Source organism: Kordia aestuariivivens (assembly GCF_014397005.1).
Classification (GTDB): domain Bacteria; phylum Bacteroidota; class Bacteroidia; order Flavobacteriales; family Flavobacteriaceae; genus Kordia; species Kordia aestuariivivens.
The window spans coordinates 1-230,686 of record NZ_JACGWS010000002.1 but is presented as its reverse complement, the minus strand read 5'-3'; the positions used below and the strand labels follow the sequence as shown (position 1 = coordinate 230,686).

Genomic DNA, 230,686 nt, shown 5'->3' with positions numbered 1-230,686 from the left:
AAGCAACATCCAAACGATATTGTTTCAGCTTATAAAGACAATGTAGCTTTCATAAAAGGTCCAAAAGTGACACAGTTTGGACCAAAAACGGCTGACAAACCAGACTTTTACGACGTTCAAGAATTTGAATCTGTCATCTCAATAAAAGCAGAAACACACAACTTCCCAACAACGGTTGAACCTTTTAATGGCGCAGCAACTGGTGCTGGAGGAGAAATTAGAGATAGGCTTGCTGGCGGACAAGGTTCTTTACCATTGGCTGGAACAGCTGTCTATATGACTTCTTATTCGCGATTAGAAGACAAGAGATATTGGGAAGAAAAATTTGAAGCCAGAGATTGGTTATACCAAACACCTGTAGACATTTTAATCAAAGCTTCCAATGGTGCTTCTGATTTTGGAAACAAATTTGGACAACCGTTAATTTGTGGTTCCGTATTAACATTTGAACATGAAGAAAATGCTGCTTCAAGTACTGCAAAATCTAGAAAACTTGGGTATGACAAAGTCATCATGCAAGCTGGTGGAATTGGTTACGGGAAAGCTTCACAGGCCATCAAAGAAACTCCAAAAGAAGGCGACAAAATTGTCATTCTTGGTGGTGAAAATTACCGAATTGGAATGGGCGGCGCAGCCGTTTCTTCTGCAGATACAGGCGCATTCTCCACAGGAATTGAACTAAATGCAGTGCAACGTTCCAATCCTGAAATGCAAAAACGTGCAGCAAACGCTATTCGTGGCATGGTGGAAAGTGATGAAAATTACATCGTTTCCATTCACGATCATGGTGCTGGTGGACACTTAAACTGTCTTTCGGAATTGGTTGAAGAAACTGGTGGAAAAATTGACTTGGATAAATTGCCTGTGGGCGATCCGACACTTTCCGCGAAAGAAATTATCGGAAACGAATCACAAGAACGTATGGGATTGGTGATTGCCGAAAAACATATTGAAACACTTCAGAAAATTGCTGAGCGCGAACGTTCGCCAATGTATACCGTTGGAGATGTAACTGCTGACGATCGTTTTACATTTGAATCGAAAACCAAAGGCGATAAACCAATGGATTTAGCCTTGAGTGATATGTTTGGAAGTTCTCCAAAAACCATCATGAATGATGTTACTGTTGAAAGAAACTATAAGAATTCACGATATAAAACTAAAAATTTACACATCTACCTCAACCAAGTATTGCAGTTGGAAGCAGTTGCTTGTAAAGATTGGTTAACAAATAAAGTAGACCGCTGTGTGGGTGGAAAAGTTGCCAAACAACAATGTGTCGGTGCCTTACAAATTCCGTTGAATAATGTTGGTGTGATGGCATTGGATTATAACGGAAAAGAAGGAATTGCAACGTCTATTGGACATTCGCCAATTTCTGGATTGATAGATCCTGTAGCTGGAAGTCGCAATTCGATTACAGAAGCCTTAACCAATATTATTTGGGCACCACTAAAAGATAACTTACAAAGTGTTTCACTCTCTGCAAACTGGATGTGGCCGTGTAAAAATGAAGGTGAAGATGCACGTTTGTATGAAGCTGTAAAAGCAATTTCTGAGTTTTCAATTGATTTAGGAATCAACGTTCCAACAGGGAAAGATTCGTTATCAATGAAGCAGAAATACGCAGACGACGAAGTGATTTCTCCAGGAACGGTGATTATTTCTGCGGCAGGAAATTGTAGTGAAATTACGAAAGTAGTAGAACCTGTGTTACAACAAAATGGTGGAAATATTTATTACATCAACATTTCGCAAGATACTTTTAAATTAGGTGGAAGTTCTTTCAATCAGGTATTAAATACGATTGGAAACGAAGCGCCAAACGTTCAAGATGCGGCGTATGTAAAAACAGTATTTAACACGATTCAAAATTTAATTAAAGAAGATAAAATTGCAGCTGGACACGATGTCGCTTCTGGCGGATTGATCACGACGTTGTTAGAATTGTGTTTTGCCGAAGTAGATTTAGGCGCAGACCTTGATTTGTCAAATTTAACAGAAGAAGATTCAATCAAACTTCTATTTTCTGAAAATGCAGGGATCGTTTTTCAAGCAGACGAAAGTGTAGAAGAAACCTTAAAAGCGAACAATATTGCCTTTTTTAATATTGGAAATGTAACCAATACAGCAACTGTCAACATAAAAAATCACGATCAAGATTTTACTTTTAATGTAAATGAAACGAGAGATACTTGGTATAAAACTTCGTTCCTACTCGATCAAAAACAAACCGCGAACAATCTAGCGCAAGCGAGATACGAAAACTTTAAAAATCAACCGTTACAGTATACATTTCCATCACACTTTACGGGCAAATTAAAGGACGTCATTGCGAACGCAGTGAAGCAATCTGCTGCAAATAATGAGATTACTTCGTCGCAAACTCCTCGTAATGACGGAAAACGACCAAAAGCAGCAATTATTCGTGAAAAAGGTTCAAATTCTGAACGCGAAATGGCAAACGCAATGTATTTAGCTGGTTTTGATGTAAAAGATGTACATACAACCGATTTGATTTCGGGACGTGAAACCTTAGAAGATATTCAGTTTATTGGCGCTGTCGGCGGATTTTCAAATTCGGATGTATTAGGTTCGGCAAAAGGTTGGGCTGGCGCATTTTTATATAATGAAAAAGCAAATACGGCATTGAAAAATTTCTTCAAGCGAGAAGATACTTTATCAGTCGGGATTTGTAATGGTTGTCAATTGTTTATGGAATTGGAAGTGATTAATCCGGAGCATGAAACACACGGAAAAATGACCTACAACGATTCTCAAAAACACGAAAGTGCGTTTACTTCGGTAAAAATTCAAGAGAATAATTCGGTAATGCTTTCTAGCTTAGCAGGCACAACTTTAGGCGTTTGGATTTCTCACGGAGAAGGAAAATTTGATTTACCGCTTGCTGAAAAAGACTATTCAATTGTTGCGAAATACGGTTATGAAGCGTATCCATCAAATCCTAATGGTTCAGATTTTAATACCGCAATGTTGTGTGATGCAACAGGAAGACATTTGGTAACAATGCCACATATTGAACGTTCTACATTCCAATGGAATTGGGCAAATTATCCTGCAGGACGAAAAGACGAAGTTTCTCCTTGGTTAGAAGCATTTGTGAATGCTCGTTTATGGATTGAAGCGAAAAAATAGAGGTTGTCTAAAAAGTTAAAATATTTGCAGTTGTCACATTGAGCGCAGTCGAAATGCTTTGATATTCAAAATTTATTATTTCTCGACTGCGCTCGAAATGACAATAATTAAGACTTTTTAGACTGCTTTTTTCTTTTTAAAATTATTCTGCGGGAGCACTCATTAGAAGCTCTAAACGTTCTAAAACCTCTTGTGCTTTCTTCATGTTTTTCTCATACGTCGCATTCGTTTCTGCAACATCTTTATGGCAAAAATCACAGACTTCTGAAGCTTCATAGATATGATGATTACACGCTTTACATAATTTTAATGGTTTTGGATCTCTTGGCACTCTATTTTCATATTCATTCACAATGGTTTCCGTAGAAGTTGGCGTTTGTATTTCTATGATATTTCCATTAAAATCTTCTACTACAACTTCATACAATCCATAATCAAACGAAGTTCCTTCTGCTTCTTTTATTTTTCGAATTCGTTCTTTATGTCCTTTTTTATTCAGTTCTATTGCTCTATGATGACAAAATGGATTGTTTCCTCGTTTTCCAAATAACACATGACTTGTCCAACTACAACCTGCCAAACAAGAAGTTTCATAATAACAACCTTTGCATCCGCCCCACATTTCTTCTGTATTTCGATATCTTGAGAAAAACATTTGTTCGCTATATTTCCAGATATCCTCAATACTCATATCTTTTACATTTCCTCCTGTATAATCGCTTGTTGGTAATGAAGGACAACCTTTGATAATTCCGTCAGCTTCAATTCCCAAAGCTGTATGTCCGGCTGAACACCCTGAATAATACCCAACACTTCCTTGTCTCCAAATATGCTCATAAGGTCCAAAATATCCGATATTGTTTCCTGCTTGCACTAATACATTATTCGCTAAGGCCTTTCTATAAATTACAATTAAGTTTTCATAAAAATCTATGAGTTCATAAGGTTGAATTACAAGTTCATCTGAATTATCAACAGCATTTCCCATAGCAACCACCAATTGAACTTGCCAATTTTTTACTCCATTAGCAATTAGAATATCTAACAATTCATCTAACTCATCTTTATTCTTCTTTGTCATTGTTGTATTCACACTCGATACAATTCCATGTTTTTTTAACAAGCTCAAACAGTTGATTGCTTGTGAGAAGGAATCCTTTCGTCCACGAATATCATTGTGTGTTTTTTCTAAACCATCTATTGAAACACCTATGTTTTTAATTCCAGCTGCTTTCGCATCCATGATTCGTTTTTCAGTAAGATTGTACGCGCCTGTTTGCATAGAACATTCCATACCACTTTCATCAATTCTACGAATAATGTCTAGCCAATCTTTTCTCAAAAATGCTTCTCCTCCAATAATGGAAATTTCTCGTGTTCCTAATCGTTTTAAACTATCAATCACTTCAAAACATTGCTCCGTTGTCAATTCGCCAGGACGCACTTTACCCGCTCTTGAACCGCAATGTGTGCATTTCAAATTACAGGCTAAAGTAATTTCCCAAACTACATATACTGGGCGCGCCGTTTTAAAATCATCACGAACACGATATCTTTTTGAACTCAATAATTCCATAATTTTCTTTTTTTGGGATTAAAAAAGTTTGAGAAGAGGCTTCTTCTCAAACTTTCAAAAATTTGGTTTACTATTTGCCTTCAAGCGCTTGAATAGCATCTCTCAATTCAACATAAGCAGCGCCTATATCTCCTTGTGCTTTCAATGTTACTTCTGCTTGTGCAGCAACAGCTTTCATTTTTTCAAGACTATTAGAAGCAATAGCTTCTCTAATCCCAACTCCGTAAAGCATTTGAATTCCCATAATTTTGTGGTTTAAAGGTTAATAATATTTTAGGGTTTATTGATAAAATCATTAAAAGCCCTTACAATCAAATAACACAAAAAGAATTGGATTTTTTTTACGTATAATATCCTGTTTACAGAAACAAGTACTTATACCTGAGCGAGTTAGAAATAAAAAATTAGTTAAAAAAAAATATGACATTCACAACAACAATAGGTTCTTAATTATTTTATTATTAAAAAATAACATACATTTTTAAACATTCCTTTTGAAAATGGTCAACTATTTTCATATTTTGCAATTTCATACAAACCAAATTGAAGAATGATGAATGTAACTCGCCTATTTGATTTTCCCTATTACCAATTAGAAAACTATCCTTTAGCCAAATCATTAACTTCTTTCGTGAATGGAGAGTGGATTTCTACATCAACACAAGAATATATAGATCAAGCAAATGCTATTAGTCGGGGATTACTACGTTTAGGTATTCAACCCAATGATAAAATTGCAGTAATATCATCTAATAATAGAACGGAATGGAATATAATGGACATTGGTATTTTACAAACTGGTGCGCAAAATGTTCCTATTTATCCAACAATTTCAAAGGAAGATTACGAATATATTTTAAATCACTCAGAAGCAATTTATTGTTTTGCATCTGATGCTGAAATCGTTGAGAAATTAAATGCTATTAAAGGAAATACGAAGTTAAAAGAAATATACACTTTTGATCAAATTACTGGCGAAACAAATTGGTCTAAAGTTAAAGAGCTTGGAGAAGATACAAGCAATAATGACGAATTACAAGCTAGAAAAGATGCAGTAACACCTGCCGATTTAGCTACTTTAATATATACTTCTGGAACTACAGGAAGACCAAAAGGTGTAATGCTATCGCACAACAACCTAGTTTCAAATGTTTTAGACAGTCAAAAAAGAGTCCCTTTACACATTGGAAAAGCAAGAGCATTGAGCTTCTTACCAGTTTGTCACGTATTTGAACGCATGATTTTATATCTATATCAATATTGTGGAATTGAAATTTTCTTTGCGGAATCGATTGAAAAGATTAGCGATAACTTAAAGGAAGTAAAGCCAAATGTAATGACAGCAGTTCCACGTTTATACGAAAAAGTATATGACAAAATATATGCGAAAGGAGCTGATTTAACAGGAATCAAAAAGAGTTTATTCTTCTGGGCAATAGAACTCGGATTAAAATATGAACCATACGGTCAAAATGGCTGGTGGTATGAAACCAAATTGAAAATAGCTCGAAAGTTAATTTTTAGCAAATGGAAAGAAGGTTTAGGTGGAAATCTTGAACTGATGGTTTCTGGAAGTGCGCCATTACAATCACGTTTAACGCGCGTATTTGCAGCAGCTGGAATTCCAATAATGGAAGGTTACGGACTTACTGAAACATCGCCAGTTGTCACTGTAAATGATCAACGAAATGGTGGATTCCGAATTGGAACCGTAGGACGTGTGATTGATAATGTTGAAGTAAAAATTGCTAGCGACGGAGAAATCTTAGTAAAAGGACTCAACGTAATGCAAGGATATTACAAAGATCCAGAAAAAACGGCAAGTGTTATGTCTGATGGATATTTCCATACAGGAGATATTGGAGAAGTTTGCTCTGATGGTTTCTTAAAAATTACAGATCGTAAAAAAGATATGTTTAAAACCTCTGGTGGAAAATATGTAATTCCAGCATTGATTGAAAACAAATTCAAAGAATCTCGATTCATCGAACAAATTATGGTGATTGGTGAAGGCGAAAAAATGCCAGCCGCGTTAATTCAACCAAATTTTGAATTCATAAAAGGTTGGATTGAAAAGAAAAACAAAAATATCGGAACTTCTGAAAAAGAAATATGTGCTTCTGAGGAAATCATTGCACGGATTCAAAAAGAAGTTGATGAAGCCAATGAAAACTTTGGAAAGTGGGAACAAATCAAACGCTTTGAACTCATCCCAAAAGTTTGGTCAATTGATGGTGGCGAATTAACCCCAACGATGAAAATGAAACGAAAAGTCATCAAAGAAATTTACAAAGACTACTGCGAAAAAATATACGATCGTGCATAAAATCAAAACCGCCCAAGATGTTTGGGCGGTTTTTTTATATCTTACTCCTATGCAACAAAATTCTGCAAAATTCGCGATAACACGCATATTTTCTACCATACTCCTATCTTGACTGCTAATTTTTTAGCAAATTCATAAAATTATTTCCTTTTTTATTATGCATGCATAGCATATTTTTCATATATTTGAGCACCAAACAACTATATGAAAGAAAAAACCATAGATCACGTAATGCGAGCCACTTGGCAAGCCATCTCTAAAATGTATAATGAAGAGGCTGGAAAGTATGGAAGTACCATGGCAACAGGTTTCACATTACTTAGTATTGATCAAGAAGACGGAACACCATCTACCACACTAGGACCAAAAATGGGCATGGAAGCCACAAGTCTATCACGTACCTTAAAAGGTATGGAAGAAAAAGGGCTTATCTATCGAAAAAAGAATCCCAAAGACGGACGTAGTGTATTGATCTGTTTAACAGATTTCGGAAAAGAAATGCGCGCTGTTTCTAAAACAACTGTATTTCGCTTCAATGATGCGATTCGTGCAAACATTAATGAAGAAAAATTAAAAAGTTTCTATGAAGTATCAGAAATTATTCTGGAGCTGATTAACAATAAGAAAATCTATAACTCCGATATGGAAGTTACTTTAGAACATAATAAATAACCATAAAATCATTCAGAAATCTACTTGATTCATTACAAAACAAACGAACGCTAGGTAAACCCACGAAACATTTGTGAAGAAATGAAAATATCGATTATCGAGTAAATTTTGACTAACAAACTAAAAATTGAAAAAAAGATGAAACGATCAATTAACAAAATAGCAGTCATCGGTTCTGGAATCATGGGTTCTGGAATTGCCTGTCATTTTGCAAATATTGGAGTTGAGGTATTACTGTTAGATATTGTACCTCGCGAACTTACCGATAAAGAACAAGCAAAAGGATTAACGCTTGAAGATAAAGTAGTACGTAATAGAATGGTTAATGATAACCTAAAAGCGTCACTTAAATCAAAACCATCTCCGATTTATTCGCAGAAATTCGCTAACAGAATTTCAACAGGAAACTTAGATGATGATATTCAAAAAATAAAAGATGTCGACTGGATTATTGAAGTCGTAGTTGAACGTTTAGACATCAAAAAAATAGTATTTGAAAAAGTTGAAAAATACAGAAAACCAGGAACGTTAATTACTTCTAACACGTCTGGTATTCCAATTCACTTTATGAATGAAGGTCGTAGCGAAGACTTCCAGAAGCATTTCGCGGTAACGCACTTTTTCAATCCGCCACGATACTTAAAACTATTTGAAGTTGTTCCAGGACCAGATTGCAAACAAGAAGTTACAGACTTCTTAATGATGTATGGTGAAAAATTCCTTGGAAAAACATCTGTATTAGCTAAAGATACGCCAGCGTTTATTGGAAACAGAATTGGAATCTTCGGAATTCAGAGCTTATTTCACCAAGTAAAAGAATTAGGCTTAACAGTTGAAGAAGTTGATAAATTAACTGGTCCAGTAATTGGTCGTCCAAAATCAGCAACCTTTAGAACGGTTGATGTTGTTGGATTAGATACGTTGGTACATGTTGCCACTGGAATCTACAATAACTGCCCAGAAGACGAAGCACACGACTTATTCAAGCTTCCTGCTTTCATCGAAACAATGATGGAAAACAAATGGTTAGGAAGTAAAACGGGACAAGGTTTCTACAAGAAAAATGTAGATGCAGCTGGGAAAAAAGAAATTCTTACGTTAGACTTAAATACACTTGAATACAGAAGCAGTCAAAAAGCAAAATTTGCGACGTTAGAATTAACAAAAACGATTGACAAACCAATTGATCGATTTAAAGTATTAGTTGGTGGAAAAGATAAAGCGGGTGAATTCTACCGTAAAAACTTCGCAGCAATGTTTGCGTATGTTCAAAATAGAATTCCTGAAATCTCTGACGAATTATACCGAATTGATGATGCAATGAAAGCAGGTTTCGGATGGGAAAACGGACCGTTTGAAATTTGGGACGCTATCGGAATCGAAAAAGGAATTGAACTCATGAAAGCAGAAGGAAAAGAACCTGCTGCTTGGGTAACTGAAATGGTTGCTGCTGGAGAAACTAAATTCTACACAGTAAAAAATGGAGCTACGTATTACTACGATATTCCAGCGAAAGCACAAACGAAAAAACCAGGGCAAGATGCATTCATTATTCTAGATAACATTCGCAAATCGAATGAAGTTTGGAAAAACAGTGAAGCTGTAATCGAAGACTTAGGCGATGGAATCTTAAACTTAGAATTCCAATCAAAAATGAACACCATAGGTGGTGGCGTTTTAGCAGGAATCAATAAAGCAATTGATTTAGCAGAAACTGATTTCCAAGGATTAGTTATTGGGAATCAAGCGGCAAACTTCTCTGTGGGTGCAAATATTGGAATGATTTTCATGATGGCTGTTGAGCAAGAATATGACGAGCTAAACATGGCAATCAAAATGTTCCAAAACACGATGATGCGCGCACGCTACTCTTCTATTCCTGTTGTGGTTGCTCCACACGGAATGACACTTGGTGGTGGATGCGAGCTTTCTATGCATGCTGATAAAGTAGTCGCTGCGGCGGAAACATACATTGGATTGGTTGAATTTGGCGTTGGAGTGATTCCCGGCGGTGGTGGATCAAAAGAAATGGCGTTAAGAGCTTCTGATACTTTTAGAAAAGGTGATGTAGAATTGAACGTATTGCAAGAATATTTCCTAACCATCGGAATGGCTAAAGTTGCAACTTCTGCTTATGAAGCCTTTGATATGGGTATTTTACAAAAAGGAAAAGATGTTGTTGTGGTCAACAAAGATCGTCAAATCGCAACAGCGAAAGCGCATGCGAAACTCATGGCTGAATCTGGATATACACAACCTGCACGCAGAAAAGATGTAAAAGTACTTGGGAAACAAGCCTTAGGAATGTTCTTAGTTGGAACTGACGCGATGGAAGCAAGTAAATACATCAGTGAGCACGATCAGAAAATTGCAAACAAACTTGCCTATGTAATGGCAGGTGGAGATTTATCAGAACCAACATTGGTAACTGAAGAGTATTTATTAGATCTTGAACGTGAAGCTTTCTTAAGTCTATGTACAGAACGTAAAACGTTGGAAAGAATTCAGCATATGTTGAAGACTGGGAAACCTTTACGTAACTAAAAAGTTACGTTGCCTTTAGCCTTTAGCTCATAGCTATTGGTACTTTTTAACAAATAACTAGAAGCTAGAAGCCAAAAGCTAATAGCCAAAAGCAGAAAAAAAATGAAAACAGCATATATAGTAAAAGCATACAGAACCGCCGTTGGAAAAGCTCCAAAAGGTGTGTTCAGATTTAAAAGAACAGATGAATTGGCAGCAGAAACCATTCAATACATGATGGATGAATTGCCAAATTTTGACAAAAAACGTATTGATGACGTGATTGTTGGAAATGCAATGCCAGAAGGTTCGCAAGGATTAAATATGGCACGTTTAATCTCGTTAATGGGATTAGACATTGTAGATGTTCCAGGAGTTACGGTAAACCGTTTTTGTTCATCAGGAATAGAAACGATCGGAATTGCCGCTGCGAAAATTCAAGCAGGAATGGCTGACTGTATTATTGCAGGTGGCGCGGAAAGCATGAGTTCAGTTCCAATGACAGGATACAAAACAGAATTGAACTACGACATCGTAAACGCAGGTCATGAAGATTATTATTGGGGAATGGGAAATACGGCGGAAGCTGTTGCCAACCAATTTAAAGTATCTCGTGAAGATCAAGATGAATTTGCATACAATTCACATGTAAAAGCATTAAAGGCTCAGGCTGAAGATCGTTTTCAAGATCAAATCGTTCCAATTACTGTGGATGAAACATACATTGATGCGAACGGTAAAAAAGCAACGAAAAGTTACACCGTAACGAAAGATGAAGGTCCTCGAAAAGGAACAAGTACAGCCGTTTTAAATAAACTACGTCCTGTATTTGCTGCTGGCGGAAGTGTTACTGCTGGAAATTCATCTCAAATGAGTGATGGAGCAGCGTTTGTATTAATCATGAGTGAAGAAATGGTGAAGGAATTAAATCTGGAGCCAATTGCACGTTTAGTTAACTATGCCGCAGCAGGTGTTGAACCCCGCATCATGGGAATTGGACCTGTAAAAGCAATTCCGAAAGTATTAAAACAAGCAGGATTACAACAAAGCGACATTGAGTTAATTGAATTGAACGAAGCCTTTGCTTCTCAATCCTTAGCTGTAATGCGCGAATTAGATTTAAACCAAGACATCGTAAACGTAAATGGTGGTGCCATTGCTTTAGGACATCCATTAGGTTGTACAGGAGCAAAATTATCAGTGCAACTATTTGACGAAATGCGTAAGCGTAACATGCAAGGGAAATACGGAATGGTCACCATGTGCGTAGGAACCGGACAAGGCGCTGCGGGAGTTTTTGAATTTCTTTCTTAAAAGAAAAAGGAGAAAAAAACAGAGAACAAAGACGAAATGGCTATTAAAAAGAGACATAATTATAAGAATTTAAAAATTTGGAAATTAAGTTTAGAAATCACGAATGATATCTCTGATATGTTAATTGATTTTCCAAAACACGAACGATTCGATTTAAGTTCTCAAATTAGCCGATGCTCTATTTCCATGCCTAGTAATATTGCAGAAGGTTCAGCTAGAACAAATAAATCTTTTAGTCACTTTCTGGATATCGCTTCAGGTTCGTCTTTTGAATTAGGAACACAGCTATTAGTAGCAAGACATAGAAAATATATAAACAATGACACTTTAAAAAATCTAGAAGAAAAGATAGAAGAATTCCAACGAATGACAATGGGATTTCAAAATGGGCTTAATTAAGGTCTATGCTCTATTTTCTCTTTTCTAATATCTAACAAAACAATGAGCACAGAACTAAAAACAGATCTTTTACGCGGAGGACAATTCCTAGTAAAAGAAACAAAATGCGAAGATGTATTTACTCCTGAAGATTTTACGGAGGAGCAACAAATGATGAAAGAATCGGTAAAAGAATTTATCGATCGTGAAGTATGGCCACATAAAGAACGTTTCGAAAAGAAAGATTATGCATTAACAGAAGAAATCATGCGTAAAGCTGGTGAACTTGGATTCTTAGGAATTTCAGTTCCTGAAGCGTATGACGGAATGGGAATGGGATTTGTTTCTACGATGTTGGTTTGTGATTATATTTCTGGTGCAACAGGTTCGATAGCAACTGCTTTTGGAGCGCATACAGGAATTGGAACCATGCCAATTACTTTATACGGAACAGAAGAACAAAAACAAAAATACGTTCCTAAACTAGCAAGTGGAGAATGGTTTGGTTCGTACTGTTTAACAGAACCAGGTGCAGGATCGGATGCGAATTCAGGAAAAACAAAAGCGGTTTTATCAGACGATGGAAAACACTATTTGATTTCTGGGCAGAAAATGTGGATTTCAAATGCAGGTTTTTGTAGCGTAATGATTGTTTTTGCACGTATTGAAGATGACAAAAACATCACAGGATTTATTGTTGAATATGATGCTGAAAATCCAAACGGAATTACCTTAGGAGAAGAAGAAAACAAACTAGGAATTCACTCTTCATCTACACGTCAAGTGTTTTACAATGAAACAAAAGTTCCTGTAGAAAACATGCTTTCTGAAAGAGGAAACGGTTTCAAAATTGCGATGAATGCTTTAAATGTTGGACGTATCAAACTAGCAGCAGCTTGTTTAGATGCACAACGTCGTGTGATTACAGAAGCAACAAAATATGCGAATGATCGTATTCAGTTCAAAACTCCAATTGCAAAGTTTGGAGCGATCAAAGCAAAATTAGCTGAAATGGCGACTGCTTGTTACGTTGGAGAATCTGGATCGTACAGAGCAGCAAAAAATATTGAAGATCGAATTGCGATTCGTGAATCAGAAGGAAATTCACACCATGAAGCAGAATTAAAAGGTGTTGAAGAATATGCTATTGAGTGTTCTATCCTAAAAGTAAAAGTTTCTGAAGATACACAGTTTATTACCGACGAAGGAATTCAAATCTTTGGCGGAATGGGATTCTCGGCAGATACGCCAATGGAATCTGCTTGGAGAGACGCGCGTATTTCTCGTATCTATGAAGGAACGAACGAAATCAACAGAATGTTAGCTGTGGGAATGTTGGTTAAAAAAGGAATGAAAGGTCATGTTGACTTATTAGGTCCAGCGATGAAAGTTGCGGATGAATTGATGGGAATTCCATCTTTTGACATTCCAGATTACTCTGAATTATTCTCAGAAGAAAAAGAATTATTAGGAAAATTGAAGAAAGTATTCTTAATGGTTGCAGGTTCTGCGGTTCAAAAATTTGGACCAAAACTAGAAGAGCATCAACAATTATTAATGGCTGCTTCCGATATCTTAATCGAAATCTACATGGTAGAATCGTCTCTTTTACGTACGGAGAAGAATGCTAAACGTTTCGGTGAAGATTCTCAGGAACTTCAAATTGCTATGACGCGATTGAACTTATTCAACGCAGTAGAAAAAATCTCAACAAAAGCAAAAGAAGGAATTGTTTCCTTTGCAGAAGGTGATGAACAACGCATGATGTTAATGGGACTGAAACGTTTCACAAAATATGCAAACATGCCAAATGTAGTGGCATTGCGTAACCAAATTGCAGAAAAAATGACCGCAGAAAACGAATATTGTTTCTAAGCATAAAATATTGAACGTTAATTCTAAACTATATAGGTTTTAGAATTTAGTTGTTTGTTTAAAAAGCCATCTCAATGAGGTGGCTTTTTTGCATTCCTGCGCAGGCAGGAATCTCAACATACAATTAGAATAGTTTTTACTGATTCCAAAAACATAATCAAAATAACGTCATTACGAAGTAAGTATGACTGAAGTAATCTGTTTATTGATGTTCCTGGCTGTTCTTTTTTGCCACGAATTCACGAATGGTTTTTATTATGTTACGGAAAACCACATTGTATAGTTGTAATGAATGACTTACCTTTAATGAAAATAACAAGGATTTTAACTTAAAACTCCTGTTATATATATACGTTAGATGCAATTGCAAAAAAACAAAATGAGAGGTAAAGTAATTGAGTTTTTAAGAGCTAAAGATTATAAATTCATTGATGAAATTGGACAAGGAGGAACTGGAAGAACAGTTCTTCTTGAGGATGAAATAATTAATGAGAGGTTTGTATGTAAAAAATACTCTCCTTTCTATGAAGAACATCAACAATTATTCTTCAACAATTTCAAGCAAGAAATAAAACTTCTTCATTTAATCTACCACAAAAATATTGTTCGAGTATTTAATTATTACTTATATCCTGAACAGCATACAGGGTACATTCTGATGGAACATATTAAAGGGAGTGATATTTATAAGTTTTTAAAAGAAAATCCTGACAGATTAAATGACATTTTTACTCAAACAATAGAAGGATTCAAAAACTTGGAAGCTAACAAAATTCTTCACCGAGATATTAGACCTGATAATATTTTAGTTGCCAATGATGGAACCGTCAAAATTATTGATTTTGGTTTTGGGAAAAAGATTGGTTTTGACGATAACTACAACAAGAGTATTTCCCTTAACTGGAGATACAATCCACCAGCTGATTTCGATAATAAAATTTATGATTTTAAAACGGAAGTATATTTTATTGGTAAGTTGTTTGAAGAAATAATTACCGAAAACGAACTCCAAAATTTTTCATATACCACTCTACTTAAGAAAATGACTCTTCACGATTACGAAAAAAGAATGGGTTCATTTTTCGAGGTACAAAGAAAAATAACCTCTAATGAGTCAATTGGAATCGAATTTAATGGAGAAGATAAAAACATCTATTTACGTTTTGCAAGTTGTTTATCTGATATTTATTCAAAAATCAATGTTGACTCTGAATACACTACTGACATAGATAAGATAATAACGGAGCTTGAAGGTGTCTATAGGAATTCGATGTTAGAAACTTATATCCAAAATCATAACTCAATTGCAAAGTGTTTTGTAAAAGGAGATTACAGGTACTATAGGAAAAGAGAAATTGATGTTGATATTGTAAAAGATTTTCTAAATTTTATTAAGTCAGTATCTAAAGACAAACGAAAAGTAATAATCAATAATATTTGGCAAAGATTAGACACAATTGAAAGAGAGATTTCTGAGGATGACTTGCCATTTTAAAAAGCCCTTAAGCTAGCGCGAGTTTCTAAACTCTTACCAACAAACAAACTAAAATAGATTCCTGCCTTCACAGGAATGACAAAGCAGAAAACTAAAAACTCATTTCTCACTACTAACCACTCAATACTATCAAAAAACCTTACTTTTGCTCAAAATAAAAACAAAGCAGAAAATTTGATCGCATTACCAAATATAGCAACCAGTAAAATTGCCATAAAACTAAAACCCGCTACGGAAACGTTGGTTAAAAAAGGGCATCCCTGGGTTTTTGAAAACAGCATCATCAAACAGAACAAAGAAGGAAAGTCTGGAGATTTGGCAGTTATATTTGATAGTCGAAAAAATAAATTCCTTGCTTGCGGATTTTACGATCCGAATTCGCCCATCCGAATTAAAATATTACACACCAATTCGCCTGTGACAATCAATTCGGAATGGTTTGCAAAAAAAGTGAAGGAAGCGTATCAAAAGAGGATTCCATTATTACAAACCGATACCAACAGTTACAGGCTCATTTACGGCGAAAATGACAGCTTACCTTCATTGGTTGCCGATGTGTATGATAACGTGCTTGTAGTAAAGCTATACGCTTCGTTTTGGTTTTATCATTTAAAAGATATTTTGCCAGAATTGATTAAAGTTAGTAAAGCAACAACAACAGTGTTACGATTGAGCCGAAATGTGCAAAAAGAAAAAAATCAATTCAACTTTACTGACGGACAGATTCTCGATGGTGAACTCAAAAATGAAGTGATTGTTTTTAAAGAACATGGCGTAAACTTCTCTGCAAATGTAATTCACGGTCACAAAACGGGGTATTTCTTAGATCACAGAGCGAATCGTAAAAAAGTAGGTGAACTAGCCAAGGGAAAAACGGTTTTAGATGTGTTTTCGTATGCTGGCGGATTTTCCATTCACGCATTAGTTGGCGGCGCGAAAGCAGTCACGAGTTTGGATATCAGTGCACCTGCGCTCGAAATTGCCAAAAGTAATGCCAAACTAAATAAATTTAAAGGAACACATCACACCATTACAGGCGATGCTTTTGACGAGTTAGCAAAGCTTGCAATAGCAAAAAAGAAATTTGACATTGTTGTCATTGATCCGCCATCTTTCGCGAAAAGCGCCACAGAAGTTGACAAAGCATTAGCGAGTTATAAAAAATTGACGCATCTTGGATTAAAGTTGGTACAAAAGAAAGGAATACTTGTACTTGCTTCGTGTAGCTCTAGAGTCACTTCCGAAATGTTCTTTGATTTGGTAGAAGAAACACTGCAAAAATACAACGCAAATTATACCATTACTGAAACTACGCAACACGACATCGATCATCCGATTGGGTTTAAAGAAGGTGCGTATTTGAAGTGTGTGTATGTGAGGATTCATTAGTTTTTAATTCCTGTCTTTCGACTATCGCTCAAGATAAACTACAGCAGGAATGACAGAATTTCCTATCTTTCATACATGAAAAAATTATTCATCACTACGCTCCTATTTTGTTCAACAATCACACTATTGGCGCAAGTAAAAATTTACAAAGGCAATTCTACATTTTTAACAGATTTAGTGTGTACTGTTGAAGAAGGGAAAGTATATAAAGGTGATTCAAATTTTAGATTGGATGTTATTTTCACCATTAAAGATTCAAAAATATACAAAGGTAATTTCACATTTATAAAAGATCTTATTGCAACAATTAAAAATGGAAGAGTTTACAAAGGAAATTCTTTTTTTCAAGGCGATATTTTATTCAACATACAAGATGGTATCATTTACAAAGGTGATTCCATTTCTTCATTTGACATTATTGCAACTACAGAAGATGGAAAAGTCTACCAAGGTCGTACAACATTTAGAAGCGATATTTTATTCACGATTGATGGTGAACTCACACTAGAAGAATTCGTCGCGGTTTGGCTGCTTTTTTGGAAGTAATGTAAGTGTTGCTTCTTAAAACATGAAAATTTTGCTATTTTTAGTACTTTAGTTTTTTAAGTATTTTTCTGTGAAATATATTTCCATGAGTTTATATCGTAAAATGATCAATCACGCGCTAAGCGAAGGATTGCACATTGATGAACTCAACAATTTATCCACGCCAGTAGAAGCAATTCCTAACTTAAATGCAGTACCAGCCGAACATTTTTTTGAATTGCACGAACTCCTTGATGCAAAACTTGGCGCTGGTTTTTCAGTTAGAGTTGGACAAGAAATGAAAATTGATGATTATGGCGTACTTGGCTTGGCATGGAAAACCTGTTCGTGGGTTGGCGAAATATTTGACAGAAGCGAACGCTATTTTAAATTACTTTCGGACACGTATGTTTTTAAAGTGGAAAGAAACACAGACATTTTTAAAATTTACCTCTTTCGCGATGCGCATCGACGCGGTTTGGAATTATCAAACGAAGCTACATTTTCGGCAACTGTTGTGGTGATTCAGGCAATTGGCGATCAAAAAACTTATCCTGTATCAGTTTCCTTCAAACACAGCGCGCCTAAAAAGCTTGACGATTATCAAAAAGCCTTTCAATGCCCTATTTTATTTAACCAATCGCACAATGTTATTTCCTATAAAACGGAACAGCTAGAAATGCGAACAACCAAAGCCGATGCGAGTATCAATGCTTTTTTAGTAGAACGCGTGAAAGAAGCAACGGAAGGCATTGAACTGAATTCGAATAAAATTGTAACTGACATTGAAAACTTAATTAAAGATGCACTTCCGAGTGGAATTCCAAGTGTTGCGCAACTTGCCGAAATTATGGGAATGAGCGCCAGAACATTAACTCGAAGACTTTCTAAAAACAATGTCACTTTCCGCGATTTAATTCAAAAAAAACAAGAAGAACTCTCCAAATATCTTCTTTCAAAATCACATGTAAGCATTGCCGAAATTGCTTTCAAAACTGGTTTTTCTGAACAAAGTGCTTTTAATCGTGCTTTTAAAAGATGGACAGGGAAAACACCAATAGAATACCGTAAATTCTAACAATTTTACTGCTTTGGCGTAAAGTGTCAAAACATTGGCGCAAACGGTCAATTAGAAAATAATCATTTTCAAGAATTTTGTCTCTGTAATCATTAAATGATTCATTATGAGACACTTTTATGGTAAAATAATTATGATCAACCTTGGAATTATTCCTGTACTTATGACACTTCATAGCACAGCGAATACATTTCAAACGAATGCATCTATTCATCAAACAGCAACAACAACTTCCACAGAAAAAGCATTTTTCGTGCTTACCAATAAATGTAATGTCTGTCATCAAAAAAAACGAACAGCAACAAGTATTAACATGGATTATTTCCACAAAAAATAAGAAACATGACACTATCAATCAAACTTTCAATATTAGTTATTGCAACGCTTTTAACGGGACTTTCAGCAGGACTATGTTTCACATGGACAAATACTGTCACCACAGGAATTGGCAAACTAGACAACGTAGGCTATTTACAAGCTTTTCAACAAATGAATCGGGCAATCATCAATCCGACATTTATGATCGTTTTCTTTGGATCATTTATGCTTCAAGTTGTCAATATTTTTATATTTAAAAATGTGCCGAGTTCATTCCTAATACATAGTATAACTGCTACTGTATTGTACTTTTTGGGTGTGGTATTAGTTACCATTTTTGGGAATGTTCCGTTAAATGAATTACTAGACAAAACCGACTTAGCAGCAGCAAATACAGCGCAATTACAAAACTTACGAACTCACTTTGAAGTCGAGTGGAATCGATTGCATTTAATCCGAACCATCACAAGTATTCTTTCTTTTTTACTCTTATTAATAAGTCTACTTAAAGTAAATAACCTGAGTTCGACATAAAAGCTATTAGCGACGGATTCTTTTTCCGCAGTGTAGCAATCATTTTACGTTAAGAATTTTTGAAGCCTTGGAGAAATCATAGATTCATGAACTCCTATTTAATAAAATAGAAAATTGTGAACTAAAATTTAGTGAAATGAGTGCGGTTTTAGCTTTCCGAAGAGAAAGATAAAAACACCTCTGGAAATCGAAGATTCATGAATACTTTAATTTAAAGTATAAATGCATGAACTAAAAAGCGCACTTTCTTTTGTTGAAGCTTGTGCTGAACTTGATTCAGTATTCTTTGTGCGAGCAAAGAAAACGAAATCGAAGATTCATGAATTCTTTAATCTAAAATAGAAATGATATGAACTAAAATAAAAAAATGAAAATCAGATACTTATTTCTAAATTTTCAATAAATACTTAAGTTTTTATTTTGTAGAAGCTATATCAAATTCAAAGTAAATAAATACATCATCAAATAAATTGAACAACAATGAAAAACAACATTTTAGTTATCGGAGGAACTGGTAAAACAGGTCGCCGAGTCGCAACATTATTAAAAAACGAACAACAAAACGTAAGCATCGGTTCAAGGAATAACAATCCTGCATTCGATTGGAACGATCCAACTACTTACAGAGAAGTATTGAAAGGAATGGACAGCGCATACATTACGTATCATCCCGATTTGGCAGTTCCTGGCGCGAAAGAAGCCATCCAAACACTCACCGAGGTTGCATTGAAAGAAGGCTTGGATAAAGTTGTGTTACTTTCTGGAAAAGGTGAAAAAGAAGCAGAAGCCTGCGAAGAGATTGTTGCTAATTCTGGGTTAAATTACACCATCGTTAGAGCTTCATGGTTCAATCAGAACTTTAGTGAAGCGGCATTTTTAGCACCTATTTTGGCAGGTCATGTAGCATTACCGATGCCAGAAGCTAAAATTCCTTTTGTAGATGCAGATGATATTGCTGAAGTCGTTGCAAAAGCTTTACTCGATGATTCGTATAACGGAAAAACAATCACAGTTACAGGACCGAGAACCTTAACTTTTAAAGAAGCCATTCAGGAAATTGCCAACGGAAGTAATAGAGAAATTAACTTTCAAGCCATTTCACTAGAAAATTATATAGCAGGCATGAAAGCTGCTGGATTGCCAGATGATTATGTATGGTTGTTTGGCTATTTATTTAAAGAAGTTTTAGGTAATGCAGAAAATCAAATCATCTCGCATGATATTGAACAGGTATTGGGCAGAAAAGCAATCGATTTTTCTGAATTTGTCCAAAAAACTGCTGCAACGGGCATTTGGAATCAAACAATTGCACAAACACTTTAATAGAACCATCAATCAATACGAACCGTTAAAAACTATCTCTTTGAGGTGGCTTTTTTTGTTTGATGATTTAAGAAAAAAAGCGGATGCTAACGCTTTACAATCTTCTTTGTCAACGCTCCCGAAGCTGTTTCAATCTTTAAGAAATAAACTCCTTTGCTTTTTATAGATGATGCATCAATTTTTAGTTGGTTTGTCGAAGAAAATGAGGTATTAATAAGTTCCTGCCCATGAATAGATGTAATTGTTAATCTTCCATTACTTATAGAATCCATTTCAAGGAATAGGATATCATTGAAAGGATTTGGATATATTTTAGCTTTCAACTTTTTATTTTCCTCTAATGATAGAAGTAACGAAAAACTAAAATTGTCTATTTTTAATGTTCCAGTTTCTGTTACTCCATCAAAAGAAGCTGTTTCATTATGAATAATTTTAATAGCAGCAACATGTCCCAATGGACTATCGTTGAGATAATCAATACTTCCATCACCTGAATTTATAAGAATTAAATCCGGATTAGTAACATAGAAGTTTACTAAAGTCCAATCAGAATTTGCTGCTACTGTTGTAGAAGGCGTAACAAATTCAGACATGTCTGTTGCAAAAAACAACAACAAACTATAAACGGAGCTGGTATATCTTGTGCGAGTTACTGGAGGATTTGTAGTGAGTATGGTCCACATTGTACAGAAATGTATTGTCAAAAAAGCATAGCAGGCGATAGTGACTAATCTTTAAAGCGAACTTCGGTTTGCTTTTTTTAATACTTATTTTTTAGATAGATAATAACTGCGAGAAGGTTCATAACTTTGCCGAAAGTCTGCTGCACGTCTGCGAGAACGTTCCGAAGTTCAACAAAAGCTTCCTGCACAGCTGCGAGACCTTTTGAAGTTTCCCGAAAGCCTGTTGCAGGACTGCGGGAACGTTTCGGGATTTCCCGGATGCTTGACGCAGAGTTGCAGGAACGTTTCGGGACTTCCCGGAAGCTTGTCGCAGAGCTGCAGGAACATTTCGGGACTTCCCGGAAGCTTGTCGCATTGCTGCGAGAAGGTTTCGGGGTCATTTTTATTGCGAATTCTGCAATAAAACTATCAAAAAACACTAATATATTGCGAATCTTTTAAAATGGTGGTTGAGTTGTATTAAATCACACAAACGTATACGCCCAATAGATCAATAGTAATTGAATTGGAAGTCTAATAAGTGTTGGAACAACCAATTTCCCTTTTCGTCTTGCTTTTTGAAAGTGATATACATTTGCAGGAAATACGGCAATCAACAATGCTATAATTCCAATCGCAGCATACGAACGTGTAGTTTCTACTAATAATAGAATTCCTAGTGCAATTTCAATGATTCCAACAAGAATATTTACAATTCCAGGAAATGGAACCCATTTTGGCGTAATGCTGAGAAATATTTTTGGTTTCCAGAAATGACTGATTCCTGCAAAACAGTACAAAAACAACATTGCGTAGAGTGAAAAAAGTTGGAGTGTTGACATTTAGTAAAGTTAATAATTGTGACCTTTAGAAAGAACTTTTCTTATTATATTTCTAAAAAGAAATAAAAAAATAGCGTACTCTTTTTAAGTTTAATTGTATTGGTTTCTTTTAAAAAGTATTCCTATGTGTCTAAAACCTATAAATAAATTAATTAGTGCTTTTTAAAGTCATATATTTGTATATGCTTCAGACTAAATTAGAAATTAATTATACGATCAACTGAAGAAACTCCTGAGAAAATTAAAAAATGATTTAACGAAACTTGGATTCGCACTTTATTTTGTAGAAAATAGAACGACCACCGAACGGATTGTGAAGCAATAATTAAAAAAATAATCTCCAAGAGTATAAGTGCCCGTTTCAAAAATATTAAAACAGGCATTTTTGTTTTACTTAGACTCATGAAAACTATTTTTCAGTCGCTAAGAATATTTTAACTTTAGTTGTTTAGTGTACTTTTTTTATATTAATTTAGAAACATTAACCACATTTTGATTACTTGATTCAACGAATTTCACAATTATTAACGTTTAATTACATATTATGACCTACTTAATCTCTCAGATTAGTACAAAAACATTCTTTATATCGCTCGTTCTCTTTTTTAGCATTCAACTTAATAGCCAAAATTTAACAAAACCGTTAGAAAATACAGCTCAAAATAACTTTTTGTGCGGTACTCCACCTATGACTGAAAAGCAAATAAGATATACACTTAATGTTGTGGATAAGGCAGGAGCACAGAGAGAAAATGCAGGTACTACATGTTTGCCTATTAGAATTCATATTGTTACGGATGATGCCGGAAATGGAGGAGTTTCGATGGCAGATGTAAATGAAGGCGTAGCAAATTTGAATAATTTCTATCTAGCCGCGGGTATTGAATTTTATATACATTCTGTAAATATTATCAATAGTTCTACTTTGTATACATTCGATACTACTGAAGAGGCTGCAATGACTGCTGCTAACTCTATTTATGATGCCGTGAATGTCTATTTTGTGGCTAGCATCACTGTTCCTAATTTTGGAGGAGCTTGTGGTTATGCCCGTTTTCCTAGTAATGATCCAAATACTCTTAATATGCTAATGGCTAATGGATGTCTATTAAATGGTCCTAATGGAACTTTCGTGCATGAGTTTGGACACTTTCTTAACTTAGCACATACACATCAGGGTACAGGAAATGGGAATACAGGTGCCAACGCTGAAAATGTTCCTAGAACTGGACCAAATGCCAATTGTAGTACGACTGGTGATTTATTATGTGATACAGAAGCAGATCCAAATGGTAGCAATGATGCTAATTGTAACTTTATAAATAATGGCGTTAGTACGCAAGATGAAAATGGTCTTACCTATACACCAGATATCGATAATGTGATGTCATATTATTCAGATGCATGTGGTGGAATTTTTACGCCAGAACAGTATACACGAATAGCAAATGGTTTAGCAACAAGACTTAGTCATACTGCTTATAGTTTATTGGGAGCTACACCTACATCTGTAATCAATCCTTCGGGTTTAACTGCTTCAAATAATTCATTTGGAGTAGGTTTATCTTGGACTGATAACGCAACAAATGAATTAGGATATTTAATTGAACGATCTGACGACGGAGGTGCGACTTGGATTGTCCCTGTGGGAGCTGGTGTTGACGCTAATGTTACTTCTTATACGGATACTACAGTAGTTTCAAATACAACCTATTATTATAGAGTAAAAGCTTCAAATGATAGTTGTAATGATTATTCAGCTACTGCATCAATTGTAGTAGGACAATTTTATTGCGGTTCTATAGAATTTACTACCAATGTTGAACCTATTACTTTGGTTGATGTTGCGGGCATTAGTAATGTAACAAGTGCTACTTTGGGAGGTACAGCACAGGAAGACTTTACACTCATTGTTGGAGCAATGGAAGAAGGAATGTCCTATCCAATTGCTTTGGAAGGAAATACAGATGGTAGTTATACAAATAGATTTGCTGTTTTTATCGACTGGAACCAGAATGGTATTTTGGATGATAGCGGTGAAGTTTATGAGATTACAGAAACAATTTTTAACTCAACCGGAATCGATGGCATACAAGCTACGGGGATGATTGTTGTACCCGCGGGTGTTACTGCTGGTAATACTTTAATGCGAGTTAAGAAAATATATAATACTACCAATTATTTAGATCCTTGTTTAGGAGCCGGATATGGTCAAGTGGAAGACTATACGATTGCTGTAACTGCTAGCAGCGTCGTTGAATTAAGTCCAAAAGTATATATACAAGGTGCTGCCATAAACCCAAATGTCGGAGAAGAAGCCTTAATGCGTGACGATTTGCGTGTAGCTAATCTAGTGCCAACTACAAGTCCGTATGCAGATGGATTATCTTGTGATATTTCTGTATTTAATACTACAGGAACCAATGCTGTCGTGGATTGGGTTTATATAGAATTAAGAGCTGCTGTTTCAAATACAACTATTGTAGATAGTCAGTCTGCTTTATTATTAAGAAATGGAATGGTAGTAGGTGTAGATGGTTTTTCTAATCTAGAATTTCAGCAACCAGCAGGAGATTATTATGTGGTAATTAAACATCGTAATCACTTAGGTATAATGAGTGCAGCAACAGTATGTTTGTCTAGCACTACAACCTCGGTTGATTTTACAGATGCCAATAATCAAATCACTTTTGGTTCTAATGCGCAAACTACTTTTGGCATGCCAGCCAATATAGTAGCACTATGGTCAGGAGATGTTAATGCAGATAAAAAAGTTCAATATTTAGGTACCAGTCCAGATACACCAAGTATCTTATCTAATGTATTAAATGATGTTGGAAATGGTTTAAATTTTCCAACTTTTACGGTTTCTGGATATAATAATAATGATGTTGATATGAATGGAGAAACACAATATAGCGGAACAGCGCCAGACACACCATTTATCTTACAAAACGTATTATCACACTCAGGAAACTTTTTGAATTTAAGCACACATTCAATACAAGAACAAGTGCCCGAAAATTAAAAACCCACCTCAATAGGTTCTGTTTTATATTAAAATACCTGTGCTAAGCAGAGTCGATCTATCATAGAAATGAATTTAATCAGTCATTTTGAAGTTGATTTGGTATTAGAACATAATATTCAAAATAGTTCATAAAACAAGCTATTTTGACTACTTTTAATGATCTTTTTTTAGAAAATAAAAGCTGAAAAATCTAATGAAAATTGCATTAAGTAACCGCTATCATATTCCCTAATGACCAAACACCGCCATTTCATCATCCACAAACCTTTTGGATATCTTTCGCAATTTGTCAACAATCAAAGCAAGCGAAAAAACAAAAAACTGTTGGGAGAATTGCATGATTTCCCAGAAGGAATTATGGCAATTGGACGCTTAGATGAAGACTCAGAAGGTTTGCTTTTTCTGACAACTGACGGAATGATGAGCGAGCAAGTTCGCAGTAAAAAAGTTGAAAAAAAATACTATGTTCAGGTTGATGGTGACATTACACCAGCAGCTGTTAATCAACTAAAAACTGGAGTCGAAATTGGTATTCATGGTAAAAAATACCAAACCTTGCCGTGTGAAGCTTCTATACTAAATCCTGCGCCAAATTTTAAAGCACGTACCAAAAAACTGCGCGATGAACGTCATGGACCTACCAGTTGGATTTCCATCACGTTGAGCGAAGGAAAGTTTCGCCAAGTACGAAAAATGACGGCAAAAGTTGGATTTCCGACCTTACGCTTGATGCGGATTCGGATTGGAACTATTTTGCTGGACGATTTACCTTCAGGCGAAATTATAGAAGTTGATGATTTTAGTTTAGGAGTTCATCTCGACTGCGCTCGATGTGACATATAAGTTTAGGAGAAAAGTTAATTTAAAATGTAAAACGATAAATATAAAATGAAAAAGTTTTAAATCTTAAATAACCGATACATCACAATCAACAACAAACCGTCGTTTTGTTAAAAAATCACACGTATACAAACCATCTTTTCAAAATTGCGTAACTTTCAATCATCAAACTAATCAACCTATATGAAAAGATTCCTGCAATTATTAGTAGTTATATTTCCGCTTATCGCGATATGTCAACCAAATACAGAACTATTTTTGTTTGATTTAAAAGTAGACGGAAATCAATTAGAAATCTCCAACGGAAAAAACATTTCCAATAACGAAGGCTATGACAATCAGCCTTCATTTCAATATGAAAACACGATTTTATTCGCGTCGACGCGAAATAAACAAACAGATATTCTTTCGTACACTACAGGAACTGGTAGAAAAAAATGGTTAACCGATACCAAACAAGGAAGTGAATATTCGCCAACAAGCATTCCAACAACCAAAGATATTTCTGCTATCCGATTGGACACTACAGGTTTACAATACTTATATCGTTACCGAAGCGGAAAAAGTAAAGCCATGCTGAAAGATTTAGTCATTGGTTATCATGTATGGAATTCCAGAAATGTATTAGTTTCCTTTGTGTTGGGCGAACCACATAAATTGGTCGTTTCCAATTTCAAGAAAAATACACACATCACAGTTGACACCAATATTGGACGTTCGTTACACAATATTCCAAACACAAATTTGGTCAGTTACATCAGTAAGAAAAATGATGCTTGGGAAATTCGTTCCTTAAACACAACAACAGGAGAAGTCAGAAGAATCACGAATACAGTTCCAAATGTAGAAGATATGTGTTGGCTGAATGATGGTTCTATTCTGATGGGAAAAGGAAAAGCATTGTACCGATTAGATCCTAAAAAAGATACAGAGTGGAAAATCATCAAACTATTCGACAAAGAAAATTTTGATAATATTACACGAATTACAGTCAATAAATCGAATAACAGATTGGTCATTGTTGGTGAACTTGAAACGGCACTTGAACCGAAACTTGAAAATATTCGTTGGATTGCTGGAAACTGGAAAGGTGAAGCATTTGGTGGAATTACAGAAGAAAACTGGAGCGAACCTTCGGGCGGATCTATGATGGCAACTTTTAAGCTTGTGGCAAACGGAAAAGTTCAGTTCTACGAAATAGAAACGATTGTTGAAGAAAACAATTCGCTCATTTTACGATTGAAACATTTTGGGAACGATCTTAAAGGTTGGGAAACAAAAGATGAAACGGTCGATTTTCCTTTGATCAGAGTTACCAAAACAAAAGCTATTTTTGAAGGAATGACGTTCGAACAAATCGATGAAAATAATATGATTGTCTATGTTGCTATTAAACAAAAAGAAGGCAATACAGTAATTGTTCCGTTTAATTATACCAAAAAATAAACAAATCAAAAACCACAACTCATACCATATCCTCATGAAGAAAATTATCACTACAATCCTACTCTTTTCAGTTGCTTTTGCGCTATCACAAACCGATTCGCGTTTGTACGATATTATAGAAGCTGTTTCGGCTGATCGAATTGAAAATGACATCAAAACATTGGCAAATTTCGGAACGCGAAATACATTTAGTGATACCATTTCGGAAACGCGTGGAATTGGTGCTGCAAGACGCTGGATTAAAGCCGAATTTGACAAAACTTCTAAGGATTGTAATAACTGTTTAGATGTGTTCTATCAGAAAGATTTTGTAACAAAAGAAGGAAATCGTCGGGTGCCAAAAGACGCTTGGGTTGTAAATGTGATTGCGATTCAGAAAGGAACAAAATATCCAAACCGCTACATCATTATGAGTGGCGATATTGATTCGCGCGCAAGCGACACCATGGATTTTACCACAGATGCGCCAGGCGCGAACGACAATGCTTCTGGAATGGCAGGAACGATTGAAGCAGCGAGAGTTTTATCGAAATATAAATTTGAAAATAGTATTATTTACGTTGGGCTTTCAGGTGAAGAACAAGGTTTGTTTGGCGGACAAGGTTTGGCGAAATATGCAAAAGAAAAAGGTTGGGACATTATTGGTGTTTTAAATAATGACATGATCGGAAATATTGAAGGTGTTGATGGTGTGATTGATAATCGTTCGTTCCGAATTTTCTCTGAACCAGTTCCTGCAAACGAAACTGAGCGTCAACGCAGATCGCGTCGTTTTTATGGTGGTGAAGTTGATGGAATTTCACGACAGTTAGCGCGTTATGTGCACAAACAAGTAAAAACCTATATGCCTGAAATGAACCCGATGCTGATTTACAGACTAGACCGTTTTGGACGTGGCGGACATCACAGACCGTTTAACGATTTAGGTTTTGCCGGCATCCGAATTATGGAAGCACATGAAAATTACAATCGCCAGCATCAAGATATTCGTGAAGAAAACGGCATTAAATATGGTGACGTAATTGAAGGTGTAAATTTCCCGTATGCGAAGAAATTAACCGCAGTAAATGCTATCAACTTGGCAAGTTTGGCTTGGTCGCCATTACCGCCGCAAAATGTAGAAATTGGTGGAATTGTAGAACCAAGCGCTAAATTTCGTTGGAAGAAATCAGAAGATAAAAATATAGTTGGGTATAAAATTTATTGGCGAGATACCACAGCTCCACAATGGCAGCATTCTCGATTTGTTGGCGATGTAACTGAATTTACGTTGAATGGAATTGTGATTGATAATTATTATTTCGGAATTGCTACCGTTGGTGAAAATGGTCATGAAAGTTTAATTGTTTTCCCTGCGAAAACCTTTAGATAGTACGAATGTGTATTAAATATCAAAATAGAGAGACGCTTTTCTTTTTCCGAAGTGTAGTAATTATTTTTCGTTAAAAATTTTTGAAGCCTTGGAGAAAATTTAGAAAAATAATTGCGGTTTTAGCTTTCAGAATAGAAAGCTAAAAACACCTCTGGAAAAAGCGCACTTTCTTTTGTTTCTTTTCTTTGTGCGAGCAAAGTAAAAGAAATCGAAGATTCATGAGTTCTTTAATTTAAAATAGAAATGATACGAACTAAAATAAAAAACTACTTAGTTAGTTTATAACTCAAGATAGTTTCAAGATTTTCAAAATTTTATCAATAAGAAGTTTTGTCAAACTGACTTTAATTTATGCAAGAACGCGAAGAATTATACTTTAAAAATGCTACGGAATGGCGTGTATGGTTGGAAGAAAATCATCACACGTCTAAAGGTGTCTACCTCATCTTTTATAAAGTAAGCAGCGCTAAAGAAAGTATGCGCTGGGAAGAAGCCGTAAAAGAAGCTTTGTGTTTCGGTTGGATTGATAGCACCGTCAAAAAACTAGATGACGAACGCAGACGTCAATATTTCTGTCAACGCAACCCAAAAAGTGTATGGAGCAAACTCAACAAAACCTACATTGTAGAATTGATTGCTGAGAATAAAATGCACGAAAGTGGTTCTTTGAAAATGATTGAAGCCATCAAAAATGGTTCGTGGACAGCGTTGGATGATGTTGAAAATTTAATTATCCCAAAAGCTTTGCAAGAAGCGTTTGACAACCATCCAATAGCGTATGAAAACTATCAAAATTTTAGTCCGTCATACCGAAAAAGTTATTTGTATTGGCTCAATCAAGCAAAACGAGAAGCAACGCGCGAGAAGCGAATTACGGAAATCATTCGGTTGTGTGCTGAAAATATAAAGAGTAGAGATACTTGGTAGTCACTAAAAAATTATTAGTCAACAAGCATAAATATGACACTTACGGAATTGATCAATTATTTTAGATTCGATGGAAATCAAAAGGAATTTTTCAAAACCTATTCATTAAACACTGAATCTGAGGTTATTGAAATATACATGCAAAAACCATTCAATATTGAAAATAACTTAGCTTTTTTTGAAATTGAAAAAACAGAAGGTTTGCAAGAATATGAAGTCGAAAATATCAAATACTACAATCTCATAGACTTCTACTATTTTCTTGATTTTATAGAAGATTCTAAAAAAAACAAGAAGCTAACCGACAAAGAACTTGCGGAAATTCTATTAGATTATGTTGTTAATGACGCATGACGTTTAATAACTTAAAATGACGAACACGGCTGTATTATTTATTCGTTAAAAAAACATTTTATACCAAAGTCAAAAAATGAAAATACTATCTGTACTCTGTTTATTTTTTATTTTTAATATAACTACAACTAATATTATTGGAACGTATAGAATTGATAGTAAGACATCGTTTGATACTTTAGAATTAAAATTTGATGGAACTTATAAATATTTATCACGTGGAGATAGCTGTTGGACATGGCGTGATATTAAAGGTAAATGGGAATTGAAAAATGATATTCTTATACTCCATAATCAGTATTCACAGCTTGAAAGTGCAACAACTTATACTGAAAAAGTTACTGATGCATCTCGAAGCATCGTTTTAATTGATGTAAAAAATAATTTTAGAAAGCCTATTATTGGATTTGAAGTTACGTATTCGTTTGCTGGAAATAAACAAACTAAAAAAACAGATAAAAACGGAATTATAGCATTTGAAAATAAACTCAGTATTCATAATGAAAATGAATCCGCTATGATTCAAATTGAATATACAACAAATGAAGGAAATCATACTGAAAATAGAGCTGTTGAGATAAGTTCCAATAGCATTTCAATCAGCATAAATAGCAAACCTAAAACGATATCTAAAAAAGAAAACTATACATTTTCTTTCAGAAACGGAATATTAAAATCAATTAAATCTCCTCATTTTCAATCTAAAACATATACCTATAAAAAACTTTAAAAAAGTATTAAATCTTATTTCATTGCATATAATGAACCACAAGCGTATTCTTCTGCTCTTCCTTACTAATTCCATAACCGTTTCCACGTGCTATCTTAAAAGTAAGACCTCTCACTTTTCCGTCCAATTCCTTTTTTAATGCTACTGCCTTAGCTTTACTGCTGCTATTGTAATAAAAAATGGTTGGAACCTTGGCAAAGAAACTAGGCTTTTCTTTCCAATTTGGATATATCTTTAGTTTGTAATTTGCGCGTTGAATGTATCTTGCTAAGATCTTTTTTGTCGTTTCATTCGGGTTGTATGAATAGAAACGTACGTAATAATTTACCCTTTCATTTTTCACATTGTATTTAACAATTTCATTTTGTGTAACAATGGCAACTTTATCCGTACTTTCATAGCCAATTTCGATACTTCCATCTTTCCCTGCGTAGCCGTCAGCTTCTTTAAATAGTGAAACATTTTTAATTTTTATGCCAATATCCAACAATCGTTTTACCAAATAGTAAACTTCTTTTTTATCGACATTTTTACCATAGTGAATGGTATTTACTTTTTGTCTTCCATCATCATTTGCTACTTGTTTTATGTTTAAGCGAAAGCTAGGATCTTTCATGGATTGAATCAAGCGTTCAATTATAGAACCGTCAGCTTTGCGCTTGTAATACCGAACAATTGTATTGTCGCTGATGTTATTGGTAATTCGGTTTAATTTATCTTGTGCTAAATTCACATTTGCCAACGCAGTAGCTCTGTCATTTCTTGGTGTATTATTGTCATTCAAGTCTCGTTCAATAATCGCTAATTCTTTACGAAGTGTTGTAACCAACCTTGTAATGGAATCGGTTCGTAACGAATCTTGCTCTCTAAGACGCACATTTTCAATCAATTCCATTTTATACTGTTGAATCACTTCTTCATTCGCTTTATTCTTTTCGTGCTGCGAATAAATAATTAACGAAGAAATCAAAGCAATCACCACCATAGAAACAATCAAAGTGATGTAATTGTATCGCTTGTCTCTCTTTTGAACTTCAGCGATCGTTGCTTCTATGGTTTTTTGTGGCTTTATTGGACTCATTCGAGTTGTGTTTTTTAAATAATAATTAATCTCATAAATTCATCATTCAATTCTCTTCGTTCGCTGTCTGAAAGTCTCGATAAAGCATTCATTAAACGATTTCTTTTCAATTCAAATAACTTAATGAGTGTAAGTCTGTTTTTCTTTTTCTGGATTTCTAAAAAAGGATAGCTGCTAAATGCACTTGGAATAAAACCTGTTAAGGAAGCGAGCACATCTTGATCGTTTTGTACAAACAGAAAAACAACCAATACAACACTAATTCCGATAGCTGCGTATATTAATTTATAATAAAAACTAACACTTTTTTCATAGCCGCTTTTCGCAACTATAATTTCCTCTTCTGAAATAATCGTACTTGCCAATTCGTCAATTTCGTCTTCGGCTTCTCCGGCTTGTCTTTCTTTATCTGCTGCAACGGCTTCTTTATTGACAATAAGTTTTGGAATGTATTCGTCGCCTGTTTCAGTCAATGCAATCGTTGCTAATGCTATTTTAAACGCATCTTTTATGTCGCGTCCATTAAACAATACATTGTAAAAATTCTTCGAGAAATCGATTGCAACATCATCTGGAATTTCTTTATTCATTCCGATGATATACGGAATGTTTTTATTAAAACTATCAATACCTGACAAGCTGTGACATGTGTTGAGAAACACACAATCGATATGATCTAAAAAGCCAGATAACAAGTCGGATAGTTTTTGAATGGAAACTTCTTCTTTGTAACCTTCTACATCTTCTAATAGCAATTGTTCATCTGAATTTCCGTGTCCGGAAATGTGCAAAATATTCGGTTTAATTTTCAGTAAATGATCAATCAAAAGATCTTTTGTCACTGCGCCTCTTGATTCAAAAACAAACAATTCTTTTTTATCACTTCCGCCTAAAACTTCACGAATAGCGTTTTCTTCCACGTCTAATCGGAGTGCATCACTATCGACGGGATTTGCTTTTATGAATAATATTTTAACTATATCTGAAATGGTGTTATAATTTTAAGTTCATATTTTTTACAATTTCTTCCATGTTTACGCTTTCATTTCCGCTACTATTGCGAACGTTGACACGCGAAAGAATAATTTTTTCAGGAGCATCACTTTGAAACGTTTCTGCGGCAGCTTCAAATGTCAACTGACTGATTTGTTCAATGAATGATACATTTACCTGATAGGTTTCTGCATCTTTAAACGAATTGAATTGTGTTGATCGTGCACCTTCTGATCGGCTTACGGGTTTTACAATTCGTTTTTTTTGCATCAAGCGTTTTTGACTTGTTAAAAAACCTGCTCTGTGCAATTCATTGTTATGTACATAATACACAACTTTCCAAAAAAGATACGGCAATCGTACTTTTTCATCATTGACCGTTTTTAAAAATTCAGGATCGTCTTCTCTAAAAGCCGGACCGCTGAACAAACAAATTTTCATACTGTCTTTTACAGCTTCATGATGCAAAATATAATTCTCGATGCTTTTCCAAACACCTCTATTTAGTTTACTTACTTGCGGAATTGCATTGGTGTAGTAGAATGTTGATTTTGCTGCCAGTCTTGCTGCTTCAACATCTGTTCCCCATTGTACATCTTCTCGTTTTGCCATGTGACCTTTGTCAAAGTCATACTTTTCGGCATCATACAATGCTTTTCCCCATTGTGTTTCTTCAGGAATACGTGCGTCTTTTTCCCAGCGTTCGCTTCCTTCAAAAATTGTATCTCTTTTTAGTTTATGGAAACATGTTCCATCTACATTAACCGCCGAATAATAAGGGAATTTTCGAAACGGATTTTGCAATACACTGTAATTTTGATATGCCAAATAATAATCTGACAACTCCAATCCCGCAGCGTTAAATTTGGCTACTTCTTCCGGGTGAATACTTGGTGTATGCACAGGATGTGATTCAAAAAAATGATGTACGTAACTCAATTCAGTACTTGTTAACTTCTTAAAATTATCAAATTATATATTGTTTTACAACTTCCTTGCGAAACATTTAACGATTATAATGACACAATCAAGTCATCATCGTTGGTATCGTTTGGTGTATTCAGGTTTACATCTTCTAGAAAACCATTTGAAAATACTTGTTGCATCTCTGTCGATAATAGTCCGTTACGATACTTTTTCCATTCGGTTACTTTATCTCCAAACATGTGCGTGGCAAGGTTTGGAAACTTCCAATCAGAATTTTTCCCCCAATGAATTGTAAACGGAATGTTGTTTTCCTGTAATACCTCTATCATGCGTCTGGAATATTCGGTCAAACTCATGATTTTCCTAGACTTTTCCCATAAAACACCATCAATCTCTAACATACAGGTAATTGGAAACTTTGTAAATCCTAAAGTTGCTTCGGTTTGCTTGACAAATCGCATGGCAAAAATCCCTGGAATTGGTCCTTCATCTTGTGTCATTTTTTCCAACACTTTATAGGCTTTGGATGAATCTTTGTGATGAATTCCTACTGAACAAGCAAACGCTGGACCTTGATAAGGTGCGTCCCAAAAGGTTTCATATAGCGTTCCTAAAGTTTCTTCATTCACTTCGGGAAGAATGGTTTTTCGCAATTGCTTGATGAACCACGGAATGCTTTTCGGAAACTTCTCTGATAGTTTAATGAGCAAATAAATTAAATCTTTATAGAGTGATGTTTTGATCACTGGAAACGGATCAGGATACGGAATTGCGTATGGTTTTTTATACATAATTTCAATTACATATTCGTCTTCATTTGTATACGGATTGATGAATACTTTGTAGTGATACGGACGCAATGGCTTGCCGTTTTCGTCAACTTCACCATCAATCTTGAAGGTAGAATTCTCAAAATCCATCGTATCTGCTAATGCTAACGCAGTTTCTTTCTTTATTTTTTTGACATATCTTTTTAATAGAAAACGATCTTCCGCTTCAATCACAACACCGTGAATAAATCCAAACGCGCCCAATCCTACCAAAGCAGCATTAAACAAATGATCATTTCTGATCACAGTTGCGTGGATCTTTTTCGCAAAATCATCATTCAGCGCAGGTTTTGTGTGTCGTTCTAAATAGACAATATCGGTTGGTTTGTCGCCCACAATCAAATTGATTCCTACTACATAATCTTGCACAGACCCAACATTTAACGCCGAACCATGCACACCTGTAGAGATACAACCAGCGATGGTTTGTCCGTTACTTGCGCCACTTGTTTTTAAGGATTTTCCGTGCGAACCTAATACTTCTGAAATTCGCTTAATGGTATTTCCACATTCAAAAAAGAACAGGTTTTCGTTGGCATAGCTTGAGTTTTCATGTGTCAATGCTGGTGGAATTGGAATATGAATACTCATAAATCCATTGTAATGCATATTATCTTTTTGATGCGCAATATGCGATAACGACCAACTAGAACCATACGGTCTAAAACCTTCGTTTCTGTCAGCTGCTTCTCGAATTAATCGTTGAATTTCTAGTGCAGCATCATTATATCGATCGTATTTAGAAAACATATTTGCTGAACCTGCCAATTCGGTTACATACAATGTTTTCAATGGAAAAGGTCCATTATTATGTAACGTGTCCCAAGAACTTTTTGCGTACGGAGTTGTCTTTGCCATGATTCTTTAATTAGTAGGTTTCATACATACATATTTCACGCGAACTCTTCGCTTTCGTCCAAACGTTACGGCACTTAACAAAACGCCACCAAACGTATTTCTATATTCTACGGTATGAATTCCAGCAGTTCCGCATTCTTTGAGCAACATTGTAAAATCTTTATCGGTTACTTTAATCGTGATTACAGTATCTATTTCCTGTACTTTTTGCATGCGATAAAAATCAGTTCTATCACTTACAGGATCTGGCATTGGATCTCCATATACATTCTTTAATCGCACACTATAACAAGATGAAAATAAGCAGCATATTATAATAGTAATGCTCCATTTCACGAACGTTTTATTTATTGACTTCATACCTATTTCAATTTATGTATAAAAGTAGCCGCTTTATGATAGATTTTCAAGGGTAAAAACACCCTAATGTTTAGTCAATTAGAATTATACAAAAACACTCCGAATGATTTTGGTTTTTAGTTAAGAAACTGTTAGCTTCGGTTTTTAACGATAGCCAAACTAAAAATATGCGGGATTCTGTATGTTGATATTAATTAGATGAATGAAAAAACGATTAACAATATTACTTTTAACTGCAGTGATTATGAGTTGTGAGAATCCTAAAACTAAATTTTTAGTGAATGAAGTTCCAAACAATATCCCAATTGATTTTAAACAACAGCTGGTTCCTGAAAATAAATTAATTCATAAAGGAATATTTTCTCCCGATTTAGACGCATACTATTATACGATTTCTGATCAAAATTTTGAACAATTCAATGTATATGTAATTAAAAAGCACAATGGAAAATGGTCAGAACCAACGAATGCCTTTTTTGACAGTCAATACAATGAACATGGAATGAGTTTTTCTCCTGATGGAAACTCGCTTTATTTTAGCTCAACACGCCCAGTTAACATTCCTGGAATACCACAAACTTGGCATATTTGGAAATCGGACAAAGTGAATGGAAAATGGCAAGAACCAATATTTGTAGACATTCCTAACTTGCGAAATAAATTAGTTTCTCATCCTACAATTACAAATGCTGGAACGTTATATTTTCATGTGAGTAATTTGGATTATAGCGAAATGGACATTTATCATGCAACACTCATAAATGGAAACTATAGTAATGCAGAAAAGACATCAATTTCAGATAATGCAAAAGCAGGAAGATGTACGCCCTACATTTCTCCTAAAGAAGATTACCTAATTTTTGCTGCTATCGGCGATCCACTTGAACTGATGATTAGCTTTAGTGACGGAAATGGCGGATGGAATAACACTAAAAAACTGAATGCTGACATCAATACAAACGGACAAGGAAATCCGTATGTAACACCAGACAATAAATTTTTGTTCTTTACAACAGGAAATTCTGAAACGAAATGGTCCGTGAAATGGGTTGACATTGAATCTGAATTAAAACAATAAACCAAACGATAACCGAAAATCATGCAAAAACACCAACCAAGAACCATTTCATTTGTAGAAGTTGTTACTATTGCACAATGGAAAATAAAGGTTTACACGATTTCAAAAGAAGATGAATTCAATCATCCAGAATTTTACAAAAACGCTATCTCACAGCTTCCAAGTTGGTTAGAAAAAGAGAATAGTTTTGACGCAAGTCATAATAACATAGGGTTCTTAATTCTGCATGCTGGTACCGAAGGCATCTTTTCGCTCATAAATTGGTGGGTTGGAATAAACATGATGAATACACACATTTTTTTAACACCAAAAAAAGGGGAAATCGAATTTCAACTTATTTCAGGTGACGGAATTGCTCCTTGTATTTGGGAATTTGAAATCATAAATTTTGAACGTCTTTCTTGGATCAAACACATACTAAAACAACATGAAAACCCGAATTATACCGCCTATTTGGAAGATCATATAAACACAAAACTATAATGACGACCTATAACATTCGATTTGCAAAAAAAGAAGACATTCCACAAATTATAGAATTATGTGCGGCTCATGCCGAATTTGAACAAGCTAGTTATGACGCTGATGGAAAAGCAGAACTGCTAAAAAAACACTTGTTCATTTCTGAAAATAGTGTAAAATGTCTTGTTGTGGAAGCAAACCAAGAACTTGTAGGATATGCAACATTCATAAAACAGTTTTCCACTTGGGATGCCAATCACTATGTATATTTGGACTGTTTATTTATGAAAGATAAAACCAGAAATCAAGGTTTAGGGTTACAGTTAATGGAAGAAATCAAAGCGTATGCTAAAAATGAGGAATGTACTATCATCCAATGGCAAACGCCTAATTTTAATACCAACGCCATTCGGTTTTACAAAAGATTGGGTGCAACTTCTAAAAACAAAGAACGCTTTAGTTGGAGTATCTAAAACTAATTGCAGAAAGAGTTGAAAGATCATCTCTGTTTCTTTTTATTATCTTAGTCCTTTCGCAACTAAATCATTCACAAACATCACTTTATCTAAAAAATGAAAATCGAAAAAAAATTCAATCAACTTAATAAAAGTGACTATTTTCATTTCATAGACAACCATAAAAAATATACTGACTTTAATACCTTAGGAATGTATCGTTCTATTTGTGAAAATGAGAAACTCACACTAAATGACCGAATTGAAATAAGAGATTACGCAAATACTATTTTCGGAAAAACGTTCGACTTTTATCAGCTAAAAGATCCTAAAACCTATTTTGACTTAACGACACTTGGAAAAGAAATGACACAAGCTGATATACAAAAAGTTTGGGACGATATTCGAATAAACCAAGAAAAAATACTCTCCAAAAAGAAAATTAAACATCGAAATTTTGGAGAATACTCAAAGCATAATTGTGGATATGAAGATTGTCCATACAACGGAATTATGATAAAACAAGGTTCTCGATTAACCGAAAGTCATATCTGGTTTGAATCTGATAAAAACGAACATGCTGCAAAAGATAAATCTGATAGGATTAAAAAAGAGCGTAAAAACAGTCATAAAATAATTAGAGACGAATTAGAAAACTAAAAACTTTATAATAATTGATGGTTAATATATCTAAAATATCATTTGCATTAACTCTAATAGTTCACATTTCAATTTTATGGGTTTTCAAATTATTAGATGATTTTAGTCTAATAATTACAATTTATACTATCTGTCTGATTTGTGGTTTTTTATTAAAATTCTTTGCTAAAAATAGTTTTAAGAAAATAGGTTGGGGATTATTCTATGGTTCTATCATAATACTCATCATTATGGGAAGTTTTATGATTTGGTTAGGGATAAATTATCCTAAATAAACTTCAACTTAGTATTTGACTAAAACAATTCAGCAATCAAATCCTTCAGTTCAGTAATGAAAAATTTCTAAACGATACACAACCATTGACATTTGATAAAAATAACTCAATGGACACATTTGCAACTTACCTGATCTATATACATGCCACACTTGGTGGAATTGCCTTCATCGCAGGATTCATTGCGATAATAACCAAGAAAGGTGGAAACTATCATAAAAAATCAGGAATTGTATTTTATTATACAATGTTGTTTTCTGCATTGTCTGCGTTAGTCATTGCAGTTTTACCAAAACATGAAAATCCATTTCTATTCACCATCGGATTATTTAGTTCGTACTTTATCATCACAGGATATCGCGCATTACGATTCAAAAAGCCAAATCCAAAACTATTGATAGACAAAATTGTTTCTGCATCCATGATTGCTACAGGAATCGTCATGATAATCTATCCGTTACTATTAATAGGGAAACTCAATATTGTATTAGCAATTTTTGGAACGGTCGGAATTATATTCGCTACGAGAGATTTCATGCTGTTCAAAAACCCTAAAAAACTCCGAAAAGATTGGCTCAAAATGCACATCGGTAAAATGCTCGGCGGATACATTTCCGCAGTAACAGCGTTTATTGTCGTTAATCAATTCATTCCCGGAATTGCTGGTTGGCTCACACCAAGTGTGTTTGGAGTTGCCTATATGACTTATTGGTTTAGAAAACTTAAGAAGAAGACTGGAAAAACTAATTAAAAAAGCCTGATAAAAAATACGCTACGGATTCTTTTTCCGCAGTGTAGCAAACATTTTTCGTTAAGAATTTTTGAAGCCTTGGAAAAAATTTAGAAAAATGATTGCGGTTTTAGCTTTCCGAAGAGAAAGCTAAAAACACCTCTGGAAAAAGCGCACTTTCTTTTGTTTCTTTTCTTTGTGCGAGCAAAGCAAAAGAAAATTAAAAACTCAATTACAATCATTAAAATTAAGCTCCAAAATCATAAAAAAAGAACATAAAATTTCACAATCCAAAAAGAATCTGTTGCAATATGTCAGAGACGCCCTATTTTTAAGACTTTCCCGAAACACCTTAACACTCTTTTAAGAAATATTAACATTATATTGGCTAATTTAGAAAGCTAAATCAACAACCAAATGTTAAAAGCCAATCTTTCTATCCTTTTGGGATTATTCTTCGTTTGCAGTGCGCTTGCACAAGACAAAAAAGAAACTGAAAAATGGGACGTTTCCAACCCTAAAGGAGACTTCAATTATAAAGACCACAAATTTACCACAACCGAAGGTACATGGATGAATTTGGACGTAAGTCCAGACGGAAAAACCATTGTATTTGATCTGTTAGGTGATATTTATAGCATGCCAATTTCTGGCGGAAATGCCAACGTTTTACGCACAGGAATTCCGTTTGAAGTACAACCACATTTCAGTCCCGATGGTTCCAAAATTCTATTTACAAGTGATGCTGGCGGCGGCGATAACATTTGGGTGATGAATGCGGATGGTTCTGATGCGAAACAAATTACGAAAGAAAGTTTTCGCCTCTTAAACAACTCTACGTGGATGCCCGATGGAAATTCGTTTGTTACCCGAAAGCACTTTACCTCTGGAAGATCACTTGGTGCAGGAGAAATGTGGCAATATCACATCACTGGCGGATCTGGTTTGCAACTAACGAAAAAGAAAAACTCACAACAAGACGTCAACGAACCTTCTGTTTCACCAGACGGTCGCTACTTATATTACAGTGAAGATATGTATTCGGGTGGAGCGTTTCAATACAACAAAGATCCAAACAAGCAAATCTATGTCATCAAACGCTACGATTTTCAAACAGGAAAAACAACACGAGTTACTGGCGGACCTGGTGGCGCATCGCGTCCTCAAATATCAAAAGATGGAAAAAAACTTGCGTTCATCAAAAGAGTTCGTACAAAATCTGTTTTATATCTCCACGATTTAATAACGGGCGAAGAATGGCCTTTATTTGATGCTTTAGACAAAGATCAGCAAGAAGCGTGGGCAATATTTGGTGTCTATCCAAACTTTAGTTGGATGCCGAATAACAACGAAATTGTGTTTTGGGCTGGTGGAAAAATTCACAAAATTGATATCAATTCCTTAAAAGTAACCAACATTCCTTTCAAGGTAAACGCTACGATTAAAATTGCAGAAGCGATTTCGTTTGATACGCCTGTTTCACCAGATACATTTGATGCGAAAGTAATTCGACAAGCAGTGACTTCTCCCGATGGAAAAACCGTTGTATTCAATGCAGTTGGTTATTTATGGAAGAAAAACTTACCAAACGGAACGCCGAAAAGAGTAACCAACGGAACTGACTTTGAATCAGAGCCTAGTTTTTCGCCTGATGGAAAAGAAATTGTATATGTGACTTGGAATGATCTAAACTTAGGTTCGGTTCGAAAAGTTTCTATTAATGGTGGAAGTTCTTCGCAACTAACTTCTGACAAAGGAAGTTACAGAACGCCTTCGTTTTCTCCAGATGGAACTCATATCGTATACCGAAAAGAACGCGGAAACAGCGATCAAGGATTTACATTTGCTAAAAATGCTGGAATCTACACGATGAAAGCGAATGGCAGCGATTCAAAATTAGTTACGCAACAAGGTGAATATCCTATCTTTTCAGCAGATGGAACACGAATTTTCATTCAAACTGGTGGAACGTATTTTGGAAACCTAACCAAATCGTTACACAGCGTGAATCTTCAAGGAAACGACAAACGCACGCACTTTACGTCAAAATATGCAAACAGATTGGTGCCAAGTCCAGACAACAAATGGATTGCCTTTTCACAATTGCACAAAGCGTATGTTGCGCCAATGATTGTAACAGGTCAAACGGTAAACTTAGACAACAAAACAAAAGCATTTCCTGTGGCTCAAATTGCGAAAGATGCTGGTGTAAATTTACATTGGTCGGCAAATAGCAAAAAAGTGATGTGGACACTAGGAAACGAATACTTTTCAAATGAAATCAAAAATAGATTTACCTATTTAGACGGTTCACCCGAAAAAACTCCTGAATTAACTACGGAAGGAATCAAGATCAATCTAAAGTTAAAAACAGACAAACCAAGTGGACGAATTGCATTCTTAAATGCGAGAATCATCACGATGGATAATGAAGAAGTAATTGAAAAAGGAACAATTCTCGTAAAAGACAATCGCATTGAAGCCATTGGAAAAGCGGCTGATGTAAGAGTTCCAAGCGGAACGAAAACCTACGACATGACAGGAAAAACCATCATGCCCGGAATGGTTGATGCGCACGCACACATTGGCGCATTCCGCTATGGATTAACCACACAAAAACATTGGCAATTCTACGCAAACTTAGCGTTTGGAGTAACCACAGCACACGATCCATCTGCAAATACGGAAACTGTTTTTGCATTATCAGAATTAGTAAAGAACGGTACGTTAGTGGGTCCACGACTCTACTCTACCGGATTTATCTTATACGGAGCTGATGGCGATTTCAAAGCTGTTGTCAACAATTTGGAAGATGCACGTTCATCAATCAGACGTACAAAAGCATTTGGCGCCTTATCTGTAAAAAGCTACAATCAACCACGACGTGAGCAACGTCAACAAATATTACAAGCAGCGCGTGAAGAAGGAATTTTTGTCGTTCCAGAAGGCGGATCAACATTCTATCACAACATGACGATGATTATGGACGGACATACTGGCGTAGAACACAACATTCCTGTTTCGCCTGTATATAAAGATGTATTAGAATTGTGGGGAAATAGTAAAACTGGCTACACGCCAACTTTAATTGTAAATTATGGTGGCATCAACGGTGAATACTATTGGTATCAAAAAACGAATGTTTGGGAAAACGAAAAACTATTAAAATATACACCAAGAGGAATTATTGATGCACGCTCAAGACATCGTACCATGATTCCAGAAGAAGAATATAAAAACGGGCACATTTTAACATCTGAAACGGTAAAAGCATTAGCCGATAAAGGTGTAAAAGTGAATCTTGGAGCGCATGGACAATTGCAAGGACTCGGCGCGCATTGGGAACTTTGGATGATGGCACAAGGTGGAATGTCGCCAATGGAAGCATTGAAAACGGCAACAATCAATCCAGCGGAATACATTGGCGCAGGAAACGATATTGGTTCGTTGAAAGTTGGAAAACTAGCCGATTTAATCATCCTAGATAAAAATCCTTTAGACAATATTAGAAATACTGAAAGTATTACGCACACCATGATTAACGGACGTTTGTACGATACAGAAACAATGAACGAAGTTGGAAACGAAGCAAAAAATCGCTCACAATTCTATTGGGAAAACAGCAAATACAACGGAGCATTTCCGTGGCATGACGAATCTAAAAGTTTTTCAAGACCAGGCTGTGGTTGTCATTTGGGACACCAGTAGTTTTGAAATGATAAATGTTGAATTATAAATTTTAAATGTAAAGGTTTGACTAAGCGTCACTTCGAGTGAAATTCGATAGAATTTTGTATCGAGAAGTACTTTGAAGTTTTACATATTAAACTTTAAATGATTTTAATAATCTAAGCATCTCGACTCCGCTCGATGTGACAACATACAACAGGTCAACACTTCGATAGCTACGCTAGGTATTTTCATTCAAAATGTATTTTGATTTCAATAATGCTCAGTGTAAACGAAATAACAAAAAGACAAATCAATAAAAAAACGAATAACAAAGAACCAAAAACCAACCTAAGAATGAAAAAACTAATCCTACTACTACTCGCCTTTTCTGCGCTAAGTGTCTCTGCACAAGAGTTCTCTATGGAAACGGTAAAAAACATGAAACCGCGTAATATTGGTCCTGGTGGCATGAGCGGACGTGTGACAGCTATTGATGTTGTGACCAATGATCCTGATGTCATGTACGTTGGAACGGCTTCTGGTGGACTCTGGAAATCTACTTCTGGCGGCATCAAATGGAAACCACTTTTCGATAAAGAAGTTACGGCTTCTGTCGGTGCTGTTGCGATTCAACAATCAAATCCAAGTGTAATTTGGGTTGGAACTGGAGAAGGAAATCCAAGAAACAGTCTCAATGGCGGTTACGGAATCTACAAATCTTTAGATGGCGGAAAAAACTGGAAACTCATGGGATTAGAAAAAACACGTCACATTCATCGCGTGATTATTGATCCTACAAATCCAGATGTTGTATACGTAGCAGCAATTGGTTCACCTTGGGGCGTACATCCTGAACGTGGCGTTTACAAAACAACCGATGGTGGCGAAACTTGGAAACAAATATTATTCGCAAATAACAAAACTGGAGCAGCTGATTTAGTGATGGATCCAACAAATCCAAACAAATTAATTGCGGCAATGTGGGAACACAAACGCGATCCGTGGTTTTTCAAATCGGGTGGTGAAGGTTCAGGTTTACACATTACACACGATGGTGGAAAAACGTGGAAAAAACTAACGGATAAAGAAGGGTTACCAAAAGGTGAACTCGGACGTATCGGAATTGCCATCGCGCCAAGCAGTCCAAATATTATTTATGCTTTAATAGAAGCTAAAAAAAACGCTTTATACAAAAGTGTTGACGGTGGGTTCAAATGGACAAAAGTAAGCGACAAACCTGGCATTGGAAATCGTCCTTTTTACTATTCTGAAATCTACGTAGATCCGCAAAACGAAAACAGATTATATACAATTTTCACGTATGTGAATGTTTCTGAAGATGGCGGAAAAAACTTCAAACAGTTAATGCCAGCGTATGGCGTAGACAATGGTGTGCATCCTGATCATCACGCATGGTGGATTCATCCAACGAATGGAAAATTCATGATTGACGGAAATGATGGAGGAATGAATATCACGAAAGATCGTGGACAAACCTGGCGTTTTATCGGGAATCTTCCGGTGGCACAATTTTATCATATCAATGTAGATAATGAGTTTCCATACAATGTATATGGCGGAATGCAAGATAACGGTTCATGGCGTGGACCTGCGTATGTGTGGAGAGCGCAAGGAATTCGCAATTCGTATTGGCAAGAAATTTCGTTTGGTGACGGATTTGATGTGGTTCCTGATAAAGACGATTCACGTTACGGTTGGTCTATGAGTCAACAAGGTTTTGTATCACGTTATGATTGGATGACGGGAAACAATTACACCGTAAAACCAACACATCCAGATGCGAAAGTAAAACTACGTTTCAACTGGAATGCAGCCATAAATATTGATCCTTTTGATAATAACACACTCTATTTCGGAAGTCAGTTTGTACATAAAAGTACCGACAAAGGTTTGACGTGGGAAGTGATTTCTAGTGATTTATCAACCAATAATCCTGAAAAGTTAAAGCAAGCTGAAAGTGGTGGATTGACCATGGATGCAACCGGAGCTGAAAATCATTGTACCGTTTTAGTCATTGAACCTTCTCCGTTGGAACGAAATATGTTGTGGGCAGCAACCGACGACGGACGCGTTCATATTACTAGAAATGGTGGACAAGAATGGACCGAAGTGACCAAAGGATTAAAAGGTTTGCCAGAAGGAAGTTGGATTACGCAAATTAAAGCTTCTAATAAAAAACAAGGTGAAGCATTGCTTATCGCGAATGATTATAGACGATTTAACTACGAACCGTATGCGTATAGAACCACTAACTATGGAAAAACATGGGAACGCATTGTAGATGCTTCTGATGTAGAAAGTTATACCTTATCCATTGTAGAAGATCCTGAGAATAAAAACTTGTTATTTTTAGGAACTGATGATGGATTGTATGTTTCACTTGACGCAGGAACTAAATGGCAAAAATGGACGGCAGGATTTCCAACGGTTTCTACGAAAGATTTAGTGATTCAACCACGTGAACAAGATTTAATAATTGGAACATTTGGTAGAGCTGCTTGGGTTTTAGACGATATTCGTCCGTTACGTGCGATTGCAAAAGACAAAAGCATTCTTGCTAAAAATATTGCATTATTTGAACCACCAACAGCGTATCAAGCAGCGTATCAACAACCTACCGGAAGTCGTTTTGGTGCAGATGCAACCTATCATGGAGAAAACAAAAGAGGTGGCGCGATGATTTCATATTATTTCAATAAGAAAGATATGCCAAAATCTGATAAAAAAGACTTGGAAGACGAAGCTAAAGAAGATGAAGAATCGAAAGACGAAGCAAAAGAAAATGACGAAAAGAAAGTAAAATGGGATTCGTTGAAATTGGAGATTTATGACAATGGAAAACTAATTCGCACCTTAAAAAACAAAGCTCCAAAAGAAAATGGAATTCACAGAATGTATTGGGGAATGGACGAAAAAGGTGTCGACAGACCTTCAAGAACCATCTCGAAACGCAAACGTGAACGCGGTGGAATGGACGTAAAACCTGGAACGTATCAATTAAAAATGACCTACGGCGATCAAATTTCTGAAACTACGATTAAAGTTGCAAGTGATCCACGTTTGAATGTTTCTCAGAAAAATATCAACGAAACCTACGCTGCTGGCAAGAAGCTTCAAAATATGACACAAACTGCAGCAGATGCTGTAAAACAGTTGGTAGAAAGTAAAAATGCTGCAAAACAATATCAAACAGCACTCGGTAAATTAGACAAGAAAAAACACAAAGATGCTATTAAGGAATCTAAAAATATCATCAAACGAATTGATGAAGTGATTGCGTTATACTTAGGTAAAGTTGACAAACGACAAGGAATTACACGAAACCCAGAAATAACTGTGATGCAACGTATAGGTTCGGCAGGTTGGTATGCAGGTTCGCGCCAAGCTGGATTGACCGATACAGAACGCCAATTGATGACACATGCGGAAGACGCATTGAAAGATGCATTAGACAAAACAAATACATTTTTTAATGACGAATGGAAAACCTATCGTTCTGCTATGGAACAGATTGATTTAAAACCTTTTAAAGAGACAAAATCATTTCAACTAAAAAATTAAGATCATGAAAAAATTAAGCCTATTATTCGCACTAATGCTTTTTATAGTTTCCTGTAAAGATGATAAAAAGCAAGCTGACAAGAAAGACGTTGCCAAAAATGTGAAGGAATATTCCATTGCGCAAATTATGGATAACGAACGTGTTTTTGGCGGAAGTTTTTCTCCTGACAAATCAAAATTATTGATTACGAGTAACCGTTCAGGAATTTTCAATATGTATACAATTCCGACTGGTGGTGGTGATTACACACCAATTACACAATCGGACAGCATCTCTATTTATGCCGTTTCTTTCTTTCCAGAAGATGAACGCATTTTATATCGAATGGACAACAATGGAGATGAAATTTTTCATCTTTTTGTGAAAAACACCGATGGAACTTCAACTGAATTAACGACCAAAGAAGGCGCAAGAGCTTCCTTTTTTCAGTGGGCAAAAGATAAAAAGAGTTTCTTCTATCAATCCAACGAACGCGACAGTCGCTATATGGATATGTATGAAATGAACTTGGAAACATTTACATCAAAACTCATCTACAAAAATGACGAAGGCTATAGTATTGGTGGTATTTCGGATGATAAATCGCGTTTAGCAGTAAGCAAAAGTATCAACACAAATGACAGCGATTTGTTTGTGTATACGATAGCGACTAAGAAACTTGCGAAAGTAAATACGCAACTAAGTTCAAATTCGGCAGAAGAATTCTCAAGTGACAACGCAGCTTTATATTATACAACAGATGCAGATGCTGAATTTTCATATTTGATGAAATACAATTTGGCAGATGGGACACGTGAAAAGGTGCTCTCAAAATCTTGGGATATTTCGGGAAGCTATCATACTACGAATGATACGTATCGAGTTACGTACATAAATGAAGATGCTAAAAACACCATTGAAATTCAAGAAGTTGCGACAGGAAAAAATATTGACTTGCCAAATTTTGATAACCAAAGCATAACGAATGTTGGTTTTTCTTGGGATGAAACTAAAATGCGCTTATTTGTTGGTGGCTCTAATACGCCTTCTAACTTATATGTGTATGATTTAAAAACGAAAGACTTAAAACAACTCACCAATACGCTGAACAAAACGGTTGAACTTAAAGATTTAGTCACCGCAAAAGTAATTCGTTATAAATCGTTTGATGGCACTGAAATTCCGGCAATTTATTACTTGCCGCATCAAGCTTCCGCAGACAAGAAAGTTCCTGCATTGGTTTGGGTTCATGGTGGTCCGGGTGGGCAATCGAGGCAATCTTTTAGTCCATTAATTCAATATTTAACAAATCATGGATATGCGGTACTTGCCGTAAATAATAGAGGAAGTAGTGGTTACGGGAAGACATTTTATAAAATGGACGACCAGAATCATGGTGAAGGTGATTTACAAGATTGTGTGGAAGGAAAAAATTGGTTGGCTTCGCAAGCAGAAATTGACGGAGATAAAATTGGAATTATTGGCGGATCGTACGGAGGTTATATGACGATGGCAGCACTTACATACACGCCAGAAGAGTTTGATGTTGGTGTAAATATTTTTGGTGTGACCAACTGGATTCGTACCTTAAAAAACATTCCGCCATGGTGGGAATCATTTAAAGATGCATTGTATTTAGAGCTAGGAAATCCGCATACTGCCGATTCTGTTCGATTGCGAAGAATATCACCACTTTTTCATACCGATAAAGTAACCAAACCATTAATGGTATTGCAAGGCGCAAAAGATCCGAGGGTTTTACAAATAGAATCTGATGAAATTGTTGCGGGTGTAAAGAAAAACGGCGTTCCTGTGGAATATTTGCTATTTGAAGATGAAGGACATGGTTTTGTTAAAAAGGAAAATCAAATAGAAGCTTACAGCGGAATTTTGAAGTTTTTAGATCAGTATTTAAAAAAAGAAACACCATTTAAAGATTAAATCACTTGCCAGTAAATTTTTTAAACGCAATTAATTTTTTGCTTATGTTTAATTATCTACTTACCTTGTAATCACGATTTAACACTAAATAAAGACCAAAAAGTAATGAGAAAAGGAATATTAATAGCAGCTTCAGCACTACTGATGTTGTCCGTAAGTTGTAAAGGCGAAAAGAAAGAAGAAACGCCAAAAGCAGACGAGAAAAAGGAAACTGTAGTACCAAAAACGACAGAAACCAAAAAAATAAAGTTCGCTTTAGAACCAAAAAGTGATAGTAAAGTTTCTGGAAGAGTAGTGTTTACAGAAAAAGATGGTGTTGTAAAAATGAGTGCCATCATGGAAGGATTAACCGAAGGAACACATGCAATTCACATTCACGAAAAAGCAGATTGTTCGTCTCCGGATGGAAAATCAACTGGTGGACATTGGAACCCGACAGCACAACCACATGGAAAATGGGGCGTTGCAGAAGGTTATCATAAAGGTGACATTGGAAACTTTGAAGTGAAAGCCGATGGACTCGGAACGGTTACTTTTAGTACTGACCAATGGTGCATTGGTTGTGGTGATGAAACAAAAGATATTGTTGGAAAAGCAATTATTGTGCATCAAGGAACCGACGATTTTGTATCGCAACCTTCTGGTGCAGCTGGCGCACGTGTAAGTTGTGGCGGAATTATTCAATAAGAAATTAAAAAAAATAGTATATTGATAAAGCTACTTCTTCCAAAGTAGCTTTATTTTGTTTTCATAATTACTAGATAGCATGAACCCATCTGCAAAAGGCTGGATAAAAAAGTTATTGGCACAATATCATGCGCATATTGCGCAACCGACTTCCTATTCTTTAGGCGAATTTTACAACGATTTAAAGTCTTGTGGATTTATCTATGGAACCAACTTCCGCACACTTTTTGATAAGATTGATGCAACCGATTTGACAGACGAAGAGTTGTGTAAAGTGAATATGATTTTGTCATTTCTATTTATACATGAAAAATACAACTCAGAAAAGGATTTTGTGGAGAGCGTAACCAGTTTTTATAATCTGATTGATGTTTATAAAAGTTCGTTTTTTGAAGAATTATTTTTGGGAAAGAAAAAGTCGTATGACTTGCTCGAAAGCATGCTTAATAAGCGTATCGCGATTGACGATAATGTAATTACAAAGAACTTCAATTACTTCATCACAAACACATTATTATTTGTAGATGTTTTGGCGTATGAGAAATACATCCAAACTGGCGAAGTAACCGATTTATACCTCAGAAATCTAGAAGCGACCATTGAAACCATCATTTTTGCGGCACTTGATTTAAAGAAAGAAAAGACTACCTATGATGAAAGCTTGATTAAATTGTTTGAAGCTTCTTTTCGATATCATAATCGAACGCGTCTCGCGTATGAAGATGTATTGCATTTTGTAACCAATCCGCTAACAAAAAATTATATTATCGATTTAGTGTGCATGACGTTTTGGACTGATAAAATGATTGACAATCAAGAACGTGACTTTTTGAATCGTTTAGGAAAAGATTTAAAAATTCCGAATGAAACACTTCTCAAAGCAACTGATGATATTCATTTGTTTTATACTGAACACAAAGATGATATTGCCTTATTAAAATCGCGCAATATGGTACAGAGTTTTTATGAGAACTCTAGCAATATGGTTACGAAATTGATTAATAGAAATAAAAAACGTTTGGCTACGGAATTGTATGAAAGTAAAGAGTTGATGATTCTGCTAACGCAATCGACCACACGATCACTTACCGATGAAGAACAAAAACGTATCAAAGATCAATTGTTAGATATTTTTAAAAGCATTCCGAGTTTGGCAATTTTTATGTTGCCAGGCGGCATGTTGTTGTTGCCGTTTGTCATCAAGTATATTCCAAATATTTTACCTTCTGCTTTTGATGATAATCGTGTGGATGATGATCAATTAGACCGCTAGTGCTATTAGACTTGTTCCCGCGTAGCGGGAATCTCTTGGATTGTTGGATTAACAAGTAAAAACTTCATCTCCAGTTTACCATTAAAATTTCTTCCAAAAGGAAAAGCATCCTTTCCATAAAAAGAATGCTTTTAACCTACGTGAATATTGATTATTATTTCTTTACAAAAAGACCTGAGAAAGAAATTACATTCTTTCCAACTGCAAGTCCACCAGCCAATCTAATTCCGTTAATTCCAGTAGTTGTATTAGTATATCCAGCACAACCAACATAATTATTTGGTCTGTCTTCAAATCCACTGAATAAAAGTGATGCACCAGCTATACCGCCTTCATCAAAGTGATAATGAATTGCAACTATTACGCTAACATCTCCCATTGTAAAATTACCTTTTCCTTGTCCGTTGCTGTTGTTTGCATCAGTAATTTCTAAAACTGCTCCTGAATCTCCGTTTATGTATGTTCCTACTAAACTCATAATTAAAAAATTTAAAATTAAATACTTACTCTATTTTAGGCTTTTCAGCGTCCGCCTTTACTATTGTTTTGGATTAATCACAGGTCAAAGATGTCTGATTATCAATCGAAAAGGAAAAGAAATGAGTCAGTGAACCATTACATTAAGTGAATGGATACTATTTTTGAGTGAAGGAATTATTGTTAGATTGTTAGACTTCTTAGATTGTTGGAGCACTTCGCTTTTGGATTGCTTTGCTTTTTGTTTATTTCTTTGTTCTTTGTTGATTTGTTTACTCTGAGGTGAGTCGAAGTATTGTTTGTTGTGTGTTGTGTGTTGTGTGTTGTGAAAGAACTACTTTTTAATTTAAAATTTTACATTTAGCATTTTTGATAATTCTACTAATTATAAGTTAAAATTTATAAATTACGACCAGCACTTGTTTTAGAATTCAAATATTCTGAGTAGCTTCACGTTGTACATAAAAACTCTATCTCATGAAAATATTGAATATCACTTTAGTAATCGCTTTTATTTTTTCTTTCAATTTTTTGAATGCACAAGACAATGATCATCATGATGACGATTATTCAACATCTAAATTTAGTTTTGTGACATATGGCGGAATTGGATATGCCGTAGTTGATAACGATAATGAACCAAATTATAATTTAAACGCAAATTCGGCCGATTTTTTAATTAATTATCGCATTGGAAAACGATACGGAATTGCAACAGGAATTGGAATTAATCAATTGAGCGGAACTGGTTTTAGCTCGGCTGGAAACTTCTACCACGAACGCGGATTGCTTAAAATTCCCGTATTGTTGAGCGTGGATTATAATTTATCCGAAAAAGTACGTTTAGTTGCCAATATTGGATTGTATGGACAAACGATTTTGAAAGACGAGTATAGTTTTGTTGGTGGAACTGTGGAAGATGTATACGAAGGTTGGAATTTTGGTTTTCAATCAGGAATTGGATTGGCGTATAATTTCAATCAAAAAATAAGCTTGGGAATTATGGTTCATAATCAAGGAGATTTTACACGAATTGATAGTGATACAAGCAAAGGAATTACTGACGAACAAAAAATAGTTGGATTGAATTCTATTGGATTGTTGTTTGCGATTAATCTGTAGTTTTAGACTCACTTCGTTCTTAGAATGTTAGAGCGCTTCGCTTTTAGACTCGTTCCCGCGTAGGCGGGAATCTTTTGGAGCGCTTTGCTTTTAGAATCGCTGCGCTCTTGTTTGTTCGTTTGTTAAGAAACACTTTTACATTTAAAATTCAACATTTAGCATTTATAATTTAGCTCAGCCAATTCTTAAAATCTTTGACGCGTTCTCTACTGACGATGATTTCTTGTTCTTTGAAATTGTGTAGTTTTAATTGTAAACGCGAGTTAGTGTAACTTATAATGTCTTTAATGGCGTTGATATTGATGTAAAACTTTCTGCTTACGCGATAGAATATTTCCGGAGATAATTCATCTTCTAAATGCTCTAAGGACGTTTCTAAGAGATAGTTTCTGCCTTCTGTGGTAAATACGTATGTTCCTTTGTTTTCGCTGTAAAAACATTCGATTTCATCAATTGGAATCATTTTTATGTGTTGTCCAACTTTTACCGTGTATCTTTTTTTATAGGTACGTTCAATCGGGTTGACCAATAGTTTTTTGATATCGTCAAAGTTGAGCTGTACATTTTGTGTTTGTGGTGCGCGCGCTTTGTATTTTTCTACGGCAGTTACGAGTTCGTCTTCATCAATTGGCTTTAGTAAGTAATCAATACTGTTTAGTTTGAAAGCTTGCAATGCATATTCATCATACGCGGTTGTGAATATAATTGCTGACGTGATGTCCACGACTTCAAATATTTCAAACGATAATCCGTCAGAAAGTTGAATGTCTAAAAATATCAAATCTGGATGCGGATTCGCTTGAAACCATTCTACAGATTCTGCTACGGAGTGCAACATAACTTCTACCTGCATGTCTTCAGCTTCTAACATTCTGTTGAGTCGGCGCGCTGATGGCTTTTCGTCTTCTATGATGATTACTTTCATTTCTCTTGGTTGTTTGGTGTTGGGTCGCTTTGCTTTTAGATTCGTTCCCGCGTAGGCGGGAATATCTTGGAGCGCTTTGCTTTTAGATCGCTTCGCTCTTGGTTTTTTGTTGATTTGTTATTCGTTATTCGTTATTCGTTATTCGAAAGAAACACTTTTACATTTAAAATTTTACATTTAGCATTTAGCATTACAAAGTCATTCCCAATTACGTTCGTTTTTAGACATGTATTTTTTTATTTTACGCTCTTCCCAATTTTTTCCAAATAGTACACCAGAACCAAATGCACCAAATGCATGAAATACAATTCCGATTCCCCAGAAAAATGCCGTAGAGAAATGTCCAAATTCCCAGAAGTTATCGCCTTCATCCATGTTTAATGCAATGATGGTTAGTAAAAAGACATTGATAATGATGTATACTGCAAAGTGAATGTAGAATCCTTTTATTTTTTCTACTTTTTTTCGTGCGTATATGTAACGCTCTTCTTCAGCGTAATCTTTAAATTTTGATGATGATGGTAATTTTTTCATGATTCTATTTTTTATATTATTTCCAATTACGAGTATCCTCGCTCATGAATTCTTTTATTTTTCGTTCTTCCCAGTCTTGCCCAAATTTACCATTGGTTATAAAGACATTGATTCCATGCAACACGAGTCCGATTCCCCAAAGAATCCATAAACCAAAGTTGTCGCTGTCTAATAAAGCTTCTAGAAATGTGTCTCCTTTGTCCATATTTTCAGTTACTTTAATATACAAAAAAATGGAATTAATGATTAAGTATACAAAAAGGTGTATGTAAAACCCTTTTAGATTATCTACTTTTTTCTGAACTCTCATATATGCTTCACTGCGCATTTTTGACTCGTTTCTATCGTTTAGATTGTTATTTTCAATTAGTTCCATCTTTTGCGTTCTTCTTGTTCCATGTATTCTCTAATTTTTCGCTCTTCCCAGTTTTTCCCAAAACGTCCATCTTCAATATATACACTCATTGCATGGAAAGCTAATCCAATTCCCCATCCAAACATTGGAAACCAAAACCAATGGAATTCTGGACTTGTTCTCAAGTTTATGAATACTAAAAACGGAATGACTAAACAATAGGATAATACGTTATAGTAAAACTCTTTTAAATTTTCTACATGTTTGCGTGCTTTGATATATTCGTCGTCCAATGGATTTTCTCCTGAACCTATGGCTTTATTTCTCATAATTTCTACTTGTTTTGTGAGCATCGGAAGTGCTACTTGGAAATCCGACGCTGTTTTGTTAATATGTACTTCGCGTTCTGTAAGCAAATCGTATCGTTGTGTGATATTATTTAAACCTACGCCACTACTCTTTTTTACTATTTGTTTTTCTTGAAGGTTGTTTTGGACAATTAAATTTCCACCTTCTTCGTATATTTTAATGCGTAACGGTTTTGATGGCGTTACCATGTTGTGTTTTACCGCGTTTTCAAGCAATAGTTGTAATGATAGCGGCACTACTTTACTTTCAGGATTGCTAGCTGCTTCTGGAATTTCAAAAATGATACTGTCTTCAAAACGCATTTTTAAAATGCTCATGTAAGTTTTTGCAAACTTGAACTCTTCATCAACCGTAACTAATTCTTTGTTTTTTTGTTCTAATACATATCGATATACTTTAGAAAGTCCGGATGTAAACTTTTGCGCTTGACGCGGATTTTCATCGATTAAAGAACTGAGCACATTTAAACTATTAAATAAAAAATGCGGATCTAGTTGATTTTTTAAAGCATCAAACTGTGCCGAAGCAGTTCCTGCAATAATTTTTTGCTCCGTAACTTTATTTCTTTGTAATTCTTTGTAAAAGTATATCGCATGAAAAAATACAGAGAAAACAATGGTGATGAGTAATGCTATAAAGTAAAATGTTAGCCCTTGTGAGTTGATAAATTCTGCATACGATTGTCCTTCAATCAGCATTTGATGTACCATTCGCACTAAAAACACCGTAAATATGGTAATGAATACCGAACCAACAATTCCAATAAGCAATCGATACTTTTTTGTGGTTTCCGTCCAACTTACACGTGTATTGATATAATCAAAGAAATAGGAATTTACCAAACTAATCGGAATAGAGTACAAACAGTAAACTCCATAGTTTTTCAACATTTTTCCGTCAAAAAGGATGACTTCTCCAGAGGTATAGCTGAGTATTAAATCTATGCCCCATAATATAAGTGCAACGATACTTCCGACAAATACTATTCTACTAAATTCCTTCATTTTTGAGTCTTTACGTGTGCTTTACTTCAAAGATACTAAGGTTTTTTGAACGTTTGTTACTTACTTTTTACATTCTTCAATTAAATATACAGCTCTGTCTTTTCCCCAACTTGGATGAAATGCTGTTGCAGGTTCATATTTTTCAAATAATGTGAGTGCTCTGTCATATTCCTTGCAAAATGGAGTTGTGTCTTTTCCAAAAAAACGTGCGCTTCCCATATCCCATTCTCCTTTGCACAATACAACTCTAGGATTATCTTTGTCAATTGCCATTGCTTTCGCGTAAATTTCAGCTACTTTTTGTCCATACATCATTCCGTATGTTGCGCCATCATGCGCTACCCAAACTGTGTATAACATGGCTTGTAGTACCATAATCTCTGAATTGTTTGGCGAAATACTCGTTGCATGATCCAATTGTGCTTGCGCTTTCTCTAATTGTTGTGAAAGTTTTGTTTTGTCTTTAATCGCAAATCCACTCATAATATTTATTTGCGCTGCATAATACGATGGCAACCATTCTTCTGGCGCAGCTTCTGAGATCCGCTCAAATAAATTTACCGCTTCGTTGCTTTTGTTTTCTTCTAATAAAGAAAATGCTTTTTTCATTCCTTTTTCGTACTTCGTTTGGGCGTTTACGGTGATCCCGATAAAGACTAGACTTAAAACTACTACTACTTTTTTCATTGTTGTTCTCTTTTTGATTGTTTGACTTTGTTTAAATGACTTCTCAGATGATTGAGATTACAAATTTGACGATGATGAATGCGATACTGATCATTTTTTGATTGATTTAATTAATTTGATTGATGGTTCAAATATCTTACAAACAACCTTCCTGTGAAAAAAGAAACTACTGAATTGTAATTTTTTCAGGATGAATTGTCATTTGGTTGTTGGTTGTTAGGTTTTGGTGCGCTTTGCTTTTGGGTTGTGGGTTGTGGGTTGTGGGTTGTGGGTTGTCGGTTGTGGGTTGTGGGTTGTGGGTTGTGGGTTGTGGGTTGTGGAAAGAACACTTTTACATTTAAAATTTATAATTTCTCAGAAAATCTCCCTACGAATAGGTATTTCGCGGTGTTTTAGAATTTTTTACTTTTAAAATGCTAAATCGAAAAAGACCTTTCACATGACTCACGACATAAGTGCATTAGAATATTTCTTATCAATTACTATTAGTTTGCTACTTCTTTATAATTTTCTAACCACCGTATTATTCTGTTTTCAGAAAGAGCTTTTGACAGAAAATAAAAGTGTTCGTATTTTTCAACGATTGCTTTTAGTAATTATATTACTCGCGATGTTTGTGTATGTATTTAACACAGAAAACATTCCGTCAGAACTAACAGAACTATATGTACTTCCTTGGATTTGGGGATTTTTGGCAAGTCACATTTTTATAATTCGCAAAAAACGTTGGTTCAATGAACTTTTAGGATTGGGGGTTTTGCTTGCCATCACAATTGTTATCTTTTTTAAACAAGAAGATCTCATTCAAGAGAAGAACAGTAGTGTGTATTTTTTATATTTGATTTTAGGCGTGCTTCTTGGAGGTGTTTTTTGGCCAACGGTTAAGAATGATATTTGAAAAGCAATCAGATAGTTTCTATTGATTCTTCACTCCTATTCATAATTCTTGTCTTGTAATGGAATAAACATAATATGTTAAATGCCAAGTTGATCCCAAACGGAATCAATAAAATTCTAGACGAATAAAATAACATTGGGCTACAGAATAATGATGGAAATAAAAAGGTGGCAACTTTTTCCCAATTCTTATAAAAATCAGGAATCGCGAAGTAAATGGTATATAAAAGACCACTTGCTATTGACCAAATTCCAACACCAATATACAGCAATTGAATTTCGCCTGAACGATCACCAATAACGATTTTAGCGAATGCCCAAGGAATGACAACATTTAATAGTAATGCGAAGAAATAAAAATTTCGAACTAATCTTCTAGCAATCTTTTTTGACATGAATGAATTTATAATAATCAAAGATAGATTTTCAAATGTAGTTCTGCTTGATTATGCTAAAAAATGTATATTTGAGTAACTTCTAAATAAAAATAATTGAAAAAGAATACCGCATTCCCTATCACTTTACTCATAAGTATTTTGATTTTTTCATGTACGTTACAACCAAAAAAGAAAGAGAAAGCTGCTAACCCTGAAAATGAATTATTTATTGTTGATGAAACTTTTTGCATAGATAAGAATCTACCCAAAATTGAATTCAGTGTAGAATATCCAAAACACATGAAATTTCTTCCTGCTAAACCTTCAGAATTTCCCAATCAAAATTATGCTATTATGGGGAAATATAGAAATGCAAGTACTATATTAGAAGCGATACAAATAGAAGCATTGTATGCTACAGATTCTTCAAAAAAGAAGATTGATAAACAAAAAACGTTACGCTATATACTTAAAGGATATCGTAATTTTTTTGCATCATTTACTGGTGAAACGGGCGTATTTAAAGTAAATGGAAAAGAATATGCGATGATGAGAGGAAAAGTAGAAGGTCGTTTTTACGGTACAAATGCAGGAACATTAACTGGCAAATACCTTATACAATCTGTGATCGTTATGGGTAATGAAGAAACTTCTAAAGGAATTGTTTTGACAATGATGGCCGACCAAGAAAGAACAGAAATTAAAACCTATGATGATTTTGTTACCAAAGGCGATTTAGGCGAAATTTGGCAAACGCTTGAATTTTATTAATATGTTCTTATTAAAAAACAAAAAAAACGCCGCAACTACTCAACGTAAGATAGTTGCAGCGCTTATGACTTTATAACGAGGCTAAAGTCTATAATTTACTGTACATAAATTGCTGTTTGTCCGTATTGGAAGTGAATTGGAACATGTCCTGGATCTCTTTTAAACATGTATAAATCTTTTTGTGGTTTTTCGAATAACATGATAATGTCCGAACCACCAAATCTGAATTTCCCAAATTCTTGTCCCTTTACAACTTCTTTTCCTTGAAGCTGATCTATATACATCATTACACCTGAAACTTGTGCCATTCCAATAGGAAGAATTGCTACTTTTCCAACTTCTGGACCTGCATCCACAATGACCAAACCACGTGCTTGGTTAAATTCATAACCATCTCCTGCTCCATCTGGCGCGTCCCATTGTCCGTCAACCATATTTACATTTAGGTATACTTTTCCTTGAATATCTTTTATTTCTAATACTTGTCCACTTACTGGCGTATGGAAACGATGATAATCATACGGTCCTAAGAAATAATGCACAAACGTTCCTCCATAAAAATCACTAGCATATTCACTACCATCCAATAATTCTGATACGGTTCCAATAGCATGTGTATGCTTTAATCGCGCTTTTGTTTTTTCTCCATCTGGACCTAACACATTTCCTTCTGCATCAATTGGATAATCTTCTTTAAATGTACAATCTGCTGGTGCAGCAATCGTTGTATTGTCATTTGGTGCTGCAATTGGTCGTAATGGCGAAATTCCTGTGTCTGCATTCGCATGATTAAATTCTCTGTAAAAGAATTCATTAAACGTTGTCCAACTAGAAGCATTACCTGCATATAACGGATAATTGTACATTGGGTTGTGTTTGAACGAATACAAACTTTCTTTTGTTAATGATTCTGTTGTATCCAAGAAACTTCCCCAAGCTATAGCAAACTCTACCAACCAAGCGGCAAACTTTGGAAAACTTTGCATGGAAACATTCGTTTCTGGTACTTTTTGATCAACTAACCAATAGAATTGACATAATAAATCGTATACTTTTTGGTTGTAACCGTTGGATGTATCTGTACTTGTCCAAGCATATGGATAGTTTGGATCGCTAGTTTCATCTGGCACCAAACGTACATACATATCTAAGTAATCATAATATTTTTCAATGGTTGTTGGCCAAGCATTTCCGTTAAATTCATCATTCATAGCGTTATATAAATCAGAATTCAAATCAGCTACCGCAGCAGCATTTGCAAGGTTTAAAGAAGCAAGCAATGCCACTTCCATTTCTGGATTTCCAGCCAATAAGGTTTTTAAATCTTCTACTACTTTATGATGTTTGTGTATTGAGGTATTTCCCATGATTTTAATTTTTAAGGTTAAACTATTAATCTTTATAAAAGTATACAATTAGTATAAAGAGAACTAGCGTACTACATCGTGATTTAAAAAGCACGTATAATTGCGTACTATTAATTGACAACGATTTTAATAATACCTATTCATACACTTACACTTGTGCATACGTCGGATTATAGATATCTTAGTTGTTATATATAAAAAAGCTATTTACCCTATGAAAAAATTACTTCAACTTTCCCTCTTCACTTTTTGTACATTACTTTTTATAAACTGCTCTAGCGACGATGATACTACGGCGCAACAACCTGGCGAACAAGCTGTTAATCCAGTTATTGAAACTGTGACCGATATTGATGGAAATGTCTACAACACCGTTCAACTTGGAAATCAACTTTGGATGCTCGAAAACTTAAAAACCACCAAGTTTAATGATGGAACAGCCATCAGCGAATGGACATTTGGCGACAATTGGAATCAAGATAATCGAACTTTTCCTTTCTATAGATGGGCAGATACTTCTGATTTAAACAATTTACATGATGAAGAATTACCTGAAGATTTTTATGGAGCTGTGTATAACGACGCGGCATTAAATTCTGGAAAATTAGCACCAGAAGGTTGGCGAATTCCAACGGAACAAGATTGGATTGTACTAAAAAGTCTGATTTCAGCAGATGGACAATTAGGAAACGAAGGAACCGCATTAAAATCTACTACGGGTTGGGCTGCTACTAGTGGCGTAGGAACCGATTTATATGGCTTCAATGGTTTGCCAAATGGTTATGTGACTAATTTTGGAACTTCTACAGCTGTGGGTGTTATTTGTACTTGGGCTACTTCAGATACAAATACTACTGATCTAACCAGAAGAGTTATCAATATTCTTGAAAACACAATGGAATTTGATGATAATTCTTGGCTACTTGGCGCCGGAGTTCGATGCATTAAGATTCAATAACAATATTCATAAAAAAATGTAAATTCGATGTTATATATTAGATGATAACATCGAATTTATGCTTCATAAAATGATAACCATACGAAAAGCTACTATTGAAGATTGCGAATTGATCGCCACTATTGGGAAAACTACTTTTTTAGAAACCTATTTGGTAAATACACCCAAGGCAGCTGTGGAAGCTTTTATTGAAAAAGCGTTTGCCATGGATACCTTAACGAAAGAATTACGCAATCCAGCTATTCACTATTACATTATTTATCACAGTACTAAAGTTGCGGGGTATTCAAAAATTGAACTCAACATACCGAATCAAAATATTGATGCTGCACAGATTACTAAATTGGATCGGTTTTATGTATTAAAAGAATTTCACGGTCAAAATGTAGGTGCGCAATTGTTCAACCATACGATTGTAGCTTCAAAAAAACTCCAACAACACGGAATATGGTTGTACGTTTGGATTGAAAACAAACGCGCGATTAATTTCTACACAAAAAATAACTTCAAGGTCGTTGGTTACTATGACTTTGTACTTTCTGAAACACGTTCCAATCCTAATGATGTGTTATATTTGGAATATTAATTTGATTTTTTCGCTTTCGCGGGAATGTTTCCGTGGTTCCCTAAATGACTTTAAAAACAACAACTAAAATAGCATCGACATGAAATCAATTCCGCTTTGGAATCCTGTAAACATAGAAAATATTACAGGCGAATATAAAATCTCAGGAATCAATCAAGATGCTGAACGAACTGCATATACTGGGATCTTAAAAGTATCACTTGATGAGAATAATAAAATAATAGCGCATTGGTCAATTAACAGTGATTCGCAAACCATGCAAGGCACCGGATTCTATAAAGATAATATGCTGGTCATCAACTTTAACTATGTGGGCGATGACACTACTACTTACAAAGGAGTTGCTGTATACAGAATTATAAACGCGAATGTTTTAAATGGTTTTTGGTCAGAAAAACACGGAGATCAAAAATTTTTAGGAGAAGAACAATGCCTCAGAATAAATACTACTGACAATAAGAACTGAAAAATGTGCATTCATGGCAAGCTAAACCATTGAACATTTCTGGCGTTCTTGAAAACTACATTGTGTATGTATACTATTTGTTTTACATTTAGGAATCATAAAACAGTTCTTTACTTAAAGTATAAAACTAAACTCAACACATGAAAAATATAAAAGCAGGTGTATTCTTAGCTGTCCTATTGTTCTTTGGCACACATTTGAATGCACAAACTGCCATTAAAAAACTAAATACTAATTACTACGTTGCGGGTCCAACCTCAACAGAGTTTCAAAGTATTGTTTCTACACAAAGATGTCAAAATTGGTGCTGGGCAACCTGTGTACAAATGGTTTTAAATTATCACGGATTGTATGTGCAACAAGAACAGATTGTGGGAAAAGTGTATGGTAGATCGCTGCCCTGCAAAACGGGAAATGCGCAACATATAATGAGGTCATTAACTGGTTGGGCTCCAGATGCAAGAGGTCGATTTTCGCAAATTTATGCTAAGTATGGAGTTTATAATAGTGCAGACATTGTAGATCAATTATCTAGAAAATGGCCCATTATAGTAGGATTAAGACAAGAAGGTCATTGCTATGTGTTAACCGCTGTATATTTTTCTTATGATCGATATGATAATCCCATTATAGATAAAGTAGTCTTACGAGATCCTTGGCCTTTGAGTCCAAGCAGAAAAGTGATGAATTGGAATACCTTTTTAGCCAAACAACCTGAATTTTTTAAAGTATGGGTCAATCGAATGTAATAGAAATTTGAAAACAGCACAGCATGTATATAAAACCAATCGAGATTTTGGAATTCTATTCTTAATCTTTGGAATCACTTTGATTTGTCATAGCATTTCCGACTTCTCTATGTATAATTATTCTGATGGAGTTTTGTTTCTTTTTATGCGATCAAATTCAAGTATCGTAGCCGAATTCATCTTTGGATTTTTGCTTTTCCTTTCGGGAATTCTCATATTTACAAAGAGTAAAATTTGGTTAAATATTTTAAAGATACTAACGATTGCAGTCACTTTGAATATCCTGTTTTTTATAATATTAAAAATCATAAAAAGTACGTTTCAATTAGATTTAATCATTCTAGTAGCTGTACCACTATTAATTAGTTTCGGATTATACAAACTGACGGAATACCTGGTTAGAGTGAATAATGCTTCATGGAATTTTAAAACCGAAAAAATAAATCTTATCATGGCTTTCGTTGTTGGACTCTTACCTTTTCTATTTAGTCATATATTCTTTTTAATTCGATAAAAACGTGAAATTACACAAACCTCTTTTCTCAATAATTGTCATCCTAATTCAACTGATTCTATCATTGATAAGTTATTACGACTTTATTGAATGGGGAAAAGCGAATCCAGAATTAAATGCACTAATTTGTAGAATTTTTCACGGAGATAGTTTATTTATATTTGTAACACTAATCGGGTTTTATGAAATGCTCACAAAACCGAGTCTATTCAAAACGTTCCTCCGAATATTCTTGATTTGTATTGTTTTAGGAACACAATTTGGAGGACTTATCCCAATCGCCGATTTTTATTCTGGAGTCTATAATACCGCTTGGTTTTCAGCAGTTGTAGCTTTCTTTTTGATTTTAATTCGAATTATAAAAAAATAAAAATATGCCTGAAGAAGATTATTTAGAAATTGATTGCAAACACGGAAAAGGAATTGCTGCTGTTGTGTGTTGCCATCATGTAGCTTCAGAAGTAGCTGTCGGTTTTATTGAAATTAGTACCGTACCAAAAGATTTGCAAGCTTGGTGTTATGCCTGTGAATTTTTCTTTCTCGAAGAAAATGATAAAACAGAGAAGTTTCTAAAATTTAATAAAGCTGAACTTGTTTGTGAACAATGCTATGCAGAATTAAAAGATGTGCACCAAGTTTTGGATTGATCGTTTTTTAGAATACACAAACTATTTTAGAGCAAATAACTCGCACACGAAGGAAGTGTTCTTTATCAATTTTAATAATTATATGAAAAGACGCAACCGAATTATAGTCGCAATTATATTTTTAGTAACATTTTTTTTATGTGATTTTTATCTCTTGCCAGATGAATCTGAACATTATTTAAAAAGTGATATTATTAATTTGGAACAATCACTTCTACCAATCTCCATCATATTATCTATCATAATTGCCTTCTTCACCACATTCGACAAATCAGAGTTTGGGAATTCTATAAGAGCAAAAATTGGAAGCATTGTGTATGTAGGAGTTATGAGTTATTTATTTTTTGGTTTAACCTCAAGTTTAGTAACAACTGTTGCGTTAAAAACAAATAGAATCACTGAAACCGAAACACTAACTAAAAATTTCGTGATTACTAATAATATATTCAAATATAATAACCGAATAGATACGATTCCTTCGATTAATCATTTTGAAAACAAACACAACGTTCGTGGTAGAATTTCAGGTAAAGTTTATAAAGATGGAGTTGACGGAATATTTATGAATACTGATGACTACACAATAATACAAGGGGAAAAAGAATTTGAAATTACATTAAAAACAGGATTTTTCGGTATTCCGTATGATCCAAAAATAGTTGCTATTCATAAGAAGAATCAATTGTGAAACTAAGCTTGACTTTCATTGTGACAAAGTAAATTCTGAATTCATAATTCTGAATTAAAATCTCCTTACTTCTTCTTTTTAAACTTCTTTTCAATCAGTTTTCGTTTCCATTCTTCTCCAAAGAAATCAAAAACATTCAACGAATAGATTCCGATCACTATGATCCAAGTAATTAAGATCCATAGAAAAAGAATCCAATTTTCGGAATCATTCAGCGCAAGTACAAAAGGAACGATCAAGCTAAATACAGCAACTCCAAAAAGTTTATAAAAACCTTTTACTTTTTCAACATATGCCGCTTCCTTACGAATCTGCTCTATTTCTTCTTTCTTATCAGAATCCGTAATATTCGTTTCAAAAACGGCTGCCAACGCTTTCAAAGTTTCCAAGCCTGCATTTTCGCCATTTTCAATGCGTTGAATCGTTCGAATACTTAATCCGCTCATTTCTGCTAATTGTTCTTGTGACCAATGACGCTCTAACCGCATTTTCTTAATATCTCGTAAATTAATTGTATTCTGATTCATTATTTCTTTCAATGTTTAGTAGTAACAGTGCAAATATACATCGTATCTTTTCATTGCACTGGAAACCCATAAGACATCAACATGACAGTTATGTGACAGGAGTCTGACGCTAGACTAGTTCAAGTTTATAATTCAAAAGCGAAGCGAATCTACACATCAAGCTATGCGAGATGCTACTATCTAAATACTAACATCTCACAACTCAATTCTAATTACAACGTATCCAACTGATTGCTCTTTTTATCATCGCTAATTGTCCAAAAGAAACCGACAAAGAAAAACTGATCTGCCGCAGGACGTTGTATCATTCGCTGAAAGTTTCCGTTTACATCTGCCTGATTTGCGTATTCGTAACCAAATACATTTCTAACTCCTAACGCATTCGATACAGAGAAATACAATATCTTTTGTGGCGACAATAAATATGCCCAATTCACACTTAAACTGTGGTAATCTTTTGTCTTTTCAGATAAAAAACCAGTCGTATTTGGGTTTGTGTACGGTCGTCCAGAAGAATAATTGTAACTAAATCCAACTTGACTTTTCAATTTATCAATCCAGTGTTTAGTAACTAATGAAAAGTTATGCTTCGTTGCAAAATTTGGCATCGCTTCTACGGGATAATTTTCAAACTTTCGCGATGTGTCTAAGTACGAATACGAAATCCAGTAATCTACATTTTTGATGGTTTTATTGTCTCTCCAAAACAAATCCAATCCTGTGGCATGTCCGAATCCGTCGTTTCCAAATGTTGCATCTGGTTGAATAAAATCGCCTGAAAATGTCACTAAATCGTTGTATTTCTTGTGATACGCTTCCGCGCGAAAGGTCTTGCCTTCATGCACATATTGATAGTTTAAAATATAATGTGTTGCATTTTCTGGTTTGAAATCGCTGTTGAATTTTAAATAATTATTATTCGGATTCTGGTAAAACTGTCCAAAAGCAAACGACACTTGATCTTTCTCAGAGGTTTTATACGCTACCGAAAGTCGCGGTGAAATCGTAGTTTCTTTCATTATTGTTGCATGATCCAATCGTACACCAGCTTTCATCGCAAAGTTTTTGGAGAAAAAGATATCTGTTTCCGCGAAAGCGCCCACTAAATTATTATTAAAACCATACTCGATCATAGAAACATCGGGCGTTTTAAAACTTTCATCGAAATCTGTCGTAAAATATTCTGCACCAAAACTCAATTTGATTCTATTGTTGAAATTTTTCTTCAACTTTGTTTTAAAGTGAAATGAATTCTCCAAACTGCTGATTCTGTCGTCAATAATTCTAATTTTTGAATCATCACGTGTGTAGCTCAATCCAGAAGCAATAGACCATTTTTCGCCAAAAGTTCCTTTGTACGAACCATTCATGTATATATTTTTATTGTCTAATTTGAATCGAACTAATTCGTCAAAATTGATACTTTCCTGATCGAGTTCAAAATTTGTAATATCAAATGCAGTATAAAATTTCAACGTTCCATTCGTAAAATGATGACGAAATACACTTTCACCTTGTCCACCTTGAAACGGCTTTTTCCATTCATTCCGATCTGGAAACAACTCTAAATACGGCGCCAAATTGATATACGAAGCACTCACACTTACAGAACCTTTCTCCCACTTTTCGGTATGTCCCAAAGCACCACCAACCGTCATGATAGAAATATCGGTTTTCTCTTGATCGGGTTCGTTTATAGTATTCAATTCTAAAACTCCCGACAACGCCTGACCATATTCCGCAGAATAACCACCTGTAGAAAACGTGATTCCTTTGAATAGAAACGGCGAATACCGTCCACGCGCCGGAATGTTATTGGTGGTGTTGCTATATGGCGTAAACACGCGAATTCCGTCAATGAAGATTTGCGTTTCTTCTGCACGCCCACCACGCACAAATAAACGTCCATCTTCTGCTACCGTACTTGTGCCTGGTAAGGTTTGCAAAGCTCCTACAAAATCGCCCAACGCACTTGCTGTAGTAACAATGTCTAATGGTTTTAAGGCAGTTACTTTTGCATTTTCGCCAGCTTCAAATGATCCGGCACTCAAAATTACGGTGTTTAATGCATCCACATTTTCGCGAAGTTTTATCGTTAGGTTTTGCATCTGAGTCACTTCTAACGTAAGTTCTTTTGATTCAAAGGATAAAAAAGAAACGACTAATAGTTGCGATCCTTTTTCGTCAGTGGTAAAACTAAACGTGCCTTTTTCATCTGTTGAAGCGCCGTCAAAAGTTCCCTTTAAGTATACATTTGCGCCAAAAATAGGTTCATTAGATTGATCGGTGACAATTCCGGAAACGGTTGTTTGCGCAAATGTGATGCTCTGAATACACAAAAAGAGGAATAGAATTAATTTTTTCATGGGATGTTATTTTTTGTTTTTTTACACTGAACTAAGTCGAAGTGTTGATTGATGATGGGACAAATCTCTTGCGAATTGAAAGATTTAGAAAAAAGAAAATGCTCAATTGTCAAAATTGTAGGCTGAATTGTATTAGTGAAACTCAATTTTTAGAAACCAGTAAGGTGAACTCAAAATTATTAGTTGAACTAATTTTCATATTACTACAATGATTAAAATTTTTGAGTTTGTACTAAACTTTATTACCTAAATTCCGATTGCATAAAAAATAGAAATATCGTAGTTTTGAATTCTATTGAGATTTTATTATCAACTCATAAGTAAACGCATTTATGTTATACGCTGTCATTGCTGTTATTGTTTTAGTTATTTACGCTATTACACGTTCAAATAAAGGAACATCTTCATTTTTACCGAGTTCAAAAGAAACGTATCAAACCATTGATGACGAATATAATGCGAAGCGAAAAGCCAAACAGGATAGAATTGATCGTATCTTGGAAAAAATAAATGACAAAGGTGTCAAAAGTCTGACAGCAGAAGAAAAAGCATTGTTAGACGAATATTCTAATTCTAATTAATGGCATCAATTTTTGGGCATGCACTGGCAGCCTATACAATCGGGAAGGTTTCCAACATACAACTGAATCCTGTAAAGCTTTCACTTTTATTAATATTTTGCGCCGTCATTCCTGATGCAGATGTCATTATGTTCAATTTTGGTTATTCGTACATGCATCCGCTAGGACATCGTGGGTTTACACACAGTATTTTGTTCGCGTTTATTTTAGCATTTAGCGTCCGCGCGATTTTTTACACGAAAGTGACGTACTTTTCAAAAGTAGGCATCATTTTATTTTTCACTTTTTTCCTAGCGACCTTATCACATAGTTTTCTGGACGCAATCACCAATGGCGGTAGAGGCGTTGGATTTTTTATTCCGTTTGAGAATAGTCGGTACTTCTTTTCATGGCGACCAATTTTGGTTTCTCCTTTAGGCGCTGGTAATTTTTTCAGTAAATGGGGCTGGCACGTCATACAGAATGAAGCCTTTTATATTGGAATTCCTGCGGTGAGTGTTTTGGTGATGAATTATATTTTTCGAAGAATAATTAAATAGAAAAACTCAGAGAGTTATACAGACATGCTTATTTAAAAAACAGGCGTTCCTTCCCTTTATTCCTACACAAAATAAAATTTAACCTCCAATAAAAAGGTCTTTTTCCTACAATTTATAGAAATTTTGTTTATATTTATAATTGCCAAAAGTTATAAAATCTCCCACTTATTAAGAAAATTCATTTTTAATTATAAGATAAATTAAAGAAATCTTTTCGCGAAAGGTGGACTGAAAATCTGACAGTCACTAAATGATCAGATATAAAAATAATTTTAACTTATTAATCATGTTAAAAAACATTTTAAACGTAAAAAATGCTCGTTTGTTAGACAAAAAGGAGCAGAAACAGATTTTTGGTGGTAACCAAGCACAATATGACCGATGTAGATTATATATAAATTCACCAGGCGGTGGTGGCTACTGGTCAGATTACGTTAGCTATGAACAAGCGTCCTCTGAATGGGACGGAATGGAATACGAAGGCGGATATACAGCTTCTGGTTATTGCTGTGCTAGTTGCGCTAGTTAGATAAAGAATAGGCGACTTTTGTTTACAAGAGTCGCCTATTATATTTTTTACTTTATACACCTTAAAAAAATCTTCATTATTTTTATATTCTATGAATAAAGTCATTATTGCCACGCTTTTATTTTTGCTTTGCATTTCATGTGCTTCTGACACGAAAACTGAAAAAAAAGATATACCTATTGTTGTTGAAACTATTGAAAAACCAGTTGTCAATACAAATCCAGTAACTTTTATCATTTCGAACAAAATGAACAATGAGTATGTTTCTATTTATAGAAATCTCGCTTTTGATACATTTACTCAGGATAAACATGTTTATACAGACAAAGCAATTGATACTATACAGCTTACTGTAAATCTTTCTGAAACTATATATGTTACTTCTAAATTTTCGGCAAGAGACACATTACATATAAAAAACGGTGATACTATTTATTTGAATCTAGCAAATAAACAATTGAAAACTACACATTCAAAAGCAGAAAATTTACAGATTTTTAAATTAAAGAATGACAAAATTGATTCACTTACCAAAACGTTTTACTATGTGGATTATAAAGCACCTTTTAACTTACAATCAGATAAATACCAAAAAGTAAATCCAATATTTCCATTACGAATTGATCGAGAAAAATTTAAAACAAAACCTACAGAATTAGTGCAATTAGCAAACGCTCTAATAGATCGATATAAAATGCTTACTAAAAAGTATGAATCGCTTAGCGCGAATGAACCCAAAAACGTTCCATATTATACATTATTAAAAGATGAACTCAATTACGCGTTATTTTTTGAGTTGAATCGATTCTATTCGTATTCTAAAAATGAAGATATTAAAAGATTAATCACTTCTGAGCTGTTTTTTAATGAGAAAACAATTGATGAAGCAACATTGTATAAAAAACTGAGTACGTTCAATGAGAAAATTGTGCTGAAAAATAAAAGAATCAAAGAAAAATTTAAATTAAAAATAGATTATAAAAAAGCTTTTGATTCGCTTTCAACTTATATTGAAGATCGCAAATTACTTCCGTTAGCAAAGTTTGTTGCTATTAATGGTAATGCCATGCAACGAGCTTCTAAAGAAGAATTAATTACAATGATAGAGGTATTCAGAAATGAATTTCCAGAAGAAAAATACGATAATTATCTTCAAAAAATTAAAGAAGATTATGGGTTGACAAAAAGTAGAACAACAGAAGACGCAAATACGGTTCATATTGTTGACACTAACGGAAAAGTCAATAGGCTTGATACATTTCTTGAAGAAAATAAAGGAAAAGTTATTTATATTGATTTTTGGGCAAGTTGGTGTGCACCATGCAGAGCTGTGATGCCAGATTCTAAAAAGCTATCAGAAACATACGCTAGAAAAGACGTTGTTTTTACATATATTTCAATTGATCAGAATAAATCACACTGGAAAAATGCGGTTGCTGCAGAAGATTTGAAAACATCAAAAACTAACTTTTTAGCAACAAATTATACAAAAGCTGCATTTTTTAAGGAATTGGAAATCAAAACAATTCCAAGATATTTATTGTTTGATAAAACTGGGAAGCTAGTACATCAAAACGCGCCTGGTCCTGATAGTGATGAAATTAAAGATTTAATTGATCAGTATCTTAAGAAATAAAATGAACCAAATGTACCACGATTATTTTTGTACTACTTTTTTTACTAAATTGCAATGTTATCATAGTGAGCATTACGATATATGAAATTTTTTAAAGTATTCATCTTCTTATTTTTATTGAATCTCTCTTTAGATATTTATTTTAATAATGCTAAAGAGTTTTATGAATTGAGAATTTATACGAAACCTCTAATCACCATAATTTTAGGTGTTTTTTTCTATGTAAATAGTAGAAATATGTTGCTACTTCATAGAGTAACGATACTTTTAGCGTTGGCGTTTTTATGTGCTGGTGATGTTATTTTATTAGAAGACACACCGTTTTATTCCTTTATTATTGGATTGCTCTTATTTTTGATTGCACTGCTACTCTACTCCTTTTATTTTTATAAACAAACCATATATGATATTGACCGATTGATTCCTTTTTTAGCCGTCTCATTGTTAATTGCGCTTTCGCTAATTTATTTAATGTACGATGGATTGAATAATTTGTTGATTCCCGTGATGATTTATATTGCCACCGTATTGAATTTTATGAAGATTGCTTTTTTACGCTACAAGAATGTAAATAATAAAAGTTACCGTTTGGTATTAGTGGGAACAATCTTTTTTACAATTACACAAGTTCTTATTGGATTGCATGCATTTCACAAAGCAATACCCTATAAAGATATTTTTATTATGCTTTTTTATGGTTTTTCCCAACTCTGCATTATTACTGGTGTATTGTCATTACAACATTCCGAGAAAAAACATAAAAATGTTGTTGCTTAAGATTTTCTAGTATTTTTATAAGGTCTAATAATTAAGCGTGCTTCTCTGTCAAATCGGATGTAATTGTACACCCAATTGATAAATACCACCATTCGATTTCTAAATCCGATGAGGAAGAATAAATGGACAAACATCCATACAAACCATGCAAATACACCTTGAAATTTGAATCTTGGTAAATCGACAACCGCTTTGTTTCGCCCAACTGTTGCCATAGAACCTTTATCTCGGTAATTGAAAGGTTTCATTTCCTTACCATTCAACTTGCGGGCTAAGTTTTTCCCTAAGTGTTTTCCTTGCTGAATAGCTGGTTGCGCCATCATTGGATGTCCAAAAGGATACGCTTCACTTTGCATCGCAGCAATATCGCCAAGTGCATATATGTCATCAAATCCTTTTACTTGGTTGAATTCGTTGACAATGATTCTGTTGCCTTTTGTGATGAACTCTTCACCATCTAAACCTGCAATTGTTGCTCCTTTTACGCCTGCCGACCAAATTAGTGTTGCAGCTCTAAAGCTTACATCTCCATTGGTACTTGCCAAATCGCCATCGTAATTGGTTACACGCAAGTTTTTCCAAACATCAACTCCAAGTCCTTGTAAATAATCTTCTGCTTTCTCAGAGGCTATCTCGCTCATTGCTGGTAATATTCGAGAGGAACTTTGAATTAAGTTAATTTTCATCTGACGAATGTCTAAATCAGGATAATCTTTAGGAAGAATTCCTTTTTTTATTTCTGCTAAAGCACCAGCCAATTCTACGCCAGTTGGTCCGGCACCCACAATGATAAAATTCATTAATGCATTGCGTTCTTCTAAATCAGATTTAAGAATGGCTTGTTCAAAGTTTTCAAGAATCAAACTTCGGAGATTCAACGATTGTGGAATCGTTTTCATCGCCATGCTGTGTTTTTCAATTTCACTATTTCCAAAAAAGTTCGTATTAGAACCTGTTGCGATGATTAATTGATCGTAATTTAAATCGCCAATGTCTGTATGCACACATTTATTTTCAGTGTCAATAGCATCTACATTTGTCAATCGGAAAGAAAAATTTGGATAGTCTTTTACAATTTTACGAATAGGATACGCAATAGAATCGGGTTCTAATCCTCCCGTAGAAACTTGATATAACAAAGGTTGAAACGTATGATAATTATGTTTATCAATCAATACAGCTTGTATTTCTTGTTTTCCTAATTGCTTCGCTAATGAAATTCCTGCAAATCCGCCGCCTATTATGACAACTCTTGGAAGACTCGTTCTAGGTATATTCATAAAAATTGTTCCTTTACACTACAAAAATACGGCTTTCTAAAAGTTTATTGAAAAATATGTAACATATTTGTGCTAACGAACACCAATAAGCAAATAACCATCAAAAATTGAGCAATAACCTTGAACATAGTTTTGTAAGCGAACTAGAACGTCACCAGAATATCGTTCATAAAGTATGCAGAATTTATACTTCGGGCAAAGATCAGCACAACGATCTTTTTCAGGAGATAACCATACAGTTATGGAAAGCATATCCGAAATTCAGAGGTGATTCTAAGTTTAGCACTTGGATGTACCGAGTAGCGTTGAATACTGCTATTACGTTATATAGAAAATCCAAAAGAAGAGTAAAAACACAAGATTATGAAACTGTTGTTTTCAAAATAACATCACAAGATTATGATGATACGGAGGAAGAACAGTTAAAGATTATGTATAAAGCGATCAAGCAATTATCAGATATTGACAAAGCCTTGATTTTCTTATATTTAGAAGATAAAAATTATAAAGAAATAGCCCAAACAATTGGTATTACTGAAGTAAATGCACGAGTGAAAATGAACAGAATTAAGACCAAATTGAAAAAGATTTTAAATCCATAACCCATGGAAGAATTAGATTTATTAAAGAAAGATTGGAAAAAGCAAGAGGCTAATCAGCCTAAGCTATCCTACAACGATATTGATAAAATGATCTGGAAGAAGTCATCTTCTCTCGTAAAATGGATCTTTTATGTCAGTTTGTTTGAACTTGGAATTGGAGTCGCTATTGTAGCACTTGTCTTATTAGTTCAACCCGATTTACTGAGCGATACTACAATGCCTGCTTGGTTGAATTGGTTTTGTTACTTGTCTTCAGCAGTTGTATTTTATTTTATTTATAAATTCTTTATGAATTATAAAAAGATTTCTACGACAAGTTCCATTAAAGATTTAATGAAAAGTATTATTACCACACGAAAAACCGTAAAACATTATGTAATTTACAGTTTGAGTGTGATCGCTTTTACCGTTTGCATAGCTGTTCCTACTGGTTTTATAGAAGGATCTGGCGGCATGGAAAAGTTTTCTGCAGAAGCAAACCTTACTCAATATTTACTACTCGCTGTAGTTACAATTTTTGTAGCTTGTTTAGTTGTATTAGTATTTTACGGAATTTATTACCTGCTTTACGGACTCTTAACTAAGAGGTTGAAGCATAACTATAAAGAATTGAAACAATTAAAATCATAAAACCATACCATCTAAAATCGAAATCGTTATGAAAAATAATATAGCTTTTTTAATAGTGTGTCTTACGTTTAGTATGTCTGTAAGTGCACACCAGCCAACGACAACATTCCAAAATGAAATTACTTCAAAAGCATTTTTAATGGAAAGTTCTCAAATGCATACTTCAATGTATATGAGTGGAAATGGAGGAATTCTACAATTGATTTACAATGCTTTTTATAAAGTAGGAAATATGATCTCTACCACATTAACTGACGAAGAAGTTCCAACAGACGAAGAAACAACTACTGAAAATTAATTCAAAAGTAGCACGTATAAAAAAAGGACATATACTTATATATATGTCCTTTTTTTATGTCTTTTAATGAGCATTAATATTCCCATTTACGTTTTTCGTTAAGTTTTTCCATCGCTTCAATTTCTTCTTGTGGAATTACTTTTAAGAAAGATGGATGCTGCTCAATTGCATATTCTAATTTTTCGATAATTGCATCTATACTTTCATTCTCATAATCAATATCCAAAGGCTCTTTGATTTCCATTGACTGCAAAATTCCTTTCTTTTTGATCCGAAGTCCTTTTCGATCGAAAGAACGTCTAAAACCGTCAATTACGATTGGTACTACAATTGGTTTGTAACGCTTTATAATGTGTGCTGTTCCTTTTCGGATAGGTTTCCAAGGTCGTGTAGTTCCTTGCGGAAAGGTAATAACCCAACCATCATTTAGTGCGATTCCGATATTAGAAATATCGCTCATTTTTACTTGTCGGTTTACATCTTCGCCATTGGCTCTCCATGTACGTTCAATACTGATTGAACCTGCATACGCTAATATTTTTGGTAAAAACCCAGATTTCATCGTTTCCTTTGCAGCTACATAGTAGATATTTAGCTTTGGATTCCACAAATATCCTACGTTTTTGATAGAATCTCCACGTCCGCTTAAACTTGCGTTAAATACATGAAACATAGCTACAACATCTGCAAAATACGTTTGATGATTGGAAACAAACAATACGTTTGTTTCTGGCAATGCTTTTAATATTTCAGAACCTTCAATTTGCAGGTCATTAAAGCCACGATAACGTCTATGCGTAAGTGTTCCCGCGATTCTGATGAGCCATTTTTTTAAAAAAAGTATATGTCCGAAAGGATTTCTTTTGAATAATCCCATGTATGTTTAGTTTTGAGCGAATTACAAATTTACAAAAACTAATTTGAAATGGCTGCGGAAATAATGTCTTTAACTTCACTTAACATCATTGCTGTTGCGCCCCAAACTACATATTCATTGAGGTAAAACGCTGGTACATTTACAGTTGTAGCATACGAAGTCGTCAATTCTTTTTCAATGAATGCCGCTTCTGCTAATAAATCTTTTAGTGAAACTTCTATGATAGATTCCACTTCCGATGGTTGAGGAACAAACATTGGTGTTTGTTGTACAATTCCAATAAACGGTTTTACTGTAAAGTTACTTGGCGGAATATAGGTTGATGTAATTTCACGAATGACTTCAATACTAGCACGATCTACGCCAACTTCTTCTTCTGTTTCACGCAATGCAGTTGCTGTAAAATTAAGATCTTCAGGATCAACTTGTCCGCCGGGAAACCCAACTTGATTGGAATGTACACCTTTATACGTTTTCCGTAAGATTAATACAAGTGTCGTTTCATGGTTTGAATTTGGATAAAACAACGCCATTACCGCTGATTTTCGAGCGCTTTTCATACGATTTTCCATTTTCTCAAGTTCTTTTTGACGCATAGCTGGTGCCATTTTCAACTGAGAAGCAATGCCTGGAAGCGGGATTTTTGCTATTTTTGGAAGGATTTTTTTAAAATTGTCAAAATTCATTTATGAAAAATATTTGCTATATACTAATTGCTGCTTGTATGTTTTTAGGTTGTGAAGATACTAAAACTTCTACACCTACTTTAGACGCATCTCAAAAAAATGAAACGCCCAAAGCAACTCAAAAAGCAGAAAAGAAAGAAGAAAAGAAAAAGGAAAAACATGAAGTAATCACCAATAAAAATGTGTTAGATTATATGATTGCGTATGGTGAAAAAAATAAAGAACAAAAAGTACGTATTGTAACTGATTTTGGAAATATCGATATCAAACTTTACAACGAAACACCGTATCATCGCGCAAATTTTATCATGCTCGCCAAGCGTAATTACTTTCAAGGTACACAGTTTCATCGTGTTGTAAAAGATTTTATAATTCAAGGTGGAAATTCAGATGGTTGGAGCGTTGCAAAAAAACGCGAACGCATTGGAAAGTATTTGCTTCCACCAGATACAAAAAAAGGCTTTAAACATGATCGTGGTGTAATTTCAATGCCAAGTGGCGACATTGATCGCGCATATAAATATGCTTCCCCGTATGAATTTTTCATTGTACAGAAAAAAGGTGGCACACACCATTTAAACAAAGAATATACTGCCTTTGGAAAAGTAATCGCAGGCATGGATGTTGTAGACAAAATTGCCAATCAGGAAACCGATAAAGGCGAATGGCCAAAGAAAGAAATTATGATTCGACGCGTAGAAGTGCTGGATTAAAGACTGTTTTTAACAACGCTTGTACATAAAACGCAACGCTTATACATTTTATAGTTATTATTGATTTTCGTTTCACTAGATTCGCGCTCAATAAATTTCAACTAAAAAATTATGAAAAATTATTATTGCGTCGTCCTACTTTTCTTGATGACAACTTCAGGAATCTTTGCTCAAGTAAATTTTGAAAAAGGGCATTTCATCACAGAAAGTGATCAAAAAATAGAATGCTATATTAAAAATGAAGATTGGAACAACACGCCTTCTAAATTTGAGTATAAAGAAACATTGGATGGTGACGTTAAAGTATTACGGCTTGGAAACTTTAAAACATTAGTCATTGATAATGCTTTTAAGTTTGAAAAGCATACGGTTCAATTTGATGACTCTTCAAGAGCTTTAAATGAACTTTCTTTCGATAGAAATCCCAATTTTAAAGAAAAAACGGTGTTACTTAATGTTTTGATTGAAGGAAAAGTTACACTTTTATCATATATTGATAATGAAATAAGAGCGTATTATTACAAAAAAGGTACTGGAAAAGTAGCGCCACTTATTTATAAAGTTTTTACTACTGAAGATCGTAAAATTTTATACAATACAAGATATCGTCAGCAATTGTTAACAGAATTTCCGTGTGATGCAATTACTGAAAATACAATTTTAAAAACTGATTATAGTGCAGGAGACTTATCATCTTTCTTTTTAAAATACAACGAATGTGAAGGCGAAACCGCTATTCAATACAAGAAGACGAAAAAAGGAACATTTCATGGACGCGTGTTTGGCGGATTCTACAATAGTAGTTCAGATACCGAATTAGAATTACCTGTTTTGACAAGAAGTGGAATTGATATGGAAGCAGCATGGGCTCCAACATTTGGGGTTGAATTAGAATATGTATTACCATTTAATAAAAATAAATGGTCCGTATTTATTGCGCCTAATTACAGTTCATACGAAGGAGAAGGTAGTTTTTTTGATTTAATGGTCGAAAGAAGATTTTCTGTAGAATATAGCGCTATTCAAATTCCAATTGGATTCCGTCATTCAATGTTTATAAATGATAATTCTAAAATATTTCTAAGCGGTGCAGTTTTAATTGATATTCCACTAACAACTGGTACAGGAGGAAATGTTACACTTCCTGAAGGAGATTTTAGAACTTCTGCTGGTACTGCAATTGGAATAGGATATAGTTATGATAAATATTCTATTGAAGCAAGATATCTTCCAAATAGAGAACTTTTAGAAAGATCTACACAAGCAAGCGTAAAATTAAATCAATTTTCGATTACAGTAGGATATACAATTTTCTAAGAAAACAGTTTTAAAACTATTTTCAAGCATTTTAAAAAGGAACTGACTAGCGTTGGTTCCTTTTATTTTTGATACACACTTGGTAATTGTATTCGGAATTTCACCACAAGCAATCGGATGGAAATGACCATTGCTGCGGTAAAAATGTATATTAAATCTTCTTTTAAATTAAAATAGCGCAGTACAAAAAAGGTGATTCCTCCTAAAATACAAGCGGTTGCATACACTTCTTTTCGAAAGATTACTGGGATTTCATTACAGAGAATATCACGGATGACACCTCCAAAACTAGCACTGATGGTTCCTAAAGCGATGCAAATAATAGGATGTAAATTTGCTGAAATTCCTATTTCAACTCCAATAATGGTAAAAACGCCCAAACCAATAGTATCAAATAGAAATAATGATGTACGAAGTCGGTTCAACTTATTTTTAAAAATGATTGAAATAATAACTGCCAAAGTAATCGTGTATCCGTAATTAAGATCGTTCATCCATCCAACAGGAGTTTTTCCGATTAATACATCCCGTAAGGTTCCGCCTCCAACAGCAGTCACAAACGCAATAATAAAAATTCCAAAAACATCCATACGCTTTTGCATTGCGATCAAAACTCCAGAAATGGCGAAGGCAAAGGTTCCAATAATATCAAGGACGTAAATTAGCATTACATGTTTTGTGTATAGAAGTTATAATCTTTAATGATTACCCCAAGAAAAGGAATGGTTTCTTGTTGCGATTTTGCTTCAATCACTTGTTCTACTTTTGTTCTGAGTTTCGTAAGTGTGTCAAAATCTTTTGCTCTTTTAGCGATGAGATATGTTTCTTTTATAATTCGCATATCATTATCAGATAGTCTAATTACTGAAGGATATAACGGTTTGTAATTATCGCCAATTTCTTCTAAAATGGTATGTGAAATAAGTACTTTATTTTTTAATGAAATGACCGCAGTTCCAGCTGTCATATCACCCAAACGTTGTGCTTTTTCACTCACAATTACAGAAATTAAGGCAATAAATCCACTCAACATATTTAGATCGATGATTCTAAAAAACCAACGAATTAGGTAATCTACAAACGAAGCTTGATAGCCATCAATTTTCACAACTCTGATTTTCATTGCTTTTTTACCAATGGTTTGTCCTTCAAATATAGATTCTAACACTAAGGTGTAAAATATAAAAGGAAAAAGCGCCAATACAAACACCGAAATTATGGACCAATCGTCCCAATCACGCATAAAGCCTGAGCTACTTTGCATGCTAACGATGATCCATATCACTGTACTTGCATACGCTCCTTTGATAACTAAATCAATTATATGAGCAACGACACGTTCACCAACAGAGGCAAGTGTAAAGTTGATATTTACATTTTGAGTAGTATTAATTTGTATCTCTGACATTTTATGTTTTATTTTAGCGTATCTATGAGAGAAGTTGCATTTATCAAGCAAAATAAAGAAAAATGGTTGAACTTTGAAAAAACCATTTATAATAATCAATTTAAAAATCCCGATACACTTTCATCCTTGTATATTCAATTGATGAATGACTTAGCGTACGCACAAACGTATTACCCTAAGAGTAAAACCATTAGCTACCTAAATCAACTCGCATCGGCGGCTTTTCAACGTATTTATAGGACAAAAAGAGAAAAAACAAATCGTTTTATTTCTTTTTGGAAAACGGAAGTTCCGCTCATTGTGTACCAATTTCGACGCTATGTACTGTATGCTTTTTTAATTTTTGGAACTTTTGTAACCATTGGTGCCGTTTCTGCAGCGTATGACGATTCGTTTGTTCGACTCATTCTTGGTGATGGTTATGTAAATACAACACTAGAAAATATAGAAAAAGGTGATCCTGTCGCCATTTATAAAAGTGGCGGAAACTTCGGAATGTTCATTGGAATCACACTCAACAACTTATATGTCGGCATTAAATCCTTTCTATTTGGTGTTTTTGGAGGCATCGGAACTGGTTATGTTTTGATGATCAACGGAATTATGTTAGGTTCATTTCAGTATTTTTTCCACGAACAAGGAGTTTTATGGGAAAGTGTTCGCGGTATCTGGATTCATGGTGCAATGGAAATTTTTGCCATTGTCATAGAAGGTGCTGCCGGATTGTTATTAGGCGCAAGCATTCTGTTTCCCAAAACCTATTCTCGTATGGCTTCCTTTAAAATGGGACTCAAAAACGGAATCAAAATATTAATCAGTACATTTCCTTTTACTTTTGCCGCTGGCTTCTTAGAAGGTTTTGTTACACGCTATTCGGATAGTATGCCCAACTGGCTTTCGGTAGGTATCATTCTCATTACATTGAGTGCCATATCCTATTATTATTTAATCTATCCATTCATTGTTAATAAAAAATTAAGAGCTCATGTTGCAACTGTATAAGTCTAGAGATTTCGGGCTAATCTTTAAAGATACGTTCGGGTTTTTGAAAACACACGGAAAACATTTTTTCAAAAACTACATTACTGTCAATGGAATCTTTATCTTGATTCTTGTCACAATGACCTATATGTTTTATAAAGGCTATGAAGATATTGTCATGGGCGGATACGTAGGAAATAATAATTTTAATGCGCTTGAAAATTATCTAAACGAAAATGCAGGCAGTGTTCTCTTGTATGGTTCTATATATATAATAGTGGGTATTATTGTAGGTGTCCTAAACTATGCTTTTGTGCCTATCTATTTTAAATTATATGAAAAACACAAAGGAGCTAATTTTGCATCTAAAGAAATTGTAGACGAGTTAATTGGAAATATTTCGAAGTTAACTATTTTTATTTTGGTTTCCATTCTCATCGCAATTCCGTTGTTTATTGTGGTAGGTATTATTGGGCTTCTCATGGCAATTACCCTTATTGGAATTCCGTTTCTCATATTCTTAGGAGCGTTGGTATCGTTTTTTTATCATTCTACGTTAATGGAATATATAAAGTCAGACAAGAAAGGAATTTTTGAATGCTTTGGTTATAGTTTAAATTTATGCTTTAAGAAGTTTTTCCCTTCACTTGGTGCAATGGGTATTTTTATGCTTATTGTAGGTATTGCTCAGTCGGTATTTAGTATTGCTCAACTCATCATCATGATGTCTGCTGGAGTGATGTCATTAGAAAACCCTAATAGTCTTAGTGAAATTGATCAATGGTCTACACTATTCGTCATACTATTTATTTTACAAATCTTATCGTATCTTTTCAACCTTCTAACCGCAGCAGTTATACAAATGAATCAAGCTATTGTATATTATAGTTTAAAGGAAGAAATAGAAAATATCAATACACAAAATACTATTGAGCAAATAGGTTCAGCTCCAGATTAATGCTACATTTTTTAAAACACATACGCTACACGTTCCTACTCATCGGAATTCTTACAACGGCATCTCTTACGGGAACTACTGCGCATGCAAACAACTCGTTTCCGCAGCAAACTTCTGTACAACGAGATACTTCCAATGTAACACCAAAAACGTATGAAGAAGATTTTAAGGAACGTTATGATGGCAGCGAATATGTCTACGAACAGGAAAAAACAAAAGGTTGGTTTTCTCGTTTTATAGAATGGCTAGAAGCTTGGGTTCAAGATTTATTTGATTTTGATTCACGCGAAAAAGCAGCCGATTTCTTAGGCGACCTTACCAATATCGTCTATGTGATTATCATCATTATTGTAGTGTTTATCATTGTACGCGCCATTATGAATGGTGAAGGACGATGGGTTTTCGGGAAAAGATCTGACAAAAAAATGGTGCAATACGAAGATGTTGAAACCAATATTCATAGTGTCGATTTTAAGAAGTTAATTTCGCAAGCAACCGCAAACAATGATTATCGCTTGGCAGTTCGGTATCAATACTTACAAATGCTAAAAAAGATGAGTGCTTCCGAAATCATTTCGTATGATCCAGAAAAAACTAATCTCGATTATACTTACGAAATTAAAAACGACGACATTCGAGAACAATTTCAGTACACTTCGTATGTATACAATTACGTTTGGTACGGCGAATTTTCTATTGATAAAGCACAATATGAACAAGCCAAAACATCTTTTAGTCTCATCCTCAAAAATATGGCAGCATGAGTAAAAGACTGAAAATATATATCGGAATCTTAGTGGTCATTATCATTGTGGCAATGTCTGCCGAAATGTCTAAACCAGCAATTATTGATTGGCGAGAAACCTATAATGAACGACAAACACGTCCGTATGATTTACGAGTATTTCATAAAGAGTTAGCCACTATTTTAGACAAAGGCGCTATTAAAAATATTTATCGAACTCCGTACGAATACTTTAATGGAAAGTACGATTGGGAAACGTATACCTACAAAATTCAAGGAAGTTATGTAAACATCAGTCCAGAGTTTTATACGGATGAAAGTTCGCTTAATGAATTGCTTGATTTTGCATCCGAAGGAAATACCATCTTTATTTCTACGCACGAAATGCCGCGTTATTTAAAAGATTCACTCGGTTTTTCAACAAAGTACGATTATAAAGTTTCCACAGAAGCCACACTTTCATTTGCGAATAGAAATTTAGACAACAATGAAATCTCGTATGAAAAAGGCATTAAAAACATTTATTTCTCAAAAATTGATACGCTCACAACCACACCTTTAGGGCATCAAAAATTTGATACTGATTCGATATATACCAATTTTATCAAAGTGCCTGTCGGTGATGGCTCCTTCTTATTGCACACGCAACCTGTAGCATTTACCAACTTTCATTTATTAAAAGACGATCATTATAAATATTCGGAAGGAATTTTAAGTTACATCCCAAATAAAGATGTCTTTTTTGATTCTCCGAATAAAATTAGAACTGGCGAAGGCACAAGTGATTCTTCCTTACGATTTATTCTAGAACAACCCGCATTGCGTTGGGCTTGGTATTTAGCCTTGCTCTCTCTATTGATATTTATACTATTTAATGTAAAACGGAAACAGCGGATTGTCAAAATTGTAGATCCACTTCAAAATACAACGGTAGATTTTACCAAAACGATTGGAAATCTATTCTATGAAACAAAAGATCATCAAAATGTAGTGCATAAAAAAATAACGTATTTCCTAGAACATTTACGAACAGAATATTTGATGAACACGCAAGTACTCGACGAGAAATTTAGTACGCGACTGCGACAAAAATCGGGGAAATCGAAAGAAGAAATAGATAGACTCGTTAAACTGATTAACATTTTAAAGAAAAAAATATACTTCGATCAAAATGATGTTTTAAACATTACCAAAGCGGTCGAAAATTTCCGTAAAAAGAAATAACAAACTAATTAATTTACAATACATTAAATTCAATATATGGACTTTATAGGAGAAAATAACGAGCAGGATGCTCACAATGAGCAAGAAACTCCATTATCATTCACAAACAGAGTTGACCTGACGGAATTACAAGAAGGAATTCATAAAATAAGACACGAACTCTCTAAAGTAATTGTGGGTCAAAAAGGCATGATTGATATGCTAATCACTGCATTACTAGCCAAAGGACATGTACTGATTGAAGGTGTTCCTGGAGTTGCGAAGACCATTACCGCAAAGTTATTGGCAAAGTCATTAACGGTAGCTTTTAGTCGTATTCAGTTTACGCCCGATTTAATGCCAAGTGATATTTTAGGAACTTCCGTTTTTGATATGAAAAAAACAGAGTTTGAATTTAAAAAAGGACCTGTATTTACCAACATGTTATTAATTGACGAAATCAACCGTGCGCCTGCCAAAACGCAAGCGGCTTTGTTTGAAGTAATGGAAGAACGTCAAATTACCATGGATGGAACAAAATATCCACTAGCGCCACCATTTATGGTTTTGGCAACGCAAAACCCTATTGAGCAAGAAGGAACGTATCGTTTGCCTGAAGCACAACTAGACCGTTTTCTGTTTAAAATTGATGTGGATTATCCAAATCTTGATGAAGAAGTAGAAATCATTGCGCGTGAGCATTCACTAAAAGAAGGAAAGAAAATTGATAAAATCACTTCGTTCTTAACAAGAGATCAAATCATCAAGTTTCAGAATGTAGTCAATGAAATCATTATTGAGCCACATTTACTAAAATACATTGCGGAAATCATCATCAATACGCGTAGCAATCAATTCTTATACATTGGTGCTTCGCCAAGAGCTTCTATTGCCATCTTAAAGGCTTCCAAAGCGTATGCAGCTATGAATGGTCGCGATTTTGTAACGCCAGAAGATATCAAGCAAGTCGCAGTCCCAGTATTGCAACACCGTATCATTGTTACGCCGGAGCGCGAAATGGAAGGTGTTTCTTCAAAACAAATTATCAATCAAATTATACAAACTATTGAGGTGCCTCGATAAGTAATTTTAATAAAACAACACTACAGTGGATCGGATCAAAAGTTTTTTTAAATCGCTCTATCTCCAAGACCGTTTCTTTTACGGATGTTTGGCGATCATACTGTGTTTTGTTGTGAGCTTTATATTTCCAAATTTATTTTATATTTCTAAACTATTATTGCTGATTTTTATCACCTTTATGTTGTTAGATATCGTCATTCTATATCTAACGAGAACCGGAATTTCAGCAAAAAGACAAACGCCCGAAAAGTTCTCGAATGGTGATGAAAATGATGTGTTTTTACGTTTGGAAAACTATTATACATTTCCGATTTACACAAAAATCATTGACGAAATTCCTGAACAGTTTCAAGTACGTGATTTTTCTATTGAGAAAAAATTAGATGCTTCTAGCGTTTCTGAATTAAAATACACCTTACGTCCTACCGAACGTGGCGAATATACTTTTGGAAAACTGAATGTATATGTCATGTCTATTTTAGGATTGGTTTCCAGACGTTTCTTTTTTGACAATGAAGTCATGGTGCCTACCTATCCAGCGTATTTACAACTTAAAAAATACGACTTGCTTGCCATTAGTAATAACTTGACGATGTACGGAATTAAAAAGATTCGTCGCATCGGACATACGATGGAATTTGAGCAAATTAAAGAATATGTACAAGGTGATGATTTGCGAACGATTAACTGGAAAGCTTCGGCAAAACAGAATCAATTGATGGTGAATCAATACCAAGATGAAAAATCGCAACCTGTGTATTCTGTGATTGATAAAGGTCGTGTGATGAAAATGCCGTTCAACGAATTGAGTTTGCTCGATTATGCCATTAATGCAACCTTAGTCATGAGTAACGTAGTGCTGAAAAAGCAAGACAAAGCCGGAATGTTTACGTTTTCGAAGAAAGTAGAAAACATGGTCGTTGCAGAAAAGCGAAGTGCGCAAATGAGCATGATTTTAGAATCTTTATACAATGTAAATACAGATTTCTTTGAATCAGATTATGGACGCTTGTACGCAGATATTAAGCGAAATATCAAACATCGTAGTTTGATTTTATTGTATACAAATTTTGAAACTTTAGATGCGTTAAACAGACAATTGCCGTATTTAAAAGGAATTGCAAAAAGTCACTTGTTAGTCGTTATCTTTTTTAAGAATACAGAATTAGATGAATTGATTCACGAAGACGCTACAACCATTCAAGAAGCTTATGACAAAGTGATTGCAGAAAAGTTCTCCTTTGAAAAACGTTTGATTGTCAACGAATTGAAGAAATACGGCATCTACTCTATTTTGACGACGCCTGAGAATTTAACTATTGACGCGATTAATAAGTATTTAGAGATGAAAGCGCGTGGGTTGGTTTAGTTAATTACAAATTCACAAATGGCTTTTTGGTTTGTTTGTGGGCATGAGTTGGAAACTCGCGCTAGCTTGGGTTGTAAAACGTTTTTATTTCATATAGTATTCATTCCAATGAATAGAGTTCCAATAATTATTATTAATAGTACAAGTGAAAATAATTTATCAGAAGTTTTAACGTGTGGATTTTCGGCTGAAAACCCATAATCAATCTCGTTAGAATTTCTTAAAAAGAGAATAAAGTCTCTATCATGAATTTTTTCACTAAGTCGTTTAAATAATCGATCAAAAGTCCAATATATTATTGGAACACAAAATCCAAAATACATTAATCTGTCATTTCTTAATTCAAGTTTAGAAAATAAAAAACCAAATAATCCGATAGCTAAAAACCCAGAGCAGAATAGCCAAACTATCTTCGGTTTTATCCATTTTGCTTTTCTTGAATATAGAATAAAAAAACTAATTCCAAGTGCAAAAAAAATTCCGATTATACTGTTATCCATTTGTATTTAATTTTCTTTCTGTAGCGTTAATTTCAAATATTTTACAACGTTGTTGTGTATGGCTAGCTGCTTATTTTAAGCTGTAGGTTGGCGCAAATTCACGAATGGCTTTTAGTTTGTTTGTGGGCATGAGTTGGAAACTCGCGCTAGCTTGGGGTTTAATTTTCTTAAACTTCTTCTCGAGTAATATCAAATCTAAATGGAATCTTTTTGGCTTGATAGACTTTCAATTGCTTCCTTTTACATATTTCTATTATCTCATTTTTATCTTTTTCATTAATGGAAACCCCTAAAATGACTTCAGAAATAAAATTGTCATCTAGTTTTACTATTCTCTCAATATTAGTTAATCCATCTGGATTTAATATTGATAATCTATATTCTTCTTCATATTTCCATTCTTCGGCTTTTGTATACATTTGAATAAATGAATCTTTTACAATATCATTGCTAAAATCTAAAGGATTTCTAATCGGAAATTCTTTTGAATAGTTTACATGACCACCTCTACCAAACTTGTTTGATTTTATTATTAGCTCCTCTTTGAAACCAATACAATACCCTTTATGATTATCTCCATAATGAGACCACATTAAAATAGATTTCCATGTTTTACTTCCGGAAAATACTCCATAGCAACTATCTAATTCCTCATTTTCTCTTTTTTCATTAAACAAATGTTCGTCATCTAGATTTACTTTTAGTCTCTCTTTTAAATTTGATTTTATAATTTCAGGTTTCTTACTTAAAGAGATTAATTTTTCTTTATGTTTATTCACATAAAAATTTGCAAATTCTTCTCTTTTAGATTCATTATCTATTAGGTGAAAGTTTTCAGGAATTTTACAGTCAAAAGGATCATTGAAGGAATTTGGAGGAGCTAAATAAATTTCATTCTCTATTAGAACATTTTTATGGAATTTTTCATGCCAATTTCTATATTTATAAATTATTCCTTTTTTCATTAACTATTTTTTCTAATTAAGTACAATATCTCAATATAAGAAAAGTAAGATGATTGTAAGCGATACTTTTCGATTAAGCAAGAGCCGAATTTTTATATTTTGTTTTTAACTTATGAATCTTAACAGCCAAATTTAAAAATTTGGCGGTATTCATAAATAAACATTAACCTTTCAAAAACCTATAATAGCTATATTTTATAGATATAGTTAGCTGACGTTATTTTCTCGGACTATTTTTTTTCTTCTAAAAAGGTTAAAAATAATAGAAGCAACAATAGATCCGAGTACACCTAAGCCAAATCCAATCAGACGTTCTATAAAAACACCTTTTTTCTTATTCTCTTCTTGTTGTTGAAATATAGCTTGTATTACTTCTCTATTAGCATTTACAATTGGTTCCAATTGATCTTTTTCTTTTGTTAAGGCTTGTATTTTAGATTCAGTTGCATTTAGAGATGTTCTTTGGTGTTTAATGAAATCTAATAAATCTTCAAGATTGCCTTCAACGGTATTTAGATTATTGATTTGTGTTACAACGTCTAAATTTTTCAATTCATTATTCTTTTTAATGGAATCTCTTTCATTATCTAAATAGGTTATGGATAATGCGACTATAATTCCAACTATAACTGTTATCACAGAAGTCCAAACTTTACTTTTTTGAAAAAACTCAAACCATAATTGTCCAAGACTTTTAAATCCTTCTGGAGCGGCACCTATAATATTTTCAATTTGTGCTTTTTTTTGGTCGTAAACAGCGATGTCTTCAATTACTTTTACTAATTCTTTTCTGTCTTTTTCCTGCCAATCTTCAATCTTTAAACTTCTTGCTAAAACTTGCAATTCGTTTATTGATAAATTAATTGGATCAGAGCTAATTTTAATTTTTTTGTCCATATTTTATTCTAATGACAGCTAAAGTATGGATATAGGGAATTCTATATCATACTAATTTTAAGGAATAACAGGAACTCATTTTAGAACAATTCCTGTTATTTGTCATAAAAGTAGACTAAAGATTACACATACACAATGTGGTTTCCCGTAATTGCTTGTAAAACAGTAATGATTATTAAAGAGTATTCATAAATTTTTAGTTAGAAAATATTTCTCGATACTAAATTCTTTTCATTTTCAGCATCGCTGAATGTAAACAATTTCACTCGAAGTGACGTGCTGTATGATACAAACTCCAAACGTCAGATCGAGTGAGATTCTGAAAGAATTTTGTATCGAGATCTACTAAATATTCATAATGTGTAATCACCTATAAAATGATCACTGTATTTGTTTTACTCAGTACAAATTTTAGTCAAATTTGGAGCAAAAGAAGCATGATTTTCCGAAGAATGCATGCCAATACTCGTACCGAAAACGTTTGAAATAGAAAATTTTTAATTGAACTATTGTTCCTGAACCATAAATAATTATATTCGGCTTCTAAGAACGTATAATTTTAGCGTGAAATAGCATGAAAAAGTTTTTGTATTGTTTTTTAATTTCTCCCTTTTTTCTTTCTGCACAAATCAACGAAAGTGACACACTTTCCTTAAAAGCTGATCTTTCAATCACAGGATTTTGGCAATCAGGAAATGTAGAAACTTTGATTTTAAGAACGAAGTCAAATGTAAGTTTTAAACCTTGGAAGAATTGGGTTTTTAAAACCACCAACTCGTATATTTATCAAGCGTTTGATAAGGATAAAGCAGATGAAGATTTTTTAAGTCTGAACTTTTTATACCTAAATCCGGATCGAAAATTTTATCCGTTAGTGTTAGGTTTTGCAAGTACTAATTTCCGAAGAAAGATTGATGTGCGCTATTTAGTAGGCGCAGGTGTTACGTATCAAGTGCTGAACAAGAACGATAATTGGCTCAAGCTTTCCGTGACGAGTGAATATGAATATACCAACTTTTCCGAAACGAACTTTAACCGTTCCGAGTTTAATGGAAGTGAAACGATCAATACGCTGCGCGCTACTGTTTGGCTAAATGGAAAGTATAGTTTGTTTAAAAATAAACTCATTCTGAGTCATGAAAGTTATTTTCAGCCTTCGCTGGAGCAAAGCAACAACTTTCGTTGGCAAGCAGATGTGAATGTAGAACTCCCAATTTGGAAGTTTTTGAACTTTAAAATAAACTACCGCCGTACTTTTGAAAGTATCGTCATTGCTGGGCAAGAAGAACAAGATCAGTTTTTGACTTTTGGGGTTACTTTGAAGAGTTATTGATTTTGGGTTAAGGTTGTTGGTTTGTGCAACAATTAGAAATTTGTACAGCTGACTTTATTTTGTACGTTTTATCTTATTTGGATGTTGTTGAGTATCAAAAATGTCCATTATTTCAATTTGATTTCTATCATTATTTATCCAATAAATTATTTTGTATGTTTGATGGACTAAATAGCGAAATTCTCTTTCTCTATTGTTCAATCTTAATTCTATTTGACCAATTTTAGGAAGTTTTTTTAACCTTAATGTTTCAAGAACTTATTTTACGGGTTTCGTTTTTTGCAACTTTGAGACTTGCATTTTCTTTTAAATAGTTGAAGTTCTTTCTGAGCTCAGCTCTTGCAAAATCAGTCCAAAATATTTTTAACTCCATTCTTCAATTTCAGATAATAAATCAGTTGCTTCAGTTAACTTTCCACTTTTAGAATCTTCCACTGATGCATCAATTCTTCTATTCAATTCCAGAACTGACATGGATTCATTTTTTTCGTTATCCGAAGATTTTTGTAGTAACTTTTCAAGTTTTGAAATAGCTTCCTCGCTTTGAAGTTTCAAAAACTCTTGTATAAATTCTATTTTTCGGGCTTCAATATTCATCTTCACTATTTTTATCGAAGATACAAATTTATCTAAATATTATTTCTACTGTTTATTTTTTTTAGTTTATATCTCATTTTTAGCCTTCATTGGAGCAAAGTAATAACTTTCGTTGGCAAGCAGATATGAATGTAGAATAGCTGATGAGTCTAAATGGATTAAAATCTCCAAAAATCATGATTCGGCAACGATGCTTCGAAGGTTTTCAATTCTTTAGAACCAGGTACTTCAAAGGTTAATTTCCATGCATGAAGACAAATGGATAGCGGTACATATTTTTGATCTGAACCATACTTTTCATCGCCAATGATAGGAAGACCAATGTTTGCTAATTGAGCTCTTATTTGATGGAATCTACCTGTTTTTGGCTTCACTTCTATAAGATACCCAAACTCATTTTTGCCAATTACTTCATAAGAAAGCATACAGTTCAGTGTGTCTTTTGATTTTAATTGAACAATGTCCGCTCTTTTTTCTTTGGTGTTTTTTATGAGAAAGTTGACTAAGTTTCCTTTGTTCTTTGCGGGCTTATTTTTAACAATTGCCAAATACGTTTTTTGAATTTTACGACTGCTAAATAGCTGATTAAATGCTACTAGAACGCTTTTTTTCTTTGCCATGATTAAGACGCCACTTGTAACGCGATCTAGTCTGTGTATGATTCCGATATAAGGCTTTGGCTTACTTTTTAGAAGATGCGTAAGCACTTGTGTCTCCACAGTGATAGCTTCGTAATGACTTTTCTCACTGATCAATCCCGCAGCTTTGTTTACGACTATATAATCGTTGTTTTCATGTAGTATTTCAAGATTTGGCATTCAACGTTTTCTTTATCAAATTTCAAAATAAAAACTAGTCAATAAGTTAACGTCGCTTTTTTCTAGATTTGTGCTTGCGTTTTTGACTTGAATGACTTGAAGGAATCGCATCATCAAAGGTGTTTTTTACAGCTTTAGGCTTAATGCTTTTCCAAGAATTCGTTTCTTCTTCGGGCACTAATACTTCTACTAAATCTTTTCTACGCAATTTATTCAACGTATTTCTAATCCAAGCTTTATTTTCCTTTTTATACCAAAAGAAGAAACGATGTTGCTCTTCCTTTTCTTTTCTAGTTTTTGGAGTTTTCGTTGGTTTTAAAGTATATGGATGATAACCACTGTAATAGATAACTGTTGCAACCGTCATTGGTGTTGGTGTAAAACCTTGCACTTGCTCTAACTGAAAGCCCATATCCTTCGTTTCAGCAGCCAAATTTGCCATATCTTCTACTTCGCAAGCAGGATGATTTGATATAAAATAAGGAATCAATTGAAGCTTTAGTTTCTTCTTTATATTGATTTTATCAAAACGCTCTTTAAATTTATGAAAGTATTCAAATGATGGTTTACGCATCAACTTTAAAACAGGGTCAGATGTATGCTCTGGAGCCACTTTTAAACGTCCAGAAGTATGTTTTGTCATCACTTCTTCGGTGTAATCATCTAATTCTTGTGCGTCCGCATTTTTATTGAATTCAGGCACCAACATATCGTGACGAATACCACTTCCAATAAATGATTTTTTTATTTTAGGATGACTATCTACTGCTTGATATAATTTGGTGAGCGGTTTATGAGACGTATCTAAATTACTGCAGATTACTGGTGAAATGCAGGAAGGCGCTACACATTTATCGCAAATGGATTGTACCTTTCCTTTCATTTTATACATATTAGCAGAAGGTCCGCCAATATCTGATAAATAGCCTTTAAAATCAGGCATGTTGGCAACTTTATCTACTTCTCTTAATATGGATTCTTCACTACGACTTGCAATAAATTTTCCTTGATGTGCAGAAATCGTACAGAAACTACAACCTCCAAAACAACCACGGTGAATGTTAATAGAAGTCTTAATCATCTCAAACGCAGGTATAGGTCCACGTTTGTTATATTTTGGATGTGGTAAACGTGTGTACGGCAGATCGAAAGAAGCGTCAATTTCCTTTTCTGTCATCGTAGGATATGGTGGATTTATCACCAATGTTCTGTCTTTTACCTTCTGAAAAATTCTTCTTGCTTTCAGCTTGTTAGATTCTTGCTCTATGATTTTAAAGTTAGAAGCAAATTTCTTCTTATCCTTTAAACAAACTTCATGTGATTGAATTTCGACATCATCCCAATTTTTATTTTTAGGAATGGTTTCATCTTTATGTACTAAGAAAGCAGTTTGCTGTATGGTTCGTAAACTTGAAAATGGCACTCCTTTTTGTAGTAGCTTTACAACTTCTCGCAAAGGTTGTTCGCCCATTCCATACACCAACATATCTGCTTTAGATGTTTCTAAAATAGTTGGCATTAGTTTGTCACTCCAATAATCGTAGTGCGTTACACGACGCAGTGAAGCTTCAATTCCTCCTATTAAAACAGGAACATCTGGAAATTTATCTTTTAAGATACTTGAATATACTGATGTGGCGTAATCTGGTCGAAACCCTTTGTCTCCATTTGGTGTATAAGCATCTTTATCTCTACGTTTTTTACTCGCTGTATAATTACTCACCATCGGATCCATACAACCACCCGTAACTCCAAAAAATAATTTTGGCGTTCCTAGTTTTGTAAAATCCTGCAAATCATCGGTCACACTTGGTTGCGGAACAATGGCTACTTTTAATCCATAACTTTCCAAGATACGACCAATAACAGCGGGTCCAAATGAAGGATGATCTACATACGCGTCTCCACTAAATAGAATCACATCTAATTCCGACCAACCTCGAATTTTTACTTCTTTGTTCGTTGTTGGTAACCAATCTGAAAGTTTGTTTGTTTGCATAGTCTGCAAAGATACGGTTAATTCCTTTTACAAGTCAATACTAAAGTATGGCTGCGCAGATTTGTTATCCAATTTAGTTAGCGTTTGCAAAAATCTAAAAAAAATCGAGGATTTACATTTCTAAAATTACTGTATATTTTAGGGTGAAGGTTATGATTTGCGCTTTAGTATCTCAGTAGTGTATGTTTTGAGCTATTTTTGCTAATGGATTTGTATATGGTCTTATATAGAGTGTTATAGTTTTTTTTATTTTCTGCATTTTCCCCAACCTACTGAATAGCTTCCATCAGGATTTCTCTTGTATCCGTCATAAGCCCCACCTACAGAATAGCTTCCATCAGCATTTCTCTTGTATCCGTCATAAGCACCACCTACAGAATAACTTCCATCAGGATTTCTCTTGTATCCGTCATAAGCGCCACCGACAGAATAACTTCCATCAGCATTTCTCTTGTATCCGTCATAAGCACCACCTACAGAATAACTTCCATCAGGATTTCTCTTGTATCCATCAAAAGCACCACCTACAGAATAACTTCCATCAGCATTCCTTTTATACCCATCAAAAGCACCACCTACAGAATAACTTCCATCAGCATTCTTTTTATACCCATCAAAAGCGCCACCTACAGAATAACTTCCATCAGCATTTCTTTTATATCCGTCATAAGCACCACCTACAGAATAACTTCCATCAGCATTTCTTTTATAGCCATCAAAAGCGCCACCTACAGAATAACTTCCATTAGCATTCCTTTTGTATCCATCGTAACAACCACCTACAGAATAACTGCCGTCAGCGTTCCTTTTATATCCGTCAAATTGTCCAAATGCCAAGGACGTTGTTAAAAGAGTAAGAATTATAATAAACTTTAATTTCATAGTTTATTTTTTTATTGGCTATAACGTGTTTGTATAAGATTAGTTGCTTGGTTTAAGCGCCTAATTTGGTAAATAACAGAAACTAGTTTTATAGCAACTTTCTATTATTTCTCGTAAAAGCAAAATAAAGATTACACATCCGCAATGCTGTTTCCTGCAATGATTTTCTTTGGCAAGCAAATGTTGATATATAGCTACCGATATGGAAGTTAGTGGTTTGAATAAAGTGCGTTTTAATACGCTTTATCTTTTGTTATCAACTTTTTGTCACACCAATACCAAACAACATCTTCACCTCCGAGTTCATACGGTGCAAATTTATCAAATTCCATTCCAACTTTTTCCATCACTTTGATAGATGCTTTATTTTCTTTCATTGCAATTGCAATTATCTTCTTCAATTTGAGCGTATCAAATCCATACCTCAAAATTGCACGAGATACTTCGGTTGCGATACCTAAACCCCAATATTCAGGCAAGAATCTATACCCAATATCAATTTCATCAAATTCAGGTAAATACGCCAAACCTGCCCAGCCTACAAATTGATTTTCTTCTTTTAGAAAGGTAGCCCATCTTCCGTATCCATACTTCTTATAGTCGCTAATTCTTGTCTGTATTGCCTGTTCCATTTCTTCTATAGAGGCAACCAGCGGTTCTCCCGTATACTTTTGTACGTTAGCATTAGAATGCAATTGAAACATTTTCTCTTTGTCATCCAAGGTAATTTCCCTTAACAATAATCTTTCTGTTTCTATCAAATTTTTCATTTTATTGCTTGTAACGATTTTGTGTATGATTTGCTCAGGTGTTGTGTTGACTCATCTTTTTATTTTCATTATTTTTTTTAGAAACTCATTTGAATTAGTGATAGCAATGAGTTCATCTTCGGAAGCGACATTTAAGATTAATGGTTGTTTGTTAACGATGCCATATACTATGATACGGTTCCAACTTTCTGAATTTTTGTACGTAAATTTATAACCCTTCAATGTAGCGCCAAATGAGATTACTTCAATTTGTTCTTTAGAATTCGTTTTCTTGCTAAATTTTTTGATTAATTGTTCTGGGACAGTCTTTAGCGTTTCTTTATTTAGATGCATCCATTGAACTGAAATTCCATTACATTTTAGAAGTTCATGTTTTGATTTGGCTGTACATTTATCTGGAATCTCAATCTCAATATTTGCATAATCTAACGTTTTAATTTCTCTGTTAGATTGAGAAAAGCTGATGCTCATACATAAAAGGCTAAAAATTAAAAGAAGTTTTTTCATAATTAAGTTTTTAAATGTGTGCCAAGTTATGAATATACGAAATTCTGTATATCCCACTAATTTTAAGGAATAGCAGGAACTTATTTTATAACTATTTCCTGTATTAAGTTTTATTGAATATTTTAATGAATCTCTATATGATAAATAGCCTCCAAAAATCTTTTAGAAGCTACGCTTTCTTTTCGATCCGATCTTAATTCTTTCAATACGCCAGCTACCTTAATTTTTTTCTTAGGCAGTTTAGTTGCTCCTTTGGCATGCGCAATCAGAAAGTTTTCATCAGATGCCTCATCTCGTATTTCATATACATCATACATATCAATTAAAGGAATCATTGTAAATGTGGTAACTTTTCCAACAACCATAGGAATCATAATAAATCCTACGAATTCACTTTTAGATTCAGTTAATGTTGGAATTCCAGTAATGATGGTGTTTGACGCAATGATTCCTTTAGAATACGCTTCAGAAGGTAATAATTCGATGGGTTTATACTTTGTATAAAGTGCTTTTAGATTGTCTTCTAGTTTTGAAATCACCGCGTTTCTTTTTTCTTCCCCTAGTTTTGATATTGATAACTCAAAAAATAAAATCATTTGTTGTTTATCATAAAAGATTCCTCCCACTTTTCCCAATTCAGCTTTCGAGATTACGCCGTCATCTGCTTTTGTTAGAATGTTATAAAATCGGCCTCCATTATCTAGATTTAATAGTGCATCGTTAAAGTTTCTAAATGGTTCTATTTTCTTCATATGTATTTTTTAGTACTTCTCTTACTCTTCTATTTTAAAATATTTTGCAATGAGATTAAGCGAGGGCTTGCCTTCAATCGTAAAGTTCGTATTAGCGCCGTCAGATTTACCACGCCCTTGCCATTCCCAAATATGAATACCATGAAACCAAGATTCTTTCCAAATAGTATTAAAAAAAGCTTGATAGCAGAGTAATTGTTCCTTTTTGGAAATTTTTGAATAGATACTTTTAGCACTATTCCATTCCCAGGGCTTTTCAGAAGTGCCTTCAATAGATTTATATCCCAATTCTGTAAAGAGTATAGGTTTGTTAAACTTTTTACTCACAAATGCGATGTCTTCTATGTGTTTTTTCCAGTTTTTTTCTAGTTCCTCAAGCGTTGGATTGCCCGATGCGCTTAACGGAAAGTACGCCTGAATACCTATATAATCTAGTTGATCCCAAAAAGGAACTGCTTCATACTCATTGTACCAATTGGCTGCATAGGTTAGTTTTCCTGTATATACTTTCTTAATCTGTTGTATTAAAACGTTCCACTGTTCAGGTTTTTTATAGACAGTCGTTTCTAATTCTGTCCCGATACAGAATTGTTCTAACTTTAATTCTTGTGCGAGTTCGGCGTATTTTAAGATGATTTGACTGTAATTTTTAAACCACATATTCCAGTCGTTTTCAGTTTCCATTTCAATATCAGATCGCCATTTTCCGTCTTCCATTTCGGAGAGCCAAATATGAGGTTTGAGCATTATTTTTATCCCAAACGTGTCGCATGCAGTTTTTATTTTTTTGTAATATTTTAGTCTTCTCGTATAGTTTTCATCAGAAATTAATCGCAATATTGGTTTGTTGTATTCATCCTGATCTATGAATGGTGTTATGGTAATCCATTCAAAGTTATTTGTCTTAAGGAGTTCAATGTCTTCTAAGTTTCCTCCTATGTTAAATACATGAATACCTCGCTGCTTCTTATCGAGTGTGTAGTAATTGTTTATTTTGGCAAGATTATTTTCTATGCTCGTATTCCAAGTATAGTTTACTTCTTCTGAGAGTCGATAGTTTTGCAACGCTTTATTTCCTATGAAAATAACTGCAACAGGAACCATTATTTTTAAAAAAACACCTATTAATAAGCCTTTCATTTTATGCTGTTTGTAATTGCGTATTATACTCTTCACTAATAAGAACAGTAGATAAGGAATCAACGAGATGATATACAATATTGGACTCGTCAATAAATTGTCTAGAATGTCTGTAAAAAACGCAACTGCTTCAACTATTACATAATCTCTTTTATGTAGAATTAACAAAAACAAGAAGACCAATACAGCAAGAACCGTAATGCTATAGAACCAAAAAAAGCGTTTTAATATTGATGTTTTTATCTTTATTCTATTGATCATACAGTTTTGAAAGTTTACAATGACGGTAATAGCTTTAAAAATATAAAAAAAGGAATTGAATTCAGCTACTTCTGCTGTCTTTCCATATATAAACAAATGAACATCTTCAATTTCACTAAAAAAAGAGACTATTATGAAGCAACTTAACAAGTATGAGGATGCTTTTACGTTTAGCAAAACGTTGTAAAAAAAAACGAACCGAAATTCGCTTTTATAATTCCTTATTTTAAATAATTAATCAAAAGTAAAGGTATTTAGAACAAAGAAGACAAAAAATTGATGATTATCGCGATTTATAAATAACGACTAATTAGCATTTATGTAGTCGTTTTAAAAGTGAAAAAAGAAGAAAAGCGAACCGAAGTTCGCTTCTCATCTTCATACAACTACTATAGAAAGATCCATGGTAATGAAATTTTGTAGTGTATGAAAATTGACTCCTCTTTTCAGTGGAGTTTGTACAACTTACCATTTTGAATGCGTCTTATCAGACTTTTCAAAATTGAGTTGTGCTTAACCTAAACAATTAAACTAACTAAAGTTTGATGGCAACAACTTCACAAAATTGAAAATAACAATGTGAACGAAAAAGTATCGGTAATCCAATTCGTTAAAGTTTCAAACTCTTTGCTGTCTATATAGACGTGTTGTTTTTTGAAAAGGTTCCCGAAAACTACAATTCATCCTCCAAAAATTACAGTTAGGTATCTTTTTTTGTGTGCTTTTTGATTTTATGTAGACTTTTGAATCATCAAACAGTTACAAAACAAAAATCTAACATTCATCAATAAACAATCACATTATGAAAAATTTACTTTTAATCGCCATTTTAATCTCAAGTGTATTCGCAACAGCGCAAACTAAAAACACAACTACAGAAGGAGTTACCATCACAGTTACTGTAGATAAGGTAAAGAACAACAAAGGAAAGGTATTATTTGCTTTGTATACAGAAGATACTTTTATGAAAAGACAACCTTTACAAGCCGTAGGAAGCAAAATTGAAGAAAATAAAGTGACAGTAACTTTTACAAATGTTCCAAAAGGAGAATATGCAATTACATGTGTACACGACGAAAATGACAACGGTCAAATGGATTTTGAACCTTCAGGAATGCCAAAAGAAGATTACGGAACGTCAAACAACCAATTAAGCTATGGACCACCAGAATTCGGGCCTTCTAAGTTTACGGTAAAAGATGCAGATATTGCATTGAAGATTGTACTTTAATCTAGTATTGAGAAATTAGTATTGAGAATTGAGATAGGAATCTTCGAGCGCCTCAGACTCCTATTAGTTATAAAAAAGCGACACCAAAAGTGTCGCTTTTCAACTTATAAACCATTAAACTTTTCAAACTCATAAACTCATAACTGAAAATATTACTTATTCAACCAAGCATTCATCATCCAAACTGTTTTTTCTTGCTCCGCAATGAAATCACTCATCATTGCATTTGTACCTTCATCGTTCGCTTCTCCTGATTTATCTAGTAATGCTCTTTCCAATTGTAATAATTCTGAAATAGAAGAAACAATCAATGCTACTGCTTTTTCATCCTTAGAAATGTGTTTTCCAACAGGAACTCTTGCGTTTGCTATGTAATCTTCAAACGTATGTAAAGGCTCGCCACCAAGGGTTAATACACGTTCTGCAATTTCGTCAACCTTTATTTGTGTGTCATTGTATAATTCTTCAAATTTTGTGTGTAATTCAAAAAATCCTCTTCCTTTTATATTCCAATGAATTCCTCGTAAGTTTTGATAATACACTTGAAAATTAGCTAATAATACATTCAAATCTTTTACTAAATATTCAGTTTTTTGGATGTCTAATCCTAATATATTTAATTCCATCTTTCTTATTATTTTGTTGTTGATACAAATTTATTGAAGATTTAATCCGATACATTATAAGTTTTATCGATAGTTTTTATATTTTTATCACTTAAATTGATTACGAATGACAATTACACAATTACAATATGTTTTGGCAGTGGCCGAAAACCAAAATTTCACACTTGCCGCACAAAAATCTTTTGTGACGCAGCCTACCTTGAGTATGCAAATACAAAAGTTAGAAGACGAATTAGAGATTCAGATTTTTGATAGAAGTAAAAAACCAATTCAGTTGACCGAAATTGGAAAGAAGATTGTTGCACAAGCTCGAAATATTGTGAATGAATCGGGAAGAATGCAAGATATTGTAGATCAACAAAAAGGTTTTATCGGTGGCGAATTTAAACTTGGTATTATTCCGACGATTATGCCGACATTGTTACCGATGTTTTTGAAAACTTTCATTAAGAAGTATCCAAAAGTAAATTTGAAGATTGAAGAATCAACAACGGAAACTATTATTAAGAAACTCAATGAAGGTCACTTAGATGCTGCCATTGCTGCGACACCATTAGGACATGATCAAATTAAAGAACGTGTATTGTATTATGAACCTTTTGTTGGATATACAACCGAGAATCACAGATTATTCGATAAAAAAGAACTAGATATACAAGATTTAGATATTGACGATATTTTATTGCTCCAAGATGGACATTGCTTCCGCGATGGTGTTATTAATTTATGTAAAATGCCAAAAGCACTCGCAGACGATCATTTTCAGTTGGAAAGTGGAAGTTTTGAAACCTTGATTAAATTATCTAACGAAAGTTTAGGAATGACACTACTGCCCTACTTGCATACACTTGATTTGAAAGAGAATGAACGCAAATACCTACGCCATTTTGTTGAGCCACGACCTGCGCGCGAAGTCAGTTTACTGTTTCATAAAAGTGAATTGAAAATGCAGATTATTGAAGCGTTGCGTACAGTTATTATGGGTATTGTAAGAGGTGCCATTGCGTTTCACAATGTGGAAATTATTAGTCCTGTACAAAAATAAGAAGATACAAATACTAAAAAAGCCGCGAACGAATCGCGGCTTTTTTTATGGATTTAAATAAATTAAACATTGGTCTAGTTGTGGATTTGCTGTTACTAACGAATTGATCCATATTTTTAATTCATCAATTTCATGTGGTAACAGTCTTTGCAAAGCTTTTTGTAATTCTTTACAGAATAATGATGGATCAAAGCTTACTTTTCTAAGTACAGTCTTTGTGTAATCAAACATCGCTCTTGCCATATTTAACGGAGGGTTTAGGTTAAAATTTTAAAGAGTAGTTTTCTTGTATAGGCTTATTTTTAGTTTTTTAAATTTAGTAAAAAAAAACGATATTAAGACTTCCTAAACAAAACTTTAACAGATGTAGGAAGATACTATTTTAGTATTCAGAATAAAAAATTCTTCTAGAAATTATTATCACCATCAAATAAATCGCCGATACTTCCTAAAATACTTCCTTCGCCTTTACTGTTTCCGCCTCTTGGCAATGATGCAATGATTCTGCCAGCCAAACGACTGAATGGCAACGATTGAATATATACAATTCCAGGACCTTTTAAAGTTGCAAAGAACATTCCTTCGCCACCAAAAAGTGTGTTTTTTATACCGCCAACAAATTCAATATCATAATCTATATCTTGTGTAAAACCTACAATACAGCCTGTATCTACACGCAATGTTTCGCCTGGTCGCAACTCTTTTCGCGCCATCGTTCCACCAGCATTTACAAACGCCATTCCGTCACCTTCTAGCTTTTGCATGATGAAGCCTTCACCTCCAAAAAGTCCACGTCCAAGCTTTTTAGAAAATTCAATTCCGACAGTTACACCTTTGGCAGCGCAAAGAAAAGCATCTTTTTGACAGATGAATTTTCCGCGATATTCTGTTAGATCAATTGGGATGATTTTCCCTGGATATGGCGAAGCAAAACTTACTTTCCGTACACCAAAAGCGCTGGTATTTAAAAAAGAAGTCATAAATAGACTTTCACCTGTTAGAATTCGTTTTCCTGCTGAGAACAGTTTTCCTAGAATTCCTTTTTCTTGATTGGATCCGTCACCAAATATAGTATTCATACTAATGCCGTCGTCCATCATCATAAAACTTCCGGCTTCAGCTACAACGGCTTCTTCCGGATCGAGTTCTATTTCTACATATTGCATTTCTGCACCATAAATATGGTAATCAATTTCGTGTGCTGTCATAATTTTTATTTTTTTACACTGAGTTAAGTCGAAGTGTTGATTGCGTTCTATTGGAAGTTAAAAACCATGTTTTGTTACAATTACTTTTTCTTTTTCAGTTTAATTCCCCATTCATATTCAAAATTAGAAACACTTTCACCTGCTTCATCAAATCCTTCTGCATACAAGGTAAGGCTTTGTCCTTCACCAGTAGCAATTGCGTTTTCAATCGCTTTTCTCACTTTTAAACCATCTTTACATACAAATTGAATGCGTCCTGTTGCTTTTTTGGTAAATGTTCCTTTTTGCGAACGCACCAACATGGAGATTTTTTCACCAGAAGTTTCAATTTCTTGAATCACCAATACGCCCGTTGCCAACTCAGAAGCCATTCCTTGTGTTGCCCAATATAATGACTTAAACGGATTTTGATTAATCCAACGATGTTTCACCGTTACAATTGCAGATTCGTCATTAATTTCTTTCAATCGTACACCCGAAAAATAAGCAGATGGAAGTTTGAATATTAAAAAGGTATTGATTTTTGATGGAGTAATTTTTTTAGCCATTAAGTATCTATTTCATTAGAATGATACTGCCAAAATACGAAAAATACGCTTCAATCACCTATTAATACTGAAAAAACTATACTAAAATCATATCAATTTTAATCAAATATGAAACTTTTTAAATGTTAAAGTTTGTTAAATTTTAGTACTATGTTTTGCATAATACCTTTTTAAAGCCATATATTTGCATAAGAAAATAATAGGTAATGGACTCTGCAATCACAAAACATCAAAAAAACGTCGCTACAATTTTACATGTAGCAACCTTTAGTAAATACTTTTTTCCGTTCGGAAATTTTATACTTCCACTTATTTTATGGACGATGTATAAAAAAGAAGCTGAATATATAGATCATCATGGGAAAGAAGCTTTGAATTTTCAGTTGAGCTTGTTTTGTTATAAAGTTGCTGGAACTTTATTGACAGTTCCATTTTTTTTTATGTCAGGAGTTCAACATTTGAATACATGGGACATTTTCCATTTCAATACGATTAGAATTAATTTTAGTAACGGATTTAATATACACAATTTGTCAGTAATCGGAATTATTATAGGTGTTGGATATTTATTACTTTTTGCCGTAAACATTACGTATACCATTTTGGCAGCAATGAAAGCAAATGAAGGCGAAAAGTATCGATATCCATTCACAATTAGATTTATCAAATAAAGATTTTCATCAATCATTATTAGTATCATCAATCAATCATCATCAATCAAAAAACGAACAGTATAATTAAAAGACACATGAAAACATGAAGATAGAAAACACAAAAGCACAAATGCGCAAAGGTGTGTTAGAGTATTGCATTTTATCCGTCTTGAGAGATCAGGATGCGTATGTAGCTGAAATACTAAACACGTTAAAAGACGCAAAAATGCTTGTCGTAGAAGGAACAATTTATCCACTATTGACAAGATTGAAGAATGCCGGCTTACTCAATTATCGCTGGGAAGAATCAACTTCTGGACCACCAAGAAAGTATTATGGACTCACAGAAACAGGAAGATTATTTTTGAAAGAACTGAATACCACTTGGGACAATTTACAAAATGCAGTATCACTCGTAACACGCCAAAAAAACACTACTAATGAATAAGACAATCAATATAAATTTAGCAAATATGTTTTTTCATATTGATGAAGAAGCCTATAACAATTTACAGCGTTATTTGAACGCTATTAAACGCTCCTTTACGGACTCGCAAGGGCGAGACGAAATCATCGCAGACATTGAAGCTAGAGTTGCCGAACTTTTTTCGGAGCGTATGAAAAACGAGCGACAAGTAATTAGCATGAAAGAAGTTGAAGAAGTAATCAATATTATGGGACAACCAGAAGATTACTTAGTAGATGACGAAATTTTTGAAGATGAACCAAAGAGAAATTATAGTCGCCAAACAGGATCTCAAAGAAAATTATATAGAGATTTCGATAACAAGTTTATCGCTGGTGTATGTGCTGGTTTTGCTCAATACTTTGGTATCGATGCTTTATGGATCAGGTTATTTGCTATTATTGTAGTACTTGCCGGAGTTGGATCGCCAATTTTAGTCTATATTATTTTATGGGTTATCATTCCAAAAGCGAATACTACTACTGAAAAGCTTGCAATGGCGGGAAAGCCCGCGAACATTACCAATATTGAGAAAAAAATAAAAGAAGGATTGGATGATGTTCAAGAAAAGTTAAACGATGTAAACTTCGATCAAGTTGGTGAAAGAGCCAAAAGCGGAGCATCTTCCTTCTTTGATTCTTTAGGTGAAGTTGCAATGGTACTCTTAAAAATATTTGCTAAGTTTTTTGGCGTAATTTTTATCATTGTTGCCGCAAGTTTATTAATTAGCGTACTTGTTTCAACGATTGGTGTAAGCTTCTTTAACATGGATGTTTTCTCAGGAGAAGAATCATTATACTACCACGATCTCGGTATTTTGAACGAAACACCAAGATGGGTTTTAGGACTTTTAATATTACTAGCTTTAGGAATTCCAGCACTGGTATTATTTATCTTAGGAATTAGAATATTGGTAAAAAATTCAAAGTCTATTGGTATGCCTGCAAAGATTGCTTTGTTTGTACTTTGGATAGGAGCATGTATCGCAATTGCATTTATTGCGTCTAGTGCTGCAATTCATCACAATATTGAAGCTTCGGTATCGTCAAAATTTGAATTGCCAATTGTTGCAAATGATACTATTAAAGTGAAAATGGTAACTAATGAAGATTTTAATAGCTCACGAGGATATTATCATAATCGTTATACTGATTATGAAGTTGAGTATGATGAAAATGGAGATGTTATTTTGTTTTCTTCATCAGTAAGATTGATTGTAAAACCAACCGAAAGCGAAAATGCACGTTTGCGAATTAATAAAAGTGCTGGCGGTGTATCGTATACAAAAGCAAGAGAACGCGCACAAAACATTAATTACAACTATCTTTTTGAAGATAATACATTGAAACTTGACAACTATTTTCTATTTGATCCAATTGATAAACACAACCAACAAGAGATAGAAATTGAATTGTATTTACCAGAAGGCGCGATCATTTTTGCCGATAAGAATACAAAATCATATCATAGAAACTCTAAGCGTTATGGAAACATTTTAGGAAATGGAGAAGAGGAAAATTATTATCAGGTTATTGACGAAGATCTTCAATGCTTGGATTGTAATACGACTAGCTTTAAAAAATTAAAGAAGAAAAAAGATACGAGTTCAATTACTATCAATTCTGAGAAAGTTGATATTAATATCAAGAATAAAGATGTGAATGTAAAACGTGATACAATTCCCGTAACTACAACCACAAACAACGAATAAGTAGTATACTATCAATCAACACTTCGACTTAGCTCAGTGTAAAACGAACAGCCAAAATCAATCAAAAAATGAACAATTCACAATCCATATATGTATTACTAAAACTGCTCATCACAGTTTTAGTAGTCGGGTTGTTTGTCGGTAAAATTCTTGCATACTATTATCCATTAGATAGTTTACCTAACGAATGGATGTACGCGGGGATATTTGTTGGAATTCCCACAGGTATCGTAATTAGTATCACAATTTTTTTACTCTTAAAAATTAATAATCATCAATCAATACAATTTTAAAAACACTAACTATTATGATCACTTTAGCACGATTTATCGCCATTGCTATTATTAGCTTATTTATTACTTCCTGTGACATGAATTTTAGTTCTGGCATCGTTGGAAACGGAAATGTTGTTACAGAAGAAAGAGACGCTGAGGAAACTTTTACAATGATTAGAGCTTCTGAAGGACTCGACGTATATATTACACAGGCAGAAACTGCTTCTATTGAAGTAGAAGCCGATGAAAATATTATTTCACTTATTGCCACAGACATTAAAAACGGAACACTGGTTATTCACACAGAAAAAAGTATTGGCCGTTGCAAATCAAAAAAAGTACATGTGAGCTTGCCTACCATTGAGAAAATTGTAAGCACAAGTGGCGCAGACGTATATTCTACGCAAACTTTAGTTGTCGATAATCTTGAAGTAAAAAGCAATAGCGGCGCAGACATAAAAATTGAAGTTGAAGCTGAAAATGTAAATTGTTCAACTTCAAGCGGAGCAGATATTAAAATTGCGGGAACTGCAGATTCTTTAACAGCAAGTGCAACTAGCGGAAGTGACATTCAGGCTAGAGAATTATCGGTAAAAGATTGTGATGCTTCGGCAAGTAGTGGCGCAGATGTTACGGTAAGTGTTTCTGGTAAACTCATTGCAAATACTTCTAGTGGTGGTGATGTTCATTATTACGGAAATCCAGAATCTGTTTCTAAAAACAAATCCGTTTCTGGTGGCAGTGTTCACAAAAAATAAAAAACCACCTAAATCATAAATCAACCAGTAGCAAAAAGCCTCAAAGTAAATTACTTTGAGGCTTTTTTATGATCTATTTTTTAAAAGCTTTTTAAGCTTCAACAACATCTTCAATAGCAGCTAAATAACGTTCTGCATCAAGCGCAGCCATACATCCTGTTCCTGCGGCTGTAATAGCTTGTCTGTATTCTTTATCTTGTACATCACCAGCTGCAAAAACACCTGGAATGTTTGTTTTTGTAGATTTTGCTCCTGTAATTAAATATCCTGTATCATCCATGTCTAAAATTCCTTTAAACATGTCTGTATTTGGTTTGTGACCAATAGCAATGAAAACTCCTGTAACAGGAATTTCATGTTTTTCGTTTGTTTTATTATTTACTGCACGAACACCTTCTACTACCATGTTTCCTAAAACCTCATCTAATTCCGTATTGTACAATACATGTAAGTTTTCAGTATTATTCACACGATGTTGCATTGCTTTACTGGCTCTCATTTCATCTCTACGAACGAACATGGTTACTTTTTTACAAAGTTTTGCCAAATAAGTTGCTTCTTCTGCTGCGGTATCTCCACCACCAACTACAACTACATCTTGTCCTTTGTAAAAGAATCCGTCACACGTAGCACATGCAGAAACACCACCACCTTTTAAACGTTCTTCACTTTCTAATCCTAAATATTTTGCGGAAGCTCCTGTAGAAATAATAACAGATTTTGCTAAAAATTCTTGTTCCCCATTTCCATCATCAATGTATACTTTATGAATTCCTCCTACTTCTTTTGAAAAATCTACACGTGTTGCATATCCAAAACGGACATCAGTTCCAAAACGAGTTGCCTGCGCTTTTAAATCTTCCATCATGGCAGTTCCGTCGGTTCCTTGTGGATATCCTGGAAAGTTATCAACTTCCGTAGTAGTTGTTAATTGTCCTCCTGGTTCCATTCCTGTGTACATTACAGGGTGCATATCAGCTCTTGCTGCATAAATAGCTGCTGTATATCCCGCAGGTCCACTTCCTATAATTAAGCATTCTAATGCTGTGTTTGTATCTGACATATTCTTTTTTCTAACTATTAAATACTTTTTAACAAAAGTAGGTTTTTATATGAATTCCTTACATAAAATTTATTAACAAATATTCTCTAAGTGTTTGATATCTTATTGAATTCATCTTGAACTCATCTTAACTAAAAAAAGCAACAACATATAAAATATGCTATTGCTTTGTTACTATAAGTTAGTTTTTTTATGCTTTAAACAATTCTGTTTGCTAAAGTTACTAAGAAACTCACACCATTGTCAATATTGGCAATTGCGTCCGCTTTGGCAGTATTTGATGCTGCTGCGTCATTGATTTCTTTTAGTACTTTGATAGCATTCGCATTGGTAATTTCACTTTGCTTAATAAAAGTATCAATCTCTGAGATGCTCATACGCGTTAAACTTGCAATGGTTTTATTGAATTCTGCATCGGTTAGTGATGCAGCTTCGTTGGCTAGGTTATCCCAATTTACTTCTTCGTTCATACGTTTTCTATTTTAGTTGTTTCCTTTAATTGCTGATTCTACATTTAATAACTTATCAAATCCATTTCCAGTTTTAATAAGTAAACTGTCTAAGTGACCTTCTATTTTACCAACATTAATATTTGTACCTGTTAAGCGTTCTATTTGCGCCAACGTATTTGCTTCAGATTGCTTTAATTTTACTGCGGAAGTAATTAAGTTTTGTAATGTAGCTGTGGCACGTTGGTAATTGGTATAACTTTCATTCAAAGAAGTAATAACTTCATTACGTTGTGTGTCTAGTAAACCTTGAAGCGAATCGCGTTTTCTGCTAATTACTGGCATCACACTTTTTAAAATGTTTGGTAATTCTGCTTTTACATCTACGCTTGCAGGAATTTTTGCTGAGAAATTTTTAACAAATGTCGGAATGTATTCATTGTTGATAAAGTCATTCACTTTGTCTTTTCGCTCGTCAAATAACTGATTTACCAAAGCAATATTTAATTTGTGCATTGCACCTGCTTCAGAAATAACTTCTTCTGACAATGTTGCCGTAGATGCTGGAATGGAAGCACACGATACAACACCAATAAAGATACTTACAAAGAGTACACTTTTTATAATTAATTTCATCTGTATATAGTTTATTTTATTAATTCTGTTAGAATTCGCCAATAATCATAGTGGTTGTTAGCAACTCACAATGATGGCGCTTTTTAGTATCGTTTAATTTAAAAATTTTAGTTTTAATCGTCTGATGATGTAAAAATATCTTTTATTTTATTGATAATTCCTTGTAATATACTAAAGATTGCATCCGAAGAAAATCCTCCAACAAGTGCTAATACGCAACTATTAAAAATAGTTAAACTTTCTCCATTGTTGTAGGTTGATACAATTTCTGATAGAATTAATCCAGACATAATTCCCAATACAATCAATCCTACATAATACACTGATTGTTCTGGCATTAACGTTCCTTTTTGAATACCTTCACTGACGCTTTTCAATAAGTAAAAAACAACTCCTAAACCTGATGTTGCACAGATGAATAGTAAATTGAGCAATAAAGAAGTACCGTCATTTGCTAATACACCTTTTGCCAACGACTCTTTATCTACTTGATCTGACAATGAAGTTCCAATAAATAGCGCTAAGAAGAATAATGCGAGTATAATTAAATTTCGAATGATCGGTAACTTACTAAATACTGCTCTACTATTTTCTTGGGTGTTTAATTTTTTTAAGTATTTAATAGATTTTGGCGTTGCTGGTGCAATATTCTTAGTCAGAATATTATGTGCCGTAATCAAATCATCTAATTTGTTACTTTCAATCAAAGGGTTTAATTCGGTATTGATCACTTTTCCGTTTCGCATGGCAAAAGAGAGCATATTTTCTAATTCGTCCTTTATTTGTACCATGAGTTCATGGGAAACTCCTCTTTCAATAGCTATTGGAGCAACCTTCGTTGTTCCGGAAGCATTGCCTGGAAGTGCTGCTGTTGACTTCGGATTTGGATTTGGTGATGGTGTTGGGTTCGAGGTTGGCATAATAATATGATTTTTAAACAGTTTTATCAAACATACAATATAAAACGCGTATTTGAAAGTAGCACAAATACGCGTTTTAAAATTAGGGGTTTTTACGTAGTTTATATATACATGAATTATTTGAATACAAAGTACATTACATAAACTGATTCTCAAGAACCACCAACTTAAATATCAAATACTTAACTATTAATTTTATACACAATCATAGTAATGCGCTTGTATACAAAATAATATTTCGACTTATGAAATTGATTTCATGACTACCATTCTTTTTTATCAATTGTACTCCTCCATGAATCATATTTCTAAATAGATTTTGTGCTACTTTTCCTTTGTATACGTAAGTGTATTTCCGCGTGCCAAATAACTAATAATGAAAGTATCTTCAGAATATTCTAAGATTGAATATTTTAACTCTTCTCCAGTGTCATTTTTTAATGTCAAATATTCAACACCTTCATGTTCCGTCAACTCATAATCAAAAATACTTTCAGCACCAGTTTCTGTTCCTTTGTAGTACATACTAAATTTTCCATCTTTAATTTCAATTCCAGCATTCGCATCATCCGTACTAATCCAACGCCCATTATCCAAACCAACTTTTTTAGTTTCCAAAAGTTTTGTACTACTCTCTTTTGCAGCTTTCAAAAAACCTGAAACGACATTCGTTTTTGTTTTCCATGTCTCGGTTACATCTACATTTGGCACTTTTGACAGCTCCATTTTTTCAATTTCAGCAACCGTTTTTTCTTTCTCTAAAACTCTAATCAGTTCACCATCATAAACATAAAACCGAACTTCTTTATCGGTATAAGGTCCGCGTAAAGAAGCTTCGCTGGTTTCCTGTTGAAACACAAAAAACAACTTTCCTTTCATAAAATAATACGAAGTCTTGCCAACCCAATGACCACTTACTTGAGTCCGAATAATTTTTACAGGTTTACTATTTTTAAAATAACCTTCTAGTTGGGTTTCTCCTCCATCTTCTTCCAATATAGCTTGCAACTTTTCAGATGTATCCAAAAGCGATTCTATAATACCATAGTCCATTTTTATAGTGCCTACTTTTTCTAAAACAGTAGTTGGTTCTTCCGCCACTACTTCTTCAGATTCTATGACTATTTCTGTATTTTCAATTGATTCATCAGTTTTCTTTTCTTTAGTTTTACACGCAAAAAAAACAAGTATGACCAATGCGCATAGAAGTGATTTAATTTTCATGAGATGAAATGTTTTATAAATTAAGAGGATTCATTATTAGGCTAAATATATAGTTTTTTTGAAGATGAATTTTAATTCCTTCACTATATCGCATAAAAAAAAGCCTTGCGAAATGCAAAGCTTTTTTTGTCGGGGTGGCAGGATTACAAACAGTGATCCTGACAAAAGGAACGTTGCAAATAAAGCGTTGGTTCACTTCGTTCCCACAATTCTTTTTTTTTACAGTATTTTTTGAGCAAGCTCAACATACTGCATAAAAAAAGCCTTGCGAAATGCAAAGCTTTTTTTGTCGGGGTGGCAGGATTCGAACCTGCGACCTCCGCGTCCCAAACGCGGCGCGATAACCGGGCTACGCTACACCCCGAAAAAGTGTTTTGTTATAGCTTTTATTCGTTAAGAATTCAAAACTATGCCCTAAAATTTGGATTGCAAATATAGCGCTTTTATCGAAACACAAAAGCAAAAACTATTTATTTTTAAAAAATAATTCCCATGAATAATTTACTTAATTTTGCACCATCTAAAAAAAACAGACAAATATGCTCATCATTGGTATTGGCGGCGGTACAGGAAGCGGAAAAACAACCGTAGTAAATGAAATTATAAAACAATTGCCCGAAAACGAAGTCGGAGTTATTTCGCAAGATTCCTATTATAACGATACTTCGCACCTTGGTTACGAACAACGTACGAAAATCAATTTTGATCATCCACGATCTATTGACTTTGATTTACTATGCGAACATTTGACTGAATTAAAAAAAGGAAACGCTATTGATCAACCTGTGTATTCGTTTGTAAAACACAATCGTACAGGCGATACCATTCACACACTTCCGCGAAAAGTAATGATTGTAGAAGGTATTTTGATCTTAACGAATCCAGAAATTCGCGAAATGTTTGATATCAAAATATTTGTACATGCAGATTCAGACGAACGCTTAATCCGAAGAATCAAACGCGATATTACGCAACGTGGACGCGATATTGACGAAGTTTTAGCGCGCTATCAAAACACATTGAAGCCAATGCACATGCAGTTTATTGAGCCTACAAAAGAGTTTGCAGATATCATTATCCCAAACAATCGCTACAATACTGTTGCAGTTGATATTGTACGTACAATTATTAGCGAACGATTAACCTAATATTTAGTACATTTATAGTATCTTATAACAACTCGCACAATCGCCAACAAATGATTCTAAATACATTCAAAAATATATACATCATTGTATTAACCGCTTTTTTGATATGGATGTTATTCATTGATACAAATTCGTGGTTAACACATCGTGAATTGAATAAACAGATAGAGTTATTAGAAAAGCAAAAAGCGAATCTTCAAAGTGAAATCGATAAAGACCGTAAAATCATTCATACATTTTCTAGTATGGATGAATTGGAAAAATTTGCGCGCGAAAACTATTTCATGAAAAAAGAAAATGAAGAAATTTATATCATCGAGTACGCAGATAGCCTAAAAACAACAAAGAATGAGTAACTTATTTGATGAATTTGACACTGTTTCTGCTGCGCAATGGAAACAAAAAATACAAGTAGACTTAAAAGGTGCTGATTACAATCAAACCCTAATCACAGCTACACAAGAAGGTATTGACATCAAACCTTTTTATCACAGTGAAACGTATGGCAATACTCTGCCAATTGCAACGCAAACCACCGCTTGGAAAATAACGCAACGTATGCGCGTCACAAATGCAAACGAAGCCAATAACAACATCAAAGATATCTTAGCAAGAGGCGCTGAAAGTTTAGTATTAGTCATTGCTAATGAAACCATTTCAATAGCGAAAACCCTAGCAAATGTAGCAACACAAAACATTCCTATTCATGTAGAAATGGAGTTTTTGTCTCTTAAATATTGTACTGAAGTTATCGCTTTCGCGAAAGCACACAGTGCAAATATTACGATTGGTGTAGATGTCATTGGAAACTTGGCTTCCACAGGAAATTGGTTTGAAAATCTTGCAAAAGATCATGAAGCACTAGAAAAAATAGTGCAGCTTGAAACATTCAGCAGTACGTTGACGATTCATGTAGATACGTATCAAAATGCGGGCGCAACCATGGTACAACAACTCGCCTACGCGCTTTCACACGCAAACGAATACTTGAATCATTTTGGTTCAAAAATCACGAATAAAATTACGTTCAACGTTACGGTTGGCGGACATTATTTCTTTGAAATAGCCAAACTAAAAGCGTTACGTCACTTGTGGAGTATTTTAGCCAAAGAATACAATGTAAACCAAGATTGTATCATCATTGCTTCACCTTCAAAGCGCAACAAAACCTTGTATGATTACAATGTAAACATGTTGCGAACAACGACGGAATGTATGAGTGCGGTATTAGGCGGCGCAGATTTCGTCTACAACTTACCGTACGATGCATTATATCATCATGAAAATGAATTTGGCGATCGCATTGCGCGAAATCAACTCCGAATCTTAAAAGATGAAAGTTACTTTGACAAAACAAACAATCCGACAGAAGGTGCATATTACATAGAAAGCATCACACAGCAATTAGCTGAAAAAGCATTAACTCTTTTTAAAGACATTGAAGCAAATGGTGGTTTTATAAAGCAATTAAAAGCAGAAACCATTTTCCGAAAAATAAAAGAAAGTGCCGCAAAAGAACAAGCATTATTTGATGAAGGAAAAGAAATTTTACTCGGAACAAACAAACATCCAAACCCGGAAGATCGCATGAAACACGATTTGGAACTAGAACCGTTTGCAACAAGCGAAGTAAAAAAAGTAGTAATCATTCCAATTAAATTGAGACGTTTGGCAACGAAACTCGAAAAAGAACGACTCAAACATGAATAGAATATTTTACATAATTATACTAAGTTTATTTTTTATTCAATGTGATGGAAACAAAGACAAAAGTGTACCTATTAAAAACGTACCTGGAAAATATATTCAATTAGACGCTGAAAATATTTATCTATTTGTACCAGAAAATGTAAAATTGTTCACCAATAGTGAATACATAGCGTTCATTAAAAAGATTGAAAATGAAGAACTTAAAGAAATTGAATACGAACGGTATTTGAATTTAAAATACGGAAGTGCTGGCAATTTCTATATGATGGCAAGTGAAGATCGCAAATTAGACATTGCATTTAAAACCTTACCTTACATTCCTATAAATCAAGAAGTTTCGCAAGAAATTTTATCATACTTAAATAGTGACCATAAAGCACTTGCTGGAATTTTAGGATTTCAAAGTTCTTTTAAGAAAGCTGGAATTATTAAAAAAGGAAACGATCGTATTTTCAGAGCCATCTTTATGCTAAAAGGAAAAGATGAATCAACGGGTGAAAATATGCAAGGCTATACCTATTTTTATCTAGTAAACAGAAAAGGAAAAACATTTATATTGACGTTCAACTCCGGAAGAGCAAACGATTTTGATTCGTACGTTCAAAAAATAAGATTGTAAAATGAGTAGAAAGAATCTTCAACATATCACATTAGACAATTCAGCGAAAGCGATTTCAAAAGAAAATGGACAAAGCGCATTCAAAATGGCGGAAGACATTGAAATCAAATCATCGTATTCAAAAGAAGATGTGCAAGACATGAAACATCTTGATTTTGTAGCTGGTTTGGCGCCAAATCTTCGCGGACCATATTCTACAATGTATGTTCGCAGACCTTGGACAATTCGCCAATATGCAGGATTTTCTACTGCGGAAGAAAGCAATGCGTTTTACAGACGAAATTTAGCCGCAGGGCAAAAAGGATTATCGGTTGCGTTTGATTTAGCAACGCATCGTGGGTATGACAGCGATCATGAACGTGTGGTTGGTGATGTTGGAAAAGCCGGAGTTGCTATTGATTCTGTAGAAGACATGAAAATTCTATTCGATCAAATTCCCCTCGATAAAATGTCGGTTTCCATGACGATGAATGGCGCGGTATTGCCAATTATGGCGTTTTATATCGTGGCTGCAGAAGAACAAGGTGTAAAACCTGAACACTTAGCAGGAACAATTCAGAATGATATTTTAAAAGAGTTCATGGTGCGAAATACGTACATTTATCCGCCAACGCCATCGATGAAAATTATCTCAGATATTTTTGAATATGCTTCGGAACACATGCCGAAATTCAACAGTATCAGTATTTCAGGATATCACATGCAAGAAGCTGGTGCCACGTGCGACATTGAACTCGCGTACACATTAGCCGACGGTTTAGAATACATCCGAAAAGGACTTGACGCAGGAATGGACATTGACACCTTTGCTCCTCGCCTCTCATTTTTCTGGGCAATTGGAATGAATCATTTTATGGAAATTGCTAAAATGAGAGCTGCCAGAATGTTGTGGGCAAAACTCGTAAAGCAATTCAACCCAAAAAATCAAAAATCATTATCATTACGCACACATTGCCAAACAAGCGGCTGGAGTCTCACAGAACAAGATCCGTTTAACAATGTAGCACGCACCTGTATAGAAGCAGCAGCAGCAGCATTTGGTGGAACGCAAAGTTTACATACAAATGCATTGGACGAAGCAATTGCCTTGCCTACGGACTTCTCTGCGCGAATTGCACGAAACACACAAATATACTTACAAGAAGAAACCAAAATTACGAAAACGGTAGATCCTTGGGCAGGAAGTTACTATGTTGAAAAACTCACGGATGAAATCGCGAATAAAGCGATGAAGCTCATTGAAGAAGTGGAAGAATTAGGCGGAATGACCAAAGCGATTGAAGCTGGAATTCCGAAGATGCGAATTGAAGAAGCTGCGGCTAGAAAACAAGCGCGCATTGATTCTGGGCAAGATGTCATTGTTGGTGTAAATAAATACAGACTCGAAAAAGAAGATCCTTTACATATTTTAGAAGTAGACAATCAAACAGTTCGAACGGCACAGTTGGCGCGTTTGGCTACATTGAAAGAGAACCGAAACGCAGCTGAAGTTACGGAAGCGTTGGGGAAATTGACAGCAGCAGCAAAATCTGAGAATGAGAACTTACTAGCTTTAGCAGTTGATGCTGCGCGTAAAAGAGCAACATTAGGAGAAATCTCAGATGCATTGGAAGTTGTTTTTGGAAGATACAAAGCACAAATCAAATCATTTTCAGGCGTGTATAGCAAAGAAATAAAAGACGATAGTTCGTTTAAAAAAGCAAAAGAATTGGCAGCTCAATTTGCCGAAAAAGAAGGTCGCCAACCACGAATCATGATTGCAAAGATGGGACAAGACGGACACGATAGAGGCGCTAAAGTTGTCGCAACTGGATATGCAGATGTTGGTTTTGATGTAGATATTGGACCATTATTTCAAACACCCGCGGAAGCAGCCAAACAAGCTATGGAAAATGATGTTCACATTTTAGGCGTTTCTTCTTTAGCGGCTGGACACAAAACTTTGGTTCCGCAAGTCATTGCAGAATTAAAAAAATACGGACGTGATGATATTATGGTGATTGTTGGTGGTGTAATTCCACATCAAGATTATCAATTTTTGTTTGATGCTGGCGCTGTTGCCGTTTTTGGTCCTGGAACAAAAATCAGCGAAGCGGCGATTCAGTTGTTAGAAATTTTAATAGACGAATAAATCAATCGCTTCAATTTGTTTGTTTTTACAGTTTTGTTCGACTGATATTTTAGCTAAAAAAATCAATCGGATGAAAAAAATATCAATACTCGTTATCGTACTCCTAAGTTTTGGTGCTGTAAACGCTCAAAACATGAACAATACTACGTTAGGTGAATTGCTAACCAAACAAGCAGATACCATTCAAGGACAAGCGGGAAATTGGCGTTTTGCTGTGAACGACAAAATTTTTATTTGTCTCACAGATGAAAAAAACAATCGAATGCGGATCATTTCTCCAATTACAGAGGTTTCAAATGTTGATGAAAAAATATTAAAGAATTGCCTAACCGCGAACTTTCACACCGCTTTAGATGTGAAATATGCAATTTCTGATGGTATACTTTGGTCAGTGTTTATTCATCCTTTAAAAGAGCTTTCTGAAGCGCAAATTACAGATGCCGTTGCACAAGTTTACAATGCAAATTATACATTTGGAACTATTTATTCGAGTACAAACTTGTCATTTCCGGGCGCAATTGGACAAGAGAAAGAAAAACAGAAAGAACAAAAACTTCCGAAACAAAAAATATAGCACGCATGAGTTGGATACAGATGATTCCGTTTGAAAAAGCTACGGGGAAACTCAAATCAATTTACACCAAAATTAAAGGCCCAAACAACCAAATTGATAACGTTTTGGGCATTCACAGTTTGCGCCCGCACACACTAACAGGACACATGAGTTTGTATAAAAACACCTTGCATCATTCGGATAATACGTTTCCAAATTGGTTTCTGGAATTGTTAGGCACGTACACAAGTTTCATCAACAAATGTGATTATTGCTACGAGCATCATTTTGCAGGCATGAAGCGCTTTTTACAAAATGATAAAAAGGCAGCTGCTATCCGAAAACATATTGAAAATGATTCTTTAGCTACTCTTTTATCTGAAAAAGAAATGGCATTGGTAACGTATGCTAAAAAGTTAACGTTCGCTGCCGCAGATTTGACGCGTGGTGATATTGATACGCTTCGCGAATTTAGCTACGATGATGGCGAAATTTTAGAAGTAAATCAAGTCGTTTCGTATTTTAATTATGCCAACAGAACCGTTCTAGGGTTGGGTGTAAATACCAAAAATGAAATCTTAGGTTTATCGCCAAGTAATAAAGATGATGAACGTTCTTGGGATCATCGATAGTACTCTTTTTTTCTTTTCTATATATAACTCCTGTATTTTAATAATACGTACTACAAAAAAATACTACATTTTGCAGTACCGCTAACTTCCTGTATCTGTGTAATTTACAAATTCAACAACCGATACCTTTTTTCTTTAGAAATAAAAAAACGTTTTGCTGCGCAGCATTCGGAGGTGTTAGCTGAAAAACCTTTTATAATCAGAGTAGGCGTTATTATAAATCAATTTCAATTATGAAAAAACTAGAAAGTTTAAAAAACGGAAAATTCAAAGCGAAAGAGCTAAAAAACACAGGAAGCATTGTGGGAGCAACTGACTTGTCTGATGGTGCATCTTCTTCGTATAGAACAAGTAGAACATACTTAACAAGTTGTCCGCCACATCCAGCAATGGCAGATCATCATAGCGATATACGATTCGATCACAGTCTTGAGCCTAATGACAGAGATCCATCAATGCTATAAGATATAAATATCATGAAGGGAGAATTGTGTAATTCTCCCTTTTTAAAACCTTTTTTTAGTATGATTTTGATTAAATCGAATGGAGACGATTATTCTACGACGCAAGTGGTAAAATGGTTGAAACACAGCAATGCCGATTTTTTACGTCTCAATGACACTACATTTTTGAAAGATTTGAAAGTGATCGGAAACGCAATTGAATTCGCGCATGACGGAAATACAATTTCGCTCGGAAATGTTTCAAAATATTGGTATCGCAGAGGTCGATGGGACACATTTAGCAGACGTAAACTTAGGAATGTCAACGATAAAACCTTTCATGGATATTTGAATTATTTTAGTAAAGAAGCCGAACGCGATATTACAAACACGATTGAAAATTCGTTGGCAGACAGATCGTTAAATCAATATCAAACCTCATCAAATATTAACAAATTAGCCGTTTTAGAAGCGTGTAAAACATTAAATATCACAACACCTAAAACTCTAATTACAAACTCGAAAGCGGTTTTAAAAGAGTTTATCATCACGCATACAGAAATCATCACAAAAGCTGTTAATAATTTAGATCCTAATATTAAAGGAGATGTGTTTGCCGATTTGATGACCAAGAAAATTACACTAGAAAATATTGATATATTACCCGATTCGTTCAATGTGAGTTTGTTTCAAAATTTAGTAGCAAAAGAATTTGAAATTCGCACATTTTTCTTAGTGGATACCTTCTATTCGATGGCGATATTTTCACAGAATGACGATAAAACAAAAGTCGATTTTAGAAATTATAATATGAAATCGCCCAATAGATGCGTTCCATATCAATTGCCAACTTCGCTAGAAACAAAACTGAGAGCATTACTGGAAAAATTTAAGTTAAACTCTGCTTCTTTAGATATTATTTACACGACGGAAAATGAATATAGTTTTCTAGAAATCAACCCAATAGGACAATACGATATGGTTTCTAAACCGTGTAATTATTTTTTAGATGAAAAAATTGCTAACTATTTAACATCATGAAAGACGAACAAATTATTGAAGCGTTAACGCAACAGATGGACGAAACTCCTGAGTTGTTTGAAGCCGTATTTTTTCTATCCGAATTAATAGGACAAAGCAACTTGGTAGATAATGCTGGACACATTAAAATTATAGAATTACCAACGTATCAAACCGATTCTCATCCTGTTGACACCAAATATCATAAACCTATTTTGAGATGTTTTCACTAAACCAAGATACCAACGATAAATACCTGATGCTATTTGCTTCTTGTTTGATTACAAAAGGACATGGCAGAGCTTTATTGACCGATAGTCAACGTGGAAAGTTTGACTTAATTCCGAACGATATGATCAATTTTATGGAGAATGCAAAACTGTATTCCATAAAAACATTGTTTAAAATTTACGGAGTCGAAAATAAAGGAATTGTAGAAAGTTATGTATCGTATATTTTAGAAAACGAATATGGTTTTTTGGCAAATGATAAAATCCGAACTAATTTTCCTGAAATCAAAATTGACTGGAAAAATCCATCAATCATAACAAATAGTATTATTGACATTAAAGATTTTGAAGTTACGAAAGCCATTTACGAACGTACAATTTCACAATTGAATGAATTGCAGTGCGAAGCCGTACAAATTCGTTCGTACATTTCGTTAAGCATTGAACAATTGGAATATTTAGCAAATAGTGTAAAACTGACTTGTATTGAATATTTAGAAATTTATGTAAAAGATAGTGATGAGTTGCCATTGAATGCGTTGATTAAACTCATGCATAATCACACAAAAATCTCGAATATTATTGTGCATGCTGCGGACAAGAATGACGAATACGACGTGATTAAAAGCTTATCTTCCATTTATCACACGACGCAAGTATTAACCGACGAAACCTGTTGTGGGCTTGTAGAGAAACAATATTTTAATGCTGTGAAAAGTCATTATATGGAAGCACATTTTCACAATACTTGTTTGAATCGAAAAGTATCTATTGATGCCAATGGTTCAATTAAAAATTGTCCGTCAATGGCGACATCTTTTGGAAATATTAAAGAAACTAATTTATCGGAAGTTATCAAAAATGAAGAGTTTACTTCGATTTGGAACCTTAAGAAAGATTTCGTGCTTGTATGCCAAGATTGTGAGTTTCGATATGTCTGTACCGATTGCCGCGCATATACCGAAGAACCAGCAAATTTATATTCGAAACCTTTAAAATGCGGATATGATCCGTATACAAATGAATGGTCTGATTGGGAAGAAAACCCTTTAAAACAAAAAGCTATTGCGCACTATGAATTGTCGAATATAAAAAGAACAAAAACTCCCGAAACAAAAAATATAACTCATGCACAAAAATAATCATGATTCCCGTTGGGCACATTTTTAGTTAGAAGCTTATTTAGCTGTCACGACTAACATTCTACACGTATCTTGTGCTTCCGTTTTCAATATTCCTGAAAACCCTTTTGGTAAAACAAAAAAATCTCCACGATGGAAAATTTCCAATGAGTCATTATTAGCGGAAATTACGATCATCCCATCTAAAACATGTATAAATTGATCTTTAGTTGTTGGTGAAATTTCTTTATGCCCTGGGATTTCTGAAACAATCTCTATGTTCAATTCCACACCAGAAAAAAGTGTCGTTTCATTTTTGATCCCTGAAAGCACTTCTCGATCTAACAAAAAAGGAATACTTGGTATAGAAACCGCCTCTTTATCAGCTCTTTTGTTTGAAATAACAGAAAGTTCTAAATGATACTTGTTTCCTTCATTATTTGTCCATTCTCCTGAAAAACCTTTTGGAACACAGATATAATCTCCCGAAAGGAAAGATCGTTTTTCATTATTCTCCAACTTAATTTCTGCTTTACCTTTTAAATAGTAGACAAACTCATCTACTGAAAAATCTTTGATTGTATTTGTAGCTGTTTCACTAGATAAAATAAATACACTTAAATCTGAACCTTTGTAGATAGTTCTTTGGAAATATGCTCTTTCTGGATGTGCTTTTAATTTTACTTTTGGGATATTTATACCTGACAAGAAGCGTTTATTAATCTCAAAAGGCTTTATGACAGTATCTTTTGAAATATCTTGTGCAATTGCAAATTGCATACAAAGGAAGAAAACGAATATGTAATGTAATTTACACATTGTAACGAAAACTTTTTTCAGGAACTTTTCCAACAACACCTTCAAAAAATTTGTGAATGTATTCAAAGTCAGCTTCCATATCATCTGTTGGGTAAAAAGGTTCGTCAATTTTGACTTCTTTTTTGCCAAAATCAAACGCCACTAGAGTAATTGGCACCTTTGCTTCTTTTGCAATATAGTAGAATCCTGTGCGGAGTTCTTCAACGCGTCCGCGAGTTCCTTCGGGCGCTAACGTTAATCTAAATTCTTCTTTTCCTTCAAATACACTTGCCATTGCTTGCACTTTATTTTGACCTGGAGTTCTGTCAATCGGCGCGCCGCCTGTCCAACGAAAGTAAGCACCAAACGGAAACTTGAACAATTCCTTTTTCCCTACATAATTGATTTCTTTTTTTGTGATGCTTCTAATCATCAATCCAATAAAGAAATCGTGCCAACTCGTATGCGGAACAACGGCTACGATACACTTTTTTACTTCATCAGAAAAATTGCCTTTAATTTTCCAACCCATGAGTTTGAAGTAAATGAATTTGTAAATAGCTCGCATCATTTAGGGAGTTTTTTAAGTGTTGATTGTTCTTTTTGTAATGGCTTTGCTAATTTACTGAAGTTTTAAGTATTGTACTGTCTAATTAAGAGAAGATTGTGTTTTGGTAGCTTCTAGCAATATTAAAAAACAGATTGCTTCGTTTCACTCGCAAAGACGAATCAAAAAACATTTAGCAAAAAATTCTCAATACTCAATACTAACAACTCACATCTAAAACGGCAGCTGAGCAAAGTCAAAGCTACATCTTCTTATACATATTCTTCAGCTTCTCACGCGTGATGATTTCCTTCCAGTTTTTGCCCAAAGCATTTTCCCAAAGTGGAACTAACATCAACGCAATGTCAATCATTTTGTCGAATTCTTTGTCTGTTAAGTCTTTACAAATTCCTGTTGGAATGTCAATATCGTGTTTACGAACCATTTTTTTGAATTCAGAAACTCCTTGCGGATAGAATTCTTCTAAGTGATTGAAAACAATGCAATTACCAATTCCGTGTTTCGTTCCGAGTAAGTACGAAAGTCCGTAACTCATTGCATGTGCAACACCAACTTGCGAATAGGCAATGCTCATTCCGCCATGCCAAGAAGCCATCATCAATTTGTCTTCTGAATCTTCATCACGTACATTTTTTTCTAAGAAAATGTTTCTACACAGTTCCAGTGCTTTTTCACCATAACTCTGGCTAAATGCATTCAAATAAGTTCCTGTGAGCGATTCTATACAATGTATATAACAATCCATTCCAGTGTAAAACCATTGGTTTTGTGGCACGCCACGCGTCAATTCTGGATCTAATACAACTTGATCAAATGGTGTAAAATCTGAGTTGATTCCCAACTTTTTTTCTGGACCTGTTAAAACTGTTGTTCGTGAAACTTCCGCGCCAGTTCCTGAGATAGTTGGAATTCCAACATGGTATACAGCTTCAGTACTGACCAAATCCCAACCTTGGTAATCGGCAGCACTTCCTTCATTGGTAAGCATTATTGCAACAGCTTTTGCCATATCCAATAACGTTCCGCCTCCAATTCCGATAATTCCTGATGGATTTTGTGTAAATCGCGATTTTAGTTCTTCAACCAAAGCGTCTACTTGTGAAGTTTTAGGTTCTTCTTCCGCAGACACGAAAATAATTTGATCTAAAAAACGAATTGGAATTCTATCTATTAGCCAAGGATTATCTTCAAAAACATCATCCACCAAAAAGATAAACGGCGCTTTGGTATTCACGCGTTTTGGTGACAAAATTTCTTGTATCTGGTTAAAACTTCCTCTTCCGAAGATTACTCTGGGAACCATTGGAAAGTTTTTATACTGCATAGTTAGTTAGTTTAATGATGTAAATATAAATATTACACTAGGTTTTTTAGTGTTTCAGCAAATTTTCTTGAAACTTTTCGGTAAACAGTCCTACATGATAGCCATCCATCAATGCATGATTTACCGATACTGAAACCGATAGTATTTTTTTGTTATTTGTGGCTTCCATTTTACCGAAAGCTATTCTAGGAACCGATTCTTTTTTCCCGTGAAACGGCTCTTTGTGTCCTGTAAAATTCACCCAAGGCAATGCGGAACAGAACACACAATCTTCACTGTTTTTGGGCGGAAACAAATCATCCGAATTTATTATTCGTTCTTTTTCTGCTTCAACATTCTGTTTAAATATTTCAAAGTCAGCATCATAGTCAATAAACGAAAACCCAAAGGTTTTGTCTGGTCGCATGATCGTCGCTGATGCGTGAATTGCTTCGTGAATCACTACTTCATTTTCATTTTCAATGCGATACCGAAATGGTTCAATTGCGTTTACTGCTTTCATACAATCGTGCAAATAGACTGCAAAGAAACTATTTCCGGATGCTTTTGCAAAATCGTACGCTTTAGTCACATCCATTGACGCGGTTACTGCGAAAAACGGATCTTGAAATGTATTGAAAAACTCAAAGTGCTTTTTACGATTCCACGTCTGTACGTTTAATTTCTTCACTATATATAATTTAACACTTCAACAATGCTTTTCACTACATGATATTCGTTTGTTTCTTCATCTGGCAAAACTGTTTCGTGTTGCCAAGTCGTATGAAATGGTACATGAATTGCCTTTCCTCCTATGTTTATAATTGGTAATACGTCTGACTTTAACGAGTTTCCAATCATTAAAAATTCGTTCACATTTATTTCTAAATGGTCTAACAAATCTTGGTAATTTTTTTCTTTTTTATCGCTCATCACTTCTACATGATGAAAATATTTGGTCAAGCCAGATTTTTCAAGCTTTCGTTCCTGATCGAGCAAATCGCCTTTTGTTAAGACTAATAGTCTGTATTTTTTGCTTAATTGTTCTAAAACTTCTTCAATACCATCCAACAATTCTACGGGCATTGCAATCATTTCTTTGCCCAATTCGATAATTTCAGAGAGTACTTTGTTTGAAATTTTCCCGTTAGAAAGTTCAATTGCACTTTCAACCATAGACAACATAAACCCTTTGATTCCGTAACCGTAGATTGAAAGGTTTTTCATTTCCATTTTAAACAACTCTTGATCAATCGTATTTTCGGTCTCGTATGCTGATAACAATTGTGCAAACTTATGTTCTACTTCTCTAAAGTAGGTTTCGTTTACCCAAAGTGTATCATCGGCATCAAAAGCGATTACTTTTACGGTATTATACTTTATTTCCATACTTTTTTCGCGCGTTCTAAATCTTCAGGTGTATCAATTTCTACGCCTTCTATAGACGTTTCTACCATTTTTATTTTTTTACCATATTCTAAATAGCGAATGCATTCTATCTTCTCCGTTGCTTCCAAAGTTTTCATTGGCAGTTCGTGAAAATCAAGTAATGCTTGTTTGCGAAACGCATAGATTCCTTTGTGCTTGTAATATTTTGCGCCTGCATTTTCATCTCTTGGAAATGGAATTGGCGAACGCGAAAAGTATAACGCAAAGTTGCGTTGATCAACAATAACTTTTACGGTGTTTGGGTTTTTGATTTCGTCCCAATCTTTAATTTGCACCATTAGCGAAGCCAAATCGATTTCTTTGTTTGGATCATCATAAAACACATTGATTACTTTTTCCAAACTTTCTTTTTCTGTAAACGGTTCATCGCCTTGCACATTGATCACAATATCTGCTGCAACATTTTGTACCGCTTCCGCGATGCGATCACTTCCCGATTCGTGTTCTTTTTGACTCATAATAACGTTTCCACCATTGCGAGCGATTTCTTCACGAATGATATCGCTATCCGTCACTACATACACTTCTTCAAAAAGTCCAGTAGCAACAGTTGCTTCATACGTTCGGGTGATCACGGTTTTTCCATGCAAGTCTTGCATCAACTTCCCTGGAAATCGAGAAGCTGCATATCGTGCTGGAATCATTGCTATAATTTTCAAATGCGCTGTTTTTATAATCTCAAAAATACAATTTTAATGATAAGAATGTAAATTAATCTTTTATTTCGGTCACTGCTGCATCAGCTGCAATTTTTGCAAAGAGTTGTTGTCCCGTATCTTTGCTAATATGAATAAAGCTAATGAGTTCTCTTTCAGTAAAATCTGACTTTCCTTCTTTGTCAAGTTTATGCTGCATGTTTTTAACAGATAAATAGAATTCTTTCGATTGACTTCTATTTTTTCCGTGATATACTGTCAATACCGAATGTGAACCTTGTCCTGCATTTTCTGCGGGTAACATTGCCATTAATTCTTCGTTGTTTTTAGCCTCTAGTTGTTTTTCTAGTATTCCAGCATTTGGAATGTATTCAAAAGGTCCAATAGCTGTTTGTTCTGCCCAATTATCATCATTTTCTATATAAGGCTCGCATGCTTTGGTATAAGCAAAAAATACAGGAAATGCTATCATGGCAAGTGCTTCTATAACCCAAACTACAGTTAGGAACATACCACTAACGCTTCCGCCACTTCTACCAATTGTCCAAGTTCCTACTTCGTTTATTTCCCAAATCATACTCCATAAAGCATTAGGATTTTTTAGTATATCTAGGAATGTTAATTCTACAAATGCAGATGAATTTACATGATAAGCAACCCAAACAATCCAACTTGCGTATATGCCTGCCAATCCAACAATCAAACCAAATACAATGGCTAGTATTTTGTTCCTCACTTTTCCTAATCCAATCACAAAGTTTGCGACGAATCCTAATCCGAAAGCAATTCCTGCTATGCATAGAAAGTTTAGATACACAAATGGAATGTATAAAATTGCGTATGTATAAATGAAAGCTAATAATGGCGCAGCAATACCAATGGCTAACGCGAGATATAAAAAACTAATAGGGTTAAATTTGCCCGAAGGCTTGTAGTATAAATTGTTCATACAATAAAGAATTAGTGATTGTTAAGTTTTTAAAAATAAAGAAAATATTTTTAGTCGCGTATTTTCTTTTTATAACAACACATATTTTTTTGCTATTCAATGAAGAAATCGTCTGAAAAACCAATAAGATATAAACGCTCTTGGGCTCGTGTCATTGCGGTGTATAACCAACGCATGTATTCTTTTCCAACGCCATTTGGCAAGTATGGTTGCTCAATAAAAACCGTTTTCCATTGTCCACCTTGCGATTTGTGACAGGTAATTGCATAGCTGAATTTTACTTGCAATGCGTTGAAAAACTTATTCCCTTTTACTTTTAGAAATTTTTTATATTTTGAAGTTTCACTTGCGTAATCGGCCATAACTTCTTGATATAATTTGTTTCCATCTTCGTAGGATAACGCTGGTGTTTCTGCATGAATCGTGTCTAGCAACAAAACGGTTTCCAAAGGTTGCTGATTTGGATAATCGACCATACGTATGTTTACTTCCGCAAATCGGAAACCATATAATTCTTTGATTGAGAAAATTTCTAATACTTCAATAATATCTCCATTGGCAATAAATCCTGCTTCGGAAGTTGCTGGCAACCAGAAGTAATTATTTTTGACAACCATTAAATAATCTCCAGCAGATAATTCATTTTCATTGAATAAGATTCGATTTCTAATTTGTTGATTGTATACGTTTGCTCTTTTGTTAGAACGCACAATGATTGCCATTTCTTCTTTTCCGTTATCGGAATATGAATCGCTAATTGCATCTTGAATTTCGTAGCCATCAATTAAACGTACGATATCTGGAAAAGACGACAGTTGAAATTTGAATTCCGAGTAGAATTCATCATGCAATTGTTCGCGTAAATTGGTTGCGTTTACTAAAATTCCAGAATCTGAATCTTGACGTACAACTTCATCTAGTTCAATGACGGTAACATTTTTGTCATAATTTAGTTCCAACGTACGTTCATCCAAGGCTGGACTTAAATCGAGTTTTACTGGTGGTAACTGCGCGGTATCTCCAATTAAAATTAATTTACAATTATGTCCAGCATAGACATACATCATTAAATCATCGAGCAAAGAACCATTTTCAAACAGTTTGGAATCACTTGGCGAATCGGGAATCATAGATGCTTCATCCACAATAAATAATGTGTCACGATGCTTGTTAGGTTGCAATACAAAGCTTACACCACCACTTTTATCTTTCTTGGGAAAGTAAATTTTTCGGTGAATTGTGTGTGCTTGCTTTTTGGAATAGTTGCTAATTACTTTTGCCGCACGACCTGTTGGAGCTAATAGTACTGACTTTTTTTTTGTATGCCATAAATGTGTGACTAACGTACCAATAGTCGTTGTTTTTCCTGTCCCTGCATATCCTTTTAGCAGAAACAATGCATCTTTATCATCGCCATAAATAAACTCCGAAAGCTTGTGTAAAACTACATCTTGCTTGAAAGTAACTTCGTGTGGAAATTTACTTTTTAGTATTTTATAAAATGCAGTTGCGTCCATAATGTAGTAATTATCCTCTTTTTGCTGTGTATTGCATAGCGAAAATAGAAAAGTAAATTGAATGAATGCGGAACATTTGGTTTTTTATAAATATAACATGCTTTTTTTAGTGAAATACTTTTACGATTAAAAAAAAATTGTAGATTTGCGTATATTGATGTTCTTAAACAAAACTATTCTTAATAGAGATGAAACACGCAAAACAAAAATTCAATTTAGTCTTATCATTAATAACTGCTTTCTTACTTCTTCCAGCTTTAGTATTAGCTCAAGATAGTAACGTAGTTGAAAAAGGTTCATTCGAAGCACTGAAAACACCAATTATTCTAGTCGTAGCGTTAGTTGTAGCTATCGGACTTTTGTTTTTGATTGAAAAGTTAATTCCACGAAAAGTAAGACCTGTATTTTCTATAGTGTTTTTATTAGCATCTGTATTCTTCGGTTATAAGATATATATGTCAATTATGGCACCTGTTAAATTTAAGCAAATTAAAACAGAGCGTTACGCTAATGTCATTGATAATTTAAAAGATATTAGAGATTCACAACTAGCACATAAAACGATTACTGGAGATTATGCAAAAGATTTTTCAGCACTAGAGCGTTTTATTGATACTGCTCAGTATGCAATTGTAGAAAAAAGAGATACGAGTTATATTGTATTCGACAAAGTATACAAGATTGATAAGCTTCAAGAAGAAGTTATTATTGATACACTTAGTTTTAAACCAGTAAGAGATTCACTGTTTAAAGGCACTGATCGTTATAAGAAAATGAAATATGTACCGCATGCTAAAAATGATAAAGAGACTTTTAAAATGAAGGTTGGCTCATTAATCATTAATGGGTATACAGCGCCTGTTTTTAAAGTATCTGTAGACAAAGACATTATTTTACATGACTTAAATAAAGATTTATTAAGACAAGAACAAAGAATCGTTTCTGTAGATGAAGTTGATGGAAAAGAAATTTTCGTTGGATCCCTTGAAAAGGTGAGTGATAGTGGAAATTGGCCAACAAGCTATGAAATTGAAGACAAAAAATAAACATACAAATCAATTAGATTTTCAAAAGTTGTCCATTCAGGTATCTCTGAATGGACTTTCTTTTTGTATCCTAGATACCATTGAGAATGAAATTACGGATATTCGTCATTTTCAATTCAATACCGTAACAAATCCGTTACAATTAGAAACCGAAATTAATACCATTTTTGAACAGCACGCTGAAATCCTTGAACAGTCTTTTCAAGCTGTTACTGTAAGTCATATCAATACCTTATCGACGTTTGTACCAAAACCTTTATTCTCTGATAAAAACCTTGCAGATTATCTAAAATACAACAACAAGATTTTAGCAAACGATTACATGACTTTTGACGTGATTTCAAACAATGACATGGTCAATGTATACATTCCGTATGTAAATATCAACAACTTGTTTTTTGAAAAATATGGCGCGTTTACGTATCGACATTTCGCAACGATACTGATTGAGAATATTTTTCAACTATCAAACAATAGCGAAGAACCTACCGTATATGTGCATGTACAAAAGGAACAGTTTGAAATTATCATCATTCAAAACAAAAAATTACTGTTATACAATTCCTTTGAATACAGTTCTTCCGAAGATTTTATTTACTACTTATTATTTACTTTAGAACAGTTAGAATTGAACACAAATACGCTTCAACTCTATTTTCTAGGTGATATTTCAAAAGAAGATGTGTTATATACTGTTGCCTATACGTACATTCGCAATGTTGATTTTCTAGAGAAAAATTACAGCTTCAATTTTACTACAAATGTAGAAAAACCCGCAAGTCATCGCGATTTCACCTTATTAACAAACTTTTAGATGCGAATTATTTCAGGAAAACATAAAGGAAGAAGATTGACAGCTCCTAAAAAGCTGCCTGTTCGACCAACAACCGATTTAGCAAAAGAATCGCTTTTTAATATTCTAAATAATCATTTTTACTTTCACGAAATTAGCGTACTCGATTTATTTTCAGGAACTGGAAATATCAGTTATGAATTTGCTTCACGCGGTACAGAAGTCATTACTGCCGTTGATGGCGATTATGGCTGTGTTAGTTATATAAAAAAGACCTCAGAAACTTTAGAACTCGATATTACAGCGATTAAAAGTGATGTATATAAGTTTTTAGAACGTACACACTTAACATCGGATGTCGTATTTGCAGATCCTCCGTATGCGTTTACACAAGAACAATTTGAACGAATCGCAACGATCGTTTTTGAAAGAGCATTGCTTTTAGAAGATGGTTTTTTAATTATAGAACACGCTAAAGAAACTAAATTAGAACATGTTCCAAACTTTAGTTTCTCTAAAAGTTATGGCGGTTCCGTATTTAGCTTTTTTCAGCTTCCTGAAACAGAAACAACTGACGAAGAAGAATAAGTGTATTGTGATTCCGTTTCGCACTTGATGTGGAATCCACATACAACTTCACTTTTACCACAATAGATTCCTGCCTTCGCAGGAGTGACAAAGATAAAAATAGAAAAACCGTTTCAGAAATATTCCGAAACGGTTTTTATATTTTATAAAGAATCGTGATTAAAGTTTTCGCAATGCGGCCATTTTAATCGCAGCTACTGCCGCTTCAACTCCTTTATTACCGTGAATTCCACCTGAACGATCAATTGCTTGTTGCAAGGTATTATCTGTCAACACACAAAAAATTACAGGAGTATTGTGGTTTACATTTAAGTCTTTAATTCCGTGTGCAGTTGCGCTACAAACAAAATCAAAATGTTTCGTTTCTCCTTGTATTACACTTCCAATAGCAATAATAGCGTCAACATTTTGCGTTTGTAGCATACGTTTTGCTCCATAGACCAATTCGTAACTTCCAGGAACGTCCCAGCGAATGATATTAGCTTCCGTTACGCCATTCTCTGTTAAGGCAGCAATTGCGCCTTTACAAAGTCCTTCAGTGATATTTTCGTTCCACTCAGAAACAACAATCCCAAATCGAAAGTCTTTCGCATTTGGGATTGTAGCTTTATCGTATATAGATAAATTTTTATTTACTGTTGCCATAATTTTATTTCAAAGCTTCAGCTTTTCCAATATATGCATCTAACATTTTTCCATCAGCAGTACTCTTAAAGCTAGTATACTCACTTTCAATTCTGTTGAAATATTCTAATGCTTTACTACCATTTCCTAAATCTAAAGCTGTCATTCCGGCTTTTAATAAAAAGATAGGTGTTGTTGCATCATTTTTACTGTGCTTAAATGCTTTTTCGTAGTATTCTAATGCTTCAGCTTGTTGTCCTAATTGAGCAAATGCATCTCCAATAGCTCCTTTAGCTTTCGCTCCGATGATAATATCAGACGAATCAAACGCTTGTAAATGTTTGATTGCTAATTCATATTTGTTTAAGTTCAAATATGCAATTCCAGCACTATAGTTTGCTAAGTTTGCAGCATTTGTTCCTGAATAGTTAGAAATAATATTCAAATAACCAAATTTTCCGTCTCCACCATTCAATGCTAACGTAAATAAAGAATCTCTTGTTGCGAGTCCGTTCAATACCTCATCGTTTACATTGACATTAATTGCTTGGTTGAAGTATGAATTTGCTTGAAACACTTCGTTTGCAGCTTCTGCTTCTTTTGGTGCTGAAAATACTTTGCTATACACTAAGTATCCTAAAAGCACAACAGCAATCGCACCAATACCGATAAAGATATATTTTTGGTTAGCTGCTACCCATTCTTCCGTTTTGGACGCAGTTTCATCTAAAGTATTAAAGACTTCTGCTGTTGTACTATCAATATCTTCAGCAGAAACTTCTTTCCCCTTCTCTTCTTTAGTCTTTACTTTATATCCTCTTTTCTTGTAAGTTGCCATAAATTGTATTATTAATGTGCGCAAAAATAAAATTTTTAAGTAGAACTAAAAGCTTATTTATTTGATATTTTTCAATAATTTGCATTTTTATTGTAATGACGCTACTATTTTCATGTTTCTAAAGAAGTTATCTCTGATCAATTATAAGAATTTTGACACAAATTCTTTTGATTTCAATCCAAAAATAAATTGCCTCGTTGGGAATAACGGCGTTGGGAAAACCAATGTGTTAGACGCTATTTACCATTTATCGTTCGGAAAAAGCTATTTTAATCCTGTTGCGAGTCAAAATATTAAGCATGGAGAAGATTTCTTTGTGGTTGATGGTTTGTATGAAAAAGGTGAAAGAGACGAAAATATTATTTGTTCTTTAAAGAAAGGACAAAAGAAAATCGTGAAACGCAATGGAAAACCGTATGATAAGCTATCGGAACACATCGGATTTATTCCATTAGTGATAATTTCACCCGCAGATCGCGATTTAATTATTGAAGGAAGCGATACACGTCGAAAGTTTATGGACGGTGTTATTTCGCAATCGAACAAACAATACTTACAAAACCTCATCAATTATAATAAAGTGCTTTCGCAACGAAATTCATTGTTGAAGTATTTTGCGCTGAATAGTACATTTGATGGTGACACACTTAGTATATATAACGATCAATTACACGATTTAGGCACTAAAATTTATGCAGAACGTAAAAAGTTTGTAGAAGCGTTTGTACCAATTTTTATTTCGCGTTACAACGCAATTTCCAATCAAAAAGAAATTGTTAATATCAGTTACAAAAGTCAGCTACATGAAAAAGATTTTCGATCTTTGCTAGAAGAAAGCTTAGCTAGAGACAAAGTTTTGCAATATACTAGTGTTGGCGCACACAAAGATGATTTATTATTTGCGATAGAAACCTATCCAATCAAGAAGTTTGGGAGTCAAGGACAGCAAAAATCGTTTCTAATTGCATTAAAGTTAGCACAGTTTGATATTATTAAACAATTAGCAAATATAACTCCTATCCTATTATTGGATGATATTTTTGATAAATTGGATGAAGAACGCGTTGCACAAATTATGTCATTGGTAAATCATGATGATTTCGGACAATTGTTTATCAGCGACACGCATGTAGACAGAACAGAAGCAATAGTAAAAGAGATTCATCAATCGTACGAGATTTTTAAATTGTAATTTATTTTGAAAAAAAGACACACTGAACATAGAGCCATTAGCGAAGTACTGAAAGATTTTGTTTCCGAACACCGATTAGAAGATGGTTTGGACAAAATTGATGCGCGTGATGCGTGGGCAAAATTGATGGGAAATGGTGTAAATACATATACTACAAATGTTATTTTAAAAAACGATACGCTTCATGTATCACTATCTTCTGCGGTATTGCGAGAAGAATTGAGCTATGGAAAAGAAAAAATCATCCGATTACTTAATGAAAGTTTGGGCAAAGATTTGATTAAGCATATTATTTTACGATAGATTTATTTTCTAGACTCACTTATGCTCTTAGATTTATTATTCCTGCTAAGACAAAAACGAATCTACTAAAAGCGAAGCGATACTAAAAATCCAAAAGCTCACATTTTTTTGTCTCCTTATTGTTCAAAAATCTACATTTTACTGTCGACTCATTTCAGAAAAAAACTAATTCTTAATGTTATAGCATTGCTATAATTTAAGTTTCACAAACTCTACTTTCCCCTAAAGTTAGTTTATTTTTCACATTAAAAAATAAGCAAAAACCTTAAAAAAAATAAGTAAAAACATTTAAAAAAGTAAGTTTAACCTTTTCCTTCCAAAAAAAATATATTGTAGTATTGTCCCTAACCAATAAACCAAATACCATGAAAAAGAATTTCAAATTAATTTACGTATTATTACTAGTATTCATTACATCCTGTTCAACGGATAGTGTTACAACAATCGATGATGATCTTTTAGAAAAAAGATCTGACCAAACGGAAGTTATACAAGATGAATATATCATCGTATACAAAAAAAGTGCAAATTCAGGTAAGATGAATTATTCTCCAACAAAAAGAGGAAAAACTCCTGAATTGATAAAAATTCAGAATTACTACAGAACAAAATCATTAGCTACTCTTAAGCTAATTGGTAAAGGTGAAGATAATTTAGGATTTGTTTACACTGGTGCAGTTCAAGGTTTTCATGCCAAAAACCTATCAAGTGAAGATGTAAAAATCTTATTAGATGATGAAAGCATCGATTTTATCGAACCTAATCGCAAAGTTATCAGTGATTTACCAAAACCAAAAAATCCTCAAGGAGTAAAGTTACCATCAAATAATGGAATAAACGGAAAATCAGATACTACCTTGCCAAGCGGAGATTTTTTACCGTGGGGCGTTGATTATACTGGAAGAGGAGATAATACAGATACTGATAGATATGTATTTGTTATGGATACAGGGATTGCTCCACATCCAGACCTAACTATAAACAGTCAATATTCAAAAAATTTTTCTACTTTGAATGAAACAGATTGGATTGACAGAGATGGTCATGGTACACATGTCGCAGGAACAATTGGAGCTAAAGCTAATGGTTCTGGTGTTATAGGTGTTGCGTACGGATCAACATTAGTAGCTGTTAAAATTCTTGGAGATGATGGAAGTGGTTCTCTTGACGGTATTCTTGCTGGAGTTGATTATACATATAACACCTCTTTAGCAGGAGACGTATATAATTATTCTGTTGGTTTCGAGAATCGACAAACTAGCACTGCCATAGACAATGCGTTTACAACATTAGGTAATAAAATTTCTGGTGCTATAGCAGCTGGTAATAGTAATGACAATACTTTATTCTATTCTCCACAACGTTTGCAAACTAGCCGTACTTGGATGGTTGGTAATCTTAGACGTAATATCACTCCAAGCGGTAGCTCATGTTATGGTGCTTCTGTAGATAGATGGGCTCCAGGTACAGATGTATGGTCAACTTGGTTAAACGGTGGATACAACAGAATTTCAGGAACTTCTATGGCGTCTCCACATGTAGCTGGAATACTCGTAGTTCGAGGAAACAATTCAGTTGGTACAAACGGAAATACATCTAAAAATGGGTTTAGTGCCCCGAATGCTAAAAGATAATAAGCTTATTAAATTTTATTCTTTCGCTTGATACCTCCTAAAAAAACATTACAGTTTTGAATGGATGAAATCTCAGATAAGACAACTATCTTATCTGAGATTTTTTTAATCCATTTTTACCTCACTTTATGTTTCCAATGCAGTTATTCAGGTAAACATTTGATAAAATAAATCTGGTCTTATAATATTATAAATATTAATATTTTGTCTAACAATTATTTTCATTAGATGCATACTAACATTAATTGTATTAACTAAGCGTAAAACGTATGCTAATAATCCAAAAGCGCCAGCGTGTCTAAAAAAAGTCTAAAACAAAAAAGCCTCAACCAAACGATTGAAGCTTCTCTTTATAAAATATTTTTTGTTTTTTTACTTAGAAAATCTCTCTTCCTGAAAAGTGAAAAGCACCTTCAATAGCTGCGTTTTCATCGCTATCAGAACCGTGAACTGCATTTTCTCCGATAGAAGTTGCATATAAATTTCTGATTGTTCCTTCTGCTGCTTCTGAAGGATTTGTAGCACCAATTAAGGTTCTAAAGTCACTAACTGCATTTTCTTTTTCTAAAATTGCAGCTACAATTGGTCCTCTTGTCATGAATTCTACTAACTCACCAAAGAAAGGTCTTTCGTTGTGTACAGCGTAAAATTCTTCTGCGTCACGCTTACTTAATTGCGTTAACTTCAATGCAACAATGTTGAATCCTGAGGCAGTAATTTTTTCTAAAATTGCTCCGATGTGTCCGTTTTCAACAGCATCAGGCTTGATCATGGTAAAAGTTCTTTTTCCAGCCATTACGGTATGTATAAATTATTATAGTTCTTATTTTGTAAAAATCATACTTGATTTTCGGTGCAAAAGTACACAAATACAATTTATTTGCAACTGTATTTTAGTATATTAGCCAGCTATGAAATAAGAAGTGCTAAAATCTTCATTATTTTCATACGTTGAAGAGTCAAATTACAGAATACATACGCATGAACGAAGCTGAAATACAAGGCATACAAACGTTGTTAAAAACACTAAAGAATATTGTTATTATTCCACATAAAAACCCTGATGGAGATGCTGTTGGTTCAACGCTCGCACTATGGCACTACTTAAAAAACAAAGAACATAACGCTGTAATTGTTGCACCAAATGATTATCCTAATTTTTTAAAATGGATGCCTGGTGAAAGTGAAATTGTAAAGTTTGACAGTCAACGTGAACAAGCAGAAGCTTTGTTGGAAAACGCCAATGTTATCTTTACGTTAGATTTTAATGATTTGAGTAGAATTGGCGATATGGAGCACTCAGTTGCAGCTTCCGAAGCTACTTTTATTATGATTGATCATCATCAGCAACCATCTGACTATGCAAAATTCATGTATTCTGATACAAGCATGAGTTCTACCTGTGAAATGGTGTATAATTTTATTGCTTTTTTAGGCGATGAGGATAGTATCACTGCTGAAATGGCTTCGTGTATGTACACCGGAATCATGACAGATACAGGATCATTCCGATTCAAAGCTACGACAAGTACTACACACCGAATTATTGCAAACCTAATTGATAAAGGTGCTGAAAATGCTGCCATTCACAATGCTATTTATGACACCAATAGCTTAAGTCGATTACAATTAATGGGCTGTGCATTGAAAAATTTAGTCGTTTTAGAAGAATACAATACGGTATATATCACAATAAGTAAAGAAGAGTTACAACGCTACGATTTTAAGAAAGGTGACACCGAAGGCTTAGTAAATTATGGATTATCATTAAAAGGTATTAAATTTGCTGCAATTTTTATAGAAAACCTACAAGAACCGTATGTAAAAATGTCACTACGATCTAAAGGTGATTTTTCAGTAAATGAATTTGCGCGTGCACACTTTAATGGTGGCGGGCATACAAATGCAGCTGGCGGAAGAAGTGATGATTCAATGGAAGATACAATTGCAAAATTCACTAAACTTTTAAGCCAATACAAATCAGCATTAAACTAAAAATATGTTTAAAAAAGTCATCCTTATTGGTATTGTTTTCATCGCTGTGGTTTCATGTGCTCAAAAAGAAGCGCGGAAACCTGTGAGTATTCGTTCTGGTACTTTTTTAAAGGAATCCGTAAAACGAAACAAAGCCTTGATTGCCAAAGAAGAAGCTGCTATTCAAAAATACATGGATCTAGATACGGTAAACACTTATTTAGCGTCTCCAAATGGTTTTTGGTATTTCTACAATGAAAAAACTACCCTAGAAACGTATCTTCCCAAAAAAGGAGATACTTTAGTTTATGCGTTCAATGCTTCAAGAATTGCGGGCGCTACTATTTATTCTAATGAAGAAATTGGTATTCAAGAATATGTCGTAGACAAACAACAAACCATTCCTGGACTGCGTTATGGCTTACAATTGATGAAAAAAGGAGAAACAGTAACTTTCCTTTTTCCTTCACACATTGCGTATGGATATCATGGAGATAACAAAAAAATTGGAACCAACGTTCCGATTCAATCAACAATAACCCTACTTAATATTAAAAAAGACAACAAAAACCTAGAAACAGAAAATTAAAAATGAACGTACTCATGAAAAAAATCACATTACTAATGGCAATCATTGCTTTAGGATTTACTGCCTGCAAAAGCAGCGAATATGTTGGATTAGCTGACGGAATTTATGCAGATATACAAACTAGCAAAGGTCCAATTTTAGTAGAATTAAATTATAAGGAAACACCTGTTACTTCGGCAAACTTCATTGGTTTGGCAAAAGGAACGCATCCACAATTGGTAGATAGCTTAAAAGGAAAACCATTTTATGATGGTCTTATTTTCCACAGAGTCATGAAAAACTTTATGATTCAAACTGGAGATCCATTAGGAACTGGAATGGGCAATCCTGGTTATAAGTTTGACAGTGAACTTATTCCAACATTAAATCACGACCAAGCCGGAACGTTGGCAATGGCAAATTCAGGTCCAAATACAAATGGAAGTCAATTTTACATTACACATGTTCCGTATCCTTCTTTAAATGGAAGATATGTCGTTTTTGGAAACGTTGTGATTGATCCTGTAAAAGAAAAAGAGTTACGTGCTGAAATATCAGATACTATAGCATTGCAAAAAGCAATTGACGTTGCAAAAATGGAAACAGTAGATGCTATTGCAAATGTGACAGTTTCAACAGATCCAAACACAAAAAACAGACCGCTTGAGGACGTTAAAATGATTTCAGTGAAAATTATCCGTGTTGGTAGTGAAGCAAAAGCATTTGATGAAGTAAAAGTATTCTCTAATCAGTATGCTGAAAAAGTTAAGGCCATGGAAAAGGCTAAAGCAAGAGCTCAAGAACTTTTAGCTAATAAAGAAAAGGCAACTAAAAAATTCATCCAAGAAATTAAAGGTCAAAAGGGTAAAGCGACTAAACTACCTTCAGGCTTAGGTATATTATACATAAAAAAAGGTGATGGAAAAAAGCCAAATATCGGAGAGAAAGTAAGTGTTGAATATGCTGGATATCTTGAAAATGGAACTTTGCTTGATGCTACTTCATTTAAACTATCAGAAGAATTTGGCCAAATAAATGAACGCAAACTAAAAGGAAATGGTTACGATAAACCTATGGTTACTGACTATAGTAATGATACTGATTTAATAGCAGGTTTTAAAGAAGGACTTTTAAACATGAGAGTTGGTGACAAAGTCCGTTTGTTTATTCCTTCTCATTTAGCATGGGGAGAAAGAGGCGCAGGTGGTATGATTCCACCTAATGCTGATGTCATTTTTGATATCGAATTAATAAAATAATTTTAACAAGAAGAATTTTATTAAAAAAATACCGTTCTACTTTTTAACATTAAACATTAATTATGAAAAAGAAGAATTTAAAAAGCTTGAAATTGAATAAGAAGTCAATTTCATCATTATCAGGAATGCATAAAATTATTGGTGGATCTGATTCTTGTGGAGTATGTCCAAATATAGATGATTCATTGAATGCAGCATGTACTGCAACTGGAGATCAATGTGATTTTTCTCTTAATTGGAATGATAATTGCCCTAATGGCTCTGGAATTATTTCTTGTTTGCCATCTAACGAATCCCCAGATACGGTAGTTCATTATCCACAGTAGAGATGAAGTGAAATTAAATTAAACTTAAAGCTTAAATATAAATCGGTCATTACAGAGTTTGTAATGATCGATTTTTTTATACCCTTTATTGTAGCACCGTACTTAACTTTAGGAAAAACACCTTACAAGAAACGTTTTTCTACTCTTTCATAAAACATTGTTTATCAGGATATTTGAATATAACCAAAAAAATAAATATCATGAAAAAACAAAAAATTTCTTTACAACTACGCAAACAAAAAATTTCGTCACTTACGGAGAAACAAGTACAAGGTGGTAATTTTACTTTTACAATTACAGTTCCAATACGAACAATACAAAACACCTGTATTTCAGTTCAAATAAATTGTAAATCTATTCTTATTGCATGCGATCCTATCATAACAGTAGCATCGGTTTGTTGTCCAACAACACAACCACCAACATATATTTGCTAGAAAATACAATCTGTAAGTTAAAAGCCTCTTTTTCCAAAAAAGGGGCTTTTACATGAGGTAAAACACCGTATACAATATATCTGTTTTCCTGTTTTGAGTTTTTGCCACTTGAAAGATATTTGCAACGAAACAAAAAACACATATCATGAAAAAACAAATGAAAACTTTAGGATTAAAAAAGCAAACAGTTTCTTCTTTAGAAGCTAGTCTAGTACAAGGTGGTGCACCAACAACACACTCAATGGTAACCATGGAAAAATGGTGCGTGAGTCAACTCATCTGTGAGCCAGTACCACAAGAACCAACTCCAATAACAAATCAGTCACATTCAAACTGTGGTCAATGCAGTGTTGTTTGCGGATAATCACATCAGAAAAGCAAAAAGCTCCTCAATTGAGGAGCTTTTTTAGTTTTATACTTTTTCTAAAATTATTTCTTCGGAATGTTCTTCAAAACTTCCAATACGTAGTTCCAATATTTTTGTGTAGAAGAAATACTTGCGCGTTCGTCTGGTGAATGCGCTCCACGAATAGTAGGTCCAAAACTAATCATTTCCATGTCTGGATAATTAGTTCCTAATATTCCACATTCCAAACCTGCGTGACAAGCCGCTACATGTGGCGCTGAGTTATTGTTTAATTTCTTATACAAATCAACCATTACTGGCAAAATAGAAGCATTCATGTTTGGTTCCCAACCTGGATACGAACCTGAAAATTCAACTTCGCAACCCGAAAGTTCAAAAGCAGCTCTCAACTTCGTTGCCAAATCCATTTTTCCACTTTCTACAGAAGAACGCGTCAAACATCCAACTTTGATTTCACCGTCTTTAATAATCACACGTGCCACATTATTTGAGGTTTCTACTAAATCTTCTATATCTGGACTCAAACGATATACACCATTGTGTGCAGCATATAACGAACGTGTAATTCCTTCTTGCACGCCCAATTCTACGACTTCACTTGGTGTTTCTGTAACTGTATATGTAATGTCTAAATCTGCTTCAACAGTAGCAAATTCTTTTTTAATTGTATCAATTTGCAGTTGCATTTCAAACTCAAAAGCTTCTTGATGTACTTTATCAATCACAACGAGTGCAAAACTTTCTCTAGGAATCGCGTTTCGCAAACTTCCACCATTAACTTCCGAAATGCGCAATCCGAAGTTTTCAAATCCATCAAACAACAAACGATTCATCAACACATTTGCGTTTCCAAATCCTTTATGAATGTCCATTCCACTGTGTCCACCTTGCAATCCACTAATCTCAATTTTATACGCAATTACATCTTCTGGTGTAGGTTCTTCAACATACGAACGAGTTGCTGTGACATCAATTCCGCCTGCGCAACCGATTCCGATTTCGTCATCTTCTTCCGTATCAAGATTCAATAAAATTTCACCTTCAAGCAATCCACCTTTCAAGCCCATTGCTCCTGTCATTCCAGTTTCTTCATCAATCGTAAACAATGCTTCTAGCGCAGGATGCGCGATCGTTTTACTTTCTAAAATTGCCATAATCGTTGCAACGCCAAGTCCATTATCTGCACCAAGTGTTGTTCCTTTTGCGCGTACCCAATCGCCATCTACAACCATTTCAATACCTTGTGTATCAAAATCAAATTCAGTATCGGAATTCTTTTGATGTACCATATCTAAATGCGATTGCATTACAATGGCTTTTCGGTCTTCCATTCCTGAAGTTGCTGGTTTTTTGACAATTACATTTCCAACTTCATCAATAACTGTTTCTAAGCCTAAATCTTCTCCGAATTTCTTCATAAAAGCAATCACACGTTCTTCTTTTTTCGAAGGTCGTGGTACTGCGTTTAAATCTGCAAATTTATTCCAAAGTCCGTTAGGCTCTAAAGTTCTTACTTCTTGACTCATGCTATTTTTTTATTATGATTGAATACAAGTTGCAAAGGTAAATGTTTGCTCCTAAAATTGCCTGTTTTTTACAAATACATTCTGAAACTATTTTGGCACTGACGAAAAAATTACGTTCATTTTAGAAATAATGATTTAGTTTTTTTACATTAGCTATGTAACATCTTCCCAAATGGTGTTCAAATGTATTGCTTATGACCAAGAGAACAAAACTACTGATTGCACTATCTTTCCCTATCCAATTCATTGCAATTAAGATACTTGCAAGCTATCCTGAGTTTATAGAAACTTATTATAGCAACGGATTATATCCTATAATTTCTAAGATTTTCAGAGTCATTTTTGGCTGGATTCCATTCTCAATGGGCGATATATTTTATACAATTGCTGGAATTTTAATCATTCGCTACATTTATAAAAACTTTCGCTTGTTTCGAAAAGAATACAAACGTGTGCTACTTGATGTTTATATTGTAATTACGGTTACGTACTTTGCTTTCCACTTACTTTGGGGAATGAATTATTACCGATTGCCATTATATAAATCGTTAGCACTCGATCGTAAATATTCCACCGAAGAATTGGTAAGTTTTACTGAAAGAGTCATCGCGAAAGCAAATGCGGTACAATTTCAAATTACACAAAATGATACGGTAAAAGTAGAAGTTCCGTACAAAACCAGCGAAATTTTCAAAAAGACAGTGAACGGTTATGACAATTTCAGTGCAGAAGAACCACAATTCAAATTCACACATCGCAGCTTAAAAAAATCTATTTATAGTGGATTTTTAACCACAATGGGCTTTAGTGGATATCTCAATCCGTTTACGAATGAAGCGCAGATCAATGCTAAAATTCCTGTGTACAAATTTCCAGTAACCGCAAGTCACGAAAAAGCACACCAAATTGGCTATTCGGCAGAAAACGAAGCTAATTTTATTGGTTGTATGGCAGCTTTGCACAATGATGATATTTACTTTAAATATGGCGCGTACAACTTTATGACGTGGCATTGTTTAAAAGAAGTATACCGAAGAAATCCTGAGGAATACGAACGTTTAAAAGTCACATTGCATCCAGGAATTCAGAAAAATTACGATGAAGTTCGTGCGTTTTGGACGGCGCATAAAAATCCGCTAAAACCGATGTTCAAATTTACATTTGATCAATTCCTCAAAGCGAACAATCAATCTGGTGGAATTTTGAGTTACAGTTATGTGGTTTCGCTGTTGGTGAATTATGATAAAAAACATCCGCTGATTCCGTAAGTACGAAAACATACATTTTTCCGCTCTAGCTTTATGATAAAAATCTTCTTTTATGCTTTTTTTATTTCGCTTGCGCGAGAATGAACACACCTGAGAAACTTCCTCAATTTTAGCAGCTACCAAATCATAGAACAATTACCAGAAAATTAAATTTAGAAGCGATATTAAATAAATAAGCTTGTATTAATCACACTATGAATCTGCAACATATTATCATATCTACTACGGATCAATTCATTGTAATTAAGTACTATCCACTTTATAAATTGAACATAAGCACTTTATAAAACGAACAATGCTTCTCTTTTTATTCATTAATACTAATGCTAGTTTTGTTTCATTATTAATTTAAAACATTTATTATGAAAAAAAAGAATCTTAAAAGCTTTAAGCTTAAAAAAGAATTGGTTTCTTCTTTAGACTCTAAAAAACGGAATTCAATAAAAGGTGGTAGTTATTCATGTTACTACGGTAGCAGATGCTGTCATGTACACTAGTATTTCAAGAAGCGAACTTCGGTTCGCTTCTATTTTATTCTCTATAAAAACATCAGCTAGGTATTGAATATAATTTCTTCTGATTTGTTTGTCTAATTTGGCTTTTTTCTTAAAATGCAAGGCGCTAACAAATACATATATCACTACCAAAAAAATACAAGCTGTACGAAAACATACATTTTCTCGTTTTATCTACATGACAAGAATCTATTTTCTTCTTTTATGCTTTCTTTGTTGCGCTTGCGCGAAAGAACACAGCAAAAGTTCAACCGCTGTTGCTACGAAAATAACGCCCGATGTAGCAACTATAATTCCTATTGATCCTGCTACACTAGATTCTTTACGGCTAGGCATCAACTTTACACCAAAAGGAAATTACAACACGATCAAACAATCGCTACAACAAGACAGAGCTTATTTCGCAAGACAATTTCAACAAAACAATTCAACAGCAATTGATTCAGCTTCTAGTTATTTATACAATAAATTACTCAACGAAATCGTGCCACATTGGTATGGAACGCCATGGGATTTTAACGGACATACAAACATTCCAAATGATGGAGAAATTGCTTGTGGCTATTTTGTGTCCACAACCTTAAAACACTTAGGTTTTCAACTCAATCGTTACAAAATGGCGCAAGAAGGCGGCATGAACGAAGCCATTACGCTTCAACCACGCGCTGAATTGAAAATATATCGAAATATATCTTTCCAAAATCTTCAAAAAAAGCTGAACAAAATCTACAAAGACGGCATTTACTTTGTCGGATTGAGCAATCATGTTGGGTATGTTTTGCTAAAAAACAAAAAACTCTACTTTCTACATTCAAGCTATTACGATGATAAAGTTATGATTGAAAAAGCGGAAACATCTCCATGTTTTCAAAGTGATATTTATGTCTTTGCCGAAATTACCACAAATCGAAAATTAGTCCAAAAATGGATTCAAAACACGCCGATTTCAATTCATAAATAAACGTTAAAAAACTCTTAAAACAGTCTACAAAGTACATTCATACCTTATCTTTAGGACTTAAACTAATCAACCCAATTTTAATGCAAAAAGCAATGAAAAAATCGTATTTGCTGCTGTTATTACTTTTGTTTAGCCTTCCCACTTTTGCTCAGGATTACTTTCCTAAGAATGATGGCGTTAAAACAGAAGAACACACCATAACAGCATTTACCAACGCAAAAATTTATGTCACGCCAACACAAGTGATAGAAAACGGAACACTTCTCATACAAGATGGAAAAGTGTTACAAGCTGGAGCTAATGTTTCAATTCCTAAAAGTGCTACCGTTGTAGACTTAACAGGAAAAAGTGTGTATCCTTCATTTATTGATCCGTATGCAAACTTTGGAATTAAAGCACCAAAAAGAAGTTTCGACAGAAACTCACCACCACAATATGATGCCAAACGTCAAGGATATTACTGGAACGATCACATTCGCCCAGATACAGATCCAATGACAACATTTACGTATGACAATAAAAAAGCAACTGACTTATTAAAAGCTGGTTTTGGAACTGTAAACACGCACATGCATGACGGAATTGTTCGTGGAAACGGAATGTTAGTCGCACTAAACTCTAACGGAGATAATAGCATGCGCATCTTAGACAATCGTTCTGCGCAATACTTATCGTATCAACGTAGCAACTCAACACGTCAAGCTTACCCTACTTCATTAATGGGAAGCATGGCTTTGATTCGTCAAATGTATCACGATGCAGATTGGTATGCAAAAGGAAAAGCAAAACGTAGAGATTTAGCCTTAGAAGCTTTAGCTAACAATAAAAACTTAGTTCAAATATTTCATTCTGGAAACAAGCATAATAGTATCAAAACTGATGCAATTGGTGACGAATTCGGAATTCAATATGTACTCATCGGTGACGGAACCGAATATGAAAACATTAATGCCATGAAAGCAACAAATGCTTCGTTCATTATTCCGATCAACTTTCCAAAGGCGTATGATGTTTCTGATCCGTATGCAGCAGGCGTTGTAGAATTAGAAGCGATGAAACATTGGAATCAAGCACCTTCTAATCCGAAAGCATTGGCAGATAAGGGAATTGTATTCAGTTTCACAACACACGATTTAAAATCGCCAAAAGAGTTCATGGGTAACTTGCAAAAAGCAATTACGTATGGTTTAGATAAGACAAAGGCTTTAGAAGCATTGACAACAGTTCCGGCACGTATCTTACAACAAGAAGATAAAGTTGGAAGCTTACAAAATGGTCGTCAGGCAAACTTCTTAATTACTTCTGGAGATATTTTTGACAAGAAAACAGTCATCTACGAAAACTGGGTACAAGGAAATCAAAATGTATTCAAAGACAAATCACACAAAGACCTTCGCGGAAAATACGCGTTTAATGTCGCTGGAAATGTATATGATGTTACTATTGCTGGAACGCCAGAAAAGTTGAAATCAACTGTGATGAAAGATTCTTTGAAATTAGGATCTAAAATTTCTTTTAAAGACAACTGGTTACAATTACAATTTACAACTGCTGACACGACAAAAACAGAATTTATTCGTTTGACATCGCCAGTGCGTAATGCAACTTTTTTCGCTGGAAAAGCAATATTAGCAAATGGTTCTGAATCTTCATTCAACGCAACACAGAAAGAAGTTTCTGGCTCAAAAGATAAAAAAGGAGACAAAAAAGGAAAAGATAAAAAGATGGAAGCGCCAAAAATGTTCCCGCTTTCTTATCCAAATGGAGCCTACGGTTCGGCAGCTTTGCCACAACAAGAAACCATTCTATTTAGAAATGCTACGGTTTGGACAAATGAAAAAGATGGAATTCTTCAAAATACAGACGTGTTAGTAAAAGATGGTAAAATAAGTCGCATTGGTAAAAACCTCAGCGCAGGAAATGCCAGAGTGATTGATGCAACAGGAAAACACTTGACATCGGGAGTGATTGATGAACATTCACATATTGGCGCATTTGCCATTAATGAAGCTGGACACAATTCTACAGCGGAAGTAAATATGGAAGATGTAGTAAACCCAGAAGATGTAGATATTTACAGAAACTTAGCTGGTGGTGTCACAACGATTCAGTTACTACACGGATCTGCAAATCCAATTGGCGGACGTTCTGCTATTTTACGATTAAAATGGGGACGCTCTGCAGATGATATGCTTTTTAAAGATACGGACGGATTTATCAAGTTTGCACTAGGAGAAAACGTAAAGCAGAGTAATTGGGGCGATACTGAAACAACACGTTTCCCACAAACACGTATGGGAGTTGAGCAAGTGTTCACCGACTATTTCCAAAGAGCAAGAGAATACGAAGCAAAGAAAAAAACGGGAACGTATCGTTATGATATTGAAATGGAAACGATTTTAGAAATTCTAAATAAAAAACGTTTTGTGTCTTGTCACTCGTATGTACAAAGTGAAATTAATATGTTAATGAAAGTTGCGGATGAATTCGGTTTCAACATTAACACCTTCACACACATTTTAGAAGGTTACAAAGTAGCGGACAAAATGAAAGCACATGGCGCTGGAGGTTCTACCTTCTCGGATTGGTGGGCATATAAGTTTGAAGTAAATGATGCAATTCCGTATAACGGAGCAATCATGCACAGTCAAGGTGTTGTGGTAGCATTTAACTCAGATGATGGCGAAATGTCTCGTAGATTGAATCAAGAAGCGGCAAAAGCTGTAAAATATGGTGGCGTTTCGGAAGAAGAAGCTTGGAAGTTTGTCACGCTGAATCCTGCTAAATTATTACATATTGATGATAAAGTTGGAAGTGTGAAAACTGGAAAACAAGCAGATTTGGTTTTATGGACAGCTCACCCAATGTCAATTTACGCGAAAGCGCAAACGACCATGATTGAAGGAACTGTTTATTTTGATTTAGAACGCGACACTCAATTGCGTAGAAAGATTAAAAACGAACGTACAGAATTGATGAACATGATGTTGTTAGAGAAAAACAAAGGCATGAAAACACAAGCTGTGAAGAAAAAAGATAAAGTACATCATCATTGTGATACTGTTGAATTTTAAACGAAACTGACATGAAGAAACATATTTATATATACACATTATGCTTAACTGTTTTGTTCAGCGGTTTAAGTTTTGCACAACAAACGCCTGCACCTAAACAGTCGCAAGCAATTTCTATTGTTGGTGCTACAGCACACATTGGAAATGGACAAGTTATTGAAAATGCTACCGTAGTATTTGAAAATGGAAAAATAGTGCGCGTTGGTGCTTCTGCAACGACACAAACTTCGGGAACTGTAATTGACGCGAAAGGAAAACATGTATATCCTGGATTTATTGCACCAAACTCAACACTCGGTTTGGTGGAAGTTGATGCGGTAAGAGCAACACGTGATCAAAGTGAAACTGGAAGTTTTAATCCGCATATTCGTAGTTTGATTGCTTATAACACAGAATCGAAAGTTGTAGAAAGTTGTAGACCAAACGGAATTTTAACGGCACAAATTACGCCACGTGGCGGACGCGTTTCTGGAACTTCGTCTATAGTACAACTAGATGCTTGGAATTGGGAAGATGCAGCCGTAAAAGTGGATGATGGAATTCATATGAACTGGCCAAACAATTTTTCGCGTGGTCGTTGGTGGCTTGGAGAACCAAGAGGTTTAACTCCAAATAAAAACTATGCAAAGCAAGTTCAAACTATTAAAGATGGATTCAATGAAGTTTTAAGCTATTTGAAAGGTTCTAAAAGCCCAAAACACTTGCCTTTTGAAGCTATGGAAAGTTTAATGAACGGTTCGCAAACACTGTTCGTTCACGTGAATACTGAAAAAGGAATTTTAGATGCGATTGATTTCGCCAAGCAAAACAAACTAAAATTAGTGATTGTTGGCGGATATCATGCACACAAAGTAGCGACAACATTAAGTCAAAACAATATTCCGGTTCTTTTACACAGAACACATTCTGTTCCTAATATGGACGACGAAGATTATGATTTGTCATACAAAAAAGCAAAAATCTTAACAGATGCTGGCGTTTTGGTTGGATTGGAAAATAGCGGACAGATGGAACGTATGAATACGCGTAATTTACCATTTTTAGCAGGAACTGTTGCGGCACATGGCATGGATAAAGAAAAAGCGTTGCAATTAATTACATCAAACACAGCTAAAATTTTAGGCGTTGACGATCGTTTAGGAACACTTGAAGCTGGGAAAGATGCGACACTATTTATCAGTGAAGGAGACGCGTTAGACATGCGTGGAAATATTTTAACACATGCGTTCATTCAAGGGCGAACGTTGAGTTTAGAGACGCATCAAACAAGATTATGGAAGCGTTATATGGATAAATACGACGGAAAGTAGTAACTTTATAGAACAACATGCTACGTATACACTTATAAAAGATAAAGCTATGCACTATATAAAACGATTCATTCTGGTACTATTCTTAGGCGTTACAGTACAACTGTCAGCGCAAGAAACATCAAAAGATGTTCAGACTTTAGATGAAAATATTGAAGAGTTTAAATTACCAACCTTTTCAGAATTATCTAATGATATTGCAACTGATTATACAAATGTTTTAGAGTCTTTGCCTAATTTATCGAATATTGGTGCTTATGTAGATAAAGAGATCAGAAGAGGATTCCCGTTTGAACATAGTACAGTATATACTGTTCGAAACTTTTCAAGTGAGCACTCCATACTTCCGAATGTAAGTCCAATACGTTTTCAACTGCGTAATATTTTGAATACTATTATGTTTACTGGATTTGATGCAAATCAATTACACTTGAACGAATCCTATAAAGGACCGAATTAAAAATATTTACATACTTAACACAAAAATGCCTCTTCATAACGAAGAGGCATTTTTTGTACACTAGTTTCCTTTTTTCAATTATCCTTTTGGAACAACAACGCCATCAGCTGGCTTCTCGTACATTTTGTTGTCCATCGTTTTTTTGTTTAAACTTACATTGGTAAATTCTACTGAGTTTCGAACTTCCAGCACCTTATTATCTTCACTTTTGTGCCATGTCAATGTTTTTGGCAATAAAACGCCATTTACATTTTGCCAATCACTGTAACGAATGTAACTTACCCTTGTACTTGGTTTTCCGTTGAAATAGGTTACGGTATAGCCTAACCATTCCATTTGAAACGTTTCAGGATTATAGTAGATAAAGTAATTATCTTCTGGAGAATCGCCTACATTATCGCCATACGAAATTTTATACCCAGGATATGAAACACCTTCATACGAAAGACTTTCCACTTCGCTATATATAATTCCATCGTCACCTAAAACAAAAGGCATTGCATAAAAATAGAAATATAAGTTATGATAAAAACGTGCGTTGCTTTTAAAAGCTGTGGTGTCTTTTTGTGCCAGCCAAACATCTTTTCCATCATAACCAATGGTGAAATTTTTTCCTTCCAAACGCGTTTTCCGCGAATGCAAATCTGTGATGTGCTTTTCTGTTGCTTCTGGCTTAACCATTTCATACACCAAGGTTTGTGCTTCATTCCAAGTGTCAATTCCGCCATGCGCATCAAATACTTTTTGTAAATTCTCTGGATATGTTTTTGTGGCAACTTTTACTTCTTCTTTCGTTGTAGTTTCGGGAGTTTTCGCCTTTTTCTGATCATCTTTACAAGCAATGATTAAGAACATTCCTAATATTGCTAAAATACCTTTTTTCATTTGGTTGTTAGTTTTAGATTTCTTGCTGAGTCGGATTACTTTTCTATTCATTACATGGATTGTGGAATAGTTATGCTGAATGAATTGAGTTCGAAGTGAATTTTGCAAAAAGCCTTTTATAACTTTGAGAACATTTTTGGTTTTTATTTTATTTGCTAGAAGATATAAAAGAAAGACATCCTTACATAAGCCAAGAATTAGTTGCCTTTTATACAATTACGGGCTTGTGGAATGGTTACCTTTGTTGTAATGCGTTATTCTATTCGGTTGATATAGTTTTTAATTTTTTCAAATAGTCGTTTTTCTTGCATTCTGAAAATAAACCAAAACCATAATAGAGAAACAGGAAGCAATAAATAAATCCAAATTGGAAAATCTTCTCCAGCCATATAGCCACAGAAGAAAATAAACACAAAAACGAAAAGAGCGAAATATAATTCAATTCGCATTTTTGTTTTCAGTTCAATTCGTGTATTTCCATTTTCAGTCTCAGTTAATTTCCCATAACCTTTAATTCCTTCTGTTGCTCCAGGAAATCCATCTACAATTAGTGTTCCTAATGAAAAATTAGATAAGAATTTAAAGTCGTTTTGGTCAATCCATTCCAATTCAAATTCACGTTCTTTATTCAGCTTTATCTTTTTTTTCAATTCAGGTATAGTTCCGTTAAATTCAATTGAGTCTTTTAATAGGATTTGTTCTGTCAATTTCAGGTTGGTTTTTTTAATGCACTAAAACGTATTCGTATATGGCTAGTTGCGTTGGCAAGAACTAAGTTAATAAAAGAAAATAAACCCATAGCAAAATCTGCTAGAATTTTCCGAGTACACATAGAACCAGCAATTAACTATACACGTTGTGCCTGTTGCACAAGTCTAAGTTATTATTCATAGTCGTAATATAAAATATTCACGATTTCTTTAGTTTCAAAATCTTTAACAAGTTCTTTTTGCAGTAGACCATTTTCAAAGTAATAACTTTCTGTTTCATCCATAAACTGAGCCTCACCAGTAATTTTGATTTTCCCTAATAATGTTTTTTTATATTCAAGATGTGGATATTCAATTAATTTAAAGAGCTTATCATCTTTATATTCATAAAGTGTTTTCTTTACACTTCCTTCATATTTAAAATATAGACATTCAATCAAGTAGCCATTTTCATTCAAAGTATATTTTACTTTGTCTGGTTCATCAAGATGTATAATGTTATTAATGGACTTTGCTTTGTTCCATTCGTGCTTTATTCTATATTCTTCTCCATCATTATAAGCGTAACGCTCGAAGGACAAATCATCTTCTAAGTATTCGAACTCTCCAGTGTAAATTTTTACTTCTTTTTCGTTTTCAATATTTATAAGAACTTCTCTTGTTTTTTTACTATTCGAATAAGTGAATTTTTTAATTGAATCAAATTCCCTTTTATCTATCGAATCTTCAAATAGATAAAATTTAATAACAGAATCATTATTCAAATGTTCATATTCGGATATTATGCCATTTCTATAATCAATAATTTTAGAAACTTTTTTGTCTTTGTAAAAGTATTCTTTTCTAATATCTTTTTGTTCATCTGATTTTGTATAAATCGTTAGTTTATTAAAATCAAGAGGTGCTAATAGCGGATCAAAATGTCCTTTAAATATCATTCGTTTTTAATTTTGGCTAACGTTTTTCTGTATGATTTCGTTACGTATTTCAGCAACTAATTTAGCAAATTAAAACCGAATAGAAAATTCGCAAAGATTTTCATAAGTAGGCGAGAACAAGCAATTACTTATAGCCATTTTTGTGGCTAGTTTTTATTGCTTTCCTGAAATAAACTATCTTCAAAACACAAGGAAATAAGTTATTTATATATTTTCTATTAGTTTAATAGTTTATGCTGTTTGTCATTGCTACTACTGGATTGTTTATATAAATTAATCTATTTACTCAATGATAAATCGTTTGGTCAATGTTCCTTTTTCTTTCGTTTGAATCTTTAAAATATAGAATCCGGCTGTGAAATTGCGAACGTCAATAGAAACTTCATCATTTCCTGAAATTACATTTTGTTGATGGATTAATTTTCCATTCACAGAATACATTTCTAAACGCTCAACTTGTGTGTTTGCTTCCATTTTTAGGATCAATTCATTCTGAACAGGATTTGGGTACATTACAATTGTACTCGTAGTTACTTCTTCAACAGATAATGCACAAGGCAAAGGTTCCTCGGTAAATGTAACCGAATCAGAATAACTACAATTGCTTGAGTTATTTTGATCCGTTACTGTGACCGTATAGTTTCCTGGAATATTCACAGTAACAAAAGGTGATGAAGCATTAGATCCACCTGGAAGCGTCCAAAAGTAACTATATCCTGGTCCAAAATCAGTTCCTATATCAAAAGGGTTTAATAACATTCCTGTAGCATCTACACATCTTATTGAATCTTCTGGTAGCGTTACAACTGGCAATGGATTTAGCAAGATGTCAAAACTTGTCGTATCAAACATTGCTCCTCCACTTGCATTATCTTCCAAACGTACAAAAATTGTTTCTGCAGTGCTCGAACTGCAATAAGGAATTGGCAATGGATTAAAATCACTGTCAGCATCAAATTGTGTAGCATGAAAGGTAACTGTGTAGTCACTAGGATTTTGACTTCCTAAAATTTGAGGAATTAGAAAAGTAAAATCAAAACATTCAACACCATCATTATTGTCATCACACAATTCAAGATTTCCAGGTTGATTTGCGACTTGGGCGCTTATAATTTTGGTAGAAAGAATAAGCACAAAGAGTAGTAATTTTTTCATAAGTAATCGGTTTTAAAATTTATCAAAAATACTTTAAATACTTCCTACAAAAAAACTTCTTACAAAAATATAGTGATGGTTCATAAAAACGCAACAACATACACACTTGTGTACGCTAGTATAGCTAATATTTCTATATTTGCAGCATGAACAAAGAGATTTCTAGCACGCAAAATGCTATGGTGAAATATATGCTGCAACTTCAAGAGAAATCACGAAGTCGAAAGAAAGATGGCAAATGTATTTTAGAAGGTTTTCGTGAGTTAACGCTTGCGCTAGATGGAAATTACACCATAGACACGTTGTTGTTTTACCCAGAAATTTGTTCGCACGAACGTGTGCAAGAATTGTTGAAAAACACCAAAAATTCACCCGAATGCATCGAAATCTCGAAAGATGTGTATCAAAAGATAGCCTATCGCGGAAGTACAGAAGGCATCTTGGCTATTGTTGAAACGAAAGAACATTCGCTCGAAACGATTACATTTCACAACAAAAAACCTTTAATTTTAGTCGCAGAAGCTCCTGAAAAACCAGGGAATATTGGCGCGCTACTTCGCACCGCAGATGCTGCAAATGTAGATGCGGTTTTTATTGCAAATCCGAAAACTGATTTATACAATCCAAATATTGTACGATCGAGTGTTGGTTGTGTATTTACGACACAAATTGCGATGGGAAGTTCTGCCGAAATCATTTCATTTCTGCAAAAAAAAGAAATTGCAATCTATTGTGCAGCATTGACAGCTTCTGAGAATTATCATGTACAAGACTTCAAAAACGCAACCGCTATTGTTGTGGGAACAGAAGCGATTGGTTTAAGCAGTGAATGGTTAGAAAACTCTACCCAAAACATCATCATTCCGATGCAAGGAAAAATTGATTCTATGAATGTGTCTGTTGCCGCAGCTATTCTCATCTTTGAAGCCAAGCGACAGCGTAATTTCACTTAAAATACTAATCAAAAGAAGGACAACTATTCAAAAGTAAACATCTACCACCAAAGGTAAATGGCACACAAACCCAACAATTGGCTGGTCCACAATCTGAGGTTTGTGAACACGGTCCAAATCCGCCGCCCAAAATGTTACCTTGTTCTTTTTTAGTTAAAACTTGAACTTCTTTAATATTTAAAATAGTTTTCATGGTAGTAATTATTTATAATTTATGTTTTTAATCTACGTAACTTATTGATAATCAAAATACAATTAACACATAAAAAATGTATGGGAAACCAATACATTGCAGGAAATTTACTTTCTTTTCTAAATTCATAAAACATACCTTGCTTGTTACATTTCTTTAGCTTAATTTTAATTCTATGACAGAAGTTGATATTGAAAAAGAAAATGCAGCGATTGCCAAACAGTATAAAGAACTGTTACGTATCAGTTATCAAGTACTTTCCGATGATGATAAAAAAATCATCCGAAAAGCATTTGATATCGCTGTTGATGCGCATAAAGATCAGCGACGAAAAAGCGGTGAAGCGTACATTTTTCATCCAATTGCTGTTGCTAAAATAGTAGCTTCTGAAATTGGAATGGACGCAACTTCCATTGCTTCTGCCCTATTACACGATGTCGTAGAAGATACAGAGTATACTTTAGAAGATATCGAACGTATGTTCGGAATTACCGTTGCAAAAATTGTAGACGGACTCACCAAAATTTCACATCTAAAGAAAGATAAAGATGTTTCAATGCAAGCGGAAAATTTCCGAAAAATGCTATTGACCATCAATGATGATGTACGTGTAATTATCATTAAAATTGCCGATCGACTGCACAATATGCAAACGATGGGTTCTATGCCTGCGCACAAACAAGTCAAAATTGCTTCTGAAACACTCTACATTTACGCACCATTAGCGCATCGTATTGGATTGTACAATATTAAAACTGAATTGGAAGATTTAAGTTTAAAATATACAGAACCAGAAGTTTTTAATGACATTCAAAATAAAATTGAAGAAAGCAAAGAAGAACAACAAGAATATATTGACAACTTTGCTTCGGTGATTAAAAACTCTTTAGACAAAGAAGACTTAAGCTATGAAATAAAAGGTCGTTTTAAATCAATCTTTTCCATTCGTAGAAAAATGGTGAAGCAAGGTGTAACTTTTGACGAAGTATATGACAAATTTGCAATTCGGATTATTTATGAAACGGAAGATTTAGAAAATGAAAAATTCGTCGCGTGGAAAATTTATTCCATTGTAACAGATCATTTTCATCCCAATCCTGTGCGTTTGCGCGATTGGATTTCTTCGCCAAAATCTACTGGATACGAAGCCTTGCACATTACTGTGATGGGACCAAAAGGGCGTTGGGTTGAAGTACAAATTCGCTCGCATCGGATGCATGAAATTGCAGAAAAAGGATATGCGGCACATTTTAAATACAAACAAGGGGAACAAAAAGAACACGGTTTAGAACCTTGGTTAAACAGGTTACAAGAAGCACTAGAAAATCCGGAAATAAATGCAGTTGATTTTGTAGAACAGTTTAAACTGAATTTATATGCTAAAGAAATTTTTGTGTTTACACCTACGGGCGATTTAAAATCGTTGCCAAAAGGTGCTACACCGTTAGATTTCGCGTTTAGCATACATACACAAGTTGGATATCATACACGCGGCGCGAAAGTAAACGGAAAATTAGTCCCGCTAAGTCACGAATTGAAAAGTGGCGATCAAGTGGAAGTAATTACGTCTGATAAGTCAAAACCGAACGCAAACTGGCTAGATTATGCAACAACTTCGAGAGCGCGTTCTAAAATAAAATCGTCTTTAAGAGAAGAAAAAAAGAGTATTGCAGAAGAAGGAAAGGAAATTTTACGCAGAAAGTTGAAGCAATTAAAAATTCCGATGGATGAACAAGCTATCAATGAATTGGTGAATCATTTTAAGCTAAAAACAAGTTTAGATTTATTCTATCGTGTTGGTATTGGCACAATTGACAATCAAAAATTGAAAGAATTCGTGGCGCAACGCGGAAATAGTATCTTCAAATTTTTCAAAAATAAAATTAGAAGAGCTCCATCAATTCCACATGAAGAAATCAATCAACCTGAAGTTTCCAATCGATATGATTTAATTGTTTTTGGGAAGGAAGAAGAAAAACTCAATTATATATTAGCAAATTGTTGCAATCCAATTCCTGGCGATCCTGTTTTTGGTTTTGTTACTGTAAATGAAGGAATTAAAGTACACAAAAAAGATTGTCCAAATGCGGTGAGTTTGCAAGCAAATTACGCCTATAGAATCATGCTAGCAAAGTGGATTGATTCTTCTCAGGAAGAATTTACTGCACTGTTAGAATTCACAGGAATTGACAATATGGGCTTAGTGAACGAAGTGACAAAGATTATTTCTAATAACATGCACGTAAATATCCGGAACATCAGTTTTGAAACAAATGACGGTATTTTTATGGGAAGAGTGACAGTCGTTGTAAAGAATAACAGCATTTTAAAGCGATTGATGACCAAATTAAAAAAGATCAACGGAATCGAAAAAATAGTTCGTAAATAAAATCATAAATAAGAAAAGCTGTCTAAAAAATAACAAACGATATTTCAGACAGCTTCCTTTACACTAATTTAGTGACTAATTAACACTCATCACATACTTCAGGACACGTCATAGAACAGTAACATGTTGCAATAATAGTACATGCATCGTGTTTAGTTCGTTTCGTTTTAACCGTTGGCATTGGTTCTGTAGGCACTTCGCTAGGAACATCGGTTCCACCTTGAAGATTAAAAGTTTCTAAACTAGAAATTACTTTTTTCCCAAGTTTTAATTTTGGATTAAATTCTTTTTTTTTCATAATTTATTAATTTTTAATATCCTTTATAGTTTGAATTTACTGTAAAAGAAAATGATGATTTTTTTCTTTATTCAAATTAAAAAACTAAAGCATAGCCTTAGCTACGGTTTCTTTTTTCAGTAAAGAAGAAAGGAAAAAAGGGCATTTTATTACAGTAAATTCAAATGTTAAATGGTATAACTACAAATCTCTTTTGTTTCACAATACAGCGTACACACATCACCGTGTGTTTCGCATACTTCTGGTTTGGTCACAAAAGTTGTAGGTCTAATAGTAACCGCTACCGTCATTGCAATTGGGTCAGTTCCTCCTTTTACTTTTTTACAATCTAAATTGGAAATAACTCGCTTTTTTAATTGTAATTTTTGTTTGAAATCTTTTTTCTTCATGGTCAATTTTTATATTTTTTCAGTAAGTCAACTAACAATCTCGTTCTGTTTTACAAGCGTCATCTTCAGTAACACAGTGCATACTACAATTACATGTTGCGATATGCGTACACAATCTATATTGTGTTTTAATTGTAATAATAATAGTAGTCACTGGTAGTGGAATATCTGTTCCTCCGTTGATAGCAGATGCTTGTAAATTAGAGATTACATTTTTCCCTAATTGTAGTTTTGAATTAAATTCTTTTTTCTTCATTCTAAATGTTATTTAAAGTAGATTTTTAATTTGGTGGGCAAACACAAGCCGTTTCTACGCAACTTGGTGGAATTGTTGTGCATCGTGTAGAACCTTCATCACAAACTTCTGGTTTTGTATAAAGTTCAATAGTTATCCTAACTGTTTTCACAATAACATACGTAACTGTTTGAATTACTCCATCGGTTCCACCTTGGAGGCTATTTTGTTGTAAATTTGAAATCTTATTCTTTCTAAGATTAAGTTTTGAGTGAAATTCTTTTTTTTTCATCTGTATGGTTTTTAAGTTTTTAAGTTGTAAAGTCATTGCAGTTAAACCGATGGACACGTATCCATGCAGGTTGGAGGAAATGTAGTTACTTGAGTGGTATCAACAGGCTGTGGATCAGGACATGTTTCTTTCGTAACATCACCCACGCAAATACGCGGATTCGTTATATACGCTGTCGCAATTTTAATGGTTGTGATGATAACATAGGTTACAGTTGCAATGGAATCTGTCCCTCCATGTAAGCTATTTTGTTGAAGATTAGAAATTACTCTTTTTCCTAAACTAAGTCTGTTGTTGAATTCTTTCTTTTTCATTATATATAAAGCATTAAGATTAATCGCATTGGTATTGATGCCTTTATAGGCACGTTGCGATACTGTTTTATATAGAACTTTAGGAGAACACACATTTCTGATAATCAGAAACATACTTACTAAAAGTACATTTTTAAAAGCGAAAAAACAAACAAAAACCTAACATCCAACAATAAATCCGATATACTTTACTTCACTATTTGAATTCCAACCGATAATATGTCTCTAAATTTGAAAAATAAGTGTAAATTTGTTTTTTAAATCTTCAGCCAAGATGCAACAACATATTGAGGAAAATAATCAAGATATTGTAAAAAACGTTTTTACAAAGTTTTTAGAAGATAACGGACATCGAAAAACTCCAGAACGCTTTGCCATACTACAAGAAATCTATGAAAGCGAAGAACACTTCGATATTGAATCGCTATATATCAAAATGAAAAATAAAAATTATAGAGTTAGTAGAGCTACGCTGTACAACACTATTGAACTTTTATTAGATAGTAATCTGGTTCGTAAGCACCAATTTGGTCAAAACCAGGCACATTACGAAAAATCATATTTTGACAAACAACACGATCATATCATCCTTACCGACTCTGGCGAAGTGATGGAATTCTGTGATCCACGAATACAAAGCATCAAGCAAACGATAGAAGACATTTTTGATATTGACATTCACAATCACTCATTATACTTTTACGCTACAAAGAAAAACAACAACTAAGAAAACTAACAACAACACACTAACTCAATCATTACAATGGCAGTAGATTTACTACTCGGACTTCAATGGGGAGACGAAGGCAAAGGAAAAATTGTTGACGTACTTACCGCTAACTACGATATTATTGCACGTTTTCAAGGTGGACCAAATGCTGGTCATACCCTAGAATTTGACGGAATTAAACATGTATTACGTACCATTCCATCTGGAATTTTTCATGAAACCGCTACCAATGTAATTGGAAACGGTGTCGTAATCGATCCTGTGGTTTTCAAAAAAGAATTAGACGGTTTGGCGCAATTTAATATTGACATCAAAACGAAACTAATCATTTCAAGAAAAGCACACTTAATTCTTCCAACGCATCGTTTGTTAGATGCAGCTTCTGAAGCTTCCAAAGGAAAAGCAAAAATTGGTTCTACACTGAAAGGTATTGGCCCAACATACATGGACAAAACGGGAAGAAACGGAATTCGTGTTGGCGATTTAGAATTGGACAATTGGAAAGAAAAATATCGTGCATTAACCAACAAGCACGAAGCAATGATTAATTTCTACAACGTAGATGTTCAGTACGATTTAGAAGAAATGGAAGCAGAATTCTTTGAAGCTGTAGAAGTTTTAAAAGCGTTACAATTCATTGATAGTGAAGAATATTTACACCAAGCCCAAAAAAGCGGAAAAACCATCTTAGCAGAAGGCGCACAAGGTTCGTTACTAGATATTGACTTCGGAACGTATCCGTTTGTAACTTCTTCTACGACTACGGCTGCTGGTGCATGTACAGGTTTGGGAGTTGCACCTAATAAAATAAAAGATGTTTTCGGAATCTTCAAAGCGTATACAACACGTGTAGGCTCTGGACCTTTTCCAACGGAATTATTTGACGAAGTTGGATCAGAAATGGCGCGTATCGGACGTGAATTTGGTGCTGTAACAGGTCGCCCAAGACGTTGCGGATGGCTTGATTTAGTCGCGTTAAAATATACAGCACAAGTAAATGGTGTTACACAACTCATGATGATGAAAGGCGATGTGCTTTCTGGTTTTAAAACCTTAAAAGTATGTACGGCTTACAAATATAAAGGCGAAATAATTTCACATTTCCCATACAATATAGAACCTGAAAACATTGAGCCAATCTATACCGATTTTAAAGGCTGGAAAGAAGATTTAACAAAAATGAGTGATCCTTCTCAATTTCCAAAAGAATTGAATGATTACATTGAATTCCTAGAAAAGGAACTCGAAATACCGATTAAAATTGTTTCTGTTGGCCCTGACAGAATACAAACAATACACAGATAATCAAGAAAAAAGCTTCCAATTTGGGAGCTTTTTTTAATTCTAAGCAACAGTATTTTAACAATTTTTATAGTTTTAGGAATGGTTTTTGTTTAGTTTTTAGGTAACTTTGATATAATTCTACGCCTATGTTTTTAAAAGGAAATGTTTTTAAATTAAGAAAGAACAAACGATTCAATTATACACCTCGTTACTATGAAGGTAAAGAGAAAGGAAACGTTTATGAAATAGAGTCACGATTTATAAAGCAAAGAGAAGCTCTCAATGTGAACGACTTTGGAGGACATTGGAAAGAAGCACGTAAAGCCAATAGACATCGAGGAAACCGTGAAGTATCTATACGATTGATTATAATCATTGCCATACTCACCTTGATTTTCTTGTATTTTATTGACTTTGACCTATCAATATTTACTAGAGGAAAATAATACATGGCAGACATAATAAAGCTTTTACCTGATCATGTTGCAAACCAAATTGCAGCAGGTGAAGTAGTGCAGCGACCTGCATCAGTGGTAAAAGAGTTACTTGAAAATGCAATTGATGCACAAGCTACCGAAATCAAACTGATTGTAAAGGAAGCTGGAAAAACACTTATACACGTTATTGACAACGGATTTGGAATGAGCGAAACTGATGCGCGACTTTCATTTGAACGTCATGCTACGTCAAAAATTCAAGCAGCAGAAGACTTATTTAATTTACATACCAAAGGGTTCCGTGGAGAAGCCTTGGCATCTATTGCCGCAATTGCGCATGTGGAATTGCAAACAAAAAAAGCAGATACCGAACTTGGAACACGCATTAAAATTGAAGGCAGTCAAATTACAGCGCAAGAAGTTGTGACTACACCAACAGGAAGTTCAATTGCCGTAAAAAACCTGTTTTACAACATTCCAGCACGCCGAAACTTTTTAAAATCCGATACCGTAGAATTGCGTCATATTATTGACGAATTTCAACGTGTTGCCCTAGCGCATGCAGATATTGGGTTTGTGCTCTATCACAATGGAAACGAATTATTCAACCTTCCGCAAAGTAATAAAAGACAACGTATCGTAAATATTTTAGGTGGCAAAACAAATGAAAAACTCGTTCCTATTGAGGAAGATACAGATATTGTAAAAATAAATGGTTTTGTTGGGAAACCCGAATTTGCTAAGAAAAGTAGAAACGAGCAATTTTTCTTTGTGAATAATCGATTCATAAAAAGTCCGTACCTACATCACGCGATCAATGCTGCGTTTGAAGGTTTACTGAAAGAAAAGATGCAACCGAGTTATTTTATCTATTTAGAAGTAAACCCGGAAACGATTGATATTAACATTCATCCCACAAAAACAGAAATAAAATTTGATGATGAACATTCGCTATATGCGATGTTACGCGCGACGGTAAAACACAGTTTGGGACAATTTAATATTGCGCCTGTACTCGATTTTGATCGCGATGCGAATTTAGATACACCATACGATTACAAAAATAAGCAAGGTGCGATTCCTAAAATTCAAGTAGATCCAAGCTTTAATCCGTTCGCAGACGAAAAGAAATTTTCAAGAAATACAGCAACTGCACCTAGGTATTCAAACTTTAAAAAAGAATCCACCGAAGGTTGGGAAAGTTTGTATGTAGGATTGGAATCTTCAAGAAATGATACGACCCGATTTTCAGGCGAAAGTATCGAATTTGAATCGGAAGAAGTCACAAGTTCATTATTTACGAATGATGAGCAAAGAGACGCACTAACCTATCAATTACATCGAAAATATATTGTAAGTTCTATCAAATCAGGAATTGTAATTATTGATCAACACCGAGCGCATCAACGCGTTTTGTACGAACAATTATTAAAAAATATTACCGTAAGCGAAGCGGTAAGTCAACAATTATTATTTCCGGTAACGTTTACCTTCACGACAAGTGAAATTGCACTTTTAAAAGAAGTCAAAGAAAGTCTAGAAAACATCGGTTTCATGTTTGCAAACATTACAGATGATACTATTGAACTTTCTGGAATTCCATCAAACATTTCTGAAAGTGAATTGCAAATTATCATTGAGCAAATGCTAAACGACTTTCAAGGAGAAATTCCCGATACAGGATTCAGTCAAACAGACGTTTTAGTAAAATCATTAGCGAAAAGCATGGCAATTCGCACTGGGAAAAAATTAGAAGTAGCAGAGCAAGAAGCCTTAGTAAACAATCTTTTTGCCTGTAAAGAACCGATGGTTTCGCCTTTTCAAAAAACAATTTTCATCACACTAAGCGTAGATGATTTAGATAAAAAATTTATATAAATTATGATGCGCATTACAGATACCGTAAAACATATAATCATTGTCAATGTGATTCTTTGCCTAGCTACCGTAGTATTGGCAGGTAGAGGCATTGATATTTCACGATATTTAGCACTCTTTTTTACAGACAATCCAAACTTTGGGTTTTGGCAACCTGTAACGAGCATGTTTATGCACTCTATTACGAGTCCAACACACATATTATTCAACATGTTTGCGTTGTGGATGTTTGGCTCACGATTGGAAATGGAATGGGGCACGGGAAAATTTTTAGCGTTCTATTTTATTACGGGAATTGGTGCAGGATTGTTACACACCATCGTAAATTATTACGGTGTATATAGCAATGTCAGTATTTTAGTAGATGCTGGTTATAATAAAGCTGATATTTTTAGTGTATTAAACAAAGGAAGTTTTTATTATTCTACTTTATGGGAAAACGTTTTAACTCCTGATCAATTGCTAAAGCTTCTAAAATCATACAATACTCCTGCTATTGGAGCTTCGGGCGCAATTTATGGAGTTATGGTTGCGTATGCAATGACGTATCCAAATGAGAAACTCATGTTATTATTTCCACCAATTCCAATCAAAGCAATGTATTTAGTCGGTGGTTTAGTTACGTATGATTTCTTGGCAGGTTTTTTTGGAGGCACAGGAATTTTTAGAGAAGGAAATATAGCGCACTTTGCACATTTAGGTGGCGCATTAGCAGGTTTCCTTTTAATGTGGTATTTTAACAAAACTCAGTTTAATAAAAATCGTTGGAATTAATGGATTATAGAACACGCATAACGACTTTATATCGCGGATTTAACGCAGCTGAAAAGTTGATTTTTATCAATATCGTTATTTTTACAATCGTTGCTTTGTACAATACAATTTACCATTCATTGACAAAGACACATTCAACATTTTTTGTGGAATATTTCACGCTTCCTAATGGTTCGGAGTTATTTTACAAACCTTGGACAATCATTACGTATGCGTTTATGCATGTCAACTTTTTTCACTTAATTTTCAACTGTATCGGATTATATTTTACTGCACGAATTTTTAATACCTTTTTTACTGAAAAACAATTCATCACAGTCTATACTTATGGAATTTTTGCAGGTGCAATTTTATTTCTAATAGCGTATAACGTACTTCCAGCTTTTGCAGATGAACCCGCTCTTTTAATGGGCGCATCGGCAGCTATATTAGCAATTTTGGCAGCTGGCGCAACCTATTCACCGAATCTTATTGTGAACCTGTTTGGCGTATTTCCTGTTAAATATTGGATCATTGCGGCTTTGTTAGTCGTTTCGTATATTTCATACATTCCGTATAGTAATGCAGGTGGACATTTTGCTCATATTGGCGGCGTGCTTATTGGATATTTCTATGTAAAACAACTCACAAAAGGAAATGATATTGGAATCGGTTTTGAACGCTTTTGGGAAAGCTTGACGAATTATTTTACATTCAAAAAGAAATCTCCATTAAAAACTGTATACAAAAACAAAACAAAAAAACGTTCTACAAAAACGACTACGTCATCACCAAATCAGCAACAACGTGAAATTGATGGCATTTTAGATAAAATAAGTAAGTCTGGTTATGAAAGTCTGACCAAGCAAGAGAAAGATTTCTTGTTTAAAGCAGGAAAGAATAATTAATATATGAGTGAGAAGAAGAAAAAAATAAGCTTTTTAGGTAGAATCATCTTCTTCTTAAACTCTGTATTTGCAGCGTTGCTTCTCTTGTCCTATATTTTACCGTATGCAGTTCCAAAAAGCTTCCCAATTCTGTCTGTGCTAAGTTTGTTAGTTCCTGTGTTTATTGTGATTAATTTTTGCTTTATGGCCTTTTGGATTTTAAATGTCCGAAAACATTTCTTACTATCACTTTTTGTTTTAATTCTTGGCTATTCGCATGTAACTTCATTGTATAAATTTTCAGGAAACACCACAGAACCATCGCAGAATGCAATTTCGGTGATGAGTTATAATGTGCGACTGTTTAATATTTATGATTGGATCAAGGAAGATCATATCGATAAAAAGATTGTAGATTTAATTCGTTCAGAATCACCAGATATCATTGCTTTACAGGAATTTCATCGCAATCAGGAAGCAGCTTTTAGCTTTTATCCGTATAAATATGTTGCTTTAAAAAGTAAGAATGAAAAAACGGGACAGGCTATTTTTTCTAAATTTCCGATTTTACATAAAGGTTCCGTAGAATTTCCAAATACACCAAACAATGCTATTTATATTGACATTTTAAGAAACAACGATACCATTCGCGTATACAATTTGCATTTACAATCGTTGCGCATCAATCCGCAAAAAGAAGAGTTTTCTCAAAAGAATTCCGAGCGTTTGTTGAAACGTATGGCGAATACATTTAAGATGCAGCAATCGCAAGTAGAACTCTTTGAAATCAATCGCACGAAGTGTCATTACAAGAAAATTATTTTGGGCGATTTTAATAATACACAATTCTCCAATGTGTATAAAACCATTAAAGGCAACATGAAAGATGCGTTTGTGGAATCCGGGAAAGGATTTGGTAAAACACTTGATTATCCTTTTTTCCCGATGCGAATCGATTTTATTCTCGCAGACGAATCGTTTACCGTAAATACGTTTCATACCTTCTCAGAACATTATTCGGATCATTTTGCGATAAAGAGTGTGATTTCTTTAGATTGAAACATTAAATAATTTAAAGTGTTCTCGACTGCGCTCGAACTGATAATAGGAATACTATGAATCCTGTTATATCAAATCTAAAAAGTCAAAAAATCTAACAATCGAAGAAAGTCTAAGCAAGTCCAACAATCGAAGAAGTCTAGCTCCTTACATCATCCAACAATCGACTGCATCCGCCAAAATATGCAGCAACAATCCGATTCCTAATATGCGCGTTTTTTTAAACAGTAAAAATCCTGCGTAGACAGCAATTGCATAATAGGTGTGTAATGGATGAAAGTTAATGCTACAACGATTTGGATCAAAAATAGGCGTTGCGAGTAAGTGATCGAGATCGATCAGCATGCAAAGAATGAATACAAAATAGGTGATTTTCCAGTTTTTTCGATAGATTAAAAGAGCAATCAATACTGGAAAGATAAAGTGTAATCCGTAATGAATACAGGTTCGCAACATTATAAAATAGTTTGCTTTTCTAAATACGAAAGTGCATTGGTTCCTTCATTGAAGAGTAAATCCAAAATACTAAGATTTGGAATGAAACCATGTTTTGCTTCAAAGACTTGCGTATACGTATCAAAACCATAATCTGGTTCTTTTTTTACTGTGGCAAGTTTTCTAAAATCGTGAATGTCGGTTACAATTGGTTGGTATTCTTTGGTTTTTGTAGTTTCAACTTCCAATTGCAGGCAATCATTTACAAGTTGAATTGTATCTAAATTTAAGTCCAATAAAAACGTGTATTCTTTTTCAAAAAGCGGTTTTAATTCGTCTTCATAATATTCAAAAAAAGGTGAAGTTCGATATGCCGATTCTAACGATCTCCAATGCAATCGCTGCCAAGGAGTTTCGTTTGCAATTTGAATGTCTTTGTATTTTTGATGTTTTTTTTCTTTACGATGTCGTATAGGAATGTTGAACATGAGTTTCCCGTTCGCATCATAAATATACGTTCGATTGCGATAGGTTTGCTTCTGGAAATTATCTTCCATTTCAACGACTATATTCGTTGATTTTGCAAAGACTACATAATGCGCAATGCTTGGGAAATATGTTGGATGTACCAAGGTTTTCAATCCGTTACGAGTTATGAGTTATGAGTTATGAGTTATGAGTTATGAGTTATGAGTTATGAAAGTTGCTTTTGTGTAATTGAGTAGCAACCTGACAACATTATCAAATCGTTACATTTTCAAATTATCAAAAGTCAATTCCTGCTTTAAAAGGTTCTCAGTAGCTTCGCTATGTATTTTCAATCAAAATATATTTTAATTACAATAATGCTCGAACTGAAAACTACGCTTTCTTCTTCTTCTTTCTAAAATAATTAAACACAAACCAACCTCCTAGTAAAATAAGGAAGTATTTAAAATATGAAACTGGCGCACCGTCACCACTTACCGTTGTAAATAATCGGTTCCAACGTATTTTATTGAAGCCTTTTCCGTTCGTGTCCCAACTCATCCAAACAAATACAGGTTTTCCTAATACATGGTCAAAAGGAACAAATCCCCAACTTCTAGAATCTTGCGAGTTTCCTCGGTTGTCTCCCATCATCCAATAGTAATCTTGTTCAAATGTATAGGAAGTAATTACGCGATCATCAATTTTAATTTGATTGTCTTCTACGGTTAAATTCTTCCCTTCGTATTCTGAAATTGCCCTTTTATATAAAGGAATATTTTCTAGGGTTAATTGAACCGTTGTTCCTCTAGCAGGAATATCAATTGGTCCAAAATTGCTATTGTTCCATTGGTAATTATCATTGTGAGGAAAAACAGAAGTATCTATTTGTCCAGCTTGTTCGATGTATTTTTGAACTCTAGCAACATTCGGATGATTTTTTAATTCTTCAGCTGTTGCTTCAGTTAGCCCTGGAAATATGTACACATTTGGATTATCTGAATATGAGCCAAAACTGTCTGTAATGTCATAACGATCATGCATGTATTGCGGATTAAATCCCTGTCCTTTAGTATACACAATATATTTAAACTGTAATTTTGCGCGATTTGGCAATACATTTTGTGTTCCGTTTGTAAATACATAGCCATCACGAACTTCTAATTGATCACCTGGCAAACCAACACAACGCTTGACGTAGTTTGATCGCTTGTCTAATGGTTTGTGAATAACCTTACTATTAGGATCAGTAATCACCGTTAAGGTATCTGCTGGCCAATTGAATACCACAATGTCATTACGTTCAATACTTTCAAATCCTGGAAATCTAAAATACGGTAATTGTGGTTCTTTTAAGTACGATTTCATTCCTGTAAAAGGAATCGCGTCGTGTACCATTGGCAAAGCCACGGAAGTCATTGGTGTTCTGGGACCATAATGTACTTTACTCACAAATAAGAAATCGCCCACTAATAGTGTTTTTTCTAAGGATGAAGACGGAATTACAAAAGGTTGCATTACATACGTATGCACCAATGTTGCTGCGACAACTGCGAATAATATAGACGCAATCCACTCGCCTGCTGACGATCTTGGCTTTAAGCTTCTTTCATGCACATATTCCACATCTAACATATAATTTACATAGTAAATGTAGAGTCCTAAAGTTACAACTACCAGAATCGTTTCCATACGTTCGGTACGTCCAAAAGCACGAATGGTTTCTACCCAAATTACTGGAAATACAATCAACTGAATGATCGGTATAAATAGTAAAATAACCCAATACCATTCTTTTGGTCGATTGATAATTCGCATCAACACAAAAGCATTGTAAATTGGAACTGCAGCTTCCCAAGCTTTTCTTCCTGCTTTTACATAGAGTTTCCAAGTTCCTAGAAAGTGAATTACTTGAACGATTAAGAAAAATATTAAAAATGCCTGTGTAAATGTCATTTGATGTTATTTTGTGATTCCGTAGTGCATAAATACTGAATCCTGTTGGTTATTTACAAATATATAGGTTGAAATAGTATATATTTTTTATTTATTATATGTTTAACACGTCTTTCATCGTGTATACGCCTACGCTATTTTGAATCCACTCGGCTGCCACAACAGCGCCCAAAGCAAAGCCTTGTCGATTGTGTGCTTCATGTTTTATAGCAATCGTATCAATGGAAGATGTATAGGTAATTTCATGTGTTCCAGGAACATCTGGAATGCGTTTGGCAACAATCGGAATTTCGTCAGCAGCTTCTGTTTTATCTAGTTTCCAATTAGTATAATCTGTATGTTGCATGATGTCTTCTGCCAATGTAATTGCCGTTCCACTTGGCGCATCAAGCTTTTTCGTATGGTGAATTTCTTCGATGTCAACGTTGTAATCTTCTAATTGCGACATCATTTTCGCCAAATAAGTATTCATCTCAAAGAAAATATTCACACCCAAACTAAAGTTGGAAGCATAAATAAACGCACCTTTTTCAGCTTCGCACAAAGCAATAACTTCATCGTACTTTTCCAACCAACCTGTCGTTCCTGAAATGACAGGAACTTGCTGTTTGATACAATGTGTTATGTTTTGAAAAGCGGCTGAAGGAATACTGAAATCTATGGCAACATCAACATTTGTAAAGTCGTACGATGCAATATCACTTGAAATTTTATGAACAATCGTGTGTCCACGTTGAAGCGCTACTTTTTCAATTTCCTTTCCCATTCTACCATAACCGAGCAATGCAATATTCATACGCTATTGTTTTTGAATGTATCGTGCAACGACTAAAATTTGAAATTGAGCGTTACTCCAAGATTTCGATTGAAATCAATTTCATTCTGATCAATATGTGGACGCAACGAGAGATCGTCACTTACGTTAAATTGTAACAAGTGTGCATCTACATTAGCGTCAACAATATTCAGCACATACGCAATAACCGTTAATAATAAGGATAAATCACGATTTCGCTGATAGAATTCTTGTGCATCAATTAATGCATTATCATCTGCTACAACATTTTGAAATTCATCATCCGTAAAACCAGCCAAACGCCTTTTATACGCACGTCTGTATCGATTGTATTTGTTGTTGTTATCTACATAAAAGTAAATTCCGGTTCCTAACGCGGCATATACTAACGGAATTTTCCAATACTTTTTATTATACGCTTGTCCCAATCCGGGTAAGATTGCCGAATAGAAAGCTGCTTTTGATGGTGACAACGGATCAATTACGACCTTTTCTGCATTTGCATTTACAGTGTCCACTACCTTTAAAACAGATGCTTCTTTCGTCTTTTCTTTCACATCTTTCTTCTCTGTGTCTTCTTGCGACCACGATAATTGGCATGCAAAACACAAGAAACATAGTGCTAAAATGATTCTATTTCCCACTCTTTAGTAATTTTTTAATTCGAGCAAAGTCTTCTTCTGAATGAAACGGAATGCTAATTTTTCCTTTTCCATTACTCCCAACTTTCACTTCTACTTTATGACCAAAATATTCAGAAAAATCACGAACTCCTTTTTTAATGTACTTTGGAAGTTCTTCTTTCTCTTTCGTTGGCGTATCTATTGTTTTATCTTTTTTATAATTCTTTACCAATTCTTCTGTATCACGAACAGATAATGATTTGGTGAGAATCATCTCGTAGATTTCCAATTGGTCGTTTGTATTTTCAATATTGACCAAGGTACGTCCGTGTCCCATACTTAGGAAACCATCGCGCATTCCTGTTTGAATGATAGGATCTAATTTTAACAAACGTAAATAATTGGCAATCGTAGAACGTTTCTTTCCAACACGTTGACTCATCTGCTCTTGCGTCAAGCTAATTTCGTCAATCAATCGTTGGTATGATAACGCAATTTCGATCGGATCTAAATCTGAACGTTGAATGTTTTCTACCAATGCCATTTCCAACGATTCTTGATCGTTCGCAATACGCACATACGCAGGAATGGTTTCGAGTCCTATTAATTTAGAAGCTCTAAAACGACGTTCTCCAGAAACTAATTGAAATTTTTCAAAACCTAACTTACGTACAGTAATTGGTTGAATTACACCTAATTCTTTTATAGACGATGCTAATTCACGCAATGTTTCCTCATTAAAGTTGGTTCGCGGTTGAAACGGATTTACTTCAATCGTACCAATTGCAAGTTCTACAATACTTCCAACGACTTTATCAGCATTCTTGTCTGAAACCGACGTGATATCATTTTCAGGATCTTTTAATAATGCAGATAATCCTCTTCCTAACGCTTGTTTTTTTGTTGCCTTCGCCATAAATCTTACTTTGCCACTATTTATTTTTCTTAATCACTTCGTGTGCTAAACTTAAATAATTACTCGCACCTTTACTACTTGCATCATACTTAATAATACTTTCGCCATAACTTGGTGCTTCGCTCAATCGTACATTTCGTTGAATAATGGTTGTGAACACCATATCATTAAAATGTTTTTGTACTTCTTCTACCACTTGGTTCGATAAACGCAAACGAGAATCATACATTGTTAATAACAATCCTTCAATATCTAAATCAGCATTGTGTATTTTTTGAACACTTTTAATAGTGTTTAATAATTTTCCTAAACCTTCCAATGCAAAATACTCACACTGAATCGGAATCATCACAGAATCCGCAGCAGTTAATGCATTTAAAGTTAACAATCCTAACGATGGTGCACAATCAATTAATATATAATCGTATTGATCTTTAATTGGTTTCAATGCTTTTTTCAACATATATTCACGCTGATCTTTATCTACCAATTCTATTTCAATAGCTACCAAATCAATATGCGATGGAATAATACTTAAGTTTGGCGAACTTGTTTCTATCACAACTTCTGCTGCGCTTGCTGTATGTTCTAACACTTGATACGTACCTTTTTCAACGCTTTCCACGTCAATTCCCAACCCGGAAGTTGCATTTGCTTGTGGATCTGCATCAATCAATAATACTTTCTTTTCAAGCACACCTAAAGATGCCGCTAAGTTTACAGAAGTAGTCGTTTTTCCGACACCACCTTTTTGGTTTGCGATAGCAATAATTTTGCCCATGTTTTGTTTGAGGATTTTAAGCGATAAAAATACAATTATTATTGAGTTAATGAAATGAAAATTATTAACAACTATGATAATCTTTCGTTAAATATGAAAACCATCAAAATGAACGCTAAATCCACGGGAATACTAGAAAAATTAAGGAATCAGCATATTAAAGTGTATCATTCACAAGTTAAAAAGTCATAAATTATAAACTTTACATGCAAAAAAGATTATTTTTGGTCGAAAATTTAACAGTTGTGTCCGCGCAATTGTCATTCGTAGTTAATGCTTTTATGAAGAAACTATTCATCTTATTATTTTTAGCACAAGTTTCGTTTTCTCAAACTCAAAATCCAGAAGATAAAAAAACTGTGATTAAGATTGTATATGGAGGAAATTTGAACGTGAACGAGAATAAATATCCTGGCGCAAAAATCTTTTCTAAAACCGAAACAGGACAAGTTCGTTTTGAACACGAAGGAATGGATTTATGGTGCGACAGAGCGGTTTTATTTCAAGATCGAAATTGGGTAAAAGCATACGGAAATGTCTTCATTCAACAAGGTGATTCTGTCGAAATGTCTAGCGAATACATTGAATATGATGGCGATACAAAATTTGCCGTTTCCAAACGAAATGTACGTTTGCAAAATACGGACATGACGCTGTCTACAGATACCTTATATTTTGACAGAAACGCACAAGAAGCGTATTTTGATACTGGCGGTATTGTAAAAGATAGTGCAACAGTTTTAAAAAGTATTGAAGGACGTTATTTCATGGAAAAAAATAAATATCAGTTCTTAAAAGAAGTAAACATTACCAATCCTGAATACACAGTAGATTCTGCCCAATTGGATTATTATACCGATTCCAAACATGCGTATATGTATGGTCCATCAACCATAAAAGGAGAAGATTATACAGTGTATTGCGAACGCGGATTTTACAATACGGTTACAGAAAAAGGCTATTTTGTAAAAAAATCACGGATTGATTACGACAACCGAATCATTAATGGAGATAGTTTATACTTTGAAAAAAGCAATGAATTTGCCTCTGCGACGAACAATATAAAAATTACGGATACGATCAATAAAATGATCTTAAAAGGACATTATGGCGAAGTGTACAAAGCAAAAGATTCTGCATTTATTACCAAACGCGCCGTTGCGATTAGTTTGGTGGAAACAGATTCGATGTACATTCACGGAGATCGCTTATTAGTCACTGGTCCGGATGACAATAGAGTGATTCGCGCTTATTATAATGTGAAGTTTTTTAAAACGGACATGAGCGGAAAATGTGATTCTTTATTTGCTGATAACAAATCAGGAATTACAAAAATGATTCGCAAACCTATTATGTGGAACGGCGAAAGTCAAATGACAGGTGATACAATTTTCTTGATTTCAAACGTAAAAACAGAAAAATTAGATTCACTCAAAGTAATTAACAATGCTTTTATTGTTAGTAAAGATACGCTTGGCGAAGGGTATAATCAGGTAAAAGGATTGAATCTATACGGCAAGTTTGAAGAAAATAAACTGCGCGAAGTAGATGTTGTCAAAAATACCGAAGTTGTCTATTATATGTATAATGACAAAAATGAATTTATCGGAATTGATAAAACGATTTGTAGCGCGATCAATCTGACGTTAAACGAGAATCAAATAGAAGACATTACCTTTTTTACACGACCTGATGGCGTGATTTATCCTGATAAAGATTTACCAAAAAACGCCCGAAAACTCCGTGGATTTATTTGGCGTGGCGACGAACGTATGCTTTCCAAAGATGATATTTTTGACGAAGACGATAAAAACTTAGTCTTGCCTGTTATTAGAGGTTTGAACAATGCCATGGATCCGTTGGAAGAAGAAAAAGATCCTGATAAAGAAATCTTCAAATCTACCATAAGCACAGTTCCTCCTGAAAAAAAGAACAGAGCTGCCGAAAAGAAGAAATTTGTCGCGCAGAAGAAAGCGAAAGGCAAATTGAAAGAGCAATAGCTTGTTAGACTTATTAGATTTATTAGACTTGTTAGACTTGTTAGACTTGTTAGACTTGTTAGACAAGATTAAATAAAACATCACTTCAACAAGTTATTTTCGATAGAAAATAGCCAAAACAACGGCAATACATTACTTCTATTACAGAATTTTATTAAAAAATCTGTAAAATCAATCGTTTATACCCTAAAAATTTCATGTTTTCCTATAAAAATTTTAGCAAAAACCCATAATCTCCAAGAAACGCTTTGTTTTAATTTTGAGTAACCAAAAAAAAATAATTATGTTACGAAAAAAGTTATTACTCGGCACTTTTGCGCTATTACTTTTGAGTTGTTCAAAAGATTTAGACGAAGTGAGCACTACAGAAAACTATGAAAACACATCAACTATTACTGCCGAACTGGCATATCCAGATGATATAGGAGAAACTATTATTCTAAATTCAAAATCACAAAATCCCATAACTATAAGTTATATTAATAATGAATATGTTTGGGGCGGCGATATGATTTTAACTCCCAAACAGGTAGAAAAACTACGCACATCTGATGATTCCAAACGAACAGGCTTATCAAATTACGCAGATAAATGGCCTAATGGACAAGTATTCTTTACAATTGCAAGTAACCTTCCAAATCAGGCGCGCGTGACAGATGCTATTGCACATTGGGAAGCGAATGTACCTTCCTTACAGTTTACACAACGAACCAATCAATCTAACTATATTGAATTTGTTGTAGGGCGCGGATGTAGCTCTTCACTTGGAATGATTGGAGGACGACAAAGAATCAACTTGGCTGCTGGATGCTCCACTGGAAATACGATTCACGAAATTGGGCACGCACTCGGGCTTTTTCACGAGCAACAACGCGCAGATAGGAATGACGATATTATTATCAATTGGAATAATATAGAAAGTGGAAGAGATCAGAACTTTGAAACGTACGTAGATCGCGGAATGAATGGTTTCGAATTTGGACCTTTTGACTTTGGATCAATTATGATGTACGGATCATTTTTCTTTAGTGACAATGGATTACCTACAATTACTCGATTAGATGGCTCAACTTTTAATATACAAAGAACAGCATTATCTAATGGAGATATTGAAGCGGCAAGCTTTATGTATGACCGTCCAAATATTAACGGAGCAAACACAATCTGTTCTTCTAATCAAACATATACCTTAGATACATTTGTACCAACGCCTCCTGTTTGGACTGTTTCTAATAATTTACAAATTATAAGTAGCAATAATACTTCCATTACTGTAAGTGCTATTAACCCAAATAGCAGTCAGAGTGGTTGGATAAGATCTAACATGAACGGATTAATCACAACTAAGAATGTATGGATCGGAAATCCAGAAACACCAACGAGATTACTTCACGTTACTCGATTTGGTTGCACCATGGGAGAAATTAGTGTAGATGCTTTTAGTGGTGTAGAAACCTATGATTGGCAAGTTTCTGGCGGAACGATTGTTATTCCAAATACAGGCGGAAGTAACACATACTCAGGAACTTCTTCTACAATATTTGTGGACCCAATTGACGGACCTTATGGATTTACTGTAAAAGTAAGAACTAGAAATGCCTGTGGAGTAACAAGTTATTACACCAAGCATATTCCGACAGATTGTAATCCAAATGGTGGTGGCGGACAAACTCCTCTGTAAAGTAAATCACAAACAAAATCATAAGTTCTCAAAAAAGAGTAATACACAACGTATTGCTCTTTTTTTGTTAAAAATATAATCCTATCAAAATTTTAATATACAAACTGCAAACACAGAAATCCAACAAACAAAAGCAAACATTCTCAGCAATTAACTTCGTATCTTTGCATTTCAATTTATGAAGAAAGATTTTTTCACATATCAAGCACAAACAACCCCACATCCACTTGCGATGGAGATCTCACATGCGGAAGGAAGTCACATCTATGATACAAATAATAAAGAATATTTAGATTTTGTAGCTGGCGTTTCTGCGTGTAGTTTGGGACACAGACATCCAAGAGTTGTCAACGCGATCAAAGATCAGCTTGATCAGTACTTGCACGTAATGGTGTATGGAGAATTTGTTCAAAAATCTGCCGTAGAATTGACAAAATTATTAGCCGCTCAATTGCCCGATCCGTTAGAAAAAACATACCTAACCAACTCAGGAACAGAAGCTATTGAAGGCGCATTGAAACTTGCCAAACGCTATACAGGTCGTTCAGAACTCATTGCTGCCAATCATGCGTATCATGGAAATACACAAGGCGCGATGAGCGTTATGGGTTTTGAAGAACGCAAACAAGCATTCAGACCGTTATTGCCCGATGTACATTTTATTGAGTTCAATAAGGAAGCAGATATAGAAAAGATTACTACAAAAACGGCTGGTGTAATCTTAGAAACCATTCAAGGTGGCGCAGGATTTATTGTTCCCACAAATAACTATTTAAAAAAAGTAAAGCAACGTTGCGAAGCAGTGGGTGCATTGCTCATATTAGATGAAATTCAACCCGGATTTGGTCGTACAGGAAAACTATTTGGTTTTCAACACTATGATGTTGTACCCGATATTGTAGTGATGGGAAAAGGAATGGGCGGCGGAATGCCCGTTGGCGCATTTACGTCTTCTGCAACACTAATGGACGCGTTACAAGATCAGCCAAAACTTGGACATATCACTACGTTTGGTGGTCATCCAGTAATTGCGGCGGCTTCTTTGGCAACCTTAAAGGAGATTGTTGACAGTAATTTAATGACGCAAACTATTGCAAAGGAAGCATTATTTAGAGAATTATTACAACACGAATACATTGAAGAAATTCGCGGAAAAGGATTAATGCTCTCTTTAATTGTGAAAAATGCAGACATCGCCAATCAAATAATTTTAGGTTGCTTAGAAGAAGGTTTGATTCTTTTTTGGCTATTATTTGAGCCAAAAGCAGTCCGAATAACGCCACCATTAACCATTTCAAACGAAGAAATAAAGCAAGGTTGTGCTATAATTATGAAAGTTTTACGAAAGATTAAAGACTAAATATCATAGATATTCGTTCTTAATACCAACAAAACCTTCCGCTAACAAAAATAACCACCTAACAATCAAACAATTGTCTAACAGACAACAATTACAAGTTGTTGATTACTTTGTTGAAAACAATTGACGCTAAGTCAACAAAACAACACTTTCATCGACTACATTTAATGTAATAGAAATCTAAAAGCACGTATTGCTTATGCTATTTAGCTCTAATGAAGATCAAAATTTTGCACTTTCGAGGTTTGAATCGATGTTGAAAACAAATAATGTTTTCTTTTTTGATTCCGCTGAATTCGAAGATATCATCCACCACTATTTAGATTCTGGTAAGGTTGGCCTAGCTAAAAAAGCCATCAAAATAGGACTAGAACAACATCCAAGTTCTGTGAATTTAAAACTCATGGATATTGAACTATTGGTGTTTGAAAATAAACTAGAAGAAGCTGAAAAAATACTAGATCAGCTATACATTCTAGAAACTACAAATCCAGAAGTCTACATTCAGAAAGCAAATATATTTTCCAAAAGAGACGAACATTACAAAGCTATTGAGTTATTAAAAATGGCATTGGACTTTTCGGATGACACCGCAGATGTCAATTCTTTAATCGGGATGGAATACTTGTTTATTGATGATTTTAAAGAAGCAAAGAAGTACTTCATGAAATGTGTAGAAGTTGATCTTGACGATTATTCATCCTTATACAATATTATCTATTGCTTTGAATTTTTAGAAGATATTGATGGAGCAATACACTATTTAAACAGTTACATTGACAAAAATCCGTATTCGGAAGTAGCTTGGCATCAACTAGGAAAACAATACTACACTAAAAAATTATTCATAGAAGCGTTAGCAGCTTTTGACTTTGCTATTATTGCCGATGATCGCTTTATTGGTGCGTATCTTGAAAAAGGAAAAGTACTTGAAAAATTAGGCGAATATGAAGAAGCAATTCACAACTATCAAATAACACTTGAGTTAGACGATCCAACATCGTTTGCGTATTTGCGTATTGGAAAATGTTATGACAAACTAGGCAAAAAAGATTTAGCTGTAAAATTCTACTACAAAACGGTTCATGAAGATCCGTTATTAGATAAAGGTTGGACTGCAATTACAGATTATTACATCAAGCAAGAAAACTTTCAAAAAGCATTATATTACATTAATAAAGCAATCAATATTGATACTGAAAATGTAGCGTATTGGAAACGCAGTGCCGAAATTCACAGAGCATTACAACTGTATGAAGAAGCAGATATTGCGTATCAAAAAACGGTGGAATTAGGAAACTACGAACTTTCAACGTGGATTGCTTGGGCAGATATCTTAAAGCTTTTAGGCGAATACAGCAACAGCGTTCATGTCCTTTTGCAAGCATTAGAATTCTATCCAGATCATGCAAAAATAGAATACCGATTGGCAGGTATTTATTTCACACAAGGTGAACAAAACAAAGGAACTTTTCACTTGAAAAATGCACTGCGAAACGACTTCAAACAGCACTTGCAATTTCAACAGCTTTTTCCAAATGTTTTTATGCGTGTTTCGGTGAAAAATATTATTTCAGAATTTAAAAAATCGTCCACATAAAATTCCATACTTTTGCGTGTAGCATTCGCAAGCAACTTACAATTGCTTTTGAACGATATACAACTCATAACAAAGCTACACATGAATAGAAGTCTATTCGATTATTTAATAATTACATTCAAAGGATTAGCCATGGGCGCAGCTGATGTTGTACCTGGTGTTTCTGGTGGAACAATTGCCTTTATTTCTGGAATTTATGAAGAATTGATCACATCGATCAACAATGTAAATCTTGGATTATTTAAAACGCTCAAAAAAGACGGAATCAAAGCTGCATGGACGCAACTAAATGGTAACTTTTTGTTGGCATTGATGATCGGAATTGCAATCAGTATTCTATCACTTGCAAAAGTCATTAAATCATTACTGAACACTGAACCTGTATTATTATGGGCATTTTTCTTCGGATTAGTGATTGCGAGTATTCTATTCATCGGAAAACAAATAGAAAACTGGAACTGGAAAACGATTCTTGGTTTTACGCTTGGCGCGATTGTAGCCTATTACATTACAACCTTACCAGGTGGCGATCAAAGTATCAGTTCATCGTGGTTTATATTTTTAGCAGGCGCATTAGCAATTTGCGCTATGATTCTTCCCGGAATCTCAGGCGCGTTTATCTTAGTGCTTTTGGGCGCGTACGAACCTGTGTTGGCTGCCATAAACAATAAAGATTTCAAAACTATTGCAATTTTTGCCGTTGGAGCAATCGTTGGTTTATTATCATTCTCAAAAATCTTAAAATGGTTATTTAACAACTATAAAAATCTAACATTGGCCATATTAACAGGCTTTATCTTAGGTTCATTAAACAAAATTTGGCCTTGGAAAATAATTACGGGAACACGTATTGATTCGCATGGTGAAGAAGTAAATGTATATGGAAAAAGCATCTTGCCAAACACTTTTGAAACGGTAAATAATTTAGATCCAAAACTTCTTTTTGCAATTGTGTTGATGGTTGTCGGATTTCTGACTATTTTTATAATGGAAAAATTCGCAACGCGAAAAAACAAAAACTAGCAATGCATAACGCATAAAACTACATGGAAAGCACAAGAACGCTCAAAGATAAAATCTTACTTGTCGTCAAAGGATTAGCGATGGGCGCAGCAAATAAAGTTCCTGGAGTTTCTGGTGGTATTGTAGCGTTTGTAGCTGGTTTCTATGAAGAATTTATCTTTTCGTTGCAACGCATTAACGGAAAAGCATTCAAATTACTCTTTAACGGACGGTTTAAAAGTTTCGCACAATACATCAATGGACGGTTTTTAGGATTGCTCATTCTCGGAATGTTGATCAGTTACTTTAGTGTTTCCAAAATCCTCGATTATTTCATTCAGCATTACGAACTCTATGTTTGGTCTGCCTTTTTCGGGATGATTCTCGGTTCCATATATTACATCGCAAAAGATTTTAACCATTGGAATCGCGCCACCATATTGAGTATTATCATCGGAGCTGCCGTTGGAATTTCGATAAGCTTGATGAATCCTGCAAAAGAAAACGATCACTTAGCATTTGTCTTTCTATGCGGAATTATTAGTGTGTCAGGAATGACCTTACCCGGACTTTCTGGCTCGTTTATTTTGATACTACTCGGAAACTATGTGTTATTATTAGTCGATTCGGTAAATGCATTATACGATACGTTTGCAGATATGTTGCGTGGCGATTTTACTTTTACCAGTAATCACGAACGCGTTAGAGATTTAAAAATATTAGCCGTATTTACAGCAGGTTCTGCTGTCGGATTGGTGACTTTATCACATCTTTTAAACTACGTTTTAAAACATTATAAAAATGTAACAACAGCAATTATCATCGGATTTATTTCAGGTTCGCTTGGCGTGGTTTGGCCATGGAAAGAAACCATTTATAAAGCAGATGATGCAGGTGTATTTTTACTAGATTCAAACGGCAAACAAATCATTCAAAATTACAAACGACTCATTCCTGATCTTGCTGCAAGCGAAACATGGATAGCCGTATTTTATATTCTCATCGGAGTTTCAATAGTATTAGCCTTAGATTGGTATGGAAAACGAACAAAAAAAATATAAACATTTATTCGGTCTGCTCGGAAAGCATATTGCGTACTCGTTTTCTAGAGGTTATTTCTCGGACAAGTTTAAAACCTTGAAACTAGACGATCATTCGTATACAAATTTTGACATTCCATCGATCCAAGATTTTCCTAAGATTTTTGAAGAAAACGATAATATCAAAGGAATGAACGTGACCATTCCGTACAAAGAAGCTGTAATTCCATACTTGGACAACTTACACAAAAAAGCGAAAAAAATTGGCGCGGTTAACACCATCAAAATTGAAGAAGACGGAAGCCTAACAGGATATAATACCGATTGTTACGGTTTCAAAAAATCAATCATACCACACTTACAAAATCACCATAAAAGAGCCTTAATTTTAGGAACTGGTGGCGCTTCCAAAGCAATTGCTTTTGTATTTGAAGAATTAAATATTCCATATAAATACGTTTCTAGAAAACCAAAAAACAGCAAATCGATTTCGTATGATGATTTAAGCGAAAAAATCATGAAATCGCATTCAATTATTGTGAATTGCACGCCTTTGGGTACGTATCCAAAAATTGAAGACTGTCCCGATATTCCGTATAAATATGTTTCTAAAGATTTTTTATTATTCGATTTAATCTACAATCCATCAGAAACTACATTCCTAAAACTCGGACGTTTACAAGGCGCACAAATTGCGAATGGCTACAAAATGTTAGAGTTTCAAGCGGAAAAAGCTTGGAAAATATGGAATTCTTAAAAAACCGATGCTTTTTAGAGTAATTATTAGAGTTTCTCATCTGTAAAACTTTGTTCTTTTATTAGTTGTTAGTATATTCGGACTTTAAAGCTTGAAAAGGAACGAACCCAAACATTTTTATGATGTTAGAAGAAAAAGATGATACGCTGCCAAACGCAGAAGATAATTTAGAATCAACACCCGAACACACGGACGAAACGTCTACAACTCCTGAGGAAACTCCAGCAACAGAAGAGACAATTTCCGCGGAAGAAACTCCTGTAACGGAAGAAGAAACTCCAGCAACAGAAGAAACAATTACTGCGGAAGAAACTCCTGTTACGGAAGATGTCGTTACTGAAGAACCAACTCCTGAAGTCGTTGCTGAAACGACGCCTGAAGTGGAAGAAGTAACTGAAGAATCTGAGCAAACGATAGAGGAACATCAAGAAGCAGTCAATGAGGTGCATGAAAATGCAGCGGAAGAAGCAGAAGATGAAAGTGCCAACGAGCGTCATGAAATTCCAGTATTAGATTATCATGCTATGTCGATGGAAGCATTAGTAACCGAATTGGAAAAACTAGTGCAAAACGAAAAGGTTCAAGCAATAAAAGATCATGTTGATGGTATTAAGTCTGAATTTAATGAAAAATTCAACGAAGTTCTAGAGCAAAGTAAAGCAGATTTTTTAGCCGAAGGCGGGAACAGTATTGACTTTCACTTTTCATTACCAGTAAAAGGAAAATTTAATGTAGCGTACAATGCATATCGCAGCAAACGCAACGATTATTATAAGAGTTTAGAAAAAGATTTAAACGCAAATTTAGAAAGACGACTTGCGTTAATTGAAGAATTGAAAGGCTTATTAAACGTTGAAGAAAACATCAACAATACGTATAAACATTTCAAGAAAATTCAAGAAGAATGGCGTAATGCAGGTTCTATTCCGAAAACGCAGTACAACAATGTTTGGCGAACATATCACCATCATATTGAGCGTTTTTACGACTTTTTACATCTCAATAGAGATTTACGCGATTTAGATTTTAAACGTAATTACGAAGAAAAACAAAAGATTGTAGCGCGTGCAGAAGAATTATCTAAAGAAGATGATATTATTCATGCGTTCCGCGAATTACAAAACTTACACCGACTTTGGAAAGAAGATATTGGTCCTGTTGCCAAAGAATTGCGTGAAGAAATCTGGAATCAATTTAGTGCTGCTACCAAATTAATTCATGACAGACGTCAGGATTACTTCAAAAATATTGATAAAGTTTATGAGCAGAATCTGATCATAAAAGAAGAAATTATCGCAAAAATTAATGCCATTTCGACCGGAAACTATACCGTTCACAATCAATGGCAAAACAAGATTAAAGAAATTGAAAAGTTGCGTCAAGAATTTTTCAGTGCTGGAAAAGTTCCTTTACGTGTAAACGAAGAAACGTGGGCAAAGTTTAAACAAGCTGTTCGCGAATTTAACGCGAGTAAAAACACGTTCTACAAATCGCTAAAGAAAGAACAACAAGATAATTTATCGAAGAAATTAGCATTGATTGAGTTGGCTGAATCGTTGAAAGATGATGATGATTTTGCAACGACAACGCCTAAAATGAAGAAAGTACAAGCCGATTGGAAGAAGATTGGACATGTACCAAAGAAAATTTCTGATAAGATTTGGAAGCAGTTTAAAAATGCTTGTAATCACTATTTCGATAAATTACACGCACAGAAAAACGAAGCAAATAAAGAAGAAAGCGAAGCCTTAGAGAAAAAGAAAACTTTCTTGGATGCAATGGAAACTTTTGAATTATCAGGCGATACAAAACAAGATATCGAAACGATTAAGGAAAAGATTTCTGAATGGAAATCAATTGGTAGAGTTCCGTTTAGCAAGAAAAACATTGATAATAAATTCAACAAGGTTATTGACGGATTGTTTAATAAGTTAGATATTGACAAGCAAGAATCTGAACTGATTAAGTATACAAACCGTTTGGAGAATTTAGATGCAGATAAAATCAATTCGGAGATTATTTTTATTCGTAGAAAGACTGATGAGATTTCTGCTGAAATTCGTCAGTTGGAAAACAATTTACAGTTTTTCTCCAACTCATCTTCTAACAGTCCAATGTTGAAAAAAGTACACCAAGATATTGATAGACACAAGAAAGCGTTAGCTACTTGGAAAGCTAAATTAGCGCAGTTGCGATCGTTGTAAGAGTTTATGAGTTTATGAGTTTATGAGTTTATGAGTTTATGAGTTTATGAGTTTAAAATGAAAAAAAATATTTTATGAATACAAAATCCGTTTAGTTAAAACTAAACGGATTTTTTTGTTATATTTTACTGTGATGTAAAACCGCATCAAGTTTAGCTTGATGGAAAGGTGATTTTAAATAGCAAACGTAATGTCGAACTTGATTCAACATCGCATTAAGAAGCCAAAAACAAACAAACAAACAAACAAACAAACAAACACCATTGAGCAAAGCGAAATCAACTCACAACCAACCTACAACCTACAACTTCTTCGCTTCTTCCCAAAACACGTCCATTTCGGCAAGTGTCATGTCGGAAAGTGGTTTATTGATAGCTGCGGCTTTTTGTTCTAAGTATTGAAAACGCTTGATAAACTTCTTATTTGTGCGTTCCAAGGCATTTTCTGGATCGATCTTAAGAAAACGTGCATAATTGATCATAGAGAACAATACATCGCCAAATTCGGATTCCATGGCTTCTTTATCGTCTTTTGCGACTTCTTCTTTGAATTCTTGCAATTCTTCTTCTAGTTTTTCCCAAACTTGTGCTGGCTCTTCCCAATCGAATCCTACACCAGCTACTTTATCTTGAATACGATTTGCTTTCACCAATGCTGGTAAACCTTTCGGAACGCCTTCTAAAACAGATTTTTTACCTTCTTTTAGTTTCAGGTTTTCCCAATTGCGTTTTACATCTTCTTCATCTTTCACCTCAACATCACTGTAAATATGCGGATGACGACTGATGAGTTTGTCACAAATTCCGTTCGCAACATCTGCCATGTCAAAATCGTTCGTTTCGCTTCCAATTTTTGCGTAAAACACAATATGTAAGAGCAAATCGCCCAATTCCTTCTTGACTTCATCTAAATCATTTTCCAGAATTGCATCGCCCAATTCGTACGTTTCTTCAATCGTTAGGTGACGTAAACTTTCAATTGTTTGCTTTTTGTCCCACGGACATTCTGAGCGCAATTCGTCCATAATGGTCAATAAACGGTCAAAGGCTTCTAATTGTGCTTTTCTGGAATTCATAAGATATTGTGTATAAGAATGGCAAAACTAATGATTTTAATAGCAAACTTTGTATTTTTAAATCATCAAAATAGAACTCCATGAAAACTTCCATTACAAAATTATTTATAAGAGAAATTGACCGATTGACTTCTGAGATTGAACAATATAAAGATGAAACTTCACTTTGGAAAGTCACAGACACAATTTCCAATTGTGCAGGAAACTTGTCTTTACACTTGATTGGAAACTTAAACCATTTTATTGGCAAACACATTGGAAATACTGATTATGTTCGACAACGTGACTTGGAATTCAGTACGAAAAATGTTCCGAAAGCCACTTTACTTGCAGAAATCGCCAACGTAAAAGAAATCGTGATTACTGCTTTAATGAATTTTCCCGAAGAAAAATTACAAGAAAAGTATCCGATTGAAAAAAACGGAGAAATTCCTTCTTACGAATTGATGTTACTGCATTTGTTATGGCATTTGAGTTATCATACAGGACAGATTAATTATCATAGACGATTGCTTGCACTGAGTTAATTGAAGTGTTGGATTTTTAGACTTCTTTGATTATTGGACGTGTTGGATTCTTAGATTGTTTGAAAGAATTTACGTCGCATTCAGTCAAAAAAATATATTACATTGAGCCAAGTCAAAATATTTACACTGTGCTTATCAAAGTATGGCACACTTTATGCCTATTCCTAAAACATATAAATACAGGATTTTAATAATTATATTATTCAATTCCGTATTTTTGAAATCTTAAAACTTAAAATAACAATGAAGAAAACACTAATCGCACTATGTATCTTATTCATAGGATTTAATGTGCAAGCACAAGAAACAGAAGCAGACAAAGAGAAAGCTGCAAAAGCAATGGAAATGATGAGCAAAAAGGTTGACATGGATGTTAACGAAGAACTTTTTATGGCAGTCACTCCAAACACGTATGTATCTGAAAATCCAAAAGCAGTAATCATGGCAATGATGGTTCCTGAAACGTATGAAGCTTCTAAAGAGAAGATGAACGAAAATGACACAGACAAATTCAAAGTAACTGGTAGAGGCGAAAAAGAAATAAATGGTGTGAAAGTACTGTATATGGAAGGAACTAGCGAAGCTGAAGGAACAACCTTAAACAATACAATTTACTGTGTAAAGTACGACGAAGAAACATGTATTATGTTTATCGGAATGGTTGAAGATGGGGCTGATGTAAAGTATACGGATGCAGTTGCAAAAGCAGCAAACTCAGTGATAAAGAAACACAAATAAGTCATAACATTTACTTCTTATATTGAACACAAAAAATCCAGCAAATTGCTGGATTTTTTTATGACTAAACTTTGTATGTTTTGTTATTCTTCTTCTGAGGAAGCTTCCACAGAGAAATCTGTCATTCCTTTTGAATGTAACAAATTGTACCACTGAATTACTTTTTTGATGTCGCTTGGATATACTCTATCTTCATCGTATTCTGGTAATACTTCCGAAAAATAGTCCGCTAAAACCGCTTTTGATTCTTTATGGTTTACAGAAGTTGCTGCACCGTTTTCTTTTTCTTTTACTTTTTCTAAAACTGCTGCTAATGGAACTTCTTCCGTTTGTGTGTAAATAGCAATTTCAGAAAGCAAACTTACATTGTGACGTAAACTTACTGAGATTTTCTTTCCATCAGTTAATGATTCTGCTACAAAACCATTACGCGTTTGCGTTTTTAACTCATAAAGTCCTGGTTTCCCAGAAATAGCTAATATTTTATCTAAACCCATACTGTATTTTTTCTAACTTTAGGATGGCAAATATACAGTTTGTAAATATTCCATCACTTTTTTTAACGTTATTTTTAGTGAAACTCAATTTTTACAAGCTTGACAAAGCGAAGTAAAAATTGTTAGTTGAACTAACTCCGTTGCATAACGGAGTTTATTGCTCTATATTTTATTGAATTATCGTATTTTTTTAGCGTCTGGAAAGCGCATTTTGTAATCTATTTTGATGCGTCCACGTGAAATATTTGCCAATCTTCCTTTTAATAAACGTCTTTTTAGTGGAGATAGTTTATCTGTAAACAAAATTCCTTCAATATGATCGTATTCATGTTGAATGACTCTTGCTGCTAAACCGTCGTATTCTTCTACTTGCTTTTCAAAGTTTTCATCCAGATATTCAATCTTGATATTTTCCGGACGGAATACATCTTCACGAATCTCAGGAATACTCAAACAACCTTCGTTAAAAACCCAAGGTTCACCATCGCGCTCAATAATTTTTGCGTTGATAAACACTTTCTTCATGCCTTCAAGTTGCTTTCTTTGTTCCTCATCTAGTTCTTCATCTTCTGCAAATCCGGTTGCATCAATTATAAACAACCGAATTGGCAATCCTATTTGCGGAGCAGCCAGTCCAACACCATAGGCATTGTACATGGTTTCAAACATGTTTTCTAAAAGCGTATCCAAATTTGGGTATTCTGCTGTAATATCGTCAGCTACTTTTCGTAAAACAGGATCGCCAAAAGCGACAATTGGTAATATCATATCTATACTATTTTGCGTTTGCAAAAATACAAAGTATTACGACATTTAGCGTATTGCAGCGAATATTTATCCTAAATGACAGCAAGTTTTTTATACAATCGCTGTTCTTTTGTTATTAGTTGGATGAAGTAAATTCCGCTTTTCAAGGCAGAAGTGTCTATTTCTAGGCTATTTTCCGATTGTACAGAAAGTTTCTGAACAAGCATTCCATTTACATCAAATATAGCTAATTCACCTGATACGTTCTGACCAAAAGAGATTGAAGCATTTACTGACTTTTTAACTGGATTAGGATATAATTTGACGCTTTTTTCTAAGATTTCTTCTACAGAAAGTGTTTGTCCAGTCAGCGTTCCATTAACATACGTACAATCGCCAAAACCAAAATTAGCCACAAAACTATCAGGATTCATCAACGCAGGTCCAGATATTAAAGTGTACTGTAAATTTGCTCCACTGCAAGAAGTTTGTTGAAAAACACTTCCATCAATGGTAATCGTCATAGGCCAATCGACACAATCGGTGGTTCCTTGATCAATTTTAAAAAAAGGATCGGTTGTCGTTGTTTGATTTGCTAATGTTCCTGGGCATGTTTGTGCTGAAGCGTAAAAAAATGTCATCATGACAATGACAAAAGAGATAATCTTTTTCATATTTAAGGCGTATTAATTATGTGGGAAAATTACGCCTTTTGATTTGATAAGTATTCCATTATTTACAGAAAATACAAATATCGTTATAACGTATTTAAAATCAGTTAAAAGGAATGTATGAACTATTTGTATAAGTACGATTGAAGAATAATGGTAGCGCTTATTTCGTCTATGAGACTTTTATTTTGACGTTGTTTCTTTTTCAATCCACCATCAATCATGGTTTGAAACGCCATTTTTGAAGTAAAACGTTCGTCTTCACGTTTTATCGGAATCGTTGGAATTGCTTTGGTTAACAAACGAATAAACTCTTTGATCAACACTTCACTTTCGGAAGCTTCATAGTTCATTTGTTTCGGTTCTCCTACCAAGAATAATTCCACATTTTCTTTGGTCACATAGTCTTTCAAGAAATTGATTAAATCGTGTGTACGAACTGTCGTTAAACCAGAAGCAATGAGTTGCATCTCGTCGGTAACGGCAATTCCCGTACGTTTCTTTCCATAATCAATTGCTAGAATGCGAGCCATGTAAAATTTTGGCAAAAATAAGGTTTATATTTCAATGTGTATAAAGTTTGGTGGAATTATTACTGTAATAAAGGAAATCAGGAAAACCTAAAGTTTTTGAAATTGAGGAAAACCGTAAGGCTGATTAAGAATTTACATTGAAATTGTGAAAATTAATTTCAAAACTAAGTTTTATGAAAAAAATTTTAATAATTTTCACATACTTATTTATTCTCAATAATATGTTTTGCCAAACAGTTGAAAATTCTGAAACGGACATAATTAATCAAAGTGAAAAATATAATATAATTAAGCTACAAAATGAAATTGAAATTTTGAAAAATTCAATCTCAGATCTAAAATCTAACAACTTGATGTATTCTAGATTTTACGAAGAGTCACAATCTAGTATATCTCTAACAGTTAATATATTCATGATTTTTATAGGTGGTGCTTTTATATTGTTTGTTTATCTTTTTAAAAGACCTGATTTGATGTGGAAAAAGGTAAAAAATACAGAAAAGAAAGCTAAAATTATTTTAAATGGACTTAATTTGAAAATAGAAAAAATTGACTTCTTACGAAAACACCAGGAAACAATTTTTATTTTAAATAAAAAAAGTTTGTTCAATTATACTGATGAAGATTGGAATTTAGTTAATATTTTTTCTGAGAATGCTTCAGATTTAGAAGAAAATAATAGGACTTTTAACGATTGGATATTCTTAGGTTTATCAGCTTACAGAAAAATAACACTAAGAAAATCTGTGGAAGCTTTTAAAAAGGCTATTGAAATTAATCCAAATTCTGAAATTGCATGGAAACATCTAGGAACAGTCTACGATAAAAATCATCAAATAGATAAAGCAATTTCTGCATATAAAAAAGTTATTGAATTAAACCCTAATAATGACGTTGCGTATAACAATTTAGCTATTGAATATGTTACTCTTGGGAAATTTGAAGAAGCTCAAGGTAATTTTCTAAAAGCCATTAGATTAAATCCTAATAACTGCTATGTTTATACTAATTATTTTGAAGCATGTCTTGTTAATAATGTTCCGCTCGACAATAAGTTAGTTGAAGTTTTCAAAGATCGATTTAGTGATAATAAAAGTGCTAATGCATCTTTTGAAATGCTTAATATATATGATAAAATAATTAAGCAAAATATTAATGACTTAAATATCGAATTAAAAAAATGGAGAGCTAATTACCAAACTCTTAGTTGGGATGAAAGCTTTAGAGATATAGAAACTTGGATTAATAGTGAAACAGTTGATCCAAAATATAAAAAAGACTTAATGTATGCCCTGAACTTTTTCTCTAGTGATTCTCCATTCAAAAATCGCCCTTAATTTATTTAATACTAAATATTTTTTTATACTATATCAATTTCTAGTAAAAAAATAGGAACTTGGTAAAAATTTAAAACCTATACCAAATTCTTGAAAAAAACAGCCCGCATACATTCCCTAGATTCTTTACGCGCCATCATGATGATCCTTGGATTGGTGTTGCATTCCGCATTAACGTACAATGTCACAAATCACGGAGATGCTTGGAATTTGAAAGATCCTGAAACCACGAATGTTGCTACGGACTTCTTGGTATTGTTAATTCATTCGTTTCGAATGCCGATCTTTTTTTTAATTGCAGGTTTTTTTGGCGCGATGCTTTTTTATGAGCGCAAACCCTTGAAAATGATTCAAAATAGAGTTTCAAGAATTGCATTTCCGTTCCTAGTATTTCTATTCGTCTTGGCTCCTATCCTGAGTTTTGTATTTCGATATTCAAATTTTACATTTGAAGCCTTACCTAATGTTTTAGTGACAACACTAACACCTTTTTCTGAACTTTACTTTTACATTCCTAAAGGAACTGCACATTTGTGGTTTTTATACTATTTACTATATGTGACAGGATTTTCAGTTGTATTAGGATTGTTATTAAAAAAAACGCCTAAACTCACGCAAAAAATTACTGAAATCTTCAGTTGGATCATTCTAAGACCATTTGTACGAATCATTTTTTTCGCAGGAATTACATTTGTTATACTTTCTATTTTAGGAATGCCAATGATTGCGCCTTCAACTTCATTCGTGCCTGACGCAAATACATTTATATTTTATGTGTTTTTCTATCTTGTCGGATGGATTTTATATACATCAAAACAACATTTGCACACCATCATGCGTTACGATTGGCTTTGTACGATATTAGCGATTATTCTAGTCATTAGTCAAGGTGTGATTATTCAATATGCAGGATTGGGTTTGACACCAACGAGTAATTCTTCCTTATTAATCGTTTTCAGCGCTTTGATTGTTTGGTTATTTACGTTTGGTGTTACAGGGCTTTTCATTCGCTACGGAAGCAATCATTCTAAGCGAATGCGTTACATTTCAGATGCTTCGTATTGGGTCTATTTAATTCATTTACCCTTAACAATTATCTTTCCAGTTGTCGTTTGGAAATTACCCATTGGCGCCATTCCAAAGTTTTTATTGGTTGTTTTAGGAACTACAATTGTTTGCTTTGTAACCTATCATTATTTTGTCCGAAACACATTTATAGGTAAATTTTTGAATGGACGAAAATATCCTAGAAAAAAGATTCATCAGTAAACAACTTATTAATTCTATAAATTTCTTTTCAAATTAATAGAATCTGTTACATATATAAATTTTACACAAATATTTCCTTGGAAGATTCTATCTTTGTTCGATATCGTGTGAAGGATAGCAGCGGCATCCTCCCGATTTTCTCGGGAGATACAGCGAATAGCCTGACCTGAATTTTTGCTAAGGAACAGCAAATATGAAGGGCACACCCAAAAAGTAAAAGTCAAAAAATTACAAAACATATACGCATGATCGCATTAAAAGAAACTATTGAAAACGCTTGGGACAACCGAGAATTATTGAAAAACGAAGACACACAAGCAGCAATTCGCAAGGTCATTGATTTGTTAGATGTTGGAGAATTGCGCGTTGCAGAACCCACTGAAAACGGTTGGCAAGTGAACGAATGGGTAAAAAAAGCAGTGGTTTTATACTTCCCGATTCAGAAAATGGTAACCTTAGAAGCTGGAATTTTTGAATTTCACGATAAAATTCCACTGAAAAGAGGCTATGCAGAAAAAGGAATTCGTGTAGTTCCGCATGCAATTGCACGTCATGGTGCGTATATTTCTAAAGGTGTGATTATGATGCCAAGTTATATAAATATTGGTGCGTATGTTGACTCTGGAACCATGGTAGATACGTGGGCAACAGTTGGAAGTTGTGCGCAAATTGGTAAAAATGTACACTTGTCTGGCGGTGTTGGAATTGGTGGCGTTTTAGAACCTTTGCAAGCTGCGCCAGTGATTATTGAAGATAATGCGTTTATCGGATCGAGATGTATTGTGGTAGAAGGCGTTCGTGTGGAAAGCGAAGCGGTTTTAGGTGCAAACGTAGTTTTGACAGCTTCTACTAAGATTATTGATATTACAGGTGACGAACCGATTGAAATGAAAGGTCGCGTTCCGGCAAGATCGGTTGTGATTCCTGGAAGTTATACGAAAAAATTCCCTGCGGGCGAATATCAAGTTCCGTGTGCATTAATCATTGGAAAACGTAAAGAAAGTACGAATAAAAAGACTTCATTGAATGACGCTTTGCGCGAACATGATGTGGCGGTTTAATATAGACTTTGTTAGACTTCTTGGACTGACTTAGACAACTTAGATTGTTAGACTTGTTAGACTTGTTAGATCAAAAAAACTAAAAATTGATTCCTGCCTAAGCAGGAATGACATATAATTGCGGGCTGAGATATAATTCGAAGTCCGCTTTTTATTTTAAAGTAGTTCTCGATACAATTTTCTTTGAAAATTACTCGAACTGACGTATTCTACAAATCTATGTCTGCGTCAAGCTGAACTTGATTCAGCTTCTCACAAAAAACTAAAGATAATGTGATTCTGAATCAAGTTCAGAATGACGAAAAGTAAAACCATAAGAATCCAAAAATCCAAGAGGCGAAGCCGATCTAACAGCGAAGCGTTCCAAGAGATTCCCGCCTACGCGGGAAAGAGTCCAAAAGCGAAGCGAGTCTAAACGCGTTAGCGTTTCAAGTACTTCTTCTTCAAATACTTTTTACGGTTGATTTTTCGCTTGAAAGCTGTGCTGTGTTTTAATAACACATCTTGAACTTCGTGAAGTTCTTTATTTGCAAGTTCGGCGTAACGCTTACTAATGATATGAATCATCTGTTTGGAAAGCCACAAACGTTTTAGGTTTTCCATACGTTTATCTAAAGACATTGATTCAAAACGCATTCGGTTTAAATCAATGAGATAAAAATCATAATTATTGTCACGTTTTACAACCAAGGTGTTTCCAGGTGAATGATCTAAAAAGTTGACATTATGTTCATGTAATTGAAAGCAAAATTCGGCAAATTGCTCCAAAATAAAGCGTCGATCTTCAAATAATGGATCGTGAATCAAAGCGCGGAAATCAAAATCGTAGTCAATATGTAAACTCACATAATAACTTTCTTTCAGCCCAAAAGCGGAATAATTTTCAATGTAGGCAATTGGAAAAGGCGTTTTAATCGCGTTCAATAATAACTTTTCTGCATATTCAAACGAACGTTTTGCTTTAGAAGGTCTGATGAATTTATATACAAATCCGTTGAAAAATTTTGGGACACGAAACGATTTCACATTGATCTTTTCGTCAGCCAACTGAAACGACTTAATTACGTTTCGTTCGCCTTTGGTTACATATTCACCTTCGGTTTCAAAAGCATTGATAAAAGTCAATAACGCATCCTTTTTATCTTGATATTTTGGATGAATGTGTACGATTTGCATACTAAAAAGTTATTTTTCAAAGATATGTGAAATTGACAGAAATAAAATAAAAATTATAAATAGATGAAATGAAATTTTAATAAACCCCGAAAAAATAATATTTTGCACATATTGCCTGTATCTATAACAACATTGCATGAAAAAAATATTAATTATACAGAATAAGCGTATTGGAGATGTCTTGATAAGTTCTGTAATAGCGAATAATATTAAAAAAATATTTCCCGAAAGTCGTATAGATTTTATGGCTTATGACTTTACTACTGGCGTTCTTGAAAATAATCCGAATATCGATATTATCATTCCAATCAATGAAAAGGAACTAAAAAAGATTCCGAATTTGATTAAAATGATTCGTAAAGTTCGAAAAGAGAGATACGACATTATTTTTGATCCGTATTCTAAATTACAAAGTCGCTTGATTTGTTATTTTTCAAAAGCGGAATATCGCATTGGAAATAAACGAAAGCATAAAAAATTACCGCTTTCCTTCTACTCACATCCAATTAATTTATTAGATGAAAAATCACATATTTGCGGAAAAGCAATTGAAGATCGCATCAACTTAATTACATCTGTTTTTCCTTTAGAAAATCCTGATTACGAACCAAAAATCACATTGCAGTCAGCCGAAAAAATATATCCAAAACTTGACAAGTACAAACATCCTGTATTGATGTTGGGGATTTTGGGAAGTACGCCGCAAAAGTCGATGCCGTACGAATACATTGCCGAATTGGTTGATTATATCACGTCCAACTATAAAGTTCACATTCTCTTCAACTACGCGCCGAATCAAAAAACGGAAGCCGATAAAATTTATGAAATGTGTACCAATAAAGAAAGTATCATTTTAGATATTTATGAAGATAGTATTCGTGGTTTTGTACGACTTATGTATGCATGCGATTTAATGGTTGCAAATGAAGGCGGAATTGTCCACATAGCAAAAGCACTGAACAAACCCACTTTTACGATATTTTCACCGTATGTGAATAAAGATCATTGGGCGAGTTTTGAAGATGGAAAACAGCACGAATCCATTCATTTATTAGAAGAAAAACCTGATTTATTTGATACATTTACGTTTGAAGAACGCAAGAAAATCGAAGAAAATCCGCATGATTTATACAAACAATTAACGCCAGAAATGATTATTCCGAAACTGGAACAGTTTTTAAATTTACACATAAAAAAATAGCATGAATCTAATTGATAAATTTCATAACTGGCGCAGAAAACAACGTTGGAATAAGCAATATAAAAAAGGACGTTGGGACAATTTGCGCAATCCGATTGAAGCAAATCGCTATAAAACAATCATTGATTTTATTACTTCCCATGGTAAAAAACAACCAAGTATTCTCGATTTAGGCGCCGGCGAAGGTGTTTTGAACGAATATTTAGATGCGGAAATGTTTAGTTATTTTTTAGGAATGGACTTTTCCGATGTCTCGATTCAAAAAGCAAAAGCGAAAAACTTTTCAAAAGCAGAATTTGTCACAGCTGACATTCACACCTACAAACCAACTCGAAAGTTTGATGTGATCATTTTTAATGAAGCTTTTTATTATATCCATGAATCTGAGAAGCAAAACGTTTTAGACAGAATGCTGAGTCATTTAGAAGCAAACGGAATTTTGATTGTATCTATTTACCGTGAAGGTGTTGGTTGTTGGGAATATTTCGAGAAACTACAAAGACTTGGCTTTACCGTTGTTAAAACCGAAGAAGAAAAAACGTATTGGAAAGTTGGAGTTTATAAATTATAAATGTAAAACTCTAAATTTTAAATGTAAAAGTGTTTGAAATAAAATGTCAGTCTTCGACTCCGCTCAGACTTCTTTTTTAGACTTCTTTTTTAGACTACTTGGATTTTTGGACTTGTTAGACTTGTTAGACTTGTTAGACTTGTTAGATGAAAATTAATGAATCGTCATTTCGAGTGGCGAATCTACGATTCGTTGTATGGAGAAATACTTTAAAACCTATTTACGAAGAGAAACGACATAGTAATTCGCTTCTTTGATACTTATGATTTTTTTTATTTCTCAACTAATTTCAACTTTTGACTTACAGGGCAATCAATACAATGCACTTCTTCTTTATCAATAGTATATAAACTACCTAAAAGTAGCGGTTTTTTAGTCTTAAAAATTAATTTCAATACTCCATCAGATACTTCATACGTTCCCAAACTCTCTGCTTCGCATGAAATTCCATCAAATGAGTACGAAAAAAAATCTCCACTTTTATATAATTGAATTTCTAGCGTGTAAAAATCATCTGAAACTAGCATCATTTCTTTTTCACCTTTCGTCATAAACATTATTTTTCTCGTAGAGAAAATTAAAAAGGTTAAAAGGCAAATAAGTGTTATGGTAAAAAACTTATACTTCTTCCATTTGGAATTACTAAAGAGAGCAGAAGTGCTAAGTAACAAACCTATGGAAGAAATCGTGAAAACCACTATGACCAAAAAATAAATCATTTGATCTGCATCACAAACGGCTCCATTCCCAGGTATTCTAGTGTAGATCAGCAAAAAACCTGATAACAACAATAATACCGTTAAAATGATTTGCACGAAAGCTATACTGATTTTTTTTATGTTCATTCAGTTATTTTTCAAATTTAGAAGTGTTTGAAATAAAGCGTCATTGCGAAAATTTTGAAAAACTTGTAACAATCTGTTTCTCAATAAATAGATTACTTCGTTGTTTCCTCCTCGTAAAGACGTATCATAAGAACAAAAAGCGAAGCGTTCCAAAAGCGAAGCGTTCCAATCTCAATACTAAAAACTCACTACTCAATACTATTTTTTAACTATTCCAAAATCCGTCCACTTTTTGTTTTCGTCTTTGGTTGTTTTACGAATCGCTAAGTTTTTATTGATTGATTCTTGGTTTTTGTAACCACGTGGATGATCTAAGTGTACGCAAACCGCACTGTATCGAATTTGTTTACTTTTTAATCCGTAGTTGAATAAACGTTCGCCCAATTCACGATCTTGTCCACCGTATTGCATGCGTTCATCAAATCCATTGACAGCTACAATATCTTTTTTCCAGCCCGAAGAACTGTGTCCATTCCAGCTTGCATTTGTCGGCGTAACTGCGTTTAAAAAACGTGATTTTAAACCCGCAGAAGTTAATTTATTATTCTTAAAAGAAGCTTTCAATCCGTGTTGTTTCAACCATTTGACATCAAAACAATTGCCCTCGTATATGTCTTCTTTTGTGATGAGTTTCGAAATATTCATTGGTAGCATAAAGTATCCTCCCGAAAGGAAAAAACCTTCTTCACGCTGCTTTATATGTTGTTCTACAAAATCGGCGCGCGGAATACAATCGCCATCCGACATAATAATGTACGGCGAACTACATTTTACAATGGCTTTGTTGAGAATTTGCGATTTCTGAAAACCGTTATCTTCATGCCAAACATGCACTATTGGATAAAAGACTTCTTTGCGAATTTCTTCAATTAAATCAATGGTTTCTTGCTTGGAGCCATCATCAGCAATGACGATTTCAAACAATCGATACGTTTGATTGTTGTAGCCGTGTAAAACTTTCGCCAACCACTCAGGAGAGTTGTACGTGCTTATTATTATGGAAGTGTCTATTGTTGTCATACAGACCACAAATATAAAGTTTTTTAGTAAGTTTGTGTTTTAAATTTATCATGCCAACACTTTCTGTCATCATTCCAACGTATAACGAAGCTTTGTATCTTAAAGATGCGCTGTATTCTGTACAATTTGCCGATGAAATTATTGTGATCGATTCGTTAAGTACCGACGAAACTGTCGCAATTGCTGAAGCGCATGGCTGCAAAGTGATTTCTCGGAAGTTTGATAATTTTTCCAATCAAAAAAATCATGCACTGCAATTTGCAACTTGCGATTGGGTTTTGTTTTTAGATGGAGATGAACGCATTACGTATCAACTTCAAAAAGAGATCATTGCCGCAATGAACTCTGGAAAACACACCGCCTATAAATTGAATTTTCCTCATTTTTATATGAATCGATTTTTGTATCATCACAACAACGATGTGACACGATTGGTTGTCCGTGAAAAGTGTCATTTTGAAGGAAATGTACATGAAAAACTCATCGTGGATGGAACTGTTGGAAAGTTAAAAAACAAAGTACTTCATTACACGTATAAAGGTTTATTGCATTACATCAGCAAAAAAGATAGTTACGCGTGGTTTCAGGCAGAACGCATGTTGGAAAAAGGGAAAAAAGCCACCTATTTTCATTTAGCTTTCAAACCTTTGTATCGCTTTTTTCATGAATATATCGTGAAACGTGGTTTTATGGATGGTGTTCCAGGTTTGGCTGTTGCCGGAATTAATGCCTATGGTGTTTTTTCGAGATATGTAAAATTGATGTTGCTTCAAAAAGGAATTAAGTAAAAGTAAGATCAAAGAACCTTATACTACTGTTCATCTACGAATTCCCTTTCATTTATCTAAAATTTCAAGCACGAAAACAATTTCAATGTAATTTTGAACAATGTATTTTTAGAAAATACATTACCCCTTTTTATTTTACTACCAAAAGAGTTCTTCCCTAAAGAACTCTTTTGCCTCTTTTTAGTTAAAACAAACGCAATTTCCCAAAACGCAACTTAAATTTGAATTTCGAGAGTGAATCTTCTCCTTTGATATCAATACGTTGTACTTGATAGTTGTCGTTAAATGGAAACTTGTTGACTCTATTTCCAATGCGCAAACCATACGCAACTTTGTGCTTTATTAATGCATTAAAAAACAAGTCTTTCTCAGGGTTTTTTCGCGGATATTTCCCATACGGATATGCCAATACATTACTCACATTCAATTGGTTGGAAATGATAAAATCTTTACACTTTTCAAAATCCTCATCAATTTCTTCTGTGGATAATTCGTTGTATTTTTTATGCGCGAATGAATGCAAACCGAGTTCAATTGTAGCTTCATCCATGCTTTTTAATTGTGCTATAGACATCAATCGTTCTTTTCCTGTATTCCATTCGTCAACGCCGTTTACATATTGAAACGGAATAAAAAAACTTGCTTTCAGTCCATATTTTTGCAATAACGGATACGCCAATTCTAATTGATTTACATATACATCGTCAAACGTAATGATGACGGCTTTTTTCGAGAAATCAGTCGTCGTTTTTATGGATTGCAACTCCGAAAAATGCAACGTTGTATATCCGTTTTCTTTCAAATAGCGGAATTGCGCTTCTAAGTTCTCCTTAGAAATCGTTAATCCGTTACTTTCAGAAGCTTTCGTGGAAACTCCATGATACATTAAAATTGGTAAGCGTGGCATAAGTTATTTTTTATTCAAAGATCAAAATCCTTGTAAAATTATTACTTTTGTTCGTAGAATATCATTTTCACAAGAAAAAAAGTATCTTCATCCGTATATGAACACAAAAATCAGTGCTTTAGCGATTACTTATAATGAGGAAGATCATATAGAAAACTATATTCAACAACTTTCCTTTGCCGATGAAATTATCATCGTAGATTCGTTTAGTACCGACAAAACGGTTGCGTTAGCCAAAAAACACAATGTTACCTTGATTCAACGCAAGTTTGATGATTTTTCAACACAGAAAAACTTTGCCATTGATCAGGCTAAGAACGATTGGATTGTCTTTTTTGACTTGGACGAACAAGTTCCGAAAGCATTAGCCGATGAAATTATACAAACTGTAAATTCAGCAAATCCAGAAAAAGCATATCATGTAAAACGCGATTTCCATTTTATGGGAAAACGCATGAAATATAGTGGTTTTCAAACCGATATTTCGGTGCGATTGTTCAACAAAAATCAGTGTCGTTACAACGGAAAACCTGTACATGAAACCATTGAAACTAAAGAAAAGGTTGGACAACTGAAACATGCCGTTGCGCATCAAACGTATAAAAGTTTTGACATTTACAACGAAAAATTAAGTCATTACAGTCGTTTACAAGCAGAAGCTTTGTACAAAAAGAATGTGCGCCCAAACGCGTATCATTTCATCTTTCGTCCATTCTATCGCTTTATTCACCAATACTTTTTACGCTTTGGTTTTTTGGATGGAAAAGAAGGATTCATTTTGTGTTATGTACATGCGTTTTCAGTGTTTAAACGCTATTTGCAATTATGGACGATGTACCGAAAAATAGATTAAAATGAAAAACGTTTTTTTAGAATCTCACAATATTAAAAACCTACATTTTGGGTTTGGACAATTTAATTATCATTTGATAAAAGGATTATATCAGGCAGAAATTGACGATTTTAAAATGACGCTTCACGCGAAAGACCTCAACAAGCTAAAAGACGAATTTGGCAATTATTTTGACTATAAAAAATACCAATCATTTCGTCGCTATCCTTTGTTGCGAATTCGCAAGAAATATGATTTATGGCATTCGCTGAATCAAAATATAAAAATTGAACCATATCACGATATTCAGTATTTATTGACAGTTCATGATGTGAATTTTATTGAAGAAGAATCAAGCGATATGAATCACGAACGCAATGTGCGTTTTCGCGAAAAGCTCGAACGAAGTAGCGCCATTACCTATATTTCAAACTTTGCCAAAGCATCTACACATCAACATTTTGACGTACCAAACGTTCCTGAGTACGTGATTTACAATGGAAATCCAATTCGTGAAGTCACGCTTCCAGAGCATCATCAACCAAAACAAATTTCAAAAAGACCGTTTTTATTTTCTATTGGCGAATTTACGCCGCGTAAAAATTTTCACACTTTAGTGGAAATGTTAGCACTTCTCCCCGATTTTAATTTAATCCTTTCGGGAAATAATAATACAGAATACACTAGCGGAAAACTCGCTGAAACGATTCAAAAACACAACTTACAAGATCGCGTCGTTATCACAGGAAAAATTGACGATTTAGACAAACAATATTATCTACAAAACTGTGCAGCATTTGTATTTCCGTCACTACGAGAAGGTTTTGGAATTCCACCAATTGAAGCCATGCGCTTTGGAAAACCTGTCTTTTTATCACACAACACATCCTTGCCAGAAATTGGTGGAGAACACGCTTTCTTTTGGAAAAACTACGATGCAAAATATATGGCAGAAGTGTTTGAAAAAGGCATGCATACGTTTGAAACCAACAAAGAAATCTACGAACAAGCATATATAAAACGTGCACAAAGCTTTGATTGGAATGCTACGGCAAAACAATACGAAGAAGTGTATCGGAGTTTACTTTAGATCGCTTCGCTATTAGACATCAGATGCTAGACCGCACTTTCGTGCTTTTAGATTTTTATCCATTGTTTGTCGTTCATAAAAACTTTTTCAATTTAAAATTTATAATTTCTGAGACGCAACCATTTTAGTGAATTGACATCTATTGAATAGATAATTAAAACCAATTCATTATGAAAAAATTAATTTTTACCGCGTTAATTTTAGGAATAGTAACCGCTTGTAGCGTAGATAATGTTGAAAGCGATTTAATTCCCGTGAGCGGCGAAGAAGTTACTGCAAGCGATATTGAATGCGTACCTGATGCCAGCAATCCACCAACAATATTAGGAAGTACTTGGCTAAGAACTAGTTTTATTATTGAAACTGATATCGATGGTAACGGAGATGGTATTTTCTCAAATGAATTACTTGACGAATCTTCTTGCGGAACAGTTATATTAAGGTTTTTAGACAATTTTAAAGCTGATAATCCAGTTTTGAATAACATGTATTTAGATGTTGATGACGATGGAAATGGAAATCTTTCACAAAGAGTAGACTGCTTAATAGGCGATGGTCTCTTTCCTTTTTATACTCAAAATGGCAATATCATATCCTTTTGCTATTTAGGACAATTAGAATTTATAGGCACACTTTCTACTGATGGACAAACACTTGTATTTGACTTTCCATACGAAGATCTATTTTTTACTAACAATAGTGTTTTAAAACCCGACGGTACCGTAGAAGCATTTCAAGGTAACGGAATCATAACATACACACTTCAATAAAAATATTTAAAAATAACTTTCTCAAGTGTATCATGTAAGCGCGTATTGATACATAGCTAAGATCATCTACAAATGTCTTAGTGTTAATTAGGTTAATTAGGTTAATTAGGTTTTTTAGGAAAAATACCATCGTTACTTCTGTAATGATGGTATTTTAGTTTACTTCAAAAACAGCTACTCAAAACATTTGTCACTTAGCACTGAGTTTTTATAAAACGTCACTTATAGTAGTTCATTTGTATCACATAAATAAGTTTCTTTGTTTCAGTATTGCATTAAAAGCACAACTAAGAGTGTTGTGTTTTGAACATAAAATAACATCAAAAAATATGGAAAACTTAATTGAAATTAAAAGCAACTACAATTCTTTAGACAAATTATATCTGTTTTTAGATAAAGAATCAAATTATGAATGTTCAAAAGATTATGACATTTGGGAACAAAGAACGGATGCAAACGGGCAAATGGAGCAATGCATCATCATTAAAAAAAGTGGAATGCACGCAGTAAAAGCATTTTTTGTAAATAACGATACTGTGAAGATTAATTATATTATTCCCAATAAAATGATGCATGCATATTTTGGAAAAAGTGTCAAAGCACGAAGAAATATTATTGAAATTATTGCAGGTATCATAAAACAAGCATTACTAAAAGGACCGCAAGAAAAAGCATTTAAGGAATTAGAAAGCGTCATTCATAAAGCCGCAGCATAACTAATATGCATTCTGAGAACTAGCCATTGCGAATGAAATGAAGCAATCTATTAAAATTAAGTTATTAATTTACAGATTGCTTCAAAATTAAAAATTCTTCGCAAAGACGTTGTTAAAACTTTTCAGGTAGTCTATTTTTATAATTCAAAAATTGGCTTCACCCAGTTTTCAATTTTATAGTTGGAAAGAATTGTTGAATCAATTTCTACGTATGGAGAAGTCACAAAATCTTCAGGAATTTCAATGTTGTGTTCGTCTACAACTAGAATATTTTGCGAATGATAAAAATCGTAATTGACAATATCTTTATTGGTTGTGATGAGTTTTTTGCGATGTCCTAACGCTTCAAAAATTCGGAATGACAAACCAACTTGTTCCGTGCGTTGAATTTCCACAATAATTTTAGCTTTCTGAATCAACTCTGAAACTTCCGTGATCGATTTCTGCGTCGTGATAATTTCCACATGTTCCGCAGGCATTTCACTTCCATTGTATACTTGAATGTTATAAGTCCATTTGTGTTGCTTCAAGTAGTTGGCTAAATTTTCAAGCAATGGAAAACGGTAATCATTCGTAGAAATATTAAAAAACTGATATTCAAATTCTTGATGATTACTTTCTTCAAAAATATAATTCGTCAAAAAGTCTAAATTATATGTTGAGACATCCAAACGATCATAACTATACACTTTATCAAACATTGGAATGATGTCCGTCTTTCGCGGAAAACGGCGCGTACTGTCGTAATAATACGCAATAAACTTGTTTGTGTAGCTTTTAATGAATCGCAACAAATCATCATTCAACATATCTGGCCGAATGATAAAAATTTCATCTTGTTTTCCTAACTCTACAAGTGAAGCTTTGATTCGATCGGTTACAAACGTCTTTTTTAAATTCTTCCCTAAAAATAATTTCGAGAAGAAATTCTGTGCTTTGTGAAACGTATTTTTATATGAAAATGCGGGTTGATCTAGATATAGAATCTCTGCATCAATAGTTTCGTATTGTTGTAATGCCTTTTGAATATGTGCCGTGTAACCAAACGCAAAAGGCGCAATGATGAGTACTTTTTTAGAAGATTTCAATTTTTATCAGTTTAAACCTGATGTCAAATCGAGCGCAGTCGAGATTCAATGGTAACAATAGTGTTTTTTTAGCTTCTCGACTGCGCTCGAAGTGACAAAATATTAATTTTGTTACTCATATTAATTTATTAGATTGGGATTAATTATGTTAAACTAATGTATTATACAATAATTCCCAATCCATTACAATGCGGATAGTTATACACTTTTTTCCCTGCTGCTTTCGCGATATCAATTACTGCGCGACGCACTTCCGGAAAACTTTCGGTATCATGAAAAACAGTACATTGACTGTGTTGTGCTGCCCACAAACCGCATTCGTAAGTTTCTTTGTAATTATGTACAATATCAACATGTGAAAAATTGTATTGCTTGGTATCTTTAGCAATCCAATCGCGGTAATCTGACTTGATCAATTCAATATTGGTAAACTCAGCCAAAGAAGCTTTTGTTTTATCATAATGATCACCTTTATGATCGGTATGTTCGTCTCCGATAAAAATATCAATTCCTTTTACTTCTTTAAAATAGTTTGAAAAAACTACGGAAGAATAGCCAAATTCTACACCAAACTCAATGCAAGAATCACGTCCAATATCAAAACGTTCTATAATATCTTCAATGATTAATTCGAGTCCAGCCCAAGCTGTTACAATCTCAATCATTTTTTCTGGCTTGGTCTTTTTGTTGGGAACATACGTTTCCATCGGTAATCTTTTATGTAAAAGGTATTTCTTTAATTTTGAACGAAGTCCCATAATTGTGGTTTGTGTTTGCGCAAAAGTATAAAATTCAAGTCAAATTATGTAATTTTGCGCAACAACTACTTTTATGCAAGATATTTCTATAGTTATTATCAATTACAACACGGCGCGTTACACGCTAGAATGTGTGGATTCCGTTATTAAATTTACAGACACATCTTTATCGTACGAAATTGTAGTTGTGGATAATAATTCCAAACCCGAAGATTTTTTACACCTAAAAGAAAATTTCCCAACACACGCTCATGTTTCATTACACAGAAGTGTGATCAATACTGGTTTTGGTGGCGGAAATATGTTTGGCGCGCAATTTACCAACGGAAAGTATATTTTGTTTCTGAACAATGACGCGATGTTGCAAAACGATTGTTTATCAATCTTGCATTCGTATATGGAAGCCAATCCTAAAGTTGGTGTGACAACGGCGCAAAATTATGACGAACACAACAAACACGTCATTTCATTTGATCATGATAAAGGCATAAGAAAGTTATTATTAGGAAGAAGTTTTTTAGAGAAAAATTGGGCAACACAATTTCCAAAGCGCAAAAAAGAATACACTGAACCAGTTTCGGTAAACTTCGTAAACGGCGCGTTTATGTTTTTTAGAAGAGAAGTTTTTGAAAAAGTTGGCGGATTTGACACCAATATTTTTCTCTACTTTGAAGAAATGGACATTTGTTTTCGCATGCGACAATTGGGCTACACAAGTGTGTTAGTGCCAGAAGCGAAAATACTTCATTATCAAGGTGTGAGCACTGGCGTTTCTAAAGCGATTAGCAAAGAAGGCATGTTGTCTCACATATATGTGATTAAAAAGAATTATTCGTACGCTAAATATATTTTTATTCGCGTGTATTATTGTTTGAGTTTTCTCATCAAACCCAAAAAATGGTTCATGTTATCGTTAGTTTGGAAAGGCGCACATTTATCAAAATCATTAAAGCAACAACAGCAAATTCGATTTTAATCATGACAGAAGAAATCAACAAAGCTTTTGATCAGTTACAATCGGGAAACACCATTTTATATCCAACGGATACCATTTGGGGATTGGGTTGTGATGCTACAAATGCAGCAGCTGTGGCTAAAATTTATAAATTGAAAAATCGCGAAGAAAGCAAAGCGTTAATTTGTTTGGTCAGCGATATTGAGATGTTGAAACGTTATATTGAAGAAATTCCAGTAGCAGCTTACAAATTATTAGAAATTGCCGACAGACCCACCACAATTATTTATGACAATCCTGTTGGAATTGCTAAAAATTTAGTTGCTCCAGATCGTACACTTGCGATTCGAATTCCAGATGATGAATTTTGCCAAAAACTCATTCGTAAATTCAATCGACCAATTGTGTCTACTTCCGCGAATATTGCTGGACAACTCACACCAAAAAGCTATAAAGAAATAAGCGCAGAGATTTTAAAAGGTGTGGACTATGTTGTAAATTTGCACAACGAAAAAACGACCTCCAAACCATCGACAATAATACAATTGCGATCAAACGGAGAGATTAACATAATTAGAGCGTGATTTAGTTGCTAGTTATTGGTTGCTGGTTGTTTGACATTTTAAACTCATAAACCTTTCAACTTATAAACTAAAAAACACACTCCAAGCACATCCTTTTTTTGCCACGAATGCACGAATATTTTTTATACTATCTAAAAATATGTCTAAAATCATATATAAATCTGAAAGCTATGCCATTGTCGGCGCCCTATTTAATGTATATAACAATTTAGGAAGTGGATTTTCAGAAGTAGTTTACAAAGATGCTTTAGAATATGAATTTAAGTCATTAAATATTCCTTTTGAAAGGGAAAAAGAATATAATATTGTTTACAAAGGCATCATATTAAAGCACAAATTTTATGCAGACTTTGTTATTTATGATAAAATTATTTTAGAAATAAAATCTGTTTCTAATTTACATGATAAACATCTTTCTCAATGCCTAAACTATCTAAAAGTTTCTAAATGCAAACTAGCCATCTTAGCTAATTTTCACGAAGATTTATTAGATCATAGAAGAATCGTTTTATAAAAAAGAAAAATTCGTGCGCTTATAAAGAATAACACAACGCTTTTATAACACCTACAAAAAAAAATTAGTAACACATCTTGCAGATAAAAAAATTAAAGAAAAACAATTCGTGCATTCGTGGCTAAAAAGAACTTATAAATTACACCCGCTACACACTAAAAAAATACCCAAAACATTCGTAAATTTGCACCACATTTAGAATACATTGATGAATTACAAAGAAGCATTACAACTCGATATATTTTCAACGATTTCAAAAGCAGCAACCGAATTACACCTTGAAACGTATGTAATCGGAGGTTTTGTGCGCGATTTTCTCTTGAAACGTGGCGATGCAAAAGATATTGACGTTGTTGCTGTTGGAAGCGGAATTGAACTTGCCCAAAAAGTAGCTTCACTTCTTCCTGGAAAACCAAACGTACAAATATTTAAGAATTATGGTACTGCCATGATTAAAACAAAGGAAATAGAAGTTGAATTTGTGGGCGCACGAAAAGAAAGTTACGATCGTGATAGCAGAAATCCGGCAGTGGAAAACGGAACACTTCAAGATGATCAAGAACGTCGCGATTTCACAATTAATGCGATGGCATTGAGTTTGAATGAAGCAACTTTTGGAGATTTACTCGATCCGTTTAACGGTTTGCAAGATTTAGCCGACAAACGCATTGTAACACCGCTTGATCCAGACATTACGTATTCCGATGATCCATTGCGTATGATGCGCGCAATCCGATTTGCTTCACAATTAAATTTTATAATTGATCCTGTTTCACTGGAAGCGATCACGCGAAATGCAGATCGTATTGAAATTATTTCGAAAGAACGTATTGTCGTAGAATTGAATAAAATTTTATCGAGTCAGAAACCTTCTATCGGTTTTATATTGTTGGAAAGAACGAACCTTTTAGGACATATTTTACCTGAATTATTGGCTTTGAAAGGAATTGACGAAATTGAAGGTCAAACACATAAAGATAATTTTTATCACACGTTGGAAGTTGTCGATAATATTTGTGAAAACACTGACGATGTTTGGTTGCGTTGGGCAGCGTTGCTACACGATATTGGAAAAGCACCGACCAAACGTTTTCATAAAAAGATTGGTTGGACATTTCACGGACATGAATTTGTGGGCGGAAAAATGGTGTTTAAACTTTTCAAACGCTTGAAAATGCCGCTGAACGAGAAAGTAAAGTTTGTTCAAAAATTGGTCATGATGAGTTCGCGTCCAATTGTGCTTTCGCAAGATGGAATTACAGATTCGGCGGTACGTCGTTTGGTTTTTGACGCAGGCGAACATGTAGAAGATTTGATGACGCTTTGTGAAGCAGATATTACGACCAAGAATCCACGGAAATTTGAAAAGTATCACAATAATTTCAAGATTGTTCGGGAAAAGATTGTGGAAGTTGAAGAACGCGATCATGTACGAAATTTTCAACCGCCAGTTTCGGGTGAAGAAATTATGGAAGCTTTCAATTTGAAACCTTCACGAGAAATTGGAATCATCAAACATGCCATTAAAGAAGCTATTTTGGAAGGCGATATTCCAAATGAACACGAAGCGGCGTATGCGTTTATGATTGCAAAAGGAAAAGAATTAGGTTTAGTAGAAAACACAACGAAATAGCCGCGTGTACATTTCGGCTGAACCGATAAAAAATAATGTGTATACTCGTAAAATTTCATAAAGCTGTAAAGTACGTCATGCTGAACTTGATTCAGCATCTCACACAGCTGTGAATAAAATCAATATATGAGACCCTGAATCAAGTTCAGGGTGACGCAGTAACTATTTGACAGAAAACAGATATACAAAAAAATAAAGTCTCGTAATGAAAAAAAACATTCACAGCATTGCAAAAGTCACATTGATTCTCGTATACCTTGTGATTATTGCTGGCGCGGTGGTTCGAATGACAGGAAGTGGAATGGGTTGCCCAGATTGGCCAAAATGTTTCGGATATTATATTCCGCCAACAGAAGAATCGCAATTGGAATGGAAAGCGAATCATTTTTATGAAGATGGCATGGTGATTATTGTGGATGAAGCGTTGCAAGTTGCCAAAGAAGATTTTACGACCACAAACACATTAGACCTGAGTAATTGGGAACCGTACACCAAACACGATTACGCTGTTTTTAACGCTTTTCACACCTGGGTTGAGTATATCAATCGACTCTTTGGTGCGTTGGCAGGATTGGCGACATTGGTACTTTTAGTCGGTTCTTTTTGGTATTGGCGCGAACAGAAAAGCATCATGCTATTATCAATATTTTCAGTGTTGGGCATGGGATTTCAGGCTTGGTTGGGAAAAACGGTTGTAGATTCTAACTTAGCACCATTTAAAATTACCATTCACATGATGATGGCGTTGGTTATTGTTGCCGCATTGTTGTACATTGTGCATGCGACTTCATCCAAAGTAAGATCACACAAAAAAGATGCATTTTTTACAAAATTACTATACGCTTCTCTCGTTTTAACCTTGATTCAAATTGTATTAGGAACACAAGTTCGGCAGTTTGTAGACGAGCAAATTCACGCGCTTGGCGAAACCAATAAAGGATTATGGCTTGCCAATCCTGAGCTTGATTTTTACATTCACCGAACGTTTTCTGTTATTGTATTATTAGTGAACGTAGCGCTATTTTATAGATTCAGAAAGCTACAATTAGGCTTCAAAAAAGTCAATTGGGTGCTAGTATTATTGGCTTTAGAAATCCTTTCGGGAATCGCGATGTTTTATTTCGATTTTCCTTTTGGAACACAAACGATACACATTGTTATTGCGACGTTGTTATTTGGAATTCAATTTTATCTTATCTTAGAAGCAAATAAAGCGCAAAACAACGCAGAAAGTTTGTAAATTTGCAATCCAATTTTTTTAATGAGCATGATTTATAGATTCAGAGTAATATTAGATGCAGCAGAAGATGTTTTTAGAGACATTGAAATTCAGCATGATGCCACTTTTGAAGATTTTCACAACGCTATTATTCAAGCGTTTGGCTTTGATGGCATGGAAATGGCTTCTTTTTACGTGAGTAATGACGAATGGGATCAAGGAGAAGAAATTTCACAATTTGACATGAGTGAAGGACCAGATTCTATCCGATTGATGAACGAAACTACACTTGATGGTGTGCTTTCAGAAGACCAATTGCGATTGATTTATGTGTACGATTTCTTGAATATGTGGACCCTTTTGGTAGAACTTGCTGAAATTGCAGAACCTATCCCTGGAGTTATGTATCCGAATTTATTGTTTTCTCACGGAATTCTTCCAGATAGCGCGCCTGATAAACAGTTTGAAGCTGACGAAGACGAAGATCCGTACGGATTTAATGAGAATGACGATGATTTGGACATCAACGATTACGATAGCTTAAACTTTGACGAAAACTGGAACTAGGCTTCGAGAGCCTCAGCCTAACAACGGCAAAAGCTCAGCTGACTAATTTTAAAAATAATTCCTTTATTGATTCAGTGTCGACATCGTCAGTTCGAGTGAATTTTAATAACTAGCAAAGCAGGTATTAAAAATTTGTATCGAGAACAAGATGTTACATTCTTTTACTTTTTTACACTAAAAAACAAACACCTATAATGATCAATTTATACAGTGCACAAATAGATTCCCTTTCTATTCATAAAGTAGGAAACAAAAGTAGAAACGAAAATGTGTTTCTTTCGGAAACTCCTTATCAGTTAACGGATGAATTAACGCCGTTATTGAAAGAATATTTTTTTAAACCTTTTAGAGAGAAAGAAGAAAATTATTTTCAATTTGTGAATGAAGTTGATTTAGAGTTCAATCAATTGTATACGATTGCAACTTCTATTTTTAACGATCCATCTTCGGTTCATGAGAATTCAAAAAAGATTGTTTCTTTATTGTTTGAACAATCACAACATCCGCATATTAAAAGCGGTGAAGTGTATGTTGGTTATTTTGAAAATGTCGTGATTGACAACGAAAAGGTGGACGCTATCGGGATTTTTAAATCAGAGATTAAAAACGATTTCCTTCAGTTTGAAGAAAACGGAAGCAACTTAGATGTATTGTTTCAACAAGGAGTTTCATTGAACAAATTAGATAAAGGTTGTATTGTTTTTAATGTAAAAAAGGAAGAAGGTTATAAAATTCTTTCGGTTGATAGTAACAAATACGATACTAAATATTGGTTAGATCATTTCTTAGGTGTTGATGCATTTGCTGATGAGAACTTTTACACTAAAAAGTATTTAAAGTTCTGTCAAAACTTCGCCAAAGATGTTGTTTTCCCTGCGGAAGATAAAAAGGAAGAAGTAATGTTTATGAACAGAGCCGTGAATCATTTTGCAAAGAATGATACGTTTCAGGAAACAGATTTTATGAATGATGTGATTGACAATCCAGATTTGATTCCTGAGTTTAAGCATTATAAAGTAGAGAAAGGTCCAAAATATAGTATTGAAGACGTTTCTGAGTTTCCAATTGCTAATAAAGCGGTTTCTTCAGCAAGAAAAAGCATTAAGAATACGATCAATTTAGATACGAATATTCAAATAAAGCTAGATTTCATCAATCCAGAATCGGCAGAGAAATTTGTAGAAAAAGGTTGGGACGAAGAGAAACAAATGTATTATTACTTAGTATATTTTAATAAAGAGCAAAAAGCTTAAACTGAAAAGCCCTTACTTTAGTTAGCAAGGGCTTTTCTGTCATTAAGTTTTATCCCATACCACCTGGATCGCCTCCCCAAAGTCCTTGACAGTTAAATTCTTTACAATGCGAGCCAGTTTCTTTACAATGTGAAGTTCCTCCTCTAGCACATGTAATTGGTCCAGCTCCAGTAATTTTTGACTGTTCTTTTTTGTTTAATTCAGAAACTCCCTTGATTCCTAAAATGCTTTTTTTCATAATTAAATTATTTTGATTTGCCTACTCTATTTATAAATTGGTTTTTCGGCTTCCCCCAGTAGTATTTTATTGGTCATCGTAAATTATAGATTATCGTTGTTTTAAAACCTGTTTTTTAGGTGTGATGTGTATATTTGTACCCATTAAGACTCTTTTTAACAGCAATTTTGAAAACAAACAATACATTTTATAAATAAGTCACATATACATTATGTTTTTTATATTTTGTAACAAATAGCAACCTAAGTCGTCAACTATATACAATCAATCAAAAAACAATCATATTGGAAACTATTCTAACCCTGCAAAACCTGAGTAAAAACTTTGGGTATCTTAAAGCAGTACAAGACCTATCATTCGCCATAGAAAAAGGAAGTGTATACGGCATTTTAGGCCCTAACGGAAGTGGAAAATCAACTACTTTAGGTATGGTATTAAATGTTGTAAATAAATCATCGGGAACCTTTCATTGGTTTGATGGTACAGTTAAAGTACACGATGCTTTAAAGAAAGTCGGTGCTATTATTGAACGCCCAAATTTTTATCCATACATGTCTGCTTCGGACAATTTGAAGTTGGTGTGTAAGATTAAAAATGTGGCTCCTGATAAAATTGACGAAAAATTAGAACTCGTTGGTTTGATAGATCGAAAAAATAGCAAATTCAGAACTTTTTCTTTAGGAATGAAACAGCGATTAGCAATTGCTTCTGCCCTGTTGAATGATCCTGAAATTTTAATTTTGGACGAACCAACAAACGGATTAGATCCGCAAGGAATTCATCAAATTAGAGAGATTATTAAAAAAATTGCTTCACAAGGCACAACGATATTGTTGGCTTCTCACCTTTTGGATGAAGTAGAAAAAGTATGTTCGCATGTCGTTATTTTACGAGAAGGAAAAAAAATATATTCTGGTCGTGTAGATGAAATGGTCGCAAGTCAAGGATTTTTTGAACTGAAATCTGAGCAAAAAGATAAGTTACTATCGTACTTAGAAAACAATGCTGCTTTTGGTAGAGTAAAGGAAGAAGGCGGATTGATTACCGCATTCTTAAATACACCATTGAGTGCCGCTGACTTCAATTCAGAAATGTTTAAAGAAGGTATTGTATTATCGCACTTAGTACAACGAAAAGAAAGCTTAGAAGAGCAGTTCTTAATCCTTACCAAAAATCAATCTAACTAATTTCATTCCACAACGACTATGTTACGTTTATTACAAATAGAATTTCAAAAAATCTGGTTAAATAGAACCAGTAAAATATTACTCCTAATATCATTCGTTTTTCCGTTATCAATTTTAATTTTATCATCCATAAAGATTAACTTTTTTGGGTTTATATTAGATTTATCTGAAACGAAGATTTTTGAGTTTCCTTATATATGGCACATTACCACGTTTTTTGTTGCCTTTTTTAAATTTTTCTTTGCCATTGTAGTAGTTTCCATGATTGGAAACGAATACAGCAATCGAACTTTAAAACAAAACCTTATTGACGGATTGAGTAAAAAAGAAGTTATTCTTTCCAAATTTTATTTCATCTTGGCGTATTCGCTTGTGGTGACCTTGTTTGTCTTCATCATTACGCTACTTATTGGAATCTTTAATTCACCTTCAGGTAGCCTTTATATCGATACTATTTTTGATGGTTCAGAATTTATTCTAGCTTACTTTACAAAACTATTGACATTTTTCAGTCTTTGTTTATTTGTAGGTGTACTCATCAAAAGATCTGCTTTTGCATTAGGATTCTTATTTGTCAGTTTTGTTTTAGAATTAATTTTATACGGTTTGTTCCGTTTTGAATGGTTCGATTATGACAAGTCTAATGAAATAATGCAGTTTTTCCCATTCACAAGTATGTGGAATTTAATAGATGAACCTTTCTCTAGGATTGCTTCATTACACACAACAGAAAAATTTCCTATAACAGATTATCCAGCATATTGGTATGAGTTTGTCATTGCTGCTGTTTGGATCTTTATTTATATCTTTTTATCGTATCGATTGTTAAAACGCAGAGATTTATAACAAAATAGCATCCAAATCATATAGATTTTAGAGAAAGAGCGGAGAAATTCGCTCTTTTTTTAGTTGTAATAACTATCTTTGAGCCTTGTAGAGTATAGAAAATTGCTATGAAGTACCTCGCTATAAAATTGCCATTATTTTCCTAAAACAAATATGCACTGGTAATTTTTATAAATTGTTATTTCAACCATACGCTACATAGAAAAACAACAATTCTCAAAATCATAAAATAATAGCCTTAGAAAAGAGTTATTACAATGGATTATTGAGCATTTTTTATGCTTTAGAAAAATAACGATTACAGATGAAAAAACTTTTACTATTTATTTTTATAGTAGTACCGACTGTGCTTCTTGCACAAGGTGAAGCTGCAAACTGGTATTTTGGTCAAAACGCAGGATTACAATTTGATGTAAATACAGGAGCCGTAACTGCTGTTACCGACGGAAGTTTAGACACACTTGAAGGTTGTGCTTCCATTTCAGATGCAAATGGTAATTTATTATTTTATTCAGATGGAATTACCGTTTGGAATCAAAACCATGTGATCATGACCAATGGAAATGGTTTAAATGGAGATAGTTCTAGTACATCATCTGCGCTCATCATTCCAAAACCTCAAGATCCAAACATCTATTATATTTTTACAGTTGACGAACCACATCACAATGATGGTGGCGTGAACAACGGATTGAATTATACCGCAGTTGACATGACAGACGGAATTGGTTTTGTTATTGCTGGAGAAAAAAATGTTCCATTAATTACATACGACACTACTGATACGAACGAAACTCGTTTTAAATGTTCGGAAAAAATATCTGCGGTAAAAAGTTCTGATTGTGAATCATTTTGGCTCTTAACGCACTTTATTGATAATTTTTATGCGTTTAAGGTAGATATAAATGGTGTCAATACAACGCCAATAGTAAGTAACACGCCTACCGCTGTTCCTATTTCTGGATACCGAAGAAATGCATTAGGATATTTAAAAGCTTCTCCGCAAGGAGATAAACTAGCCGCAGCACATTTAGGACTTACCAATGTTGAAGGTGGAAACGGTCCTGGAAAAGTAATGCTCTACGATTTTGACAACACCACAGGAATCGTAACGAACGAACTAGAATTATATGATGGAGATGCACCGTATGGTGTAGAGTTTTCTCCAGAAGGAACAAAATTATATGCAACTGTAGGACTTGGAAATAGCGGAACAGGAAACAGTTTACTTTTACAATACGATTTATTGGCTGCTAACATTCCAGCTTCACAATTTACGGTTAACAACTCAGCTATATTTTCTGCCGGTGCAATTCAAGTAGGAATTGATGGAAGAATTTACAGAGCTTTACTCGATTTTAGCAATATCGGTTCAACAGGACGTTTTTTAGGTGTTATTGAAAATCCAGAAGCTACTGGTGCTGCCGTAGTTTATAATCAAAGTGGAGTATTATTAGACATTACCAACACAAATACCAATCTTTCACGAATTGGACTTCCACCTTTCATTCAATCACTATTTGCCACGCCTGTTGACATTATTCGTAACGGAGTTTCAAGTACGGATTTATCTTTGTGTACGACACAAAATTATACGTTGATGGCTGATGATATTCCCGGAGCAACCTATACGTGGATGTTTGAAGGAAACCCATTAACGACAACTACTTTTCAGTTAAACTTAACGAATGTTACGCTTGCAGATGCAGGACTATATGAAGTGAGAATTGAGCAGAACAATGGAGAATGTCCATTAATAGGACAGGCAACGGTTTCCATATTTACATTACCTGTTGCAAACCCTGTGGATGATGAATTAATTTGTGATAATAACAATGACGGATTATGGGGCTTAGATTTAGATGCGGTAACAGCAAACGTTTTAGGAACGCAAGATCCAATGTTGTTTACTGTAACCTATCATTCGAGTCAAGCTGATGCTGACATGAATATGAACGTATTAGCGAGTCCATATACAAATCAAATAGCATATACCTTAGAGACAATTTTTATTCGTATTGAAAACAATGATAATACAGATTGTAATGCTGTAATTTCTTTTGATTTTGATGTGTTCGATCAACCAACTGCCAATCCAGTAATAGACTACGAAGTATGTGATGATACTTTAGATGGCGATGATACGAATGGTTTTTCAACATTTGATCTTTCTACGCTTGACATCCAAGTTTTACAAACACAAGATGCTATGCAATTCAATGTTTCATACTATGCAAATCAGTTAGACGCAGATGATTCAATGAATGTATTACCAACAACATACATAAATACAACTTTTGGCGGAAACCCAATAACAGCGCGTATTGAAAATGCAGACAATCCTGAATGTTACAGTACTGTTACGTTCAATGTAGTTGTAAATCCGCTTCCAGTAATCATGCAGCCAGTAGCATTAAGTCAATGTGATGATGACACAGATGGATTGTCAGATTTCAATCTAACAGAAGCAAACGCTTTACTCTCTGCTGACGCAGCTAACGAAACATTCACATACTACACAAGCTTAACAGATGCACAAAATTCAACGAACCCAATTCCAAATGATACTGCATACAATAGTGCAAATGGCGGACAAGTGTTTGTTAGAATTGAAACAGTAAATGGTTGTTTCAGAACTGGGGAAGTAAATTTAATAGTAACCACAACGCAAATACCAAATACGTTTCAACTTACGTATGAAGTGTGTGATGATGAATTAATAGACAATGACAACACCAATGGAATAGCAACGTTTGATTTCAGTTCAGCGGAAGCGCAAATCAATGCATTATTCCCAGCAGGTCAAAACTTAACAATTACGTACTATGAAAACTTTGCAGATGCATTAGCAGAAGCAAATGCAATTCCTGACATTAGCAACCACAGAAATGATGCTTCGCCAAATGCTCAAAACATTGTCGTTCGTGTTGATAGTGATGTAAACAATGCGTGTTTAGGACTAGGAGAACACATTACGCTAACGGTAAACCCTTTACCAGATCAAAATACAATCACAGATTATGTGGTATGTAGTGATATTGCGAATCAATTCACATTCGATCTGACTACAAAAGATACTGAAATAATTAGCGGACAAGCAAATATTAGTGTCACGTATCACGAATCGTTAGCGGAAGCAGAAGCTAATACAGGAGTAATTCCAAGTCCGTATACAACCTTCTCTAGAACGATATTTGTGCGCGCTACAAATACGATAACAGGTTGTGTAAACACAACGATGAACTTTGACTTGGTAATCAATGAAAACCCTGCGATCATCATGCCAACGGACTTAAATGTTTGTGATGAAACGCCTTTTGATGGAATTACACAAATTGACTTAAATATAAAATCAGCTGAAATCATTGGAACACTCACAGGTGTATCTGTTCAATACTATACAAGTCAGGTTGATGCAGATAACAACACAAATCCACTTGCTAGTCCATACACAAATACAAGTACTCCACAAACAATATATGTTAGAGTTGAAAATGGCACCACAGGTTGTTTTAGTGTGACGAACTTTGATATCATTGTGAGTGAAGCACCTGCGGCTTTCCCAGCAACACCCTTAGAATACTGTGATACAGACAACGACGGATTCGGAATCTTTAACATTCGTAGCACGGAAAATCAAATCACTGGCGGTTTAATTCCGGGACAAGTGACGGTTACCTATCACGAAACTCCAGAAGATGCTGACAATGATGTAAATCCACTTGCAGATACCTATACCAATATCAACGCCTACAATCAAACGATTTATGTGCGTGTGGAAAATGTCCTTACGGGATGTTTCAATGTGGTTTCTTTAGCCTTAATCGTCTTTGATTCCCCTGAGATTGCTGCACTTGATGCGGTAAGTTTGGCTGAATGTGATGATATCACGGCGGATGGGATTGCACAATTCGATCTCACTCAAAGTGAAGTAGAAATTCTAAACGGAGAAGATCCAACCACACATACGGTTCGCTACTATAACACTGAAGTAAATGCAATCGCTGGATTGATAGCAGGAGAAATCAACAATATAAATGCTTACAGTAACATTCCACCAAGTCCACAAGTAATTTGGGTGCGTGTAGAAGATCAGGCAACAGGTTGTTTTAGTATTACAAACTTAACGCTGATTGTAAACGAACTTCCAGTGCTGACACAATTACCAGGACTCGACACCTGTGATGCTGTTTCTTTAAACGATGGAATCGAAGTGTTTAACCTTACAAGCCTTGCAGAACAATTACTCAACAATGTTCCAGGGATTAGTTTACAGTACTATGCAAACGCTGCTGATCTAGCAAGTGATACGCCAATTGGCGATCCAACAATGTACAGCAATGTAGAGATTGGTGTACAAACCATCTTTGTATTGGCTACCAATGATACCACAGGCTGTGAAAACACCATTACTTTTGACATCAGAGTAAATCCATTGCCAAGTCCAACACTGAATCCAAGCGGAATACTCGACGCAGAAGTATGTGATGATGACAATGATGGCTTTACCGCTTTTGATTTAGATGCGCTTATAAACGACATTATCAACAATGAACCAGATGTAGTCTACAGTTTTCACGAAACACAGGCGGATGCAACCAATAACTTAAACCCGCTTGCAAGTCCATACAATAACATTATGATGGATACACAAACCATCTATGTACTGGCAACCAATACCGTTACAGGATGTTTCACCGTAACTCCATTACAACTAAATGTGATTCCAATTCCAGTATTGCCACTAAACATTACAGACCTAGAAGAATGTGATGAAGCAGCAAACTTAGATGGCTTTACCATGTTTGATTTGACTCAGACGCAGATGGAAATCTATGGTACACAAACACCAAGTGATTACACGCTTACCTATCACGAGACAGAACAAGATGCCATTGATGATCTATCACCAATAGTAAACCTTACCGATTATATCAACATCACCATCAATCAACAAACGATTTGGGTACGTTTAGAAGACAATGCCACAGCTTGTTATGCCATTGGAAGCTTTGATATCATCGTAGTGGGACCGCCAGTACTGGTACAACCGACTCCATTTGCGCTTTGTGATGATCTGGAGAGTGGTGATGAAAGTGATGAGATTAGCACCTTTGATCTTACCGATAAATACATAGAGATCACTGGAGGAAATACCAGTTTAACACTCACCTATTACGCAAGTCTAGCAGACTTAAACAGTAATACGCCAATTGCAGATCCAACAGCGTATCAAAACACAAGCAATCCACAAGTGTTGTATATCCGCGCAGCCAATGCCGCAGGATGTACCACTGATATCACCATGACACTCCGCGTACTTCCAATCCCAACACCAAACACAACGCCAACAATATTAGAGGCCTGTGATGATGATAGTGATGGAGATGCAACCAATGGAATGCTCATCTTTGATCTGACACAATCAGAAGCAGAGATTGTAGACAATGAAAGTAATGTGACCGTTAGTTACCATACTACGGAGATGGATGCTGCAGATGACATCAATCCAATTGTAGATCCAACGATGCACAATGTAGACATGGCAAACGCCAATACAAACGGACAAGTAATTATCTATGTACGTGTGGAGAGTGATGTACAAATAGATAGCAACATGCTGCCTTGTTACAAGATTGTAGAATTGCCAGTAATAGTACATCCACTGCCAGTACTTACAGATATCGCATTTACCTATGTATTCTGTGAATATGACAATGACAATACCGGACAATTTGATTGGGATGTGGTAACTGCTTCACTAGATTTACTAACGCCACCACAAGATGTAGCGAACTTTACCGTAACCTATCATCCAACAGTGGCTGATGCACTTGCAAACACCAATGCACTTGTGAATGGTTTTGAAAACACCATCGATCCACAAACGGTCTTTATCCGTGTGGAGAATACCATTACTGGATGTGTGAACACCAATAACATTGCAAGTTTAGAACTCAGTGTAGAACCAATTCCAACAGCGACAGCACCACCAACATATCAGGAATGTGCAACAAATGAGGCAGATCAAGATACAGCCGTATTTGATTTAACTTCACTTGATGTTACTATTATAAATGGACAAGCAGATATGGCAGTATCATACTATGAAACAGCCGCAGATGCTGATGCAGATAGCAATGCGATTGCAAACACAACAACGTATATGAACACATCGAATCCGCAGACTTTGTTTGCACGCGTTCGACAAACCATTACAGGTTGTCTTTCAGATCCGATCTTAGTGAATTTACAAGTCAATCCATTGCCTGTGTTTAGCTTACCAGAAGATGATATCTTATGTGTGGATGCAACTACAGGACAAGCCTTAGACCCACGAGTAATCGGTGTAGACTTTGGCGCAGGATTCACCTATCAGTGGACCACGCCAAGTGGAACTGAAACCAGTGCAACAGTGACAGTAGATCAAGCAGGAACGTATACGGTTATAGTTACCGATCAGAACAATCCAACGAATTGTTTCTCGGATGATAGTGTAACTTATACCGCATCTTCAGCGCCAAGCACGCTTGATATTGCAGTAACCACACCCGCGTTTTCAGACACACACAATGTGGTGGCAACGGCAACAGGAGGTTCAGGGAACTATGAATATCAATTGGATGATGGACAGTGGCAAACCACAGGAGAGTTCTTCGATTTACAACCAGGACAGCACACCATTACGGTGAGAGATACCAATGGTTGTGGAGAACTGGTACGGACTTTTGGACTGATAGACTTTATGGAATTCTTCACACCAAACGGTGATGCGTTTAATCCAACATGGAATATCATCGGATTACAGAATCAGCCAGCAGCGAAGATTTACATCTTTGATCGTTATGGAAAGTTACTCAAACAGATCAGTCCTGCAGGACAAGGTTGGGATGGAACCTACAACGGAACGCCAATGCCATCAGCAGATTACTGGTTTAGAGTAGAATATGTAGATCCATTTGATGGAAATCCAAAAGAGTTTATCAATCATTTTACATTGAAGAGATAGATTAAACAGAAAAAATAAAACATACTAAAACCCGAAGAATCTACATTCTTCGGGTTTTTTTATGGAGTTAGTGTTTGTTACTGCTTTCAAGGCATTAATTACTTTTTTGCAACCAAAAAAGTTTAAGATCAATATATTAAACAAACATTAGAAATGAGTGCTAGCGTAGAGAAAACTTTTTTAACCTTACTTTTTTTTTCGTTTTGGCGGCTTCAAAGACGGTGTATTTCCAGGCGTATCTTTATTATCTCGAGCACGTCTATCTGGTTTTCCTGTTGATTTTGCAATTCTTTTTGGTCCCGGTTTAAGTGCCATGATTTTCGTTTTTATTAATTGTTTAATTGAATTTTTATTTAGCAAAACCAATCTTTATAAATAGTTTAGTTCTTACTGCCTTCAAAACTACCCTATATTAAATTACAATCAATACGGAAAACCACAATTGATCAATTTTATAATCTAAAAACCATAGAAATTAGTACATCAAAACCACAATTCCAACCACATCCCGCAAACCCTATAAACACTAGACTTTGAGAAGTGCTAAATTTTATCTTGATAAAATAAAAAAATGTCTTGATACTTTGACCAAAACATCAAGACAAAAAAATATTTTATCTTGATAAAATCTACAATAGATCTAGATAGAATTTTTAAGTATAAAAGTGCGGTCTATAATTCTATCTTTTCTAAATCGTTTTTTTAAGGAGTCCTCACTCCTATTTCTTCAAGATAAACTGTCAAAACTTCCTTGATCGTTTTTTTATGATGTGAGAATTTGTTACTTTCAAGAATTAATCAAATCTGTGTGGACAAACGAACGTATATCGCTATTTTACTTTCTTTAGGTTGTTTTTTAAACACATTTAAAGCGACTGCACAAGATATTACGTTGTTCCAACAATTCAACGGTCGGTACGATTACACAGCACTTGGAAACACACTCAATACGACTGAAAACGGTCCAGGTGGTATTTGCACAATCAATACATCTTCTAGCGCAAGCTTATTTTTAAATACAAATCAAACGATGGTGGCTGCTTATTTGTATTGGGCAGGATCAGATGATGGTGATTTTAATATTGAGTTAAACGGAATTCCTGTTTCAGCAGATCGAACTTTTAGTGATGCGTTGACAGGGAATCGAACGTTTTTTGCAGCATTTGCTGATGTAACAACGATTGTACAAGCTACAGGAAATGGTTTGTATACGGTAAGTGAATTTGATTTGACGTCTGTAATTACACCCTATTGTCCGACAGGCACCAACTTTGGCGGTTGGGCAATTACGGTTATTTATGAAGATCCTTCGCTTCCGCTGAATCAACTCAACGTGTATGATGGCTTGGAAAGTGTGCCTGATATGTTAGAAATTACACTGGAAAACCTCAGCGTTTTTGATAATATGGGCGCAAAAATTGGCTTTATTGCTTGGGAAGGCGATGCAGCGTTGAGCGTGAATGAATCGTTACGTATTAATGGGAATATTATAGAAAACCTTCCGCTGAATCCAGCAAACAATGCATTCAACGGCACGAATAGTTTTACAGGTGCTACCAATTTATATAATATGGATATTGATGTGTATAGCATTCAAAATTATATCGCCATTGGAGATACACAAGCCACGATTTCATTGACTTCTGGTCAAGATTTTGTGATGATTAATAACATAATTACCGTACTCAACAGTCAACTTCCTGATGCAACGGTTACAATTGATCAAGTTAATTCGGTGTGTGATTCCAGAGATTTAGACATTACATATACCATTTCAAACACTAATAGTACTGCTGCCCTACCTCAAAATACGCCGATTGCTTTTTATACAGATGGAATTTTGATTGCTACTGCTGCCACGCAAATAGCACTTCCAATTGGTGGAAGCATTCAGCAAAATATAACAGTTACAATTCCGGCAACAATTCCGAATACTTTCAACCTTACGATTGTAGTTGATGATGATGGAACTGGCACAGGAACTGTCGATGAAATCAACGAAGATAATAATGACGCATTGCAACTTATTACACTTCCAACTTCACCTGTGATTCCTGTATTACCAAATTTAGAATTGTGCGATAACGACGAGAATCTCATATTCGATTTAACAATACAAGAAGCTCTTTTCAGTGATCCATTTTTCACTTTTGCATACTACGAAACCTTTCTAGATGCTTCAAACAATACAGATGTCATTACAAATCCTACTTCATACAGCAATGCAAATTATCCAACAGAAATTTATATTAAAGTGACTAATAGTAGTACGTTATGTGATTCTATTGGAGATTTTAATTTGATCCTTTTGGAAAGTCCTGAAGCCAATGAACCTGATAATTTAATCGCTTGTAAACTGAATGATACAGAATTCGTGACTTTTGATTTGACTTTACACGAATCTACTATAAATTCAAGTCCAACGACTATAATTACCTATTACGAAACCGAAAATTCAGACGGAACGTTTCAAGATGAAATCACAACGCCAACTGCATACGATAATACTTCGAATCCGCAAACAATTTATGTTACGGTTGAAAATATAAATGGTTGCATAGCATCGACTTCTTTTGACTTGAGCGTGGATGATTGTGAAATTTATATTCCGAATGGTTTATCTCCAAACGGAGATGGTAAAAATGATGTTTTTAATATTTTAAATCTAGAAGCACATCCAAATCATAAAATTCATATTTACAACCGATATGGCACACTTATATTTGAAGGCAACAAAAACACTTCTCGTTGGAACGGATATGCAAATAGAGGCACGCCAAGAAATAAAAAAATGCCCGCAGGAACATATTTTTATGTATTGTACTTAAATGATGAAAATACCTTAGTAAGTCCTTTATTGCTTGAACAAACCTATACAGGTTGGGTATATTTACAGAATAATTAAATGAATTTTACCGTAATATAATTGATTTTCTGTATTTTAGAAACATTAAGTAGCTAATTATAAAACAAGTCGTTAGCAATAAAAATAGTTTCAGAAGCGTTAAATTATGTATATATTTGTCCATAATTGATTATGAAACAACAGGATGCTAGTTTGCCCAACTAAAATCGTGTCATAATAGCCGTACGACTTAACCCCATTCCTATGAAAAAAGTTTTTTTGATACTTTTTACGCTATGCGCTTACCAAATAGTTTCCGCACAGCAAGTAACAACGAACGAATCATTTACATTAGATCAACTTGTAGCGCAATTAGCCCAAGGATGTGTAGAAATTTCAAATGTGTCATCTTCCGTAAATGGAAATATTGACGGCTTTGCAAGTTTCGCCTATTTTGATCAGGCTGCCTCTGGGTTTCCTTTTGCAAATGGTTTGGTACTAACTTCCGGTCGTGCTTCTGATGCCGGAACACCTATAAATACTGCACCTTTAAACAGAGGAACAACAGCTTGGGGAACGGATCCAGATATTGAAATGGCTTTGGGCGTAAGTAATACGCTGAATGCAACTTCGATAGAATTCGATTTTATTGCTGCTACCAATCAAATCAGTTTTAATTACTTATTAGCTTCCGAAGAATACTTTGCAGATTTTCCATGTCGATTTTCAGATAGTTTTGCTTTTTTAATCAGAGAAGCAGGAAGTACTGCGCCTTATACGAATATTGCCGTGGTACCAGGAACAAACATTCCTGTAAGTACGAGTGTAATTCACGATGAAATTGTGGGCTTCTGCCCTGCTGAAAATGAACAATATTTTGAAGGATATAATTTAGGCGACACCAACTACAATGGACGAACTACAGTATTAACGGCAACAGCAAGTATCATTCCTAATCAACAATATCATATTAAATTAATAATTGCGGATGGAACGGATCAAAATGCAGATTCTGCTATTTTTATCCAAGGAAACAGTTTTAATGCTACGGTTGATTTAGGTCCAGATGTAGAAACTTGTGCAGACTCTTATTTACTAAACGCAGACATTCAAAATCCGTTAGCAACGTATGAATGGTTTAGAAACGGAGTAACCATTCCGGGAAGTAATGCAGATACACACGATGCTATCCTTACGGGAATATATAGAGTAGAAATTACAATTCCGATCGGCACAGGAACTTGTGTTATTGAAGATACTGTTGAAGTTACCTTAAACTCTGCACAATCTGCCGGACCAATAACCGACTTTGAACTCTGCGATGATATTTCTCAAGATGGAATAGAAAGTTTCAACTTGCCCATCAAACAAGGAGAAATATTAGGAACTGTTCCGCCTGCAAACTATACCATAACGTATCATCCAACACAAAATGATGCAAACGATAATACAAATGCATTTCCAAATACAATTCAAAATACAACATCACCACAAGAAGTTTTTGTACGTGTTTTAGATATTGACAATGGTTGCTTGGCGTTTACAAGTTTTAACTTGGTGGTAAATCCGTTACCAACGATTACAAATCCAACTCCTTTTGATATCTGTGACGACGACGGAGTTGCTTCTGTTGATTTAAGCGTTCGTACTGATGAAATTACAGCAATGAATCCCATTTTGGGAGTTACCTATCATTTTACACAAAGTGATGCTGATAATAATATCAATCCAATTATAAATAACTTTATAAATACAACACCAAATGATACCGTATTTGTTAGAGTTGTAAATACACAAACAGGATGTGAAATAACAACTACACTATTGGTAAATGTAAGCACAACGCCTGTATTAAATATACCAAACAGAAACTTAGTAGATGCGTGTGATCCAGATCATGATGGTTTTGCCACATTCGATTTAACAGACATTATCAATGAAATTACGATGGGATTGACGGGAGTTACTGTAACCGTTCATACCTCATCTGATGATGCAACAACTGGCGCAAATCCAATTCCAGATATCACAGCTTTCACAAACACTGATATCAATCAACAAACCTTATTTATTCGTGTACAAGATGATAATTCAGCTTGTTTTAGTTTGACACAATTTGTCGCACATAGTAATGCGCTATTAACAGCTACAAACATTAGAGATGTAAATCGTTGTGACGATCCAAGTAATGATGGCTTTTTTGATTTCAATTTTCAAACGATTTTTAATTCCATCCAAAACAATCTAACATATGTTAATATTGTCTTTTATCTAAATGAAAATGACAGAACCAATCAGGTAAATGCAATTGATATCACAACTCCTTTTACAAACACTTCCAATCCGCAAGAAATATTTATCACACTTACGGATGATGTGGGTTGTGAAGATCAAGACTCTTTTAACTTAGTGGTGAATCCGAATGTTATGGCACCAAATATAGGCACACTTACATATTGTGATTCGAATGATGATGAAATTGTAGGAATCGATCTAACTACATTTACACCAACAATTCAAGGAGCAAACACAACATACAATGTATTTTACTTTGCAACACTGTTAGATGCGAATTCATTTAGCAACTCGATTACTGATCCATATATCAATACTTCGGATCCGCAAGAAATATTTTTTAGATACAACAATCCAGCTACAGGTTGTACAGATATATCTTCATTTTTTATAGATATATTACCAGCACCAACGGTGACACAACCGTCTACAATTTTAATTTGTGATGATGATACTGACGGAATTGCGGATGTAGATGTAACGGTAAGTCAACCAGAAATCATTCCCGATTTAACCAACATAAGCATTAGTTATCATGCTTCTGCTGGAGGAGCATTTAGTAATACAGATATAATTCCCGATCCTACAGCATATAACACCGCTACGACAAGCGCGTTTGTACGTGTAGAAAATGCAACGACAAACTGTTTTACCGTAGTAGAATTACCAATTATTGTCAATATAATTCCAGCTGTAATTGCCACAGATATTTATCAATTGTGTGAAACAGATACAGATCAAACGGAAAACTTTATCATGCAAACCAGAGATGTTGAAATCTTAAATGGTCAAACGGACATGACAGTACTCTACTATCCTACTGCACAAGATGCATTGGATAAAACGAACGAAATTGACAAAACATTGCCGTTTGCGAATCAAACAAATCCGCAAACAATTCATGTTCGGATAGAAAATGATACTGATCCAGATTGTTTTGCTGTTTCTTCCTTTGTAATTCAAGTAAGTCCAGCACCACTTTACAATGAACCCACTGATATTTTTGTGTGTGATGATGTAACGAATGACGGAATTGACACCTTTGATATTACAGCTACCGAAGCTGAAATCCGTGCTGGAATACCGCAAAACTTAACAATCTCCTTTCACTTATCATTTGATGATGCGGATACAAATCTAAATCCGATCGGAACTACGTTTACGAACGTAACAAATCCTCAAGCAATATATGCGCGAATTTCAAATGATTCAAATTGTATTACGGTTGTTGACTTTGAAGTAAATGTAATTCAAGTTCCTGAATCAAATCCTGCGCCAGATGTCACGGTTTGTGATGTAGATTATGATGGACAAGTAGTGTTTGATTTGACAGAAGCTGAATTTGATATTTTAAATATCAGACAAGACAATGTGGTTATCTCCTATCATGAAACACAACAAGATGCGGATGATGGAACAAATACAATTCCCGATCCGACAAACTATACAAACACAAACAATCCGCAACCAATTTTTGTGCGTTTGTTCAATACAATCTCTGGTTGTTACGTAGTAATTCCGTTTACACTACACGTGAATTTACCGCCATTACTAAACAATGTCACACAAGCAACTTTCTGTGAAGCTGAACAACCTGGCACTGTAGATTTACGCCAAATAGATGACATTATCATTGATGATCCAACTGGAGTTTCATTGTTGTACTACAACTCTGCCGCAGATGCAGATGCAGACATCAATGCATTGCCAGATATTTACACATACATGACAAATCCTGAAACGATATTTATACGCGCAGAAAATGATGATACAGGTTGTTACATTGTTGCTAATATTGACATTAACATCAACCCGAATCCAATAGCAAATCCGGTAAGTGATATGGAAGCGTGTATCAGTGATAATTCCAATTCTACGCAAGTATTCAATCTATCACAACAAACGGCAACGGTATTAGGGACACAAAACCCTGCTTTATTTACGGTAAGTTATCACGTAAGTATTGAAGATGCAGAAAACGACGTAAGTCCATTGCCAACATCATACAGCGCGTTTGACGGGCAAATAATTCATGTACGTATAGAAAACAATACAACTGGTTGTTTTGCGACTACAGACTTTACAACGATTATATTTCCATTGCCAGAAATTGATTTGCCAGAAGATATTACATTATGTTTAAACGATCTTCCATTAACAGTTACGGCTGGTTCTGCAATAGGAAACAGCTATTTATGGTCAACAGGTGCAACAACGGCTTCCATTGACATTACTTCTATTGGAACGTATGATGTAACGGTTACAAGTGCATTTGGCTGTTCGCAAACAGATAGTTTCACCGTAAACGAATCAGAACTAGCAACCATCGTAGAAATAGATGTCGTGAACTTCTCTGATAACAATACCATTACGGTAACTGCGACTGGAAATGGCGATTACCTATACGCATTAGATGGCGGAACACCGCAAGTATCAAACATATTTGAATTTGTAGGCCCAGGATATCACACGGTAACTGTTTCGGATATAAATGGTTGTGGTGAAGTCAGCGCAGAAGCAGTTGTGGTCGATTACATTGGATTTGTAACACCTAATGGTGATGGATTCAATGACACTTGGCATATTATCGGAATTGAAACACTTCCAAACTCAATCGTATACATATTTGATCGGTATGGAAAACTAATAAAAACGTTACGCGCGGGCGATCGTGGTTGGGACGGAACGTACAGAGGTCGCAAATTACCTTCGAGTGATTATTGGTTCTTGGCAGAAATCAAAGATGGTCCGGATGCATTTGAATTAAAAGGTCACTTCACGCTAAAGCGATAAAAATTTATGGAAACCATTAAGATTGTTCTCTTTGTTTTAGGATTATTTTTTGGAATCGAAACAAGTACAGTAATTGCTGAGAAAACAATCGTAATCGTTTCACCGAAAACAAAAACAATTGTAATTCAGCATGAAAATCTATTGGCAATTTATCCAACAGAAAAAGACAGTCTGTCCATTGCCAAAGAATTCGCATCTATCTATACTAAAAAAGATAGTTGGAATACTCATCTTGATACTTTTACGGAAAAATATATTACATATAATGCAACCGAAAAAGGTGTGCTTTCTACTAAAATTACGCTGAAATACACCAAATTAGAAGACTTAAAAGTATTTGCAATTGATACGAATCCTGAAGGTAAATTTTCCATCATCAACATTCCACAATGGTATATAGCAACTGAAAATGGCAAACTAAATGGTAACTATTGGAATTTTGATGCTGATAAAAAATTCTCTTTCTCGCTGTCGCCTGTCAAAAATGTTCCTGAAACATATACGATACATAAAACGATGCTACACAAGGTTTGGCAAGAACTCACTAAAGAATAAAACCTACAAATTCATGCGAACTATTGAGGATTTAGAAGGCTTTGAAGTTGACAAAATTATAGAAGACATTGAAACTACTTATACCAAAGAACTGTTACAACCAATGGAAGCTGAATTCATCAAATTCTTTACAAAAGTTCAAAACTTTGAAGATGGCTACAGAACCCATAAAGCATCAAAAGAAATCAAGTTAATTTCCGTAATTTATGATGCAAATAGTAGACTCTCGTGGGTTTTTGCAATGTCATGTTTAGATTTCTACGAAGAAGATTATGACATGGCCAGACCAGAAATAAACATGGACATGTATGACGATTATGATGTCTATGAAATGTGTGTAAATACGCTAAAAAAACACAATATTGATGATGAAGAACTAGATGAATATGATATTTCAGCTATTTGGGAAACGCGCGCTGAATTAGATTTGGATTTTCTAATAGCGTGTTGGCAAAAAGCAAAAGCGATCACAAATTCTAAGCTATATGCTTTTTTAGAAGCTTCTGATAATTCTGGCGGAATCAGAGATTTGGACAACGGAAATTTCTTTTCTGACTTTAATGATTCCATTGAAAAATATCTAAAACGCAATGGCATTATGGTCAAAAAAGATGCAGGACTTTAAAAACTTCAACAACATGATGAAGATCGTTTCATTATTTTAGAAGGAATTGAAGCATCAAATGATCCAGATTTCATTCCGCTACTAAAAGAAAAAATTAAAGACGCTACTGATGATTCTTTCTGGACAGAACGCGCGGAAGATCTAATTCAAAGTTTACAAGAATTAAATTAAAACACATTTCTTCATACATAGATTTCCTCATTCCTTTTCATTATTTTTGCAAAACACCGCGTTAAGGATGAAGGCATTGTTGGAGCTCTTTTGCTAGAAGTCTGAGGAACTCGAAGACTGAAAGCAAAAAGCGACTGCCGCGAGCCTGACCGCAAATGTTCATTGAGATTTTCTCGAAAGGAACATTTGGGGTAACGCCCAAAAAATTATACAAAGCAAATACACTATATGAAGTTTAAATTAGTATCTGACTTCTCTCCTACGGGAGATCAACCGCAAGCCATTAAAGAGCTTATTGCAGGAATTGAATCTGAAGAACGTTACCAAACCTTGTTAGGAGTTACCGGATCTGGAAAAACATTTACGGTTGCCAATGTGATCGAAAAAGTGGAAAAACCTACCTTAGTTTTAGCACACAACAAAACGTTGGCAGCACAATTGTACTCTGAATTCAAGCAATTCTTCCCAGAAAATGCGGTAGAATATTTTGTATCCTATTATGATTATTACCAACCAGAAGCGTATATGCCGTCTTCTGGAACCTATATAGAAAAAGATTTATCCATCAACGAAGAAATTGAAAAGTTGCGACTCAGCACGACTTCTTCCCTACTTTCGGGGCGTCGCGATGTAATTGTTGTTGCGTCAGTTTCCTGCTTGTATGGAATTGGAAATCCGGTGGAATTTCAGAAAAATGTCATCACTTTAGAACGTGATCAAGTCATTTCGCGAACGAAACTATTACATCGTTTGGTGCAAAGTTTATACTCTAGAACCGAAGCCGATTTTTTACGCGGCTCGTTTCGCGTAAAAGGCGATGTAGTTGATGTTTTCCCTGGATATGCCGATTTTGCTTTTAGAATTCACTTCTTTGGCGATGAAATAGAAACAATAGAATCGTTTGATCCTGCTACAAATAATGTGCTTGAAAAATACGAAGAACTCACAATTTATCCTGCAAATATGTTTGTGACTTCGCAAGATGTATTACAAAACGCCATTCATCAAATTCAAGAAGACATGGTGAAACAAGTAGACTATTTTAGGGAAATCGGAAAACATCTAGAAGCAAAACGCTTGGAAGAACGCACCAATTTTGACTTAGAAATGATTCGTGAATTGGGCTATTGCTCTGGAATTGAAAACTATTCAAGATACTTAGATGGACGCGCGCCTGGAACACGTCCGTTCTGTCTCTTAGACTATTTTCCAGATGATTATTTAATGGTGGTCGATGAAAGTCACGTAACGGTTTCACAAGTGCATGCCATGTATGGCGGCGATAGAAGTAGAAAAGAAAACTTGGTAGAATACGGTTTCCGTTTGCCAGCAGCAATGGACAACAGGCCATTGAAATTTGAAGAATTTGAAGTCATTCAAAATCAAGTAATCTATGTCAGTGCAACGCCTGCGGATTATGAATTGCACAAAACTGATGGTGTCGTTGTAGAACAAGTCATTCGCCCAACAGGATTATTAGACCCGATTATTGAAGTGCGCCCAAGTTTAAATCAAATTGATGATTTAGTAGAACAAATTCATCTACGAACCGAAGCGGACGAACGTGTATTAGTAACAACCTTGACCAAACGAATGGCGGAAGAATTGACAAAATATCTTTCGCGAATTCAAATTCGATGTCGTTACATTCACAGTGATGTTGATACCTTGGAACGTGTGCAAATCATGCAAGATTTACGAAAAGGATTATTTGATGTATTGGTTGGTATTAACTTACTTCGTGAAGGATTGGATTTACCCGAAGTTTCGTTAGTTGCTATTTTAGATGCAGATAAAGAAGGTTTTTTACGCTCGGCGCGCGCACTAACACAAACCATTGGTAGAGCTGCGAGAAACGTAAATGGACGAGCGATTTTGTATGCGGATAAAATTACGAAAAGCATGCAAAAAACAATGGATGAAACTGCGTACAGACGCGAGAAACAAATTGAATACAATACAAAACATAATATTACGCCAACAGGATTGAACAAAGCATTGAGTTCTATTCTTGGAAAAGATGAAAGTTTAGCTTGGGAAGATGAAATCAAAGCGAAAGCTGCGGCGGAACCCGATTTGGAATACTTGACCAAAGCGCAACTTGAAAAGTTAATTCGCGAAAAGCGAAAAGCAATGGAAACGGCTGCGAAAGACTTGAATTTTATGGATGCTGCAAAATATCGTGATGAAATAAGAATGTTGCAAGAGAAATTATAAAAGCAAAAGATAAAAGAACGCTACGCTTCGACGAGCTCAGCGCAAGCGCTGTTAGATTATAGCATAAAGATTAAATCGTAACTAACTGAAAATAAATCTTATAATTATGCTACTTCTTTTTTGATTTAAAAAATATGCTAAACGCAATTCGTTAAGAATTCGCTAAAATTTAGCAATCGGGAACGGCTTCAGATTGAAAACTCAATTTTATATGTATCTTCGATTTTTCAGAAAAACCAAACCACGAAAGTGAACTTCTATTTTAGCTTACAATTCAAAAGAATGTATCGTCATATTGACGAATTTGGCGTAATTCCACTCATTGGATTCGCTATTTTGATTGCGCTCTATATATGGGTTTCTGAAGCTATTTTCAAAAATATGGAGCAAGCTTCGTATATCTATATGAGTATTGGTTTATTGCTGAGTTTGAAATTAGGCAGCGTAAAACGAAACATTTTTCTAAAAAAGTGTTTTCTCCCAGAAGCGTATTGGAAAGTCAGAATCCTAGAAAATACGCTCTTCGTACTTCCTTTTAGTAGTTTTCTGTGTTACAAACAAGCATTTATAGAAGCACTTATCATACATAGTTGCGCAATTGCCTTGTCATTTTTTAATACCATTGGAATGAGAAGCATCACGATTCCGACACCTTTCGGGAAAAAACCATTTGAGTTTGTCATCGGGTTTCGAAACACATTTTGGGTATTTCCACTACTATATACACTTACGTTTATTGCGATTTCAGTAAACAATTACAATCTAGGAATTTTCAGTCTCATTGGTGCTTTTGTATGTTGCATGTCGTATTATTCAAAACAAGAACCGTTATATTATATTTGGGTTCACAGCATGTCGCCTAAAGAATTTTTAAACCATAAAATAAAAACAGCGTTGCTATTTAGTAGCATCTTACTATTACCAATTGCAATTGGATTATCTTTCTTTTTTCCGCTTTCAACATTACAAATCACGGCACTATTTCTATTGCTCGGTTTTTGTTTTATTTGTGTGACAATTCTCGGAAAGTACAGCAACTATCCATCACAAGTTCCTATTGCGCAAGCATTCGCGATGCTGATTAGCATATTATTTCCGCCACTTTTACTCTTGATTATTCCGTTGTTTTATAAACGCGCTATTAAAAATCTTAATTCTATTTTGACATGTTAAGCATTACCAATCTTTCTAAATCATACCGGAAAAAGCAAATTTTGAGTGCCATTGAATTGCAATTCAATCCTGGGGAAATTCATGGAATTGTTGGCGAAAATGGTGCTGGGAAAACGACCTTATTCAAATGCATTGCTGGTTTAGAATCGCATGAAGGAAACATTCAATATACCAGTGTAAACATCAAAAACACAATTGGGTTCTTAGAAACGAATCCTGAATTTCTATCAAAAATTACTGGAAAAGAATATTTACAACTACTCTGCAATGCCCGAAATATAAAAGATGTGAATTTTGAAGCACAAAACATTTTTGAGTTGCCTCTGAAACAATATGCAGAAACATATTCTACAGGAATGAAAAAGAAGTTAGCCTTGACAGGTGTTTTGCTTCAAAATAATAATATTTTTATCTTAGACGAACCATTTAATGGTGTTGATATTCATAGCAATCTTATCATAAAAGAGCTTCTAAAATCGCTCAAAGAAAAAGGCAAAATAATAGTACTTTCATCACACATATTCTCCACATTAGAAGACACTTGCGATTATTTACACTATTTAAAAGACGAAAAAATAAAAAAAACAGTAAAAAAGGAAAATTTCTCAATTATCGAAAATCTCATGAAAGACGCGGGTTTCAAGGAAAAAATAAAGAATTTCAATATTAAATAATTGTAACTACCTCAAAAAAAATACATAATTAGTTGAACATTTGCATTTTGCTATTATCTTTGCATATATCAAAACAAATATTAAAATTTATTACAATGAGTAGAGGAACAGTAAAATTTTTCAACGACACTAAAGGATTTGGATTCATCGTTGAAGAAGACTCAAACAAAGAACATTTTGTACACATTTCTGGATTAATCGACGAAGTTCGTGAAGGAGATGAAGTTGAATTCGAACTTACAGAAGGTCGTAAAGGTCTTAATGCCGTGAACGTAAAAGTAATTTAATATATATATATTTTATTCTTTAATGAAGCAAGGAGGTCGTCTAAAAAGTAATTTTTAGGCGATTTTCTTTTTGGTCTAATTTTGTTTTGATCTCAAGCTTTGATTAATTGAGATTAAAAACGGTCACAATAAAAAAGCGAAGTTAGTTTACAGTGTTAA

The 230,686-nt window shown here is 34.4% G+C and carries 228 protein-coding genes and 1 tRNA gene (1 of these 229 cut by a window edge); 142 read left to right on the top strand and 87 right to left on the bottom strand.

All coding sequences use genetic code 11. From position 1 onward, the window contains the following. Positions 1 to 3,156: the 3' portion of a phosphoribosylformylglycinamidine synthase gene (gene purL, locus H2O64_RS04375; protein WP_187560928.1), read on the top strand. 588 nt of this gene lie to the left of the window's left edge; the window shows 3,156 of its 3,744 coding nt (coding positions 589–3,744); its start codon lies beyond the left edge, outside the window; it ends in the stop codon at positions 3,154 to 3,156. Positions 3,157 to 3,298: 142 nt separating this feature from the next. On the opposite strand, the gene H2O64_RS04370 is transcribed toward purL, so the two are convergent. Both H2O64_RS04370 and H2O64_RS04365 read right to left on the bottom strand, forming a co-directional pair. Then, positions 3,299 to 4,732, bottom strand: coding sequence for a radical SAM/SPASM domain-containing protein (locus tag H2O64_RS04370; RefSeq protein ID WP_187560927.1), 1,434 nt, complete (start codon positions 4,730 to 4,732; stop codon positions 3,299 to 3,301). A 70-nt stretch (positions 4,733 to 4,802) separates the two neighbouring features. Beyond that, on the bottom strand, positions 4,803 to 4,976 hold the full coding sequence (locus tag H2O64_RS04365) for a DUF1843 domain-containing protein (RefSeq protein ID WP_187560926.1): 174 nt from the start codon (positions 4,974 to 4,976) through the stop codon (positions 4,803 to 4,805). Between the two features lie 306 nt (positions 4,977 to 5,282). Here H2O64_RS04365 and H2O64_RS04360 point away from each other — a divergent pair, with 306 nt between their 5' ends. From H2O64_RS04360 to H2O64_RS04300, 13 genes are all read left to right on the top strand, one after another. Beyond that, positions 5,283 to 7,058 (top strand): AMP-dependent synthetase/ligase, encoded by a 1,776-nt coding sequence (locus H2O64_RS04360; protein WP_187560925.1) that lies wholly within the window; start codon positions 5,283 to 5,285, stop codon positions 7,056 to 7,058. Positions 7,059 to 7,262: 204 nt separating this feature from the next. Then, complete coding sequence (locus H2O64_RS04355) at positions 7,263 to 7,730, top strand: MarR family winged helix-turn-helix transcriptional regulator (RefSeq protein ID WP_187560924.1); 468 nt, start codon at positions 7,263 to 7,265, stop codon at positions 7,728 to 7,730. A gap of 138 nt (positions 7,731 to 7,868) precedes the next feature. Then, on the top strand, positions 7,869 to 10,274 hold the full coding sequence (locus H2O64_RS04350) for a 3-hydroxyacyl-CoA dehydrogenase/enoyl-CoA hydratase family protein (protein ID WP_187560923.1): 2,406 nt from the start codon (positions 7,869 to 7,871) through the stop codon (positions 10,272 to 10,274). A gap of 102 nt (positions 10,275 to 10,376) precedes the next feature. After that, positions 10,377 to 11,567, top strand: coding sequence for an acetyl-CoA C-acyltransferase (locus H2O64_RS04345; protein WP_187560922.1), 1,191 nt, complete (start codon positions 10,377 to 10,379; stop codon positions 11,565 to 11,567). A 36-nt stretch (positions 11,568 to 11,603) separates the two neighbouring features. Beyond that, positions 11,604 to 11,966, top strand: a complete 363-nt coding sequence (locus H2O64_RS04340) for a four helix bundle protein (RefSeq protein ID WP_187560921.1) — start codon at positions 11,604 to 11,606, stop codon at positions 11,964 to 11,966. Positions 11,967 to 12,008: 42 nt separating this feature from the next. Next, the gene (locus H2O64_RS04335) at positions 12,009 to 13,820 is read left to right on the top strand and encodes an acyl-CoA dehydrogenase family protein (RefSeq protein WP_187560920.1); all 1,812 of its coding nucleotides are present in this window, start codon (positions 12,009 to 12,011) and stop codon (positions 13,818 to 13,820) included. A gap of 379 nt (positions 13,821 to 14,199) precedes the next feature. Continuing rightward, complete coding sequence (locus H2O64_RS04330) at positions 14,200 to 15,315, top strand: protein kinase family protein (RefSeq protein WP_187560919.1); 1,116 nt, start codon at positions 14,200 to 14,202, stop codon at positions 15,313 to 15,315. 174 nt (positions 15,316 to 15,489) lie between these two features. Beyond that, positions 15,490 to 16,704: a class I SAM-dependent rRNA methyltransferase gene (locus tag H2O64_RS04325; RefSeq protein WP_235982764.1), complete on the top strand. Its 1,215-nt coding sequence runs from the start codon at positions 15,490 to 15,492 to the stop codon at positions 16,702 to 16,704. A 75-nt stretch (positions 16,705 to 16,779) separates the two neighbouring features. Then, the gene (locus tag H2O64_RS04320) at positions 16,780 to 17,250 is read left to right on the top strand and encodes a hypothetical protein (protein WP_187560917.1); all 471 of its coding nucleotides are present in this window, start codon (positions 16,780 to 16,782) and stop codon (positions 17,248 to 17,250) included. Between the two features lie 85 nt (positions 17,251 to 17,335). Continuing rightward, entirely contained in the window at positions 17,336 to 18,307 is a 972-nt protein-coding gene (locus tag H2O64_RS04315) for an AraC family transcriptional regulator (RefSeq protein WP_187560916.1), read from the top strand. Between the two features lie 106 nt (positions 18,308 to 18,413). After that, entirely contained in the window at positions 18,414 to 18,644 is a 231-nt protein-coding gene (locus H2O64_RS04310) for a hypothetical protein (RefSeq protein WP_187560915.1), read from the top strand. A gap of 5 nt (positions 18,645 to 18,649) precedes the next feature. Continuing rightward, positions 18,650 to 19,159 carry an anthrone oxygenase family protein gene (locus H2O64_RS04305; RefSeq protein WP_187560914.1) on the top strand — a complete coding sequence of 170 codons (510 nt, stop codon included), beginning with the start codon at positions 18,650 to 18,652 and terminating at the stop codon, positions 19,157 to 19,159. A gap of 480 nt (positions 19,160 to 19,639) precedes the next feature. Continuing rightward, positions 19,640 to 20,482, top strand: coding sequence for an NmrA family NAD(P)-binding protein (locus tag H2O64_RS04300; RefSeq protein ID WP_187560913.1), 843 nt, complete (start codon positions 19,640 to 19,642; stop codon positions 20,480 to 20,482). An 86-nt stretch (positions 20,483 to 20,568) separates the two neighbouring features. Here the strand turns inward: H2O64_RS04300 and H2O64_RS04295 are convergent, their stop codons facing one another. Together H2O64_RS04295 and H2O64_RS04290 are read right to left on the bottom strand one after the other, a co-directional pair. Further along, positions 20,569 to 21,165: a T9SS type A sorting domain-containing protein gene (locus H2O64_RS04295; protein ID WP_187560912.1), complete on the bottom strand. Its 597-nt coding sequence runs from the start codon at positions 21,163 to 21,165 to the stop codon at positions 20,569 to 20,571. A gap of 464 nt (positions 21,166 to 21,629) precedes the next feature. After that, entirely contained in the window at positions 21,630 to 21,986 is a 357-nt protein-coding gene (locus H2O64_RS04290) for a DoxX family protein (RefSeq protein ID WP_187560911.1), read from the bottom strand. Between the two features lie 688 nt (positions 21,987 to 22,674). On the opposite strand from H2O64_RS04290, the gene H2O64_RS04285 reads away from it, so the two are divergent. From H2O64_RS04285 to H2O64_RS04255, 7 genes are all read left to right on the top strand, one after another. After that, complete coding sequence (locus tag H2O64_RS04285) at positions 22,675 to 25,014, top strand: GEVED domain-containing protein (RefSeq protein WP_187560910.1); 2,340 nt, start codon at positions 22,675 to 22,677, stop codon at positions 25,012 to 25,014. Between the two features lie 234 nt (positions 25,015 to 25,248). Then, entirely contained in the window at positions 25,249 to 25,860 is a 612-nt protein-coding gene (locus tag H2O64_RS04280; RefSeq protein WP_187560909.1) for a pseudouridine synthase, read from the top strand. Positions 25,861 to 26,040: 180 nt separating this feature from the next. Beyond that, on the top strand, positions 26,041 to 27,303 hold the full coding sequence (locus tag H2O64_RS04275; RefSeq protein WP_187560908.1) for a DUF6265 family protein: 1,263 nt from the start codon (positions 26,041 to 26,043) through the stop codon (positions 27,301 to 27,303). A 34-nt stretch (positions 27,304 to 27,337) separates the two neighbouring features. Then, positions 27,338 to 28,675 (top strand): M28 family peptidase, encoded by a 1,338-nt coding sequence (locus tag H2O64_RS04270; protein ID WP_187560907.1) that lies wholly within the window; start codon positions 27,338 to 27,340, stop codon positions 28,673 to 28,675. 351 nt (positions 28,676 to 29,026) lie between these two features. Then, positions 29,027 to 29,602 (top strand): YdeI/OmpD-associated family protein, encoded by a 576-nt coding sequence (locus H2O64_RS04265; protein ID WP_187560906.1) that lies wholly within the window; start codon positions 29,027 to 29,029, stop codon positions 29,600 to 29,602. A 33-nt stretch (positions 29,603 to 29,635) separates the two neighbouring features. Continuing rightward, positions 29,636 to 29,956 carry a hypothetical protein gene (locus H2O64_RS04260; protein ID WP_187560905.1) on the top strand — a complete coding sequence of 107 codons (321 nt, stop codon included), beginning with the start codon at positions 29,636 to 29,638 and terminating at the stop codon, positions 29,954 to 29,956. A 76-nt stretch (positions 29,957 to 30,032) separates the two neighbouring features. Beyond that, positions 30,033 to 30,686: a hypothetical protein gene (locus H2O64_RS04255; RefSeq protein WP_187560904.1), complete on the top strand. Its 654-nt coding sequence runs from the start codon at positions 30,033 to 30,035 to the stop codon at positions 30,684 to 30,686. A 19-nt stretch (positions 30,687 to 30,705) separates the two neighbouring features. Here H2O64_RS04255 and H2O64_RS04250 read toward each other — a convergent pair whose 3' ends face one another. The 5 genes from H2O64_RS04250 to H2O64_RS04230 all read right to left on the bottom strand — a co-directional run bounded on the left by H2O64_RS04250 (position 30,706) and on the right by H2O64_RS04230 (position 35,735). Next, entirely contained in the window at positions 30,706 to 31,767 is a 1,062-nt protein-coding gene (locus H2O64_RS04250; protein WP_187560903.1) for a hypothetical protein, read from the bottom strand. 14 nt (positions 31,768 to 31,781) lie between these two features. Then, the gene (locus tag H2O64_RS04245) at positions 31,782 to 32,687 is read right to left on the bottom strand and encodes a CHAT domain-containing protein (protein WP_187560902.1); all 906 of its coding nucleotides are present in this window, start codon (positions 32,685 to 32,687) and stop codon (positions 31,782 to 31,784) included. Between the two features lie 73 nt (positions 32,688 to 32,760). Beyond that, a complete protein-coding gene (locus H2O64_RS04240; protein ID WP_187560901.1) occupies positions 32,761 to 33,699 on the bottom strand; it encodes a DNA/RNA non-specific endonuclease in 939 nt (312 codons plus the stop codon). 74 nt (positions 33,700 to 33,773) lie between these two features. After that, the gene (locus H2O64_RS04235; protein WP_187560900.1) at positions 33,774 to 35,375 is read right to left on the bottom strand and encodes an FAD-linked oxidase; all 1,602 of its coding nucleotides are present in this window, start codon (positions 35,373 to 35,375) and stop codon (positions 33,774 to 33,776) included. Positions 35,376 to 35,381: 6 nt separating this feature from the next. Then, positions 35,382 to 35,735, bottom strand: a complete 354-nt coding sequence (locus H2O64_RS04230; RefSeq protein ID WP_187560899.1) for a hypothetical protein — start codon at positions 35,733 to 35,735, stop codon at positions 35,382 to 35,384. Positions 35,736 to 35,937: 202 nt separating this feature from the next. On the opposite strand from H2O64_RS04230, the gene H2O64_RS04225 reads away from it, so the two are divergent. From H2O64_RS04225 to H2O64_RS04180, 10 genes are all read left to right on the top strand, one after another. Then, positions 35,938 to 36,813: a TolB-like translocation protein gene (locus tag H2O64_RS04225; protein WP_187560898.1), complete on the top strand. Its 876-nt coding sequence runs from the start codon at positions 35,938 to 35,940 to the stop codon at positions 36,811 to 36,813. A 21-nt stretch (positions 36,814 to 36,834) separates the two neighbouring features. Beyond that, entirely contained in the window at positions 36,835 to 37,296 is a 462-nt protein-coding gene (locus H2O64_RS04220; RefSeq protein ID WP_187560897.1) for a hypothetical protein, read from the top strand. Further along, positions 37,296 to 37,748 carry a GNAT family N-acetyltransferase gene (locus tag H2O64_RS04215; protein ID WP_187560896.1) on the top strand — a complete coding sequence of 151 codons (453 nt, stop codon included), beginning with the start codon at positions 37,296 to 37,298 and terminating at the stop codon, positions 37,746 to 37,748. Before H2O64_RS04220 ends, H2O64_RS04215 begins: the two co-directional genes overlap by 1 nt. Positions 37,749 to 37,847: 99 nt before the next feature. Then, positions 37,848 to 38,390 carry a hypothetical protein gene (locus H2O64_RS04210; protein WP_187560895.1) on the top strand — a complete coding sequence of 181 codons (543 nt, stop codon included), beginning with the start codon at positions 37,848 to 37,850 and terminating at the stop codon, positions 38,388 to 38,390. Positions 38,391 to 38,774: 384 nt separating this feature from the next. After that, positions 38,775 to 39,416 (top strand): DUF2306 domain-containing protein, encoded by a 642-nt coding sequence (locus H2O64_RS04205; protein WP_187560894.1) that lies wholly within the window; start codon positions 38,775 to 38,777, stop codon positions 39,414 to 39,416. A gap of 396 nt (positions 39,417 to 39,812) precedes the next feature. Beyond that, positions 39,813 to 43,103, top strand: coding sequence for an amidohydrolase family protein (locus tag H2O64_RS04200; RefSeq protein WP_187560893.1), 3,291 nt, complete (start codon positions 39,813 to 39,815; stop codon positions 43,101 to 43,103). Between the two features lie 318 nt (positions 43,104 to 43,421). Beyond that, entirely contained in the window at positions 43,422 to 46,649 is a 3,228-nt protein-coding gene (locus H2O64_RS04195; protein WP_187560892.1) for a VPS10 domain-containing protein, read from the top strand. Between the two features lie 4 nt (positions 46,650 to 46,653). Then, the gene (locus tag H2O64_RS04190) at positions 46,654 to 48,570 is read left to right on the top strand and encodes a S9 family peptidase (protein WP_187560891.1); all 1,917 of its coding nucleotides are present in this window, start codon (positions 46,654 to 46,656) and stop codon (positions 48,568 to 48,570) included. Between the two features lie 105 nt (positions 48,571 to 48,675). Next, complete coding sequence (locus tag H2O64_RS04185) at positions 48,676 to 49,257, top strand: superoxide dismutase family protein (RefSeq protein ID WP_187560890.1); 582 nt, start codon at positions 48,676 to 48,678, stop codon at positions 49,255 to 49,257. Positions 49,258 to 49,336: 79 nt separating this feature from the next. Next, positions 49,337 to 50,530, top strand: a complete 1,194-nt coding sequence (locus H2O64_RS04180; RefSeq protein ID WP_187560889.1) for an LETM1-related biofilm-associated protein — start codon at positions 49,337 to 49,339, stop codon at positions 50,528 to 50,530. Between the two features lie 154 nt (positions 50,531 to 50,684). Here the strand turns inward: H2O64_RS04180 and H2O64_RS04175 are convergent, their stop codons facing one another. Further along, positions 50,685 to 51,008: a hypothetical protein gene (locus H2O64_RS04175; protein WP_187560888.1), complete on the bottom strand. Its 324-nt coding sequence runs from the start codon at positions 51,006 to 51,008 to the stop codon at positions 50,685 to 50,687. A 476-nt stretch (positions 51,009 to 51,484) separates the two neighbouring features. Between H2O64_RS04175 and H2O64_RS04170 the strand changes: the two genes are divergently transcribed. Beyond that, positions 51,485 to 52,129 carry a porin family protein gene (locus H2O64_RS04170; protein ID WP_187560887.1) on the top strand — a complete coding sequence of 215 codons (645 nt, stop codon included), beginning with the start codon at positions 51,485 to 51,487 and terminating at the stop codon, positions 52,127 to 52,129. 169 nt (positions 52,130 to 52,298) lie between these two features. Here H2O64_RS04170 and H2O64_RS04165 read toward each other — a convergent pair whose 3' ends face one another. The 5 genes from H2O64_RS04165 to H2O64_RS04145 form a co-directional block, all read right to left on the bottom strand. Further along, positions 52,299 to 53,054 (bottom strand): LytR/AlgR family response regulator transcription factor, encoded by a 756-nt coding sequence (locus H2O64_RS04165; RefSeq protein ID WP_187560886.1) that lies wholly within the window; start codon positions 53,052 to 53,054, stop codon positions 52,299 to 52,301. A 198-nt stretch (positions 53,055 to 53,252) separates the two neighbouring features. Next, positions 53,253 to 53,588, bottom strand: a complete 336-nt coding sequence (locus H2O64_RS04160; RefSeq protein ID WP_187560885.1) for a 2TM domain-containing protein — start codon at positions 53,586 to 53,588, stop codon at positions 53,253 to 53,255. Positions 53,589 to 53,604: 16 nt separating this feature from the next. Then, on the bottom strand, positions 53,605 to 53,964 hold the full coding sequence (locus H2O64_RS04155; RefSeq protein ID WP_215907123.1) for a 2TM domain-containing protein: 360 nt from the start codon (positions 53,962 to 53,964) through the stop codon (positions 53,605 to 53,607). Next, entirely contained in the window at positions 53,955 to 55,316 is a 1,362-nt protein-coding gene (locus H2O64_RS04150; RefSeq protein WP_187560884.1) for a 2TM domain-containing protein, read from the bottom strand. Before H2O64_RS04150 ends, H2O64_RS04155 begins: the two co-directional genes overlap by 10 nt. A 60-nt stretch (positions 55,317 to 55,376) precedes the next feature. Further along, complete coding sequence (locus H2O64_RS04145) at positions 55,377 to 56,003, bottom strand: tetratricopeptide repeat protein (protein ID WP_187560883.1); 627 nt, start codon at positions 56,001 to 56,003, stop codon at positions 55,377 to 55,379. Positions 56,004 to 56,442: 439 nt separating this feature from the next. Between H2O64_RS04145 and H2O64_RS04140 the strand changes: the two genes are divergently transcribed. Then, on the top strand, positions 56,443 to 56,901 hold the full coding sequence (locus H2O64_RS04140) for a hypothetical protein (RefSeq protein WP_187560882.1): 459 nt from the start codon (positions 56,443 to 56,445) through the stop codon (positions 56,899 to 56,901). Positions 56,902 to 56,908: 7 nt separating this feature from the next. On the opposite strand, the gene H2O64_RS04135 is transcribed toward H2O64_RS04140, so the two are convergent. Beyond that, the gene (locus H2O64_RS04135; RefSeq protein WP_187560881.1) at positions 56,909 to 57,295 is read right to left on the bottom strand and encodes a hypothetical protein; all 387 of its coding nucleotides are present in this window, start codon (positions 57,293 to 57,295) and stop codon (positions 56,909 to 56,911) included. Positions 57,296 to 57,391: 96 nt separating this feature from the next. Here H2O64_RS04135 and H2O64_RS04130 point away from each other — a divergent pair, with 96 nt between their 5' ends. Then, positions 57,392 to 58,048, top strand: a complete 657-nt coding sequence (locus H2O64_RS04130; RefSeq protein WP_187560880.1) for a hypothetical protein — start codon at positions 57,392 to 57,394, stop codon at positions 58,046 to 58,048. Between the two features lie 95 nt (positions 58,049 to 58,143). Here H2O64_RS04130 and H2O64_RS04125 read toward each other — a convergent pair whose 3' ends face one another. After that, positions 58,144 to 59,415, bottom strand: coding sequence for a phosphatidylserine decarboxylase (locus H2O64_RS04125; RefSeq protein WP_187560879.1), 1,272 nt, complete (start codon positions 59,413 to 59,415; stop codon positions 58,144 to 58,146). Positions 59,416 to 59,629: 214 nt separating this feature from the next. Between H2O64_RS04125 and H2O64_RS04120 the strand changes: the two genes are divergently transcribed. The 8 genes from H2O64_RS04120 to H2O64_RS04085 all read left to right on the top strand — a co-directional run bounded on the left by H2O64_RS04120 (position 59,630) and on the right by H2O64_RS04085 (position 64,023). Then, complete coding sequence (locus H2O64_RS04120; RefSeq protein WP_187560878.1) at positions 59,630 to 60,373, top strand: FISUMP domain-containing protein; 744 nt, start codon at positions 59,630 to 59,632, stop codon at positions 60,371 to 60,373. Between the two features lie 58 nt (positions 60,374 to 60,431). Next, positions 60,432 to 60,959 (top strand): GNAT family N-acetyltransferase, encoded by a 528-nt coding sequence (locus H2O64_RS04115; RefSeq protein WP_215907122.1) that lies wholly within the window; start codon positions 60,432 to 60,434, stop codon positions 60,957 to 60,959. A gap of 79 nt (positions 60,960 to 61,038) precedes the next feature. Beyond that, the gene (locus H2O64_RS04110) at positions 61,039 to 61,425 is read left to right on the top strand and encodes a hypothetical protein (protein WP_187560877.1); all 387 of its coding nucleotides are present in this window, start codon (positions 61,039 to 61,041) and stop codon (positions 61,423 to 61,425) included. A 140-nt stretch (positions 61,426 to 61,565) separates the two neighbouring features. Then, positions 61,566 to 62,174 (top strand): C39 family peptidase, encoded by a 609-nt coding sequence (locus H2O64_RS04105; protein ID WP_187560876.1) that lies wholly within the window; start codon positions 61,566 to 61,568, stop codon positions 62,172 to 62,174. 7 nt (positions 62,175 to 62,181) lie between these two features. Beyond that, complete coding sequence (locus tag H2O64_RS04100; RefSeq protein ID WP_187560875.1) at positions 62,182 to 62,688, top strand: hypothetical protein; 507 nt, start codon at positions 62,182 to 62,184, stop codon at positions 62,686 to 62,688. 4 nt (positions 62,689 to 62,692) lie between these two features. Beyond that, entirely contained in the window at positions 62,693 to 63,058 is a 366-nt protein-coding gene (locus tag H2O64_RS04095; protein ID WP_187560874.1) for a hypothetical protein, read from the top strand. 4 nt (positions 63,059 to 63,062) lie between these two features. Then, the gene (locus H2O64_RS04090; RefSeq protein WP_187560873.1) at positions 63,063 to 63,335 is read left to right on the top strand and encodes a hypothetical protein; all 273 of its coding nucleotides are present in this window, start codon (positions 63,063 to 63,065) and stop codon (positions 63,333 to 63,335) included. Next, positions 63,313 to 64,023 (top strand): hypothetical protein, encoded by a 711-nt coding sequence (locus tag H2O64_RS04085; RefSeq protein ID WP_187560872.1) that lies wholly within the window; start codon positions 63,313 to 63,315, stop codon positions 64,021 to 64,023. Before H2O64_RS04090 ends, H2O64_RS04085 begins: the two co-directional genes overlap by 23 nt. Before the next feature lie 65 nt (positions 64,024 to 64,088). On the opposite strand, the gene H2O64_RS04080 is transcribed toward H2O64_RS04085, so the two are convergent. Next, a complete protein-coding gene (locus H2O64_RS04080; protein ID WP_187560871.1) occupies positions 64,089 to 64,550 on the bottom strand; it encodes a helix-turn-helix domain-containing protein in 462 nt (153 codons plus the stop codon). A 212-nt stretch (positions 64,551 to 64,762) separates the two neighbouring features. Further along, entirely contained in the window at positions 64,763 to 66,916 is a 2,154-nt protein-coding gene (locus tag H2O64_RS04075; protein ID WP_187560870.1) for a TonB-dependent receptor, read from the bottom strand. Positions 66,917 to 67,248: 332 nt separating this feature from the next. Here H2O64_RS04075 and H2O64_RS04070 point away from each other — a divergent pair, with 332 nt between their 5' ends. From H2O64_RS04070 to H2O64_RS04050, 5 genes are all read left to right on the top strand, one after another. Then, on the top strand, positions 67,249 to 67,497 hold the full coding sequence (locus tag H2O64_RS04070) for a DUF6576 domain-containing protein (RefSeq protein ID WP_187560869.1): 249 nt from the start codon (positions 67,249 to 67,251) through the stop codon (positions 67,495 to 67,497). Then, complete coding sequence (locus H2O64_RS04065) at positions 67,497 to 68,036, top strand: metal-dependent hydrolase (protein ID WP_187560868.1); 540 nt, start codon at positions 67,497 to 67,499, stop codon at positions 68,034 to 68,036. The genes H2O64_RS04070 and H2O64_RS04065 overlap by 1 nt, the downstream gene beginning before the upstream one ends. Before the next feature lie 286 nt (positions 68,037 to 68,322). Continuing rightward, complete coding sequence (locus tag H2O64_RS04060) at positions 68,323 to 68,565, top strand: hypothetical protein (protein ID WP_187560867.1); 243 nt, start codon at positions 68,323 to 68,325, stop codon at positions 68,563 to 68,565. 91 nt (positions 68,566 to 68,656) lie between these two features. Further along, positions 68,657 to 70,201, top strand: a complete 1,545-nt coding sequence (locus H2O64_RS04055; RefSeq protein ID WP_187560866.1) for a TlpA family protein disulfide reductase — start codon at positions 68,657 to 68,659, stop codon at positions 70,199 to 70,201. 81 nt (positions 70,202 to 70,282) lie between these two features. Continuing rightward, entirely contained in the window at positions 70,283 to 70,978 is a 696-nt protein-coding gene (locus tag H2O64_RS04050; RefSeq protein WP_187560865.1) for a lysoplasmalogenase, read from the top strand. On the opposite strand, the gene H2O64_RS04045 is transcribed toward H2O64_RS04050, so the two are convergent. Further along, positions 70,975 to 72,258, bottom strand: coding sequence for an NAD(P)/FAD-dependent oxidoreductase (locus tag H2O64_RS04045; RefSeq protein ID WP_187560864.1), 1,284 nt, complete (start codon positions 72,256 to 72,258; stop codon positions 70,975 to 70,977). The genes H2O64_RS04050 and H2O64_RS04045 overlap by 4 nt on opposite strands. Positions 72,259 to 72,365: 107 nt before the next feature. Here H2O64_RS04045 and H2O64_RS04040 point away from each other — a divergent pair, with 107 nt between their 5' ends. From H2O64_RS04040 to H2O64_RS04030, 3 genes are read left to right on the top strand one after another with little or no spacing between them, the layout of a single operon-like run. After that, positions 72,366 to 72,860, top strand: coding sequence for an RNA polymerase sigma factor (locus H2O64_RS04040; protein WP_187560863.1), 495 nt, complete (start codon positions 72,366 to 72,368; stop codon positions 72,858 to 72,860). 3 nt (positions 72,861 to 72,863) lie between these two features. Next, the gene (locus H2O64_RS04035; RefSeq protein ID WP_187560862.1) at positions 72,864 to 73,490 is read left to right on the top strand and encodes a hypothetical protein; all 627 of its coding nucleotides are present in this window, start codon (positions 72,864 to 72,866) and stop codon (positions 73,488 to 73,490) included. A gap of 28 nt (positions 73,491 to 73,518) precedes the next feature. Beyond that, positions 73,519 to 73,788: a hypothetical protein gene (locus tag H2O64_RS04030; RefSeq protein ID WP_187560861.1), complete on the top strand. Its 270-nt coding sequence runs from the start codon at positions 73,519 to 73,521 to the stop codon at positions 73,786 to 73,788. A 73-nt stretch (positions 73,789 to 73,861) separates the two neighbouring features. On the opposite strand, the gene H2O64_RS04025 is transcribed toward H2O64_RS04030, so the two are convergent. Beyond that, positions 73,862 to 74,665 (bottom strand): lysophospholipid acyltransferase family protein, encoded by an 804-nt coding sequence (locus H2O64_RS04025; RefSeq protein ID WP_187560860.1) that lies wholly within the window; start codon positions 74,663 to 74,665, stop codon positions 73,862 to 73,864. Between the two features lie 38 nt (positions 74,666 to 74,703). Further along, a complete protein-coding gene (locus H2O64_RS04020; RefSeq protein WP_187560859.1) occupies positions 74,704 to 75,351 on the bottom strand; it encodes an NUDIX hydrolase in 648 nt (215 codons plus the stop codon). A 2-nt stretch (positions 75,352 to 75,353) separates the two neighbouring features. Between H2O64_RS04020 and H2O64_RS04015 the strand changes: the two genes are divergently transcribed. Together H2O64_RS04015 and H2O64_RS04010 are read left to right on the top strand one after the other, a co-directional pair. Next, positions 75,354 to 76,064: a peptidylprolyl isomerase gene (locus H2O64_RS04015; RefSeq protein WP_187560858.1), complete on the top strand. Its 711-nt coding sequence runs from the start codon at positions 75,354 to 75,356 to the stop codon at positions 76,062 to 76,064. Between the two features lie 111 nt (positions 76,065 to 76,175). Beyond that, positions 76,176 to 77,381, top strand: coding sequence for a hypothetical protein (locus H2O64_RS04010; protein ID WP_187560857.1), 1,206 nt, complete (start codon positions 76,176 to 76,178; stop codon positions 77,379 to 77,381). Between the two features lie 62 nt (positions 77,382 to 77,443). Here the strand turns inward: H2O64_RS04010 and H2O64_RS04005 are convergent, their stop codons facing one another. After that, entirely contained in the window at positions 77,444 to 78,049 is a 606-nt protein-coding gene (locus tag H2O64_RS04005; RefSeq protein WP_187560856.1) for a trimeric intracellular cation channel family protein, read from the bottom strand. After that, on the bottom strand, positions 78,049 to 78,789 hold the full coding sequence (locus H2O64_RS04000; protein ID WP_187560855.1) for an RDD family protein: 741 nt from the start codon (positions 78,787 to 78,789) through the stop codon (positions 78,049 to 78,051). Before H2O64_RS04000 ends, H2O64_RS04005 begins: the two co-directional genes overlap by 1 nt. Before the next feature lie 24 nt (positions 78,790 to 78,813). Between H2O64_RS04000 and H2O64_RS03995 the strand changes: the two genes are divergently transcribed. The 6 genes from H2O64_RS03995 to H2O64_RS03970 all read left to right on the top strand — a co-directional run bounded on the left by H2O64_RS03995 (position 78,814) and on the right by H2O64_RS03970 (position 85,128). Further along, on the top strand, positions 78,814 to 79,791 hold the full coding sequence (locus H2O64_RS03995) for a stage II sporulation protein M (RefSeq protein ID WP_187560854.1): 978 nt from the start codon (positions 78,814 to 78,816) through the stop codon (positions 79,789 to 79,791). Next, the gene (locus H2O64_RS03990) at positions 79,775 to 80,728 is read left to right on the top strand and encodes a hypothetical protein (protein WP_187560853.1); all 954 of its coding nucleotides are present in this window, start codon (positions 79,775 to 79,777) and stop codon (positions 80,726 to 80,728) included. The genes H2O64_RS03995 and H2O64_RS03990 overlap by 17 nt, the downstream gene beginning before the upstream one ends. After that, positions 80,728 to 81,492: a DUF4129 domain-containing protein gene (locus tag H2O64_RS03985; RefSeq protein ID WP_187560852.1), complete on the top strand. Its 765-nt coding sequence runs from the start codon at positions 80,728 to 80,730 to the stop codon at positions 81,490 to 81,492. The genes H2O64_RS03990 and H2O64_RS03985 overlap by 1 nt, the downstream gene beginning before the upstream one ends. Then, positions 81,489 to 82,697, top strand: coding sequence for a DUF4350 domain-containing protein (locus H2O64_RS03980; protein ID WP_187560851.1), 1,209 nt, complete (start codon positions 81,489 to 81,491; stop codon positions 82,695 to 82,697). Before H2O64_RS03985 ends, H2O64_RS03980 begins: the two co-directional genes overlap by 4 nt. Positions 82,698 to 82,733: 36 nt before the next feature. Beyond that, positions 82,734 to 83,759 carry an AAA family ATPase gene (locus H2O64_RS03975; RefSeq protein ID WP_187560850.1) on the top strand — a complete coding sequence of 342 codons (1,026 nt, stop codon included), beginning with the start codon at positions 82,734 to 82,736 and terminating at the stop codon, positions 83,757 to 83,759. Positions 83,760 to 83,937: 178 nt separating this feature from the next. Further along, positions 83,938 to 85,128, top strand: coding sequence for a DUF58 domain-containing protein (locus H2O64_RS03970; protein ID WP_235982763.1), 1,191 nt, complete (start codon positions 83,938 to 83,940; stop codon positions 85,126 to 85,128). An 89-nt stretch (positions 85,129 to 85,217) separates the two neighbouring features. On the opposite strand, the gene H2O64_RS03965 is transcribed toward H2O64_RS03970, so the two are convergent. The 3 genes from H2O64_RS03965 to H2O64_RS03955 form a co-directional block, all read right to left on the bottom strand. Then, positions 85,218 to 85,628 carry a hypothetical protein gene (locus H2O64_RS03965; RefSeq protein WP_187560849.1) on the bottom strand — a complete coding sequence of 137 codons (411 nt, stop codon included), beginning with the start codon at positions 85,626 to 85,628 and terminating at the stop codon, positions 85,218 to 85,220. A gap of 167 nt (positions 85,629 to 85,795) precedes the next feature. Further along, a complete protein-coding gene (locus H2O64_RS03960) occupies positions 85,796 to 86,593 on the bottom strand; it encodes a DUF2971 domain-containing protein (protein ID WP_187560848.1) in 798 nt (265 codons plus the stop codon). Positions 86,594 to 86,800: 207 nt separating this feature from the next. Further along, positions 86,801 to 87,490 (bottom strand): hypothetical protein, encoded by a 690-nt coding sequence (locus H2O64_RS03955; protein WP_187560847.1) that lies wholly within the window; start codon positions 87,488 to 87,490, stop codon positions 86,801 to 86,803. Between the two features lie 574 nt (positions 87,491 to 88,064). Between H2O64_RS03955 and H2O64_RS03950 the strand changes: the two genes are divergently transcribed. Further along, positions 88,065 to 88,823, top strand: coding sequence for a DUF481 domain-containing protein (locus H2O64_RS03950; RefSeq protein WP_187560846.1), 759 nt, complete (start codon positions 88,065 to 88,067; stop codon positions 88,821 to 88,823). Positions 88,824 to 89,186: 363 nt separating this feature from the next. Here the strand turns inward: H2O64_RS03950 and H2O64_RS03945 are convergent, their stop codons facing one another. From H2O64_RS03945 to H2O64_RS03910, 8 genes are all read right to left on the bottom strand, one after another. Next, positions 89,187 to 89,420, bottom strand: a complete 234-nt coding sequence (locus H2O64_RS03945; RefSeq protein WP_187560845.1) for a hypothetical protein — start codon at positions 89,418 to 89,420, stop codon at positions 89,187 to 89,189. Positions 89,421 to 89,578: 158 nt separating this feature from the next. Next, the gene (locus H2O64_RS03940) at positions 89,579 to 90,238 is read right to left on the bottom strand and encodes an RluA family pseudouridine synthase (RefSeq protein ID WP_187560844.1); all 660 of its coding nucleotides are present in this window, start codon (positions 90,236 to 90,238) and stop codon (positions 89,579 to 89,581) included. Positions 90,239 to 90,284: 46 nt separating this feature from the next. Further along, complete coding sequence (locus tag H2O64_RS03935) at positions 90,285 to 92,237, bottom strand: YgiQ family radical SAM protein (protein ID WP_187560843.1); 1,953 nt, start codon at positions 92,235 to 92,237, stop codon at positions 90,285 to 90,287. A 246-nt stretch (positions 92,238 to 92,483) separates the two neighbouring features. After that, positions 92,484 to 93,119: a hypothetical protein gene (locus H2O64_RS03930; protein WP_187560842.1), complete on the bottom strand. Its 636-nt coding sequence runs from the start codon at positions 93,117 to 93,119 to the stop codon at positions 92,484 to 92,486. 233 nt (positions 93,120 to 93,352) lie between these two features. Further along, positions 93,353 to 93,889: a GNAT family N-acetyltransferase gene (locus tag H2O64_RS03925; RefSeq protein ID WP_187560841.1), complete on the bottom strand. Its 537-nt coding sequence runs from the start codon at positions 93,887 to 93,889 to the stop codon at positions 93,353 to 93,355. 51 nt (positions 93,890 to 93,940) lie between these two features. Continuing rightward, entirely contained in the window at positions 93,941 to 94,396 is a 456-nt protein-coding gene (locus H2O64_RS03920) for a hypothetical protein (protein WP_187560840.1), read from the bottom strand. 122 nt (positions 94,397 to 94,518) lie between these two features. Beyond that, on the bottom strand, positions 94,519 to 95,148 hold the full coding sequence (locus tag H2O64_RS03915) for a hypothetical protein (RefSeq protein WP_187560839.1): 630 nt from the start codon (positions 95,146 to 95,148) through the stop codon (positions 94,519 to 94,521). A 21-nt stretch (positions 95,149 to 95,169) separates the two neighbouring features. After that, positions 95,170 to 96,288, bottom strand: coding sequence for a glycoside hydrolase family 113 (locus H2O64_RS03910; protein WP_187560838.1), 1,119 nt, complete (start codon positions 96,286 to 96,288; stop codon positions 95,170 to 95,172). Positions 96,289 to 97,351: 1,063 nt separating this feature from the next. Between H2O64_RS03910 and H2O64_RS03905 the strand changes: the two genes are divergently transcribed. After that, the gene (locus tag H2O64_RS03905; RefSeq protein ID WP_187560837.1) at positions 97,352 to 97,780 is read left to right on the top strand and encodes a DUF2141 domain-containing protein; all 429 of its coding nucleotides are present in this window, start codon (positions 97,352 to 97,354) and stop codon (positions 97,778 to 97,780) included. 152 nt (positions 97,781 to 97,932) lie between these two features. Here H2O64_RS03905 and H2O64_RS03900 read toward each other — a convergent pair whose 3' ends face one another. Further along, entirely contained in the window at positions 97,933 to 98,406 is a 474-nt protein-coding gene (locus H2O64_RS03900) for a Dps family protein (RefSeq protein WP_187560836.1), read from the bottom strand. 106 nt (positions 98,407 to 98,512) lie between these two features. On the opposite strand from H2O64_RS03900, the gene H2O64_RS03895 reads away from it, so the two are divergent. Further along, positions 98,513 to 99,451: a LysR family transcriptional regulator gene (locus H2O64_RS03895; protein ID WP_187560835.1), complete on the top strand. Its 939-nt coding sequence runs from the start codon at positions 98,513 to 98,515 to the stop codon at positions 99,449 to 99,451. A gap of 45 nt (positions 99,452 to 99,496) precedes the next feature. Here H2O64_RS03895 and H2O64_RS03890 read toward each other — a convergent pair whose 3' ends face one another. The 3 genes from H2O64_RS03890 to H2O64_RS03880 form a co-directional block, all read right to left on the bottom strand. After that, complete coding sequence (locus H2O64_RS03890; protein WP_187560834.1) at positions 99,497 to 99,694, bottom strand: hypothetical protein; 198 nt, start codon at positions 99,692 to 99,694, stop codon at positions 99,497 to 99,499. Between the two features lie 164 nt (positions 99,695 to 99,858). After that, positions 99,859 to 100,659 carry a TIGR00266 family protein gene (locus H2O64_RS03885; protein ID WP_187560833.1) on the bottom strand — a complete coding sequence of 267 codons (801 nt, stop codon included), beginning with the start codon at positions 100,657 to 100,659 and terminating at the stop codon, positions 99,859 to 99,861. Between the two features lie 80 nt (positions 100,660 to 100,739). Then, positions 100,740 to 101,207 (bottom strand): DUF4442 domain-containing protein, encoded by a 468-nt coding sequence (locus H2O64_RS03880; RefSeq protein ID WP_187560832.1) that lies wholly within the window; start codon positions 101,205 to 101,207, stop codon positions 100,740 to 100,742. Positions 101,208 to 101,413: 206 nt separating this feature from the next. On the opposite strand from H2O64_RS03880, the gene H2O64_RS03875 reads away from it, so the two are divergent. From H2O64_RS03875 to H2O64_RS03855, 5 genes are all read left to right on the top strand, one after another. Further along, a complete protein-coding gene (locus H2O64_RS03875; protein WP_187560831.1) occupies positions 101,414 to 101,878 on the top strand; it encodes a DUF4870 domain-containing protein in 465 nt (154 codons plus the stop codon). Positions 101,879 to 101,963: 85 nt separating this feature from the next. Continuing rightward, positions 101,964 to 102,308, top strand: a complete 345-nt coding sequence (locus H2O64_RS03870) for a PadR family transcriptional regulator (RefSeq protein ID WP_187560830.1) — start codon at positions 101,964 to 101,966, stop codon at positions 102,306 to 102,308. After that, the gene (locus H2O64_RS03865) at positions 102,301 to 104,037 is read left to right on the top strand and encodes a PspC domain-containing protein (RefSeq protein WP_187560829.1); all 1,737 of its coding nucleotides are present in this window, start codon (positions 102,301 to 102,303) and stop codon (positions 104,035 to 104,037) included. Before H2O64_RS03870 ends, H2O64_RS03865 begins: the two co-directional genes overlap by 8 nt. Positions 104,038 to 104,105: 68 nt before the next feature. Beyond that, a complete protein-coding gene (locus tag H2O64_RS03860) occupies positions 104,106 to 104,330 on the top strand; it encodes a hypothetical protein (protein WP_187560828.1) in 225 nt (74 codons plus the stop codon). Between the two features lie 14 nt (positions 104,331 to 104,344). Beyond that, entirely contained in the window at positions 104,345 to 105,070 is a 726-nt protein-coding gene (locus H2O64_RS03855) for a head GIN domain-containing protein (RefSeq protein WP_187560827.1), read from the top strand. A 91-nt stretch (positions 105,071 to 105,161) separates the two neighbouring features. Here H2O64_RS03855 and trxB read toward each other — a convergent pair whose 3' ends face one another. The 6 genes from trxB to H2O64_RS03825 all read right to left on the bottom strand — a co-directional run bounded on the left by trxB (position 105,162) and on the right by H2O64_RS03825 (position 109,726). Further along, positions 105,162 to 106,133 (bottom strand): thioredoxin-disulfide reductase, encoded by a 972-nt coding sequence (gene trxB, locus H2O64_RS03850; protein ID WP_187560826.1) that lies wholly within the window; start codon positions 106,131 to 106,133, stop codon positions 105,162 to 105,164. A gap of 197 nt (positions 106,134 to 106,330) precedes the next feature. Next, positions 106,331 to 106,603: a hypothetical protein gene (locus tag H2O64_RS03845; protein ID WP_187560825.1), complete on the bottom strand. Its 273-nt coding sequence runs from the start codon at positions 106,601 to 106,603 to the stop codon at positions 106,331 to 106,333. A 12-nt stretch (positions 106,604 to 106,615) separates the two neighbouring features. After that, positions 106,616 to 107,218 (bottom strand): hypothetical protein, encoded by a 603-nt coding sequence (locus tag H2O64_RS03840; RefSeq protein WP_187560824.1) that lies wholly within the window; start codon positions 107,216 to 107,218, stop codon positions 106,616 to 106,618. 113 nt (positions 107,219 to 107,331) lie between these two features. Continuing rightward, positions 107,332 to 108,138 (bottom strand): hypothetical protein, encoded by an 807-nt coding sequence (locus tag H2O64_RS03835; protein WP_187560823.1) that lies wholly within the window; start codon positions 108,136 to 108,138, stop codon positions 107,332 to 107,334. A gap of 324 nt (positions 108,139 to 108,462) precedes the next feature. After that, positions 108,463 to 109,362 (bottom strand): hypothetical protein, encoded by a 900-nt coding sequence (locus H2O64_RS03830; protein WP_187560822.1) that lies wholly within the window; start codon positions 109,360 to 109,362, stop codon positions 108,463 to 108,465. 289 nt (positions 109,363 to 109,651) lie between these two features. Beyond that, a tRNA-Pro gene (locus H2O64_RS03825) sits at positions 109,652 to 109,726 on the bottom strand. 175 nt (positions 109,727 to 109,901) lie between these two features. Here H2O64_RS03825 and udk point away from each other — a divergent pair. The 11 genes from udk to gwsS all read left to right on the top strand — a co-directional run bounded on the left by udk (position 109,902) and on the right by gwsS (position 118,990). Continuing rightward, positions 109,902 to 110,510, top strand: a complete 609-nt coding sequence (udk, locus tag H2O64_RS03820) for a uridine kinase (protein ID WP_187560821.1) — start codon at positions 109,902 to 109,904, stop codon at positions 110,508 to 110,510. Between the two features lie 50 nt (positions 110,511 to 110,560). Continuing rightward, positions 110,561 to 110,866: an FtsB family cell division protein gene (locus H2O64_RS03815; RefSeq protein ID WP_187560820.1), complete on the top strand. Its 306-nt coding sequence runs from the start codon at positions 110,561 to 110,563 to the stop codon at positions 110,864 to 110,866. Beyond that, entirely contained in the window at positions 110,859 to 112,220 is a 1,362-nt protein-coding gene (locus H2O64_RS03810) for a methylmalonyl-CoA mutase subunit beta (RefSeq protein WP_187560819.1), read from the top strand. Before H2O64_RS03815 ends, H2O64_RS03810 begins: the two co-directional genes overlap by 8 nt. Then, positions 112,213 to 112,839: a hypothetical protein gene (locus H2O64_RS03805; protein WP_187560818.1), complete on the top strand. Its 627-nt coding sequence runs from the start codon at positions 112,213 to 112,215 to the stop codon at positions 112,837 to 112,839. The genes H2O64_RS03810 and H2O64_RS03805 overlap by 8 nt, the downstream gene beginning before the upstream one ends. A gap of 1 nt (position 112,840) precedes the next feature. Continuing rightward, a complete protein-coding gene (gene scpA / locus H2O64_RS03800; RefSeq protein ID WP_187560817.1) occupies positions 112,841 to 114,970 on the top strand; it encodes a methylmalonyl-CoA mutase in 2,130 nt (709 codons plus the stop codon). Between the two features lie 70 nt (positions 114,971 to 115,040). Further along, positions 115,041 to 115,544 (top strand): hypothetical protein, encoded by a 504-nt coding sequence (locus H2O64_RS03795; protein WP_235982761.1) that lies wholly within the window; start codon positions 115,041 to 115,043, stop codon positions 115,542 to 115,544. Between the two features lie 5 nt (positions 115,545 to 115,549). Continuing rightward, positions 115,550 to 116,155 (top strand): carboxymuconolactone decarboxylase family protein, encoded by a 606-nt coding sequence (locus H2O64_RS03790; protein WP_187560816.1) that lies wholly within the window; start codon positions 115,550 to 115,552, stop codon positions 116,153 to 116,155. 233 nt (positions 116,156 to 116,388) lie between these two features. Then, positions 116,389 to 116,619, top strand: coding sequence for a hypothetical protein (locus tag H2O64_RS03785; protein WP_187560815.1), 231 nt, complete (start codon positions 116,389 to 116,391; stop codon positions 116,617 to 116,619). A 60-nt stretch (positions 116,620 to 116,679) separates the two neighbouring features. Beyond that, the gene (gene gwsG / locus H2O64_RS03780) at positions 116,680 to 117,639 is read left to right on the top strand and encodes a grasp-with-spasm system ATP-grasp peptide maturase (RefSeq protein ID WP_187560814.1); all 960 of its coding nucleotides are present in this window, start codon (positions 116,680 to 116,682) and stop codon (positions 117,637 to 117,639) included. Further along, positions 117,636 to 117,851, top strand: coding sequence for a hypothetical protein (locus tag H2O64_RS03775; RefSeq protein ID WP_187560813.1), 216 nt, complete (start codon positions 117,636 to 117,638; stop codon positions 117,849 to 117,851). Before gwsG ends, H2O64_RS03775 begins: the two co-directional genes overlap by 4 nt. Then, positions 117,839 to 118,990 (top strand): grasp-with-spasm system SPASM domain peptide maturase, encoded by a 1,152-nt coding sequence (gene gwsS / locus H2O64_RS03770; protein ID WP_187560812.1) that lies wholly within the window; start codon positions 117,839 to 117,841, stop codon positions 118,988 to 118,990. Before H2O64_RS03775 ends, gwsS begins: the two co-directional genes overlap by 13 nt. A gap of 36 nt (positions 118,991 to 119,026) precedes the next feature. On the opposite strand, the gene H2O64_RS03765 is transcribed toward gwsS, so the two are convergent. The 8 genes from H2O64_RS03765 to H2O64_RS03730 form a co-directional block, all read right to left on the bottom strand. Continuing rightward, on the bottom strand, positions 119,027 to 119,749 hold the full coding sequence (locus tag H2O64_RS03765) for a cupin domain-containing protein (RefSeq protein WP_187560811.1): 723 nt from the start codon (positions 119,747 to 119,749) through the stop codon (positions 119,027 to 119,029). Between the two features lie 31 nt (positions 119,750 to 119,780). Beyond that, complete coding sequence (locus tag H2O64_RS03760; RefSeq protein ID WP_187560810.1) at positions 119,781 to 120,338, bottom strand: 1-acyl-sn-glycerol-3-phosphate acyltransferase; 558 nt, start codon at positions 120,336 to 120,338, stop codon at positions 119,781 to 119,783. A 238-nt stretch (positions 120,339 to 120,576) separates the two neighbouring features. Continuing rightward, positions 120,577 to 121,659 carry an iron-containing alcohol dehydrogenase family protein gene (locus H2O64_RS03755; RefSeq protein ID WP_187560809.1) on the bottom strand — a complete coding sequence of 361 codons (1,083 nt, stop codon included), beginning with the start codon at positions 121,657 to 121,659 and terminating at the stop codon, positions 120,577 to 120,579. A 46-nt stretch (positions 121,660 to 121,705) separates the two neighbouring features. Next, the gene (locus H2O64_RS03750) at positions 121,706 to 122,329 is read right to left on the bottom strand and encodes a CatA-like O-acetyltransferase (protein ID WP_187560808.1); all 624 of its coding nucleotides are present in this window, start codon (positions 122,327 to 122,329) and stop codon (positions 121,706 to 121,708) included. Beyond that, complete coding sequence (locus tag H2O64_RS03745; protein ID WP_187560807.1) at positions 122,329 to 123,027, bottom strand: HAD family hydrolase; 699 nt, start codon at positions 123,025 to 123,027, stop codon at positions 122,329 to 122,331. The genes H2O64_RS03750 and H2O64_RS03745 overlap by 1 nt, the downstream gene beginning before the upstream one ends. Beyond that, positions 123,018 to 123,731, bottom strand: coding sequence for a 3-deoxy-manno-octulosonate cytidylyltransferase (kdsB, locus tag H2O64_RS03740; RefSeq protein ID WP_187561156.1), 714 nt, complete (start codon positions 123,729 to 123,731; stop codon positions 123,018 to 123,020). Before kdsB ends, H2O64_RS03745 begins: the two co-directional genes overlap by 10 nt. Before the next feature lie 67 nt (positions 123,732 to 123,798). Next, positions 123,799 to 124,692: an MFS transporter gene (locus H2O64_RS03735; RefSeq protein ID WP_187560806.1), complete on the bottom strand. Its 894-nt coding sequence runs from the start codon at positions 124,690 to 124,692 to the stop codon at positions 123,799 to 123,801. A 92-nt stretch (positions 124,693 to 124,784) separates the two neighbouring features. Next, on the bottom strand, positions 124,785 to 126,209 hold the full coding sequence (locus tag H2O64_RS03730) for an ATP-dependent DNA helicase (RefSeq protein WP_187560805.1): 1,425 nt from the start codon (positions 126,207 to 126,209) through the stop codon (positions 124,785 to 124,787). A 188-nt stretch (positions 126,210 to 126,397) separates the two neighbouring features. Between H2O64_RS03730 and H2O64_RS03725 the strand changes: the two genes are divergently transcribed. Genes H2O64_RS03725 through H2O64_RS03715 form a run of 3 tightly spaced genes read left to right on the top strand, consistent with a single transcriptional unit; the run spans position 126,398 to position 128,636 of the window. Further along, on the top strand, positions 126,398 to 127,255 hold the full coding sequence (locus H2O64_RS03725) for a hypothetical protein (RefSeq protein WP_187560804.1): 858 nt from the start codon (positions 126,398 to 126,400) through the stop codon (positions 127,253 to 127,255). Further along, a complete protein-coding gene (locus H2O64_RS03720; RefSeq protein ID WP_187560803.1) occupies positions 127,233 to 128,069 on the top strand; it encodes a DUF3822 family protein in 837 nt (278 codons plus the stop codon). The genes H2O64_RS03725 and H2O64_RS03720 overlap by 23 nt, the downstream gene beginning before the upstream one ends. Continuing rightward, positions 128,070 to 128,636: an RsmD family RNA methyltransferase gene (locus H2O64_RS03715; RefSeq protein ID WP_187560802.1), complete on the top strand. Its 567-nt coding sequence runs from the start codon at positions 128,070 to 128,072 to the stop codon at positions 128,634 to 128,636. It abuts the gene before it with no gap. A 159-nt stretch (positions 128,637 to 128,795) separates the two neighbouring features. Here the strand turns inward: H2O64_RS03715 and ribH are convergent, their stop codons facing one another. Continuing rightward, entirely contained in the window at positions 128,796 to 129,281 is a 486-nt protein-coding gene (gene ribH, locus H2O64_RS03710; RefSeq protein WP_187560801.1) for a 6,7-dimethyl-8-ribityllumazine synthase, read from the bottom strand. 4 nt (positions 129,282 to 129,285) lie between these two features. Then, positions 129,286 to 130,098: a tetratricopeptide repeat protein gene (locus tag H2O64_RS03705; protein ID WP_187560800.1), complete on the bottom strand. Its 813-nt coding sequence runs from the start codon at positions 130,096 to 130,098 to the stop codon at positions 129,286 to 129,288. A gap of 112 nt (positions 130,099 to 130,210) precedes the next feature. On the opposite strand from H2O64_RS03705, the gene recF reads away from it, so the two are divergent. From recF to H2O64_RS03690, 3 genes are all read left to right on the top strand, one after another. Beyond that, positions 130,211 to 131,290, top strand: a complete 1,080-nt coding sequence (recF, locus tag H2O64_RS03700) for a DNA replication/repair protein RecF (protein WP_187560799.1) — start codon at positions 130,211 to 130,213, stop codon at positions 131,288 to 131,290. Positions 131,291 to 131,296: 6 nt separating this feature from the next. Then, entirely contained in the window at positions 131,297 to 131,593 is a 297-nt protein-coding gene (locus H2O64_RS03695; protein WP_187560798.1) for a DUF721 domain-containing protein, read from the top strand. 365 nt (positions 131,594 to 131,958) lie between these two features. Further along, complete coding sequence (locus tag H2O64_RS03690; protein WP_187560797.1) at positions 131,959 to 133,227, top strand: S8 family serine peptidase; 1,269 nt, start codon at positions 131,959 to 131,961, stop codon at positions 133,225 to 133,227. 376 nt (positions 133,228 to 133,603) lie between these two features. Here H2O64_RS03690 and H2O64_RS03685 read toward each other — a convergent pair whose 3' ends face one another. Beyond that, positions 133,604 to 134,023, bottom strand: a complete 420-nt coding sequence (locus tag H2O64_RS03685) for a nucleoside-diphosphate kinase (protein ID WP_187560796.1) — start codon at positions 134,021 to 134,023, stop codon at positions 133,604 to 133,606. A gap of 185 nt (positions 134,024 to 134,208) precedes the next feature. On the opposite strand from H2O64_RS03685, the gene H2O64_RS03680 reads away from it, so the two are divergent. From H2O64_RS03680 to H2O64_RS03655, 6 genes are all read left to right on the top strand, one after another. Further along, entirely contained in the window at positions 134,209 to 135,222 is a 1,014-nt protein-coding gene (locus tag H2O64_RS03680; protein WP_187560795.1) for a DHH family phosphoesterase, read from the top strand. 4 nt (positions 135,223 to 135,226) lie between these two features. Continuing rightward, on the top strand, positions 135,227 to 135,790 hold the full coding sequence (gldI, locus tag H2O64_RS03675) for a gliding motility-associated peptidyl-prolyl isomerase GldI (protein WP_187560794.1): 564 nt from the start codon (positions 135,227 to 135,229) through the stop codon (positions 135,788 to 135,790). A 14-nt stretch (positions 135,791 to 135,804) separates the two neighbouring features. Next, on the top strand, positions 135,805 to 137,028 hold the full coding sequence (locus H2O64_RS03670; protein WP_187560793.1) for a peptidylprolyl isomerase: 1,224 nt from the start codon (positions 135,805 to 135,807) through the stop codon (positions 137,026 to 137,028). A gap of 92 nt (positions 137,029 to 137,120) precedes the next feature. Further along, entirely contained in the window at positions 137,121 to 137,354 is a 234-nt protein-coding gene (locus H2O64_RS03665; protein ID WP_187560792.1) for a hypothetical protein, read from the top strand. A 200-nt stretch (positions 137,355 to 137,554) separates the two neighbouring features. Continuing rightward, positions 137,555 to 137,791: a hypothetical protein gene (locus H2O64_RS03660; RefSeq protein WP_187560791.1), complete on the top strand. Its 237-nt coding sequence runs from the start codon at positions 137,555 to 137,557 to the stop codon at positions 137,789 to 137,791. 145 nt (positions 137,792 to 137,936) lie between these two features. Then, on the top strand, positions 137,937 to 138,155 hold the full coding sequence (locus tag H2O64_RS03655; protein ID WP_187560790.1) for a hypothetical protein: 219 nt from the start codon (positions 137,937 to 137,939) through the stop codon (positions 138,153 to 138,155). Between the two features lie 65 nt (positions 138,156 to 138,220). Here the strand turns inward: H2O64_RS03655 and H2O64_RS03650 are convergent, their stop codons facing one another. Further along, positions 138,221 to 139,684: an aminoacyl-histidine dipeptidase gene (locus H2O64_RS03650; protein ID WP_187560789.1), complete on the bottom strand. Its 1,464-nt coding sequence runs from the start codon at positions 139,682 to 139,684 to the stop codon at positions 138,221 to 138,223. A gap of 194 nt (positions 139,685 to 139,878) precedes the next feature. Here H2O64_RS03650 and H2O64_RS03645 point away from each other — a divergent pair, with 194 nt between their 5' ends. From H2O64_RS03645 to H2O64_RS03625, 6 genes are all read left to right on the top strand, one after another. Next, a complete protein-coding gene (locus tag H2O64_RS03645; protein ID WP_187560788.1) occupies positions 139,879 to 140,952 on the top strand; it encodes a DUF3810 domain-containing protein in 1,074 nt (357 codons plus the stop codon). Positions 140,953 to 141,314: 362 nt separating this feature from the next. Then, positions 141,315 to 141,449: a hypothetical protein gene (locus H2O64_RS24150; RefSeq protein ID WP_262890627.1), complete on the top strand. Its 135-nt coding sequence runs from the start codon at positions 141,315 to 141,317 to the stop codon at positions 141,447 to 141,449. Between the two features lie 196 nt (positions 141,450 to 141,645). Then, positions 141,646 to 142,428, top strand: coding sequence for a hypothetical protein (locus H2O64_RS03640; protein WP_187560787.1), 783 nt, complete (start codon positions 141,646 to 141,648; stop codon positions 142,426 to 142,428). 92 nt (positions 142,429 to 142,520) lie between these two features. Continuing rightward, the gene (locus tag H2O64_RS03635; protein WP_187561155.1) at positions 142,521 to 145,502 is read left to right on the top strand and encodes an amidohydrolase family protein; all 2,982 of its coding nucleotides are present in this window, start codon (positions 142,521 to 142,523) and stop codon (positions 145,500 to 145,502) included. A gap of 11 nt (positions 145,503 to 145,513) precedes the next feature. After that, entirely contained in the window at positions 145,514 to 146,812 is a 1,299-nt protein-coding gene (locus H2O64_RS03630; RefSeq protein ID WP_187560786.1) for an amidohydrolase family protein, read from the top strand. A 49-nt stretch (positions 146,813 to 146,861) separates the two neighbouring features. Then, the gene (locus tag H2O64_RS03625) at positions 146,862 to 147,272 is read left to right on the top strand and encodes a hypothetical protein (protein ID WP_187560785.1); all 411 of its coding nucleotides are present in this window, start codon (positions 146,862 to 146,864) and stop codon (positions 147,270 to 147,272) included. A 78-nt stretch (positions 147,273 to 147,350) separates the two neighbouring features. Here H2O64_RS03625 and H2O64_RS03620 read toward each other — a convergent pair whose 3' ends face one another. The 4 genes from H2O64_RS03620 to H2O64_RS03605 form a co-directional block, all read right to left on the bottom strand. Further along, positions 147,351 to 148,157 (bottom strand): DUF6503 family protein, encoded by an 807-nt coding sequence (locus H2O64_RS03620; RefSeq protein ID WP_187560784.1) that lies wholly within the window; start codon positions 148,155 to 148,157, stop codon positions 147,351 to 147,353. Between the two features lie 254 nt (positions 148,158 to 148,411). Continuing rightward, entirely contained in the window at positions 148,412 to 148,864 is a 453-nt protein-coding gene (locus tag H2O64_RS03615) for a hypothetical protein (RefSeq protein WP_187560783.1), read from the bottom strand. A gap of 176 nt (positions 148,865 to 149,040) precedes the next feature. Continuing rightward, a complete protein-coding gene (locus H2O64_RS03610; protein ID WP_187560782.1) occupies positions 149,041 to 149,805 on the bottom strand; it encodes a hypothetical protein in 765 nt (254 codons plus the stop codon). Positions 149,806 to 150,087: 282 nt separating this feature from the next. Continuing rightward, on the bottom strand, positions 150,088 to 150,960 hold the full coding sequence (locus tag H2O64_RS03605) for a T9SS type A sorting domain-containing protein (protein WP_187560781.1): 873 nt from the start codon (positions 150,958 to 150,960) through the stop codon (positions 150,088 to 150,090). A gap of 146 nt (positions 150,961 to 151,106) precedes the next feature. Here H2O64_RS03605 and H2O64_RS03600 point away from each other — a divergent pair, with 146 nt between their 5' ends. After that, on the top strand, positions 151,107 to 151,913 hold the full coding sequence (locus H2O64_RS03600) for a TrmH family RNA methyltransferase (protein WP_187560780.1): 807 nt from the start codon (positions 151,107 to 151,109) through the stop codon (positions 151,911 to 151,913). Between the two features lie 4 nt (positions 151,914 to 151,917). Here the strand turns inward: H2O64_RS03600 and H2O64_RS03595 are convergent, their stop codons facing one another. Further along, positions 151,918 to 152,106: a hypothetical protein gene (locus H2O64_RS03595; protein WP_187560779.1), complete on the bottom strand. Its 189-nt coding sequence runs from the start codon at positions 152,104 to 152,106 to the stop codon at positions 151,918 to 151,920. Positions 152,107 to 152,281: 175 nt separating this feature from the next. On the opposite strand from H2O64_RS03595, the gene H2O64_RS03590 reads away from it, so the two are divergent. Beyond that, positions 152,282 to 154,495 (top strand): RelA/SpoT family protein, encoded by a 2,214-nt coding sequence (locus H2O64_RS03590; RefSeq protein WP_187560778.1) that lies wholly within the window; start codon positions 152,282 to 152,284, stop codon positions 154,493 to 154,495. Between the two features lie 79 nt (positions 154,496 to 154,574). On the opposite strand, the gene H2O64_RS03585 is transcribed toward H2O64_RS03590, so the two are convergent. The 5 genes from H2O64_RS03585 to H2O64_RS03565 form a co-directional block, all read right to left on the bottom strand. Beyond that, positions 154,575 to 154,793: a class I lanthipeptide gene (locus H2O64_RS03585; RefSeq protein WP_187560777.1), complete on the bottom strand. Its 219-nt coding sequence runs from the start codon at positions 154,791 to 154,793 to the stop codon at positions 154,575 to 154,577. Positions 154,794 to 154,960: 167 nt separating this feature from the next. Continuing rightward, positions 154,961 to 155,182, bottom strand: coding sequence for a hypothetical protein (locus tag H2O64_RS03580; RefSeq protein WP_187560776.1), 222 nt, complete (start codon positions 155,180 to 155,182; stop codon positions 154,961 to 154,963). 31 nt (positions 155,183 to 155,213) lie between these two features. Next, complete coding sequence (locus H2O64_RS03575; protein ID WP_187560775.1) at positions 155,214 to 155,438, bottom strand: class I lanthipeptide; 225 nt, start codon at positions 155,436 to 155,438, stop codon at positions 155,214 to 155,216. A 25-nt stretch (positions 155,439 to 155,463) separates the two neighbouring features. Next, a complete protein-coding gene (locus tag H2O64_RS03570; RefSeq protein WP_187560774.1) occupies positions 155,464 to 155,709 on the bottom strand; it encodes a class I lanthipeptide in 246 nt (81 codons plus the stop codon). 41 nt (positions 155,710 to 155,750) lie between these two features. Then, positions 155,751 to 156,137, bottom strand: coding sequence for a class I lanthipeptide (locus tag H2O64_RS03565; RefSeq protein WP_187560773.1), 387 nt, complete (start codon positions 156,135 to 156,137; stop codon positions 155,751 to 155,753). Between the two features lie 160 nt (positions 156,138 to 156,297). Between H2O64_RS03565 and H2O64_RS03560 the strand changes: the two genes are divergently transcribed. The 7 genes from H2O64_RS03560 to H2O64_RS03530 all read left to right on the top strand — a co-directional run bounded on the left by H2O64_RS03560 (position 156,298) and on the right by H2O64_RS03530 (position 163,051). Further along, a complete protein-coding gene (locus H2O64_RS03560; protein WP_187560772.1) occupies positions 156,298 to 156,750 on the top strand; it encodes a Fur family transcriptional regulator in 453 nt (150 codons plus the stop codon). Positions 156,751 to 156,786: 36 nt separating this feature from the next. After that, a complete protein-coding gene (locus H2O64_RS03555; protein WP_187560771.1) occupies positions 156,787 to 158,058 on the top strand; it encodes an adenylosuccinate synthase in 1,272 nt (423 codons plus the stop codon). A 125-nt stretch (positions 158,059 to 158,183) separates the two neighbouring features. Further along, positions 158,184 to 158,483 (top strand): hypothetical protein, encoded by a 300-nt coding sequence (locus H2O64_RS03550; protein ID WP_187560770.1) that lies wholly within the window; start codon positions 158,184 to 158,186, stop codon positions 158,481 to 158,483. A 3-nt stretch (positions 158,484 to 158,486) separates the two neighbouring features. Then, positions 158,487 to 160,352 carry a DNA mismatch repair endonuclease MutL gene (gene mutL / locus H2O64_RS03545; protein WP_187560769.1) on the top strand — a complete coding sequence of 622 codons (1,866 nt, stop codon included), beginning with the start codon at positions 158,487 to 158,489 and terminating at the stop codon, positions 160,350 to 160,352. 3 nt (positions 160,353 to 160,355) lie between these two features. After that, entirely contained in the window at positions 160,356 to 161,126 is a 771-nt protein-coding gene (locus H2O64_RS03540) for a rhomboid family intramembrane serine protease (RefSeq protein ID WP_187560768.1), read from the top strand. Further along, a complete protein-coding gene (locus H2O64_RS03535) occupies positions 161,126 to 162,013 on the top strand; it encodes a rhomboid family intramembrane serine protease (protein WP_187560767.1) in 888 nt (295 codons plus the stop codon). Before H2O64_RS03540 ends, H2O64_RS03535 begins: the two co-directional genes overlap by 1 nt. Positions 162,014 to 162,016: 3 nt before the next feature. Then, positions 162,017 to 163,051, top strand: a complete 1,035-nt coding sequence (locus H2O64_RS03530; RefSeq protein ID WP_187560766.1) for an endonuclease/exonuclease/phosphatase family protein — start codon at positions 162,017 to 162,019, stop codon at positions 163,049 to 163,051. Positions 163,052 to 163,198: 147 nt separating this feature from the next. Here the strand turns inward: H2O64_RS03530 and H2O64_RS03525 are convergent, their stop codons facing one another. The 7 genes from H2O64_RS03525 to H2O64_RS03495 form a co-directional block, all read right to left on the bottom strand. Beyond that, the gene (locus H2O64_RS03525; protein WP_187560765.1) at positions 163,199 to 163,507 is read right to left on the bottom strand and encodes a DUF6122 family protein; all 309 of its coding nucleotides are present in this window, start codon (positions 163,505 to 163,507) and stop codon (positions 163,199 to 163,201) included. After that, complete coding sequence (locus tag H2O64_RS03520; RefSeq protein WP_187560764.1) at positions 163,507 to 164,127, bottom strand: WbqC family protein; 621 nt, start codon at positions 164,125 to 164,127, stop codon at positions 163,507 to 163,509. Before H2O64_RS03520 ends, H2O64_RS03525 begins: the two co-directional genes overlap by 1 nt. A gap of 220 nt (positions 164,128 to 164,347) precedes the next feature. Beyond that, positions 164,348 to 165,910: a signal peptidase I gene (gene lepB, locus H2O64_RS03515; protein ID WP_187560763.1), complete on the bottom strand. Its 1,563-nt coding sequence runs from the start codon at positions 165,908 to 165,910 to the stop codon at positions 164,348 to 164,350. A 94-nt stretch (positions 165,911 to 166,004) separates the two neighbouring features. Beyond that, the gene (dapB, locus tag H2O64_RS03510) at positions 166,005 to 166,706 is read right to left on the bottom strand and encodes a 4-hydroxy-tetrahydrodipicolinate reductase (RefSeq protein ID WP_187560762.1); all 702 of its coding nucleotides are present in this window, start codon (positions 166,704 to 166,706) and stop codon (positions 166,005 to 166,007) included. 32 nt (positions 166,707 to 166,738) lie between these two features. Beyond that, positions 166,739 to 167,350 carry a DUF5683 domain-containing protein gene (locus H2O64_RS03505; protein WP_187560761.1) on the bottom strand — a complete coding sequence of 204 codons (612 nt, stop codon included), beginning with the start codon at positions 167,348 to 167,350 and terminating at the stop codon, positions 166,739 to 166,741. After that, positions 167,340 to 168,245, bottom strand: coding sequence for a ParB/RepB/Spo0J family partition protein (locus tag H2O64_RS03500; RefSeq protein WP_187560760.1), 906 nt, complete (start codon positions 168,243 to 168,245; stop codon positions 167,340 to 167,342). Before H2O64_RS03500 ends, H2O64_RS03505 begins: the two co-directional genes overlap by 11 nt. 16 nt (positions 168,246 to 168,261) lie before the next feature. Continuing rightward, positions 168,262 to 169,026: a ParA family protein gene (locus H2O64_RS03495; protein ID WP_187560759.1), complete on the bottom strand. Its 765-nt coding sequence runs from the start codon at positions 169,024 to 169,026 to the stop codon at positions 168,262 to 168,264. A gap of 281 nt (positions 169,027 to 169,307) precedes the next feature. Between H2O64_RS03495 and H2O64_RS03490 the strand changes: the two genes are divergently transcribed. The 8 genes from H2O64_RS03490 to H2O64_RS03455 all read left to right on the top strand — a co-directional run bounded on the left by H2O64_RS03490 (position 169,308) and on the right by H2O64_RS03455 (position 180,670). Further along, positions 169,308 to 171,026 carry an OstA-like protein gene (locus H2O64_RS03490; RefSeq protein ID WP_187561154.1) on the top strand — a complete coding sequence of 573 codons (1,719 nt, stop codon included), beginning with the start codon at positions 169,308 to 169,310 and terminating at the stop codon, positions 171,024 to 171,026. Between the two features lie 283 nt (positions 171,027 to 171,309). Next, positions 171,310 to 172,707: a M12 family metallopeptidase gene (locus H2O64_RS03485; protein ID WP_187560758.1), complete on the top strand. Its 1,398-nt coding sequence runs from the start codon at positions 171,310 to 171,312 to the stop codon at positions 172,705 to 172,707. 178 nt (positions 172,708 to 172,885) lie between these two features. Beyond that, on the top strand, positions 172,886 to 174,067 hold the full coding sequence (locus H2O64_RS03480; RefSeq protein WP_187560757.1) for an aspartate aminotransferase family protein: 1,182 nt from the start codon (positions 172,886 to 172,888) through the stop codon (positions 174,065 to 174,067). A 199-nt stretch (positions 174,068 to 174,266) separates the two neighbouring features. Continuing rightward, on the top strand, positions 174,267 to 175,667 hold the full coding sequence (locus H2O64_RS03475) for a tetratricopeptide repeat protein (RefSeq protein ID WP_187560756.1): 1,401 nt from the start codon (positions 174,267 to 174,269) through the stop codon (positions 175,665 to 175,667). Positions 175,668 to 175,748: 81 nt separating this feature from the next. Next, positions 175,749 to 176,690 carry a DUF368 domain-containing protein gene (locus tag H2O64_RS03470; RefSeq protein ID WP_187560755.1) on the top strand — a complete coding sequence of 314 codons (942 nt, stop codon included), beginning with the start codon at positions 175,749 to 175,751 and terminating at the stop codon, positions 176,688 to 176,690. Between the two features lie 23 nt (positions 176,691 to 176,713). After that, on the top strand, positions 176,714 to 177,730 hold the full coding sequence (locus tag H2O64_RS03465) for a DUF368 domain-containing protein (RefSeq protein WP_187560754.1): 1,017 nt from the start codon (positions 176,714 to 176,716) through the stop codon (positions 177,728 to 177,730). Next, positions 177,705 to 178,466 (top strand): shikimate dehydrogenase family protein, encoded by a 762-nt coding sequence (locus tag H2O64_RS03460; RefSeq protein ID WP_187560753.1) that lies wholly within the window; start codon positions 177,705 to 177,707, stop codon positions 178,464 to 178,466. The genes H2O64_RS03465 and H2O64_RS03460 overlap by 26 nt, the downstream gene beginning before the upstream one ends. Positions 178,467 to 178,588: 122 nt before the next feature. Further along, positions 178,589 to 180,670 (top strand): DUF349 domain-containing protein, encoded by a 2,082-nt coding sequence (locus H2O64_RS03455; RefSeq protein ID WP_187561153.1) that lies wholly within the window; start codon positions 178,589 to 178,591, stop codon positions 180,668 to 180,670. A 301-nt stretch (positions 180,671 to 180,971) separates the two neighbouring features. On the opposite strand, the gene mazG is transcribed toward H2O64_RS03455, so the two are convergent. Next, positions 180,972 to 181,745 (bottom strand): nucleoside triphosphate pyrophosphohydrolase, encoded by a 774-nt coding sequence (gene mazG, locus H2O64_RS03450; protein WP_187560752.1) that lies wholly within the window; start codon positions 181,743 to 181,745, stop codon positions 180,972 to 180,974. An 80-nt stretch (positions 181,746 to 181,825) separates the two neighbouring features. Here mazG and H2O64_RS03445 point away from each other — a divergent pair, with 80 nt between their 5' ends. Together H2O64_RS03445 and H2O64_RS03440 are read left to right on the top strand one after the other, a co-directional pair. After that, on the top strand, positions 181,826 to 182,272 hold the full coding sequence (locus H2O64_RS03445) for a DUF1572 family protein (RefSeq protein WP_187560751.1): 447 nt from the start codon (positions 181,826 to 181,828) through the stop codon (positions 182,270 to 182,272). A gap of 243 nt (positions 182,273 to 182,515) precedes the next feature. Next, positions 182,516 to 183,010: a hypothetical protein gene (locus H2O64_RS03440; protein ID WP_215907121.1), complete on the top strand. Its 495-nt coding sequence runs from the start codon at positions 182,516 to 182,518 to the stop codon at positions 183,008 to 183,010. A gap of 83 nt (positions 183,011 to 183,093) precedes the next feature. Here the strand turns inward: H2O64_RS03440 and H2O64_RS03435 are convergent, their stop codons facing one another. The 4 genes from H2O64_RS03435 to ruvX all read right to left on the bottom strand — a co-directional run bounded on the left by H2O64_RS03435 (position 183,094) and on the right by ruvX (position 185,458). Further along, positions 183,094 to 183,507 carry a DUF5606 family protein gene (locus H2O64_RS03435; RefSeq protein WP_187560750.1) on the bottom strand — a complete coding sequence of 138 codons (414 nt, stop codon included), beginning with the start codon at positions 183,505 to 183,507 and terminating at the stop codon, positions 183,094 to 183,096. Between the two features lie 177 nt (positions 183,508 to 183,684). Then, positions 183,685 to 184,275 (bottom strand): peptide deformylase, encoded by a 591-nt coding sequence (gene def, locus H2O64_RS03430; RefSeq protein ID WP_187560749.1) that lies wholly within the window; start codon positions 184,273 to 184,275, stop codon positions 183,685 to 183,687. Between the two features lie 71 nt (positions 184,276 to 184,346). After that, positions 184,347 to 184,928 (bottom strand): T9SS type A sorting domain-containing protein, encoded by a 582-nt coding sequence (locus H2O64_RS03425; protein ID WP_187560748.1) that lies wholly within the window; start codon positions 184,926 to 184,928, stop codon positions 184,347 to 184,349. Positions 184,929 to 185,050: 122 nt separating this feature from the next. Beyond that, positions 185,051 to 185,458: a Holliday junction resolvase RuvX gene (gene ruvX, locus H2O64_RS03420; RefSeq protein ID WP_187560747.1), complete on the bottom strand. Its 408-nt coding sequence runs from the start codon at positions 185,456 to 185,458 to the stop codon at positions 185,051 to 185,053. 173 nt (positions 185,459 to 185,631) lie between these two features. Here ruvX and H2O64_RS03415 point away from each other — a divergent pair, with 173 nt between their 5' ends. The 3 genes from H2O64_RS03415 to H2O64_RS03405 all read left to right on the top strand — a co-directional run bounded on the left by H2O64_RS03415 (position 185,632) and on the right by H2O64_RS03405 (position 189,125). Continuing rightward, entirely contained in the window at positions 185,632 to 186,795 is a 1,164-nt protein-coding gene (locus H2O64_RS03415) for a tetratricopeptide repeat protein (RefSeq protein WP_187560746.1), read from the top strand. 90 nt (positions 186,796 to 186,885) lie between these two features. Beyond that, positions 186,886 to 188,064, top strand: coding sequence for an acyltransferase family protein (locus tag H2O64_RS03410; protein WP_235982759.1), 1,179 nt, complete (start codon positions 186,886 to 186,888; stop codon positions 188,062 to 188,064). 248 nt (positions 188,065 to 188,312) lie between these two features. Next, a complete protein-coding gene (locus H2O64_RS03405; protein WP_394368164.1) occupies positions 188,313 to 189,125 on the top strand; it encodes a 2,3,4,5-tetrahydropyridine-2,6-dicarboxylate N-succinyltransferase in 813 nt (270 codons plus the stop codon). 420 nt (positions 189,126 to 189,545) lie between these two features. Here H2O64_RS03405 and H2O64_RS03400 read toward each other — a convergent pair whose 3' ends face one another. Next, entirely contained in the window at positions 189,546 to 190,301 is a 756-nt protein-coding gene (locus H2O64_RS03400) for a lipopolysaccharide kinase InaA family protein (RefSeq protein WP_187560744.1), read from the bottom strand. A gap of 136 nt (positions 190,302 to 190,437) precedes the next feature. Between H2O64_RS03400 and H2O64_RS03395 the strand changes: the two genes are divergently transcribed. Then, complete coding sequence (locus H2O64_RS03395; protein ID WP_187560743.1) at positions 190,438 to 191,502, top strand: glycosyltransferase family 9 protein; 1,065 nt, start codon at positions 190,438 to 190,440, stop codon at positions 191,500 to 191,502. Position 191,503: 1 nt separating this feature from the next. Beyond that, the gene (locus H2O64_RS03390) at positions 191,504 to 192,073 is read left to right on the top strand and encodes a class I SAM-dependent methyltransferase (protein ID WP_187560742.1); all 570 of its coding nucleotides are present in this window, start codon (positions 191,504 to 191,506) and stop codon (positions 192,071 to 192,073) included. 272 nt (positions 192,074 to 192,345) lie between these two features. Here the strand turns inward: H2O64_RS03390 and H2O64_RS03385 are convergent, their stop codons facing one another. After that, the gene (locus H2O64_RS03385) at positions 192,346 to 192,918 is read right to left on the bottom strand and encodes a hypothetical protein (protein WP_187560741.1); all 573 of its coding nucleotides are present in this window, start codon (positions 192,916 to 192,918) and stop codon (positions 192,346 to 192,348) included. Between the two features lie 198 nt (positions 192,919 to 193,116). Then, entirely contained in the window at positions 193,117 to 193,938 is an 822-nt protein-coding gene (locus tag H2O64_RS03380; RefSeq protein ID WP_187560740.1) for a glycosyltransferase family 2 protein, read from the bottom strand. Between the two features lie 50 nt (positions 193,939 to 193,988). On the opposite strand from H2O64_RS03380, the gene H2O64_RS03375 reads away from it, so the two are divergent. Then, the gene (locus tag H2O64_RS03375; RefSeq protein WP_187560739.1) at positions 193,989 to 194,726 is read left to right on the top strand and encodes a glycosyltransferase family 2 protein; all 738 of its coding nucleotides are present in this window, start codon (positions 193,989 to 193,991) and stop codon (positions 194,724 to 194,726) included. A 184-nt stretch (positions 194,727 to 194,910) separates the two neighbouring features. On the opposite strand, the gene H2O64_RS03370 is transcribed toward H2O64_RS03375, so the two are convergent. After that, positions 194,911 to 195,633, bottom strand: coding sequence for a polysaccharide deacetylase family protein (locus H2O64_RS03370; protein WP_187560738.1), 723 nt, complete (start codon positions 195,631 to 195,633; stop codon positions 194,911 to 194,913). Positions 195,634 to 195,730: 97 nt separating this feature from the next. Between H2O64_RS03370 and H2O64_RS03365 the strand changes: the two genes are divergently transcribed. From H2O64_RS03365 to H2O64_RS03350, 4 genes are all read left to right on the top strand, one after another. Beyond that, entirely contained in the window at positions 195,731 to 196,486 is a 756-nt protein-coding gene (locus H2O64_RS03365; protein WP_187560737.1) for a glycosyltransferase family 2 protein, read from the top strand. A gap of 1 nt (position 196,487) precedes the next feature. Further along, a complete protein-coding gene (locus H2O64_RS03360; protein WP_187560736.1) occupies positions 196,488 to 197,555 on the top strand; it encodes a glycosyltransferase family 4 protein in 1,068 nt (355 codons plus the stop codon). 170 nt (positions 197,556 to 197,725) lie between these two features. Then, on the top strand, positions 197,726 to 198,325 hold the full coding sequence (locus tag H2O64_RS03355; protein WP_187560735.1) for a hypothetical protein: 600 nt from the start codon (positions 197,726 to 197,728) through the stop codon (positions 198,323 to 198,325). Between the two features lie 329 nt (positions 198,326 to 198,654). Beyond that, complete coding sequence (locus H2O64_RS03350; RefSeq protein WP_187560734.1) at positions 198,655 to 199,041, top strand: hypothetical protein; 387 nt, start codon at positions 198,655 to 198,657, stop codon at positions 199,039 to 199,041. Positions 199,042 to 199,178: 137 nt separating this feature from the next. On the opposite strand, the gene H2O64_RS03345 is transcribed toward H2O64_RS03350, so the two are convergent. Both H2O64_RS03345 and H2O64_RS03340 read right to left on the bottom strand, forming a co-directional pair. After that, a complete protein-coding gene (locus tag H2O64_RS03345; RefSeq protein ID WP_187560733.1) occupies positions 199,179 to 200,129 on the bottom strand; it encodes a hypothetical protein in 951 nt (316 codons plus the stop codon). 161 nt (positions 200,130 to 200,290) lie between these two features. Next, positions 200,291 to 200,887 carry a class I SAM-dependent methyltransferase gene (locus H2O64_RS03340; protein WP_187560732.1) on the bottom strand — a complete coding sequence of 199 codons (597 nt, stop codon included), beginning with the start codon at positions 200,885 to 200,887 and terminating at the stop codon, positions 200,291 to 200,293. A gap of 73 nt (positions 200,888 to 200,960) precedes the next feature. Here H2O64_RS03340 and H2O64_RS03335 point away from each other — a divergent pair, with 73 nt between their 5' ends. The 7 genes from H2O64_RS03335 (at position 200,961) to H2O64_RS03305 (ending at position 207,612) form a co-directional block, all read left to right on the top strand. Then, the gene (locus tag H2O64_RS03335) at positions 200,961 to 201,863 is read left to right on the top strand and encodes a glycosyltransferase family 2 protein (protein ID WP_187560731.1); all 903 of its coding nucleotides are present in this window, start codon (positions 200,961 to 200,963) and stop codon (positions 201,861 to 201,863) included. A 2-nt stretch (positions 201,864 to 201,865) separates the two neighbouring features. Beyond that, positions 201,866 to 202,426, top strand: coding sequence for an L-threonylcarbamoyladenylate synthase (locus H2O64_RS03330; protein ID WP_187560730.1), 561 nt, complete (start codon positions 201,866 to 201,868; stop codon positions 202,424 to 202,426). 139 nt (positions 202,427 to 202,565) lie between these two features. Further along, positions 202,566 to 202,940, top strand: coding sequence for a GxxExxY protein (locus H2O64_RS03325; protein WP_187560729.1), 375 nt, complete (start codon positions 202,566 to 202,568; stop codon positions 202,938 to 202,940). Between the two features lie 208 nt (positions 202,941 to 203,148). Then, a complete protein-coding gene (locus H2O64_RS03320; RefSeq protein WP_187560728.1) occupies positions 203,149 to 204,573 on the top strand; it encodes a CCA tRNA nucleotidyltransferase in 1,425 nt (474 codons plus the stop codon). A 205-nt stretch (positions 204,574 to 204,778) separates the two neighbouring features. Then, positions 204,779 to 205,813: a COX15/CtaA family protein gene (locus tag H2O64_RS03315; RefSeq protein WP_187560727.1), complete on the top strand. Its 1,035-nt coding sequence runs from the start codon at positions 204,779 to 204,781 to the stop codon at positions 205,811 to 205,813. A gap of 27 nt (positions 205,814 to 205,840) precedes the next feature. After that, the gene (locus H2O64_RS03310; protein ID WP_187561150.1) at positions 205,841 to 206,359 is read left to right on the top strand and encodes an IS1096 element passenger TnpR family protein; all 519 of its coding nucleotides are present in this window, start codon (positions 205,841 to 205,843) and stop codon (positions 206,357 to 206,359) included. Positions 206,360 to 206,553: 194 nt separating this feature from the next. Further along, positions 206,554 to 207,612: a nucleoid-associated protein gene (locus H2O64_RS03305; RefSeq protein WP_187560726.1), complete on the top strand. Its 1,059-nt coding sequence runs from the start codon at positions 206,554 to 206,556 to the stop codon at positions 207,610 to 207,612. Positions 207,613 to 207,661: 49 nt separating this feature from the next. Here the strand turns inward: H2O64_RS03305 and H2O64_RS03300 are convergent, their stop codons facing one another. Continuing rightward, positions 207,662 to 207,850: a hypothetical protein gene (locus H2O64_RS03300; RefSeq protein WP_187560725.1), complete on the bottom strand. Its 189-nt coding sequence runs from the start codon at positions 207,848 to 207,850 to the stop codon at positions 207,662 to 207,664. A 284-nt stretch (positions 207,851 to 208,134) separates the two neighbouring features. Between H2O64_RS03300 and H2O64_RS03295 the strand changes: the two genes are divergently transcribed. The 3 genes from H2O64_RS03295 to H2O64_RS03285 all read left to right on the top strand — a co-directional run bounded on the left by H2O64_RS03295 (position 208,135) and on the right by H2O64_RS03285 (position 216,892). Then, on the top strand, positions 208,135 to 209,037 hold the full coding sequence (locus H2O64_RS03295) for an ABC transporter ATP-binding protein (RefSeq protein WP_187560724.1): 903 nt from the start codon (positions 208,135 to 208,137) through the stop codon (positions 209,035 to 209,037). 18 nt (positions 209,038 to 209,055) lie between these two features. Beyond that, entirely contained in the window at positions 209,056 to 209,883 is an 828-nt protein-coding gene (locus H2O64_RS03290; RefSeq protein ID WP_187560723.1) for an ABC transporter permease, read from the top strand. A gap of 304 nt (positions 209,884 to 210,187) precedes the next feature. Continuing rightward, positions 210,188 to 216,892 carry a T9SS type B sorting domain-containing protein gene (locus H2O64_RS03285; protein ID WP_187560722.1) on the top strand — a complete coding sequence of 2,235 codons (6,705 nt, stop codon included), beginning with the start codon at positions 210,188 to 210,190 and terminating at the stop codon, positions 216,890 to 216,892. A gap of 186 nt (positions 216,893 to 217,078) precedes the next feature. Here the strand turns inward: H2O64_RS03285 and H2O64_RS24145 are convergent, their stop codons facing one another. Further along, a complete protein-coding gene (locus H2O64_RS24145; protein ID WP_262890626.1) occupies positions 217,079 to 217,207 on the bottom strand; it encodes a hypothetical protein in 129 nt (42 codons plus the stop codon). A 493-nt stretch (positions 217,208 to 217,700) separates the two neighbouring features. On the opposite strand from H2O64_RS24145, the gene H2O64_RS03280 reads away from it, so the two are divergent. The 8 genes from H2O64_RS03280 to H2O64_RS03245 all read left to right on the top strand — a co-directional run bounded on the left by H2O64_RS03280 (position 217,701) and on the right by H2O64_RS03245 (position 230,527). After that, positions 217,701 to 219,797, top strand: coding sequence for a T9SS type B sorting domain-containing protein (locus H2O64_RS03280; protein WP_187560721.1), 2,097 nt, complete (start codon positions 217,701 to 217,703; stop codon positions 219,795 to 219,797). Positions 219,798 to 220,001: 204 nt separating this feature from the next. Further along, positions 220,002 to 224,825 (top strand): T9SS type B sorting domain-containing protein, encoded by a 4,824-nt coding sequence (locus tag H2O64_RS03275; protein WP_187560720.1) that lies wholly within the window; start codon positions 220,002 to 220,004, stop codon positions 224,823 to 224,825. Between the two features lie 6 nt (positions 224,826 to 224,831). Continuing rightward, complete coding sequence (locus H2O64_RS03270; RefSeq protein ID WP_187560719.1) at positions 224,832 to 225,380, top strand: hypothetical protein; 549 nt, start codon at positions 224,832 to 224,834, stop codon at positions 225,378 to 225,380. Positions 225,381 to 225,393: 13 nt separating this feature from the next. Continuing rightward, a complete protein-coding gene (locus H2O64_RS03265) occupies positions 225,394 to 226,005 on the top strand; it encodes a hypothetical protein (RefSeq protein WP_187560718.1) in 612 nt (203 codons plus the stop codon). Between the two features lie 399 nt (positions 226,006 to 226,404). Then, positions 226,405 to 228,393 (top strand): excinuclease ABC subunit UvrB, encoded by a 1,989-nt coding sequence (gene uvrB / locus H2O64_RS03260; protein WP_187560717.1) that lies wholly within the window; start codon positions 226,405 to 226,407, stop codon positions 228,391 to 228,393. Between the two features lie 282 nt (positions 228,394 to 228,675). Further along, positions 228,676 to 229,566: an ABC transporter permease gene (locus tag H2O64_RS03255; protein WP_187560716.1), complete on the top strand. Its 891-nt coding sequence runs from the start codon at positions 228,676 to 228,678 to the stop codon at positions 229,564 to 229,566. Then, positions 229,560 to 230,240 (top strand): ABC transporter ATP-binding protein, encoded by a 681-nt coding sequence (locus tag H2O64_RS03250; protein WP_187560715.1) that lies wholly within the window; start codon positions 229,560 to 229,562, stop codon positions 230,238 to 230,240. The genes H2O64_RS03255 and H2O64_RS03250 overlap by 7 nt, the downstream gene beginning before the upstream one ends. A gap of 95 nt (positions 230,241 to 230,335) precedes the next feature. After that, the gene (locus tag H2O64_RS03245) at positions 230,336 to 230,527 is read left to right on the top strand and encodes a cold-shock protein (protein ID WP_187560714.1); all 192 of its coding nucleotides are present in this window, start codon (positions 230,336 to 230,338) and stop codon (positions 230,525 to 230,527) included. The last annotated feature ends 159 nt before the right edge of the window (positions 230,528 to 230,686 follow it).

Bases quoted from the DNA above. Each gene is read 5' to 3' on its own strand.
- kdsB (WP_187561156.1), bottom strand. From the start codon at position 123,731: ATGATTCCAGCACGATATGCAGCTTCTCGATTTCCAGGGAAGTTGATG.
- H2O64_RS04175 (WP_187560888.1), bottom strand. From the start codon at position 51,008: ATGAGTTTAGTAGGAACATACATAAACGGAGATTCAGGAGCAGTTTTA.
- H2O64_RS03325 (WP_187560729.1), top strand. From the start codon at position 202,566: ATGTCTAAAATCATATATAAATCTGAAAGCTATGCCATTGTCGGCGCC.
- H2O64_RS04140 (WP_187560882.1), top strand. From the start codon at position 56,443: ATGACTCACGACATAAGTGCATTAGAATATTTCTTATCAATTACTATT.
- H2O64_RS03440 (WP_215907121.1), top strand. From the start codon at position 182,516: ATGAAGAAAACACTAATCGCACTATGTATCTTATTCATAGGATTTAAT.
- H2O64_RS04070 (WP_187560869.1), top strand. From the start codon at position 67,249: ATGTTATACGCTGTCATTGCTGTTATTGTTTTAGTTATTTACGCTATT.
- H2O64_RS03630 (WP_187560786.1), top strand. From the start codon at position 145,514: ATGAAGAAACATATTTATATATACACATTATGCTTAACTGTTTTGTTC.
- H2O64_RS04235 (WP_187560900.1), bottom strand. From the start codon at position 35,375: ATGGCAAAGACAACTCCGTACGCAAAAAGTTCTTGGGACACGTTACAT.
- H2O64_RS04280 (WP_187560909.1), top strand. From the start codon at position 25,249: ATGACCAAACACCGCCATTTCATCATCCACAAACCTTTTGGATATCTT.
- H2O64_RS03685 (WP_187560796.1), bottom strand. From the start codon at position 134,023: ATGGCTGGAAAAAGAACTTTTACCATGATCAAGCCTGATGCTGTTGAA.
- H2O64_RS03880 (WP_187560832.1), bottom strand. From the start codon at position 101,207: ATGGCTAAAAAAATTACTCCATCAAAAATCAATACCTTTTTAATATTC.
- H2O64_RS03350 (WP_187560734.1), top strand. From the start codon at position 198,655: ATGGAAAACTTAATTGAAATTAAAAGCAACTACAATTCTTTAGACAAA.
- H2O64_RS04350 (WP_187560923.1), top strand. From the start codon at position 7,869: ATGAAACGATCAATTAACAAAATAGCAGTCATCGGTTCTGGAATCATG.
- H2O64_RS03960 (WP_187560848.1), bottom strand. From the start codon at position 86,593: ATGAAAAAAGGAATAATTTATAAATATAGAAATTGGCATGAAAAATTC.
- H2O64_RS04065 (WP_187560868.1), top strand. From the start codon at position 67,497: ATGGCATCAATTTTTGGGCATGCACTGGCAGCCTATACAATCGGGAAG.
- H2O64_RS03390 (WP_187560742.1), top strand. From the start codon at position 191,504: ATGAATCTAATTGATAAATTTCATAACTGGCGCAGAAAACAACGTTGG.
- H2O64_RS03605 (WP_187560781.1), bottom strand. From the start codon at position 150,960: ATGAAAAAATTACTACTCTTTGTGCTTATTCTTTCTACCAAAATTATA.
- H2O64_RS03255 (WP_187560716.1), top strand. From the start codon at position 228,676: ATGTATCGTCATATTGACGAATTTGGCGTAATTCCACTCATTGGATTC.
- H2O64_RS04035 (WP_187560862.1), top strand. From the start codon at position 72,864: ATGGAAGAATTAGATTTATTAAAGAAAGATTGGAAAAAGCAAGAGGCT.
- H2O64_RS04215 (WP_187560896.1), top strand. From the start codon at position 37,296: ATGACGACCTATAACATTCGATTTGCAAAAAAAGAAGACATTCCACAA.
- H2O64_RS04330 (WP_187560919.1), top strand. From the start codon at position 14,200: ATGAGAGGTAAAGTAATTGAGTTTTTAAGAGCTAAAGATTATAAATTC.
- H2O64_RS04165 (WP_187560886.1), bottom strand. From the start codon at position 53,054: ATGAAAGTAATCATCATAGAAGACGAAAAGCCATCAGCGCGCCGACTC.
- H2O64_RS04310 (WP_187560915.1), top strand. From the start codon at position 18,414: ATGAGACACTTTTATGGTAAAATAATTATGATCAACCTTGGAATTATT.
- lepB (WP_187560763.1), bottom strand. From the start codon at position 165,910: ATGACATTTACACAGGCATTTTTAATATTTTTCTTAATCGTTCAAGTA.
- H2O64_RS04075 (WP_187560870.1), bottom strand. From the start codon at position 66,916: ATGAAAAAATTAATTCTATTCCTCTTTTTGTGTATTCAGAGCATCACA.
- gwsS (WP_187560812.1), top strand. From the start codon at position 117,839: ATGTTTTCACTAAACCAAGATACCAACGATAAATACCTGATGCTATTT.
- scpA (WP_187560817.1), top strand. From the start codon at position 112,841: ATGAGTAGAAAGAATCTTCAACATATCACATTAGACAATTCAGCGAAA.
- H2O64_RS03775 (WP_187560813.1), top strand. From the start codon at position 117,636: ATGAAAGACGAACAAATTATTGAAGCGTTAACGCAACAGATGGACGAA.
- H2O64_RS03760 (WP_187560810.1), bottom strand. From the start codon at position 120,338: ATGATGCGAGCTATTTACAAATTCATTTACTTCAAACTCATGGGTTGG.
- H2O64_RS04355 (WP_187560924.1), top strand. From the start codon at position 7,263: ATGAAAGAAAAAACCATAGATCACGTAATGCGAGCCACTTGGCAAGCC.
- H2O64_RS03680 (WP_187560795.1), top strand. From the start codon at position 134,209: ATGAACGAAGCTGAAATACAAGGCATACAAACGTTGTTAAAAACACTA.
- H2O64_RS03290 (WP_187560723.1), top strand. From the start codon at position 209,056: ATGTTACGTTTATTACAAATAGAATTTCAAAAAATCTGGTTAAATAGA.
- H2O64_RS04255 (WP_187560904.1), top strand. From the start codon at position 30,033: ATGAAAATACTATCTGTACTCTGTTTATTTTTTATTTTTAATATAACT.
- H2O64_RS03340 (WP_187560732.1), bottom strand. From the start codon at position 200,887: ATGGGACTTCGTTCAAAATTAAAGAAATACCTTTTACATAAAAGATTA.
- H2O64_RS04250 (WP_187560903.1), bottom strand. From the start codon at position 31,767: ATGAGTCCAATAAAGCCACAAAAAACCATAGAAGCAACGATCGCTGAA.
- mazG (WP_187560752.1), bottom strand. From the start codon at position 181,745: ATGAATTCCAGAAAAGCACAATTAGAAGCCTTTGACCGTTTATTGACC.
- H2O64_RS03755 (WP_187560809.1), bottom strand. From the start codon at position 121,659: ATGCAGTATAAAAACTTTCCAATGGTTCCCAGAGTAATCTTCGGAAGA.
- H2O64_RS03915 (WP_187560839.1), bottom strand. From the start codon at position 95,148: ATGAAGAAAATAGAACCATTTAGAAACTTTAACGATGCACTATTAAAT.
- H2O64_RS04370 (WP_187560927.1), bottom strand. From the start codon at position 4,732: ATGGAATTATTGAGTTCAAAAAGATATCGTGTTCGTGATGATTTTAAA.
- gwsG (WP_187560814.1), top strand. From the start codon at position 116,680: ATGATTTTGATTAAATCGAATGGAGACGATTATTCTACGACGCAAGTG.
- H2O64_RS04120 (WP_187560878.1), top strand. From the start codon at position 59,630: ATGAAAAAATTACTTCAACTTTCCCTCTTCACTTTTTGTACATTACTT.
- H2O64_RS03330 (WP_187560730.1), top strand. From the start codon at position 201,866: ATGACAGAAGAAATCAACAAAGCTTTTGATCAGTTACAATCGGGAAAC.
- H2O64_RS03805 (WP_187560818.1), top strand. From the start codon at position 112,213: ATGAATAGAATATTTTACATAATTATACTAAGTTTATTTTTTATTCAA.
- H2O64_RS04295 (WP_187560912.1), bottom strand. From the start codon at position 21,165: ATGTGGACCATACTCACTACAAATCCTCCAGTAACTCGCACAAGATAT.
- H2O64_RS04260 (WP_187560905.1), top strand. From the start codon at position 29,636: ATGACACTTACGGAATTGATCAATTATTTTAGATTCGATGGAAATCAA.
- H2O64_RS04345 (WP_187560922.1), top strand. From the start codon at position 10,377: ATGAAAACAGCATATATAGTAAAAGCATACAGAACCGCCGTTGGAAAA.
- H2O64_RS03275 (WP_187560720.1), top strand. From the start codon at position 220,002: ATGAAAAAAGTTTTTTTGATACTTTTTACGCTATGCGCTTACCAAATA.
- H2O64_RS04125 (WP_187560879.1), bottom strand. From the start codon at position 59,415: ATGGGAAATACCTCAATACACAAACATCATAAAGTAGTAGAAGATTTA.
- udk (WP_187560821.1), top strand. From the start codon at position 109,902: ATGCTCATCATTGGTATTGGCGGCGGTACAGGAAGCGGAAAAACAACC.
- H2O64_RS03655 (WP_187560790.1), top strand. From the start codon at position 137,937: ATGAAAAAACAAATGAAAACTTTAGGATTAAAAAAGCAAACAGTTTCT.
- H2O64_RS03560 (WP_187560772.1), top strand. From the start codon at position 156,298: ATGCAACAACATATTGAGGAAAATAATCAAGATATTGTAAAAAACGTT.
- H2O64_RS03975 (WP_187560850.1), top strand. From the start codon at position 82,734: ATGGACTTTATAGGAGAAAATAACGAGCAGGATGCTCACAATGAGCAA.
- H2O64_RS04315 (WP_187560916.1), top strand. From the start codon at position 17,336: ATGAGTTTATATCGTAAAATGATCAATCACGCGCTAAGCGAAGGATTG.
- H2O64_RS04300 (WP_187560913.1), top strand. From the start codon at position 19,640: ATGAAAAACAACATTTTAGTTATCGGAGGAACTGGTAAAACAGGTCGC.
- H2O64_RS03670 (WP_187560793.1), top strand. From the start codon at position 135,805: ATGAAAAAAATCACATTACTAATGGCAATCATTGCTTTAGGATTTACT.
- H2O64_RS03860 (WP_187560828.1), top strand. From the start codon at position 104,106: ATGAACAATTCACAATCCATATATGTATTACTAAAACTGCTCATCACA.
- H2O64_RS03375 (WP_187560739.1), top strand. From the start codon at position 193,989: ATGCCAACACTTTCTGTCATCATTCCAACGTATAACGAAGCTTTGTAT.
- H2O64_RS24150 (WP_262890627.1), top strand. From the start codon at position 141,315: ATGAAAAAAAAGAATCTTAAAAGCTTTAAGCTTAAAAAAGAATTGGTT.
- H2O64_RS04205 (WP_187560894.1), top strand. From the start codon at position 38,775: ATGGACACATTTGCAACTTACCTGATCTATATACATGCCACACTTGGT.
- H2O64_RS04160 (WP_187560885.1), bottom strand. From the start codon at position 53,588: ATGAAAAAATTACCATCATCATCAAAATTTAAAGATTACGCTGAAGAA.
- H2O64_RS03995 (WP_187560854.1), top strand. From the start codon at position 78,814: ATGAGAGAAGTTGCATTTATCAAGCAAAATAAAGAAAAATGGTTGAAC.
- H2O64_RS03530 (WP_187560766.1), top strand. From the start codon at position 162,017: ATGAGTGAGAAGAAGAAAAAAATAAGCTTTTTAGGTAGAATCATCTTC.
- H2O64_RS04060 (WP_187560867.1), top strand. From the start codon at position 68,323: ATGTTAAAAAACATTTTAAACGTAAAAAATGCTCGTTTGTTAGACAAA.
- H2O64_RS04145 (WP_187560883.1), bottom strand. From the start codon at position 56,003: ATGAAAAAAGTAGTAGTAGTTTTAAGTCTAGTCTTTATCGGGATCACC.
- H2O64_RS03855 (WP_187560827.1), top strand. From the start codon at position 104,345: ATGATCACTTTAGCACGATTTATCGCCATTGCTATTATTAGCTTATTT.
- H2O64_RS03840 (WP_187560824.1), bottom strand. From the start codon at position 107,218: ATGAAATTAATTATAAAAAGTGTACTCTTTGTAAGTATCTTTATTGGT.
- H2O64_RS03815 (WP_187560820.1), top strand. From the start codon at position 110,561: ATGATTCTAAATACATTCAAAAATATATACATCATTGTATTAACCGCT.
- H2O64_RS03650 (WP_187560789.1), bottom strand. From the start codon at position 139,684: ATGAGTCAAGAAGTAAGAACTTTAGAGCCTAACGGACTTTGGAATAAA.
- H2O64_RS04000 (WP_187560855.1), bottom strand. From the start codon at position 78,789: ATGTCAGAGATACAAATTAATACTACTCAAAATGTAAATATCAACTTT.
- H2O64_RS03600 (WP_187560780.1), top strand. From the start codon at position 151,107: ATGAACAAAGAGATTTCTAGCACGCAAAATGCTATGGTGAAATATATG.
- H2O64_RS03335 (WP_187560731.1), top strand. From the start codon at position 200,961: ATGCAAGATATTTCTATAGTTATTATCAATTACAACACGGCGCGTTAC.
- H2O64_RS04225 (WP_187560898.1), top strand. From the start codon at position 35,938: ATGAAAAAACGATTAACAATATTACTTTTAACTGCAGTGATTATGAGT.
- H2O64_RS03720 (WP_187560803.1), top strand. From the start codon at position 127,233: ATGAAATTGAAGACAAAAAATAAACATACAAATCAATTAGATTTTCAA.
- H2O64_RS03810 (WP_187560819.1), top strand. From the start codon at position 110,859: ATGAGTAACTTATTTGATGAATTTGACACTGTTTCTGCTGCGCAATGG.
- H2O64_RS04045 (WP_187560864.1), bottom strand. From the start codon at position 72,258: ATGAATATACCTAGAACGAGTCTTCCAAGAGTTGTCATAATAGGCGGC.
- H2O64_RS03970 (WP_235982763.1), top strand. From the start codon at position 83,938: ATGTTGTTAGATATCGTCATTCTATATCTAACGAGAACCGGAATTTCA.
- H2O64_RS03490 (WP_187561154.1), top strand. From the start codon at position 169,308: ATGAAGAAACTATTCATCTTATTATTTTTAGCACAAGTTTCGTTTTCT.
- H2O64_RS04010 (WP_187560857.1), top strand. From the start codon at position 76,176: ATGAAAAATTATTATTGCGTCGTCCTACTTTTCTTGATGACAACTTCA.
- H2O64_RS04185 (WP_187560890.1), top strand. From the start codon at position 48,676: ATGAGAAAAGGAATATTAATAGCAGCTTCAGCACTACTGATGTTGTCC.
- mutL (WP_187560769.1), top strand. From the start codon at position 158,487: ATGGCAGACATAATAAAGCTTTTACCTGATCATGTTGCAAACCAAATT.
- H2O64_RS04180 (WP_187560889.1), top strand. From the start codon at position 49,337: ATGAACCCATCTGCAAAAGGCTGGATAAAAAAGTTATTGGCACAATAT.
- H2O64_RS03555 (WP_187560771.1), top strand. From the start codon at position 156,787: ATGGCAGTAGATTTACTACTCGGACTTCAATGGGGAGACGAAGGCAAA.
- H2O64_RS04030 (WP_187560861.1), top strand. From the start codon at position 73,519: ATGAAAAATAATATAGCTTTTTTAATAGTGTGTCTTACGTTTAGTATG.
- H2O64_RS04050 (WP_187560865.1), top strand. From the start codon at position 70,283: ATGAAATTTTTTAAAGTATTCATCTTCTTATTTTTATTGAATCTCTCT.
- H2O64_RS04220 (WP_187560897.1), top strand. From the start codon at position 36,835: ATGCAAAAACACCAACCAAGAACCATTTCATTTGTAGAAGTTGTTACT.
- H2O64_RS03370 (WP_187560738.1), bottom strand. From the start codon at position 195,633: ATGCCACGCTTACCAATTTTAATGTATCATGGAGTTTCCACGAAAGCT.
- H2O64_RS04005 (WP_187560856.1), bottom strand. From the start codon at position 78,049: ATGCTAATTTACGTCCTTGATATTATTGGAACCTTTGCCTTCGCCATT.
- H2O64_RS03765 (WP_187560811.1), bottom strand. From the start codon at position 119,749: ATGCAATTTGCAATTGCACAAGATATTTCAAAAGATACTGTCATAAAG.
- H2O64_RS03470 (WP_187560755.1), top strand. From the start codon at position 175,749: ATGAATAGAAGTCTATTCGATTATTTAATAATTACATTCAAAGGATTA.
- H2O64_RS03785 (WP_187560815.1), top strand. From the start codon at position 116,389: ATGAAAAAACTAGAAAGTTTAAAAAACGGAAAATTCAAAGCGAAAGAG.
- H2O64_RS03540 (WP_187560768.1), top strand. From the start codon at position 160,356: ATGATGCGCATTACAGATACCGTAAAACATATAATCATTGTCAATGTG.
- H2O64_RS03945 (WP_187560845.1), bottom strand. From the start codon at position 89,420: ATGAATATTGAAGCCCGAAAAATAGAATTTATACAAGAGTTTTTGAAA.
- H2O64_RS03445 (WP_187560751.1), top strand. From the start codon at position 181,826: ATGAAAACTTCCATTACAAAATTATTTATAAGAGAAATTGACCGATTG.
- H2O64_RS04270 (WP_187560907.1), top strand. From the start codon at position 27,338: ATGAAGAAAATTATCACTACAATCCTACTCTTTTCAGTTGCTTTTGCG.
- H2O64_RS03965 (WP_187560849.1), bottom strand. From the start codon at position 85,628: ATGGATAACAGTATAATCGGAATTTTTTTTGCACTTGGAATTAGTTTT.
- H2O64_RS03935 (WP_187560843.1), bottom strand. From the start codon at position 92,237: ATGCAAACAAACAAACTTTCAGATTGGTTACCAACAACGAACAAAGAA.
- H2O64_RS04265 (WP_187560906.1), top strand. From the start codon at position 29,027: ATGCAAGAACGCGAAGAATTATACTTTAAAAATGCTACGGAATGGCGT.
- H2O64_RS04360 (WP_187560925.1), top strand. From the start codon at position 5,283: ATGATGAATGTAACTCGCCTATTTGATTTTCCCTATTACCAATTAGAA.
- H2O64_RS03550 (WP_187560770.1), top strand. From the start codon at position 158,184: ATGTTTTTAAAAGGAAATGTTTTTAAATTAAGAAAGAACAAACGATTC.
- H2O64_RS03920 (WP_187560840.1), bottom strand. From the start codon at position 94,396: ATGAAAAAACTTCTTTTAATTTTTAGCCTTTTATGTATGAGCATCAGC.
- H2O64_RS03900 (WP_187560836.1), bottom strand. From the start codon at position 98,406: ATGGAATTAAATATATTAGGATTAGACATCCAAAAAACTGAATATTTA.
- H2O64_RS04210 (WP_187560895.1), top strand. From the start codon at position 37,848: ATGAAAATCGAAAAAAAATTCAATCAACTTAATAAAAGTGACTATTTT.
- ruvX (WP_187560747.1), bottom strand. From the start codon at position 185,458: ATGGCTCGCATTCTAGCAATTGATTATGGAAAGAAACGTACGGGAATT.
- H2O64_RS03385 (WP_187560741.1), bottom strand. From the start codon at position 192,918: ATGAACATAAAAAAAATCAGTATAGCTTTCGTGCAAATCATTTTAACG.
- H2O64_RS04135 (WP_187560881.1), bottom strand. From the start codon at position 57,295: ATGTCAAAAAAGATTGCTAGAAGATTAGTTCGAAATTTTTATTTCTTC.
- H2O64_RS03790 (WP_187560816.1), top strand. From the start codon at position 115,550: ATGAGTTGGATACAGATGATTCCGTTTGAAAAAGCTACGGGGAAACTC.
- H2O64_RS03660 (WP_187560791.1), top strand. From the start codon at position 137,555: ATGAAAAAACAAAAAATTTCTTTACAACTACGCAAACAAAAAATTTCG.
- H2O64_RS03830 (WP_187560822.1), bottom strand. From the start codon at position 109,362: ATGAAAATTAAATCACTTCTATGCGCATTGGTCATACTTGTTTTTTTT.
- H2O64_RS03745 (WP_187560807.1), bottom strand. From the start codon at position 123,027: ATGGAAATAAAGTATAATACCGTAAAAGTAATCGCTTTTGATGCCGAT.
- H2O64_RS03465 (WP_187560754.1), top strand. From the start codon at position 176,714: ATGGAAAGCACAAGAACGCTCAAAGATAAAATCTTACTTGTCGTCAAA.
- H2O64_RS04115 (WP_215907122.1), top strand. From the start codon at position 60,432: ATGCTTCATAAAATGATAACCATACGAAAAGCTACTATTGAAGATTGC.
- H2O64_RS04090 (WP_187560873.1), top strand. From the start codon at position 63,063: ATGCCTGAAGAAGATTATTTAGAAATTGATTGCAAACACGGAAAAGGA.
- H2O64_RS03310 (WP_187561150.1), top strand. From the start codon at position 205,841: ATGATTTATAGATTCAGAGTAATATTAGATGCAGCAGAAGATGTTTTT.
- H2O64_RS03885 (WP_187560833.1), bottom strand. From the start codon at position 100,659: ATGACAGCACACGAAATTGATTACCATATTTATGGTGCAGAAATGCAA.
- H2O64_RS03480 (WP_187560757.1), top strand. From the start codon at position 172,886: ATGAAGAAAGATTTTTTCACATATCAAGCACAAACAACCCCACATCCA.
- H2O64_RS03380 (WP_187560740.1), bottom strand. From the start codon at position 193,938: ATGACAACAATAGACACTTCCATAATAATAAGCACGTACAACTCTCCT.
- H2O64_RS04150 (WP_187560884.1), bottom strand. From the start codon at position 55,316: ATGAAGGAATTTAGTAGAATAGTATTTGTCGGAAGTATCGTTGCACTT.
- H2O64_RS03500 (WP_187560760.1), bottom strand. From the start codon at position 168,245: ATGGCGAAGGCAACAAAAAAACAAGCGTTAGGAAGAGGATTATCTGCA.
- gldI (WP_187560794.1), top strand. From the start codon at position 135,227: ATGTTTAAAAAAGTCATCCTTATTGGTATTGTTTTCATCGCTGTGGTT.
- H2O64_RS04190 (WP_187560891.1), top strand. From the start codon at position 46,654: ATGAAAAAATTAAGCCTATTATTCGCACTAATGCTTTTTATAGTTTCC.
- H2O64_RS03525 (WP_187560765.1), bottom strand. From the start codon at position 163,507: ATGTTGCGAACCTGTATTCATTACGGATTACACTTTATCTTTCCAGTA.
- H2O64_RS03620 (WP_187560784.1), bottom strand. From the start codon at position 148,157: ATGAAAAAAGGTATTTTAGCAATATTAGGAATGTTCTTAATCATTGCT.
- uvrB (WP_187560717.1), top strand. From the start codon at position 226,405: ATGAAGTTTAAATTAGTATCTGACTTCTCTCCTACGGGAGATCAACCG.
- H2O64_RS04320 (WP_187560917.1), top strand. From the start codon at position 16,780: ATGAAAAAATTATTCATCACTACGCTCCTATTTTGTTCAACAATCACA.
- H2O64_RS04365 (WP_187560926.1), bottom strand. From the start codon at position 4,976: ATGGGAATTCAAATGCTTTACGGAGTTGGGATTAGAGAAGCTATTGCT.
- H2O64_RS03890 (WP_187560834.1), bottom strand. From the start codon at position 99,694: ATGGCAAGAGCGATGTTTGATTACACAAAGACTGTACTTAGAAAAGTA.
- H2O64_RS03585 (WP_187560777.1), bottom strand. From the start codon at position 154,793: ATGAAAAAAAAAGAATTTAATCCAAAATTAAAACTTGGGAAAAAAGTA.
- H2O64_RS04305 (WP_187560914.1), top strand. From the start codon at position 18,650: ATGACACTATCAATCAAACTTTCAATATTAGTTATTGCAACGCTTTTA.
- H2O64_RS03865 (WP_187560829.1), top strand. From the start codon at position 102,301: ATGAATAAGACAATCAATATAAATTTAGCAAATATGTTTTTTCATATT.
- H2O64_RS04015 (WP_187560858.1), top strand. From the start codon at position 75,354: ATGAAAAATATTTGCTATATACTAATTGCTGCTTGTATGTTTTTAGGT.
- H2O64_RS04340 (WP_187560921.1), top strand. From the start codon at position 11,604: ATGGCTATTAAAAAGAGACATAATTATAAGAATTTAAAAATTTGGAAA.
- H2O64_RS03285 (WP_187560722.1), top strand. From the start codon at position 210,188: ATGAAAAAACTTTTACTATTTATTTTTATAGTAGTACCGACTGTGCTT.
- H2O64_RS03730 (WP_187560805.1), bottom strand. From the start codon at position 126,209: ATGGACGCAACTGCATTTTATAAAATACTAAAAAGTAAATTTCCACAC.
- H2O64_RS03425 (WP_187560748.1), bottom strand. From the start codon at position 184,928: ATGAAAAAGATTATCTCTTTTGTCATTGTCATGATGACATTTTTTTAC.
- H2O64_RS04230 (WP_187560899.1), bottom strand. From the start codon at position 35,735: ATGAAGTCAATAAATAAAACGTTCGTGAAATGGAGCATTACTATTATA.
- H2O64_RS03460 (WP_187560753.1), top strand. From the start codon at position 177,705: ATGGAAAACGAACAAAAAAAATATAAACATTTATTCGGTCTGCTCGGA.
- H2O64_RS03250 (WP_187560715.1), top strand. From the start codon at position 229,560: ATGTTAAGCATTACCAATCTTTCTAAATCATACCGGAAAAAGCAAATT.
- H2O64_RS03415 (WP_187560746.1), top strand. From the start codon at position 185,632: ATGAAAAAAATTTTAATAATTTTCACATACTTATTTATTCTCAATAAT.
- H2O64_RS04020 (WP_187560859.1), bottom strand. From the start codon at position 75,351: ATGAATTTTGACAATTTTAAAAAAATCCTTCCAAAAATAGCAAAAATC.
- H2O64_RS03910 (WP_187560838.1), bottom strand. From the start codon at position 96,288: ATGAAAGGCTTATTAATAGGTGTTTTTTTAAAAATAATGGTTCCTGTT.
- H2O64_RS03360 (WP_187560736.1), top strand. From the start codon at position 196,488: ATGAAAAACGTTTTTTTAGAATCTCACAATATTAAAAACCTACATTTT.
- H2O64_RS03705 (WP_187560800.1), bottom strand. From the start codon at position 130,098: ATGGCAACTTACAAGAAAAGAGGATATAAAGTAAAGACTAAAGAAGAG.
- H2O64_RS04195 (WP_187560892.1), top strand. From the start codon at position 43,422: ATGAAAAAACTAATCCTACTACTACTCGCCTTTTCTGCGCTAAGTGTC.
- H2O64_RS03320 (WP_187560728.1), top strand. From the start codon at position 203,149: ATGAATTACAAAGAAGCATTACAACTCGATATATTTTCAACGATTTCA.
- H2O64_RS03735 (WP_187560806.1), bottom strand. From the start codon at position 124,692: ATGAACAATTTATACTACAAGCCTTCGGGCAAATTTAACCCTATTAGT.
- H2O64_RS04080 (WP_187560871.1), bottom strand. From the start codon at position 64,550: ATGAATCAGAATACAATTAATTTACGAGATATTAAGAAAATGCGGTTA.
- H2O64_RS03455 (WP_187561153.1), top strand. From the start codon at position 178,589: ATGTTAGAAGAAAAAGATGATACGCTGCCAAACGCAGAAGATAATTTA.
- H2O64_RS03435 (WP_187560750.1), bottom strand. From the start codon at position 183,507: ATGGGTTTAGATAAAATATTAGCTATTTCTGGGAAACCAGGACTTTAT.
- H2O64_RS04335 (WP_187560920.1), top strand. From the start codon at position 12,009: ATGAGCACAGAACTAAAAACAGATCTTTTACGCGGAGGACAATTCCTA.
- H2O64_RS04055 (WP_187560866.1), top strand. From the start codon at position 68,657: ATGAATAAAGTCATTATTGCCACGCTTTTATTTTTGCTTTGCATTTCA.
- H2O64_RS03590 (WP_187560778.1), top strand. From the start codon at position 152,282: ATGACAGAAGTTGATATTGAAAAAGAAAATGCAGCGATTGCCAAACAG.
- H2O64_RS03485 (WP_187560758.1), top strand. From the start codon at position 171,310: ATGTTACGAAAAAAGTTATTACTCGGCACTTTTGCGCTATTACTTTTG.
- trxB (WP_187560826.1), bottom strand. From the start codon at position 106,133: ATGTCAGATACAAACACAGCATTAGAATGCTTAATTATAGGAAGTGGA.
- H2O64_RS03495 (WP_187560759.1), bottom strand. From the start codon at position 169,026: ATGGGCAAAATTATTGCTATCGCAAACCAAAAAGGTGGTGTCGGAAAA.
- H2O64_RS03845 (WP_187560825.1), bottom strand. From the start codon at position 106,603: ATGAACGAAGAAGTAAATTGGGATAACCTAGCCAACGAAGCTGCATCA.
- H2O64_RS03265 (WP_187560718.1), top strand. From the start codon at position 225,394: ATGCGAACTATTGAGGATTTAGAAGGCTTTGAAGTTGACAAAATTATA.
- H2O64_RS03905 (WP_187560837.1), top strand. From the start codon at position 97,352: ATGAAAAATTTACTTTTAATCGCCATTTTAATCTCAAGTGTATTCGCA.
- H2O64_RS03610 (WP_187560782.1), bottom strand. From the start codon at position 149,805: ATGATATTTAAAGGACATTTTGATCCGCTATTAGCACCTCTTGATTTT.
- H2O64_RS03940 (WP_187560844.1), bottom strand. From the start codon at position 90,238: ATGCCAAATCTTGAAATACTACATGAAAACAACGATTATATAGTCGTA.
- ribH (WP_187560801.1), bottom strand. From the start codon at position 129,281: ATGGCAACAGTAAATAAAAATTTATCTATATACGATAAAGCTACAATC.
- H2O64_RS03300 (WP_187560725.1), bottom strand. From the start codon at position 207,850: ATGAAAAAAAGCATTTTAGGAATCAAGGGAGTTTCTGAATTAAACAAA.
- H2O64_RS04105 (WP_187560876.1), top strand. From the start codon at position 61,566: ATGAAAAATATAAAAGCAGGTGTATTCTTAGCTGTCCTATTGTTCTTT.
- H2O64_RS03930 (WP_187560842.1), bottom strand. From the start codon at position 93,119: ATGAAATTAAAGTTTATTATAATTCTTACTCTTTTAACAACGTCCTTG.
- H2O64_RS03980 (WP_187560851.1), top strand. From the start codon at position 81,489: ATGAGTAAAAGACTGAAAATATATATCGGAATCTTAGTGGTCATTATC.
- H2O64_RS04155 (WP_215907123.1), bottom strand. From the start codon at position 53,964: ATGGAACTAATTGAAAATAACAATCTAAACGATAGAAACGAGTCAAAA.
- H2O64_RS03795 (WP_235982761.1), top strand. From the start codon at position 115,041: ATGAAAAAAATATCAATACTCGTTATCGTACTCCTAAGTTTTGGTGCT.
- recF (WP_187560799.1), top strand. From the start codon at position 130,211: ATGTTTCTAAAGAAGTTATCTCTGATCAATTATAAGAATTTTGACACA.
- H2O64_RS03595 (WP_187560779.1), bottom strand. From the start codon at position 152,106: ATGAAAACTATTTTAAATATTAAAGAAGTTCAAGTTTTAACTAAAAAA.
- H2O64_RS04275 (WP_187560908.1), top strand. From the start codon at position 26,041: ATGAAAAGATTCCTGCAATTATTAGTAGTTATATTTCCGCTTATCGCG.
- H2O64_RS04110 (WP_187560877.1), top strand. From the start codon at position 61,039: ATGAAATCAATTCCGCTTTGGAATCCTGTAAACATAGAAAATATTACA.
- H2O64_RS03535 (WP_187560767.1), top strand. From the start codon at position 161,126: ATGGATTATAGAACACGCATAACGACTTTATATCGCGGATTTAACGCA.
- H2O64_RS04025 (WP_187560860.1), bottom strand. From the start codon at position 74,665: ATGGGATTATTCAAAAGAAATCCTTTCGGACATATACTTTTTTTAAAA.
- H2O64_RS24145 (WP_262890626.1), bottom strand. From the start codon at position 217,207: ATGGCACTTAAACCGGGACCAAAAAGAATTGCAAAATCAACAGGAAAA.
- H2O64_RS03570 (WP_187560774.1), bottom strand. From the start codon at position 155,709: ATGAAAAAAAAAGAATTTCACTCAAAACTTAATCTTAGAAAGAATAAG.
- H2O64_RS03245 (WP_187560714.1), top strand. From the start codon at position 230,336: ATGAGTAGAGGAACAGTAAAATTTTTCAACGACACTAAAGGATTTGGA.
- H2O64_RS03365 (WP_187560737.1), top strand. From the start codon at position 195,731: ATGAACACAAAAATCAGTGCTTTAGCGATTACTTATAATGAGGAAGAT.
- H2O64_RS03355 (WP_187560735.1), top strand. From the start codon at position 197,726: ATGAAAAAATTAATTTTTACCGCGTTAATTTTAGGAATAGTAACCGCT.
- H2O64_RS03925 (WP_187560841.1), bottom strand. From the start codon at position 93,889: ATGAAAAATTTGATAGAAACAGAAAGATTATTGTTAAGGGAAATTACC.
- H2O64_RS03985 (WP_187560852.1), top strand. From the start codon at position 80,728: ATGCTACATTTTTTAAAACACATACGCTACACGTTCCTACTCATCGGA.
- H2O64_RS03565 (WP_187560773.1), bottom strand. From the start codon at position 156,137: ATGTTTCTGATTATCAGAAATGTGTGTTCTCCTAAAGTTCTATATAAA.
- H2O64_RS03725 (WP_187560804.1), top strand. From the start codon at position 126,398: ATGAAACACGCAAAACAAAAATTCAATTTAGTCTTATCATTAATAACT.
- dapB (WP_187560762.1), bottom strand. From the start codon at position 166,706: ATGAATATTGCATTGCTCGGTTATGGTAGAATGGGAAAGGAAATTGAA.
- H2O64_RS03895 (WP_187560835.1), top strand. From the start codon at position 98,513: ATGACAATTACACAATTACAATATGTTTTGGCAGTGGCCGAAAACCAA.
- H2O64_RS03955 (WP_187560847.1), bottom strand. From the start codon at position 87,490: ATGGACAAAAAAATTAAAATTAGCTCTGATCCAATTAATTTATCAATA.
- H2O64_RS04200 (WP_187560893.1), top strand. From the start codon at position 39,813: ATGTTAAAAGCCAATCTTTCTATCCTTTTGGGATTATTCTTCGTTTGC.
- H2O64_RS03475 (WP_187560756.1), top strand. From the start codon at position 174,267: ATGCTATTTAGCTCTAATGAAGATCAAAATTTTGCACTTTCGAGGTTT.
- H2O64_RS03270 (WP_187560719.1), top strand. From the start codon at position 224,832: ATGGAAACCATTAAGATTGTTCTCTTTGTTTTAGGATTATTTTTTGGA.
- H2O64_RS03575 (WP_187560775.1), bottom strand. From the start codon at position 155,438: ATGAAGAAAAAAGAATTTAATTCAAAACTACAATTAGGGAAAAATGTA.
- H2O64_RS03715 (WP_187560802.1), top strand. From the start codon at position 128,070: ATGCGAATTATTTCAGGAAAACATAAAGGAAGAAGATTGACAGCTCCT.
- H2O64_RS03315 (WP_187560727.1), top strand. From the start codon at position 204,779: ATGAAAAAAAACATTCACAGCATTGCAAAAGTCACATTGATTCTCGTA.
- H2O64_RS03625 (WP_187560785.1), top strand. From the start codon at position 146,862: ATGCACTATATAAAACGATTCATTCTGGTACTATTCTTAGGCGTTACA.
- H2O64_RS03635 (WP_187561155.1), top strand. From the start codon at position 142,521: ATGAAAAAATCGTATTTGCTGCTGTTATTACTTTTGTTTAGCCTTCCC.
- H2O64_RS03950 (WP_187560846.1), top strand. From the start codon at position 88,065: ATGAAAAAGTTTTTGTATTGTTTTTTAATTTCTCCCTTTTTTCTTTCT.
- def (WP_187560749.1), bottom strand. From the start codon at position 184,275: ATGATATTACCAATTGTCGCTTTTGGCGATCCTGTTTTACGAAAAGTA.
- H2O64_RS03645 (WP_187560788.1), top strand. From the start codon at position 139,879: ATGACCAAGAGAACAAAACTACTGATTGCACTATCTTTCCCTATCCAA.
- H2O64_RS04085 (WP_187560872.1), top strand. From the start codon at position 63,313: ATGTGCACCAAGTTTTGGATTGATCGTTTTTTAGAATACACAAACTAT.
- H2O64_RS03580 (WP_187560776.1), bottom strand. From the start codon at position 155,182: ATGAAGAAAAAAGATTTCAAACAAAAATTACAATTAAAAAAGCGAGTT.
- H2O64_RS03835 (WP_187560823.1), bottom strand. From the start codon at position 108,138: ATGCCAACCTCGAACCCAACACCATCACCAAATCCAAATCCGAAGTCA.
- H2O64_RS03305 (WP_187560726.1), top strand. From the start codon at position 206,554: ATGATCAATTTATACAGTGCACAAATAGATTCCCTTTCTATTCATAAA.
- H2O64_RS03875 (WP_187560831.1), top strand. From the start codon at position 101,414: ATGGACTCTGCAATCACAAAACATCAAAAAAACGTCGCTACAATTTTA.
- H2O64_RS03870 (WP_187560830.1), top strand. From the start codon at position 101,964: ATGAAGATAGAAAACACAAAAGCACAAATGCGCAAAGGTGTGTTAGAG.
- H2O64_RS03690 (WP_187560797.1), top strand. From the start codon at position 131,959: ATGAAAAAGAATTTCAAATTAATTTACGTATTATTACTAGTATTCATT.
- H2O64_RS03640 (WP_187560787.1), top strand. From the start codon at position 141,646: ATGACAAGAATCTATTTTCTTCTTTTATGCTTTCTTTGTTGCGCTTGC.
- H2O64_RS03990 (WP_187560853.1), top strand. From the start codon at position 79,775: ATGTTGCAACTGTATAAGTCTAGAGATTTCGGGCTAATCTTTAAAGAT.
- H2O64_RS04290 (WP_187560911.1), bottom strand. From the start codon at position 21,986: ATGTCAACACTCCAACTTTTTTCACTCTACGCAATGTTGTTTTTGTAC.
- H2O64_RS04170 (WP_187560887.1), top strand. From the start codon at position 51,485: ATGAAAATATTGAATATCACTTTAGTAATCGCTTTTATTTTTTCTTTC.
- H2O64_RS03395 (WP_187560743.1), top strand. From the start codon at position 190,438: ATGAAAAAAATATTAATTATACAGAATAAGCGTATTGGAGATGTCTTG.
- H2O64_RS04285 (WP_187560910.1), top strand. From the start codon at position 22,675: ATGACTGAAAAGCAAATAAGATATACACTTAATGTTGTGGATAAGGCA.
- H2O64_RS03400 (WP_187560744.1), bottom strand. From the start codon at position 190,301: ATGCAAATCGTACACATTCATCCAAAATATCAAGATAAAAAGGATGCG.